General features: G+C 47.4%; 184 protein-coding genes, 6 tRNA genes, 5 pseudogenes and 1 other annotated feature (1 of these 196 cut by a window edge). Of the genes and pseudogenes, 55 read left to right on the forward strand and 140 right to left on the reverse strand.

Annotated elements, in window-relative coordinates; all coding sequences use genetic code 11:
• Positions 1–142 precede the first annotated feature (142 nt).
• The gene (locus tag ASG81_RS21095; protein WP_056638835.1) at positions 143–3,172 is read right to left on the reverse strand and encodes an efflux RND transporter permease subunit; all 3,030 of its coding nucleotides are present in this window, start codon (positions 3,170–3,172) and stop codon (positions 143–145) included.
• A gap of 249 nt (positions 3,173–3,421) precedes the next feature.
• On the opposite strand from ASG81_RS21095, the gene ASG81_RS21100 reads away from it, so the two are divergent.
• The 3 genes from ASG81_RS21100 to ASG81_RS21110 are packed head-to-tail and all read left to right on the forward strand — an operon-like array spanning position 3,422 to position 5,920.
• Positions 3,422–4,183, forward strand: coding sequence for an ABC transporter ATP-binding protein (locus ASG81_RS21100; protein ID WP_056638837.1), 762 nt, complete (start codon positions 3,422–3,424; stop codon positions 4,181–4,183).
• The gene (locus tag ASG81_RS21105; protein ID WP_056638840.1) at positions 4,180–5,199 is read left to right on the forward strand and encodes an ABC transporter permease; all 1,020 of its coding nucleotides are present in this window, start codon (positions 4,180–4,182) and stop codon (positions 5,197–5,199) included. Before ASG81_RS21100 ends, ASG81_RS21105 begins: the two co-directional genes overlap by 4 nt.
• A 58-nt stretch (positions 5,200–5,257) precedes the next feature.
• Entirely contained in the window at positions 5,258–5,920 is a 663-nt protein-coding gene (locus ASG81_RS21110; protein ID WP_056638843.1) for a TetR/AcrR family transcriptional regulator, read from the forward strand.
• A gap of 61 nt (positions 5,921–5,981) precedes the next feature.
• Here ASG81_RS21110 and ASG81_RS21115 read toward each other — a convergent pair whose 3' ends face one another.
• Positions 5,982–7,175: an MFS transporter gene (locus ASG81_RS21115; protein WP_056638846.1), complete on the reverse strand. Its 1,194-nt coding sequence runs from the start codon at positions 7,173–7,175 to the stop codon at positions 5,982–5,984.
• 176 nt (positions 7,176–7,351) lie between these two features.
• Here ASG81_RS21115 and ASG81_RS21120 point away from each other — a divergent pair, with 176 nt between their 5' ends.
• Together ASG81_RS21120 and ASG81_RS21125 are read left to right on the forward strand one after the other, a co-directional pair.
• A complete protein-coding gene (locus tag ASG81_RS21120; protein WP_056638849.1) occupies positions 7,352–8,821 on the forward strand; it encodes an aminotransferase class I/II-fold pyridoxal phosphate-dependent enzyme in 1,470 nt (489 codons plus the stop codon).
• 134 nt (positions 8,822–8,955) lie between these two features.
• Positions 8,956–9,372, forward strand: coding sequence for a DUF1885 family protein (locus ASG81_RS21125; protein WP_056638852.1), 417 nt, complete (start codon positions 8,956–8,958; stop codon positions 9,370–9,372).
• 110 nt (positions 9,373–9,482) lie between these two features.
• Here ASG81_RS21125 and ASG81_RS21130 read toward each other — a convergent pair whose 3' ends face one another.
• The 3 genes from ASG81_RS21130 to ASG81_RS21140 form a co-directional block, all read right to left on the reverse strand.
• Positions 9,483–9,791: a DUF1292 domain-containing protein gene (locus tag ASG81_RS21130; RefSeq protein WP_028611181.1), complete on the reverse strand. Its 309-nt coding sequence runs from the start codon at positions 9,789–9,791 to the stop codon at positions 9,483–9,485.
• 114 nt (positions 9,792–9,905) lie between these two features.
• On the reverse strand, positions 9,906–10,469 hold the full coding sequence (locus tag ASG81_RS21135) for a stalk domain-containing protein (protein WP_056638857.1): 564 nt from the start codon (positions 10,467–10,469) through the stop codon (positions 9,906–9,908).
• A 170-nt stretch (positions 10,470–10,639) separates the two neighbouring features.
• Entirely contained in the window at positions 10,640–10,843 is a 204-nt protein-coding gene (locus ASG81_RS21140; protein WP_056638860.1) for a hypothetical protein, read from the reverse strand.
• Between the two features lie 129 nt (positions 10,844–10,972).
• On the opposite strand from ASG81_RS21140, the gene ASG81_RS21145 reads away from it, so the two are divergent.
• Positions 10,973–11,701, forward strand: a complete 729-nt coding sequence (locus tag ASG81_RS21145; RefSeq protein ID WP_056638863.1) for an MBL fold metallo-hydrolase — start codon at positions 10,973–10,975, stop codon at positions 11,699–11,701.
• 151 nt (positions 11,702–11,852) lie between these two features.
• On the opposite strand, the gene ASG81_RS21150 is transcribed toward ASG81_RS21145, so the two are convergent.
• The gene (locus ASG81_RS21150) at positions 11,853–12,113 is read right to left on the reverse strand and encodes a DUF3892 domain-containing protein (RefSeq protein ID WP_056638866.1); all 261 of its coding nucleotides are present in this window, start codon (positions 12,111–12,113) and stop codon (positions 11,853–11,855) included.
• A gap of 143 nt (positions 12,114–12,256) precedes the next feature.
• Positions 12,257–12,424, reverse strand: coding sequence for a hypothetical protein (locus tag ASG81_RS32235; RefSeq protein WP_200961568.1), 168 nt, complete (start codon positions 12,422–12,424; stop codon positions 12,257–12,259).
• 159 nt (positions 12,425–12,583) lie between these two features.
• Between ASG81_RS32235 and ASG81_RS21155 the strand changes: the two genes are divergently transcribed.
• Together ASG81_RS21155 and ASG81_RS30135 are read left to right on the forward strand one after the other, a co-directional pair.
• Positions 12,584–12,778, forward strand: a complete 195-nt coding sequence (locus ASG81_RS21155) for a hypothetical protein (RefSeq protein WP_056638870.1) — start codon at positions 12,584–12,586, stop codon at positions 12,776–12,778.
• A 174-nt stretch (positions 12,779–12,952) separates the two neighbouring features.
• Positions 12,953–13,123: an aspartyl-phosphate phosphatase Spo0E family protein gene (locus ASG81_RS30135; protein ID WP_081417483.1), complete on the forward strand. Its 171-nt coding sequence runs from the start codon at positions 12,953–12,955 to the stop codon at positions 13,121–13,123.
• Between the two features lie 460 nt (positions 13,124–13,583).
• Here ASG81_RS30135 and ASG81_RS21160 read toward each other — a convergent pair whose 3' ends face one another.
• From ASG81_RS21160 to ASG81_RS21185, 6 genes are all read right to left on the reverse strand, one after another.
• The gene (locus tag ASG81_RS21160; protein WP_056638872.1) at positions 13,584–13,868 is read right to left on the reverse strand and encodes a hypothetical protein; all 285 of its coding nucleotides are present in this window, start codon (positions 13,866–13,868) and stop codon (positions 13,584–13,586) included.
• 260 nt (positions 13,869–14,128) lie between these two features.
• Positions 14,129–14,341 carry a WGxxGxxG family protein gene (locus tag ASG81_RS21165; RefSeq protein ID WP_056638875.1) on the reverse strand — a complete coding sequence of 71 codons (213 nt, stop codon included), beginning with the start codon at positions 14,339–14,341 and terminating at the stop codon, positions 14,129–14,131.
• Between the two features lie 155 nt (positions 14,342–14,496).
• A complete protein-coding gene (locus tag ASG81_RS21170; RefSeq protein WP_056638878.1) occupies positions 14,497–15,747 on the reverse strand; it encodes a glycosyl hydrolase family 18 protein in 1,251 nt (416 codons plus the stop codon).
• Positions 15,748–16,004: 257 nt separating this feature from the next.
• Positions 16,005–17,090 (reverse strand): S-layer homology domain-containing protein, encoded by a 1,086-nt coding sequence (locus ASG81_RS21175; RefSeq protein WP_056638880.1) that lies wholly within the window; start codon positions 17,088–17,090, stop codon positions 16,005–16,007.
• Positions 17,091–17,345: 255 nt separating this feature from the next.
• Positions 17,346–17,924, reverse strand: coding sequence for a VanZ family protein (locus ASG81_RS34105; RefSeq protein ID WP_056638883.1), 579 nt, complete (start codon positions 17,922–17,924; stop codon positions 17,346–17,348).
• Between the two features lie 883 nt (positions 17,925–18,807).
• A tRNA-Val gene (locus ASG81_RS21185) sits at positions 18,808–18,883 on the reverse strand.
• A 202-nt stretch (positions 18,884–19,085) separates the two neighbouring features.
• On the opposite strand from ASG81_RS21185, the gene ASG81_RS21190 reads away from it, so the two are divergent.
• Positions 19,086–20,039 carry an S-layer homology domain-containing protein gene (locus ASG81_RS21190; protein ID WP_056638886.1) on the forward strand — a complete coding sequence of 318 codons (954 nt, stop codon included), beginning with the start codon at positions 19,086–19,088 and terminating at the stop codon, positions 20,037–20,039.
• Between the two features lie 65 nt (positions 20,040–20,104).
• Here the strand turns inward: ASG81_RS21190 and ASG81_RS21195 are convergent, their stop codons facing one another.
• From ASG81_RS21195 to ASG81_RS21235, 9 genes are all read right to left on the reverse strand, one after another.
• On the reverse strand, positions 20,105–20,800 hold the full coding sequence (locus ASG81_RS21195) for a uracil-DNA glycosylase (protein ID WP_056638889.1): 696 nt from the start codon (positions 20,798–20,800) through the stop codon (positions 20,105–20,107).
• A 177-nt stretch (positions 20,801–20,977) separates the two neighbouring features.
• The gene (locus ASG81_RS21200; RefSeq protein WP_056638891.1) at positions 20,978–23,251 is read right to left on the reverse strand and encodes a glycoside hydrolase family 88/105 protein; all 2,274 of its coding nucleotides are present in this window, start codon (positions 23,249–23,251) and stop codon (positions 20,978–20,980) included.
• Positions 23,248–25,038, reverse strand: a complete 1,791-nt coding sequence (locus tag ASG81_RS21205) for a hypothetical protein (protein ID WP_056638894.1) — start codon at positions 25,036–25,038, stop codon at positions 23,248–23,250. The genes ASG81_RS21200 and ASG81_RS21205 overlap by 4 nt, the downstream gene beginning before the upstream one ends.
• 46 nt (positions 25,039–25,084) lie before the next feature.
• Entirely contained in the window at positions 25,085–25,957 is an 873-nt protein-coding gene (locus tag ASG81_RS21210) for a carbohydrate ABC transporter permease (RefSeq protein WP_056639380.1), read from the reverse strand.
• 54 nt (positions 25,958–26,011) lie between these two features.
• Complete coding sequence (locus ASG81_RS21215; RefSeq protein ID WP_056639382.1) at positions 26,012–26,908, reverse strand: ABC transporter permease; 897 nt, start codon at positions 26,906–26,908, stop codon at positions 26,012–26,014.
• 92 nt (positions 26,909–27,000) lie between these two features.
• Positions 27,001–28,626, reverse strand: a complete 1,626-nt coding sequence (locus ASG81_RS21220) for an extracellular solute-binding protein (protein ID WP_056638897.1) — start codon at positions 28,624–28,626, stop codon at positions 27,001–27,003.
• 219 nt (positions 28,627–28,845) lie between these two features.
• A complete protein-coding gene (locus ASG81_RS21225; RefSeq protein WP_056638900.1) occupies positions 28,846–31,113 on the reverse strand; it encodes a helix-turn-helix domain-containing protein in 2,268 nt (755 codons plus the stop codon).
• Positions 31,114–31,364: 251 nt separating this feature from the next.
• On the reverse strand, positions 31,365–31,853 hold the full coding sequence (locus ASG81_RS21230) for a hypothetical protein (protein ID WP_056638903.1): 489 nt from the start codon (positions 31,851–31,853) through the stop codon (positions 31,365–31,367).
• Positions 31,854–31,995: 142 nt separating this feature from the next.
• Positions 31,996–32,391, reverse strand: coding sequence for an RDD family protein (locus tag ASG81_RS21235; RefSeq protein WP_056638906.1), 396 nt, complete (start codon positions 32,389–32,391; stop codon positions 31,996–31,998).
• 187 nt (positions 32,392–32,578) lie between these two features.
• On the opposite strand from ASG81_RS21235, the gene ASG81_RS21240 reads away from it, so the two are divergent.
• Entirely contained in the window at positions 32,579–33,136 is a 558-nt protein-coding gene (locus tag ASG81_RS21240; protein ID WP_056638908.1) for a hypothetical protein, read from the forward strand.
• Between the two features lie 18 nt (positions 33,137–33,154).
• Here ASG81_RS21240 and ASG81_RS21245 read toward each other — a convergent pair whose 3' ends face one another.
• From ASG81_RS21245 to ASG81_RS21265, 5 genes are all read right to left on the reverse strand, one after another.
• Complete coding sequence (locus tag ASG81_RS21245; protein ID WP_056638911.1) at positions 33,155–33,598, reverse strand: hypothetical protein; 444 nt, start codon at positions 33,596–33,598, stop codon at positions 33,155–33,157.
• Positions 33,599–33,866: 268 nt separating this feature from the next.
• A tRNA-Leu gene (locus ASG81_RS21250) sits at positions 33,867–33,952 on the reverse strand.
• A 20-nt stretch (positions 33,953–33,972) separates the two neighbouring features.
• Positions 33,973–34,049 (reverse strand) — tRNA-Ile (locus ASG81_RS21255).
• A gap of 37 nt (positions 34,050–34,086) precedes the next feature.
• Positions 34,087–34,163 (reverse strand) — tRNA-Met (locus tag ASG81_RS21260).
• Positions 34,164–34,282: 119 nt separating this feature from the next.
• Positions 34,283–34,513, reverse strand: a complete 231-nt coding sequence (locus ASG81_RS21265) for a hypothetical protein (protein ID WP_056638914.1) — start codon at positions 34,511–34,513, stop codon at positions 34,283–34,285.
• 77 nt (positions 34,514–34,590) lie between these two features.
• Between ASG81_RS21265 and ASG81_RS21270 the strand changes: the two genes are divergently transcribed.
• Positions 34,591–35,103 carry a 2'-5' RNA ligase family protein gene (locus tag ASG81_RS21270; protein WP_056638917.1) on the forward strand — a complete coding sequence of 171 codons (513 nt, stop codon included), beginning with the start codon at positions 34,591–34,593 and terminating at the stop codon, positions 35,101–35,103.
• 77 nt (positions 35,104–35,180) lie between these two features.
• Here the strand turns inward: ASG81_RS21270 and ASG81_RS21275 are convergent, their stop codons facing one another.
• The 15 genes from ASG81_RS21275 to lspA all read right to left on the reverse strand — a co-directional run bounded on the left by ASG81_RS21275 (position 35,181) and on the right by lspA (position 54,393).
• The gene (locus tag ASG81_RS21275) at positions 35,181–36,698 is read right to left on the reverse strand and encodes an ABC transporter substrate-binding protein (protein ID WP_081417484.1); all 1,518 of its coding nucleotides are present in this window, start codon (positions 36,696–36,698) and stop codon (positions 35,181–35,183) included.
• 5 nt (positions 36,699–36,703) lie between these two features.
• The gene (locus ASG81_RS21280; protein ID WP_056639385.1) at positions 36,704–37,594 is read right to left on the reverse strand and encodes an ABC transporter ATP-binding protein; all 891 of its coding nucleotides are present in this window, start codon (positions 37,592–37,594) and stop codon (positions 36,704–36,706) included.
• An 8-nt stretch (positions 37,595–37,602) separates the two neighbouring features.
• The gene (locus tag ASG81_RS21285; RefSeq protein ID WP_056638918.1) at positions 37,603–40,536 is read right to left on the reverse strand and encodes an ABC transporter permease; all 2,934 of its coding nucleotides are present in this window, start codon (positions 40,534–40,536) and stop codon (positions 37,603–37,605) included.
• A gap of 3 nt (positions 40,537–40,539) precedes the next feature.
• Positions 40,540–41,613 (reverse strand): efflux RND transporter periplasmic adaptor subunit, encoded by a 1,074-nt coding sequence (locus ASG81_RS21290; protein WP_056638921.1) that lies wholly within the window; start codon positions 41,611–41,613, stop codon positions 40,540–40,542.
• Positions 41,579–42,316 (reverse strand): ABC transporter ATP-binding protein, encoded by a 738-nt coding sequence (locus ASG81_RS21295; RefSeq protein ID WP_081417485.1) that lies wholly within the window; start codon positions 42,314–42,316, stop codon positions 41,579–41,581. Before ASG81_RS21295 ends, ASG81_RS21290 begins: the two co-directional genes overlap by 35 nt.
• A gap of 200 nt (positions 42,317–42,516) precedes the next feature.
• On the reverse strand, positions 42,517–43,164 hold the full coding sequence (gene pyrE, locus ASG81_RS21300) for an orotate phosphoribosyltransferase (RefSeq protein WP_056638924.1): 648 nt from the start codon (positions 43,162–43,164) through the stop codon (positions 42,517–42,519).
• Positions 43,157–43,894, reverse strand: a complete 738-nt coding sequence (gene pyrF, locus ASG81_RS21305; protein ID WP_056638927.1) for an orotidine-5'-phosphate decarboxylase — start codon at positions 43,892–43,894, stop codon at positions 43,157–43,159. The genes pyrE and pyrF overlap by 8 nt, the downstream gene beginning before the upstream one ends.
• A gap of 139 nt (positions 43,895–44,033) precedes the next feature.
• Positions 44,034–47,258, reverse strand: coding sequence for a carbamoyl-phosphate synthase large subunit (carB, locus tag ASG81_RS21310; protein ID WP_056638931.1), 3,225 nt, complete (start codon positions 47,256–47,258; stop codon positions 44,034–44,036).
• A complete protein-coding gene (gene carA / locus ASG81_RS21315; protein WP_056638936.1) occupies positions 47,245–48,390 on the reverse strand; it encodes a glutamine-hydrolyzing carbamoyl-phosphate synthase small subunit in 1,146 nt (381 codons plus the stop codon). The genes carB and carA overlap by 14 nt, the downstream gene beginning before the upstream one ends.
• A 64-nt stretch (positions 48,391–48,454) precedes the next feature.
• The gene (locus ASG81_RS21320) at positions 48,455–49,741 is read right to left on the reverse strand and encodes a dihydroorotase (protein ID WP_056638939.1); all 1,287 of its coding nucleotides are present in this window, start codon (positions 49,739–49,741) and stop codon (positions 48,455–48,457) included.
• A gap of 43 nt (positions 49,742–49,784) precedes the next feature.
• Positions 49,785–50,684 carry an aspartate carbamoyltransferase catalytic subunit gene (locus tag ASG81_RS21325; RefSeq protein ID WP_056638942.1) on the reverse strand — a complete coding sequence of 300 codons (900 nt, stop codon included), beginning with the start codon at positions 50,682–50,684 and terminating at the stop codon, positions 49,785–49,787.
• Complete coding sequence (gene pyrR / locus ASG81_RS21330) at positions 50,681–51,256, reverse strand: bifunctional pyr operon transcriptional regulator/uracil phosphoribosyltransferase PyrR (protein WP_056638945.1); 576 nt, start codon at positions 51,254–51,256, stop codon at positions 50,681–50,683. The genes ASG81_RS21325 and pyrR overlap by 4 nt, the downstream gene beginning before the upstream one ends.
• Positions 51,257–51,595: 339 nt before the next feature.
• A complete protein-coding gene (locus ASG81_RS21335) occupies positions 51,596–52,831 on the reverse strand; it encodes an LL-diaminopimelate aminotransferase (RefSeq protein ID WP_056638947.1) in 1,236 nt (411 codons plus the stop codon).
• A gap of 121 nt (positions 52,832–52,952) precedes the next feature.
• Complete coding sequence (locus ASG81_RS21340; RefSeq protein WP_081417486.1) at positions 52,953–53,891, reverse strand: RluA family pseudouridine synthase; 939 nt, start codon at positions 53,889–53,891, stop codon at positions 52,953–52,955.
• A complete protein-coding gene (gene lspA / locus ASG81_RS21345) occupies positions 53,872–54,393 on the reverse strand; it encodes a signal peptidase II (RefSeq protein WP_056638954.1) in 522 nt (173 codons plus the stop codon). Before lspA ends, ASG81_RS21340 begins: the two co-directional genes overlap by 20 nt.
• Positions 54,394–54,627: 234 nt before the next feature.
• Here lspA and ASG81_RS21350 point away from each other — a divergent pair, with 234 nt between their 5' ends.
• The gene (locus tag ASG81_RS21350; protein WP_056638958.1) at positions 54,628–55,365 is read left to right on the forward strand and encodes a TraR/DksA C4-type zinc finger protein; all 738 of its coding nucleotides are present in this window, start codon (positions 54,628–54,630) and stop codon (positions 55,363–55,365) included.
• Here the strand turns inward: ASG81_RS21350 and ASG81_RS21355 are convergent, their stop codons facing one another.
• The 9 genes from ASG81_RS21355 to ASG81_RS21395 all read right to left on the reverse strand — a co-directional run bounded on the left by ASG81_RS21355 (position 55,366) and on the right by ASG81_RS21395 (position 63,431).
• Complete coding sequence (locus ASG81_RS21355; RefSeq protein WP_442952942.1) at positions 55,366–55,644, reverse strand: DUF5665 domain-containing protein; 279 nt, start codon at positions 55,642–55,644, stop codon at positions 55,366–55,368.
• 202 nt (positions 55,645–55,846) lie between these two features.
• Entirely contained in the window at positions 55,847–58,945 is a 3,099-nt protein-coding gene (gene ileS, locus ASG81_RS21360; protein WP_056638964.1) for an isoleucine--tRNA ligase, read from the reverse strand.
• A gap of 47 nt (positions 58,946–58,992) precedes the next feature.
• Positions 58,993–59,296 (reverse strand) — a binding site (T-box leader).
• Between the two features lie 79 nt (positions 59,297–59,375).
• On the reverse strand, positions 59,376–59,873 hold the full coding sequence (locus ASG81_RS21365) for a DivIVA domain-containing protein (RefSeq protein ID WP_056638967.1): 498 nt from the start codon (positions 59,871–59,873) through the stop codon (positions 59,376–59,378).
• 96 nt (positions 59,874–59,969) lie between these two features.
• Positions 59,970–60,752 carry a YlmH family RNA-binding protein gene (locus ASG81_RS21370; RefSeq protein ID WP_056638970.1) on the reverse strand — a complete coding sequence of 261 codons (783 nt, stop codon included), beginning with the start codon at positions 60,750–60,752 and terminating at the stop codon, positions 59,970–59,972.
• Positions 60,753–60,766: 14 nt separating this feature from the next.
• A complete protein-coding gene (locus ASG81_RS21375; protein WP_056638973.1) occupies positions 60,767–61,036 on the reverse strand; it encodes a YggT family protein in 270 nt (89 codons plus the stop codon).
• A gap of 10 nt (positions 61,037–61,046) precedes the next feature.
• On the reverse strand, positions 61,047–61,502 hold the full coding sequence (locus ASG81_RS21380) for a cell division protein SepF (RefSeq protein WP_056638976.1): 456 nt from the start codon (positions 61,500–61,502) through the stop codon (positions 61,047–61,049).
• Positions 61,503–61,505: 3 nt separating this feature from the next.
• Entirely contained in the window at positions 61,506–62,225 is a 720-nt protein-coding gene (locus ASG81_RS21385) for a YggS family pyridoxal phosphate-dependent enzyme (RefSeq protein WP_056638978.1), read from the reverse strand.
• 3 nt (positions 62,226–62,228) lie between these two features.
• Positions 62,229–63,080 carry a peptidoglycan editing factor PgeF gene (gene pgeF / locus ASG81_RS21390; RefSeq protein ID WP_081417487.1) on the reverse strand — a complete coding sequence of 284 codons (852 nt, stop codon included), beginning with the start codon at positions 63,078–63,080 and terminating at the stop codon, positions 62,229–62,231.
• 69 nt (positions 63,081–63,149) lie between these two features.
• Positions 63,150–63,431 (reverse strand): YlmC/YmxH family sporulation protein, encoded by a 282-nt coding sequence (locus ASG81_RS21395; RefSeq protein ID WP_056638982.1) that lies wholly within the window; start codon positions 63,429–63,431, stop codon positions 63,150–63,152.
• Between the two features lie 234 nt (positions 63,432–63,665).
• Between ASG81_RS21395 and ASG81_RS21400 the strand changes: the two genes are divergently transcribed.
• A complete protein-coding gene (locus ASG81_RS21400; RefSeq protein ID WP_056638985.1) occupies positions 63,666–64,235 on the forward strand; it encodes a TetR/AcrR family transcriptional regulator in 570 nt (189 codons plus the stop codon).
• 14 nt (positions 64,236–64,249) lie between these two features.
• Positions 64,250–64,678, forward strand: a complete 429-nt coding sequence (locus ASG81_RS21405) for a DUF3995 domain-containing protein (RefSeq protein WP_056638989.1) — start codon at positions 64,250–64,252, stop codon at positions 64,676–64,678.
• A gap of 40 nt (positions 64,679–64,718) precedes the next feature.
• On the opposite strand, the gene sigG is transcribed toward ASG81_RS21405, so the two are convergent.
• The 3 genes from sigG to spoIIGA all read right to left on the reverse strand — a co-directional run bounded on the left by sigG (position 64,719) and on the right by spoIIGA (position 67,283).
• The gene (gene sigG, locus ASG81_RS21410) at positions 64,719–65,501 is read right to left on the reverse strand and encodes an RNA polymerase sporulation sigma factor SigG (protein ID WP_056638991.1); all 783 of its coding nucleotides are present in this window, start codon (positions 65,499–65,501) and stop codon (positions 64,719–64,721) included.
• 103 nt (positions 65,502–65,604) lie between these two features.
• On the reverse strand, positions 65,605–66,327 hold the full coding sequence (gene sigE, locus ASG81_RS21415; protein WP_054027973.1) for an RNA polymerase sporulation sigma factor SigE: 723 nt from the start codon (positions 66,325–66,327) through the stop codon (positions 65,605–65,607).
• 38 nt (positions 66,328–66,365) lie between these two features.
• Complete coding sequence (gene spoIIGA, locus ASG81_RS21420; protein WP_056638994.1) at positions 66,366–67,283, reverse strand: sigma-E processing peptidase SpoIIGA; 918 nt, start codon at positions 67,281–67,283, stop codon at positions 66,366–66,368.
• 333 nt (positions 67,284–67,616) lie between these two features.
• On the opposite strand from spoIIGA, the gene ASG81_RS21425 reads away from it, so the two are divergent.
• The gene (locus tag ASG81_RS21425; protein WP_235548965.1) at positions 67,617–68,309 is read left to right on the forward strand and encodes an endonuclease domain-containing protein; all 693 of its coding nucleotides are present in this window, start codon (positions 67,617–67,619) and stop codon (positions 68,307–68,309) included.
• Between the two features lie 644 nt (positions 68,310–68,953).
• On the opposite strand, the gene ftsZ is transcribed toward ASG81_RS21425, so the two are convergent.
• The 22 genes from ftsZ to ASG81_RS21530 form a co-directional block, all read right to left on the reverse strand.
• Positions 68,954–70,069, reverse strand: coding sequence for a cell division protein FtsZ (gene ftsZ / locus ASG81_RS21430; protein ID WP_056638996.1), 1,116 nt, complete (start codon positions 70,067–70,069; stop codon positions 68,954–68,956).
• 118 nt (positions 70,070–70,187) lie between these two features.
• Entirely contained in the window at positions 70,188–71,429 is a 1,242-nt protein-coding gene (gene ftsA, locus ASG81_RS21435; RefSeq protein ID WP_056638999.1) for a cell division protein FtsA, read from the reverse strand.
• A 222-nt stretch (positions 71,430–71,651) separates the two neighbouring features.
• On the reverse strand, positions 71,652–72,422 hold the full coding sequence (locus ASG81_RS21440; RefSeq protein WP_056639002.1) for a cell division protein FtsQ/DivIB: 771 nt from the start codon (positions 72,420–72,422) through the stop codon (positions 71,652–71,654).
• Between the two features lie 110 nt (positions 72,423–72,532).
• The gene (gene murA, locus ASG81_RS21445) at positions 72,533–73,801 is read right to left on the reverse strand and encodes a UDP-N-acetylglucosamine 1-carboxyvinyltransferase (protein ID WP_056639004.1); all 1,269 of its coding nucleotides are present in this window, start codon (positions 73,799–73,801) and stop codon (positions 72,533–72,535) included.
• Between the two features lie 15 nt (positions 73,802–73,816).
• Complete coding sequence (murB, locus tag ASG81_RS21450; protein ID WP_056639007.1) at positions 73,817–74,722, reverse strand: UDP-N-acetylmuramate dehydrogenase; 906 nt, start codon at positions 74,720–74,722, stop codon at positions 73,817–73,819.
• A 212-nt stretch (positions 74,723–74,934) separates the two neighbouring features.
• Positions 74,935–75,072, reverse strand: coding sequence for a hypothetical protein (locus ASG81_RS31195; protein ID WP_155971756.1), 138 nt, complete (start codon positions 75,070–75,072; stop codon positions 74,935–74,937).
• 81 nt (positions 75,073–75,153) lie between these two features.
• Positions 75,154–76,251: a stage V sporulation protein E gene (gene spoVE / locus ASG81_RS21455; RefSeq protein WP_056639010.1), complete on the reverse strand. Its 1,098-nt coding sequence runs from the start codon at positions 76,249–76,251 to the stop codon at positions 75,154–75,156.
• A gap of 46 nt (positions 76,252–76,297) precedes the next feature.
• Complete coding sequence (murD, locus tag ASG81_RS21460) at positions 76,298–77,737, reverse strand: UDP-N-acetylmuramoyl-L-alanine--D-glutamate ligase (RefSeq protein WP_056639013.1); 1,440 nt, start codon at positions 77,735–77,737, stop codon at positions 76,298–76,300.
• Positions 77,738–77,819: 82 nt separating this feature from the next.
• Positions 77,820–78,776 carry a phospho-N-acetylmuramoyl-pentapeptide-transferase gene (mraY, locus tag ASG81_RS21465; RefSeq protein ID WP_056639016.1) on the reverse strand — a complete coding sequence of 319 codons (957 nt, stop codon included), beginning with the start codon at positions 78,774–78,776 and terminating at the stop codon, positions 77,820–77,822.
• A gap of 4 nt (positions 78,777–78,780) precedes the next feature.
• Positions 78,781–80,193 (reverse strand): UDP-N-acetylmuramoyl-tripeptide--D-alanyl-D-alanine ligase, encoded by a 1,413-nt coding sequence (locus ASG81_RS21470; RefSeq protein ID WP_200961581.1) that lies wholly within the window; start codon positions 80,191–80,193, stop codon positions 78,781–78,783.
• Positions 80,193–81,680: a UDP-N-acetylmuramoyl-L-alanyl-D-glutamate--2,6-diaminopimelate ligase gene (locus ASG81_RS21475; protein ID WP_056639028.1), complete on the reverse strand. Its 1,488-nt coding sequence runs from the start codon at positions 81,678–81,680 to the stop codon at positions 80,193–80,195. The genes ASG81_RS21470 and ASG81_RS21475 overlap by 1 nt, the downstream gene beginning before the upstream one ends.
• A gap of 76 nt (positions 81,681–81,756) precedes the next feature.
• The gene (locus ASG81_RS21480; protein ID WP_056639031.1) at positions 81,757–83,697 is read right to left on the reverse strand and encodes a stage V sporulation protein D; all 1,941 of its coding nucleotides are present in this window, start codon (positions 83,695–83,697) and stop codon (positions 81,757–81,759) included.
• 161 nt (positions 83,698–83,858) lie between these two features.
• Positions 83,859–86,051 (reverse strand): penicillin-binding transpeptidase domain-containing protein, encoded by a 2,193-nt coding sequence (locus ASG81_RS21485; RefSeq protein ID WP_235548966.1) that lies wholly within the window; start codon positions 86,049–86,051, stop codon positions 83,859–83,861.
• A gap of 98 nt (positions 86,052–86,149) precedes the next feature.
• Positions 86,150–86,542, reverse strand: a complete 393-nt coding sequence (gene ftsL, locus ASG81_RS21490; protein ID WP_235548979.1) for a cell division protein FtsL — start codon at positions 86,540–86,542, stop codon at positions 86,150–86,152.
• 23 nt (positions 86,543–86,565) lie between these two features.
• Positions 86,566–87,516 (reverse strand): 16S rRNA (cytosine(1402)-N(4))-methyltransferase RsmH, encoded by a 951-nt coding sequence (gene rsmH / locus ASG81_RS21495; RefSeq protein WP_056639041.1) that lies wholly within the window; start codon positions 87,514–87,516, stop codon positions 86,566–86,568.
• A gap of 30 nt (positions 87,517–87,546) precedes the next feature.
• Positions 87,547–87,984: a division/cell wall cluster transcriptional repressor MraZ gene (gene mraZ, locus ASG81_RS21500; protein WP_056639044.1), complete on the reverse strand. Its 438-nt coding sequence runs from the start codon at positions 87,982–87,984 to the stop codon at positions 87,547–87,549.
• Positions 87,985–88,120: 136 nt separating this feature from the next.
• Complete coding sequence (locus tag ASG81_RS21505; RefSeq protein WP_056639047.1) at positions 88,121–89,122, reverse strand: DUF4349 domain-containing protein; 1,002 nt, start codon at positions 89,120–89,122, stop codon at positions 88,121–88,123.
• 97 nt (positions 89,123–89,219) lie between these two features.
• Entirely contained in the window at positions 89,220–90,485 is a 1,266-nt protein-coding gene (locus ASG81_RS21510; protein ID WP_056639051.1) for an adenosylhomocysteinase, read from the reverse strand.
• Between the two features lie 20 nt (positions 90,486–90,505).
• Positions 90,506–92,146, reverse strand: a complete 1,641-nt coding sequence (gene bshC, locus ASG81_RS21515; protein WP_056639054.1) for a bacillithiol biosynthesis cysteine-adding enzyme BshC — start codon at positions 92,144–92,146, stop codon at positions 90,506–90,508.
• 149 nt (positions 92,147–92,295) lie between these two features.
• Positions 92,296–92,691 (reverse strand): DUF3397 domain-containing protein, encoded by a 396-nt coding sequence (locus tag ASG81_RS21520; RefSeq protein ID WP_056639057.1) that lies wholly within the window; start codon positions 92,689–92,691, stop codon positions 92,296–92,298.
• 6 nt (positions 92,692–92,697) lie between these two features.
• Positions 92,698–93,699 (reverse strand): ketopantoate reductase family protein, encoded by a 1,002-nt coding sequence (locus tag ASG81_RS21525; RefSeq protein WP_056639060.1) that lies wholly within the window; start codon positions 93,697–93,699, stop codon positions 92,698–92,700.
• Positions 93,700–93,838: 139 nt separating this feature from the next.
• Positions 93,839–94,489 (reverse strand): RsfA family transcriptional regulator, encoded by a 651-nt coding sequence (locus ASG81_RS21530; protein ID WP_056639063.1) that lies wholly within the window; start codon positions 94,487–94,489, stop codon positions 93,839–93,841.
• A gap of 276 nt (positions 94,490–94,765) precedes the next feature.
• Here ASG81_RS21530 and ASG81_RS21535 point away from each other — a divergent pair, with 276 nt between their 5' ends.
• Complete coding sequence (locus ASG81_RS21535; protein WP_056639067.1) at positions 94,766–95,002, forward strand: DUF2626 domain-containing protein; 237 nt, start codon at positions 94,766–94,768, stop codon at positions 95,000–95,002.
• 190 nt (positions 95,003–95,192) lie between these two features.
• Here ASG81_RS21535 and ASG81_RS21540 read toward each other — a convergent pair whose 3' ends face one another.
• On the reverse strand, positions 95,193–96,353 hold the full coding sequence (locus tag ASG81_RS21540; RefSeq protein ID WP_162255052.1) for a class I SAM-dependent methyltransferase: 1,161 nt from the start codon (positions 96,351–96,353) through the stop codon (positions 95,193–95,195).
• Between the two features lie 73 nt (positions 96,354–96,426).
• On the opposite strand from ASG81_RS21540, the gene ASG81_RS21545 reads away from it, so the two are divergent.
• A complete protein-coding gene (locus ASG81_RS21545) occupies positions 96,427–97,533 on the forward strand; it encodes a coiled-coil domain-containing protein (protein ID WP_155971758.1) in 1,107 nt (368 codons plus the stop codon).
• 69 nt (positions 97,534–97,602) lie between these two features.
• Here the strand turns inward: ASG81_RS21545 and ASG81_RS21550 are convergent, their stop codons facing one another.
• Both ASG81_RS21550 and ASG81_RS21555 read right to left on the reverse strand, forming a co-directional pair.
• Positions 97,603–98,886, reverse strand: a complete 1,284-nt coding sequence (locus tag ASG81_RS21550) for an extracellular solute-binding protein (protein WP_056639076.1) — start codon at positions 98,884–98,886, stop codon at positions 97,603–97,605.
• Positions 98,887–99,041: 155 nt separating this feature from the next.
• Positions 99,042–100,373 carry a PhoH family protein gene (locus tag ASG81_RS21555; protein WP_056639080.1) on the reverse strand — a complete coding sequence of 444 codons (1,332 nt, stop codon included), beginning with the start codon at positions 100,371–100,373 and terminating at the stop codon, positions 99,042–99,044.
• A gap of 123 nt (positions 100,374–100,496) precedes the next feature.
• Here ASG81_RS21555 and ASG81_RS21560 point away from each other — a divergent pair, with 123 nt between their 5' ends.
• On the forward strand, positions 100,497–101,036 hold the full coding sequence (locus ASG81_RS21560) for a YhcN/YlaJ family sporulation lipoprotein (RefSeq protein ID WP_056639083.1): 540 nt from the start codon (positions 100,497–100,499) through the stop codon (positions 101,034–101,036).
• Between the two features lie 39 nt (positions 101,037–101,075).
• Here the strand turns inward: ASG81_RS21560 and ASG81_RS21565 are convergent, their stop codons facing one another.
• The 7 genes from ASG81_RS21565 to ASG81_RS21595 all read right to left on the reverse strand — a co-directional run bounded on the left by ASG81_RS21565 (position 101,076) and on the right by ASG81_RS21595 (position 106,417).
• Entirely contained in the window at positions 101,076–101,315 is a 240-nt protein-coding gene (locus ASG81_RS21565; protein WP_056639086.1) for a hypothetical protein, read from the reverse strand.
• An 80-nt stretch (positions 101,316–101,395) separates the two neighbouring features.
• Positions 101,396–102,445 carry an LCP family protein gene (locus tag ASG81_RS21570; protein ID WP_056639090.1) on the reverse strand — a complete coding sequence of 350 codons (1,050 nt, stop codon included), beginning with the start codon at positions 102,443–102,445 and terminating at the stop codon, positions 101,396–101,398.
• Positions 102,446–102,462: 17 nt separating this feature from the next.
• Positions 102,463–102,735 (reverse strand): hypothetical protein, encoded by a 273-nt coding sequence (locus ASG81_RS21575; protein ID WP_056639092.1) that lies wholly within the window; start codon positions 102,733–102,735, stop codon positions 102,463–102,465.
• Entirely contained in the window at positions 102,732–103,043 is a 312-nt protein-coding gene (locus ASG81_RS21580) for a YlaH-like family protein (protein WP_056639096.1), read from the reverse strand. Before ASG81_RS21580 ends, ASG81_RS21575 begins: the two co-directional genes overlap by 4 nt.
• A gap of 179 nt (positions 103,044–103,222) precedes the next feature.
• Positions 103,223–105,064, reverse strand: a complete 1,842-nt coding sequence (typA, locus tag ASG81_RS21585) for a translational GTPase TypA (protein WP_056639098.1) — start codon at positions 105,062–105,064, stop codon at positions 103,223–103,225.
• A gap of 40 nt (positions 105,065–105,104) precedes the next feature.
• The gene (locus ASG81_RS21590; RefSeq protein WP_056639101.1) at positions 105,105–105,587 is read right to left on the reverse strand and encodes a hypothetical protein; all 483 of its coding nucleotides are present in this window, start codon (positions 105,585–105,587) and stop codon (positions 105,105–105,107) included.
• Positions 105,588–105,754: 167 nt separating this feature from the next.
• Positions 105,755–106,417 (reverse strand): TerC family protein, encoded by a 663-nt coding sequence (locus ASG81_RS21595; protein WP_056639104.1) that lies wholly within the window; start codon positions 106,415–106,417, stop codon positions 105,755–105,757.
• A 138-nt stretch (positions 106,418–106,555) separates the two neighbouring features.
• Here ASG81_RS21595 and ASG81_RS21600 point away from each other — a divergent pair, with 138 nt between their 5' ends.
• A complete protein-coding gene (locus tag ASG81_RS21600) occupies positions 106,556–107,248 on the forward strand; it encodes a TerC family protein (protein ID WP_056639107.1) in 693 nt (230 codons plus the stop codon).
• 51 nt (positions 107,249–107,299) lie between these two features.
• Here ASG81_RS21600 and thiI read toward each other — a convergent pair whose 3' ends face one another.
• The 9 genes from thiI to ASG81_RS21645 form a co-directional block, all read right to left on the reverse strand.
• Entirely contained in the window at positions 107,300–108,520 is a 1,221-nt protein-coding gene (gene thiI, locus ASG81_RS21605) for a tRNA uracil 4-sulfurtransferase ThiI (protein WP_056639110.1), read from the reverse strand.
• A 2-nt stretch (positions 108,521–108,522) separates the two neighbouring features.
• Positions 108,523–109,671, reverse strand: coding sequence for a cysteine desulfurase family protein (locus tag ASG81_RS21610; RefSeq protein ID WP_056639113.1), 1,149 nt, complete (start codon positions 109,669–109,671; stop codon positions 108,523–108,525).
• Between the two features lie 93 nt (positions 109,672–109,764).
• Positions 109,765–110,439, reverse strand: a complete 675-nt coding sequence (locus tag ASG81_RS21615) for a lytic transglycosylase domain-containing protein (protein ID WP_056639115.1) — start codon at positions 110,437–110,439, stop codon at positions 109,765–109,767.
• An 80-nt stretch (positions 110,440–110,519) separates the two neighbouring features.
• Positions 110,520–111,260, reverse strand: coding sequence for an HAD family hydrolase (locus tag ASG81_RS21620; RefSeq protein WP_056639118.1), 741 nt, complete (start codon positions 111,258–111,260; stop codon positions 110,520–110,522).
• A gap of 158 nt (positions 111,261–111,418) precedes the next feature.
• Positions 111,419–113,002 (reverse strand): DUF2339 domain-containing protein, encoded by a 1,584-nt coding sequence (locus ASG81_RS21625; protein WP_056639121.1) that lies wholly within the window; start codon positions 113,000–113,002, stop codon positions 111,419–111,421.
• Between the two features lie 54 nt (positions 113,003–113,056).
• Positions 113,057–113,755 carry a YwaF family protein gene (locus ASG81_RS21630; RefSeq protein ID WP_056639124.1) on the reverse strand — a complete coding sequence of 233 codons (699 nt, stop codon included), beginning with the start codon at positions 113,753–113,755 and terminating at the stop codon, positions 113,057–113,059.
• 85 nt (positions 113,756–113,840) lie between these two features.
• Entirely contained in the window at positions 113,841–114,539 is a 699-nt protein-coding gene (locus ASG81_RS21635) for a response regulator transcription factor (protein WP_056639127.1), read from the reverse strand.
• Entirely contained in the window at positions 114,511–115,932 is a 1,422-nt protein-coding gene (locus ASG81_RS21640; protein ID WP_056639129.1) for a sensor histidine kinase, read from the reverse strand. The genes ASG81_RS21635 and ASG81_RS21640 overlap by 29 nt, the downstream gene beginning before the upstream one ends.
• 177 nt (positions 115,933–116,109) lie before the next feature.
• Entirely contained in the window at positions 116,110–116,880 is a 771-nt protein-coding gene (locus ASG81_RS21645; RefSeq protein ID WP_056639132.1) for a DUF1836 domain-containing protein, read from the reverse strand.
• 254 nt (positions 116,881–117,134) lie between these two features.
• Between ASG81_RS21645 and ASG81_RS21650 the strand changes: the two genes are divergently transcribed.
• From ASG81_RS21650 to ASG81_RS21660, 3 genes are all read left to right on the forward strand, one after another.
• Positions 117,135–118,454 carry a hemolysin family protein gene (locus ASG81_RS21650; protein WP_056639135.1) on the forward strand — a complete coding sequence of 440 codons (1,320 nt, stop codon included), beginning with the start codon at positions 117,135–117,137 and terminating at the stop codon, positions 118,452–118,454.
• Positions 118,455–118,655: 201 nt separating this feature from the next.
• Positions 118,656–118,731, forward strand: a tRNA-Thr gene (locus ASG81_RS21655).
• Positions 118,732–118,740: 9 nt separating this feature from the next.
• Positions 118,741–118,817: transfer RNA gene (locus tag ASG81_RS21660), tRNA-Pro, on the forward strand.
• 66 nt (positions 118,818–118,883) lie between these two features.
• On the opposite strand, the gene ASG81_RS21665 is transcribed toward ASG81_RS21660, so the two are convergent.
• Complete coding sequence (locus ASG81_RS21665) at positions 118,884–120,263, reverse strand: M48 family metallopeptidase (protein WP_056639139.1); 1,380 nt, start codon at positions 120,261–120,263, stop codon at positions 118,884–118,886.
• A 614-nt stretch (positions 120,264–120,877) separates the two neighbouring features.
• On the opposite strand from ASG81_RS21665, the gene ASG81_RS21670 reads away from it, so the two are divergent.
• The 5 genes from ASG81_RS21670 to ASG81_RS21690 all read left to right on the forward strand — a co-directional run bounded on the left by ASG81_RS21670 (position 120,878) and on the right by ASG81_RS21690 (position 126,558).
• Positions 120,878–121,873: a substrate-binding domain-containing protein gene (locus ASG81_RS21670; RefSeq protein WP_056639142.1), complete on the forward strand. Its 996-nt coding sequence runs from the start codon at positions 120,878–120,880 to the stop codon at positions 121,871–121,873.
• Positions 121,870–123,333: a sensor histidine kinase gene (locus ASG81_RS21675; RefSeq protein ID WP_056639145.1), complete on the forward strand. Its 1,464-nt coding sequence runs from the start codon at positions 121,870–121,872 to the stop codon at positions 123,331–123,333. Before ASG81_RS21670 ends, ASG81_RS21675 begins: the two co-directional genes overlap by 4 nt.
• Positions 123,308–124,651 (forward strand): response regulator transcription factor, encoded by a 1,344-nt coding sequence (locus tag ASG81_RS21680; RefSeq protein ID WP_056639148.1) that lies wholly within the window; start codon positions 123,308–123,310, stop codon positions 124,649–124,651. The genes ASG81_RS21675 and ASG81_RS21680 overlap by 26 nt, the downstream gene beginning before the upstream one ends.
• Before the next feature lie 223 nt (positions 124,652–124,874).
• Positions 124,875–126,296, forward strand: coding sequence for a sugar porter family MFS transporter (locus tag ASG81_RS21685; protein WP_056639151.1), 1,422 nt, complete (start codon positions 124,875–124,877; stop codon positions 126,294–126,296).
• A gap of 52 nt (positions 126,297–126,348) precedes the next feature.
• The gene (locus ASG81_RS21690; protein ID WP_056639154.1) at positions 126,349–126,558 is read left to right on the forward strand and encodes a YrzA family protein; all 210 of its coding nucleotides are present in this window, start codon (positions 126,349–126,351) and stop codon (positions 126,556–126,558) included.
• 55 nt (positions 126,559–126,613) lie between these two features.
• On the opposite strand, the gene ASG81_RS21695 is transcribed toward ASG81_RS21690, so the two are convergent.
• Positions 126,614–128,071 (reverse strand): amidase family protein, encoded by a 1,458-nt coding sequence (locus ASG81_RS21695; protein ID WP_056639158.1) that lies wholly within the window; start codon positions 128,069–128,071, stop codon positions 126,614–126,616.
• 256 nt (positions 128,072–128,327) lie between these two features.
• On the opposite strand from ASG81_RS21695, the gene ASG81_RS21700 reads away from it, so the two are divergent.
• The 7 genes from ASG81_RS21700 (at position 128,328) to ASG81_RS21730 (ending at position 134,790) form a co-directional block, all read left to right on the forward strand.
• The gene (locus ASG81_RS21700) at positions 128,328–128,651 is read left to right on the forward strand and encodes an ArsR/SmtB family transcription factor (RefSeq protein WP_056639160.1); all 324 of its coding nucleotides are present in this window, start codon (positions 128,328–128,330) and stop codon (positions 128,649–128,651) included.
• 93 nt (positions 128,652–128,744) lie between these two features.
• On the forward strand, positions 128,745–130,037 hold the full coding sequence (locus ASG81_RS21705) for an arsenic transporter (protein WP_056639162.1): 1,293 nt from the start codon (positions 128,745–128,747) through the stop codon (positions 130,035–130,037).
• A 25-nt stretch (positions 130,038–130,062) separates the two neighbouring features.
• Positions 130,063–130,485 (forward strand): arsenate reductase (thioredoxin), encoded by a 423-nt coding sequence (gene arsC, locus ASG81_RS21710; protein ID WP_056639165.1) that lies wholly within the window; start codon positions 130,063–130,065, stop codon positions 130,483–130,485.
• A gap of 1 nt (position 130,486) precedes the next feature.
• Positions 130,487–130,963 (forward strand): ArsI/CadI family heavy metal resistance metalloenzyme, encoded by a 477-nt coding sequence (locus ASG81_RS21715; protein ID WP_056639168.1) that lies wholly within the window; start codon positions 130,487–130,489, stop codon positions 130,961–130,963.
• Between the two features lie 28 nt (positions 130,964–130,991).
• The gene (locus ASG81_RS21720; protein WP_056639169.1) at positions 130,992–131,435 is read left to right on the forward strand and encodes a protein-tyrosine phosphatase family protein; all 444 of its coding nucleotides are present in this window, start codon (positions 130,992–130,994) and stop codon (positions 131,433–131,435) included.
• Between the two features lie 118 nt (positions 131,436–131,553).
• Positions 131,554–132,504, forward strand: coding sequence for a magnesium/cobalt transporter CorA (corA, locus tag ASG81_RS21725; RefSeq protein ID WP_056639172.1), 951 nt, complete (start codon positions 131,554–131,556; stop codon positions 132,502–132,504).
• 30 nt (positions 132,505–132,534) lie between these two features.
• The gene (locus tag ASG81_RS21730) at positions 132,535–134,790 is read left to right on the forward strand and encodes a heavy metal translocating P-type ATPase (protein ID WP_268795809.1); all 2,256 of its coding nucleotides are present in this window, start codon (positions 132,535–132,537) and stop codon (positions 134,788–134,790) included.
• A 114-nt stretch (positions 134,791–134,904) separates the two neighbouring features.
• Here the strand turns inward: ASG81_RS21730 and tatC are convergent, their stop codons facing one another.
• The 31 genes and pseudogenes from tatC to ASG81_RS21895 all read right to left on the reverse strand — a co-directional run bounded on the left by tatC (position 134,905) and on the right by ASG81_RS21895 (position 178,335).
• Positions 134,905–135,642 carry a twin-arginine translocase subunit TatC gene (tatC, locus tag ASG81_RS21735; protein WP_056639178.1) on the reverse strand — a complete coding sequence of 246 codons (738 nt, stop codon included), beginning with the start codon at positions 135,640–135,642 and terminating at the stop codon, positions 134,905–134,907.
• A 1-nt stretch (position 135,643) separates the two neighbouring features.
• Positions 135,644–135,859, reverse strand: coding sequence for a twin-arginine translocase TatA/TatE family subunit (tatA, locus tag ASG81_RS21740; RefSeq protein ID WP_056639183.1), 216 nt, complete (start codon positions 135,857–135,859; stop codon positions 135,644–135,646).
• A gap of 74 nt (positions 135,860–135,933) precedes the next feature.
• Positions 135,934–137,595: a PhoX family protein gene (locus ASG81_RS21745; protein WP_056639395.1), complete on the reverse strand. Its 1,662-nt coding sequence runs from the start codon at positions 137,593–137,595 to the stop codon at positions 135,934–135,936.
• Between the two features lie 173 nt (positions 137,596–137,768).
• Positions 137,769–138,512 carry an anti-sigma factor gene (locus tag ASG81_RS21750; protein ID WP_056639186.1) on the reverse strand — a complete coding sequence of 248 codons (744 nt, stop codon included), beginning with the start codon at positions 138,510–138,512 and terminating at the stop codon, positions 137,769–137,771.
• Position 138,513: 1 nt separating this feature from the next.
• Positions 138,514–139,083 (reverse strand): RNA polymerase sigma factor, encoded by a 570-nt coding sequence (locus ASG81_RS21755; RefSeq protein ID WP_056639188.1) that lies wholly within the window; start codon positions 139,081–139,083, stop codon positions 138,514–138,516.
• Positions 139,084–139,175: 92 nt separating this feature from the next.
• A complete protein-coding gene (locus ASG81_RS21760) occupies positions 139,176–139,832 on the reverse strand; it encodes a cupredoxin domain-containing protein (RefSeq protein WP_056639190.1) in 657 nt (218 codons plus the stop codon).
• 10 nt (positions 139,833–139,842) lie between these two features.
• Positions 139,843–141,432, reverse strand: a complete 1,590-nt coding sequence (locus ASG81_RS21765; RefSeq protein WP_056639193.1) for a plastocyanin/azurin family copper-binding protein — start codon at positions 141,430–141,432, stop codon at positions 139,843–139,845.
• A gap of 198 nt (positions 141,433–141,630) precedes the next feature.
• On the reverse strand, positions 141,631–141,885 hold the full coding sequence (locus ASG81_RS21770; RefSeq protein ID WP_056639198.1) for a hypothetical protein: 255 nt from the start codon (positions 141,883–141,885) through the stop codon (positions 141,631–141,633).
• 515 nt (positions 141,886–142,400) lie between these two features.
• Complete coding sequence (locus ASG81_RS21780; protein ID WP_056639204.1) at positions 142,401–143,381, reverse strand: DUF3221 domain-containing protein; 981 nt, start codon at positions 143,379–143,381, stop codon at positions 142,401–142,403.
• Between the two features lie 73 nt (positions 143,382–143,454).
• On the reverse strand, positions 143,455–144,036 hold the full coding sequence (locus ASG81_RS21785; protein WP_235548967.1) for a hypothetical protein: 582 nt from the start codon (positions 144,034–144,036) through the stop codon (positions 143,455–143,457).
• An 89-nt stretch (positions 144,037–144,125) separates the two neighbouring features.
• Positions 144,126–144,530, reverse strand: coding sequence for a hypothetical protein (locus tag ASG81_RS33000; RefSeq protein WP_056639207.1), 405 nt, complete (start codon positions 144,528–144,530; stop codon positions 144,126–144,128).
• Between the two features lie 166 nt (positions 144,531–144,696).
• Positions 144,697–147,171, reverse strand: coding sequence for a carbohydrate-binding protein (locus ASG81_RS21795; protein ID WP_056639210.1), 2,475 nt, complete (start codon positions 147,169–147,171; stop codon positions 144,697–144,699).
• Positions 147,172–148,018: 847 nt separating this feature from the next.
• Complete coding sequence (locus ASG81_RS32240; protein ID WP_200961570.1) at positions 148,019–148,381, reverse strand: hypothetical protein; 363 nt, start codon at positions 148,379–148,381, stop codon at positions 148,019–148,021.
• A gap of 1,141 nt (positions 148,382–149,522) precedes the next feature.
• Positions 149,523–150,788: a discoidin domain-containing protein gene (locus ASG81_RS21810; RefSeq protein WP_200961572.1), complete on the reverse strand. Its 1,266-nt coding sequence runs from the start codon at positions 150,786–150,788 to the stop codon at positions 149,523–149,525.
• Positions 150,745–152,493 (reverse strand): discoidin domain-containing protein, encoded by a 1,749-nt coding sequence (locus ASG81_RS21815; RefSeq protein WP_056639220.1) that lies wholly within the window; start codon positions 152,491–152,493, stop codon positions 150,745–150,747. The genes ASG81_RS21810 and ASG81_RS21815 overlap by 44 nt, the downstream gene beginning before the upstream one ends.
• 787 nt (positions 152,494–153,280) lie before the next feature.
• Positions 153,281–157,783: a LamG-like jellyroll fold domain-containing protein gene (locus ASG81_RS21820; protein ID WP_056639222.1), complete on the reverse strand. Its 4,503-nt coding sequence runs from the start codon at positions 157,781–157,783 to the stop codon at positions 153,281–153,283.
• Between the two features lie 215 nt (positions 157,784–157,998).
• Positions 157,999–163,116: a LamG-like jellyroll fold domain-containing protein gene (locus tag ASG81_RS21825; protein WP_056639225.1), complete on the reverse strand. Its 5,118-nt coding sequence runs from the start codon at positions 163,114–163,116 to the stop codon at positions 157,999–158,001.
• A gap of 39 nt (positions 163,117–163,155) precedes the next feature.
• Entirely contained in the window at positions 163,156–164,580 is a 1,425-nt protein-coding gene (locus tag ASG81_RS21830) for a glycosyl hydrolase family 28 protein (protein WP_235548968.1), read from the reverse strand.
• 131 nt (positions 164,581–164,711) lie between these two features.
• Positions 164,712–165,092, reverse strand: coding sequence for a hypothetical protein (locus tag ASG81_RS33010; RefSeq protein WP_162255053.1), 381 nt, complete (start codon positions 165,090–165,092; stop codon positions 164,712–164,714).
• 186 nt (positions 165,093–165,278) lie between these two features.
• Positions 165,279–165,953, reverse strand: coding sequence for a rhamnogalacturonan acetylesterase (locus ASG81_RS21845; protein WP_235548969.1), 675 nt, complete (start codon positions 165,951–165,953; stop codon positions 165,279–165,281).
• Between the two features lie 201 nt (positions 165,954–166,154).
• Positions 166,155–166,379: a GH36 C-terminal domain-containing protein gene (locus ASG81_RS21850; protein ID WP_056639235.1), complete on the reverse strand. Its 225-nt coding sequence runs from the start codon at positions 166,377–166,379 to the stop codon at positions 166,155–166,157.
• 8 nt (positions 166,380–166,387) lie between these two features.
• Positions 166,388–166,618 (reverse strand): annotated as a pseudogene (locus ASG81_RS21855) (glycoside hydrolase family 36 N-terminal domain-containing protein); the annotation flags it as partial.
• Between the two features lie 140 nt (positions 166,619–166,758).
• The gene (locus tag ASG81_RS33555) at positions 166,759–166,893 is read right to left on the reverse strand and encodes a hypothetical protein (RefSeq protein WP_268795810.1); all 135 of its coding nucleotides are present in this window, start codon (positions 166,891–166,893) and stop codon (positions 166,759–166,761) included.
• 37 nt (positions 166,894–166,930) lie between these two features.
• Entirely contained in the window at positions 166,931–168,355 is a 1,425-nt protein-coding gene (locus ASG81_RS21860; protein ID WP_056639241.1) for a family 43 glycosylhydrolase, read from the reverse strand.
• Between the two features lie 90 nt (positions 168,356–168,445).
• A complete protein-coding gene (locus tag ASG81_RS21865) occupies positions 168,446–170,527 on the reverse strand; it encodes a glycosyl hydrolase 115 family protein (RefSeq protein WP_081417498.1) in 2,082 nt (693 codons plus the stop codon).
• 81 nt (positions 170,528–170,608) lie between these two features.
• The gene (locus ASG81_RS21870; protein ID WP_200961575.1) at positions 170,609–171,880 is read right to left on the reverse strand and encodes a family 43 glycosylhydrolase; all 1,272 of its coding nucleotides are present in this window, start codon (positions 171,878–171,880) and stop codon (positions 170,609–170,611) included.
• Between the two features lie 62 nt (positions 171,881–171,942).
• On the reverse strand, positions 171,943–172,809 hold the full coding sequence (locus tag ASG81_RS21875; protein ID WP_056639248.1) for a carbohydrate ABC transporter permease: 867 nt from the start codon (positions 172,807–172,809) through the stop codon (positions 171,943–171,945).
• A 2-nt stretch (positions 172,810–172,811) separates the two neighbouring features.
• Positions 172,812–173,771, reverse strand: coding sequence for an ABC transporter permease (locus ASG81_RS21880; RefSeq protein WP_056639251.1), 960 nt, complete (start codon positions 173,769–173,771; stop codon positions 172,812–172,814).
• Positions 173,772–173,872: 101 nt separating this feature from the next.
• Entirely contained in the window at positions 173,873–175,411 is a 1,539-nt protein-coding gene (locus ASG81_RS21885) for an extracellular solute-binding protein (RefSeq protein ID WP_056639254.1), read from the reverse strand.
• 78 nt (positions 175,412–175,489) lie between these two features.
• On the reverse strand, positions 175,490–177,319 hold the full coding sequence (locus ASG81_RS21890; RefSeq protein WP_056639256.1) for a cache domain-containing sensor histidine kinase: 1,830 nt from the start codon (positions 177,317–177,319) through the stop codon (positions 175,490–175,492).
• A 2-nt stretch (positions 177,320–177,321) separates the two neighbouring features.
• Positions 177,322–178,335, reverse strand: a complete 1,014-nt coding sequence (locus ASG81_RS21895; RefSeq protein WP_056639259.1) for a response regulator transcription factor — start codon at positions 178,333–178,335, stop codon at positions 177,322–177,324.
• Between the two features lie 297 nt (positions 178,336–178,632).
• Between ASG81_RS21895 and ASG81_RS21900 the strand changes: the two genes are divergently transcribed.
• Positions 178,633–178,944, forward strand: coding sequence for a hypothetical protein (locus tag ASG81_RS21900; RefSeq protein ID WP_056639261.1), 312 nt, complete (start codon positions 178,633–178,635; stop codon positions 178,942–178,944).
• Positions 178,945–179,110: 166 nt separating this feature from the next.
• Here the strand turns inward: ASG81_RS21900 and ASG81_RS21905 are convergent, their stop codons facing one another.
• The 3 genes from ASG81_RS21905 to ASG81_RS21915 form a co-directional block, all read right to left on the reverse strand.
• The gene (locus ASG81_RS21905) at positions 179,111–179,728 is read right to left on the reverse strand and encodes a DDE-type integrase/transposase/recombinase (RefSeq protein WP_056639263.1); all 618 of its coding nucleotides are present in this window, start codon (positions 179,726–179,728) and stop codon (positions 179,111–179,113) included.
• 1,284 nt (positions 179,729–181,012) lie between these two features.
• Positions 181,013–183,121, reverse strand: coding sequence for a GDSL-type esterase/lipase family protein (locus ASG81_RS21910; RefSeq protein ID WP_056639265.1), 2,109 nt, complete (start codon positions 183,119–183,121; stop codon positions 181,013–181,015).
• 51 nt (positions 183,122–183,172) lie between these two features.
• Positions 183,173–186,169, reverse strand: a complete 2,997-nt coding sequence (locus ASG81_RS21915; protein ID WP_235548971.1) for a pectinesterase family protein — start codon at positions 186,167–186,169, stop codon at positions 183,173–183,175.
• Between the two features lie 236 nt (positions 186,170–186,405).
• On the opposite strand from ASG81_RS21915, the gene ASG81_RS21920 reads away from it, so the two are divergent.
• Positions 186,406–187,335: a helix-turn-helix domain-containing protein gene (locus ASG81_RS21920; RefSeq protein ID WP_056639268.1), complete on the forward strand. Its 930-nt coding sequence runs from the start codon at positions 186,406–186,408 to the stop codon at positions 187,333–187,335.
• A gap of 172 nt (positions 187,336–187,507) precedes the next feature.
• A pseudogene (locus tag ASG81_RS30150) lies at positions 187,508–188,931 on the forward strand (IS1182 family transposase).
• A gap of 59 nt (positions 188,932–188,990) precedes the next feature.
• Here the strand turns inward: ASG81_RS30150 and ASG81_RS30155 are convergent.
• Positions 188,991–189,459: pseudogene (locus tag ASG81_RS30155) on the reverse strand (IS3 family transposase); the annotation flags it as partial.
• Between the two features lie 226 nt (positions 189,460–189,685).
• Between ASG81_RS30155 and ASG81_RS21935 the strand changes: the two are divergent.
• Together ASG81_RS21935 and ASG81_RS21940 are read left to right on the forward strand one after the other, a co-directional pair.
• A complete protein-coding gene (locus ASG81_RS21935; protein ID WP_056639270.1) occupies positions 189,686–190,534 on the forward strand; it encodes an AraC family transcriptional regulator in 849 nt (282 codons plus the stop codon).
• Between the two features lie 318 nt (positions 190,535–190,852).
• Positions 190,853–191,173 (forward strand): pectinesterase family protein, encoded by a 321-nt coding sequence (locus ASG81_RS21940; protein ID WP_056639272.1) that lies wholly within the window; start codon positions 190,853–190,855, stop codon positions 191,171–191,173.
• 379 nt (positions 191,174–191,552) lie between these two features.
• On the opposite strand, the gene ASG81_RS21945 is transcribed toward ASG81_RS21940, so the two are convergent.
• Together ASG81_RS21945 and ASG81_RS21950 are read right to left on the reverse strand one after the other, a co-directional pair.
• Positions 191,553–193,127, reverse strand: coding sequence for a glycoside hydrolase family 43 protein (locus tag ASG81_RS21945; RefSeq protein WP_056639274.1), 1,575 nt, complete (start codon positions 193,125–193,127; stop codon positions 191,553–191,555).
• Between the two features lie 11 nt (positions 193,128–193,138).
• Positions 193,139–194,251, reverse strand: a complete 1,113-nt coding sequence (locus ASG81_RS21950) for a glycoside hydrolase family 88/105 protein (protein WP_056639276.1) — start codon at positions 194,249–194,251, stop codon at positions 193,139–193,141.
• 287 nt (positions 194,252–194,538) lie between these two features.
• Here ASG81_RS21950 and ASG81_RS21955 point away from each other — a divergent pair.
• From ASG81_RS21955 to ASG81_RS34110, 3 genes and pseudogenes are all read left to right on the forward strand, one after another.
• A pseudogene (locus ASG81_RS21955) lies at positions 194,539–194,925 on the forward strand (pectinesterase family protein).
• A gap of 10 nt (positions 194,926–194,935) precedes the next feature.
• Positions 194,936–195,235 (forward strand): hypothetical protein, encoded by a 300-nt coding sequence (locus ASG81_RS21960; RefSeq protein WP_056639278.1) that lies wholly within the window; start codon positions 194,936–194,938, stop codon positions 195,233–195,235.
• A gap of 232 nt (positions 195,236–195,467) precedes the next feature.
• Positions 195,468–195,614 (forward strand): helix-turn-helix domain-containing protein, encoded by a 147-nt coding sequence (locus ASG81_RS34110; RefSeq protein WP_442952940.1) that lies wholly within the window; start codon positions 195,468–195,470, stop codon positions 195,612–195,614.
• 40 nt (positions 195,615–195,654) lie between these two features.
• On the opposite strand, the gene ASG81_RS21965 is transcribed toward ASG81_RS34110, so the two are convergent.
• The 6 genes from ASG81_RS21965 to ASG81_RS21985 all read right to left on the reverse strand — a co-directional run bounded on the left by ASG81_RS21965 (position 195,655) and on the right by ASG81_RS21985 (position 209,157).
• Positions 195,655–196,704 (reverse strand): SGNH/GDSL hydrolase family protein, encoded by a 1,050-nt coding sequence (locus tag ASG81_RS21965; RefSeq protein ID WP_056639280.1) that lies wholly within the window; start codon positions 196,702–196,704, stop codon positions 195,655–195,657.
• 136 nt (positions 196,705–196,840) lie between these two features.
• The gene (locus tag ASG81_RS30160) at positions 196,841–203,083 is read right to left on the reverse strand and encodes a pectinesterase family protein (protein WP_081417500.1); all 6,243 of its coding nucleotides are present in this window, start codon (positions 203,081–203,083) and stop codon (positions 196,841–196,843) included.
• Positions 203,084–203,350: 267 nt separating this feature from the next.
• Positions 203,351–204,283: a hypothetical protein gene (locus tag ASG81_RS21975; protein WP_442952944.1), complete on the reverse strand. Its 933-nt coding sequence runs from the start codon at positions 204,281–204,283 to the stop codon at positions 203,351–203,353.
• A gap of 6 nt (positions 204,284–204,289) precedes the next feature.
• Positions 204,290–206,440, reverse strand: a complete 2,151-nt coding sequence (locus tag ASG81_RS30165; protein ID WP_162255054.1) for a pectinesterase family protein — start codon at positions 206,438–206,440, stop codon at positions 204,290–204,292.
• Between the two features lie 231 nt (positions 206,441–206,671).
• Positions 206,672–206,875 carry a hypothetical protein gene (locus ASG81_RS31235; RefSeq protein ID WP_155971766.1) on the reverse strand — a complete coding sequence of 68 codons (204 nt, stop codon included), beginning with the start codon at positions 206,873–206,875 and terminating at the stop codon, positions 206,672–206,674.
• A gap of 170 nt (positions 206,876–207,045) precedes the next feature.
• A complete protein-coding gene (locus tag ASG81_RS21985; RefSeq protein ID WP_056639284.1) occupies positions 207,046–209,157 on the reverse strand; it encodes a GDSL-type esterase/lipase family protein in 2,112 nt (703 codons plus the stop codon).
• An 801-nt stretch (positions 209,158–209,958) separates the two neighbouring features.
• On the opposite strand from ASG81_RS21985, the pseudogene ASG81_RS21990 reads away from it, so the two are divergent.
• From ASG81_RS21990 to ASG81_RS22050, 13 genes and pseudogenes are all read left to right on the forward strand, one after another.
• Positions 209,959–211,417: pseudogene (locus ASG81_RS21990) on the forward strand (IS1182 family transposase); the annotation flags it as partial.
• A gap of 324 nt (positions 211,418–211,741) precedes the next feature.
• Positions 211,742–213,190, forward strand: a complete 1,449-nt coding sequence (locus tag ASG81_RS21995; RefSeq protein ID WP_056639286.1) for a glycoside hydrolase family 32 protein — start codon at positions 211,742–211,744, stop codon at positions 213,188–213,190.
• Positions 213,191–213,223: 33 nt separating this feature from the next.
• Positions 213,224–214,558 (forward strand): ABC transporter substrate-binding protein, encoded by a 1,335-nt coding sequence (locus ASG81_RS22000; RefSeq protein WP_056639288.1) that lies wholly within the window; start codon positions 213,224–213,226, stop codon positions 214,556–214,558.
• Positions 214,559–214,644: 86 nt separating this feature from the next.
• Complete coding sequence (locus ASG81_RS22005) at positions 214,645–215,520, forward strand: carbohydrate ABC transporter permease (protein WP_200961576.1); 876 nt, start codon at positions 214,645–214,647, stop codon at positions 215,518–215,520.
• 17 nt (positions 215,521–215,537) lie between these two features.
• Positions 215,538–216,371 carry a carbohydrate ABC transporter permease gene (locus ASG81_RS22010; protein WP_056639290.1) on the forward strand — a complete coding sequence of 278 codons (834 nt, stop codon included), beginning with the start codon at positions 215,538–215,540 and terminating at the stop codon, positions 216,369–216,371.
• A 96-nt stretch (positions 216,372–216,467) separates the two neighbouring features.
• Complete coding sequence (locus tag ASG81_RS22015; protein ID WP_056639292.1) at positions 216,468–218,210, forward strand: sensor histidine kinase; 1,743 nt, start codon at positions 216,468–216,470, stop codon at positions 218,208–218,210.
• Positions 218,211–218,234: 24 nt separating this feature from the next.
• The gene (locus tag ASG81_RS22020; RefSeq protein WP_056639294.1) at positions 218,235–219,734 is read left to right on the forward strand and encodes a response regulator transcription factor; all 1,500 of its coding nucleotides are present in this window, start codon (positions 218,235–218,237) and stop codon (positions 219,732–219,734) included.
• A 330-nt stretch (positions 219,735–220,064) separates the two neighbouring features.
• Positions 220,065–221,033: a LacI family DNA-binding transcriptional regulator gene (locus ASG81_RS22025; protein WP_056639296.1), complete on the forward strand. Its 969-nt coding sequence runs from the start codon at positions 220,065–220,067 to the stop codon at positions 221,031–221,033.
• Between the two features lie 289 nt (positions 221,034–221,322).
• Complete coding sequence (locus ASG81_RS31240; protein ID WP_155971768.1) at positions 221,323–227,763, forward strand: GH32 C-terminal domain-containing protein; 6,441 nt, start codon at positions 221,323–221,325, stop codon at positions 227,761–227,763.
• A gap of 232 nt (positions 227,764–227,995) precedes the next feature.
• A complete protein-coding gene (locus tag ASG81_RS22035) occupies positions 227,996–228,724 on the forward strand; it encodes an amino acid ABC transporter ATP-binding protein (protein ID WP_056639299.1) in 729 nt (242 codons plus the stop codon).
• 20 nt (positions 228,725–228,744) lie between these two features.
• Positions 228,745–229,596 carry a transporter substrate-binding domain-containing protein gene (locus ASG81_RS22040; RefSeq protein ID WP_056639300.1) on the forward strand — a complete coding sequence of 284 codons (852 nt, stop codon included), beginning with the start codon at positions 228,745–228,747 and terminating at the stop codon, positions 229,594–229,596.
• Positions 229,597–229,663: 67 nt separating this feature from the next.
• Positions 229,664–230,317 (forward strand): amino acid ABC transporter permease, encoded by a 654-nt coding sequence (locus ASG81_RS22045; protein ID WP_056639302.1) that lies wholly within the window; start codon positions 229,664–229,666, stop codon positions 230,315–230,317.
• 15 nt (positions 230,318–230,332) lie between these two features.
• Positions 230,333–230,686 carry the 5' portion of an amino acid ABC transporter permease gene (locus ASG81_RS22050; RefSeq protein ID WP_056639304.1) on the forward strand. Its footprint extends 297 nt past the window's final position, so the window shows 354 of its 651 coding nt (coding positions 1–354); its start codon is at positions 230,333–230,335; its stop codon lies off the right edge, out of view.

Here is a 230,686-nt window from a genome sequence, read left to right on the forward strand (position 1 = left end):
GATTACAGGCGAAATTAAACGGCCTCAGTCCGATGGAATTTAGGACTAAGGCCGCATAACTGGTTTTTATTATTTGTACTGTCTACTTGACGGGGCGCAGTTCATCAATCATAAAACCCTTGAGGTACAGCCTTTTACTTTTTTAATTTTGCAGCGATGGTGCGGCTTCCGTTATCACGGATGCAGCTTTAGCCCGCCGCTGCTTGCGTGAGGTGCGGAAGAAAAGCAATTCGTACACGCACGGAACGATGATCAGTGTAAGCAGCGTTGCCGCGGTCAAGCCCCCAATGACGACGATAGCCAGACTTTGCGAAACGATGCTTCCTGATTCATGCGAACCGAACACAAGCGGCAGCATCGCGGAAATCGTTGCTACCGCCGTCATCACGATCGGAAGCATCCGCGTCACAGCCGCTTCGATCAATGCTTCGCGAATCGGCATCGTCAGCTCATTTTGCTTCACGCGGTCTATCAATACGATCGCATTTGTAACAACAATTCCGATCAGCATCAGCGCTCCGAACATCGCCGTAAAATCAGGCGTCACTCCGGATATGAGCAAGCCCGTTACTGCTCCAATAGCGGCAAGCGGCAAGGAAATCATAATCACAAGCGGTGCCCGGAGCGTCTTGAACGTCAATACCATAATGAGATATACAATTCCGATGGAAATAAGCGCGGTTAAACCCAAATCCGCGAAATCACTCGATTGATCTGCTGATGCTCCGCCCACCGCAAGGGTTACGCCCTCCGGCAGCCTAAGCTCCTTCGTTGCTTTGGTTATTTTATCGCCAACGACTGACAGCTCTTTAGGCTCAGCGTTAGCTGTTACGCGGATATATGTTTTTCCTTCTTTATGATAGTAAAGGGAAGGCTCCTCGGAGCGGACCAACTCGGCTACCTTCGATATAGGAGCGGCGCCTGTATCCGTCATCACCGTTAACTGCTCCAGCTCCGCCTTCGAACCGGGGTTCACGACCGGCTGCAATATAACCGGCGTATCGCTTTCTTCTATTCGAATCGATCCGATCGGAACCGGATTCAGCATGCTTTGCAGCTGCATCGCTACCTCCTGTCCTTTCGCAAGTGCAGGATCGACTTTAAAGGAGTAAACCGATTTTTTCTCCTCCTGATTGCTTTCTACCTTTTGCACGCCGTCTATCGGCTTAATGGCTGCAATCAGCTGTTCTGCGGTTTGGGCAAGCTTCTCCTGATCGTCGCCGGTCACGTCGATATAAATTTGCGGCGATCCGCCGCCCATCATTAAGTTGGAGGCATTTACCGTCAAAGTTGCACCTTTATAGTTATCCTTCTGCGACCTTACATTGTCCATAAAGAGCTCTGCGTCGGCGCCATCCTTCATGTCGATCATATACGTAACCAGAGTAGGCGATGAAACGGATCCGTATTTGGCAGCATCGGCGCTATTGCCGAGCATCATCATGACCCACTCGATGTCTTTGTTAGCGGTCAAATAGGCTTCGAGCTTCTTCCCTGCTTCCAGTACCTGATCTGCCGGCGTATCGCTCGGATATTGCAGCGATACGTTCACGTTCTCGGCGCTGGAGGAGTCTAGCGCTCCCTTCGGCATGAACATATACGCGCTAATCGAGCCTGCGAACAGAAGTACCGCAATGATAATCGGCACGAGCTTATGCGCAAGGTTCCAGCGGATGAAAGCAGCGAATTTGGGCAATCCGGCATGCTCCTTCTCCTTCGTTCCGCGCAGCAGGACGGCGCTTAGAAGCGGCACGACAGTCAATGCAACGAGTAAGGAAGCAAGCAGCGAGTAAGCGACCGTTAGTGCAAATGGCAGCAGAAATGCTTGCAACGAGCCGCGCAGCAGACCCATCGGTAGAAATACCGCAACCGTTACGAGTGTTGACGAGGTAATCGCGGAAGCTACCTCCTTCGTCGCATCCGTTATAAGCTTGATGGAGAATGTCTCCTTTTGCAGCCTTCTATAGATGTTCTCAATGACGACGATACTATCGTCAACGAGACGGCCAACCGCTACCGCAACGCCTCCAAGCGTAATGATGTTAAGCGATACGCCGGAGAGCTGCAGCAAATAAAGCGTAATGCCAAGCGACAGTGGAATCGAGACGATCGTCACGATCGTTGCTTTAATATTGCGCATGAACAATAAAATAACGATCGTTGCGAACAAGGCGCCAAGCAATACTTCACGCATCATACTGTTAACGGAAGAGACGACTGAATCGGATGTGCTCAAAATAATGGATGCATCGATACCCTCTACGTCTTCGTTTAAACGTTCAACCGTTTTCTGGATACCCTTTCCGACTGAAACGGCATTCGCATCGGCAGATTTAGAGATCGTGAACATAATCGCATCTTTGCCGTTCATGCGGCTAATGCTCTCTTGATTCTTCGAGAGCTCAACGGTTGCCACATCTCCCAGCTTCACGCCCGCAGCGACTGGAAGCTTGCGCAGCGTTTCTAGATCCGTCACTTGATCATATACATTAATATTGCCGGCAGCCCCGTCTAAGGTTCGTTCCCCTAGCGAAACAGATGCCCCTCTGCCCTGCAGCACACCCATTAGCGCTTGCACCGGAATGCCTGCTTCAGCCAGCTTATCCTTAAGCGGAACGACGCTAACCGTTGGCGATGACTTGCCGCTAATGCTGACCTGGCCCGCACCCTCCGACTTCTGAAGCTCAGTCGTAAACGCCTTAAGCTTCGCTTCCTTTTCCTGCTCGCTCATGCGCTCATCAAATGTTAAAGTCACCCAAGCGATAGGAATCATCGATGTATTAAATTGTACGACGAACGGCTTCATCACATTTGCAGGCAGTTTCACCTGATCTACCGCCCGCTCAATTTCCGCCTTCGCTTCTTTCATATTGGTTTTCGAATCAAAATTCAAATTGACCTGTGCATAACCGTCGCCGGAAGTCGAGAACATATCCGTCTTCCCTTTCACGAACGTTACAGCCTCTTCCAAAGGGTTCGTGACCAGCTGCTCCATGGATTTCGCGTCATTACCCGGACCGATAGCGGTAATCATGACCTGTGGATTGTCGGCTGCCGGCAGAAACTCCATCGGCAGTCTAAAGTAGCTGATAACGCCCATCGCCAATGCCATAACGACGATCAGTATCATGGCCGCCTTATTTCGGAACGACCACTCTGTCAATTTACTCATTTGTTTCCGACTCCTTCTCCCTTTACGGATTTCTATTGTTTTGTCTTTTCTAATCATAATTGGATAGAAGCATTAGCAAAAACGTCCAGAGTAGGGAATTGATTCTCGCCCTTAGTCGGAAATCGTCTACATCTGCAGACCGAGGAACGAATCCGAAATAATGAGTAAGTACTCGCTTCACAAGCCGCTCAAATTCCCGTATTATATAGTGAGTACTTACTCATTATGAGATCGAGGAGTGTGATTAAGATGATTTCCAGCCCAAATGAGCCGTCAGGATCTGCCGCCGCGGTAGAGGTGAAAGGAATTGCCCGTACGTTTGGCGGTCGTGCCGTGCTTGAAGATATAACGCTTTCCATTCCGCGAGGTGAGCTTTTTGGATTGCTGGGACCCTCCGGTTCAGGCAAAACGACGCTGATCAAGCTGATGACCGGTATTGACCGTGCCGACGCAGGCACGGTCAGCATGCTTGGAGAACCGATACCGCAGCTGAAAATGCTGAAAGCCTTCGGTTACATGGCGCAATCGGATGCGCTCTATAATGAATTGACGGGCAAACAAAATTTAGCGTTTTTTGGCGCAATGTTCGGTCTAAAAGGTGCACTGCTCCAAGCTCGGATTCAGGCTGTTTCCAAGCTGGTCGCATTAACCGATCATTTGAATAAGCCGGCTGCTGCCTATTCGGGTGGCATGAAGCGCCGGCTCTCGCTTGCGATAGCCCTGCTGCATGAGCCGCAGCTGCTCGTGCTGGATGAACCGACTGTAGGCATAGACCCCGTCCTGCGTCAATCGATTTGGAATGAGCTATCCGCGCTGAGCAAGCAGGGCGTGACCATAATCGTAACGACGCATGTGATGGATGAGGCGGAAAAATGCGACCGGCTTGGCCTGATAAGAGGCGGGAAGCTCATTGCGCTCGATTCGCCTAAAGCCATTATCGAGCAGGCTGGCTGCAGTACCATCGAAGAAGCGTTCATTGCGCTTGGACGCGATGGAGGCGATGAATCATGAGAATACGCGCGCTTGCCATTCGGATTGTGAAACAATTTCTCCGGGATAAACGGACGCTGGCTTTATTATTTCTTGCTCCGCTCCTCGTCTTAAGCTTGATGAAGCTCGTATTTGACGGGCAAGCCGTCTCGCCCGCTATAGGCATGGTCGGTCTTCCTGCTGCCGTAACGGAGAAATTCGAGCAGTTAAATGCCGATATAACCATCTACAATTCAGCGGACGATGCTCAAGCAGCGATACAAGCGGGCGAGCTCGACGCCATCCTGCAATTAAAAGGCGGCACGCCTGAGCTTATGCTTGAGGGCAGTGACCCTTCCATTAACAGAGCCGTACTGCTGCTATTGCAAAATGCACTGCAAACAAGCGGAGGAAGCGCTGCTCCCGCCATTTCTTATTTGCATGGCGGGCCGGACATGGCTGCCTTCGATTCTTTTGGACCGGTGCTCATCGGATTCTTCTCGTTCTTCTTCGTCTTCCTGCTTGCAGGTGTGTCCTTCCTGCGGGAGAGAACAAGCGGAACCTTAGAGCGATTGCTTGCGACGCCGATTCGGCGCAGTGAAATCGTGGCCGGTTATTTAGCCGGATTCGGCATTTTCACCCTGCTGCAAGCCTCTTTGATCGCCTGGTATTCGGTAGACGTGCTCGGCTTGTACATGGCTGGAAACATCGGTTATATGCTGATCATTAATCTGCTGTTATCGTTAACGGCATTAACGCTCGGAACACTTCTGTCGTCCTTTGCAAGCAGCGAATTCCAAATCATTCAATTCATTCCGATCGTCATCGTGCCGCAAGCCTTTTTCTCGGGACTGTTTAATTTGGATGCCATGAATCCTTGGCTGCAAAAGCTAAGCCTCGTTATGCCTCTCTATTATGGCGCCGATGCTATGAAAGGCATTATGATCCGGGGCGAGAGCTGGGGAGATTTTCAAGTGGATGTTTACGTGTTAGCCGGCTTCTCCTTGTTATTCGCACTCTTGAATGTGCTGGCGCTGAAGAAGCACCGCCGCATGTAGAAGCGAAATGCTTCTGATATAATGGAAGGCATGGGTATGAGCGAAGGAGTGTCTTTAGATGCAAGAACCAGTAGAACAATGGCTGCAGGAGCTGTTGAAGCTAGATAATGAAGAAATAAAGATGACCGAGAAGCAATTAAAAATCGTGCAGGCTGCCTCTGAGGTTTTCGCCCAGAAAGGCTTTGCCGCATCTTCGACGAGTGAAATCGCCCAGCGGGCAGGCGTAGCCGAAGGCACCATTTTCCGCCACTACAAAACGAAAAAGGATTTGCTGCTCTCGATCGTTGCGCCCGTTATGGCAAAGCTTGTGGCTCCTTTCGTGCTCCGCGACTTCTACAAGGTGCTCGATAGCAGCTTTGACAGCTTCGATCAGATGCTGCGGGCCATTATTGAGAATCGGATCGCATTCCTGGAGCGGCATATGCAGGTATTCAAAATATTCATCCAGGAGATCCCTTTCCACCCCGACCTTCAGGAGCAATTCCAGAAGCTGATCCTGGCGAAGGTGCTCGAAAAATTCAGCATCAACATTCAAAAGTTTCAGCAGCAGGGCGCTATCGTCGATTGGTCGCCTCATACCGTCATACGATTGGCTGCATCTTCACTCATGGGCTATGTGCTTTTTCGTACCTTCTCGGCTAATCGTACAGATAGCACATGGAATGATGAGAAGGAACGGGAGGCGACCATCACCTTTATTTTGAAAGGTCTTGCTCCTTAAGCTCCCTAACAAAAACAAGCCGGTTGTCCATCTAACGATGAGCAGCCGGCTTGTTTTCTGTTTATTTGGCAGTATCCATTGCGGCCTCTTGGAAGCTCAACTTGTCCAATTGATGGAAGCGGAGCAGCAGGAGCAGCGCCGCTAAGCATAAAATACCGCCAAGCAAGTACGGAAGACCCATTTCAATGGTAAAGAAGAAAGAGCCAAGCAGCGGACCCGCTATGCGCCCTAAGCTGTCCATAGACGAGCTAAGACCTGATGCCACGCCTTGTCCGACCTTCGTCTTCTGCGATATGAGCGAAGTAACGCATGGCCTGATCAAGGAGTTGCCGATTCCGAACACGGCAAGCGACAAGGTTGCCCACCATAGGGAATGCGCGGCCAATAGGAGAAAAAAGCCAAGCGCTGAAATAACGAGCCCGATGCCAATATATTTCGGCTCCTCTCCTTTCTTGATCCGCCGGCGTACGACTCCGCCTTGTACAAGCGCCCCGACAAACCCGCATACAAAAAATAAAACGCCGACCTGCAGTGGAGTCACATCAAACCGCCGCATACCGAAAAATTGCAAGGTGGCTTCCATTCCCGCAAGCGTGAACGTTACGAAAAACGCCAGCACGTACAAATATTTAAGCGGACCTGTAAAAGCAGCCCACCGCGATACCCGCTTCTCCGCCCTGTTCTTCCGCTGCTCCGGCGCAAGCGATTCCTTCAGCTTCGCAGCAGCGAGTACGAACGTTATAAGCGCCAAGGCTGATGCCGCGAAAACAGGCGTTTCCAGCGAAATCACGCTCAGCAGTCCGCCGAAGCCAGGCCCGATCGTAAAACCAAGGCCGATTGACATTCCGATGAGCCCCATCCCTTTCGTTCTCTCCTCCGGAGGCGTTATGTCTGCTACATACGCCACGATAACGGAAGCGACCGCACCCGAGAACAAACCGCCTAGCACCCGTGACAGATACATGAGCGTCAAATTGCCTGAGGACAGGCCGAACAGCAAAAAACTCGCCGCAAATCCAAGAACGCCAACTAAAATAATCGGACGTCTGCCAATGCGATCGGATAAGCTTCCCCAGAACGGCGATAGGAAAAACGAAACGGCGGAATAAATAGCCAGCATCCGGCCTGTATGTAATTCCGCTTTATTCGGATCTGCGGCTTGAATAATTTCCGGCATAACCGGAATGATAATGCCGAACCCAATAAATGTTATCATTAAAATAGCCATAACGATAAGCATGCGTCTATCTTTCATTCTGCAACCCCTCCACCAACCTATGTTACCATATCCGTCAAACCAGCATATATGAACAATTGACGAACAAATTGACCATCCGTGATCCTATTCCAAAAATGGAGCTTGCATTCCCCCCTGTATTTGCTATACTCAACTTTGTTTGTAACCTCTAATGAAAGGCAGGGATGATAGCGATGGATCACAATAAAACCCCGCTCTTCACCGCTCTTCGCCGACATGCGGAGCAGGATCCCGTACAGTTTCATATTCCCGGACATAAAAAAGGATTGGGCAGCGACTCGGAATTTCGTGAATTTATCGGCGACAACGCGTTGTCGATCGATCTAATCAATATAGCACCGCTTGATGACCTGCATCAGCCGACAGGCGTTATTGAGGAAGCGCAAAAGCTAGCGGCTGACGCCTTCGGATCGGACTACACTTATTTCTCCGTGCAAGGAACAAGCGGCGCGATTATGACGATGATTTTAACGGTATGCGCGCCCGGGGACAAAATCATTGTGCCTCGTAACGTTCACAAATCCATTATGGCTGCTATTATTTTCGCAGGTGCCAGACCGGTGTTCATTTCGCCTGCAAGGGACAATAATCTCGGAATCGACCACGGCATCACGACACGCTCCGTCCGCAAGGCGCTTGAGCGGCATCCGGATGCTAAAGCAGTGCTTGTTATCAATCCGACTTACTTTGGCATTTGCGCCAACCTCAAAGAGATTGTCGATCTTGTACATAGCTTCGACATCCCTGTGCTCGTGGACGAAGCGCACGGCGTACTCATCCATTTCCATGAGAAGCTGCCTATGTCCGCTATGCAAGCTGGCGCAGATATGGCAGCTACGAGCGTGCATAAGCTTGGCGGCTCCATGACGCAAAGCTCGGTGCTTAATGTTCGCAAGGGCAGAGTTAATCCGTACCGCATCCAAACGGTTATTAGTATGCTGACCACAACGTCGACTTCTTACATTTTGCTGGGCTCGCTTGATACGTCGAGACGAAATCTCGCATTGAACGGACATGCTCTCGCTGAACACGCAATTGAGCTGGCCCAGTACGCCCGTCAGCAAATCAATGAAATACCGGGCCTGTACTGCTTCGGAGAAGAAATTCTCGGCGATGAGGCTACCTATGATTACGATCCGACCAAAATATCTATTCATGTAAGGCATCTTGGCATTACCGGCTATGAAACGGAAAATTGGCTGCGCGATAACTATAATGTGGAAATCGAAATGAGCGACATGTATAACATTCTTTGCTTAGTTACGCCTGGTGATACCTCTGATTCCGTGTCAAAATTGATAATTTCGCTACGGGGCTTGTCAGAGCGGTTTCATGAGGGTGCTGAAGCACGTGAATTAGTCGTCAAAATTCCGGACATTCCTCAGCTCTCCCTTTCGCCGCGCGATGCTTTCTACGGTCAGACGGAAGTCGTCCCGTTTAAGGAGTCTGCGGGACGAATCATTGCGGAATTCATTTATGTATATCCGCCGGGCATCCCGATACTGCTGCCTGGCGAAGTTATCACCCAAAAAAATATCGATTATATCGTCGATCATGTCCAAGTCGGATTGCCGGTTAAAGGACCTGAGGATCGCAGCATCGAATTTGTCAAAGTTATCGTTGAAGAAACGGCAATTTCATAATTTAAGCACAAAAACCGACCTAAAGGCATCCAAAAGTGCCGTAAGGGTTGGTTTTTTAATGCTTCTTTATCCGTAGTACCACTTATTGTCAACCCATTTCGTGCATGCTATGATGTTGGCAGAGGTGAGATGCGATGAGTCAAAGCGCTTACATAAAATTCGTGCAAGGATCATCCGTAGAGAAGCTTACATTAGAGGAAATACGGAGCCAGCTCTTGCATTATCGGGAGCAAACCGCTCTAACCGGCACTCAATTGGATTGGGATTACGCCGAAGCCGCTTTCCCTTACACGATCGAATCAAAGCAAGATGACCGCTGGTTTTATTTGAAGGGCATTAATCCGCACTATAAGCACATCATTTTCGGACCGGGCGAAACAACCAGTATGGCTGGTCAAGTAGTATCTTGCGTCCAGGTCGTTCTCCCGGATGAAGCGACTCATGGCGACAAGGCCAAAGCAAACGAGCTATGCAAATATATGGCCAAGCAGCTGCAAGCGGAGCTCACCATGTTTAATGGCAGAACGATTTACTATTATCCCCGGAAATAAACGTAAACGGTTCAATTTTAAGTTTTGTTATACGGTGACAACAAAAAGATCCAAGAGCGTTGCTCTTGGATCTTTTTGTTCCCTCTCGTTCGAACGAAGTCAGCCTGGAATTACTTCCCTTCGCTTTCCGTACGGGCAATTTCCTCGTAAATCGCAGTAACGCGATCCCACTCGGCATCGTCTTCAATGCCAACCAGGAAAGACTCATCGTTTTCTTCTTCAATTCGGAAAATGACGCCATCCGCTTCAGGATCGTTACGATCCAGCAATACGGCATACACATTGTTTTCGGATTCAAACGTATAAACCATGACCATTTCACGTTCCTGGCCCTCGTCGTCAGTCACGATAAAGACATGCTCTTCATGCTCGTGATCATGACCACAGCCGCAATCATCTCCATGCTGATGCTCGCTCATAATATTACCTCATTTCATTAATGTTTACAGACATTCGTATAGTAACATGACACTCTACCGGTGGTCAAACGAAGACGCCCCTTAATTAAAGGGGCGCCATCGCAAATGATTCGATCATAAAGAGGAAATTAGCTTTTCTGAAACAGCAGTCCAATCATCCGCGCCATTCAGCTTAAAAAAGAAGCGAATCGGATATTTTCCGCTATATTCGAATTTATATTCGATATCATCGGTTGCATACCAGAAATTATCCTTCGACGTATTCACATTTTCCGATTGAATCACTTTCTCATTACCATACGGGTCGAAGATCGAAACCTTTACAGCTACAATGTCCGTCTTTAAATTATCGATTTGAGCAAACACTTTAAATTTCGCTTGGTAGCCCTTTGCGACGTTTCCGAATACCGCGTTGTTTTGGAAAAGAAACATATGCACATTTGGCTTATACACGGACGCTCGTTTGTTCTGATTGTCCCATTCGATGATGGCTTGCATAGATGTGGCTAATTGACGAAGCGGTAAATAAGTTTTGCCGTCTTCAATTAAACCCCCGTCATCCTGCTCAAGACCGTTAATGAAGACGTGAACCCTCTGTGTTACAGAGTCTGCGAACAGCATCGTTCCACCCCAAAGAGACAGTAACAGCAGCAGAATAACAACTTTTCTGTATTTCATAGTTGTAAGCCCTCCATCCGATAGCCTGGATGAAAGGTTATACTCGTAAATTCATGCAAAGTTGCGCTATTTTCGAAACTTTTTTTTGTTATATACGCCATTCGACCAGAGCTGTCAAATGATGTTGAACCATGCGCTTGCCTGGGAAATACGGAAATGAAATCATATGATTACCCATAGGTTCTAGTTAATACGCAAGGGACACCCTTTCCTACCGCACCAGGCTGTTTCATCCTTGCTAAATACCGCAAGCCTCTTGCGCAAGGGGTCTTGCACACTGCACATGTATCCGAAAGCACAAGCTTGTAATAATACTGCTTTCGATCGCTTGCCGACTTCTTCTTCTTAACTACTTTACCTTTTCCTTTGCTCATCCCTCGTTCGCCTCCAGTAAACATACTGCTTTAGCATTGTATGTACGGAAGGGCGAATGTGCATCAGGAATTGTCAGGGATACGCAATATTTGGTACATTAAAGATGGAACGCTTAAGGAGGCAGTATCATGAACATACGAATGATTGGAACAGGCAGCGCTTTTGCGAAAAAATACGATAACAACAATGCATTAATTGATACAAACGGCTTTCGATTGCTTGTAGATTGCGGGATTACACTGCCTAAGGCGCTCCATCAGCAGGGTATTACGTTTCCTGAGCTTGATGCCGTGCTGATCAGTCACATTCACGGGGATCATGTTGGCGGTTTGGAAGAATACGCTTTTCAAATGATGTTCAAATATAATCGCAAGCCTGTCCTTTATATCGCGGAAATATTAATTGAACCATTATGGGAGCATACACTCCGCGGCGGATTAACACAGGAGCCTTTAGTCAAACTTGAGGACTTTTTCGAGGTCCGTCCTCTCAAGCCGAATGTACAATTCGAGCTGCATCCCGGCTTAACAGTTAAGCTGTTGCAAACAAAGCATATTGCGAATAAGCCAAGCTATTCCTTTTTATTTAATCAACGCTTCTTCTACTCTGCCGATATGCGATTCGATCCCGACCTGCTCCAGCAATTAGTAGACGAAGGCGTTACCACTATTTATCATGATTGCCAGCTTGAAGCGCCAGGCGTCGTTCACGCGAGTCTGGAAGAGCTTCTAAAGCTTCCTGAAGCGATTCAAAGGAAAATATGGCTTATGCACTATGGAGACGCTATAGAGCAGTATGAAGGCCAAACCGGCTATATGCGAATTGTTGAGCAGCATAAGCAGTATGAGATTATGTAAACATAACAAAGGCGCCTGCCATTTAGAAATGCGGCGCCTGTCTATAAACGAAAAGATTATCGTTTTAATCTAAATATACGGGTCTATCTTTTCCGCCAAAGGGCGGCATTAGCCGTTTACGCTGATTTGTCCGATTTTTTTAGCCCATTAACTATTTGTTTTCGAACGCAGGTAACTGATCCAAATTGTTAGACGGATCGCCGTCGGCGTCACCGCGGATATAAAATTCGCCATCCTTGCCCTTGAAAGTATTAACGCCTGCAATATGACCAGCCTGCACTTCTTGAAGCGCTGTCGCATAATCAAGCACGCGGCCGCTTGTCGTTTTGAATGCCGTAAGATCACCGTCTCCGTCCTTCTGCACGGCAACAATAGACTCTCTCGTATCTTGTCCGCCAATATTATCGCTCATTTTTCGTTAACTCCTCTCATAGCAGATCATGTACAGCCAACCATTATGATGCCCCTTAAGTAACTTAATTATTAATGAATCCCAATCCAAAAGAAAAATCCGACAAATTCGCATCGTCTGCGATTTCCGGATTCCCTTTTCATTCATTTTCTTTTGACCGCCTCTGGCGGAAGCCTTCTGCGCCATACAAATTGCTCATCATGCGATTGAGAATCCTGATTAACGAATCTTGTCACAGCATTAATGACAATACCAATAATCCCAAACAACCCCACTAGCCATAATGCCAAAAAGGCATATTGTGCTGCCAACAGAAACCGCCTCCTGAGCGCTTTCTATAAAGATATGCGGGAATGTTTACGTTTAGTATACGTTTTCAACATGCATATCCAGCGGTGAACGGCTCATACTAAATGCGGTCATGGGATAGCTATTCTATGGTCAAACCTTACATGATCGGAGGGACAGCAATGCTGGAAAATTTAGAGAGCGAATATAATTGTTCGAATGCGTCTAATGACTTACCGAACTTACTGCAGGAATTAAATCGGCTGGAACTAGGCGCACAGGGTGAGCAATCCGAGGAACAACAGCAGCACATTAACCGAGTTCGCAACCAAATCCACTTCATTCGTAACAAATGTGATATTCCGCATGAATCTTAAACAGATATGAAATAATACCTTCTACTTGCCGATAACTAAAAGTAGGAGGTGCATTATGGAAATTGCAGCGGCATCCATCTCGATGAGCCAAAACCTCGATATTCGCATTTAAACTGTACCCCCAAAGGCTTATAATCCTTAGGGGGTTATTCATCAACTTATTTTGGAGGGATTATGATGGACAGCTGTTTTTACCAGCAGAAAATTGAAGAAGTGAGAGCTGAAATGGTTCGTTTATTTGAAGCATGTAACAGCTTCACCGATCATGCTGTCATTAAAATCAGTCAAGAGCTTGATCATCTCCTCAACGAGTATTCAGGCTGCTTAGCAAACAATCAACGTTAATTCTCCGATTTAAAAACAACTCTTTCCTCCTAATGCGTTCCATACGAACATCTCTATTTAAAGAAAAGACACCCCTTCGGGTGTCAATTAAAACCAATTTAATTATTTCATCATATCGACTATTAAACATACCCATCCAATCAATGAGAACCATAATGGAATACTTAATGTGATACCCCAGAGAAACCCGATATTAAAACTTCCGTCCTTATTCATTGGCGTCTCAACTCCCGAATAAGATGTCGTCATTTTTTTCTGGGTGCTTAGTTATAGTATATGAAAGCGTTTTAAAAAACACAAGTTAATTGTGTACACAATTCTGATCAGTGAATTACGTTATGCTGCTGTAGCCCTGCAAATGCCTTAGTATGGCTTTAACCGCACGCGGAAAAGGCCACGGTATTGGACCGTTGCCATACCGTGGAATCTCTTTATCATTTTTATGCTAATGATCGGCCTTTTAATGAGGTTTGTTTTGAGGATTGTTTTGATAAGTCATTGCAGTGGCTTGTGCCTGTTGAAGTTTTTGTTGTGCCTGTTGAACGTCATAATGTTCCTTCTTAACTTGTTGTTGTGATTGTAGAACTTGTTGAATATTTGTTTGCAGCTGTTGTTCTGCTTGTAGTAATTCTTGATTTTCTACTTGTAACTGTTGATGTGCATTTAGAACATCTTGCTGTGCTTGTTGTAATTGTTGATTTTCCTGAAGATCAGCAGCTATCTGTTGTAGATTTCGATTTACCATAACGCAAGCCTCCAATAATTATTATTCTAGTCCTTAATTGAGCAATAATTATCGTGCTCTTAATAACATTTTTCTATGCTATAACTTAATTCGTGTTACCGCCTATATGTTCCCTACACGCTTGTACTCTCCTTTTATTCTCCCTGCCCGGCGACGCATCTCGGTTCTTTTGCAATTCTGCGAAGTATTGGCGTGTTTAAAGACTAAACACCCTGTTAATCATCAGGTATTTAGTCTTTATACTTTTTGACTACTTTCGCTTACGCACGGTCACGGTCACGTTCGCGGCCTCTCATTCCAACTAATCCAGCCAGACCAATAAGACCAAGCCATCCCCAGCCAAAATCATTATCGTCTACTGCTGCATTAGCTCTGTAGTTAGTCCTCGTGTTGTTATTATCTGCAGAAGCAGGAACAACGGAGAAGATCATCAAGCATGAAATAAGACTAAACAAAATCAATATTTTTTTCATTTCCTCACCTCTATTCAATTTGATTTACATGCTCGTTTATTTTCTGTATAAGGAATTTATTTATTCGCCCAGCAATAACCAAATATTATGATTCAAAAAAACCAGATCGCCGAAAGTCGGACAATCTGGTCTTGATTGTATAAGGAATTATATGATTACTTAAACACGCTCCAAATATCTGCCGACTCTTGCCCGATGGCCCATGTGGATATACCGGCGAGTGAATATTTTTTCACAAGGTTCCATCTTGCAGCCATTGATGTCCGATCCTCCACCCACAAACGATGATGTCCGGCCATATCGGTAAATTCGACGTAATTTTGGCGGGCGACTGAATCCCATTTTTTGGTTAGTCCTCTTTGAGAAATCCAAAGATCGGTGTCTTTCATAAATACGTCTTTAGACATTGCCTTGCCGCCGCCGGCGGGAACCGTCCACTCTCTTGTATAAAACGGTACGCCAAGGAGCACCTTATGAGCAGGCACATCCTTAAGCAATAAGCGCAATCCTTCTTCCACCCATGGCAAGGATGAGACAGAGCCGGCTTCGCCGCGCCCTTCATAATATTCGTCATAGCCCATCATGATCACATAGTCTGCAGCTTTACCTAAACCGGCGCGATCGTAGCTCCCGGACCAATTTGGATCCGGATTTTCCCGCGTCACATCGACTGAAACGAATTTGCCGCTAGGGGATAAGGATTTTTTTAAGTCGTGAATAAAGTTGACGAACATCTCACGATTTTCCATCTTCATATTCTCGAAATCAACATTAATCCCGTCAATCCCATTCGCAAGCACCGAATCCTTGATTTTGCTGATCACATCCGCTCGATTGGCAGAAGACGACAGAACACGATCCGTGAGTTCGATGTCGAACCCGTTGCCGACCATTGCCCAAACCTTCTTGCCTTTAGAGTGTGCCCAATCAACATAACGTTTGTCAGGTGAAGACGATACAAGCCCATTCTGACTCAGTTTATACCATCGAGGCATTACTATATCGAGAGCCGCATTATCGCTGACCTCAATAAATTTATCCGTTCCTCCAAGGTAGTTCCATCCGGTAACATATCGGTTAGCCTTGCGAACGGACACATTCGACTTGCGAATCCAACCCTTTTTTCCTCCAAGCAGTTGAACTTGGTAATGGTATTTTGCCACTGTAATAACCGGGTATTCCTCTCCACGTTTTAGTATAGCCACTTTCGCGGAACTGGAAAGTGCTTGTACATGCACCGGAGCGGTTAATAGCGTTACTTTCGCTACGGTTACATAATCAGCGGTTTGTAGCGGCTTCCCGTTAAGAATTATAGAACCGAATGCAGCTGCCGTTCCCGCAGTACCTTGCCACGTAAAAACACCAAACAACAAAACGACAAACATTCGCCAAAATGCTATTTTCAAGGACAGCTTCCTCTCGTAATTTCATAGTTTACGAGAGTAAATACTATAGAAAAACGTTCCTCCAAGATAGTGAATTTCAATGGGAAATGTACCATCTATATCCTAGCAAAAAAGAGCTGCGAGGAAACCGGCTGTTAATCTGCTTTAAATGTGGGCATTCATTGGTTTAGCAAGCTTATTGGTATTTGCAGCTGCTGATAAGGAGCAAGAAAAACGGCTGCCGAAGCAACCGTTTGAACATTCCTTCTATTAAAATTTTACAATGGCTTCGTTTGCTCCGGTAAATAATGGACCAGCCTTTCGCTGAATGGCCCCACATGTTTCGATTCATGGGCTATGAGCGACAGCTCTTCGATCCATCCGAACGACCAGGCTTCTTTCGGCACGTCCGGCCAATGCTGGATCACTTGGATGTCGCCATCCTTTAATTCGCCGCGGTACAGCATAATACACAAAAGCTTTGCTATTTCTTCTCGGGTCATGTATCCATTAGGAACGAACGTATCATTTTCATATCCATCAATATAGTTCAGTGCTTTGGATGTCTCGATAGCTTGCTTCGCCCACCCCTTCGATTCCGAGAAAGAGTTCAGCGGAATTGGTTCAATTCCTTTTACTCTAAGCATCAGGACAACAAACTCTGCAAGACTAATCGGCTGGTCCGGCCGGAATAACCCACCGTTGCCTTTCATGTACCCGGTTGCCGTTACCTTCTGGATATATCCATATGCCCAATGATCGGCAGGGACATCCTGATATGACCCCACCGAAGAAGGGGCTGGCAATTCTTTAACTCTCGCCACGATGGCGGCCGTTTGGGCACGCGTAAGCAGCCCTTCAGGGTGAAACTTACCGTCCGGAAAACCGTTAAAGACGGGCTGATCTATTTCCGTAGCGACCTTCACTCGGATCAGCATATCGGTTATAAACTGCTGCTCCCCCACCCCTCCACTACAGGAGACTTCCAATATGGATTTATTTTCCACATTATCCATCACTTTCAAGTTAAAATGTACAACATCAGCGCCATTCGAATCGATATCCATCAAATTCCACTTCAAAGTTCCCGAAGCAGAATCCCAATCTGCTCCCTCCGCTTCCTCGAATTCTAACCCTTTAGGCACTTTCACCTTCAGCCATGCCTTAGTGATGACTTTATTCTCCACATTGTGGTATAAAATATGAAACCCTACTTTTCCGCCCTGGACAGCCGTAAGTTGATCAGATATGCATTGAATCTCTAGACTTGATGTTCCATCCGCAGAACCGACCCCTGCAGGAATTCCCAACAACATGAGCATGCTTGCAACCAACGTGATTATGAACCATTTTTTCATCCTCATAACCGATCCTCTCCTTTTCTTGGGAAGAAGCAAAACCAATCCAATAAATACCAGGATTTATAAATATTATTCGCAGCTCTCATCAAGTTTACGAGGGTGAACACCGCCAAAATTGGGCGCTCATTTACTTTAACCGACACCGGCCTACGCCAGCTCTTTCCTCATTCCTCATCCGTAAGCACATCCAATTATTCACCCTTTTATGAAAAACAAAAAAGACACTCAACAATTGAGTGACTTCACATTTTTTATGATTTACTTTAAAGTACTAAAGTTACTGAGACCGTATTTTAAAAACCGAAAAATAAACATTCCGCAAATGATACCTGCAGTGTCTATAGCTATGTCGTACAACCTTGAGTGCCGTCCACAATATAATTGGAGAAATTCTGTTAATATCGCGTATAAAACTGCAAGAATGATACTTTTCCCCATTCTTTTATTTTTAGAAAATAATAGTACCGCAAATATAGCAAATCCTGAAAAATGGCCAATCTTTTGTGTTACGTAGGAGCTAGACGTCCTAAAATCCATTTTTAAAAAGTCATGATAATTAGGTTCCAACGACCATCGGAAATATGGTACTTCTCCTATATTCCAAAATCCCGAGTTAGATGCGCAAGTAAATACAAACAACGCTAATCCCCAAATTATAACAGCAGCAGTTCTCATAACTACCCTACTTTCAATAGAAGTAATACACCTTCGCGAAGGCCCATTTCGAGCATGTCCTTGAGATGGGCCATATTTTACTTTCGAACTTCGATAGTTTAACATGTAACCATTCTGTCCATAATCGATACTATCAAAGTATTGAAAAAGGAGTTCGATCATGGAGCAGAAAAACCCTTTAATGAAGGGCCTCTTTTGGGCATCTCTGATAAGTATCCCACTATGGGCATCAATAATCGGTTGGGTGCGGATTATTGGTGGAATTGTAAACTGAACATCGTTAATTAAATTACATGATGTCGCAGTATGATCCTATTCTGTGATCTGCGAATTTTTTGTTCAAAAAAAGTGTCCTGTTTTCTTTGGACACTTGTGGCAAAACGAAATCTATAAGGAATTAAGAACACAAATTTCTTTAAGTGTTGACCCACTCTTTTCCATCATTTCTTTAACGTCTTCCCTGTTAAGACAACGGCACAGGTTATAGGCAGTAGGTTTTGATCTTCTTTTCGTGATACTCTGCTTTTTTTCTAAGTTTATGTTTCATCCCATCATCTAAGCAATCTTCTAACCTTAACAAATGGTAATTACGCGACAACTTGTGCCAGTTGATCTTAATCACTGTTAGGATCGACATATCGCAACCTCCCAAGTTTTGTATAGGAATATCATACTATTCACAAGGCGCTTCAATGTAGTAACAAGGTGAGCCCCAATAAGAGAATGCTGGATGAAAATAAATGGCCGGTGTTTTTGCCCCCATGTACATCATTCCAAAATTTATTCGTTATTAAGAACAATATTAAACGATTTTATTCACCGATGCAATACGTGTAATGCTTTTAATATTCAGCAGTTCTCATAAACCTTTCTACCAATCCCCGTTAAATAAACGAAATTAAAAAGCCACTCAATTGAGGGGCCTACGAAGTTATTTATCGCACTATCGAACATCGTTTGTTGAAAAGAAAAAAGCACCTCGGAGGTGCTGTGATCAAAATAAAAAAAACCCTTGTCAACACAAGGGTTCTGAGCGTTTAAGTTATGGTGATCTGAACAGGGTTCGAACCTGTGACCCCTACCCTGTCAAGATAGTGCTCTCCCAGCTGAGCTACCAGATCATATTAGCGACAATTAATAATATATCAGGAGAATGACGCGAAGTCAACACTTTTTGGGATTTTTTTATTACTCTCCCGTCATCTCTTCTCGGCGTTTTCACCCTCGTTAAATCGGTCATAATGATTTTAAATGAAATTGCAACAATTTGTCTTAACGCTGCGTCAAATAAGTGCTGCAGCAAATTAAAAAAGAGGTGAACGTATGAGAAAACGATCGATATTGATAATGACGCTGGTTGCAATGATGCTCTTCACACTCGGACAAACCGTCTGGGCGTTCAAGGACGTAAAAAATGACGCAAACGAACAAAAAATTTCTGAGCTTAAGAAGCTGGGTATACTAAGCGGCGATAAAAATGATAAGTTTAATCCGAAAAGCAAGCTCACTTATGCAGAAGGCGTTACTTTGATCGTAAGAGGGTTAAATCTCAATATTGATCATATCCGCTTCATTAAAGAACCTAAGGCGAGCGATTATTTCACTAACCTAAAGGACAACGCATGGTATTCGCAATCATTTATTATCGCAAGTCTAAACGGGCTTGAAATTCCTAAGACGGTCAAAGCTAGTGATATCATGACCCGTGAGCAATTTGCTCATCATTTGTTTAAAGCGATGCTGACGAAAGGCGATTATGCTTTTATCGAAATGTTCATGCTGCTAGAGGATGAAGACGATGTTAACAAAGATTATATGGACAGCATTCAAAAGCTGCTCATCAGCAAAATCATCACGTTGGATAGCTCGAACAAGTTTTATCCAAAGAAAGCTATTACGCGCAGCGAGGCAGCAGGCTGGCTTTATAATGCCATTACATTCGTAAAGGAAACGACTCCTATTCCTAATTTGCCCGAGCAGCCGGCTCTTGACCTTAAGCTTTCCGTAAATGCTGTAAACTCCGACATCAATAAAGTAACCGTCAGCGCACAAGCACCTCATCCAGGATACGGCCTCCGGATCGCTTCCATTGGTTTCGAAGGAAATGAAGCTATTATTTACGTTGAGACGGTATTGCCTGATCCAGATAAAATGTATCCGCAAGTCATTACCGATGTACAGGTATCCACCTATGTAGACGCAAAGCTAAAGCCGGTGCTTCCTGTATCGGCCCAATCGAGCGAATCGTCGACAGGCAGCGCTGCCATCACCGAGTAATGCAAAAGAATAAGGCTTCTCAACTTGTCAGAGCAACTGTTCAGACAGTGGAGAAGCCTTTTTTTTCATTCGCTCCCCGGCAAAGACAGCATGGGGATTGTCCAGTCAATTGGCTCGCTTCCGATCGTCCGCAGAAAAGCATTAGCCCGCGAGAACGGCTTGCTTCCAAAAAAACCTTTACGTGCAGCAAACGGACTCGGATGCGGCGAGGATATGATATGATGTTTGTCCGCGTCAATCTGATCTGCTTTCGCCCCGGCGTACTTGCCCCAAAGCATAAATACAACGGGCTTATCTCTGTCGTTCATCGCGGCAATAATAGAATCGGTAAACCGCTCCCATCCGATTCCTTGATGCGAATTTGGATTGCCCTCCTCCACCGTAAGCACCGTATTAAGCAGAAGCACACCCTGCTGTGCCCATGAAATCAAGCTTCCATGATCTGGAACCTCTGCGCCTATATCAGCCTCTAGCTCTTTGTATATGTTTTTCAGAGAGGGCGGTATCTTCATGCCCGGCTGCACAGAGAAGCTAAGCCCATGCGCCTGCTGAGGACCGTGATAGGGATCCTGTCCCAAAATGACAACCTTCGTTTGTTCATATGATGTATAATTTAGCGCATTGAAAATATTTTGTATCTCAGGATAAACCGTCTTCGTCTTATATTTATCCTCAAGCAGAGCTAGCAGCTCTACCATATAAGTTGCTTTAAGCTCTCCTTCTAACCGTTCCGGCCAATCGTTGTGCAACGTTATCTTCACACTTAACGCCTCCTTTAAAACCGTATAAAGTAAAAACCTCCCCCGCCATTACCTGATCGCTCAGATCATTGCGAAGGAGAATCGAATAATTGATATGTTTTACATCCGTTTTCATTAATTCTAGCACAGGTAAAAGTAGTCTACAACGGATCGGCGGATCTCACTGCCGCTCTGGACTCATTTCTTCAACAGCCGCTCATGGATAGGGGTCTTTTCCGAAGCCTTAAGCCGGCTTATTTCTACACCGGCAAGCATCATGATGCCGATGCCATGATTGTCGTTAATGACCGTTCGCAAATCATACATATAATAATCCGGCGAGAACGAGTACCGTGAACCGCTGCATACACCATGCACATTTCCTTGACGATCAATCGCTTCGCTTGTCAGTCCCCTCCACGCTTTCAAGGCAACGCCGGTATACTCCTCCTGATTATCTAACCAGCCGAATCGCACGCCTCTGGCGACCGCATAAGCAAACATGGCCGTACAGGACGCTTCCTCATACGCGTCCGGGCGATTAAGCACCTGATGCCACATGCCTGACCTGCCTTGAAGAGCAGCGACCCCCGCGCACATTTCCCGAAAAAATGCATGCAGCTCCTCACGCGCCGTATGATCATCCGGCAGCTTCTCGAGCAGCTCCGATAAGGAGAACAGGCACCACCCGTTGCCGCGTCCCCATGGAACGAGCGTAGGCTTGCCATATTTAAAGTCGAACACATGCGATACTAAGCGTTCCGCATCCATAAATAAATAGTTTTTAAACATTAGAAATTGTCTGGCTGTTTCGTCCAGCGCTTTCCGTTCTCCCGTCGCCAATGCATAACGAATCAGAAACGGCCCGCTCATATACAAATCGTCCGCCCACATCGTGTCGGCCGAATACTCCCCCGCACATTGCCTGTAGAACGCACCGTCTTCTCTTCGCTCCAGCTGATGAAGCATAAAATCAGCAATCCTATCGGCAATCCGCCGAAAGCTTTCGTCATGGGTTTGCAAATAAGCTTCCAGCATAGCCGAGCCGAATGAGCCGCAATTATCGAGCATACGTATGAGCACAAGCTGATGGTTTACGGAAGGAAATCCATATTCATCCCTATCCCACAAGGAATAATCGTACATATCCGTACAGCTGCGAATATGGCTCAGCGCATAATCGGATAAATCTTGCCGATCAAGCTCGCGGGCCGTTCTTAGCAATCCATACATCGTGACGCCAAGCGGATAGTCCCAGCGCCCATAATTGGTGGCACTCCCGGTCGTCCATTTATTGCTCAGCATCGCGTTCTCGTAATAAGGACGGACGCGAGTATGCGGAGAATCCAGTGACCAATAGGTTTTTCCGCTATATTGTCCATTATGATGTCCGTCAAAATTCACGGTGGCAAAGAGTGCTGTTGTCGCGCATACTGCTGAAGGCTCAAATGCGGCACTCGGATCGAGCGGACCTGCATAAAGCCAATCCCCTGCATAGCCATGTATTTGTGCCGGCGGTTTAAACGAAAGACGCTGCCCTCCGGAAAATACGTTCAGCTCAAAGCCCCAGCCCGTCGAACCGCTCATACTGTGCACCAGCAGATCATAGCTTCCGCCTGCAACGGAAACCGATTGTTGAAATAATCCTGCCTCCTGCACTGTAGCAGCTAATTTCCCGTTTAACCAAATCGTCGTCGGACCTAAGACCCGCCCTTCCAGCAAGAGTTCTGCACCTATCCCTTGCACGGCCAGCTTCGTCCAGCCATAAGCGGCAGCTGAAGTTGATGGACGTCCAAATATACGCTCGCAATTCGGCCGATCAGCCTCTTCCGGAGTCCATCCTGTTCGCGGCAGCCAAGTCAAACCGCTGTCTTCCTCCGGCTGCTTATAATCGAATGGCCTTCCTCCAGCTTTGAGTATTGAACCGCTTACGGGTTCTGAATAAACCCAGCCCGAGCTGCCTGAACGTCCGGCAAACGGAGCAAGCACCTGCAAAATACGAACCTTTGCCTCCTCCGCTCCGAAGCGGCAGCCGAAGCCGGCTTCCGTTTTGCATGCTTCGATTAATATATGGTTCCAGCCTTTTCGAAACAGCAGTGGTATCACGGCCCGCGCTCCCGGCTTCAGCTCATCCACAACGGTCGATCTGTACGCCTGCTCCTCATTTAGATAGAGCTTTATCGGTCCAAGAGGCTCTATGATGCCATCGATCGAACGCTCGTCATCGCTCCATACAAGTCCACAAACATAGGCATATTCACCATTCCTCGCATGCGCAAGCTTCTCGAACAAGCTCATCTCATAAAGGCCCTCTTCATTTTGCAAAATGCCCGACTTAGCGAAGGCGCGAAGCGCGAAGGGCGTTGGCGGATTGACGCCGACGTACCTTCCTGCAAGCACCTCCAATATGCGCCGGTCATCCTCTCCATACCAATAGCGGCTGCTTTCGCGCGGCTCAATATACATGCTCATCGAATCAGCTCCTCATCGCCATTAGGAGCGCTTGTCACCGATTCCCCCGCATTCTCCCCGCATGGCGAAAGCCTAATGTCGAACGTTTTATCGTATGGAGTCATCAGATTAACGATAAGCGTTTGACAGCCTTCAGGTACGCTTGCGTTCCGGAGCATTTTGACCCAATGCTCATGAGCACCGCCATCCAGCTCCATCCAATCACTGCCGGAAGCATAACGAACCGTTCCTTCCTTCCAGAAATGAGCAGCCTCCGCCAGGGTCAGGCCTTCTCCCGCAAATGTCCCTTCATTTCCAAAAACGAACGCGACCTGCGCCATCATCCCTTCAGGCTCCGAACAGCTGATCCGCAGCTGCCAGCCATGCTCGGTATCCGTCAATTGCGCCTCGACACGGTGATATTGCATATGAGTGGTTTCCCTCAGCTGATGCGGCAGCAAATACCATGGGCTTATCGATGACTGTGCCGTTTCCGGTAGATCCGCGGATGCTACTGGCCCGAAATATCCTTTGGACTCGGTTCCCGTCAACCGGTACCCCCGCTCATGTACTTCCATCTGATTCATCTTCACGATGCCGGGCTCAAACGATGTTCCGATTTGTACGGCTAACAAGCGTGCCGCTCCATGCCGCAGCGCAAAGATCGAGTTCGCTTCGGTCATAACGGTCAAGCTTGTAGCCCCGTTTCTCTCGCGAGCAACGGGGGCGCCAAAATCAGGATGCAGCCTGCTATGATAGACCCTGCCGCCGTGTCCGGCCAAATCCATCATGTTTAAATAGCGTTCACGCGGAAAATCGCGATTGATAACAACCTTATATTTACTAGGCAATTCAGCCGGCCTTACCGTTTGCCATCGCAGCTCAGGCCGCAACAAATAACCTAATAATGCGTTATTTGGCAGCCAGCCGGGATGGTTAAGCGCTTGACCCGCGAGTTCTGCAATAGCCTCAAATAACGGATCCTGATCTTTATTCGCCATTAGCCTGCTAATGAGAAAATAACTCTCCAGCGTATAGCTGCTGCCATAATCCTGACGGCCTGAATAATCCGTAACGACTTCTCCGTTTGGATGAATCAGACATGACATCATCCTCAAATTGCGGCGGATTGGTTCGAGCAGCTCCGGCCGGTTCAAGAGCTCCGCTGTATGGAACAGCATCACATCGCTGACCGCATTGTAAATGCCGTTGCTCCGCTCCGTCCATTCGCCATCCCCGGTACAGTCCATACCCTCTGCCAGCCATGCATAAGCTCTCTCTCTCAGCTCTGTCTGTCCAGTCAGCTTATACATAGACCCGAGCGCCGCCGTAAGAACCCAGCGGTGATTCGGCGTATGGCAGCCTCCAGTCAACAGCGCGGGAATGGTCCGCTCCAGAAACTGCCTGATTTCGTCCAGCGAATGACGCAGCGGCTCCCATTGATGCGCGTGAAGCAGCTCATACACCTGCGCCAGCCCGACTACGACGAAGGCGGTATCCGGCGGCGAATGCATATTCGTCCATCCCGGCGAAATCGTTCCATCCTCATGCTGAAAGCGCAGCATAAACGCCGTTCCAAGCTCCAGCCGGGAGAGCAGCTCCTCATCATGATAATACTTCGAGTCCTTATTGATCAGAGCAGATGCCCAAAGTGCCATAACCATTGGAGAACCGCCATGGCTAGGCCATGCGATGCCGTTCTCCGCATCGGTCACTCCCCCGTAATACCGGCTGTTTTTATCCAACACCTGCCGGTCAGCGCCCTCTTTTACCCAATAATCGTTAATCGTTACGAGCTTTTCGTACATGCCCATCATCCTTTCCCTGACGTTTCAACGAACCGGTCACTTACCACTACCCCTTCACCGCACCAAGCATAACACCGCTTACAAAGTACTTTTGAAGCCACGGATAAACGATCAAAATCGGTACGGTTGCAAATATGACGCTCGCGGCCTTCAAGCTCTCCGGCACGACTGTAGCCATTTGCGCACCTTCCATCTGCATAAGCTCGCTGATCATATTGTTCTGAATAAGCTGATACAATTTAAGCTGCAGCGGGTAAAACTCGGGACTGGTAATGTACATAAGCGTGTCCGTAAAGCCGTTCCAGCGGCCCACCGCATAAAACAAGCTGAGCGTCGTAATGACGGGGAGCGACAACGGCAGCATAATGCTGATCAGCGTGCGGAAATGACTGCTTCCATCGATTTCGGCCGATTCCTCGAGACTCTCGGGAATGTTGTTGAAAAACGAAATTAATATAATGAGATAAAAAGGATTGATCAGGCCAGGAAGCACGAGCGCCCAAATCGAATCCAGCAAATTCAAATTTAGAATTAAAATATATTCAGGGATAATGCCGCCGCTGAAAAACATTGTAATGACGACGATAAACATGACGCCTTTGCGGCCCTTCAGCTTCTTTTTGGACAAGGGATAGCCCATCGCGACTGTCATAGCCATGCACATCACCGTAAACAAGCCGGTAAGCATAACGGTGAAGCCAAGCGAACGAATCATCGCAGGATCGGAAAATACTTTATAATAAGCTTCGAAATTCAGCTCTACCGGAAACAAGCTTACTTGCCCGGACAATATCGGCCTAACCGAGCTTAAAGAAATAGCCAATATATGAAGAAATGGAGCCAGACAAATCAGCGTGCAGATGAATAAAATGATAAAGTTAATCGTGTCAAAAACGCGGTTTGCGGTTTGTTCTCTCATAAAGTCCGCTCCTTTCAAATAGTCGCGATCCATAAAATCATCCTCTTGGAGCCTTTACAGGATGCTCTCATCCGTCAGCTTTTTGGAGGTGTAATTCGCTCCGAGCACAAATACGAGCCCAACGACTGCCTGGAACAAGCCGACCACTGTCGCCAGCGTATACTGACCGGATTGAATTCCGGTGCGGTAGACGAAGGTGCTGAGTACGTCTGCATATTCTCTAACCGCCAAATTGCCGATTATATACGGTCTCTCGAATCCGATCGAGATCATATGACCAAGATTGATGATCAACAGAACGATGATGGTAGGCTTAAGGCCCGGCAGCGTAATATGCCAAATTCGTTTCAGCCTTCCTGCGCCATCTATATCGGCAGCTTCGAACAGTTCCTTGTTAATGCCGGTAAGCGCAGCCAAATAAATGATCGTCCCCCAGCCCGCGCTTTGCCAAACGCCGACAAGCAGATAAGTGATGAGCCAGTCACTTTTATCCGTCAAGAAGGGAACCGCTTCAAAGCCGAAGGAAGTCAATACGTTATTGACCATACCGGACTGCGTGCCAAATACTTGATAAACGATACCGCCAATGATAACCCAAGAAATAAAGTGCGGAATATAAAGAATCGTTTGCGACAGCTTCTTAAACCAAAGCGTCTTCATCTCGAACAGCATAATGGCCAAAATAAGCGGCGCCGGAAAAGATACGAGCAAATCAAGAAAATTGAGCATCAGCGTATTTCTGAGCGTTACATAAAAATCACGCATTCCGAAAACTTCTTTAAAAGCCTCAAAGCCAATCCATTCGCTTCCGTTAATGCCCTGAAAAAAGTTGAAATCCTTGAAAGCGATCTGGATGCCGTACATGGGACCATATTTAAATATGATGAAATAAGTTAGCGGCAAAACAAGCAGCGCATACAGCTGCCAATACCGGCGGAAATAAGTGGTCATGCTCACAGCGGTCGCCTCCTTTTCGCGATCGGTCCATGCGCCGGGACGGGGCTGAGCCGCGTCCCCTGCGCACTCGCCGAGCTACATGCGCTTTATTTCGATTGCATCTCTTTATAAACGGCCGTGCGTTCATCCAAAATCGCTTGGCCGCCGCTTGCCATATAATCCTTCAGCATCGATTCATAGACGCTTTCGAACTGATCCGGCTTCGCCATCGTCGTCTTTACGATAATTTCATTAAACTTGTCGAGCAGTGTTGTTCCATATTTCGTTTGCGCTTCGATCGGTTTGTCCATAAGAACCAAAGGAATCGTATCCGCATTCGCAATTTCCTGTGCAACGGCGACTTGCTCTTGGAATTTCTTCGGCATTTGGAGCGCTCTAGCCTTCAGATTTTTTTCCATGCTTTCAAGCTGCTTGCCGTTAGAAATAATCGCCATGTCACCGACGTTATACATCCGGTTTAATGCTTCTTCGGATTGATTTTCAACGGTAACCGGAATTCCATCCACCAGTGTATAGTTTTCGTTCTCGATACCGTTTTGGATGCGGAACAGATTGTCACCCGACGTCATCCAATCCAGATATTTAACCGCTTCTACAGCCCGCTGGCTCGATTTAGGAATCATAATATACAGACCATTCGGGGCATATTTCGGCTTTGCATGCTTGCCCTCTTCGTTCGTGTATACATCAACCGCAGCAATTTCGGCCCCCTGTACATTCTTTTGCAGCAAATTATACGTACCGTTCTCATAGTAAATGTTGATATCATCTTCACTGAAAAATCCGACTTTACCTGTCGAAATATCTTCCCCAAATTTTTTCTTATCTTTATCAAGCCCAAAATCCTTATTGATCAAGCCTTCATTATAGAGTTTGTTCATGAATTGGAGCGCGTCCTTGAAGCCCGGCAGCAGTACAGGATAATCATTCGAGCCAAGCTGCTGCGTAAGTGTATATTGCTCTTCCTCCGACATCGGCTTAATAAACGACCAGAGTAACGGCTCGTATTGCGCCGAAGCGATTGTCATACCGAGCGGAATTACTTGGCCGCCCGTTGCGCCCGGATCCTTCTCTTTAAACGCCTTCAACGTTTCATATAGCTCAGATGTTGTTTGCGGCACCGGCATATTCAGCTTATTCAGCCAATCCTGACGAATAAAGGAAGCGTATTTACCAATATTCGAGCGTTTGGCCGGAATCGCGAACTGCGTGCCTTCGAACTTCCCGTAGCTCAGCACATCTTCTCCCAAAAATGCTTTCAAATTCGGTCCGTATTGATCAAGCAGCGGTCCAAGATCAGTTAGACCTCCCTGCTTCGCATACCGGTTAAACGTGTTTGGGTCGTACGTAAAGACGATATCCGGCACGCTGCTTCCGCTTGCCATCAGTACGTTAAGCTTCTCGACTTCCTCGGAACGGGGTACTGGAACATACTCGACATTTACGTTATTCGGTGCGCCGAAATTTTCCTGAATCCACTTTGACCAATAATTATCCGTAATCGTATAGCCTGCCGGGGAATTGCCCCGGTCGAATACTTCAACCTTAAGTGTAACCGGCTTCGCTGAAGCCCCGCCGCCATTCGTGCCTTCAGCAGCATTTGGCGCAGATTTCGATGAACATGCGGAGAATAGCAGCGAGCACACAGCCATAAGCACCAGCACAGATGTTTTTGAAGCAATGAACCGTTTTCTTTTCATGTTTCTAGTCATCGTTCCAACCCCTTTTTCGTATCGAGTGTTATTCCAGTCAGGTTGCACGACTCCTAATCAATAACGCTTACATTTCCGCCTGCTGCAACCCGAATCGGAATGACCAAAGTATGGCATACCGGCAGATTCAGCTGCAATAAACTAGTTTCCAATCGATAAACCCGAGGTTCAATGTCCATAATTTGGATATATCAACCGTTATCGCATACTAAACATTTTTCAAAAAGTAGCGGAATGACGGGCTTTTCCCGGCTTCAGCTTGAGCTTTCTGTAATCGCCTGGCGTTACTCCGATCACTCTCTTGAACACGCGGCCGAACGTAATCGAATTCGCATAGCCAACCTGAAGGGCAATGCTTTGTACGGAATCCTCGGACTCCGCGAGCAGCCCCTCAGCATGTTCCATTCGCAGCTGCACGATGAAATCAACGAATTTCATATGGAACTCTTCTTTGAACAGGTAGCTTGCATATTTGCCCGAGATTTGAAAGCGATCGCTCAAATGCTTAAGAGATAAGTCCGGATTCACAAAATTTTCTTCGATATATGATTTCATTTCGGTAATCATCGCCCGATGGTTTTTGGTTTCGCAATAGGCGACGTAATGACGATACATTTCGGTTAAATACTCGAAAAAAAGTACGCGAAGCTGATCCAGCGAGATCGTTTCCTCCACCGTTTGCTTCCAGAGCCCGGCCTTTTCCCCTTTAAAATGCTCTTGCAGGTCATCCGAGATGTTGCCAAGCTCGCTGCCCAGCATGTCCATCATCGTTTGCAGCAGCATCCGAATATCTTCGTCCTTTAGGCAATCCGATGCCAAAGATTCGAATATATTGTCCAAATATACGCGCCATTCGCCCGTCGACAGGCGGAACTCTCTGACCAGATCAGCAGCCATCTGCAAATACTTATACGATCTCCGCCTAGTATCTCCCGGCAAATCATCGCTCATAATGACGATTTCTATCCCGAGCGACAGTTTATGCTGCATCGCCTCGGCCGCCGCCTTAAAGGACATTGCTATCATCCCCCAGCCCTTGACTACCGGCCCTATTCCAAACGTTAATGACATGCGGAGATTTTCAGACACCCATGCGCCGCCTTTTTCTGCAAACTGGCGAATGTTATCCTTCGGAGCTTGCTCCTCCCCGCTTATCCCGATAATGATGCCCATTCTGCTCTCGCCGACCCATTCCGCCCAAGCATGCATCCCATCGTCCCGTGCCAGCTCCTGCAGTACGTTCGTTAAAGCAAATTTAAGCGTATTTTGATCGTGTACGGAGAAGCCGCTCCGGAAATGACCGTAATGACCAATCTCTACTATCATAAAAGCAAATAGATCAAACGTATTTACTTCCGGAAGCAGCTTCAATTTCAGCAGGCGTTCTTCCACATGCTGATGCCCTTCTCCTTGCATGATTTCAAAAAACAGCTGTTTCCTGCCCACCAGCAAATTTTCGCGCTGCTCCTTTTCGTAATCCTCCGTTTGTTGAATCAAATTTTCCAGCGTCCGGTCGATTAAAGACAGCTCATCCATCTTCATTCCGAAGCCGTCGCTCCGCAGTTGAATCGATTCTATGCGGTTCATCATGACCCGGATCGGCTTGTAATTTTTTCTCGTGATGTAGATGATGTAAAAAATGGCAAATATGACAGTTAATAGACCGATTCCAATCCAAACATACGATATAACCGAAACCCATAAAAACAGCTGCCCCGCAGCGATGCCGCTTTCAAAAGTCCATCCCAGCATATCTGAGTTCATCCTGTTGAGCACTTTTCCCGTTTCTTGATCTTCACCGCTCTGGATGGAGGGCAGCGTCGAGAAAACCAGTTGACCTGCCTCATCACGAATCGTAAGAAACGTCACCTTATCATTATTCATCGAACGAATCATCCGCTCGACGGCATACATATTTACATTAATAACGACAAACCCTTCCGTTCCAAATGGGAGCGGCTGTCTTTTGTACATCGAAATAACCTGTCTATCATCCTCCGTACTCATCTCATGAAAGGGACGAATCGACGACCAGCCTTGATATTCGGGACTAGCGAGCGCCTGTTCGATAAAGCCTTTATCCGCAAAATCATCCCATTTCACTAGTCCGCTGCGCGTAAGCACCTGCTTGTCCTCAAGGCGGTAAACGTATATGGAATCGATCAAGCTATCGTTCGCAATCAACTCCCGCATGCTGTCAACCACCCCGAAGATAGCCTCGCGATTTTCCTGCGTCCGCTCTACGTTAAGGAACTCACGGTACTGATCGTTTTTTTCCAGTTCCTCTAGAAGATTTGTCTCGATTCCCCTTAACGAACGCGACACAGTATCCATAATATAGCCGGTTGAAATCCGATCCGCCTTCACCGTTTCCTTATGAGAGATTTCATTAACCATAATAAAGGTCATGAATATTAGAATCGTTACCGTAAACAAAAAAATCGGAAAATAGGAAAGCAGCATCCGGCGGTACCAGTTCTTCTGCAAATGAACCACTCCTTTTTCTATATCAAACAAATGATTATTAAGTTATAAATGGATATAAATGAATAAAAAAGTTAATCGCTAACCACGGTAAGCGCTTTCGTTAATAATTCTAAAAGATAAACAGCAGCAATTCAATGCAAGAAAATGGCAGGGTAAAAAACAAAAAGATCCTCCCCCGCTCAATCTGCCGCATGCGTACAGATTATGGCAAAGTAAGGATCTCATTCAAGCTATTATGCCGCTAAAGTTGGTTAAACCTGCTTATTAAACCAGTTATAAAAGTATTGATTAATATATTGTCCGGCTAGCATATAAGGCACCGTTTCTTCCTCTACAAAATTTCCCCTGCCCCTAATGCTAAAATAAAGCCACAGCGCAATCCCTTCGGAAAATGACTCAGGATGATAAGCCTCTCCATTCAAGAGTCCCGAAATCGTACCCATACAATCCTCAATCGCGGCTTCGCCTTCAGGATGATACGCTTTTAGCTTTATTTTCAAATAGGAATAAATATAAGGAAACTCCTTGCTGCCGGCTAATTTGGAGCTATAGAGCGCAGTCGAAATGGATGCTGCCATAATACCCGTTTTCCACTGCTCTGCTTTATCCTTTAATGAAACATCGTCCTTAAACCTTTCCTGCAGGTCATTATGCAGCGTATCCTTCAACGAGAACACCTCTGCATATAACCGGCGTGAGCTTTGCTTGAGCGAAGACTCCTCATTCTTGTGCTGATTCATTCAACCGCCTACTTCCCCTATTTGCTGAGGTTCGCGTTACAGCTTATAGTTTACTGCATATAAATTGCAGAATGCAAAAAACTTTTCTTAAACGCACAAAAAAAGCCCGTTGCGATAAATCGCAGCAGGCTTCTTTCTCATCCTATTTGACATGCACAACTTCGGTTCCCGCGATAAAATCATGAATGGCCCGTTTATCCTCGCGTAATCCAACCATAAATGCGCTGACGATGGCCGCTATCCCCAAAGTTAATACATAGACAAGCCCGCCGACAACATTACGCAATAGCATGGTACCTATTCCAGGGGACGAACCGTCAAGCTTTCTAATCTGAATACTGCAAATCCGTTTGCCGATTGTGTAGCCGTTCCAAAATACCGGAAGCAATAACGAATAGAGGAATGAAATCACATCCGTAAAAAATTCTTTCCCCTCAAGCCCTCCTGAAATTAACCAAGAAATAAGAAATAACGGAATTCCAACAATTAAACCATCCAATAAAGAAGCTCCTAATCGAATCCAAAATCCTGCGTTCATATAAAATCCCTCCAAGATTGCTTTAATATTGTTGCTTAATGCGCGATGTTAACCAATAAAGCGGTTTTCGCTCATCGAATAAGATGTATGCGATACAGGGATAGATATATGACAGAATAAATTAACTTTCAAATTGAGATACTACTGACTGCCATAACTATTCTCATTAAAGGTGGTTTCTCAACACGTGGATTATACCAAGGATTTATTGATAAAAAAAGCCTATGCCAAGCCTAGCTTAAGACAAAATATTGTTAACAAGGGCATGATCTGCCTGTATTGCGATTACTCTGGTTTCGCTGTACAAAATAACTATGGGATAGCTTGCTGCTTTGTCTACAACCGAACGATAAATGTTACTTCCCAAAAATTGCAAATGGAACAAGATGAAGGTTCAAATTACGGCGAATTACAGGCGATTTTATACAGTCTTGAAATACTCGCAAAGGCATTAACCGAACATCAACCTAAAATCGCTATCATATATACAGATTGCAGCAGTATAGCAAAAATTTTATCAAGACCTTACATTTCACATCATTATTATGAACATGCAAGGTATGAAATATCAGCTTCTATAAATCATTTAAAAAATAGGTTCCCTGACGTTGAAGTAAGAGTGAAGTACATGAGCAATCACAAAAAAAATAATGCTCTTCACAGGTTGGCTCATAATGCAGCTAGAGAAGCTGCTCAGACCGTTGATTTCTCAAGGTTCGCAATAAGAAAAAGCGCCCAATTATGAGCGCATATTCCAAAAATCTTATAACATAATTGAAATGAAGTCGCGATCCAAAACGACATTTCCAACTTGCGGTACGTTTCCAGCGGTTCCGAAATGGTTGACGATGACATTTGAAGTTGTTGGGAGGATAACAACTACTTCGTAATGATCATCGACACCAGTGAGGTTTGTATTGAAGAATCTAAGGGTATTTGCTGGTATAGTAACGGTGTTGTTGCCAATCCTTACTGGTGAATTGGAATCCCAATTAAAAACCATAACTGTTACGGTTACCGGTGAAGATCCCCGATTCATGACTTCAGTATGGGCAACTGTTGTGCTCGGATTTTTTTTGAGAACACCTGTGCTTCTTACGTTACTAGTAGTGTTTTTCACTTGAACTTGTTTTTTCAACAGAGTGTTCACTTTACTCTTCATCGTTCTGCTTTTTAATACTCTCTTAGCTGATGTTTTAATTTTCACTATATCAACTCCTATAATGGGAATAATATAGTATATATAAAATTGATAGATTAAATTGTGTGATTTTATTAGTAGATAAGCACATTTGATAGAATTGAATAACACACTTCGATTTTTCGGACATAGAAAAAGGCACCCCTTCGCGTTTTATTCGTTTTTCAACGAAAAAAATGCGATTACGAGGTGCTGATTCTCCTGCTAATCGATTAGGATCGCGCAGGATTATGTACTTCGTGAAAACCGTTGATTTCTCAAGGTTTTCCAGGTATGCCGAGGACGGGAATCGAACCCGTACGGTGGTCACCCACCGCAGGATTTTAAGTCCTGTGCGTCTGCCAGTTCCGCCACCCCGGCATGTTGTGAAGGTTTTGCTATGGTGGGCCCTGAGGGACTCGAACCCCCGACCAATCGGTTATGAGCCGACCGCTCTAACCAACTGAGCTAAGGGCCCTCGAAAAACGTCTATTTCAACGTATTCATCGAAAGGTTGGTTGCGGGGGCAGGATTTGAACCTGCGGCCTTCGGGTTATGAGCCCGACGAGCTACCGGGCTGCTCCACCCCGCGACGTATTTCCATTTGAGCAAAGCTTCTTGAAATGGCGACATAAAATAATATACTATATGGAGGTAGTTTAAGTCAAGCAAAATATTCTAATTTAATTCTAATTTATTTTTTGATGTTTTTTAAGGAATAAATCTAACGCCAAACCGCCCTTTACGCGACTTGAAAACCTCAACCTCACGCGGGCATTCGTAGCCATATACCCACCAATCATTTTCCATTCTTCTAACCAGGCACCCAGCTTGAAACTTCGTTTCGTATAGGCGAACCCAGTACACCCATCTCATGCGAATCCCCCCACTGTCTGATATGATAAGCAGCTGTTCTGCCGCCTTAATAAAGATTATAACCATTAGAATGCCCCAAAACTGGGATAATAAATGCAAATCGGGTATACTCAAATTAGGTCATTTTGAAGGAGCTGAAGACAATGTTATATGGAATTGTCGTTTTTCCGGAAAAGCATGTGCAAGATCTCGCGAATAACTGGCGAAGACGCCATGATCCGCATTACTCAGCAATCCCTGCTCATTTGACAATAAGAGAAGAAGAGGAATGGAACGATGACGAGCTGCAGCTTGCTGTTGCTCATCTGGAGCGGGTAACGTCTACGATACAGGCTTTCTCTATTCATTTTAACCGAGTATCCACCTTTTATCCGGTCAATCATGTGCTCTATCTGGCACTTCAGGATACAGCCTTGATACAGAAGCTCCATGAGGAAGTAAGCAGTGGACCATTAACAATCGCAGCGCCTAAATACGTTTTCACGCCGCATCTTACTATCGGGCAGCAGCTATCGGCTGATGAGCTTCACGATCTATATGGCAATCTTCGCATGCAGTCCATTGACTTCTCTTCAAAAATTGATCGCGTTCATTTGCTTTATCAGACCGATAACGGCTCCTGGACCGCGTATCAATCGTTTCTGCTAAGAGGATAGACCTAAAAAATCTTAATACACGCAAAAGCCCGCAAACGACACTCAGGTCGATTGCGGGCTTTCTGCGATTTTGCTTATTAATCACCCATTGCCTTTATATCGATTGCGCCGCCTCCGCCTTCCATGCCCCCATTCGGATTCGTTTTCAAACGTTCCAGCACTGCGTTGCCGCGTGTCTCCCATTCGGCAAGCGCCTCGCGTGATGTCTTCGTTCCTTTAATTACTTCCTGGAACAGCTCGTATCCTGGATTTTGAGCTTCCCAAATACCTGGTTTTTCTCGATAAATTTTTTCCGCATCCGTGCTTGTTGGCGGCAGCGGCTTAAGCGTCGTAAATGCATCCATGTTGTACTGCAAGCCGCCGATTGGCTTCAAGAACTCTTTGCGCGCTACCATCTCGTAAAGGCTTCTCGACTTCAGCTTAGCCCATTCCTTGCTATTCGAAAATTTAATAAAATCCCAAGCGTCTTTATCATTTTGCGCTTTGCTGTTTATACCCATCAGCTGACTAAGATAAATACTGCCGCCGACATCCGGATCGTTCGGATGAACAGGCACCGTTACGACATCCCAGTCTACAGGTTCAAAATCTTTGATTTTTGAAGCATTGTCTGCCGCTCTCTTAAGCTCGTTAATATAGCCGTAATCGCCGATTGTCATCGCTACTTTTCCTTTGATGAACAAGTCGCCGTAGAAAGGATCATAGCCGCCTTCAGCGCTTTGCTTCTCATACATCTTGTTGTAGTATTCCTGATTCGGGATAATTTTTTCTTTGTGCAGCGTGGATACGGTATTCCATACCTGGTCCCATTGATCGCTGTTTACGAGCATTTTCTCGCCTTTGTCATCCCACATTTTTAATTGCAGCGCTTGGCTGTAGACCTGCGTATCGTTAAAACCGTCAGACTGCCCACGGCTGAATGAGAATCCGAATTTACGGTCCTCGCCTTCTCCTTTGGCAACTTGACGGGCAAGGTTAAGAACATCAGCCCACTGCATCTTGTCAGTTGGAGGCTGTATGCCCGCATCAGTGAACATTTTTTTATTATAAAAAAGGGCTGAAGAGCTGAACGTAGGCGTTAATGCATACAGATTACCGTCGCCTGCCGCCTTAATGCCATCAATAACAGTAGGAACATAATCACTTAAATCAAATTTATCCTGCGTCACAAGCGGATCAAGCGGCTGAAGCAGATTGTCTTGCGTCAGACGGCGAAGCATGTTGTAGTCCAGAACGACCACATCCACCGGATTTTGGCCGTTTAGCATCTCTTTCATTTTCTCGTAAGGATCCGGCTGCGTTACCGGCTTGGATGGATCTTGCTGCTCAAAACGTTGATCATCATAGTTGATTGCGCCTACGATTTCGAATTCGATGTTCGGATGGGACATTTCGTACATGTCTGTATATTGCTGACGGAAATAAGGCTCGTTATCCGATCCGCCGTAAAGCACGCCAACCCGAAGTACCCGTTTCTCTGTGGATTCGTTAGAGCCGCCGCTGCACGCAGCCAGCAGGCTAATAAGCAAAGCAAGGGTCAAGCTAACCAAAGCAAATTTACGAATCCGCATTCCTGACAACCGCTTGTTATCCATTCGATTCAACCCCCCAATGATTTAGGCGGAGTAATAATAATCCGCTCACCGTCAAACTCCATCGTTGCTTTGTCTTTAATGTTTAATGCAGATAAATATTCCTTGGGCACTTGCAACCTTCCGACCCGATCTACGACGACATAGGCTTCATGCACAGCTTGCAGTCCGCTGGCAACAGCCGGAAGCTCTGCCTCACCTCCATCAAGATTAATATTCGGATTTCGTTTAATAAACTCGGTGCTTGTCAAGCCATCACGAATCGCAACGACCCGATCGACCTTGCTCGCAAGCGTCAAGTCATGCGTAACGATCACGATCGTTATGCCAATCTCGCGATTCAGCCTGCGGAAAATACCCATAATCAAATCGGAGGTTGTCGTATCGACAGAGCCTGTCGGCTCATCGGCCAGCAGCAGCTTTGGACGGTTCGACAGTGAAATCGCAATCGCGACCCTTTGCTGCTCCCCTCCTGATAGTTGATGGAGCTTATTATGCATACGCTCTTTTAATCCGACCCATTCTAGCAGCTGTTTCGCGTATGCGCGATCAACTTTGCCCAAAAGCATCATCGGCATTTCCACATTTTCAAGCGCGGAGAGGTAAGGCAGCAGGTTGCGCGCATTGTTTTGCCAAATAAATCCTACCGTTTCCCGCTTGTACTGCACAAGATCCTCTTCGCTAATTTTGAGCAGATCCCATGGCCCTACACGCACCTGTCCGGCAGAGGGGCGGTCCAGGCCGCCCAGCGTATTCAGAAGCGTAGATTTCCCGCTGCCACTGTTGCCGATGATGGCCATAAGCTCGCCTTCGTTTACTTTTAAGTTCAAGCCTTGCAGGGCGACGACCTCCAGATCGTCTGTCTTATAAATTTTCACCAAGCCTTCACAATCGATCATCGCTGTTGTCATCGTTCCTCTCCCATCTTGACCGCTTGATGCACTCTCAGCCTGCGAATATGCAGGAATAGCAGCAATGCGCCGACCAGCATCATGAATCCGACTACAACGAACAATTGATTCGTATCACTCGATTCGAATACGACTCGGAACGGAGGTACCGTTTCTGCAACATTTTCTGTCGTCTGCAGGAATGGAAGGAAGAGCAAGCTGACCGCTTTTCCGATTAAAACTCCGAGTCCTATCGCTAGACCGGCTGTGAAAAGCTGCTCTAGCAGCAGCATGCCGGTGAGCTGTTTACGCGATAATCCCATTGCGCGCAAAACCCCGAATTGAACGACACGGCCTGATAAGTTAAAAAACCAAAAGAGCACGTAGCCTGCTAATGTTATGATAACGGAAACGAGAAAGCCTAAGCTCAATATTCCAAAGACGCCGCCTCTGGTCGGGAGCTTCGATTGCGAGATCAGCTCGCTCCTTACGTCTTTAACGGACGCAAGCTCTATACCCGCCTTCTGCAGCTCCTGAACGATAGGCGCGACCTTCGCGTCCGGCTTCATCTTCAGCCATATCTCATAAGGGATGATCGGAAGCTGATCGTAAATATAATCCAGATTCGTAATGATAAACGGCGATTTGTCCGGATATTGGCTAGGCCAGTATGGCAAAATCCCTACCACTACAAAATCGACCTTGCCTTCCGGGAAGCCGACCGATACCGGATCACCGGGCTTCAGCTGATATTTCTCGGCTACCTTTGAAGGAATAAGTGCAGCATGCTCATATTGACCTAAATTATTTAAATAATAATACGGGTGTATGGGATACAAATCGTTGCGGAACCAGCCCACTTTCGCGAAATCCACGTTATCGATCCCCATAATTGTACCTTGACCGATTGATTTCCCTGAAATGACGACGCTCCCCTTCGTCTGTAAAACACGGGCAGCCGCTTCTACCCCTTCCAGGGAACGGAATAGCTCGAAGGGAGGTTCGCTGTACAAAATTTTCGCAGGCACGCTTTGACCGCCGCCCCCGGAGCCTCCGCCATTCCCGCCTCCTGAGCCTCCACCGGAACCTCCACCGGAACCTCCACCGGTTCCACCTCCGCCAGACCCACCGCCAGCTCCACCACCGCCACTCCCTCCGCCGCTGCTTGGCGTCGTTACGATCTCGGCAGTACCTTCCCAAACCGTTTGAATGGTAACGTCAGTTCCGTACTTATACAAAGTCCGCTCCGTCGAGTTCAAATCGATCGTTCGGGCTGCCGATGCATTGTAAACGCCTAGTCCCAGCGTTAGCACTAATAAAATCATAAGCGGGTAATAACCCTTTGATGATCGTGAAAGCTGGGTAAGCGTCAAATAAAGCGGCACAGGCAGAAACTTACGTCCAAGCCATGTGAAGAAACTTAATAGCCATGGGAATAGCCGCAAGAAAAATAAACCAAGTGCAAAAATCGCGAGCGCCGGTACAAAAAACAGAAACGGTTGAACGTTTAATTGATCCGTTGTCATGCCTGTTTTGAAAGTCAGCATTTGACGTTCATTGAACATATACCAGCCATAGCCTGCAGCAGCCAGCAATAATACGTCAAGATACCAGCGCTGCCAGCCGGGCTTGCGGTCAGAACGCGCCAGTTCCTGCTTGTAGCTGACGATTGATGATCCGGCATAAATGACAGCTGGAATAATCGTTGCAAGAAGGGCAAGCAAAACCGCTGCGCCGCCAGCGATTATGGCCTCTGTAGAGAAGCCTACCGGTATCGACTTCCGGTTGACGAAAGAGAGGAAGCCGTTGGCCGACCCGATACTCTTCGCCATAAACCAGCCGATAAAGGGACCGCTCGCAAGCGCAATTCCGCCGAGCAGAAGACCTTCTAACAAATAGATCCATATAATTTGCCTTGTTCCTGCTCCCCGGCTGCGAAGCACGGCAATGTCGCTGCGCTGTTTATCAAGCGATTGGCGGGCGTTCATGGCAATGAAGAAAAACACCATTGCCAGCATTGGAGCAGCGAGCGTGAACAGCAGCGTTTGCAGCTGCAGGCTCTGCTTCTTAAATTCCGTAAGCGTGGACGCAAAGGATATTTCTACTCTCGTATCCTTAAGGCGCTGGTACAATTCAATGTTCAAGCGCTCAAGCGTCCTGCCCAGCGGTGATAATTGGCTCGTTTGAATTTCCGATAAATCGAAGGCGTAATACCAGCTGGCATTATGAAGCGGAATGCCTTTCTTAGCCAGCAGCACCTTGTCAAATGCAGCCTCGCTGATTTGCAGTGTGTTCAGCAGGCTTTCCATCCCTTGATACCAGTATGAACTCGTATCAGTAAGCGGCTTAACCGCCCCGACGATTTTGACCCGCAACGTAAGGTCAAGTCCGCCGTATACCGGATATTCAAAAACATCGCCGATATGTACATCATTGCGGTACATGGCTTCTTCGAACATAACTGCTTCGAGCAGCTCACTATCCCCTTCAGCATTCACAAACCATCTGCCTTGCGTCAGCTCGGTGTTGGCCTCAAGCTCCGACATCGCCATAATCGTCAGCTGGCGATTACGCCCGGCATCGACCTTCGAATAATCCTCAGGCACGACCTCCGTACTGCGAATGGAATAGCTGTTAACATACGTTTTAAAAGGATAACCGATCTCCTTCGGCACTCCTTCAGAAATGTAACGTTCAAGCTCCGATAATGAAGGTAAATCCGTTTTCCCGCCAGCGGGCGATTGATACCTCATGAGCAGCGAACCGGCTGGTAAGCCAGCACTCTTCTGCTGCAGCGATTCGGCTACGACTCTCTTGAGCGCGCCATCCGCGTACATGGGTATACTAGTGGCAAAAGCAACCGCTAAGGTCAGTCCCGCCAGCGTGCTTAACGTTAGCCAGCGTGTGTTCCACATTTTACGGAACAAAAAACGAAACAACGGAATTCCCATCAGCTATCGACCTACAACTTTCTGCCCCGGCTTAAGGCCCTGCAGGATCTCAACCTGCGTCGCGGTTTGTTGACCGACCTCTACATCCACCTCGCGCTTACCGTCTGCATCAATAACCTGCACATACGTACGGGAGCCGATCGAACGAAGCGTAGAAGGAGGAATAACGATGGCGTTTTCTGTTCGCTTCGTAATAATGTTAATGGATAACGGCGTACCGCGATTTAAGTTTTTCGGCAAATTATTGAGATCGACGATTAAGTAGTCCTCAGGCCGCTCCGGCTTCGTTTCTCCCGGCAAACCGCCCGTGCCGCCGCCGTTGTTCTGGTCATCCGTCTTGACCGGCAGGAGCTTTACTTTGCCTTTAAATGTGCCCACGCTGCTAATATTGGCTGCTACCTCCATGCCGACGGCCACTTTTTCAAGCTCCGTTTTGGTTAGCTTCGCAGCTGCCGTTATTTTGCTCGTGTCGGCTACAATCGCAATCGGTGCATAGGCTTTAATTAAATCGCCCTTCTGTACATTCAGCGTAACGATCGTCCCGCTGAATGGCGCCTTCAAGCTCGCCTTCGCGATCTCTTCTTCCATATCGACCAGCTTCTGCTTGCGTTCCTCGAATGCAATCGATTTCTCCTCGAATTCAATCGGGTCCATCTCATCGCGCTGACGCAGCGTTTCTTTCATGGCAATTTCCTCTTTCTTAAAAGAAAGCCTTTCCATACGCAGCGTCTTGACCAAATCGTCAACGTCAAGCTCACCGATAATTTGACCAGCCTTTACTGCCTCGCCCGCTTTCACATACAGCTCCTTCAAATGCTTGCCGTCTAATGTGAAAAATAAGGTCTCTTCCTCTAAAGAGATCAGCTTGCCAATGATTTGAACCTTCGTCTCAAGTGTCGCTGTCGTCACCTCATACTCCGGTTTTTTGGATATTTGCGGCGGAGCGATTTCAGGCAATACCTCCTCCTCTTCCTCCGCAGGAAGCAATGAGCATCCGCTTGCGAATACTAAGGATACACTCATAACAACAACCATTGAACGTTTAAATAAATTTCCCGTCCACCATTTCATAGACATGGTCGGCAACCTCCAAAATCGTAGGATCATGTGTAGTCATACAAATAGTAACTTGTTCAGTGCGAATGATATTTTGGAAAACTGCCATAATTTGAGCTGACATACCTGAATCAAGCTCTCCTGTGGGCTCATCCGCCAGCAGCAGCATCGGCTTGTGGGCGATCGCCTTAGCAATAGCTACGCGCTGCTGCTCGCCGCCCGAAAGCTCGAAAGGCCGATGATTCATGCGCCGCTCCAGTCCAACAAGTTCAAGGCACTGTGCGACCCTATCCTTCCACTGTGCACGCGGAACGCCAGCCATGCGAAGGGAAAGCTCCACATTCTCCCGCGCGGACAATAGCGGCATAAGAGCAAAGGCCTGAAAGATAAAGCCCATATGCTGACGCCTAATTATCGTTCGCTGATTGTCGCTCATACTGTTAAAAGGCAAACCATTAAACATAATCTCACCCTTGCTGGGAGTATCAAGCCCGCCCAAGCAATTCAGCAGTGTCGTCTTGCCTGACCCCGATCTGCCTTTAAGCATAACTAACTGGCGCTCCTTGAGCTCCATGTGAATGCCCTTTAATACGTGCAGCGGCGAACCTCCTGCTTGAAAAGTACGCTCTACATCCTTAACGGTAAGTAGAATACGCCTTTCTTCAGCGGGTTCGGGTTCGAGCCGCGCTTCTGTCGTCTCATCCTCTTCCAGTGGAATGGCCATTAGCGCTTCCGATCCCTCCTCAATCAGCTTTCATAATTCTCATCTTACATGATAGACGCAGGACATGCTCTAAAAGTTACGTCAAAATTAAACAACTTTTTAAAACATTTGGAAAAAAAAAAAGCTGCTATAAGCGCATGCTTTCGCATCACACTGACAGCAGCTTTTGGCTTCATTTACTTCACCTAGCTGTTTATTATTTATTTGCCAAAAGATTGCGGATCTTGTCTCCACGCCTGCAAAGCGGCTACATCTTCAGGAGCTACTTGGCCGAGCTCAACAGCAGTTTGAATCAACGCGCTGTAATTAGAGAGCGTTTCAAGCGGCATTTGCTCAGCTGCAAAGGCTTGAATAGCCGTATCGAATTCATATGTGAAAATAGCGAGCACAGCCGATACTTCCGCGCCGGCTTCGCGAACGGCAAGCGCCGCTTTCAGCGAGCTGCCGCCTGTTGAAATCAAATCCTCGATGACAACGACCTTTTGACCAGGAAGGACTCGTCCTTCTATCTGGTTTTGCTTGCCGTGGCCCTTCGCTTTATCACGAATATACGCCATCGGCAAATTAAGCTTCTGCGCAACCCATGCCGCATGAGGTATGCCCGCCGTTGAAGTTCCGGCAATGACCTCCGCATCGGGATAACGCTCGCGAATGATCGTGGCGAAACCTTCCGCAACAAGATCGCGAATAGCAGGGTATGTCATCGTAAGGCGGTTATCGCAATAAATCGGCGATTTAATACCGGACGTCCACGTGAATGGCTCACCCGGACGCAGGGCTACAGCTTCAATTTCAAGCAAGCTCTTGGCAATTTGGTTAGGCAATTCGGTTAATGTCAATTTACTCAAAGGATGTCAGCTCCTCAATAATAGATTCTAATGCTGCCCGCGGGCTCGGAGCCGCAGTAATGGGACGACCGATAACCATATAGTCGGTGCCTTGACGCAAAGCCTCGCTTGGCGTCATGATGCGCGATTGATCGTTAACATCCGCGCCTGCCGGACGGATGCCGGGCGTAACCGTTTTGAAAGAAGCGCCGCATGCCGCTTTGATCGATTCAACCTCGGAGGGCGATGCTACTACTCCGTCCAATCCAGCTTTTTTCGTAAGCTCCGCATAACGCAGCACTGCCGACTCAACTGTGCCGCTTATACCAATCTGCTCATTCAGCATCGATTGGCTTGTGCTTGTCAATTGCGTAACGGCGATAACAGTCGGTTTGCGAAGGCCGCTGCCCGTAAGAGCGATGTCCACGCCTTCAAGCGCTGCCTCAAGCATGGTGCTGCCGCCCGCAGCATGTACGTTGAACATATCCACGCCAAGCCTGGTTACGCTGCTTGCTCCGCCTTTGACCGTATTCGGAATATCATGCATTTTGACATCGAGAAAGACGTAGTAGCCGCGCTCTTTCAAGCTCTGCACAAATGAAGGACCTGCGGCGTAAAACAGCTGCATCCCAACTTTCATATAACAAGGAATGCCCTGAAGCTCGGCAATTAATCGTTCTGCCGCTGCTGCCTCCGGATAATCCAGCGCAACCATAATCCGTCCTGCGGCTTGCTCGTTCGTCAACTTCATCCGTAATCTCTCCATTTCTCTGTTCATTTGCATAATAAACGGCCATACGCCCTGCTCCATACTATCATTCGCAAAGCTGAAAGCCTTGTGAATGATAGCGAAGCCATGACGCTGGCCGTACTTTTAAGCTGCAACGAGCCTAATTCTTTTGAAGCAGTACTGGCATGGAGCGCGAGGAGAAGTTTAACGTTTCGAGCATGACGAGCAATGCACGAACAGTATCGAGCGATGTCATACAAACTACGCCATTCTCAACCGCTTCACGACGAATCCGGAAGCCGTCACGCTCTGGTGTTTTACCTTTGGTGAGCGTATTAACGACAAAGTGTGCTTGCCCTTCGCGTACAAGATCCAGAATGTTCGGCGAGCCTTCGCTTAGCTTATTGACCGTCGTAACAATCAAGCCGGCATCCTCAAGAACCTTCGCCGTTCCGCCTGTTGCGATAATTTTGTAGCCTAGATTGAAGAAGCCGCGAAGCAGCTCAGTTGCTTCTTCCTTATCTTTATCCGCTACCGTAGCAATAATGGCGCCTGTTGTCGGAATTTTCATTCCTGCACCGATGAGGCCTTTATACAATGCTTTCGCATACTGCACATCGCGGCCCATAACTTCACCCGTCGATTTCATCTCTGGTGTTAAAGTCGGGTCTACGCGGCGCAGCTTCGCGAAGGAGAACACGGGAACTTTAACCGATACATACTCATCCTCAGGCCACAAGCCTTCCACATAACCAAGCTCAGTAAGCTTCGTACCGAGAATCGCTTTCGTAGCTAAGTTAGCCATTGGAATATTCGTTACTTTACTTAGGAATGGAACTGTACGCGACGAACGCGGATTAACTTCGATTACGTACACTTTTTCTTGGTGAATAACGAACTGGATGTTGCAAAGTCCGATTACATTCAGAGCTTTAGTGATGCTGATCGTAATATCGATGATTTGTTTCTTAATATCATCCGAAAGTGATTGTGGAGGGTATACCGCGATCGAGTCGCCGGAGTGAACCCCTGCGCGTTCTACATGCTCCATAATCCCTGGAATAAGAACCGTTTCGCCATCGCAGATCGCGTCGACCTCTGCTTCTTTTCCAAGCATGTAACGGTCAATCAATACCGGATGTTCCGGGTTGATTTTTACGGCAACCTCCATGTAATTAAGGAGCTCTTCATCCGAATATACGATTTCCATTGCACGGCCGCCAAGTACGTATGATGGACGGACAAGTACGGGATAGCCAAGACCTTGCGCTGTAACAACCGCTTCATCTACAGATATAACGGTCTTACCATCAGGCTGTGCGATGTTCAAGCCGCGGAGCAAGGCTTCGAACTTCTTGCGGTCTTCCGCAGCGTCGATGCTTTCAAGGCTGGAGCCGAGAATGCGAATGCCTGCTTTGGAAAGCGGCGCTGCAAGGTTAATCGCTGTTTGACCGCCAAATTGAACAATGACGCCAATCGGGTTCTCTTGCTCAATAACGTTCATAACATCCTCGAAGAACAACGGTTCAAAGTACAGTCTGTCGGATGTGCTGAAGTCAGTAGATACCGTTTCCGGGTTATTGTTTATAATAACCGCTTCGTAGCCGGCGTTTTGGATCGCCCATACGGCATGAACCGTCGAGTAATCGAACTCGATGCCTTGGCCGATACGAATCGGACCGGAACCAAGTACGAGCACTTTTTGTTTGTCCGTTACTGTAACTTCATTTTCCACTTCATATGTTGAATAGTAATACGGCGTCGACGCTTCAAATTCAGCCGCGCAAGTATCAACCATTTTGTATACCGGTTTCAGGTTAAGCTGATAGCGCAGTGCGCGTACTTCTTCTTCTGTTGTATGACTGCCGTTCGGGAAGCCTTCGCGGCGGATTTCTGCGATCGAACGATCGGAGAAGCCTTTGCGTTTTGCTTCGTACAACGTTTGTTGATTAAGCGTTGACTCGCTGCGCATACGATCTTCGAACGCTACAATCGATTGAATTTTATCAAGGAACCACCAATCGATGTTTGTAATCGTCTGAATATCCTGAAGCTTGTAGCCGCGGCGGAACGCTTCCGCTACAAGGAACATGCGCTCATCATCCGGTTTCGCAAGGCGCGTCTGCAGCACAGCATCATCCAAGGAAGAAGCTTCTTTCAGGTGGATGCGGTGTGCGCCGATTTCGAGCGAGCGAACCGCTTTATGAATCGATTCCTCGAAGGTGCGGCCAATTGCCATAACTTCGCCGGTTGCTTTCATTTGCGTGCCCAGCTTGCGGTTCGCGTTAACGAATTTGTCAAATGGCCAGCGCGGAATTTTCGATACGATATAGTCGAGCGTTGGCTCAAAGCATGCGTATGTTTGTCCCGTAACCGGGTTTACAAGCTCATCCAGTGTATAGCCAATCGCGATTTTCGCAGCCATTTTCGCAATCGGGTAGCCCGTTGCTTTGGATGCAAGTGCCGACGAGCGGCTAACACGCGGATTTACTTCGATAACATAATACTGATAGCTTTGCGGATCAAGCGCGAACTGAACGTTACATCCGCCCTCAATGTTAAGCGCACGAATGATTTTTAAAGACGCCGAGCGCAGCATTTGATATTCACGATCTGACAAAGTTTGGCTAGGTGCAACGACGATGCTATCGCCGGTATGTACGCCAACCGGATCAAAATTTTCCATGTTACAAACGACGATACAGTTGTCGTTTGCATCACGCATAACTTCATATTCAACTTCCTTCATGCCGGCGATCGATTTCTCGATCAAGCACTGGCTGATCGGGCTGTAACGAATACCGGAAGCAACCGTCTCGCGCAGCTCCTCTTCGTTCGCGCAAATACCGCCGCCTGTTCCGCCGAGTGTATAAGCAGGACGAACGATGATTGGATAGCCGATCGTATTAGCAAAGCTGATGGCATCTTCGACAGTCGTTACGATATCGCTATCAGGTACCGGCTGCTCCAGCTCACGCATCAGATCACGGAACAAATCGCGATCCTCCGCTTTCTCAATGGCAGTCAACTGCGTTCCGAGCAGCTTGACGTTCTCGCGTTCAAGAACGCCGGCGCGCGCAAGCTCAACGGCCATATTAAGGCCGGTCTGACCGCCAAGCGTCGGCAGCAATCCGTCCGGACGCTCTTGGCGAATAATTTGGGAGACGAAATCAAGCGTAATAGGCTCGATGTATACTTTGTCGGCCATGTTCGTGTCTGTCATGATGGTAGCCGGGTTACTGTTTATAAGAACAACCTCGTAGCCCTCTTCCTTGAGCGCTTGGCAAGCTTGTGTGCCGGCATAGTCGAATTCGGCCGCTTGTCCGATAACGATCGGACCGGATCCGATCACGAGAATTTTTTTGAGTTCATTATTTTTGGGCATACTGAAGCTCTCCTTTCAACGTCTCCGATAACACAGCTTGACGAGGTTTTTGTGGGTTATTTTTCTTGTGCGTACGGATCATTTGCAGGAACTCATCAAACAAATAGCTGGAATCGTATGGACCAGGAGCCGCTTCCGGGTGATATTGAACCGAGAAAGCCGGGAATGTGTTGTGCTTCAGTCCTTCGATCGTGCGGTCATTGTTATTAATATGCGTAACGGTCAAAGGCGTATTGTTCACAGACTCTTCAAGCACGGTGTAACCATGGTTTTGAGAAGTAATGAAGCAGCGGTTAGTCGCCAATTCTTTAACCGGATGGTTTCCGCCGCGGTGTCCGAATTTCAGCTTTGTCGTTTCAGCTCCGCAAGCTAGCGCGAACAGCTGATGGCCTAGGCAAATGCCGAAGATCGGATAATCGCCGAGCAGCTCGGAAATCATTTTTACCGCGTATGGTACATCCTTCGGATCCCCAGGACCGTTGGACAATTGAATGCCGTCCGGAGCTAATCGACGAATTTCATCTGCAGTTGTATTATGAGGAACAACGACTACATCGCAGCCGCGTTTTGTAAGCTCGCGCAAAATACCGCTTTTTGCACCGAAGTCAACAAGTACGATACGCTCGCCTTCACCAGGGCTTGAAAATAGATTAGGTGTCGAAGTGCGTGCCACTTGATCCGTCATCAGATTCGAGATGTTAAGACGCTCAGCAAGTTCTTCCACGCGCTCGTTGCCTGTCGTGATCAAACCCTTCATCGTACCGTAATTACGCAGCTTGCGGGTAAGCATCCGTGTATCGATATCGCTAATGCCCGGAATGCCGTATTCTTTCAGAAGCTGGCCGAGCGAATACTGAGCGCGCCAGTTGCTTGGAACTTCTTCATGACGACGAACGACGAAGCCGTGAATGAAAGGGCGAACCGCTTCAAAATCATCGCGGTTAATGCCATAGTTACCAATTAACGGATATGTCATCGTAACGATTTGTCCGCAGTAGGACGGATCGGAGAGAACCTCTTGATAGCCTGTAATACCCGTATTAAATACAACCTCGCCCATCATTTGAGCTTCTGCACCGAACGAAAGGCCCGTAAATAACGTACCGTCTTCCAACAATAATCTTGCTTGCATCCGTATCACTCCTCAGGTGTTGATTATTCCCCATATATAGGCTTTATTAAGTAGTTAATCGTTATTATTCTGACCAAACGACAGCGCCGTCTACAATAGTTGCAACTGGCCAGCCGCTAAGCTTCCAGCCGCCGAAAGGCGTATTGCTGCTCTTTGAAGCGAATGCGCCCGGATCAACGGCACGCTCGCTGTTCAAATCCACGATCGTAATATCGGCAGGCGCTCCTTGCTCCAGACGTCCGGTCGGAAGACGGAAGACGCGAGCCGGATCAGCAGTCATGCGCTGCAACAGGAAGCCGAGTGTCCATTGACCGGTTTGAACGAACTTCGTATACAAGAGCGGGAAAGCCGTTTCGAACCCGACGATGCCGAAAGGTGCCAGCTGTACGCCGCGAGCCTTCTCTTCCGCACTGTGCGGTGCATGATCGGTTACGAGCATATCGATCGTTCCATCCTCAAGCGCTTCAATGACCGCTTGAACATCGCGCGGCGTGCGGAGCGGAGGATTCATTTTCCAATTTGCATCATCCAGACCCGGGATATCCTCATCGGACAAAATCAGATGATGCGGGCAAACCTCAGCGGTTACGCGAACACCTATTTGCTTTGCGAGACGAATCAGCCGTACCGATTGCTCTGTGCTCACATGGCATACGTGGTAGTGAACACCTGTCGCTTCCGCAAGCAGCACATCTCTGCCGACATGTATCGCTTCCGATTCATTCGGAATACCCTTTAAGCCATGCTTGCGGGAAAATTCGCCTTCCGATGCCCAAGCGCCTTCAACCAACGAGTCATCCTCGCAGTGTGCAATGATCGGCATATCCATCGATTTCGCAAGCGCCATTGCGTTTTTCATCATTTGGGCGTTTTGAACGCCTACACCGTCATCAGTGAAGCCGATCGCTCCCGCTTCCTTCAGAGAAGCGAAGTCGGTAAGCTCACGTCCGAGCTCATTTTTTGTAATGGACGCGTAAGGGAGTACCTTAACGATACCAACCTGCTCTGCTTTATTCGTAATGTAGCGAACCGTCTCGGCCGTATCTGTTACCGGGCGAGTGTTAGGCATGCAAGCGATCGTTGTGAAGCCGCCCTTTGCAGCCGAACGAGTGCCAGTTGCGATATCTTCTTTATATTCAAACCCCGGATCGCGTAAATGAACGTGCATATCGATAAAGCCTGACGATACTAGCATGCCCCGAGCATCAATAATTTCTGAGCTGCCCGTATCCGGTGTTTGTGCTCCGTCTACGATTGCTTCGATTTTACCGTTTTCGATTCGAATATGCTTGCTTTCTAAGCTGCCCGTAGTTTCGTTCCATACGTTGCCGTTTATAATCCACAATGACATTGTTATTTCAACCTCCGAATTTGTTCGGTCTATGTTACTGCTGTTAGCTAAGTGCCCGCTCAATGACGGCCATTCGAATCGGAACCCCGTTTTCCATTTGCGGAAAAATGCGTGATTGCGGATGCTCAACCAGCTCATCGTCAATTTCTACGTTACGGTTGATTGGTGCAGGGTGCATGATAATCGCATGATTTGCGAGCTTGCTTGCTCGTTCCACCGTTAATCCGTAGTGCTCGCGGTAGCTCTCAGCGGAGCTCAGCATGCCGCTCTCATGACGCTCGAGCTGTACGCGCAGCATCATAACAACATCTGACTTTAAAGCTTCATCTATAGTTACATAAGATACATCCAGCTCCGATGCCTGCATGTTCGGCGGCGAACAGAATTTCACGTTGACACCGAATTTTTGCAGCGCCCACAGGTTCGATCTCGCAACGCGGCTGTGCAGCACATCCCCGACAACCGAGACAGTCAAACCTTTGAGTTGTCCAAAATGCTTGCGCATCGTATACATATCGAGAAGCGCTTGAGTTGGGTGCTCATTGTTGCCGTCTCCGGCGTTAACTAGCGGCACCTTGATTTTCGTTGCCAGCTCGGCAAGAACGCCGATCGGCTTCAGACGAATGATCCCAACGTCGATTCCCATCGATTCGAGTGTACGAACCGTATCGTAAATCGATTCGCCCTTCTGTACGCTAGATACTGCGGCCGAGAAGTTTAACACCTCTGTTCCCAGCCGTTTCTCTGCCACCTCGAAGGAAAAGCGCGTTCTCGTGCTATTTTCGAAAAACATATTGGCTGCAAATTTGCCTTGCATCGCTGTATGAACCTTGGTTGAATGATTTTCCCAATAAGCAGCGCGGTCGAGAATCGATTCGATCTCTTCTTTGCTTAGTTCTTTTAATCCGAGCAAACTCCGTTGTTTCAGCTTTGTCATCGTCATCCAGCCTGCCCCCTCTGGTTAATAATTGTAACTTGATCGATTTGGTCGATTTCGGTAAGAGCCACTTCAATTTGCTCCTGCTTCGAGGTTGGCACATTCTTGCCGACAAAATCAGGTCGGATAGGCAGTTCACGATGTCCTCTGTCTACAAGCACCGCGAGCTGTATGCTTTGAGGCCGCCCGCAATCCATGAGCGCATCCATAGCCGCTCGAATAGTGCGTCCCGTATACAGCACATCATCGAACAAAATAACCCGTTTGTCCTCCACCGTGAAGGGTACGCCGTCCGTGTCGCCAATTGCGGCTGCTACCTCCATGTCCGATGAGATGCCGGCCTTGCGGTCATCGCGGTAGGGTGTGATGTCAAGCTCGCTTACGACTATTGGCTTGCCTTCAATTTCCCCGATGCGTTCCGCTATCCGGCGGGCTAAGTATATGCCCCGCGTCCGAATGCCGACGATCACGCAATTATCAATGCCCTTGTTCTTCTCCACGATTTCGTGAGCAATTCGCGTTAATGCCCGGCGAATCGCCGTTTCATCCATGATGACCAAATGCTCTTCTTCCGTCATTTCCGCTCACTCCTTCCATAATCGTCCAAATACCAAGTTGCGACAAAAAAAGCTCCTTGCATAAATCGCAAGGAGCTTGTGAAAAGTCATGAAGAGATAGGGTACATGCCATCGCGGCTTTCGTCACAGAAAGCCGCGCATTTGGATGTCCTATTCTTCTCTTCTATTGACCTGTATTTCACGCTACCTTGCCAGCCTCTCGGGACTGAGTTAAAGGTACTGCTGTATATCATAGGAATTATCCCACGTTCGACAAAAGATGTCAAGTAAAAACGAATTTTTCCGCTTGTACGTAGTGTGGGCCAATTCCGATTAGCTATACAAGGATAGCGATGGTTACTACAGGCTAAGCTTACGGATTCTTTCTACTGCTTTTTCTGTATTTTCGCGGCTGCCGAATGCTGTCAGGCGGAAATAGCCTTGACCGCTTTGACCGAAGCCAACGCCTGGTGTACCCACGATGTTCGCTTCCGTAAGAAGCTTATCAAAGAAGGACCAGGAATCCATGCCATTCGGTGTTTTCAGCCAAATATAAGGAGCGTTAACGCCGCCGAATACTTCTAGACCAATGGATGCAAGACCATCACGGATAATTGCAGCATTCGTCATATAATAATCAACCAAAGATTTGATTTGTTCTTTGCCTTCTGCCGAGTAAATAGCAGCTGCGCCGCGCTGTGTTACGTATGATACGCCATTAAATTTCGTCGTGTGGCGGCGATTCCACAAATCGTTGATCAACACTTCGTTACCGGAAGCATCCAAACCTTTCAGCTCGCGCGGTACGACCGTGTAAGCACAGCGCACGCCCGTGAAGCCAGCCGTTTTGGAAAAGCTGCGGAATTCGATCGCTACTTCGCGCGCGCCTTCGATTTCGTAAATGCTGTGCGGAACATCCTCTTCCTGAATGAAAGCTTCGTATGCTGAATCGTACAGGATGATGCAGTTATTTGCTTTCGCATAGTCAACCCATACTTTAAGCTCTTCCTTCGTCAGCGTCATGCCTGTCGGGTTGTTCGGGTAGCACAAGTAAATGATATCGACTTTGCGGTCCGGCAGGCTTGGCTTGAAGTTGTTTTCAGCTGTGCACTCCAAATAGGCAATACTTTCATAACGCTTCGTTTCTTGGTTGTATTTGCCTGAGCGTCCAGCCATGACGTTCGTGTCCACGTATACCGGATATACAGGATCCTGAACGGCAACAATGCTGTTCTCGCTGAAAATCTCTTGAATGTTGCCGACATCGCATTTCGAGCCATCGCTTACGAACACTTCGTTAGAAGCGATATCGATACCGCGGGCTTTATAGTCATTTTCAATAATCGCGTTAATAAGGAAATCGTATCCTTGCTCTGGACCGTAACCGCGGAATGAACCTGGAGCCGCAAGCTCGTCTACAGCGCTGTGCATAGCTTTTAGAACCGCATCAGGCAAGCCGCGAGTAACGTCGCCGATACCTAAGCTGATGATTTCGGCGTTAGGATTTTCTTGGATAAATTTCGTACGGCGTTTTGCAATTTCAGAAAACAAGTAGCTGCCTTGCAGCTCCAAATAATTTTGATTAATGGATGTCATTTAGTTTTCACCTATCCTTATTTTATCATTTGATTCCGTTGTTACTGTTTAGAATAACTCACTTCTCAGCTCGAAATAATGAATAATGTGGTCAAAAGTTTGCACTTTTGCACGTTACGCATTACCTTGACCGCAAGCTGCTCAATACATATTCAAAATCGGCCGGCAATGGCATTTCGAACTCAAGCCGCTCACCGCTGCGCGGATGCGTAAAGCCGAGCAGCGCCGCATGCAGGGCTTGTCCCTTTAATGCAACCGTCTTATTGCGGCCGTAGACCGGATCACCGGCAAGCGGATGTCCGATATATTTCATATGCACGCGGATTTGATGGGTTCGTCCTGTTTCGAGCTGAAGCTCGACGACGGTATAGTCCCCCAAACGCTCCAGCACATGAAAATGGGTTACCGCATGTCTGCTGTTGCGATCTGTCACTGCAAACAGCTTCCGATCGTTCAAATCACGACCGATCGGCGCATCAATAGTCCCTTGTTCATGCGGCAAATTGCCATGCACAAGCGCGATATATTTACGAGTTACCGTGTGCTCCTTCAGCTGCTCTGCAAGTGAAATGTGAGCAAGGTCATTTTTGGCCGCCATCAGCAGCCCTGTCGTATCTTTATCGATACGGTGGACAATGCCCGGACGAATCAAGCCGTTTATGCCGGACAAATCCTTACAGTGATACATAAGCGCATTAACAAGCGTGCCGGACGAATGTCCGGGTGCTGGATGAACGACCATGCCGCGCTTTTTGTTGATGACAATCAGATCCTTATCCTCATATATAACCTCTAGAGGGATATTCTCAGGTACGATTGCGGCTTCCTCCGGCTCAGGAATTTGAAGTACGACGCGGTTGCCCTCTAATACCTTCACGTTTGCTTTTGCAATCTTTCCATCTACCTGAACGGCACCGGCTTTAATCCATTCCTGTACTTGCGTTCTCGATACGGCCGGATCATCTAGGCTGTCTGTTACAAACTTATCTACCCGCTCACCGGATTGCTCCGCTTCAGCGATCCATTCCAACGGCTCTTCATTATATAGGCTGCTGCTCATGATTGTTATTATCCTTGTCCTCTCCATTTTGCAAATGTTTCTTGTCGTCCTTAGCAGACAACAGGGTGTCGATTAAAATTAATGCTACGCCGCAGACGATAGCCGAATCCGCCACGTTAAAAATCGGAAACTCATAGCTGCCGAAATTGAATTGCAGGAAGTCAACAACCTCGCCGTACCGTGCGCGGTCCAGAAAGTTCCCAATCGCTCCTCCAAGCACAAGTCCGAGCCCGATAAGCAGCCACGCCTTGGCAGATTTACGCACCGCCTGTATGTACCAAATAATGCCCGTTACAATGACGATCGTAATGATGATGAAAAACAGCCGTTGCTCCTGCAGGATGCCGAAAGCGGCACCACGATTCCGATGCGAGGTAATGAGAAAAAAATTACCGATTACGCTAATTTGATCCCCGATGTTTAATTTTGTTTCAATCATTTTCTTTGTTACAAAATCAAGGATAAACACGAATAGGGCTACCCAGTAATAATAAAAACGCATCTAAAATCACTCCTATTTTTTTGTGAAGCAATGTTTCCATTCAAAAACGCTCTAACGCCGGCAAAGGTACCCAACCGCTTAAGCCCTTTTTAAATTCCAATCAATTGTAGCATACCGAGCTAAACGAGAGCCAGTATCTGACACTTGTTCTTCCATTGAAGACCATACTTAAAATCCGTCTTTCGGCAAAAGCTAATACAGTAATTATGTTCCCTGCTAAGGAGGGTGCTCAAAATGACAAGCCCAACAAACGCTCAATTAAAGCTGCTGCAAGGCAGATTATTAGATGAGCAGCGCGAGATCGAACACCGGCTCGCAGAAAATGATCATTACGGCCTTTCACATTCCCTTCGCGATGATACCGGCGAGCTATCGACAATCGACAACCATCCGGGCGACACCGCAAGTGAGCTTTATGAACGTGAAAAGGATGTAGCCCTGCTTGAGCAGGAGGATCTGCATTTAAACCGCATCGATGCGGCGCTGGATGCGATGGCCAAAGGTACGTACGGCATATGTGTGATGTGCAACGAACCGATACCTTTTGAGCGGCTGGATGCCGTTCCGGATACGCTTCATTGCATCGAACATGCGCCAAGGAAGGAATTGTCACACCGCAGACCTGTTGAAGAATTAGTGCTCGCTCCTCCGTTTGGCCGTACAAGCATGGACGAACATGACTCCTCAAACGGCTTTGACGGCGAAGATGCATGGCAAATTGTCGAGTCATGGGGCAATGCGGATTCTCCTGCGTTTTCGGAAAACCGTGATGTCACCGATTATGAACAAGTCGGTATCGATGCTTATGAGAACGACGGCTTCGTGGAGCCACTTGAGAGCTTTCTTGCAACTGACATTACCGGCCGACATGTCTCCGTCGTCCGCAACCGTGAGTACAGGCATTACATGCAAACCGGTGAAGGAGATCATAGCCTTGAAAGCGATGAGCCGGATGAAAATGAATATGGATAATCAATACGTTTTTCCTTCGAGCTGTATTTGTACAATTCGAACGATGTCCGCGATATAGTCGCCGATAATCGGCAGGTTCAAGGCGCCTAATATTCGCAGCACATAAAGAATGGTGGCAGCAAAAAAAGTGAAGCCGATCGCGATTCCGACACCTCTCGCCGTACCGGCAAGCAGGTTTTTCCAAATCAGCGTTCTTGGTCGGTTCAGCAGATCCACATAGTCTGCCATCTGCGAGCGCTCCATATCGGCGGCAATCCCCTGAAGGCGCTTATCAAGCATGCTTAACGAAGTTTGTAGCTCGCTCAAATTTTTCGGCTGTTCCGGGTTATTTGTTTTCATACGAGTATCCCCTTTGTCAAACAATAAAACGAGGCCTTACCTCCCAGCTCATACAGGTATGCGACTATTTTCGTCGCTTACTGCAGCAGCCGGTAGGCGACGGCCTCGTTTTTCGCTTGTTATTTTCCTTTATACTATATCCTTATCCGCGGATGAAAATCCCTATTACCTTTTCACCGAGCGTAACTCTTTCCATCTCAGGTGTTTCATCATAGGAAACGGTCTGTACAAGCACATTTTCGTAAAGCACTTCTTCGAACGCTTCAAGCGCCGCTTTAAGCTCGCTGTCAACATCCAGCACGAGATCAATCCGTTTCTCGATCGGAAGATCCAGCTTTTTACGCGTATCCTGAACGGCACGAATAACTTCGCGCACCCAGCCCTCTTGCTCCAGCTCAGGCGTAATATCCGTATTTAGCGCAACGGTAACGCCATTACCTGATGCAGATGCGAAGCCTGACTTTGCCTGCTTCTCAACCAATAGCTCATCGATTGCGATCGTTAGCTGCTCGCCCTCAGCGCTTGTGAATCTGAAGCTTCCGCCGTTTACGACGCTGCGGGTTTGATCGGCATTCAAGCCTTTCAGCTGCGCTTGGATCGGTCCAACGTTTATACCATATTTTTTGCCGGCAACCTTAAGATTCAGCTTCAGTGTAAAATCAACAAAGCCGCTGTCGGAGTTTTGTACCGTGATCGCTTTAACGTTAATTTCATCCTTCACGATTTCCTCGTAGTCTGCAACGTTAAAATCACGGTCCAGCGATACGATCAGCTCCGATAAAGGCTGACGCGTCTTAATGCCCGTCTCGTTCCGAACGTTGCGCGCAAGCTCAACGATCTGCTTCGCGCTTTCCATATCGCGCTCAAGTGTTTCATCGATTGCTGCTTCGTCCGCTTTCGGATAGTCAGCCAAATGCACGCTGCCCGCTCCGCCCAGGTTTCCGTACACATCCTCAGCAAGCAACGGCGCATAAGGCGCAATCAAACGAGAGAGTGTCAGCAATACGCTGCGCAGCGTTTGGTATGCGGCTATTTTATCGTCCGTTAGCCCGCTTCCCCAGAAGCGGTCGCGTGAACGGCGGATATACCAGTTGCTTAGCTCGTCAACGAATGTCTCGATCGATTTGGCAGGATTAAGGAAGTCATTAACCTCAAGCCCTTTGTTCACCGCATTGATCAAGCTGTTCAAGCGGGAAATGATCCAGCGATCCAGCTTATTGTCCGACTTGATCTCCGCATGGGCAGAATAATCAAAGCCGTCAATCGAAGCATACAATGCGAAAAACGCGTGAGTATTTACAATCGTATCGATTACCTTCGATTTCGCCTCGCCTACGATGCCGCGCGAAAATCTCTTACTGTTCCACGGCGCGCTATCTGCCAGCAATGCCCAGCGGAACGCATCCGTTCCATATTCATTGATGATTTCCCAGGGATCAATAACATTCCCCTTCGACTTGGACATCTTCTGGCCGTTCTCATCCAAAATATGTCCGGTCGAGATAACCGCTTTGTAAGGTGCTTTACCGTTGTAAAGCGTTGATACCGCCAGCAAGCTGTAGAACCAGCCGCGGGTTTGGTCAATGCCCTCGCAGATGATGTCTGCAGGATATTGCTCAGCGAATTGCTGCTCATTCTCAAACGGGTGATGCTGCTGTGCGAACGGCATCGAGCCGCTGTCGAACCAGACATCGATAACCTCGGACGTACGCGTCATTTCGGCGCCTTCGGCAAATGGCGATTTAAGCTTGATTTCATCTACATACGGCTTGTGAAGCTCGATATCCTCCGGCACATCGCCGATTGCCATTGCTCGCAAGTCAGCAATGCTGCTTGGCGAATATTCCTTGCCCGTCACTTCGCAAACCCAGACGTTTAGCGGAGTACCCCAGTAGCGGTTACGGCTGATGTTCCAGTCCACCAAATCTTCCAAAAACTTGCCGAAGCGGCCTTCGCGGATATGACCAGGGTACCAGTCTACGCTGTTGTTATTTGCGATCAGCTGATCCTTCACTGCCGTTGTCTTGATAAACCAGCTTTCCATTGCATAATAGATCAAAGGCGTTTTGCAGCGCCAGCAGAATGGATAGCTATGCTCATAGCGTTCCTTCGTGTAAAGCAGGCCGCGTTCGCTTAAGTTTTTGACGATATCAATATCAAGCTCGCTGTCTTTCACGAACCGGCCCGCAAAGTCTGTCACCTCTGCAACGTAGCGACCCGCCAAATCAACGACGCTCAGCATGCTGATTCCATTCTCGCGCGATACTCTGTAGTCGTCCTCGCCATGTGCCGGCGCGATGTGTACGATACCTGTACCGCTTGTGTCGCTGACGAAATCGCCTGCTATGACGATATGACCTTTCTCAAGAGCAACGTATTTGAATGGCGGCTCATAGCTAAGACCAACCAGCTCGGCCCCCTTCAATACAGATAAAACCTCATATCCGTCCTTCAGGACACTCTCCGCCAAATTTTGGGCAACGATGTATACTTCGCCATTCTTAGAGGCGCGAATATAATCAAGCTCAGGGTTTACGGCTAGTGCCACGTTTGCTGGCAAGGTCCATGGCGTTGTCGTCCAAGCCAGAATGAATTCTCCTGTTTTTGCAAGCTTAAACTTCGCCGTCGCGCTAAGATCCTTCACATCCTCATAGCCCTGTGCGACTTCATGCGAGCTGAGCGTCGTTTGGCAATCCGGGCAATAAGGGCTTACACGATGTCCGCGGTACAGCAGACCTTTACCGTGAATCGTCGATAAAATATGCCATACGCTCTCAATGTATTCATTTTTCAGCGTGATGTACGGATTGTCTAGATCAGTCCAATAAGCGATCGCTTCTGTAAGCTCGCGCCATTGCTTCTCGTACTCAAATACGCTGTCCTTGCATTTTTTCACGAATTTCTCAACGCCGTAATCCTCGATCTCCTGCTTGCCGGAAATCCCAAGCTGCTTCTCCACCCCAAGCTCAACCGGAAGTCCGTGTGTATCCCAGCCCGCTTTTCGGATTACGCGGTAGCCCGCCATCGTTTTGTAACGGCAAATAAAGTCTTTGATTACACGGCCAAGAACATGGCCGATATGCGGCGCTCCATTAGCAGTCGGGGGCCCTTCATAAAATACAAAATTAGGCTTGCCTTCCCGGTTAGTAATCGATTTTTTAAAGGTCTCATCTGTCTTCCATTGCTCCAGCACACGCAGCTCGCGGCTGCGGGCACGTTCCTTAACATCTACGCGTTGCATCGTTCCTGCCTCCTATTATTGAACAAAAATAAAGCCTCATCCCTATGAGAAGGGACGAGGCTTAGTCGCGTTACCACCCTTGTTCCGCATATGCTTCTAAACCATCCAGAAACATGTGGATGAAAGCCATCAGCTCGATTGAACTGCGCTTCATGCGGCACCTTAGTCGCGAACGATCGTTCGCGTTCCCTGTAACGGGGGACAGCCGTCAGCACTTATTGCCGCTCTCGCAGGTTCGGCGCCGCTTCTCAGAGAGGATATTCCGCAATGGCTCACTCACCGGGCTTTCAGCTGCCGCCGGCTCTCTGAGGAATGAACCTAGAACGTACTCGTTCTCATCAACGAAGTTTAGATCATCAATTAATTACTATTAGTTATAGCGTAATAACAGGCTAAATGTCAAATGTCAATGCGCCTATTTATCAAAAGACTAGCCGCGCGTCAATTCATGCTCGGATTGTCTTACCTTCGGCTCCAGCGTATCCCAGCCATCGACGGTGAGCAGCTCAAGCTGAGCTTCTACAAGCGTACGGAAACGGGCACGGTAGACTGAAGCTTGCTTCTTAAGCTCTTCGACCTCAAGAGAAACCTTGCGAGATTTTGCGAGCGAATCATTAATGATGCGATCGGCGTTTTTCTCCGATTCCTTAATGATCAGCTGAGCTTCCTTCTTCGCATTGCTTCTTACCTCGTCCGCAGCTTCCTGCGCTACAATAATCGTTTTGCTAAGCGTTTCTTCGATATTAGTAAAATGATTCAATCTTTCCTGTAAGCCAAGAATCTGATTTTGCAGCTCTTTATTTTCACGAATGAGCGATTCATAGTCTTTGATGACCTGATCAAGAAATTCGTTGACTTCATCCTCATCATAGCCACGTAATCTCCGGCCAAACTCTTTGTTATGTATGTCCAATGGCGATAACGGCATTGGCGCACCTCCTCATCGTATTTGTGGCTCTGGCAACCGGATTACATTATTTGATGTGAACACTTTCGACAACCGCAGGTAAATTCCTGCAATCGTTTAAATAAATTTGCCAATCTTGACGCGGATTCTGCCTTTTTTTGTCATACCATCGACCTCTAGCACTTTAAAACGGCCAAGACCCTTGATGGAGACAACATCACCCTCCCGGAGCTGCTCGGAAGGATCCTCCTCCGATTTCCAGTTCACTCTGCACCTTCCAGCTCGAATCGGGTCAACGATTTTGGTTCTGCTAATCCGATAGGCATCGCTTGCAATCCCGTCGAGGCGCATGGAAGCGACCGACAAGTTCATTTCCTCAAGCTTCGGCACGACGGTCTGCAGTTCAGATAGAGGAATAACGTCCGTAAGAACATTAATTCGATGAACCTGTCTCAAATGTATATTTAAATAATCGGCAATTTCATCCATAACGATAATATGGCAAAAATGTTCATGTACATGTATGTCACCAATTCGGTCGCGCTTAATTCCTAGTCCGAGCAAAGCGCCCAAAAAATCACCATGATCAAGCTCGAGCTGAGCTTGTCCAGGTCCACTTACCGCAAGCACTGAAATACCAACCGGCTCGTCGTCCAAGCTGCGGTAATCCGGACCAATAATGGCCCGCTTCCGTTCAGCCTGTTCATATCCGCCTTCCAAGTGAACGTTAACGTCTGGATTCCGATTGGCTAAAATCGTCAAAATTTGTGCTTGTCTAGGGTCTAAAAAATCGGTCCGCTTCAGCTCATGCTGCTGTGCGGACCGCTCTATCCATTCCTCCGCCCGATCTACGAAAGCTTTCTCATCAGGGTGGAAATGATCATATATACCTTGTTTCATACGATCTCATTCCTTTAATTAATAAAAAATCCGATAACCGCAATCAAGCCGTATGCTACAAATTGCAGCGCGAATACAGCAAGTATCGGAGATAGGTCAAGCATGCCTCCGATTGGCGGAATAAATTTTCTGAAAATCCCTAAGTATGGCTCTACCAGCTTCCCAAGAAAGACGCCAATAAAGCTTTCACGAGCATTGGGCAGCCAAGATAGCAGTACATAACCAATAATCATGAATGTGTAAATCTTTTGGACCAGCATCACAATGCCATAAATTTCATCCATTAACCCAAGGTCACCTCATTTTGTTGTAGTCGTTCTCCTCCGCCAGCATTTCCGTTATAGCGCCTTGAATTTCAACTGAATCCGGCGTACAAAGAAAAATATTTGGACCAAGCTTAGAGATGCTCCCATTTAAAGCGTACACTGTACCGCTTAGGAAATCAACAATACGAACTGCAAGATCGTTGCGGACGCGTTGCAAATTAACGATGACGGCGCGGCGCGAACGCAAATGGTCGGCAATTTCTTGCGCTTCATCATAAGAACGTGGCTCACTAAGCACAACACGGACATTTTTCTGCGAGTGCGAGTGAATGCTGACGACATTATTGCTCTTTGTGTTTTTACGTGCCTCAAAGGGAGAGGTTTCAGCTTCTTGTTCTTCTTGATGTACTACACGTTCCTTCTCCACAACTTCTTCTTCATCCTGCAAGCCAAGAAAGCTCATAAAGCGGTTCATGACACTCATCCATTATTCCTCCTCTTTCCCTACTAATATCGTACCAAGGCGAATCCATGTCGCTCCTTCTTCGATCGCTACGTCAAAATCATTCGACATGCCCATAGATAAATGGGTGATGGTGTGTGGATGTGCAGGGCGCTGCTGCAATTCATCGCGCAGCTCGCGCAAAGCTCTAAAGACCGTTCTTGTTTGCTCCGGTTCCGCTTCATACGGAGCCATTGTCATTAAGCCGATTGGCTTTATCGACGTGAACCGCTTAAGCTGCTCCACAAATGGAAATAGCTGCTCCGGTTCAAGGCCTTGCTTGGAATCTTCTCCAGAGACGTTAACTTGAATGAAGCAAGGAACAACAATGCCAAGCTGAGAAGCCCGCTTATCAATTGCCTCGGCAAGCGACAGCCTGTCCAACGAATGCATGTATGTAAATTTCCCGATGACGTCCTTCACCTTATTCGTTTGCAACGAACCGATGAAATGCCAGATAGGCTGTTCGTCTGTTTCTTGAACAATGCTCCCGCTTATCGCTTCCCATTTCGCCTGCGCGACCTGCCAGCGGTTTTCACCAAGATGACGCAAGCCCTTCTCGAAGACAGCCTTGGTCGTGTCCAAAGATACATATTTAGTAACCGCGATGATTTGAATTTCATTCCTGCTGCGTCCTGAACGCTCGCAGGCGTTCTTAATTCTCTCTTCTACGAGCTGTATTCGCTCCTCTAATGTAGATGCCATGCTTCACCTCTCCCGAATCCCGATCCAACTGGCCATCCGGCCGGTTAAGCCACCTTCTTTGCGATGGGAAAAAAACAGATCCCGCCTGCATCCTGTGCAATACTCTGTTAATTCGATACGGATCGGCAAAATTCCTGCTTTTATCATAATCTGTCGGTTTATTTCTTTCAAGTCTAAGTTCGCTTTGCCGTTATCGGATAGCTTAAGCATCGGTTCAGCCGCTTCACCCTGTAAACCAAGCCCCGCCAAAAGCTGCTGTACTTGGTTTATTACCGGACCGTCAACCTCATAGCAGCAGCCGCCGATGGAGGGTCCTATCGCTGCGAGAAGCGCTTGAGGCTCCGATCCATAGGCGTTTATCATAGCCTGTATCGTTTCTGCGGCAATTTGCTGAACCGTTCCCTTCCAACCCGCATGCGCAAGCGCAATGGCGTCATGCTCAGGATCGTAGAAGTACAGCGGTACGCAATCGGCGTAAAAGGAAGCTAAAAGCACGCCAGGCACATCTGTCATAATCGCGTCACAGTCCTTCAATACATCTGTAAGTGAGGCTCTGCCCTTGCCTCTGTCAGTCTCCGTAACTTGATACACGCTGTTCCCGTGCACCTGCTCGGCGCAGGTCCATGCTTCAAAGGGCCAATCGACTGCATCTGCCAATAATCGCCGGTTCGCAATAACCGATTCATCAAGATCGCCGACATGCAGTCCCATATTTAATGATGCCCAAGGGGCAGCGCTGACGCCGCCGTCCCGTCCAGTAAACCCAGACGTCAACCGCTCATGCCGGGCATTCCATTCGGATAACAAAAAAAGCGAAGGTCCCTTCGCTGATTGTAAGTATTCAAAAGCTTCCATTTGCATTCACCTCTATTTAAAGGTTTGCGGAGCAAACCGGTCTCGCACGCATAGACACAGTTTACCGCGTTACGAGCGAGCGTGCAAATCATCTTCCTCTGGCCTCAGCTGCTTTGTATCATCCAATCTAACAAGCACAACGTCCGCTCCGATCTTCACGATATTCCGCCAAGGAATAACAACCTCCGTACCGCCACCACCGAACATCCCCAAAAATTTAGTGAATTGCGGCACCACGATCGAATCAATGCGCCCCTGCCGTAGATCAAGCTCTAGATCGGTAATTTGACCTAGCTTTTTGCCGTCCACGATGTTAATAACGTCCTTCGTCTGGAAATCAGATATTTTCATTTCCGTTCACCACTTTTCAAGTAGAGTGATCGTCCGTTTGTCTCTCCTATAACTATATGAGCGATTCGCCCAAAATGTCCTTCTTATCGAAAAAACGAACCGCACAAATCGGAATGTGAAATGTTTATGTACGCTTGCGTACAATACTTTCCAACTCCGTTCATCTATGCTATGATTTATGTACGGTAACGTACAATAAAATTCAAATTTCAAAAAGAGCTGCAAGGAGGTATCATGCCAAAAATCGTCGCAACGGAGCTCGATTGGGTCAAGCTCGGTCTACAAATATTTGCTGAAGGAGGAGTCGATGCTCTAGTCGTCGAGCAGCTTGCCAAACAGCTCGGAAGCAGTAAAACCAGCTTTTACTGGTATTTCAAAAACCGTTCCTTGTTTGTAAATCGCATCATTGACTATTGGCACGAACAGACAACCGTCTCGATCATCACTCACATTCAGCAGCATCAAGCTGCGGAGCCAAAACAGAAGGTAAGGCAATTGCTTTCCGTCATGTTCAGTTCGAATGAAGGTAAAGATTTTATTTATCACCTGCGTAAATTAGGGACAGCCGAGTCTACCTATGCGGAGCTCTTAATTCAAATCGAGCAGCAACGTTTAGACTATATGAGCGGCTTACTGATGCATTGCGGCTTAATAGCTGAAGACGCACGCAGCGCCTCAGGGCTAATTTATAATTATTATTTGGGATGGTATGAACGTAACAAGTATAGCGCGCTTTCGATCCAGGAGGCGGAGAAGCAGGCCGATCAGCTGATGTCATTTATTAGAATAAATCATGTACCGTAACGGAGGGGTTTAGGATGCAGGTGGTATTAGCAGCTATAGTTGGTTTGGTGCTGTTTCTCGTTGGCTGTATTCATGTTTATTGGCTGCTTGGCGGACGCGGCGGCCTCGCAATTGCTGTACCTACAAGAAGTAATACGAAGCAGCCTTTTTTCAAACCGCGGCGGCCTGAAATCGCTGCTGTCATTCTCATTTTTTGGGGTGTTGCGGCCCTTCTTCTCATGTTTGCCGACATTATTCCGACAATCGGGCCGTCATGGCTGCCTGCCTTCACAGGCTGGGCGCTTGCTGTTATATTTCTATTGCGAGCGGTCGGAGAATTTAGAGCGATCGGTCTTTTCAAGATCATTCGGAATACCCCTTTCGGACGTATGGATACGATTTTTTATTCTCCTCTCTGCCTCGTTCTCTGCGGCTTAACCACCTGGATGATGGTAATCGCATAAGTAATTGCATAATAAAAACGGTGCCTCGCGGCACCGTTTTTCATGTTTTAACATGCTTTTGCATTTGTTGTATGGCTGATTTTTCTAAACGCGACACCTGTGCCTGTGAGATGCCGATTTCATCGGCTACCTCCATTTGTGTTTTGCCTTCAAAGAAACGCATGGACAAAATCATTTTTTCCCGGTCATTCAGCTTGTGCATCGCTTCCCGAAGCGCTATTTCTTCGATCCACGATACGTCCTTGTTCCGCTCGTCGCTAATTTGATCCATGACATAGATCGGATCGCCGCCGTCATGGTAGATTGGTTCAAACAAAGAAACCGGGTCTTGAATCGCATCCAGTGCAAAAACAACATCTTCCTTTGGAACATTCAACGCTTCCGATATTTCGAAAATCGTCGGCTCCCGTGAATTTTTGTTCGTCAAGCTATCCCTTACTTGAAGCGCCTTATAGGCGATGTCCCTCAAGCTGCGCGATACGCGTATCGGGTTGTTGTCTCGTAAGTAACGGCGTATTTCTCCGATAATCATCGGTACGGCATAGGTGGAAAATTTGACATTTTGGCCAAGATCGAAATTATCTATCGCCTTCATAAGTCCGATGCAGCCGACCTGGAACAGGTCGTCCACAAACTCTCCCCTATTGTTAAACCGTTGTATAACGCTTAGCACAAGCCGTAAGTTGCCGTTTACTAATTTCTCTCTTGCTGCCCACTCGTTGCGGGTTTGCAATGCCGTAAACAATTCTCTCATTTCGACATTATTTAGGACAGGCAGTTTCGCGGTATCCACTCCACAGATCTCGACTTTATTTCGGGTCAACGTGATTACCTCCCAAGGAGAAACATTACTGTACATTATCTCCTTGAGAGGTCTTTTTATTCCTATTGCGACATCGTTCGACAACAGCAAGCAGGATAAGGCGTTACACCATTTTGTTAAATTCTTTGCGAAGCCTTTTTATAATCCGCTTCTCCAGCCGTGAAATATACGATTGCGAAATGCCGAGAAGGTCAGCGACATCCTTTTGCGTTTTCTCTTCGCCGTCCGCAAGCCCGAATCGAAGCTCCATAATTATACGCTCACGTTCGGACAGCTTATCAAGCGCTTTATGAAGCAGCTTTCGGTCAACCTGTTCTTCAATATTACGGTAAATCGTATCATTTTCGGTTCCGAGTACGTCAGATAAAAGAAGCTCATTTCCGTCCCAATCGATGTTTAGCGGTTCGTCGAACGATACTTCCGTTCGTGTCTTGCTGTTACGGCGCAAATACATCAATATTTCGTTTTCGATACAACGCGAGGCATAGGTCGCAAGCTTAATCTTCTTTTCAGGATCAAACGTGTTGACCGCCTTAATAAGTCCAATCGCGCCAATCGATACGAGATCTTCAATATGAATGCCGGTATTTTCAAACTTACGGGCAATGTAAACGACGAGCCTTAAATTGCGTTCGATAAGCATCGCGCGTATGGCTGTATCTCCGGTGGGAAGCTTTTCCAGCAAATATTCTTCCTCTTCGCGGGTTAAAGGAGGTGGAAGCGCTTCACTGCCACCGATATAATAAATCTCTTCGCTTTTTAATCCGAATAAAAACATTACACGATAATAATATAACTGAAGGATTAGTTTATACTTGACGAGCATGTGGCCCATCCCTCCTCGTTTGTATATGCATACGTTCTTTACTGTTGAACCATAGACGGATGGATAATAGCTCGATATGCCCCATCAGACGTAAGCTTTCCGCCGTCAAGCCCGATAAGCACCTTCCGCGTTTCAAAAACTTGTCCCTCCCTAGTTATCTCAACGGCATCCGGCTTTATCGCTAGCATGAACTGTGACCCTCGGTTGACACCTCTGAATGGAACAAGGCGGAGCCGGTCTTGCCATATAAAAGGCTCTTCATCCATTCCCGCCACAAGACGATCTACTTGTGCATCCCGTATGCTATTCAACCACGATTCGGGCAAATCATCTTTCCATAAAGCAGCTTCCATCACCATAACCGGCGTCCGTGTTAACGGATCATAAAGCTGGTTACCGGTATCGATCAGGCCAATACAGGTTTGAATACATTGTCCAATTGTAATTTTAACCTCAGCCAAATGAGTTTGCACCAGCTCCCGTTCTCGTTTTTGCGTCAATACGGTACGGTATATATACAGTCCGATACAGAACGCAGCAATTAAATAAAACAGTCCCATCTTTAGCTCCACGTGCATGCTGCCATTCACGAACGTAACCGTCCTCCAAACCTTTCCGGACCCTTGCATAAATAAATAATAAAGCCCAAGCACAGCACCGGCAGCAACAAAATTGACCGCATAGAACGCCGCGACATTCCTTATAAAATGTTGGATAGACGCGAAGCCAAAAGCAATCCACACCATCAAGAGCGACATTCCGATTTTTACCAGTAACGTGAATAAAAAAGATAATTGTGGAAAAAGCATCAAAACGACATAACATGCTCCGACAGCAGAAGCCGCTAACACCCGCCAAGGACGTGGTTTCAGATGACGGGCCCATGCGGAAGTTAATAGAATAGCACCGTCAACGAGCAGCTCTCGCAAAAACATAACATCCACATAAATAGCCACTTCGGTCACCTTCCTGCGACTGGCGGATAAACGGGCCTGCAGCCGGCACCCGGGGGGGAACGATTGAGACTAGTATATTAAAATCCTATTTCAAAGTCTGTCTATTCATGACGGCATGAGGTATCTTTTTTTGTCGAGTAGGAGTATAAAAACCGCCAAGCCTTTAACTGCTATTTAAGCTGTGAACTTCATGTCATGTCTGTACCGTTGTTTGCTCCTTGCCCATCATTTGGAAATAGAGTATGATACAAAATATATAAGTAAAGCTGTGAAGCACACCGCTTACTCGGGATCGTACCCGTAGTATGCGGTTTTTTTATTTTCTGGAGGAGGTTGATTCATCTGTCGTTTCAAGCGTCTTACGAAAGTTGGCTGGAGATGCATCTTAAGAAACGTAAGGGAGAGAGCAAACGAAGGCTGGAGCAAGGACACGCACATGCCGAAAAACTGTTTTTAGAGAAGGTTTGGTATCCGGCCTTTCATGAGCTGGACGGTTTGTATCCGGAATATGAGGTTGACGACTTCCGTGATGGCATTCGATTTTTGGATTTTGCCTATTTAAAAGCTGGCTTGCGGCTCGCAATCGAAATTGACGGCTTCCGTACTCATTCCTCCGAAGTAACTCGCTGGCAGTTTTCTGATTCCTTAATGCGCCAAAACCATCTCGTGCTCGATGGTTGGAAAATATTACGTTTTTCCTATGACGATTTAAAAGAGAAGCCGCGCATGTGCCAACAGCTTCTCCAGCAATTTATGGGCAGAAGCTTACATGGAAAAAAGAAGGAATCCAGTGCGGAGGAATTTCTGCAGCTGGAAATATTAAAGCATGCGTCTCTTCTAAAGCATCATATCCGTCCATCCGATGTTATCGGGCTTTTAAAAATTAAAAAACGAGAAGCCCAAAAGCTGCTGCACAGTATGGTTTCGAAACAAATGCTGCTCCCAGCGGGCAACGGTACGATAAGAATAAGATGCTACAAAATAAATCGTGAGAAGCTGCATGCTGCTTGGGATTCTTCACGTTAGCTAGCGCGTTAGTAAGCGGTTAGGTTTGCTGGCTGCTCGAACACGGTTATATGCTGCATCTAGCATGTAAGCACACCCTATTGCTTACACGCAGCTTTCTCAGGCTATTTTCTCGCTGTAAGCACCTATGCGTGTTTATAATGACATTTCTACCTTGCTCATACGATGATTCCTGCCTGTAAGCACATACTGGTGCTTACAAACAGCTTACTTAGACTATTTTCTCGCTATAAGCACCTATGCGTGCTTACAGCGACTCTTACGCCCTGCTCATACTCTGACCATACTCTATAGGCATACAGCGGTGCTTACAGGCAGCTTACTCAGGCTATTTTCTCGCTATAAGCACCTATGCGCGCTTACAGCGACTCTTTCGCCTTCTCATACTCTGACCCTATCTTTAAGCACCCAACGGTGCTTACAGGCAGCTTACTCAGGCTATTTACTCGCTGTAAGCACCTATGCGTATTTATAACGACATTTCTGCCTTGCTCATACGATGATTCCTGTCTTAAGCACACACTGATGCTTACAAGCAGCTTACTTAGACTATTTTCTCGCTGTAAGCACCTATATGTGCTTACGGCTCCTCAATCAGCAAAAAACCTCACCAATTAACTGGTGAGGCGGGATTAGTAAAAGATTTATCGGTCGCCGCGCGGACGATTACGAAGGAAAGCTGGAATTTCAAGCTGATCGCTTGATGTATTGTTAGAACCAAAAGGCTTAACCGCGCTTGTGCTACCCAATTGTCTCGTATCAGTCGATTCTGGCTGTTGTTGCGTAATACGGCGCGCTGCAGCTGATTTGTGCTCGAAGCCCGTCGCAATAACGGTTACTTTAATTTCGTCCTTCAGATCTTCATCGATGATAGCTCCAAAAATCATGTTTACATCCGGATCAGAAGCTGAAATGACGATTTCAGCCGCTTCATTCACTTCATAAAGCGATAGGTTGCTTCCGCCTGTAATGTTCATGATAACGCCTCTAGCACCGTCAATTGACGTTTCAAGCAGCGGGCTCATAATCGCTTTCCGCGCTGCTTCTGCGGCACGGTTCTCTCCTGTAGCGATACCGATACCCATTAGTGCGGATCCGCGTTCGGTCATAATCGTCTTCACGTCCGCAAAGTCAAGGTTAATCAGACCCGGTACCGCGATTAGATCAGAAATACCTTGAACCGCTTGGCGAAGTACATTATCCGCCTCGCGGAATGCTTCCAGCATCGGGGTCTTCTTATCAACAATCTCAAGCAAACGGTCATTTGGAATGACGATTAGCGTATCTACCTTTTCTTTGAGCGCTTCGATGCCAAGCTCAGCTTGTCCGGAACGCTTACGGCCTTCAAAGGTAAACGGGCGCGTTACAACACCAACTGTCAAGGCACCGCATTCCCTTGCAATTTCAGCGATAACTGGCGCTGCTCCTGTTCCCGTTCCGCCGCCCATACCTGCCGTAACGAAAACCATATCCGAGCCTTTAAGCTGGTTCATAATAATTTCGCGAGACTCCTCGGCCGCTTTGCTGCCGACATCTGGATTTGCTCCCGCACCAAGACCGCGAGTCAGCTTATCGCCGATTTGCAGTTTATGCTCCGATTTGGCCAAATGAAGCGCTTGAGCATCGGTGTTCACCGTAATAAACTCTACGCCTTTGACTCCGTTCTCTATCATACGGTTAACAGCATTACTGCCGCCGCCGCCTACACCTATTACTTTTATTTGAGCAAGCTGTTCAAGCTCAAAGTCGAATTCCAACATCTTTCATTTTCCCCCAGTCAAGCGTAAACTGCTGATTGCATCCATGAGACGTAACAGCAACGTTTCGCGGTAAAATATAAGCATCGCGTTGAGGTGAGACTTATATTATCTTATATTTTCAAATAAATTCGTTAAACATACTTTTGATCCGCTCGAACATACCGGGTTTCGTTGAAGCTGCTGGACTTGCTTTGCGGCTTGCCGTTTTCTTCACTGCTCCAGATCCACGAGCTCCCATATATTTCGACACATATTGGATCATACCAACACCGCTGCTGTAAGCCGGATCTCTTACACCAATAAAATCGGGCAGCGCAATTCTGACGGAAGCTTCCAGCTCTGTTTGGGCCAAAGCGAGTGTTCCTGGCATCGATACGGAGCCGCCGGTCAAAACATAGCCGTTAACCTTCTCGCCATAACCGAGTCGACGTACTTCTTGGCGTACCAGATGGAAAATTTCTTGCATACGCGGCTCAATAATGCTTGCAAGATCAACCTGTGAAAATTCCTTCTCAACATTGCTGCCCATTCGCGTAACTTTAAATTTCACATCTTCCGCTGCGTCCAATACGTTCGCGCATCCGTATTTCAGTTTAATTTTCTCCGCTTGATCACTCTGGGTACGCAAACCATATGCAATGTCATTCGTTACATATTCGCCGCCGATTGGAATCGTTGATATAGCCTCTATTCCGCCTTGATCATAAATCGCAATCGTGCAGGAGCCTGCTCCAATGTCCGTTAGAACAGTACCCATCGATTTCTCATCCTTAGTCAAAGACACAACGCCAGACGCTAACGATAACAAAATGACGCCGGAAATACGAAGACCTGCTTTCTCTACACAACGCATAAGATTATGTATAGCCGTTTTTGTCCCCGTAACGATTGTCGCCTCAACCTCAAGACGCACACCAATCATACCGCGCGGATCGGATATACCTTCCAACCCATCAACTAAATACTGCTTTGGCACCAAATTAATAATTTCACGCTCTGGTGGAAGAGCGACTACTTTAGCTGCTTGCAACACCCGTTCAATATCTTCTTCACCGATTTCACGGTCCTCGTTGGATACTGCAACGACGCCACGATTGGTTTGCAACGCAATATGATTGCCCTGAATGCCTACGTAAACGTCGGATATTTGAATGCCTACCATGCGCTCCGCATGCTCTACTGCGTTACGGATCGATTGCACGGTTTGGTCAATATCTACAATTGCACCTTTGCGAATACCCTCTGAGTCGGCAGATCCAACTCCAATAATATTAATGGCTCCATTATTCACTTCACCAATAATAGCACGAACTTTGGATGTACCGATGTCCAAACTCACGATGATGTCGTTGCTGCTCATCTTGCGGCACCTCCGTTTCAAATAAAAAAATTAATAAACCGGTTGCTTAAGGTCTTTCTACATATTCAACGCCTTTAATATTTTCCCTCTTTTTTCAACAGACTTTTCATTGTTTTTTCGCTTTTTGTCGAGTCCCGCCCCTTGCGGCATCCTATATTTCCTAATGTTATCCAGCTTCATTGAGTATAAATGCGATAAATAAAATTCTACCATTCTTTCAAGCTATTGAGTAGTCTCTTTTTGCTCGGAGTCCATATTTTCTAGGTTTTCACTCTGAAATGGAACATATGTATCCGCGAGCAGCATCGTAATTTTGCCTGGCTCTTGCGTCTCAATTACTGCATTCAGCGCTTCGATTTTTTCTGGAAGAACCGAGACGGCCGTTACGACTTCAAACTTCGTACGTGTATACATAATGATTCTGTCAGGATAAGCGGATGAAGGAAAAGGTATAATCTCCGAAAGGTCGGAAAGCTGCTGCGTGGAAATTTCGCCCAGCTTCTTTGTGAGCTGTGCCTTTACCGGGTCATCATCAGTCCAGCCGGACAAGACCGGCTTGTCCACAAGCTGCAATTCGTCGCTATCGGCTTCCACCGTGGTGCCATTTGACAAGAGCGCTGTCATTTCTCCTTGTTTAGAAAGCTCGAATGCAACAACCGGAAACTCCTCCACTGAAATTTTCAACAGGCCCGGAAAAACCTTTGTAACCTTTACTTCATTAATTTGCGGCAGTGTAAGAATTCTATCTTCTATAGTAGAGGATGAAGTACGGAAGAATGCATCTCCAACCAAGATCGCAGCTGTCTTGCTAATTTCCTCCTGCGAAACGAATCGCATACCTTCAATTTGTATTTCTGATACCTTGCTTATTGAGGAATTAAAAAATAATACCGCCAAAAGAGCAACAAACAATAGAATGAGAATGGTCAGCAGCTTTCGACTGCCCATCCGCTTTCGGCTTGGCTCCTTCAGTACAGGCATCTGCGCGCTCATAACTTGTCCCTTCTTTCCCCAAAAAACATCCGGCTAGCCTCTCTGCATCAGCTTACGCTTAGCATCGAAAGGTACCGGCTGTTTCTATCTTGCAGCACGTGCGCATAGTATTAGTTATTAGGCACCGGGGAATATCGCGAAATCCGAGCACCGAGCCTCGTCAACATCGTTTCGATTTTCTCATAGCCTCGATCGATGTGATGAATTTGCTCAACGACCGTCTTTCCTTGCGCTGCTAAACCTGCAATGACAAGGGCAGCACCCGCTCGCAGGTCTGTCGCTTCCACCGTTGCGCCATAAAGCCTTGGCACGCCGCGAATGAACGCAGCATTCATATCCACGCGAATGTCGGCACCCATACGGGACAACTCATCCACGTGCTTCAATCTGCCTTCAAAAATCGTTTCTTTCAATACGCTTACACCATCTGCTAGCGTAAGCAGAACCATAACCTGAGACTGCAAATCGGTCGGAAACGCCGGGTACGGAGAGGTTACGATTCTTTCAACCGCTTTCGGTCTGGCAGCATTGCCAACTTTAATTATATCACCGTCGACAACAATTTGAACACCTGCGCGACGCAGAACATGAATCAAGGAGGATAAGTGCGCGGGCTGTGTATTTTGGAGCGTCACCTGACCGCGCGTCGCGGCTGCCGCTACCATAATAGTCCCTGCTACTATGCGATCCGGAATAACTTTGTAACGACAAGGCGTTAGCGACTGTACCCCATCTATCGTTATCGTGTCGGTTCCAGCGCCCATAATTTTCGCGCCCATCGCATTTAGAAAACGTTGCAAATCTTGAATTTCCGGCTCACGTGCGGCATTGCTGATCGTTGACCGGCCTTCCGCCAAAGCAGCGGCCATCATAATGTTTTCTGTTGCTCCAACGCTTGGGAAGCTTAAATGAATATCGGCGCCCCGCAATTTTTCTGCACGGCAAATAATTCGGTTACCCAGTTCTTCTATTTCTGCACCAAGAGCCTGCAAGCCTTCTAGATGAAGATCAATCTTCCGTTCCCCGATTGCACAACCTCCCGGCTGGTAAACCTGCGTTTCACCAAACCTAGCGAGCAAAGGTCCCATTAGAAAAATAGAAGAGCGCATCTGTCTCATTAACAATTCCGGCACGTGGGATGTATGTGCGGTTTCAGTGTCCAGCACGACTGTTCCTCCCGCATGCTCGGCGCGGCATCCTAGTTCGCGCAAAATGTTCAGCATGACGTCGATATCCAGCAAATCAGGCACATGGTCTATCGTTGTAGTGCCTTCGGCCAGCAGGCTGGCAGCCAGTATCGGTAAAGCAGCATTTTTCGCTCCTTGGATAACTATGGTTCCTGAGAGAGGTTTCCCACCTTCAATCACCAATTTGTCCAATGTATCACCTCCGAATTACCGCTCACCCACCACCAATACTTCCGGCACCAACAGGATGCCAAATCGGTCCTGTACCGTGCTTTGTATATGAGTCATGAGGGCGAGAACGTCTTCAGCTGTTGCTTGCCCGGTATTTACGATAAAATTGGCGTGCTGCTCGGATACTTGCGCTCCTCCGAGGAGTTCACCCTTCATTCCTGCCTCTTGAATGAGTCTAGCAGCGAAATCATTGGGCGGATTGCGGAATACGCTGCCAGCGCAAGCAAGCTGCAACGGCTGCGTTCTCAATCTCCTCTCTTTATAAGAGGCCATCGTGGTGAGGATTTCCTTCTTATCCCCTTCTGCCAGCTCGAACGTTGCCTCAACGACTACGCCCATTTGCTCATGCAGAATGGAATGACGGTAAGAAAAATGCATGTCTTCTCGATCGTAGCGAACCAATTCCCCCGTCTCCAGTACAATATCAGCTGACTTAAAGATACGTGACACATCCGATCCATGCGCGCCAGCATTCATATAGACGGCTCCGCCAACCGTGCCTGGGATTCCCCCCGCAAACTCAAGCCCGGTCAGTCCTTCCTTGCCCGCCATGACTGATAGCTTTATTAATGAATATGAAGCACCTGCTATCACTAGCGATCCTTCAAAACGCACGTAATCTAACCCTCTGTGCGGTTTAATCACAACGCCGCGAATCCCCTTATCGCTCACCAGCATGTTCGAGCCTCTGCCCAAATTAGTCCAGGGCATTTGATGCTTTTGCACCAAACGAACCGCTGATACTAATTCTTCTTTGCTTCGAGGGAGGATTAATATATCAGCGGGACCGCCGATTTTCCACGTCGTATAGTTTGAGAGCGGTTCGTTATACAAAACCTCACCAAGATTGGCTTGTTCCAATTCCGCTTTAAATGCTTCCATTAGTTGAACCTCCTAGCTGATTAAATGAGAATAAAAAACGATTCGCCGCTCCAAGGCTTCAACCCTGATGCATTGCCGCCGGGATCTTCTGCTGCAATAACCGCTCCTTTCAGGTGACTGTCACGAATTTAGTGTATCTTATGCCTCTATAGGCTCTTGTGTGACAGCGGCCCATAGCGAGCTGCCCGCTCAATGACCGTTTTGCGTTATGTTTAGGCGAAGAATAAGAATAGACGGCAAGCGAGGCGCCGTCGTTTCGCAAAGGAAGGCGCTTTGCCGCTTACAACGATCGTTGCAGCCTCCAGCACCTCAGCCATTTTATTCAGATAAAGCATTAGCCTCAGCTTCATCCAGCCGTGACTGCTTGTTCTATTGGATGTAAAGCAGACTCGTCCCCGCTGTCGCCTGTAATTTTTGTCAGGCATGATACCTTACCTCGAATAACGGGAAATGTTCAATAAAATCCCCAGAGCAGTTAGTAGAAGCGTAAGGGATGAACCTCCGTAGCTGACGAGCGGCAAAGTAATACCCGTTACCGGCATCATCCCGATGACGACGCCGATATTGATAAGTACCTGTACGCCGACAATACCTGTGATGCCCACTGCAAGCAAGCTTCCGAATGTATCAGGAGCGGCAATGGCCGCACGTACGCCACGCCAGACGACGACCAGAAATAATAAAATGAGAGTGACTCCGCCAATGAAGCCGAGCTCTTCCGATAATATCGAGAATATAAAATCAGTCTGCGGTTCAGGCAAATAGCTGAACTTCTGACGGCTCATGCCAAGACCAAGCCCTACTAGACCACCGGGCCCGATCGCATACAAGGATTGAATAATTTGATAGCCTCCGCCAAGCGGATCCGCCCACGGATCAAGGAAATTCGTAATCCGCTTCAAACGGTATGGAGCCGCTATAATCAATCCGACGAAGCCTGCAACACCGATAAGCGCCAATCCGCCCAAATGAGCCATTCTGGCGCCTGCCGTGAAAATAAGTATTAAGGAAGCTCCAACCATAACCGCTCCAGTTCCAAGATCAGGCTGGAGCATAATAAGACCAAAGGCTAGTCCAACCAGTCCAAGCGGCGGCATAAGCCCCTTTGTGAACTGCGTAATCATTTGCTGCTTCTCCGAAAGCCATTTCGCTAAAAATAATATCATCGCCAGCTTCATAAATTCCGATGGCTGAATACCGAAAGAACTAATGCCCAGCCAGCTGCGCGCGCCTCCGCGAACGACGCCGATACCGGGAATCAAAACGAGCAAAAGCAGCCCAAAGCAAACCATCAAAGCCATCGGCGCCCACTTTTTCCATACGGTATAGTGCGTGTTCATTGTAAATAGTAACGCACCTACACCTAATCCGGCAAATAAAACCTGACGCTTCACAAAATAAAAACGATCGCCGAATTCATGAAAAGCAAGCACTGCGCTGGCGCTGTAAACCATAATTAATCCGATAGAGAGAATGAGCCCAATTGCAGTCAGCATCCAAATATCCGGGGCAGAACGCGCTTTGGCCATATCTAACACACCTCTTAGCATGGGAAAGTAGGGACATGCCCCCTACTTACAAGGTATGCGCCGAATCTTTAAAAATGCGCCCTCTTTGCTCATATGAGGCAAACATATCCCAGCTGGCACATGCCGGCGACAACAGTACAATATCACCTGGCTCTGCGATAGCTGCGGCTTGCTTAACCGCTTGCTGCAGGACGGACTCGGCGTCCTCATTAGGTTCGACGATTTCCACCTTAGCTAAACCTGCAAGCTCCGCAATTCGGGACAGCTTCTCCCTCGTTTCACCCAAAGCGACCAGTCCCTTCAATCGCTCGCGGAATAATGGAACCAGCTCCATATAATCGGATCCACGGTCGAGTCCTCCCGCTACGAGTACGATCGGCGCTGTTAACGAGCGTACAGACATCGTTGTCGCAACCGGGTTAGTCGCTTTGGAATCATTGTAATATTTAACTCCGTTCACCTCACGAACGAACTCCAGCCGATGTTCTACCCCTCTAAACTGCTGCAAAGGCTCTATGAGCTGCTCCAGTGATGCTCCAGCAGTTATACACGCCGCAATGGCAGCAAGCGCGTTAGCAGCGTTGTGGCGGCCTGGAATACCAAGTTCATTGACAGGTAAAATCACGAATTCCGTGCCGTCTGTCTGGCGGAATACAATTTGTCTATTCAGCGCCGCTTCATGCTCCTGAGAATCAACGGTATCGCGCACGTACGGCGGTTCGATGTAAATACCTGCTTCCAATCGCTCATAAAGAGAAAATGGCAGCAGCTGTGCGATCAAAAACTCCGATAACGCTCTGCACTCCGGGTCATCCCAATTGATGACAGCAACATCTTCCTCCGTCTGGTTGTCAAACAGCTTTGCTTTGGAATTGACATAGTCATCCATATCGCCATGATAATCCAGATGCGTCTCCGCGATGTTAAGAAGCAGGGCGATATGAGGCCGGAAAGCGTTCGTACCTTTCAGCTGGAAGCTGCTGAGCTCGGCAACGATCCATTGGTCAGGCGCTGCCTCCAAGGCTGCTTCACAGAGAGGACGGCCGATATTTCCCGCAACGATCGGCTTTAAGCCGGCTGAGCTTAAGATCTCGCCGATCCAGGTCGTCGTCGTCGTCTTGCCGTTTGAGCCTGTTATGCCGATGATAGGGGCAGGAGAAAGCCAATAGGCTGCTTCTACCTCTGTAATGATTTCAACGCCTAGTTCCTCCGCCCGCTGAATGGGTGGAGCTGTGTAAGGTATGCCGGGATTTTTTACAAGCAGCGCGGTGTCCTCTGTTAAGAGATCGTCTGGATGATAACCGCATAGCACAGAAATGCCCAAAGCAGTCAGTTCGTCCGCTTCGGGGCATAATTCGCGATCCTTCTTATCGTTTACAACGACTTCCGCGCCTAATTGATGAAACACCTTCGCTACGCTAACCCCACTTCTAGCCAAGCCCAAAACGACAACTCGGCGGCCTTGATAAGATGCCGGATGATTCATTACTGACAGTCCCTTCTATGGATACATAAAGCGGCTCCAAATCAATCTGCAGCCGCTTTCCGTTATTTTTCTATCAATTTAATTATATTACAAAGAGCAGACCAATTGCTGCAAACACTAATCCAACAAGCCAAAACACGGTAACGACCTTCCATTCGGACCAGCCGACCAGCTCGAAATGATGATGGATCGGACTCATCTTGAAAATTCGTTTGCCTCTAAGCTTAAAGGAGCCCACCTGTAAAATAACCGACAGCATTTCGAGTACAAAAACACCGCCAATGATAATAAGCAGCAGCTCCGTCTTCGTTAAAATGGCCACTGCTGCAATCCCGCCTCCAATGCCGAGCGAGCCCATATCTCCCATGAACACCTTGGCAGGATGCGCGTTAAATACGAGAAAGCCCAGCACAGCGCCGACCATCGCAGCGGAGAAAACGGCCGACTCATGAGCCGACGTTTGCAGAGCAACTACGGTGAAAGCGCCAAACGCAATCGCGCTCGTGCCTGCCAACAGGCCGTCCAGCCCATCGGTAAAATTAACCGAATTGCTCGCTGCGAACATAATAATAACGACAAGAGGGTAATAAAACCAGCCTAGATCAAATCCCCAACCTGTACCCGGCACTGTAAGTTCAGTACTATGTTGCATGTTGTAGAGCATCGCGCACACGACTATGGAAAACAGCAGCTGACCGAACAGCTTTTGTCTGGCAGTCAGGCCAAGCGACCTTTTGAAAACAATTTTAATGTAATCATCCAAAAAACCGACTAGTCCGAAACCAAGCGATGCCGTTAGCAGCACCCAAAATTCCGCTGTTTTATCCGAAAACTTCAGGAAAGCGATCATAAGCGAGAACATAATAATGATGCCGCCCATGGTTGGGGTACCGCTTTTTTTCAGGTGGCTTTGCGGACCCTCTGTGCGGATTTGCTGACCGAACTTCAAACGGCGAAGCAGAGGAATGAACAATGGTCCGAGCAAAACAGCTAGCAAGAAGGAAGCGCCTATCGAAAATAAGATGACCATCATGTCCATATCCTCACCCCACTTCCAAAGCTTGGACAATCTGTTCCATCCGCATGCCGCGAGAACCTTTTATAAGCACGATATCCGTAGGCTGCAGTTGACTACGCAGCCACTGTGCAAGCTTTTCTTTCTCTTCAAAATGGTGAACAACCTCATTCGCGGCAGCACTAGGGAAGCGCGACCTCACTCCCTGTGCGATATGCTGCGCTAATGATCCGAACGTAAGGACGGCATCCGCCTTGCTTGGCGTAATATAAGCCCCGACCTCGAAATGCAGCGTCTCCTCCTCCGGGCCGAGCTCGAGCATATCGCCAAGCACGATCCATTTGCGGGTATAGCCATCCAGTTGCTCTACCAGATCAATTGCCGCGCGTACGGCTGTAGGATTCGCGTTATAAGCGTCATTCAACAGCATCGCGCCATTAAAAGCGCGTACCGGCTGAATACGCATACCTGTAAGCTTCAGATTGCTTAAGCCTTCTATCATTTTTGCAGCCGGAACGCCGAAGAAACGGCCGATCGCAATGGCTGCAAGCGCATTGCTAACATTATGCTGTCCGGGAACTGGAATGCGTACGGCCCCCAGTCCGCTTGGTGTTCCGTTAAAGATGGCTGTAAACGTCGCGGCTTCCGATTCAATGACAATATCGGCCGCGGACCATTCGTTATGCCCGGCTAATCCAAAGGTTCGGCGCACAATGCCCGCCGGGAGCACGGAACGCTTAAGCTCGGCATCGAGAAGCGGCTCGTCGCCATTATAAAGAAGCAATCCATCCTCGCTTAAGCCGAGTGCGATTTCCAGCTTCGCCTTTGCTATCCCTGACCTGGAGCCGAGCTGCAGCAGATGCGCGTCGCCGACATTCGTAATAATCGCAGCGTCCGGCTGGGCTATCTTCGTGAGCAGCTCGATTTCGCCGAAGCCGCTCATTCCCATCTCCAGTACGGCTACCTCGGTGTCCTCCTCAAGCTGAAGCACGGTAAGCGGCAAGCCGATATGATTGTTCAGGTTGCCTTCTGTTTTGTGAACCTTATACGAGGTTCCGAGAATAGCTGCAGTCATGTCCTTAGTCGTTGTTTTGCCGTTGCTGCCTGTTATTCCGACTACGCGGACGACAAGCTCGCTGCGATAGGCGGCAGCAAGCCGCTGCAATGCTGCGAGAGTATCGCCTACGATAAGCAGCGGCACATGGTCAAGCGATTCCGGAACCTCGCGCCCTTTCTGCCAAAGCGCGGCAACCGCTCCATTCTGTACAGCCTGCTCCAAATACGCATGCCCATCGAACTGCTCGCCGACGAGCGGAACGAACAACTGGCCCGCTGCAGCTTGCCGCGAGTCAGTCGTTACGCCCGTAATAATAAGCTCAGTATTGCTTCCATTCCATTTTGCGCCGCTCATTTCGGCTATTTGCTTGATCGTACGTCTAATCAATGTATGATTCCCCTTATCGCTTCTTTCGCTACTTTTCGATCGTCAAATGGATACTTGACTCCGTTAATATCCTGGTAGGTTTCATGACCTTTCCCCGCAATCAATACTACATCGCCTGGGCTTGCCATTTCAACCGCTTTTTGAATGGCCGACTTTCGGTCAGCAAGTAATTCGTATGATGAAGGATCGATATTACTCTTTATTAGTCCATCCTCGATATCCTTTAAAATGAACTCCGGCGGCTCTGTACGAGGATTATCCGAAGTAATGATCGCGTAATCAGCGTACTTTACAGCGATGTTTCCCATAAGCGGCCGCTTCGACCGGTCGCGATCGCCACCGCAGCCAAATACGCACAGAATCCGTTTCCCGGCGAACTGCCGGACGGCCCGCAGCACATTTTCCAAGCCATCGGGCGTATGCGCATAGTCGACGATAACAGCGAATGCTTGCCCGGCATGAACGGCCTCGACCCGCCCCGGGACTCCAGGAATGGCCCTTAAACTCGCAGCAATTGCCGCCAGCTCTACTCCCTCGATTAACACAGCGCTAATAGCGGCAAGCGCGTTATAAACATTGAACTTACCTGCCATTTGCAGCGTTACGTCCGCCTCTCCCCGGAAGGTATTCACATGAAAGGTTGTTCCCTGTGCCGTTATTCGTATATTCGAGGCGCGGACATCCGCCTCCTTATCGATGCCGTAGGTCACGACCTCCGCCGCCGTCAGCTCGGCGTACTCAGCCGATATGGCGTCATCCGCATTTAGAACGGCATAGGAGCGCTCGCTCTCCTCGGCGGAATAAACATTGCCGAGCCTTGAGAATAACAATCCCTTTGCCGCAGCATAACGGCCCATCGTTTCATGGTAATCCAAATGATCCTGCGTTAAATTCGTAAACACAGCCGTCCGGAAGCGGCAGCCCATCACCCGTCCTTGCTCCAGCGCGTGGGAGGATACCTCGATCGTACAATACTGCGAGCCTGCATCGCGCATCTCGCTGAGATAACGCTGCAGCTGAAGCGATTGCGGGGTTGTGCTCGTCATCGGGAATGACTGTCCGTTAAAACGCCGCTCAATTGTGCCGATAACACCCGTAGACATACGTTGGTCATTCAAAATATGCTCAATCAAATAAGTCGTTGTTGTTTTGCCATTCGTCCCCGTAACTCCAATAAGTTTTAACGAATGGCTGGGGTAGCCATAAAAAAGGTTAGCAAAAACAGCCAAAGCAAGACGGCAATCCCTAACAATAATTTGCGGTAGCGGCAAATCAAGCTCTCGTTCCACAATAAGTGCTGAAGCGCCGGCTGCGGCCGCTTGAGGCGCAAACAAATGGCCATCTACGGTATGTCCTCGCAAGCAGATAAACAATTGACCCTCGCTAATACTTCGCGAATCGGTTTCGATTCCGGTCAATTCCGTTTCCCCATCGCCTATGAGCCGCCCGGTTATAAGCAGCTCCGCAACATCTTTTAAACGCATCTGCCCCACTCCTCCCTTAAGCGCCGGCGGAGGTTCGATATGCCGACCGCAGCACCCTCGTTAACTACCATTATAGTCAATGTGAGTGGGATATATTATCTTCTTCGCCTAAATAGATCCGAATCGTCGAACCTCGGTCGACACGGGTCCCGGCAGCCGGAGCTTGACGTATGACCGTTTTTCCCGAACCGGCAGTAGTGAGGTTGAAATTCATATTCAAATCCTCGTACAAATCCGAAACCGTTTTGCCTACCAAATTCGGTACGGTTACGATTGGCGTTTCTCCGTACTTATAAATCCGGTCGATCTGTTTCTCGCGAGCTGGAATTTCCAAAATCGAGAGGGCGTCCTCCATCATATTACGGACGATAGGCGCCGCTACGACACCTCCGAACTGAATCCCCTGCGGATTGTCCACGGCTACGTAAATGACGATTTGCGGATCATCCGCCGGAGCAAAGCCGACAAACGAAACAATATGCTCATTAGGTGAATACCTTCCGTTAATAACCTTTTGCGCAGTCCCCGTCTTGCCGCCTACGCGATAGCCGTCAATGAAAGCATTACGTCCTGTTCCTTTCGCAACAACGCTCTCGAGCGCTTCGCGTACCTGCTTCGACGTTTCCTCAGAAATGACCTTCCGCACGGCAACCGATTCCACTGTTTCTACCGTCGCTCCGGATTCCGGATTAATCCATGCTTTCGCTACATGGGGCTTGTAAAGCGTGCCGCCGTTAATTGCGGCTGACACCGCCGTAATTTGCTGAATAGGCGTAACCGACACCCCTTGACCGAAGGCTGTCGTAGCAAGCTCAACGGGACCGACCTGATTCAGCTTGAACAGGATTCCGTTCTCCTCGCCGCCAATATCGATGCCGGTCTTCGTCCCAAAACCAAAGTTTTTAATGTAATCGAACAGCTTTTCCTTGCCAAGCCGCTGACCAAGCGTGACAAAGCCGGGGTTGCAGGAATTTTCAACAACCTCCAAAAATGTCTGGCTGCCGTGTCCGCCCTTCTTCCAGCAGCGAAGCCTAGCTCCTCCAACCTCAATCGCGCCAGGATCAAAGAAACGCTCGTTTTTTAAATCAACCTTCTTTTCCTCCAATGCGGCAGCAAGCGTAATGATCTTAAAGGTGGAACCCGGCTCGTACGTCATCCATATCGGAAGATTACGGTTATAAACCTCTGTGGGCACCTCGCGATACTTGTCGGGCTCATAGGTAGGACGGCTCGCCATACCAAGAATTTCTCCGTTATTCGGATCCATCGCAATCGCGATTATACCATCCGGCTGCAGCTTCGTCATCGCTTGGTCAAGCTCCCGCTCCATAACCGTCTGTATTTGCTTATCGATTGTGAGCTGCATCGTAAGCCCGTCCTTCGGTTTAACATAGGTGTCCGAGGAATTAGGCATTTGCCTTCCCGCTGCATCAGAAAGAAAGGACACGCTGCCTCCTATTCCGCTAAGCTCCGTATTATATTTAGCTTCAATGCCTGTTAGGCCCTGATTATCAATTCCGGTAAAGCCAAGCACATGCGCCGCAAGACTGCCGTAAGGATAAAAGCGTTTATTATCTTCGGCTACTACGATCCCTTGAAGACCGAGCGCACGAATTTGTTCGGCTTTATCGATCGTAATTTTGCGGCCGCCGGGTCCAAGCTTAACGATCATTTTTTTTGTTTTAATTTTGTTGTACAGCGTTTCCTGCGACATGTCGAGCAGCGGAGCAAGAGCAGCTGCTGCAGCCTGCTTATCTTGAATTTGCACGGGAATCGCGTAGACAGTAGGAGAACTGACGTTGTAAGCCAGCTGAATGCCGTTACGATCCACAATCTCGCCTCGCTTTGCCACATACGGGATGTCGCGCCGCCAAGAATTTTCCGCTTTTTCCGCCAGCTCCTCACCCTGCCAAAGCTGCACATAACTAAGCCTGATACATAAGGCGAGGAATGAAACCCCAGCCAATATAAGTACGATAAATAAGCGTCGCCTAACCGTTACATTGGATACCTTCATAACTTGTTCCCCCTTCGCTTGACTGTTTCGAAGGAGCGTTCGATGACGCTCATTCCCAGATTATTCGGGACAAGCGGACGATAGAACAAGCTTTAAACAAAGGCAGCTGCCTGTAGGATCAGAACCATTTTCTTGTCTTACTCAGCCGAGGCATTACCGCCTTAACCAGCACCGGTATTGGCCGCTTCATTACCTGTGGCCGCCTGCTCCCCGCTCTTGGCTGAATCTCCCGGAGCGGCGGCATCTTCCTCTTTGACCGCCTCTTCTGAATCTGAGCCAGCAGCCGCCGATTCTGTCTGAGCTGCTGCGCCATGCGGAGGTGCAAGCACGACTTTTAACACCCTTACGTTATTTAGCGTCTCTTCCTTCTGGGATACGACAAAGCCTTGTCCCTCGGGAATGATACGAATGCCGATTAGCGAAGTTATTTCGAGCGCATCCCGGAGCGATACGCCTTTCAAATCGGGTATGGTCAGCTTCTCCCGCTGCTCTGTAATCAAATAAATCTTCTGCGTAGGATGTACGGATGCGCCTGCAGCAGGAATTTGCTGCAATACCGTTTTGCCGTTCCCGACTAATTCGAAAGTCATCGCCTTTGCTTTTAATTCCGCTTTGGCCTGCGCAACCTGAAGTTCCGTTATTTCGGGAACCGTCATCGTTACTTCCTTCTTCACGTTTTTCGAATCTGTTGCAAAGTTAGGCGCTACTCCCATTTTTCGCAAGCTCTTCAGCACGATTTGCTTGAACGCCGGGGCGGCTACCTTTCCTCCCCCGACTAAGGGGTCATTCGGTTCATCCACAACGATATACACGACGATTTTCGGATTATCAACCGGCGCGTAACCGATGAAGGAAACGACGAACTTTGAATCAGAGTAAGAATTCCCAATAACCTTTTGTGCTGTCCCTGTTTTCCCCGCTACGCGGTAGCCTTCGATATAGGCGTTTTTACCGGTACCCTTTTCCTGATCGGATACAACCTGCTCCAAATATTCGCCCACTTGACGGGACGTTTCCTCAGAGATGACCTGACGGATCACCTTCGGCTCGAATGTCTTTGTCGTTTTGGTTGTCGGATCCGTCATACTCTTCACGATTTGCGGCTGCAGCAGCTTCCCGCCGTTCGCAACAGCTGCGACAGCCGCAACCTGTTGAATAGGCGTTACCGAAACCCCTTGTCCGAAGGTGGCATTAGCGATCTCGCTCGGATATTGAAAGCGAATCGAACCCGTCAGCTCATTGCCAAGCTGAATGCCTGTCTTTTGTCCGAAGCCAAAATTCGTATAATAATCTCTTAGCTTTTGTTCGCCTAATCTCTCGTAACCCAGTTTAACGAACGCAACATTACTCGAGTACTTCAGCCCTTCCAAAAAGGAGATCGTTCCCCAACCCTCGCGCTTAATATCTCGAATCGGATTCGGTATACCTTTAATTTTAATTTTTCCTGATTTATACATTTCATCCGGATTAAAGACCCCTTCTTCAACTGCCGCTGCCAGCGTTACGATTTTGAAGGTTGAGCCTGGCTCATACAACGATTTAATGGCATGATTATAAGAGCTCGAATTATTTATCCAAAATTCGTTGGGATTGTATTGCGGTGTGTTGGCCATCGCCAAAATTTCCATCGTATTGGGGTCGGCGGCAATTGCCGTCGCGCTCTTCGGCGCATACTCTCTCACGATCTCTTGCAGTGCTTCCTCTACGTAACGCTGAATATCGCTATCGATGGTCAATTTGATGTCTTGGCCATTCTTGGCGGGCTTAAATTCCACTTCACCCTCCGCAAGCTGAACCCGCTTTCCGTCCTTCTCATACTTAATAAAGCCGTTTTCACCGCTTAGCTGCTCGTTAAAAAAAGCTTCAACGCCTGTCATTGCTGCGCCTTCTTTATCCAAATAACCGATCAGCTGCGAAGCTAAGGATTTTCTAGGATAATAACGCTTCAAATTTTCAGCCAAATCGATACCGACATCAGTCACCTTCTTATCTTTCGATAACTCTTCACGGAACTTTCTAATTTTATCGGCCAGCGTTTTATCAATTTGCCAGCCTCCGTTACGCACCTCCCGATGAACGACATAATTTCCGTCTTCCTTTTTGGCCGTTACATTTTTACGAAGTTCCTCTTTTGAAATGCCTAGTATATCATGCAAGCCATTGATAATATCTTCTGTAAGATCCTCATCATGAATCAATCGCGGATTAACGGAAACATTATATGCGATCGTATCCATCGCCAGCATATTCCCGTCGCGATCGGCAATTGCCCCGCGCTTCGCTACAAGCTCCTCTGCAGCGGACCATCTCGTCTTCGCAAGATCATACCATTTGGCACCTTCAACCACCTGCACAATATAGATTCTGCTTATTAAAATGAGAAAAAGGAGGGTCATTACCCCTCCAAACAACAGTGTACGCAATCTAATTCTTTTTTTCATCATCGCTCACCCTATTCACGCATTGCCGATTTTATCTCGTCATCACCGGTATTCACCGTTATACCGTCCTCCAGGGAGCTAACCATCCCTTGGGTCTCGGCAAGCTTGCGGATGCGTTCAGGATCGCTGAGCATCTCGACCTGTTTCTTTAAGTCTTCCATTTCGATATTCATCGTTTGGTAGTCGCTGTTTAGCTTCTTTATTTGGAGATTCATATCATAGATTTGCGCGTAGCGGAAAATAATGACACCAGCAACTACAACGCACATTAATACTGTGAACATATACAACAGCTTTTCTTGAACCGGTAAGGATTTGCGAGTCTTTACAAGTCGCTTCGTTTCTTTAATAACCGTTTGCTGATCCTGCTTCCGCTTCGGTTGCAGCGCTAAATTGCCATTCACATACGCCAATTCAAATCCCCCTCTTACAATTTTTCTGCTACTCTAAGCTTTGCCGACCTTGCGCGCGGATTGAGCTCCAGCTCTCTCTCGGAAGGTACGATTGGCTTGCGGTTAACTAATTTCACCGACCCTTTATTTCCGCATACGCATAACGGAAAATCAGTCGGACAAGTGCATTTCTCCACAAACTTCGCAAATATTTGCTTACAAATGCGATCCTCAAGCGAATGAAACGTAATGACGGATGCGCGCCCTCCAGACTTCAAACAACGAATCGTCTGCTCCAACGCCTCTTCCTCTGCTCCAAGCTCATCGTTTACCGCAATACGAAGCGCTTGAAAGGAGCGCTTGGCGGGATGTCCTCCGGTACGTCTTGTAGCGGCTGGAATCGATAGCTTGATCAGCTCGGCTAGCTCGCCGGTTTTCTCAATCGGCGCCTTTTCTCGTGTCTTCACAATGTTCCTTGCGATAGAACGGGCAAATTTTTCTTCCCCATAACGGTCCAATATCCGGGAAATATCACGCTCATCCCACGTATTGACGATTTCATGAGCAGTTAAATCACCTTCTCGATCCATGCGCATATCAAGCGGCGCATCATGATTGTAGCTGAAGCCGCGCTCCGCTTCGTCTAATTGCGGGCTCGACACCCCAAGATCAAACAATATGCCGTCTACCTGAGGAACGCCTTCCAGCATTGGGACGCCGCAGCCTCTAAGCTCCTGCTCCAAATCACGGAAATTGCTTCTTACCAGCGTTACTTTATCCAAATAAGGAGCAAGCCTAACACGAGCGTTATCCAGCGCCCAGTCATCCTGATCGAATGCGATTAACCGCCCTCCTTCGCCTAGTCGGGATGCAATAAGCTCGCTATGGCCCGCTCCCCCAAGCGTACAATCGACGTAGATGCCGTCTGGCTTTATAGCCAAACCGTCAACCGCTTCTTCCAAAAGCACTGTAATATGCTGAAACACGCCGCAGCCCTCCCATTCTTGTTGTCCATTCTAGAAGTTGAAATCGAAATCGACGAGCTTCTCTGCGATCTCGTTAAAAGTTTGCTCCGATTGCTCGTAGTAGCCATCCCATGTCTGCTTGCTCCAGATCTCAACCCGGCTGGAGACGCCAAGCACCATGCAATCTTTGTCCAGCTTCGCATAATCGCGAAGATGGCCGGGTATGTTTACCCTTCCCTGTTTATCAAGCTCACATTCGGTAGCACCGGAAAAGAAAAACCGGGTAAATGCGCGTGCGTCTGATTTCATAAGCGGCAGTGATTTAAGCTTTTGCTCCAAGATACTCCATTCAGTCATGGGATATACGAATAAGCAATTATCTAAACCGCGGGTAGCAATAAACGAGGCTCCGAGTGAATCTCGGAATTTCGCAGGAATGATGATGCGGCCTTTCTCATCAATGCTATGTTGAAATTCACCCATAAACATGATTTCGCCCCACCCTCTCTCCCATATCCTCCACTTCGCCCCACTTTTCCCCACTAAGATACAGTAGTTCGCCACCTAAAATAAAAATCCTGCTCCATGAGCAGGATTTTTCAAAAATATTTTATAGTATTAAAGATTATAGGATTGGCGGCTGCTCTTCATCATCAGACTCCACTCTCTTCAGAGCCTTCCCTTTGTTCTTCCGCCGGGATAACCAGATAACAGGAATTACAATTACGGCAAGCACAGCTGCAACGGGCACTGCGCCCGCCAAAACAACAAGCACGAGGTTGAAAGCTTCCCACACGACCTTCGAGCTGGCTGTTAAAGCATCTGACATCCTGCCGCCCAAATGCGGATTTTTCAAGCTTGTATTTTTTAATGCTTGATCCGTTTGATATAAGCGCAGCTCTACTGTAGAGAAGGATACGTTGTTATCCAAATATCGAATTCTTCCTTTGATTCGCTCGATTTCCTCCTGCACCTCCGAGAGCTGCTGTGAAAACTTCAGTAAATCATCAGCCCGAACAGCTCTTTCCATCATCGCCAGCAGCCTTGTCTCCACGAGCTGTTTCGCTTTCAGCCGCGATTCGAGATCAACGTATTCCTCGGATACGTCCTTGCCTCCGATATTCCGTTCAAAATCGCGATGTTTAATTTGCTCGATACGATCAATGAATGACATAAACCCAGCAGCCGGAACTTTGATCGTATAACTTGCGCCGACTTCCCCTTCATGCCTCGTATCTTGAAATTGTAAAATATAGCCGCCGCTTTGATGAATCGCATTTCGAAGCGAAGTCGCAGCGGATGCCAGTTCATCCACCTGCATGCTTAATGTAGCCGTATAAATAATTTTTTGGTTGAATCCTTCTGCTCCTGCAGCTGTCCCGGAAGCAAAGCCTCCGCCGCTTGTCGGTTCCGTACTATTCCCATCAGCTGCAGGCTCCTCCGCAGCTTCGCTATCGCTGGAGATCATGTCGCCTGCAGCGCTGCCTGCTGCAGGCGAGCCCGTCTGTGCAGACATGTTCCCTTTGGAATTCGCTGCATCCCCGTTTGCCGAAGAGCAGCCCGCCATTAGCAAGGTTAAAACAACAATAACAACCCACATGCAAAATCCTTTTTTATGGTTAAACAAGTTAATTCCCCCTTACTATTTTTACCTTTAGACGCAGGCTTTGTATCAAAGGTTACAAATAAAAAAAGCCGCGATAGCTCGCGGCTTTTCAAATGAATTATTCAGCTTCCTTCCAGCTGTCCAGGTAAACAATTTGCTCCTCCGTAAGCTTGTCGATACCGAAGCCAAGCGATTGCAGCTTAAGCCGCGCTACCTGCTCATCAAGCTCATAAGGCACATTAACGACTTTAGCGCCAATCGCTTTGTATTGCTCGTTAACGTATTTTAAGGCTACCGCTTGGAGTGCGAACGTCATATCCATAATTTCCGCCGGATGTCCGTCTCCGGCTGCCAAATTGACCAGACGTCCTTCTGCAAGCAAGTAAATGCTGCGTCCGTCCTGCAGCTTATACTCCTCGATGTTGCGCCTTACCGTCCGTACGCTTGACGACAATGCAGTCAGCTCCGGTTTGTTCGCTTCAACGTCAAAATGCCCCGCGTTGGAAATAACCGCTCCATCTTTCATAACCTCGTAGTGCTCTCCGCGGATAACATCACGGTTGCCCGTAACGGTCACGAAAAACTCTCCAATCTTAGCCGCCTCGATCATCGGCATAACTGCAAAACCATCCATATAGGCTTCAACCGCTTTGATCGCATCGATTTCGGTTACTACGACATTGGCACCGAGACCCTTCGCGCGCATCGCAACGCCTTTGCCGCACCAGCCGTAGCCGACAACGACAACCGTTTTACCAGCTACCATCAGGTTTGTGGTCCGGTTAATACCGTCCCATACGGATTGCCCCGTACCGTAGCGGTTATCGAACAGATGCTTACAATAAGCATCATTCACGGCTACCATCGGGAATTTCAAGGAGCCGTCTTTCTCCATCGCTTTCAGCCTGATGATTCCAGTTGTCGTTTCTTCCGCTCCGCCCCGCAGATTTTCGCCGAGCTCAGGATGTTCTGAATTTAGAATCGTCGCAAGATCTCCGCCATCATCTATTATAAGATCAGGCTTCCACTCAAGCGCTCTAACGTTAAGCGCCTTAAATTCTTCCGGACTTGGATTGTATTTGGCAAATACGGTAATGCCATCCTCAACAAGCGCGGCACATACATCGTCCTGCGTAGACAACGGGTTACTGCCCGTAATCGTAACTTCTGCGCCACCCGCTTTGACCACTTTCGCCAAGTAGGCTGTTTTCGCCTCCAAATGCAGAGCGATCGTCACCTTTAGCCCCTTAAAAGGCTGCTCCTTCTCGAATTGCTCGCGAATCGTATTCAAAACCGGCATATGCGCGGCTACCCAATCAATCTTTAAATGTCCTTCGGGTGCAAGCGACATATCCGCAACGATGCTTTTTTCTGCTGTACTCATCCTACATTCCTCCTATTATTTTATAAATACACGATCTCGTGTCCGCCCTTGCGGCTGTAAGGCGCTTCAAGCAGCTTTTCCAGCCAATTTAAGCTGTAGCGGTTCCAATATGCCGTCATGTTAAGCACGCGTTCTTGCGGCTTTCCGAGTGGCTTAATCGAAAGATGGATACGATCAAGCTGGCGTGTAGACGCTTCGAATTGCTTATTGAAGGCATCTACAGTCTTCGAGCCCATGTAATTGATTTGCTCTACAATTTTTTGCAGATTCGTCTCGCCCAGCTTAGAGAGCGAGGGCTGAACGGACGCTGCCAGCCCAAGCAGCGGTTTATACAGCTGTTCGAACGTCTGCCTCGCATCCGCAAATTGCTGTTCGATGGACAGCCCGTCTTGCTCCTTCAGCCATTGTCCTTTGCGCTCCTCGAAGCGCTCCATGACGTCCGCGAAGGAAAGCTCGTACTTGCCCATATGCTTGGCTACTGTTCCTTCGATCAACGTATAAGACATACGTGGCACTATTATCGGCATTTCCATGTCAAGCGCGCGGAAAGCATCTCCGGTCAACGCCCAATAAGCGATTTCACCCGGACCAAGCACGGTAGCAAGGACAGGGAACAAATAATCCTGCATGAGCGGCCTTGTCAGGACATTATTGCTGAGCTGCTGTGGCTGTACATCCGCGATCTGCAGCAGTTGCTCCTTCGTCAGCGACACCTGACCCTTGCGATCTTGGAACAATCCGTCCTTCTTGTGCAGAAGCGTTCTTTCATCGCCATTTAAAGGTTGAAAGAGAAAGAGGTTTGCGCTGTCTGGCGTCACATCCGCTTGAAGGATGTAACCTAACTCCTTCACCTTCGCAGCTGAGGCTGTATACGCCTTTTCCAGGTCATCGTTCCTCTCAATCATCTTCCTGAACATTGGAGACTCTAGACGGCGAATGTCTTCATGATCGGCGTCGAGCAGCACCAATCCATGTTTGCCAAATAAATGACTTAAAATCATTGCGAAAAAATCAGATAAGGAATGCGCCTTCTCCGACATTAGACGTAATTCCTCGATTAGTGCAGGCTTAAACTCGGAATGCGGGAGCGCTTGCTCCAGCTCAGCCAGAAGCTCTGACCACCTTTCAGCCGTAATAGCCGTGCGGCTTACCGATGTGCGCGCCCCTTCAGGCCGTACAGCCGATAGCTTGCGCAGCTCCTGTTCCGCAGTAAGCACGTAAGCATGGTTCGCTTCATCCCAATCATGATCCTCGCCGGCAACCCAAAAAACCGGCACAACCGTTTGCCCAAGCTGCTCGCCCGCCGACTTTGCAGCTCCGATGATCGATACCGCTTTATGTATGACGAGCAACGGCCCGGTCCATAAGCCGGCCTGCTGACCTCCGACGACGACAGGAGCGCCTTCCGCTATCGCTGAAATGGATGCAAATACTTCGGGAGACGCGCCAGCTCTTTCATTGTAGGCACGGAGCGCACACGCAACCTCGGCAGACTCTGCTCTCTTATTGCCGTTAAGCGCCAAACGCTTGAACCGTCTATCCCAATCCTGTTCCGCTCCCGCATGATAGCCGTACAAAGCATCAATGCGGTCATCTGACCGATGTATATAAGCCTCTGTCAAAGGTTGAGCGCTTGCCAATGAATATGTTTCTGTTCTCATAGCGCAGCCATTAACCTCCTGCTTTATAGCCGTAAAAGCGGCTAATCATTTATAAAAACCAGCTACATAATTGTACACAAAGGTGAAGCCGTCCGTCAAAATAAAAACGCCTCTCAAAGATGGAGGCGTTTCATGATTTGTATTTTAAGTTATGTGGTCAGCACCATCTTGCCGATGCCGATGCACATGAAGACGATATACAGCACGCTCATCGTAAAAAAGCTAAGCCGCCAAACCGTTCGAAAAATCTTTTTGGCATCAATGGCGCCACGCTTGCGGAATTGAGCATTTCCCAGCAGTCCGCCGCCAAGCAGCATAAATAATAAAATACCATATATTCCGAATTTGCTGCTGAACAGATAATCGAACAATACCGCTACGCATCCAATTAATAAAGCTGTCGTAATATCCATGGCCAATCGGAACGCTTTCTTCCGGTCCTGTATGAACGCCCCATATCCGAATAATATGATTGCGAATGGTATGATTGGAATAACCGCCAAAAAAGCGTACGCATGTTTGATGCTTTCCCAAATCATCTCCATCGTCCTTCACTCCCTCATACTCGGCTTCGGATGCAGCGCTTTTACTAGTTCCGTTATTGCTTGGTTTAGCGGCGCTTGCAGCCCATGCTTCTCGGCAAGCTTTGCAACACCGCCATTAATCGCATCAATTTCAGTAGCCCTGCCTGCTCGAATATCGCTTAGCATGGACGATATATTACGGCTGGTTTGCTTGCAGACATCGACAATGAGCTGCCAACCATCCTCCGGCATACGCATTCCCGCCTTTACGAGGACCATCTCGGTTTCCGCATATAAATCTCGCATCAGCTTCTCGCGGGTAGGATGAGAAGGCAGCTCACCGTTCTCCACATCAAAGATCGCCGTTAACGGGTTAATAACCGCGTTAATAAGTAATTTATTAAAAATTCGATTATCCAAGTCATTCGACAGATAAGAGGTAAATCCTGCCGATTGCAGCATGGAAACCAACATTTTTTGCGGGATATCAAGAGCTTGGTCTTGTTTACGCCCATTTCCTGTCCATTCACCCAGCCACAGCTGTCCCTTGCCTGTATGTTCAACCGAACGCGAATCGAGCCGCTTAGCTCCTTCGGTCGTTACAGCGGCAAACAGCGGCATATTCGGAAGCCTGCTTTGAATGCGTTCCAAGTGACCGGTACCATTTTGCAAGCAGACGACCGCTGCGTTCCCTTCCTCTGAGCCTGACGTAATAGCAACGAGTCTCGCTAACAGCCCTTCATTCAAATCGGTCTGCTTAACTGTCAGCAAAACCCACCGATAACCCGCTTCCTGCCGATTTTTGTTACTTAGCCTCTTTTGATCCGATGAATGTTCGCTCCAAATGCTTCTCACACGGATCAACCGCTCGCTAGTCTCTCCAAGCTCTATCAGCCTAATTCCCTTAGCTTCAAGCAATGCCGCCTGTTCCTCGCTGCGCGTCCATATTGTCACATCTGCGCCCGCTTCTGCCAGCTTCGCCCCATAGAGCAGACCAAGCGAGCCTCCGCCTACTACATAGATTTGCACGCCATTGACTCCTTTCAAACAACCGCTGCTCATCGTTATTTAGCCATTATCGTATCAAATCTGCCGAAAAAATTGCAACTGATGCAAAAAAAGAGAGGCCAGCCATAGATGGCCAGCCTCTCCTTGTTCGGTTTATAACTTAATCAATACGTTCCAAATTACCGTTTGCATCCATCTTAAATCTCGGCTTTGCTTCGTCTTCGTTCGTTAATACGGTTAATCTTCTGGCGCGGTCCATAATTTGAATCAACGTCTTGTAATCATCGTTCACAGCACGGTAATCCGTTTGAACATTGTTTACTTCCTTGGACAATCTCTCATTCTGATCGCGGAGCCGATACAGCTCTTCCTCTTTGTCTTTCAGTTCCTTCTCAAACCACTTGATTTGACGGGTTAAATCTTGATAGGTCGTCTTCCAGCCGCGAAGAAAACGAATAACAGCATCGACAGACAGACCTTCTTCAATCGAACTGCTCTCTTGCTTAAATGCGCGTTCATCCGTTTCAAAAACGGAAATCGATGAAACATGAGGTGTTGCAACAATCGTTTGTTTTTTCAAATAATTCCGCTTCTGGCGCTGCTGCTTGGCGATTTGAATAGCATCCTCATACCTTTTTCGAACGCAGCTATTCCAACGGAATCCGCATGCTGCTGACGTACGTCCAATACGTTCGCCTACTTCTTCAAAAGCTGCAAGCTGAGTACTTCCTTCGCGAATATGGCGTAGTGTAACCTCGGCGAGTATAAGATCATCGTCTGGACTCCACGCATCTTGTCTAACTGCTGTCATGCAACGAAAACCTCCTAACGTAAAGGCGCTTACTTTATCTCTATGCCCTTGGTAGAGTTCATAGAATCTATTGGATACTAATTTGTATAACCAAATTTTCATTTACTCATACATGTTTGTTCTTTTATTTGAGCAAACTATATCCAGATTCCATGTACGTTAACGTTAGAAAACAAAAAGTTTGCGATTTCGTCACGGTTTTTAGTTTACACTTATTTCGTCAAACGTTATAATGATCATTAGAAAATCGGGTCGCAGCGAAAGGGGGATGCTATCATGGCACGCATGTATCGGGTACTTGGCTTTTGGACCCTGGTAATCGGACTAATGGCTTTCGCAGGTCATATGACGGAATTTGCGCTATTATTTTTCGCACAAGCCGTTGCTTTTGTATTTCTAGGCTACTTGAATTTCTCCGAGAGAACTTACATCATTATGTTCTGGGGATATATGATCATTTCATTCGTGGGTTTCACGTATTGGTCGGTCTTCAAGATGGACTTGCCTTTCTAACAAAGGCGTCAGCGAAATACGCCAAGGCAAGTTACATAGGTAAGCCAAGCGGAAACGAGCCTTTGCCTTCTTTGATGACAAAGGCTCGTTTCGCCGTAAGCACAGTAAAGGTCAAACCTATACTTTCTTATATTTGAACAAAAAAAACGGTGTCAGCTCCTCTTGGGCTGGCACCGTTTTTGAATCCAGGCTATCTTTTTTCCAAAACCATCACTTTAAACGTCTCACTCATCTGATCGCTGAGCAGCAGCTGCCTAATCGCCCTATTCCTCCGTGACACTGTACTGAAAGGATCAGTGCTGTGATGATTTTGGAGCAAATCCAAAACGCCATGCTCGATCAAAAATTGCTTTTGAGTCATAAAACTCGTAGCCTGCCAGCCGCTTTCCTCCGCCTCATGTCGAATAAACGTGAACGGCACATGCGATGTCATATCTTGCTCGCCAATTCGAATATACGGACTATCGCTTGCCTGATGGCGCCAATAGCACATCAGGGTACCGTACATACGATGCTCCGCCGCATATTCGCCAGACTCATGTCCATAATCAATGAGAATGAGGCGTCCTTTCGTCATCACGGCTCCAAGCCGCTCCTGAAACGCAGCTGCTCCCGCATGAATCTCCGTTTGCTGTCCCTCCTTCAGCTGGATGCCGTCCCGGGCGAGCCAGCCGCTAATCCGCATATCCGTGAGCGGCATATGCACCTCATAGAAGCCCTGCACCTCATCGCCTGCAACGCCAAGCTCAAGCAGCTGTCCATTCACACGCTGAATCCGGTGTACGGAAAAAGCGTCAAGCAGCTCGTTTGCGAGCACAAGCGCAGGTTCTCTCAGCCAGCTCGCCTCCCAAGCCTCTTCTGACGTCACAAGTATCGGCTCGGCATTCAATTGGCCGCTGCTGCTATTAGCAAAAGCTACACGTGCCGCTTGTCCATGAGCGGGATGATCCTCGATCAAGATAGACTGAAATTGCTCATTCCATTCGCTGCTGCGATTACGGCCAGCTTCAGCGATTTGGGCAGAAAGTCTGCCTGTTCCCGCCCCCCACTCGATAAGCTTTAGCGGTTTACCCAGCGCTTTACCATAATCCAGTGCGTAACCGGCCAGAATCTCCGCCAGCACGCCGCCAATTCCCGAGCTCGTATAAAAGTCGCCAGCCTTGCCTACTCGGACCGGTCCCGAGCGGTAATAGCCGTACTTATCATCGTATAAGCAAGCATTCATATATTGAAGAAATGAGATGCATGGAACCGAATGCCTATTTCCTTTCGCATCGATACGCCAGCCCGATAAGACCGATTCGGCAATGGCTGCTGCAATCGATGCCGCGAGCCTGCTTTCCTTCACCATAAGGTTCATCCTTTTCCAAATGTAAGATATAATAAAATGAATTGCCGCATAAAATGAATGCTGAGGAGGGACGATGCCGTTGACATTGCCAGCCAAGCTTAATCGAATTTCCATAGCAGCAACGGTGATGCTCCTTTTCGCATTCCTCTTGATCCGTCTTCCTGTGCAAGCTGAACCCCAGACGACCGACGAGGAGGATATGCATTCGCTGCTTGAAAAGAGCTTATCCGTCGTAGAAATTGATAAAGAAATTATTCGAATTCAAGAGCAAAAGCAGAAGCTTAGGCTTACGATGACGGATACGGAGAAGCAGCTTTTGCAGCAGGAGCAGCAAATATCGGACAAGCAGGATGAAGCAGGTAGCGTCCTGCGCGCTTACTATATGGGAGAGAGGGATTATTTGTTTAGCGCGCTTCTATCGTTCGATTCGTTATCGGAGCTGCTTCAAATGATGGATTACGCCGAAATTATTCTTACCCACGACAAGCATACCTTGAATACATATGTGGAGCAATACAGAATGGTGAAGGAAGGCTATCAGCAGCTCGAGACGAGACGAAGCGAGCTTACCGTTATTGAGGATCAGCTGCAAGCACAGAGAGATCGGGTACTGGCGCTCGAAAAGCAGGTCGAAGAGCAGCTTGCCGGACGATCGGATGCCGATCGCATTCGTATTTTAATGATGGAGCTTACCTCATACTGGGAGACGGCCGGTTTAGACGAGGTTAAACAATATTTCCGCGCCCTTTCGAAGGCTATGAAGAAGCTGCCGGACTTTGTGCAGAATAACAAGCAGCTGCTGGAGATCAAAGGATTTCAGTATACGATCCGAGTACCTGAGGATGATTTGAATTCCTTTTTGCGCGAGCAAAACGATATTTTCAACAATTTCTCGTTTGATTTCATTGACGGCAAAGTAATCGCTCAAGGTAAACGCGAAAATATGGAAATCAAAATAACCGGCCATTATACGATTGAAAATGATCCAAAAAACGCTATCCTATTCCATGTAGATGAGCTCTTGTTTAACGGCTTTTCCTTACCGGACACAACCCGCCGAGCATTAGAGGAGGAATTTGACCTTGGCTTTTATCCGGATTTAATCGTATCCTTCCTCAAAGCGAATTCCGTAGAAATGAAAGACGGAGAACTAACCATTAAGCTAAACCTCAAGCTGTAGCCTAAGCCTCCGATCAAATAAGAGCCTGTCCCTATTTTATTGCGGGGCAGGCTCTTGCCGGTTTATTCCTTACTCTGCGAGAGAATTGATATACGCATCAATTTGAAATGTTTTTTCGGAAAACCGCTTCCACATTTGCTCCCGATACTGCCATTTTTCCGGCCAAAGAGGATCCGGATGCGGCAATTCGGCATCCGTTCGTTTTACATTCAGCACCTTCATCCACCAGGCAGGCGGTGCAGCGGTTGGATCGGTTTGAAGCGAGCCGTTAAACAAATACAAGGATGCTCTTGCTGGCAGCTGTCCCGAGCGGTCGTAGATCATTTGCTGATTGTTTACATTGGTCATTTCCCGGATCCACAACATGGCTTCCTCTTCCGCATTGCTGTTTGAGGAGATGACGTAGCTGTGTCCATTTAACCAAGGATAATCGATACGGTCTTGATCGACGAGCAGCTTCTTTCGCAGTGCATCATTCAAATTCTCGTATTCGCTCCAAGGGATTATAGCGGATAGCAGGCTGTTGCTTTGAAACGCCTCGTTTAATTGGCCAATCGCGTTAACCGCGATCCGGCTCATATGCTGTTCCATTTTTTGCAGCCAGGCAAGCTGTGAAGTCTGGATCTCGCTAAAGGGCAGCAATTTCAACAAATTCGATCGATCCGTCTGGTAAGCAGCCAACCATATAAGCTGCTGCTGCAAATCGCCTTCGCTCCAATTCACAATGCTTACCTTAGAATTTAGCTCGATTACTTTTGATGCGGCAGCCTGAAAAGAAGCCCAATCGGAGGGAGGTTCCTTTAAACCAGCCGCCGCAAGCAAGGCTTCGCTCCATACGACTATATAGGGATTCACTTCCCGTGGGACACCCCATAAATAACCGTTCCATGTGAGCGGATCCAACAGACCCGTCAGCTGATCCGTGAGAGCATCCCCTGTCATGATGCTGTCTGCAGGCTTTAGAAACCCCTGTATGGCGAATGGCCTAACCCATCCATTATCAAGCAGCATAATATCTGAAGCTTCCCCCTGCCGGCTCTGAAGCGCCCAAAGGTCATAAGCTCTATCTTTAAATGGCTCATTCGTAAGCTTTACTTGAATATGGGGATGTTCGATCATGAAATTCCGGTTTAGCTCCTGCAGCTGCTGGAACTGTGAGTCCGGCAAGGAAACGTTTACATAAATGTTGGAGATCTGCTCGACGATAAGCTCTCCCTGCTCAGGCTGATCATTTGATTTCCCGTCCGGCTTACCAATACTTGCTGGATTCGTATTTCGCGAGAATGGGGTAAGCAACAATGCTGCTATCAGTAACGTGCCGATCATAAACAGCACATGTTTTCTGGATATCACAGCCTTCTTCCTTTCAACCTTGAATCTGCTAAAAATAGGATAACAATAAATTCATGATTTGTCCAAATGAACCTGCTTAAGTTATAGCTGTTTGTCTTTAACTTATTTCCGCACAAAATAAAATGACCCCCTCTTTGATGAGGGGGCCATCATGCTTACAGTAAATCAGCCGCGAGTTGAGCCAGCTTCGAGCGCTCGCCCTTCTCCAGCGTCATATGCCCGCTGATTCCTTCGGATTTGAAGCGTTCCACAATATGCGTCAATCCGTTGCTGATGGAATCAAGGTACGGATGGTCAATTTGCTCCGGGTCGCCCATAAGTACAATTTTGCTGCCTTCGCCGACCCGCGATACGATCGTTTTCACTTCATGCTTCGTTAGGTTTTGCGCCTCATCAATAATAATGAATTGGCCAGGAATAGACCTTCCGCGAATATAGGTTAACGCCTCAACCTGAATGCTGCCCATCCCCATCAATATTTTATCGATGTCGCCTGCCTTTTTTGTATCGAACAAATATTCTAAATTATCATAAATCGGCTGCATCCATGGGCGCAGCTTCTCTTCCTTCTCACCTGGCAAATACCCGATATCCTTGCCCATCGGAACGACCGGCCTTGCGATTAGCAGCTTCTTATACTTATGCTCATCCTCTGTTTTCAGAAGACCTGCAGCCAGTGCGATAAGCGTCTTCCCGGTACCAGCCTTGCCTGTAAGAGTCACGAGCGGGATATCGTCATTTAGGAGCAGCTCAAGCGCCATACGCTGCTGTGCATTGCGGGCCGTTATGCCCCATATCGGATCATTGCTTAAATATAGCGGCTCAAGCCTCGCTCCGTCTTGGCTCACTTTGAGCAGCGCAGACTTTGAAGTACCCATTTCGTCCCTCAAAATAACAAACTCATTCGGATTTAACCTGATGTTCAGATGCATGTTGTTTACGGTTAAAAAGCGGTAGGTGTAAAATTCATCAATGACAGCAGGATGAACATAAAGCGTCATATAGCCTGCGTAAAAGTCCGACGATACGACCACATTATCCGATAAATAATCTTGCGCTTGCAAGCCAAGCACATCAGCCTTGATACGAACAAGCACATCTTTGCTTACCAGGACGATGCTTTGCTTCTCAGGTTCATTCTCCTGCTCTATGTGGTAATTCAGCGCAACCGCTAAAATCCGATTATCATTTGACATTTCCCCAAACATTTCTTGCACGCGCATAAAGCTGCGGTGATTTAATTCCACCTTGAGCAGGCCGCCGCTTGGCAGCTCTATACCTTCGTGCAAATGTCCTTTTTCTCTCATCTTGTCGAGCAGACGCGAGATCGAGCGGGCATTACGCCCTAATTCATCAGCTAACCTTTTCTTTGAATCGATTTCCTCCAACACGACCGCGGGAATTATGACCTCATTATCGTTGAAAGCAAAAATCGCTTGCGGATCATGAAGCAGCACATTTGTATCGAGCACGAATATTTTTTTCATGAGAACCCTCCCGGCGTTGGATATTCATTAGAGGCCATACATAGCATAGCGCAGCTGCGGGTATGCTATGGCGGACAGGTAAAACTTTAAATTTTTCACGAGTAAAAAAAAGAGGTGGCAAACATGTTAAAATGGCTTACTTCAGCGATCATTGTTGCGATTGTAGCGACAGGCTGCAGCACCGTCGCACGTAATGAGACATCACCCTCTCCACGAAATAATGGCCGTGTCCAGGCTCAGCAAACCGAACCAAGAAAAAAGGAGATTAAAGACTCAGCCCAGGTTGCAGCACATCTGGAACAGCTGGCCAAAGGAATTGATGGTGTAACGAACGCGCACTGTGTCGTGTTCGGAAATACTGCAATTGTCGGCATCGATGTAGATGCCAAGATGGAGCGGTCAAGAGTCGGCACGATCAAATACTCCGTTGCCGAAGCGTTTCGTAAAGATCCTTACGGCGTAGACGCTCTTGTAACCGCAGATATTGATCTCTCCCAGAGAATTAATGAAATTGGCGCCGATATCAATCGCGGAAGACCAATAGCCGGCTTCGCAGAAGAAATGGCTGATATTATGGGAAGATTAATACCGCAGTTGCCTCGCGATATCATGCCGCAGGAGCCGGAAAAACAAGAAGCTCCAAAAATGAATAAGAAATTGTAAAGGTCCCCTGAAGACACAAAAAGCCTAGTGAGCTAATCACTAGGCTTTCTTCATGGCAGCGAAAACTTGTACATCCAAGTAGTCCGCAGCAATCATCTTATTCGGTTTGTTGTACGCAAGGGTAGTGGACAAGCACGCAGCATTGTTCACCACGTCCCCGATACCCGTAATGCTCGAGGTCATACTGTCAGATACCGCATTAAGTCTGTGCAGTAGAACGATTGGATCATGCAATTCTTCGATCGGTCGCTTGGATCTTGCGGCTTCGGCGTTGGTCATGGGCATGACCTCCTTCTGAACAGATTCAATAATGGCCTCTGTAGCATTATTATATCCATATTATTAGCGACAGTCTATGGTTATTCAGCCATTTTTGCCTTTAGCGCTGCCCGAGCCTCTTCGAGCTTCGTTTCATCCAAATAAACATACGGACTTCTCCATGTTCCTTCAAGCGGAATGAACGTAATATCATTGCGGCTTATGCCCAAATAAGTAGTCATCATATTTTTAATTTCTTTGGATGGCATATCCATGGTTAAGTTTTCTCCGACAGCCTCGATAACGGAACCTATTTTCGTAACACCGTCAAAGGTCTTCATCTTATCTGTTAGAGCGCCAATGACTTGGCTTTGCCGCTTGTTGCGGTCAAAATCGCTTGACATGTTTTTTCCATCGTTGGATTTACGGTAACGGACGAAATCCAGCGCCTTTTCACCGCTCAGCACCTGAACCCCTTTTTGGAGATCAATGTTCGTGCCATCCGCTGTATCTGTATATTTCATGCGCATGTCGACATCCACTTCTACGCCGCCTAGCGCATCAACCACATCTGCAAAGCCTTGGAAATTGATTACGGCCGAATATTTAATGTCAATATCGAATAGCTTGCTCATTACGTTACGAACCTCTTGTTTGGCATCCGCGTATGCTGCTTCTTTTTCCAAATTTTTATTATTAAGTGCATTCATATAAAAATCAGCATAGAAGCTATTTGCTTTGCGCGTTCTGTAGCCATCCACATCGATGTTTGAATCCCGCGGAATCGTAACGATCGTAGCCGATTTAGAATTTGGATTAAATACCGCTACCATCAGTACATCCGTATTCAAACCGCCTCCATGAGAACGCGAGTCAATGCCCATCAGCAGCATGGCAACCGCCTTATCCTTAACAGACTCTCCGGCTGGTATGACGACTTCGTTATCACTTGGCGCAGAGATTTGATCAACTGCTTCATCCGCTTTGAACACCAAATAGGCCAGAGCCGCAGCTGCGATGAGCAGTACCGCGAATAGCAATACAAAAATCGTTTTAAGTACCGAACGCTTTTTGCGCGGTTTTTGTTTTTTTGATTTTGCTGATTGACGCGAATCCGTTCTTGGAGGTAATTCTGTTGAACCTTTACTCATATGTTCCACCTTCAAGTTCAGTTGTATTTTGGATTAGATTCGATGTCCGCTAAGAGCTGTTCGCCCCTATCCCGGGGAAAAAGCTGCAGCTTGGAACGGCCATCCTTTTCATATTTCACGTGAATCATCGTTGCGTCGGTCTTGATGATGACAAAGCTCGATAAGCCGTGATCTTCAGTCAAAATTTGCGCAAAAAACGCAAGTGTATCGATAGCCGCTTGGTCATCTTGACGAGCATCCGCTACCAGCTTAATTTGCAGCCAGTTGAATAGGGCATCCTCGAGCTTCATTTGCCTGATTCCGCATTTTGCGGCGGATTACCGCCCGTCTTGCTGCCCTTCCATTTGTCGTACAGCTGACGGCCGCGGAGCATAAGCATCATAAGAACTGCCACCCCCATACATTGAATGATCGGCAGCTTATCTACTTGTAATATCATCAAAACGAATGAACCAAACGCAATCAAGGCATACACAAGTATTTCTTTCAACAACGGCAGCTTCTGCTGAGCTCGAAACACTTTATTGAATATGTATATCGTAAAGCCCAGTATAATCAAATAAGAAATGAGCTTATGATCGCTAAGCCATGCCTGCATGCAGCATACCCCCTTCTTCAATTGTAAACGGCTTTCGCCGCACTTTAGTTGCAAAACAACGGTATCAGTGTGAAATATAAGTGGGATTATAAGTTAAAAACTTATAATCCCACTTATATTTTAAAGAAAACGTAAGGCTTTGCATAAGCAAAACCTTACGTTTGTTTAATGATTGGCTCTTAAACGCTTGCTTGAGCGTTTTTACGGTTTTTATCCGCACGTTCGCGCTCGCTCTTGTTCAAAATTTTCTTGCGCAGACGAATCGACTTAGGTGTAATTTCACAGAACTCGTCATCATTCAAGTACTCAAGCGCTTGTTCAAGCGAGAATAGACGCGGGCTTTTCAGCGTAACGGTATCGTCTTTACCTGCTGAACGAATGTTGTTCAGCTGTTTAACTTTACAGATGTTGACGATGATATCGTTCTCGCGAGTATGTTCGCCCACGATCATGCCTTCATAGATCTCAGTACCTGGCTCCAAGAACTGAATTCCACGGTCTTCAACGCCCATCATGCCGTAGAAAGTCGATGTTCCGTTTTCACTTGCTACGAGAACGCCTTGATGACGGCCGCCAACGCCTGAACCCGCAAGCGGACCATAGCTGTCAAATGCGTTGTTCATAATGCCGTAACCGCGTGTCAACGTCAAAAATTGTGTACGGTAACCAATCAAACCACGCGCAGGAATTCTGAATTCCAAACGAACTTGACCGTTTCCGTGATTAATCATGTTAAGCATTTCGGCTTTGCGAGTTCCCAGACTTTCCATAACAGCGCCCATGCTTTCCTCAGGCGTGTCAATCAGTAAACGCTCGTAAGGCTCTTGCTTCTTACCATCAATTTCCTTGATGATAACTTCAGGCTTAGACACTTGAAGCTCAAAGCCTTCGCGACGCATGTTCTCGATTAGAATACCCAGGTGAAGCTCTCCGCGGCCAGATACGACAAATGCATCCGGGCTATCTGTTTCGTCAACGCGAAGCGCTACATCCGTCTCAAGCTCTTTGTAGAGACGCTCACGCAGCTTGCGGGATGTAACCCATTTGCCCTCACGGCCTGCAAAAGGGCTGTTGTTAACAAGGAATGTCATTTGAAGAGTAGGCTCGTCGATTTTTAGAACCGGCAAAGCTTCTGGCTTCTGCGGATCAGCGATTGTCTCCCCAATGTTGATTTCACGAATACCCGCAATCGCGATGATATCGCCCGCGCCTGCTTCCTCGATCTCAACGCGCTTCAATCCTACGAAACCGAACAGTTTCTCAATTCTTGCTTGCTTAGTGCCGCCTTCACGGGTCATTACCGCAACGGATTGGCCTTGCTTGATGATACCACGGTTAACGCGGCCGACCGCAATACGGCCAAGATACTCATTGTAATCAAGCAAAGTAACCAGGAATTGCAATGGTTGTTCTACATCCTCAGTCGGTGATGGAATGTTGCTAACGATGGTTTCATATAAAGCTTCCATGTTCTCGTCTTGTTTCTCAGGATCAAGACTGGAAGTACCCATTAACGCAGATGCATAAACAACTGGGAACTCAAGCTGCTCATCATTAGCGCCCAGCTCGATAAATAGATCAAGAACCTCATCTACAACCTCTTGAGGCCGAGCGTTCGGACGGTCAATCTTGTTCACGACAACGATAGGCGTCTGGTTTGATTCAAGAGCCTTACGCAAAACGAACTTCGTTTGCGGCATGCAGCCCTCGAATGCGTCAACGACCAGCAGAACGCCGTCTACCATCTTCATAATACGCTCAACTTCTCCTCCGAAGTCAGCATGTCCAGGTGTATCCACAATGTTAATCAAATAGTCTTTGTAGTTAATTGCTGTGTTCTTAGCCAAAATCGTAATACCGCGTTCACGCTCTAGGTCGTTAGAGTCCATCGCGCGTTCCTGTACTGCTTCATGATCACGAAACGTACCTGATTGTTGAAGCAGCTTGTCAACCAATGTTGTTTTACCATGGTCAACGTGGGCAATAATGGCGATATTCCGTAAATTCTCTCTTGCTTGCATAACTAGTAATCCACTCCAATTTTTTTTTATTTAAAACTTTTTACCAACGTCTGCGTTTGCCCAGCATCATCCAACCGCCTGCTGCAATAAATGCAACGGCAATCGCATAAATCCCCCAGCTCCACAACAGCACTAAAATGACGAACACGGCCGATGCGGCGGCAAGCGCAATCGATGCCGTTAGTACAACACGCGTTCTGGATGAACCGAACAAATAATATTCGTAAAGGCCGGCTGCTATGCCAAAAATAAACAACGGCCACAAATATTTCAAGCTATCCCATCCAAATAGATTGCAAACCACAAACAGCAGGGCATATACCACGAGCATTCCGCCTGGGACAAGCACGACTGCCGGTACTAATCTGCCGAAGTAAAGAACATGCAGAAGTACTCCGGGAATTAAGACGAGCAGCGGCCAGAAGATTGCGCCCAAAAAGCTGAAAACACCTAACTTGCCCAACAAGATAACGACCCCGGCTAACAGCAAAATAATTCCAGCGGAATATTTGTTATTAGGCATTCGCGTTCCGCTCCTTACAACGCCAATCGCATATGTTGACGAAAAGCGTCAGTTTTTATCTATATTAGTTTAAAGGAACTGAGGCAAAAATACCAGTACGTAGCGGGGGTCTGAACAAAAAAAAACCGTTCCGCCATATTTTGCGTGAACGGGGCATGTAATAAACCTCATAAGACAGGCTTCTTTTTGACAACTGCAAGTGCAATAACGAGCGGTACGCAAAGCAGTGGAATCGCTTCGCCAAGCGTCTTGGAGCCGTGAAATAACAGCTTATCGAGGCCGGGATCATGCATGAGCATTTCCCCTGCCGCATACGCAAGCAAAGCGGCGCCTATATAAGAAAGAGCAGGAAATTTTTGCAGCAGGGAGCCCAGCATCTGGCTTCCCCAGATAATCATAGGTATGCTTAGTGCAATTCCGAGCAAAATAAGGACAGGATCGCCGTCTGCGACGGCGGCTATAGCCAGTACATTGTCCAGACTCATAATAAAATCGGCAACCACGATCGTCCAGATCGCTTGACCGATCGTTCCCGCTTTTTTTACTTTATGCGCTTCCTGCTGCCCGCCCGCATCAGCTAACAGCTTCACCGCGATATAGAACAATAGTAGAGCTCCGATCGCTTGCAAATAAGGCACCTGCAGCAGCTTTATAGCAACTAGTGTTAAAATGCACCTAAGCCCTACAGCAGCCAGCGCGCCCCACCATACTGCGCGTTTGCGCTGCTCCGGCGGAAGCTGCCCGCTAGCCATGGCAATCACAATGGCATTGTCTCCGCTAAGCAATACATTAATTAGAATGATTTCGATAAATATAATAACGCTGTCCAAGACACATACCCCCTCTACTCAGCTGTATGAACAAGCTGTAGGGAATATGTCCAAAAAAAAATGAATCCTTCTTCACTCTCGTTCGTATTTATTGTAGACTTCAAGAAGTGCTTATCTAGGAAAGGAGGGAAATTACTTATGGATCTATTCTCAGTCGAGTTTTTCTCCGCTTTGCTGACCATTGTTTTCATCGACCTTATACTGGCCGGGGACAATGCCATTGTTATAGCGTTAGCATCTCGAAATTTGCCAAAGGACCAGCAACAGAAAGCGGTCATTTGGGGAACAGCCGGAGCAGTCGGCATTAGGATTATCGCCACCCTGCTCGTCGTTCAGCTGCTGAATGTGCCTTGGCTTAATCTTGTCGGAGGCCTGCTCTTAGTATGGATCGCTTACAAGCTGCTCGTACAGGAAGAAGCGCATGACAACATTAAATCGGGCAATACGCTATGGCAATCGATTCGTACGATTATCATTGCCGATGCAGCGATGGGACTCGATAACGTCATCGCGGTTGCGGGTGCGGCACATAATAATAAGCTGCTCGTCATTCTCGGACTTCTGATCAGCGTACCTATTGTTGTATGGGGCAGCACCCTATTCATCAAGCTTATTAATCGCTATGGATGGATCATTTATGTCGGTTCAGCGGTTCTCGCATACACCGCCGCCAAGATGATTACGCACGAAAAATCTTTCCACGAATTTTTCGACAATCAGGTAATCTACTGGTCGTTCGTGCTACTGGCGGTTGTCATTACGATCGCAGCCGGATTGGTTACCAATATGCGCAAAAATGCTACACAACAAAAAAGCAGTGAATCCCACTAAAGGGATTCCTGCTTTTTTTGTTGGTTTTTCAGCTCTTCAACAACATTTAAATCAGAACCAGCTATCCTCGCCTGCCGTTTGCATGGCCGTTTCAGCCTCTGGCGTAATCAAAAGCTGCTCGGTCCCTTCGACTGCTGCTGTAAGCAGCTGTTTATAATTCGGGATGAGCGACTCGATCTTCTCGGCGATTCTGAGATTGGGATTCGTGCTTGGCGATTTTGGCAAAAATAACGTACAGCAATCCTCGTATGGCAAAATCGACGTTTCATACGTTCCGATTCTTTCGGCCATACGAATGATTTCATGCTTGTCCATCATAATTAACGGCTTAAGCTGCGGAAGCACCGTCGCGCGTCCGATCACATTCATGCTGGGCAGCGTCTGGCTCGCTACCTGACCCAAACTTTCCCCCGTGACGATTCCAAATGCCCCGTTTCGCTCCGCGAGCTGCTCTGTTATTCGCAGCATGGCCCTTCTCATTAACGTAATTATCAGATTATCGCTCTTTGCTTGAACCAGGGTCGTCTGAATTTCAGTGAAAGGCACAAGATGCAGCTTGATCGGCTCTCCGCTGAAATAAGACAACCGTTTAGCAAGCTCGATTACTTTATCCTTCGCCTGCTCGCTTGTGAAAGGATAGCTGTGAAAATGCACCGCCTCTATCTCAAGCCCTTTTCGTAAAGCCAGCCAGCCTGCTACGGGGCTGTCTATACCGCCAGAGAGCAGCAGCATGGCTTTGCCGTTTGACGCGAAAGGAAAGCCGCCAGCGCCGGGTATAACGTCATAGTATACGTAAGCCGCTTCTTCTTGGATATCCACGCGCAATTCAATATCGGGCTTGCCCACATTTACTTTGAGCTCCGGCATTGCGCGCAGCACATGCCCGCCCACCAAATGATTCATTTCCTGCGAATTGTGAGGAAATTTCTTCCAAGCGCGCTTGGCGCTTACTTTAAACGTCGCCGGCTGCTTAGGCAATGCTTGCATAATAGCTAACGCCGCTGCTCTTATTTTCTCAAGCTCATGCTCCGTGCTCATAACGGGACTTAAAGAGACGATGCCGAACAAATCCTTCAATCGGTCCGCAACCGGCTCATAGGGATGACCGTTCAGCTTTACATATAAACGTCCAAAGGATTTGAAATAAGCAATATTCTCATATGAGATCAAAGCTTGCTTCACTTGCTCGAGCATTCGCTTCTCGAATTTATTCCGGTTTCTTCCCTTAACCATTAAATCTCCGTACCTCAGTATAATTTGATCATAAAGCAAGTTTAAGTCAATCTCCTCTCAAGCGGCTTCAATTGCTCAACAACATGACTCAGAGCAGCGCCTAAAGCGACAATATCCCGTTCCTCGTGTTCATCGCCGAAGCTGATTCGAACCCCGCCGGCTGCCTGTTCATGGCTAACGCCAATCGCAAGCAGCACGCGGCTTGGCTTGTCTTCCTTCGAGGAACAGGCGGATTTGGTTGAAGCCATTATACCACGCTGCTCCAGCATATGAATGATAACCTCCGGCTTCATGCCCGGGTAAGAGAAATGAATGATATGAGCGGCAGACGGATCCGCTCCGTTTAGCCTAAGCTCCGGTATGCCGCTAATGAGCTGAATAAGCTTCTGCTTAAGCGGCCTCATTCGCCGCTCGCGCTGCTCCAATGACTCAAGCGACATGCGTAGCGCCTTCACGGAGGCGACGATGCCCGGCACATTTTGCGTGCCAGCGCGATTTCCGTACTCCTGTGAGCCGCCTGTAAACAACGGGTAAAGCGTAACACCTTCGCGGACGTACAAGAAGCCTACGCCTTTGGGACCCCGAAGTTTATGTGCAGACCCGCTTAGCAAATCGATGCCCCATTCCTCTATGCAAACCGGCAGCTTTCCGATGCTTTGGACGGCATCGACATGGAACATCGCCTTCGGATACCGCTTGAGCAATCTTCCGATCTGCTCGATTGGCTGTATCGACCCTATTTCATTGTTGATATGCATGACGCTGACAAGAATAGTCTGGTCGGTCAGAGCCTCTTCCAATTGCTCAATGCGTACATGTCCAGACTCGCTGACCGGTAAATAAGTTACTCGAAAACCTTCTTGCTCCAGCTGAGCGAACGTTTCATACACCGAAGCATGCTCGATCTGCGTCGTAATCAGATGCTTGCCCCGTCCCGCATATTGGCGTGCAACACCCTTTATCGCTAAATTGTTGGATTCCGTTCCGCCGGATGTAAATACCCATTTGCCGTTCGTCGTTTGCAGCTGATCAGCCAGAAGGGCGCGCGAGCGTTCAATTAATTTATCCGCATCGGTACCGGCGCGGTGCAGGGACGAAGGATTCGCGTATTGCGATTTCATTACCTCCATCATCGTTTTTACGACTTCTTCATAAGGCGGCGTTGAGGCACAGTGGTCAAAATATAACATCGAGGTTCTGTCTCCTTTCCAAAAAAGAAAAAGATCAGCGATTGCTCCTGCTTAAGAGGCAGAAAGCCGAATCGTGATCTTATTACTGCCGTTCTACTTAGCTTGAAGCACCTTTGCGACATATCGCTGCGTCTCTTCCGGCAGCGCTTCAAGATTTTCTATCAGCTGTTCGTTCGTTCTTATGCCAGTCCGGTCGACACGTCCTGGGCCGGCATTGTAAGCTGCTAAGGCAACCTGCTCATTCCCGTTATATTTCTTCAGCAAAAGCGATAAATATTTGGTTCCGCCTTCAATATTTTGCGCAGGATCAAATGAATTCGTGACGCCTAGCCCTCTTGCCGTACCATCCATTAGCTGCATTAACCCCTTTGCGCCTGCGCCGGATTGCGCATCCGCGCGGAAGCCGGATTCGGTTTTGATAACCGCTTGAATTAAGGCTGGGTCTACGCCATATTTGGCGGCAGCTTGCTGAATAAGCTCGTCATATTCGCTTGGTGAGCTGTTTGCCTCAGCTTGGCTGCTGTAGGAAATATTATTCAAACTGCTCAGCGAGGATAGCTGAGCAAGCGCATCTGCCGCCAGAATTGGAGCGGCGGAGCCATTCTCCGAAGAGCTGTCAGACATATATTGTGATAAAAGAGTATCAAATAAGGAAGCAGAGCCATCGCCGGCGGTTGCAAGCAATGGGTTTGATGCGGCTTGCATATCCAAACTTGGAGCGAGCTGCAGCTGCAGCAATGTCTTAATAATCCGAGGGTCAATACTCATGATTTCCTCCCAGCTTTGCGGTTATAAGCACATAGGTATCATTTCTACTTTAATTATATCGGTTATTATTGTACATGTTTTTAGAGCAAACAGCCAGTTTCCCTTTCATTGAGCTTTCGAAGCAGCGGCATAACCTCTTCGATTGACCCGCATTCCAAGTATTTCACAAACCCGTCCTTCTTATTAGGCTGCTGCTGTCTTGTATTTAGCCAAATAGGCGTCCAGCCTGCTTGAAAGGAAGGCGCGATATCGTTATGCCATGCGTCACCCACATAAACCAGCTGTTCTGGCCGTAAAGCTACATTTTTTCGGACAAAATGGAACACATCTGGATCGGGCTTCGCAATGCCGATACCGTCGGAAATGTATGCGTTTGGCTCGGCTACCCATTTTAACAGCTCCAAAGCGATAATTTTTTTCATTTGATGCTCAACCGGACCATTCGTAATTAAGCCAATGCCGATTCCGCTTGCCTGCAGCTGCTCGAACAGCTCCTGAACGCCTTCCCTGAGCGTAAGACGTGATTGCTCCAGCTCGTAATTCCACTGCAGCAGCGCCGCCGCCTCAGCCGATACCTCTATGCCGATATCGGAGAAAGCCGACGTAGTCCGCTTGATGCGAAGCTCCTCCAGCGTCATTTCCCCATTCACATGCTTCACCCACAAAAGATCACTATGCCGTCTAATGCTTTTGTACAAATCTTCTATATGTAAGCTCCCGATTGCATGTCCAATCAGGCCGGTGTTCTCCACCGCCAACCGGAACGGCTGAAGCTGGTCGTATAACGTATCGTCCAAATCGAAATATACTGCTTTTATCATATGCCCTCCCCTATCTCCGCTCATTGCAGCCTGTCTATAAAACCACCTCTATTATAGGGGCTGAAGCATGAGTATACCAGCGGATAACAAAAAAAGACCGCACCCTTCTTGGCACGGTCGGTCATCGTTTCATTCCGCATGCATTTCATACTGCCCGCTCAAATACTTTCGCGCGCCCCTTCATCATTAACACGCCATTTGCCGTTAATCCATGTAATAAAAAATGAGATCGCTCCGAGCGTCAGCAGAACTCCCACTTTGTAAAGCGCCTCTTGTCCGCTCAAATCCATAAAGATCGCTTTAAACGCGACGAGTACCAGAACGACGGAGCCAAACCAGCGGAATAAAAGCTCTCGGTAATAAGCTCCCCACAAAATAAGCAGCAGCGCATAGCAGCCCCATGAGACCGATAGGGCAAGCTGCATGTAGACGGACGACGATTCAGTAAAATACTCGGTAAATATATTTTCAATTTGCCTTGTAAGCAACCCCCCGACGATGAGGTGAGCTAACAGCGCGTATACCCTTGCAAGAATCCGGTTTGCTTTCTCTGTTATTTGAGGAAAGACCAGCTGTCTTGAAAAATAGAAGCCAAGTGCGGCAAGCAGCACCCAAGCAATTGATCCCCAGTTTAAGAATGGGATATACATCCCGAACCATTCGCCCCGCGGCGTATCCCAAGTGACCGCATACCAATAGGAGCCGACCGCAAACCAAATGACAAGGGAGCACAGGTTAAGCAGAGGCAAACGTTTCATTCGGCCAACAGCAGCTGCAGCAGCAGCAATGCAGCCCCATAGCAGCACGCTAATCAGAGGCTTTGACTCATACCCGCCGCCAATACTGCTGACGGCCACGAGAATCAGCAGCAAGCCTCCAAGAAAAAAGCTTGCGGAGGAAGCCGTTATTTTGACCGTCAACTGATAGATGACATAGCTGGCTAACAGGTAGACGATGCCGATAAAAGCAAGAATGTACCCGTAATCCAACTCCCCGTTCAAAATAAGGAGCGCCCAAAATCCGAACAGGATGCCGTTCGTCGCATTTAAATACAAATCGATGCCGTCGAAACAAAGCTTATTGCGCCAGGAGGAAGCCAGCAAGCCGATCGTATAAAAGAGGAATGCGGAGAGCGCGTACCGGAACGGCATGCTCCAAAAGCCCTCAGTCGATGGATTGTAGTGTATAAAGTATACGATGTAAAGCAGCCACGAGCCTAGAAAGCTTACGATCCGCAGCTCATGCCAGCCGCGGGCAATGCTCAGAAACAAAAAGGCGACATTTATTACGAGCAAATAAAGAAACAAAGCGAATACTTGATCCGTTTCCGGACGCATCAGCAGCGGAGACAACAGCCCTCCCGCCATGGCTATATTCATAAGCAGCCTGGACTGGAACTTGTAAGCATATGCCGATATGCCAATCGTAATCGCGCTCATTCCGAGCAGAATCGTCATCGGCTCCCACAGCCGGTAATAAATGCCGGCAAAAGAAAAGGTCGCATATAAAATGCAAGCACCCATACCGATCATGATCTCGCCAATCGGATTACGCGGAATACGTCTTGCGAGCTTTAAGCCCGCAATGCTTATGCCTGCTCCGCTCAAAAGTCCAAACCCGATCTTCATCGGCTCCGTAATCCAGCCCAGATCCAACGAATATTTGAACAAAGTGATAAATGCAGCAAGGACGAACAGGACTCCGAGCATTGAAGTCCAATGCCTGTTAATTAGTTCTTTCATCTGTATAACCCCCAATTGTATAGTCAGAACCCGCCGTCTTTAAGGCTGGCTCCATTACTTGCTTTCGCCTTGAAACCAATAATCGAGCAGCCGTAAGGATGCATATAGCAGCATGAATATGGCAAAAGCAATGACTTCAAGCTGCAGCAAATACCACGGCCATGGAGCCAGCAAATCGAGCAGGGATGCCGTTCCGGGCTTTCTCGCCAAAAACATAAAATTGGTCGTTCCCGAGACGATGTTGACAACCGCAGCAGGAATGGCGAGCGCATGCAGCCAAACGACAGCCAGCAGCACCGACCTAAAGGAAGGACGGTATCGCTCTACCGCCGTAATAAACAAAGCGGCACTGATGATTCCGATATGCGCGATAAAAAAATGGAAAAAGCGGAAATGCGGGAACGTTTCGTCTAAATTGGGTGTCAAGATCGCTTGAAGCGCTCCCATACTCCCGAGAAAGAATACGGCATCGTAAAGTTTTTTTCTATCCGTAACTAGCAGCAGCGCACTAACTAAGAGCATCAGGCTGCACAGTTGAAACGGCATTGAGCCGATCCCCCAGTTATGCTCAAGGATGTAGGATAACTGAAGGGAGATTTCGCAGGTTATCAACAGGAGCGCAAGCCCGTATCGCACTATCCAGTTCAGCTTTGGCTGCCTCATTTGCTTCCGGAAGACGATAATAACGACAACGGCGATGACGGAAGCGGCCAATCCCGCTGCATGTGCGGCCGAGAACATCTCAAATGACATGTTGAAAGCCTCTCCTTTCCCTGTTTGCAGGCGCACTTCTTATTTCTATTCTGTAAAAAATGGCATAAAAAAAATAGTACCAACTTTATGTGGTACTATCCTCGTCATTTTTTTTTTGAAATAATCCCATTTCTTTGGCTTTATTAGCCGCCTCGCGTGAACCGGTCAGATTCAGCTTCTTTAATATATGATTGACATGGTTTTTAACCGTCCGGATCGATACGACCAGCTTGTCGGCAATTTGCGGCTGCGTATAGCCCTGATCTATCAAATCCAGCAGCTGCAGCTCCGATGGCGTAATAAGATCGTTCAGCTTCTTCGCTTCAAACTCACGCTCAAGCTGCTTCAGCCTGCGGAATTCCTCGCGCATCCGCTCCGCCACAACCGCGTTTATCGGTGATTGACTCCTCGAGGCTGATCTGACCGCATCCGGCAAGCTTTCAAAATCCGATTTAATTTGATAATCGATGGCTCCTGCCTGAAAGGAGCGGAAAATAAGCTCCTTCTCCTCCATCGAGGTCAGCATGATCACTCGCGCTCCTGTAGATACGGCGGTTTCCTCCGCGAGCAAAACGCCTTCCGGCCTGCCTTCGAGCATAATGTCCATCAGCACGACATCGGCAGGCATAGTTTGCTGCTTGCCTTCCAGCAACGCTTGCCTCACATCTTCGGCTCTGCTTGCTGTCCATACAACATTAATATCCGGCTCCTTATTTAAATACGCCACAAGACCGCGAAGCCAATCAGGATCATCCTCAATGATCCATACCCGAATGCTGTCCATGCACTTCTCTCCTCTGCGTATGATCTTCTGTTTTCTTTGCTTGAACACTGCGCTTCGGAAACGACATAAAGATAGACGTTCCTACACCCGGCTTGCTGCGCAGATCCAACATCCCTTTATGCTTACGCATCACATGATACGCGTATGGCAAGCCAAGGCCAAAATTCGTGTCGCTGCCGTTTTTCGTCGTATAGAAGGGCTCAAGCACCCTCGTCATCTCGCTTTTATTCATTCCGGGACCTGTATCCCGCACCTCAATAACAAGCTCGCGCTTCGTCTCGCTTAATTGGATATACAATTCGCCATAGCCAATCATCGCCTCCAAAGCATTGGCAACAATATTGCCCAAGGCTTCGCCCACTTGAGCCGGATCGATACGACAGCTCCAGCCCCCGCTAAGCGTGGTATGAAGCTTAATATTATCAAGGGAAGGCTCATACCCCTTCACCGTCTGCTCGATTAGCGCTGCCAAATCGGTCACTTCAACACGCAGCACCAAATCCTCCGTTCGCCGATGAACCCGTTGAAGCATCTCTTGCATATGGCGAGAAGCGCCCAGTACCGTCTCAACATCTGCCAGCAGCTCTTGCTGACCGGTTGCGATCGCGTACGCTTTCATCTTTTCCGAGAACAGCCGCATTTTTCCGGCATCGTTCTTGATCGCATGATTGAGAATGGCAGTGCCTGAGGTGACTGCTCTAAGCGTGGAATCATACCTCCGCCGATCAATGTTGACGCGTACGCCCATGAAGCCGTAAGTAAACAGAGCGACGACAAATACGGTTACACCTAATCCGACGATCCACGTATTATAGACCCACATGCGCAGCATGCCGAAGCTGGGCAGCACGTAATTCATAACCATGCTGAACATGACCGGCGGCAGCACCGCCGAGCAAACGATCCAATGCGTGCGCGAAAAAGACGCATGCAGCTGGCGCTTGAGCAGAACCTGCACTGCGCCGTATAAAATATAAGGCACCGCCCACCATACCACGATTTTGAAGGAGATCGGATATTCTTCCGTGTAGAAAGGCGTAAATACGATGCACAAAATAATCGGGATAAGCAGCAGAAACGGCAAAAGCTGCTGCAATCTCACAGGCAGTCGCACGGGCCGGTAAGCGATAGCAAACAGCGTGAAGGAAAATGGTAAACCATAATAAGAAACGAGCGAGGAGACCGCTTGCAAGCGGTAAAGCAGCTGCTGCGCCACTTCATTCATTCCCGCTTCCGCTGCCGCAGGAAGCCATTGCAGGTCAAGCACGGCAGCAAGCGCGCCCGCTCCACCGCTGAACGCCACGGCGCCTAACCAATGATTAGCGGATGACCGCCGATCGGAGAGCCATATAATAGCCGCAACAGCCCATAACGCAATAAGAACGAATAACATAGCGCAGCTCCTTCACAACAACGTCGATAGATTCATTGAACCACTTCCATTTGCATCACGTCAACAGATGGATGGGCGACCGGTAAGCGGCAATAAAAAACCGTTCAGCGATGGGCCGAACGGTCTTACACAGTCTATATAGCTCTATATTTTTCCGGCGGTCTGGCAGCCATGCCATTATTCCGGGATAAGAAACAAAGTCGCATTACAATAACGTCGCGATAACGAATGAAAATAGGACGTTTGTATCGAAATGACCGCAACGAGCAAAATATTTCGAACCGCTTCCCATTGCTTCTCCGTTAAATTCGGCAATCTGCTTGCAAATTGATTCGCTGATGTACGAATAACATGCTCAGTCAACAAATCCTGATGCGGATACTCCTTCAAATGTCCGGAAATATCGAGCAGCTGATCGTTATTTGCGTCCAGCTCCTCAAACATACTGGTGTAGGATGCATATAATTCTATAGGTCCGACTAAATCATCCGTTTCATCCTCCGGCTTCTTAAATACAATTTCGAAAAGCTTCCGTATCGATTCAAAATCAAGATTTGACTTTAAATCATCAATGATGAACAATAACGCAGCTTGGTTCAGAGAATATTTTTTTCCGGCTTTCGGACAGTCGAAATAAGGTTTAAAATCTCGCTTTACCCAATTTTGCATGGAGGTAATCGACAGATTCGAATATTCGATCAGCTGGCCGAGCGCAGCGACTTCATGAAGCGAGAAGCCTTTAAGCTCATTGCCTTTTATCAGCTTCTCAATGATTGGAGGCAGCAGAGTAGATAGAAATGCGGGCAGCCCCTTTCCCTTCTCCAATTCGTATTGATGCGTCTTTGTCCATGCGGCTTGCAGCACCTGAAGAGGCTTCAGATTATGCTGTCCGTCTAAGGCGAGCAGCAAGCAAGCCATCTCTTTTCGAGTAAGCGTAAAGGATTCCATATCGCTTCCTCCTCCGCTTTCGTCTAACTTTTTTTATTTCAAGTTCATATGAACTCATCATATGCCGGAGAATGACGCTTGTAAAGGCTCGAAAATCAATGAGAATAAGCTTTTCCATCTCATTAAATCGCTCTAAAAGGGCGTAAAAGGCTGTTACCGTTACATATGGCGTTTGTCATAACCTGTAATCATTCGTTATAGTAGATCATAAGAATACAAAAAATATAAATATAAAAGGGTAGTGAGAAACGAAAATGGGTATAGGATTCAATTTATTCATGATTGCTCTTCTTATTTTATTAACTGCTTTTTTCGTCGCAACGGAGTTCGCCATTATCAGACTTCGCTCCAGTCGGATCGATCAGTTAGTGCTTGAGGGCCGGAAGAACGCGCTTGCCGTTCAACGGGTTACGAGTAATCTGGATGCCTACTTGTCAGCATGCCAATTAGGTATTACCATCACAGCGCTCGGGCTGGGCTGGCTAGGGGAACCAACGGTTGAAAAAATGCTTTTACCCTTATTTGAACATTTTGCGTTAAACGATGACATTAGTCATATTCTATCCTTCTTGATTGCATTTCTTTCAATAACCTTTCTTCATGTCGTCGTCGGCGAGCTTGCGCCAAAAACATGGGCCATTCAAAAAGCTGAATTTATTAGCTTTCTTGCAGCAAGACCGATTATGTTATTCCACAAGTTTTTATATCCTTTCATTTGGTTACTTAACGGCTCGGCTAACGCATTAGTCCGCTTGTTCGGCCTAAAGCCTGCGACTGAGCATGAGGAAGCGCATTCGGAAGAAGAAATCCAAATTATTCTTAACGAAAGCTACCAAAGCGGAAAGATTAACAATACAGAGTATGGATACGTAAGCCGCATTTTCGCCTTTGACGAATTGTTGGCCAAAGAAATTATGGTGCCCCGCACCGATATGATTTGCTTGTACACAAACAAATCGTTGGCAGAGAACATGGAAATTATTCGCAAGGAACAATATACGCGTTTCCCTGTCGCTCTTGAAAGCAAGGACAACATCGTCGGTATGATCAATACGAAGCAGCTTTTCCTTGAATATGAAACAGACCGCGAATTAGACTTCAAAAAGCTCGTACATCCGGTATTGAGCGTGTCTGAGGTTACTCCCGTAAAAATGCTGCTGAAACGGATGCAATTGGAACGCGTACACATCGCCATTCTTGTTGATGAATACGGCGGCACCTCCGGCCTTATTACGATCGAAGATATATTGGAAGAGATCGTCGGTGAAATTCGCGATGAATTCGATGCTGATGAACGCAAGGAAATCGAACAGCTTGCAGATAATTGCTACCTGCTGGACGGTAAAGTTTCGCTTAGCGAGCTTAGCGACCTGACCGGCATGAATTTCGAGGAAGAGGATGTCGATACAGTCGGCGGCTGGTTGTACAGCCAAGTGACTGATCCGAAGCCTGGTAAAGAGCATTTCTTCGAGAAATATAAGTTTATTATCCGCGAAACAAGCAAAAACCGGATTCGCAAGGTCGAAATGCTCATTCAGCAAACGGAAGCGGCAGTCGAGGGCGAAACAGCTTAAATTTAATATCATATGATGAAGAAGCCCTTGCATATCGTAAGGGCTTCTCATTTTGCAGGGCGCTTCCGGAGCCTTTAAAGGAATCGGGTGCAAGCACGATTTTTATTTCAATCATTCTTTTTTAAAAAAAATTTAAAAAAACACTTGCAATAGATTAGAATTCTGTGCAATAATACATCTTGTGTTTAACGAAAACCACGTGCCGTTGTAGCTCAATTGGTAGAGCAACTGACTTGTAATCAGTAGGTTGGGGGTTCAAGTCCTCTCGACGGCACCACTTTTTTAACGGGACGTAGCTCAGCTTGGTAGAGCACCTGGTTTGGGACCAGGGGGTCGCATGTTCAAATCGTGTCGTCCCGACCATTAAACACACCATTAATGATTGAATATACATAGAAGAAAGAAGCTTGATCGCTCAAGCTTCTTTTTTTATATTTGATCTCCTTTTTCTCGCAGCAGCTCAGCTATTTCCTCATATCCGTACTCTAACGCATATTCCCCTGCCGTATAGCCCGCATCATCGTATTTCAAAGGATTAGCCCCTGCTTCCAGCAATAGCTTCGTCGACTCCATGTCACCGCCCGATGCCGCTGTCATTAATGGTGTCCATCCGGAACTATCCTGCAAATCGGGATTGGCCCCTTCCTCAAGCAGCAGCGCGACTATATCAAGGCTGCCATTATATAATGCGACCGTCAGTGCCGTCTCTTCATTGCTCTGCTCAACCGAATTCAGGTCAGCTCCCGCTTCTACCAAAGCTCTGCCAATCTCCGTTTCATTATATTGAGCAGCCCACATGAGCGCCGTCCACCCTTCCTCGTCCGTTACATTAGGATCGATGCCGGCTGCCAGTATCGATCGCACTCGCTCCAAATCTGCATCCGAGGCTGCTCCGAGCAGATCATTATCCGTTTGCGTTTCCGAGAGGTAATTCATAATGGTATCGATCGATTTAGAGAAGATGATGCCGGCAGAAACCGATCCGACGATAACCAGCACTGCGACTAGAGCAATTACCAGTCCTATCCGGGATGACTTAAAGACGATACTTGATGAGATGCCGGCAAACTGCTGAATCGCATGTATACGCTTCGGCAAGGGCGGATGCGTTGAAAGCTTCTCTGCCAGCCAGACAAAAAATCCTTTTTCATAGCTGCTCTGCAATAAATATTGTTCACGGTCAACATGTTTATACAGCGTTTTCCCAATCGCCAACACCGTTAGACCATTCATCGCGGCTTCAGCATCATCGATAAAATAGGCTGCCATGCGATCGCATGTATATTCGCAAGCGCGTGAATACGCCTCTCCAATAAACGGAAACCATAAAGCCGGAATGATCAGCAGCCGTTTCGTCAAATGATTGCGTTTGATGTGGGCGAGCTCATGCGCAATAACAAAGGACAACTCCTTCTCGCCGCCCGTTTGAATCATTTCGAACAAGTCAGAATAAAGGACAACCATATTCCGGCCAAAGAAACGCGAGGCGAATGCATTCAGTATGCCGCTTGATTCCATGACATATATGTCCGGCACGACTGCAAAGCCCATTCTGGCGCACTGCTCCTGCGCGATGGCGAACACCTCAGGGAACTGCTGAGGCGTAATACGCACGCCGTTTGTGCGAATGCTTGCCAGTATGATCGCCTGAGCGAATAAAGGCAGAAGAAACAGCACAGGAATGATGAAAATAAAAATAATTGAAAGAAACAGTCCAATATAAACGAAAATGCTAAAAATAAGCGCAAGCGCAAAATAACGATCCTCTTTCTTATGTATCAGCGACGGATCTAAATAGCTATAACTCAATGAACAGCATCCCCTTCAGAAAACAATACCTACATTATACACGATTATCCAAGCTTATTGTATCGCTTATCCCCTAAGAGATAAGTTGTATTTTTTCTTAACGATGCGGGAAATTAAAAACAAAAAGGCTCCTCGGCTTACTGGCCAAGGAGCATGATTTGATAATATTTCAAACGATTGTCAGCCCGTCCGAAGATCTACTGATCTGCTTCATCCCACTTTTTGGAATAAGCCTTCTTTGTAATCCATAACGTCATCCAAGTGAGCAGCACGACGAGAATGCCCGCAAAAATCCACACCCCTACAGGAACGTTCATCTATATGTCCCCCCCTTCTTCTTCTTCTTCTTCTTCTATTTTATAAGATCGTATGGGCTTATTTTCACATAAACCGTTAACAAATTCGTAACTTTTCTATTATAGTAAATCAACTTGGACTAGGTAAACCATTATTCGAACAAAAGCTGGTCCATACTGGACAAGCAGTGAATACGAAGCCAGCAAGAAATAGAGGCCGTAAAGCTTAAATCCCGCTAATTCGAGCCATAACTTTTGATTATAAGAGGGTTCTTGTATAATCATTCATATAAATGGATGCTTAGAGGGAGCTGCAGCATGTCCAATCGGAAATGGAATATCGGAATCGCGATCCTATTTATTATATTTGCCAGCTTGCTGCTGAGCTTTTTACTGTCTACGATCCGTATTCGTGAGCTTCTCCAGCCCATCCTGTCCGATGAAACCAGCCAGGAAGCGGCCCGTCATGTCATACTGATCGCCCAGGAGCTGGAAAATCCTTATTGGCGCTCGATAGAGCAAGGAGCTCGGGAGGCATCGGCCAAATACGGGATGCAGCTTGAGTATGCCGGACCGCTGCGCATAAATCCGGATGAGCAAATCAAGCTGCTTGAGAAAGCTATCGCAGCCAAAGCGGATGCGGTGCTGGTGCAAGGAATCAACGACCCGCAGTACGTGGACTTAATTGATCAAGCGGTTAGCCAAGGCATTGCAATCATTACCGTTGATACAGATGAACCAGACAGCCGGCGACTGTCTTATGTAGGTACAGATAACCTGGATGCCGGGAAAGTAATGGGTGGGCTAGTTGCCAAAGCAGCGGGAAAACGGGGCAGCGTCGCCGTTTTGATCGGGAACGAGCAGGCGCCTAATCAACAGCTTAGACTAAAGGGCTTACGCACGGTGATCGGGCAGTATCCCGAGCTGTCTCTCGTTGATGTCCGTTCATCGAATATTTCCCGTCTTCAGGCTGCGGGAGCAGCGGAGGAGCTGCTGATCCAATATCCGCATATTGATTTCATGGTCGGGTTAAGCGCCTTGGACGGTATTGGCATAGCCGAGGCCGCCGAGCGAATTCAGCGGAGCGGCATAAAAATCTTTGCATTTGACGCGTTGGAAGAAACGCTTACGCATATCCGCAGCGGTAAAATCAACTCGACAATCGTCCAGCAGCCCTATGATATGGGTTATGAAGCGGTATCCCAGCTGAATAATCACTTCCGCGGCGAGACGCTTCCCGGGCGGCATTTTACGAAGATCAATATCCTTGACCAGCATACATTAATAAACGAGACTGGAGAAACGAGCCCATGACAATTCGTACGAAGCTGCTCATTTTTATCCCGCTGCTCGTTCTTTTAGTTAATTTCGTCACCTTCTTTTTATTTCAAAGCGGAAAACTGGTGCAGCAAAGCTATAATCAAATGATGGACCGTCTATTGTTATACAAGCAGTCCTCGCAAACCGTTGAAGGCAACTTAGGGGCGCTTCATAACTATTTGCTTAATCCGGACGACAGCAACAACGAGCTGTTCAAGCAAAGCCGCAATAAGTTAATGGAGCTGCGTGCTCTGCTTGATGATCATTCGAACGCCTCCCTCCGCTCATCAGCGGTCACGAGCTACAATCATATGCTGGATTCGTTCCTCGAGCAGGAGCAAGCCGCCTTCGCGGCCGTAACGGAAGAAACCTCGAGAGCTTCGCTGGCGCATTACGAGAAAGCAGAGAAAATCGCCAGCTTCATTCGGGAGAACGGGCAGCAGCTCGTCGATATGGAACTTGGCATCTATCAACCGATCTATAAACAAATTCAAGCTGAAAATGAGCGTATGTACCTTCTTGGAGCCGCCGTTTTCATCACGAACACGCTGATGAGCATTTTGCTTGCCATATGGATTTCACGCAGCATTACCGGTCCCGTTAGCAGGCTTGTCTCGCGTGCCAGACAAATATCCAAAGGCCAATTACATCAAAGTGACCGTCAGAACAGATCCAGTGACAGATCAAGTGATGAACTGGGTCTATTGTCCGGCGCATTCGAGCAAATGTCGAGCGACCTGCTCGTATTGATCGAGAAGGATAAAGAAAGCTTAAAGAAGGACAAGCTCGTCAAGGAATTGGAGCTTCAAGCGCTGCAAAGCCAGATTAATCCTCATTTTCTGTTCAATACGCTCAATGTCTTGTCCAAGCTGGCTCTCCTTGAAGGAGCCGAGAAGACAAGCGATCTGATCGTATCGATGTCCAATCTGCTTAGATACAATTTACGCAATCTGGAGCAGCCGGTAACGCTGAAGGACGAGGTTGAACATGTGAAGGAATACTTCATCATTCAGCAGGCCCGCTTTCGCGACCGTATTCGGCTCGAGATGGAGATTGACCAGTCGGCTCTGCAGCAGCCCATACCTGCGCTTACGCTTCAGCCCATCATCGAAAATGCTTTTTTGCATGGCATTGAAAGCATGGAGCAAGGCGCTGTCATACGTCTGGAAATATCGCAAAGCACGACTGGCGTTCGTATCTCCCTATCAGATAACGGAAGCGGGATGACTGACGAGGTCCGTAAGTCGCTGTTGCGGCTAGAGTCCGGATCTGACAAAAAGAAGTCTACGGGACTTGGCACAAAAAACGTGTTTAAGCGTCTTCAATTGTTTTATGGCGTTAATGAGCTGGTCGATATCGAAAGCGAGCTGGGCAAAGGAACGAAGGTCACGATTCGGATTCCCCCAAGAAAGGAAGGTGAGCGCATCCATGTACCGACTGTTGATCGCGGATGACGAGGCGCTTGAGCGCGAAGGACTGGAATGGATCATTCAGCGGATGCTGCCAAATACATTCCAGATTATTCATGCCGAAAACGGACGTGTCGCTATAGAACGGGCAGAAGAGCATCGTCCGCATATCGTGCTGATGGATGTCAATATGCCGGGCATTCAAGGCTTAGAGGCCATACGGGAAATTAAACATAAATTGCCGGATACGAAATTCGTCATGGTGACAGCTTATGATTATTTTGCTTACGCCAAGGAAGCGCTCTCGCTTGGCGTGAAGGAGTATCTCGTCAAGCCTGCCAAGCGCGAGCAGGTCATACATACGCTCGAGCAGCTCATACAGGAGCTTGAACTGGAAAAAAAGAAGCGTTCGGATGAACTGGAGCTCAGGCATAAGCTATCCCAGCTGCTGCCGTTAGCGGAAAACGAGCTGGCGATGATGTTTATGGTCGATAATATTACCTATACCGATATCGAGCAATTATCGGAATGGCTTAACTTTCCACTCGAGCATGGGTGTGCAATCGTAATCGCTTTCCCCGATCGCGTAAAAACGGATAACAAGCAAAAAATTTACGATACGATAAGAGGCTTTGCCAAAACTTATGTTTCGACCAGCATTGTCAGCTCTCTAATCGACCGCCATATGGCGATCTTCATCAACAAAGCGCCTTCGCTATCCGCCGCGGATTGGAAAGAAGCTGCTACCATATTCGGAGAAGAACTATGCGCGACAGCAGCAAGGCAGCTGGAGGTCGAAATCTTAATCGGTATCGGCCAGACTCGCACAGGCGTTGAAGGATTGCGAAAATCTTATTTTGAAGCGGTATTCGCTTCCAACTACTTCGAGCAATACGGGAAGGTGTGCCATTTCGACGAACTAAAGCAAGGGACCGGCCATTCCGTGTACAATCAGGAGAAGCAGCCTGCGATTACGGAAGCCATTCCCGAAGCTTACGTCCTCTCAGCCATGCAGCGTATCCGTGAACAGCGCGAGCAGCAAACCCAAACGGTTCTGGACCGCGCGAAAAATTACATTCAGGGGCGATATACGGAGGACCTCTCACTCGAAGAAGTTGCGGACTCAGTACACCTTAATCCCCACTATTTCAGCAAAATATTTAAGCAGCAGGTTGGTACGACATTTATTGATTATGTTACATCCCTCCGGATCGATAAGGCGAAAGCTTTGATGGCGACGGGACAGCTAAGCTTGAAGGAAGTTTGCTTCGAGGTCGGTTATAATGATCCGAACTACTTTAGCCGCGTCTTCAAGAAAGTGACCGGGGTTACTCCCTCCGATTACCGGGGTCAAACGAAATAAGCAATAATTGTAAGGTCCATGTCGCTTTGACATGGACTTTTTTGTGATCAAATGGACAACATAATGCTAATCTCCCCTAATTGTAACACTCTGCGCCAATAGTCCGAAATTAATGCGGGAACAACTCTGATTAATGAAGGTGTTTGCGCGCGAACCCGCTCGTTTTGCGTGATATAATGAAAATCACTTTAATACAGGATGGGATTAGAGAGGAGAAGCGCAAATGGGAATACCCTACAAAAATGAACAAGTAAGCATGAAATTTGTGACGCTTGTTTCCATCGTATCCGCTCTTGGCGGATTATTATTCGGCTTCGATACAGCGGTTGTATCGGGTGCTGTCGGCTTTATGGAGGATCGGTTCGACTTATCTAAGCTGCAGGTAGGATGGGCCGTTTCAAGCTTAATCATCGGCTGTATTGTTGGAGCTGCCATGTCAGGTATTTTGGGAGATCGCTTCGGACGCAAAAAAGTATTAATTACGGCAGCCATTTTGTTTATTATTAGCTCGATTGGCACTGCCATACCTGAAAGCTTTTCCGGATTTATTATTGCCCGTATTATTGGAGGAATCGGAATCGGCATAACATCCACGCTATGTCCGCTCTACAATGCCGAGATTGCTCCCGCGAAATACCGCGGCAGGCTTGTTGCACTCAACCAGCTCGCAATCGTTAGCGGAATCTTTCTTACGTACTTCGTTAATTTGTGGATTTCCGGCTCGGGCGATGAAGCTTGGGGCGTAGCCTCCGCTTGGCGCTGGATGTTTGGCGTTGGCGCTGTTCCCGGCTTGCTGTTCTTAATCCTTCTCTTCTTCGTTCCTGAGAGCCCTAGATGGCTAATCAAGCAAGGAAGAGCAGCGGAATCTCTGCCCATTTTATTGAAAATTCATGGCGAGGAGCTTGCCAAAAAAGAAGTCGTCGACATTAAGCAATCCTTCGAGGAAGAAAGCGGTTCTATCCGTCAGCTTTTCAATCCCGGTCTTCGAATAGCTTTGCTCGTTGGTGTCGGATTGGCTGTTCTTCAGCAGGTTACTGGCATTAATGCTGTCATGTATTATGCCCCTGAAATATTCAAAGCAACGGGTTCCGGCACGAATTCTTCACTTATTCAGACCATATTGGTTGGCTTCATCAACTTCGTGTTCACTATTGTGGCCTTGTGGCTCATTGATAAAGTAGGACGTAAAGTGCTGCTCCTCGTTGGTTCGGCTTCGATGGCCATATGCCTGCTGGTCATCGGCTTCGCTTTCCATACCGGACATGCCGCCGGTCCGCTTGTGCTTGTCTTTATTTTACTCTATGTCGCTTCTTTTGCGATATCGCTTGGTCCGGTCGTATGGGTCATCATATCTGAAATATTCCCGAACCGTATCCGCGGAAAAGCGACGGCGATTGCCGCTATGATGCTTTGGGCAGCGGATTATCTGGTTTCGCAAACATTTCCGCCATTGCTTAGCTCCGCAGGTCCTGCATCTACGTTTTGGATTTATGGCAGCATGGCCTTGATCGCCCTTGTGTTCACCTGGCGCGTTGTTCCGGAAACAAAGGGTAAATCGCTAGAAGAAATTGAATCTTTATGGTCTTCTAAAAATGAGGATTCAGCTTCCGTTGTCCCCAAACTTGACGCTATGAAACAGCACTAGCTCCAAGGTATAATAGGTTTATACAAATAACCTATGCCTAGGAGATAATCAAATGGAATTCCGGTTAGATTTAATTGAAAACAAGATCGAATTTTTTGAAGCTTACGATTTGAAAACGCTGGAGCAAAAGATCAACCAGCAAATCGAAAATAATAAAGGTTTGCTGCTAGAGGTGTTCCACGTCAGTCATCATGCCGTATTTAATCCCAAAATTGAAAAAATGCTTTATAGCGCGGTTGTTCACTTTAAAGCAAAGAGATAGCCTGCTCCGCAATAAAAACCTCCTGACATAAGTCGGGAGGTTTTTTACTAGGCTCCTAAATGAAACTTTTTAATGAAGGCGGCCGCCGGACCCTGCTGTGCTGCTCATAGGAATAAGCCAGCTTAATGAGCATTGGCTCTTCATACGCTCTCGCGGCGAATGTGACGCCAAACGGCACACCTTTAGCGGTATAGCCTGCTGGAACGACAATGGATGGATAACCTGCACGGGAAGTAATTCTTGCTCCAAAATCAGCTGGAAATAGCAGCGCATCCAGCTGATGCTCTTCCATGGTGGCATCGATTCCTTCGTCCTTGCACAATTTGAGATCGGCGGCGCGATTGCGAAGGTACGGGATCTCGGTATGCGTGCCCGAAGTCGTTGTTTCGGCAAGCAGCAGCGTTGATTGTCCGTACTTTAGCGTTTCGATCGGATGCTCGTTATTAAAGGCGATGATATCCGTAAGCGTACGAATTTTGGCGCCGGAAGGCAGCTTGGCTAAGTAAGCGTTCAGCGAGGATTTAAACTCATTGAGCACAACCGAAGAATATACGATTTGCCGTGCGGTCCGAACATCTGCCGGGTCTACGATAACCGCGCCATGCTTTCTCATCAGTTCCACTGCCCCGTTAAATATCGCGAGCTGTTCATCCGTCAATTCCTCAAAGAAATAGTCTCTCGGAATGCCGATCCGCGCTCCCTCCAGTCCCTTCGGATCGAGAAATACGCTGTAATCCTTTTGCTTTCGCCAATACCCCGCACCCATAGCCGCATCACTAGAATCATGAGCCGCAATAGCGTTCAATACGAGAGTCGCATCCGTTACCGTTCTTGCCATCGGGCCTGCCGTGTCCTGGCTGTTCGAGAGCGGCAAAATGCCCGATCGGCTCACAAGCCCGACAGTCGGCTTAATTCCAACGGTCGAGCTCAGGTTGCCCGGGTTCAATATCGAGCCCGATGTTTCTGTACCGATTGAAACCATGCAAAAATTACACGCCACAGCCACTCCCGAGCCTGCACTCGACCCGCCTGTCGGCGTTGAAATGTTGTAAGGATTGAGAACTTGTCCGCCGCGGGAACTATATCCGGACGGCATGCCTTCTGTCATGAAGTTGGCAAACTCCGTCATATTCGCTTTTCCTAAAATAACGGCTCCCGCTTCCCGGAGCTTCTTCACGATAAAAGCATCTTCTCCCGCGTAGGAGTTAGCAAGCGCTAGCGAACCAGCGCTGGTAGGCATATGATCGCCCGTATTAATATTATCCTTGAGCAGGATCGGAATGCCATGCAGCGGACCTCTTGGACCTTGAACAGCTCGCTCGCTGTCTAAAGCAGCGGCCATAAATAATGCATCGGGATTAAGCGCAAGCACCGAATTGATCGTCAGGCCGTCCTTGTCATGATTTGCGATTCGGTCAAAATAGAACAGCACAAGCTCATGAGACGTGAGCCCGCCTGATTCCAATGCTGCTTGAATGGACGAGATTGTTGCTTCTACGATTTCCATGCCCATATAACCCCTCATATGACCCGAATGTATGCTATAGCTGTATGAGCCTAGTATATACTATTTAATGGTAAAGGGCATCAACACCCTCCGTATCGTTCCTATTAATGTTACTTGCATGCTGCAGTACAATATTTTCAATTTTTATATATAAGTTTATACGCATATAACACTTTACTTATATAATCAGTTATGTATAATTGTTAACGGAAGGTGTGATCCTAGTTGCATCCAAATGAACAATTTATGAAAGGGCGATTGCATGAGTCAACCGATACCGATAGAAGATCTGGCCGAGACAATAAAGCTGTTGTCTGACAAAACTCGCTTAACCATTCTTGCTCTCCTTAAGGAGAAAGAAATGTGCGTATGCGATATTGTAGCCATTCTTGAAACGACACAGCCCAATGTAAGCCAGCATTTGAGAAAATTAAAAGTCGGCGGTCTCGTAAATGAGACTAGACGCGCACAATGGATTTATTATTCACTAAATGTTGATGATAAACCGTATCTTCATGGCATCGTGGAAGTACTCCCTTCTATGAAAGAACAGTTAAACAAATGGAGTCCTGGATGCTGCAATTAATATTTTCGATTACGAAGTTAGTTTTGCTACCACAAAACTTAAGCTCATGCTTACGAAGTTAGTTTTGCTACCACAAAACTTTAAGGAGGAATTATGTTAGTCGTCGCATCCCTTATTTTTATTATCACATTGATATTTGTCATCTGGCAGCCTAAAGGCTTGAACATCGGCTACTCGGCTGCCGGCGGCGCGATACTGGCTCTTCTGTTTGGCGTTGTTGATTTCAATGACGTGTGGGACGTAACCGGAATCGTCTGGAACGCAACATTAGCTTTTGTCGCTGTCATTCTTATCTCTCTTATTCTGGATGAGATCGGATTCTTCGAATGGTCTGCTCTCCATATGGCACGCTTTGCCAAAGGAAACGGATACCTGATGTTTTCCTATGTTGTACTACTTGGAGCAGCGGTAGCCGCTTTTTTTGCCAATGATGGCGCTGCACTCATTCTCACTCCCATTGTTCTTGCGATGGTCAGAGCCTTAAAATTCGATGACCGTATGATCCTTCCATTTATTATGGCAAGCGGGTTCATCTCGGATACGGCTTCCTTACCGCTCGTTGTAAGCAATTTGGTCAATATTGTTTCATCCGATTTCTTTGGTATTGGATTCGCCGAGTATGCGAGCCGGATGATTATGCCAAACTTCTTTGCGGTTGGTGCGAGCCTCCTTGTTTTGTTCCTGTTTTTCAGAAGGAGTATTCCGCAGCAGTATGACCTCAATCAACTGAAGCAGCCTCGAGAAGCGATAAAAGATATGCGTTTGTTTAAGTTATCTTGGGTTGTTTTAGCGGTACTATTGGCAGCTTATCTGTTTAGTGAATTCGCGAATATACCAGTCTCCATTATCGCAGGCATAGCTGCTATCGTCTTCATTATCGCAGCACGCAGAAGCGCGGCCATCCATACAGGCGCTGTCATTAAAGGAGCACCGTGGTCCGTTGTGGTGTTTTCCATCGGGATGTATGTCGTCGTATACGGTCTTCGGAACGTTGGCCTTACCGATCAGCTAGGCACCGTGTTCCAATGGACAGCGGATCAAGGATTATTTATAGCAACGGTCGGAGCAGGTTTCATTGCCGCCATCCTCTCTTCGCTTATGAATAACATGCCTACCGTTATGATTGACGCCTTGGCCATTCAAGGCACAAGTACAGAAGGTGTACTTCGAGAGGCGCTTATTTACGCAAATGTCATCGGTTCCGATTTAGGCCCTAAAATTACGCCGATCGGATCTCTGGCGACTTTACTTTGGCTGCATGTGCTGTCCAAAAAAGGCGTGAAAATTACGTGGGGCTATTATTTTAAAATCGGAATTGTGCTGACGCTGCCTGTTCTGTTTATTACGCTTGTTGGACTTTACCTGTGGTTAAGCATAATACATTAAACGAATTTCAAAGGAGACAAACAAAATGGAAAAGAAACTGGTTTACTTCTTATGTACGGGTAACTCTTGCCGGAGTCAAATGGCGGATGGCTTTCTGAATGCTCTCGGCAGTGAACAGTATGAAGTAAAAAGCGCCGGGCTGGAAGCCCATGGCTTGAATCCGAGAGCGGTTCAAGTGATGAAAGAAGCAGGCGTCGATATTAGCCAAAACTCTTCGAATGTCATTGATCCTGAAATTTTAAATCGTGCTCATTTTGTCATAACCCTTTGCGGCCATGCCGACGAGCACTGCCCTGTCATCTCCAATCCGAATGTTGTGAAATGGCATTGGGGCTTCGAAGATCCGGCAAAAGCGACAGGCAACGAGGACGAAATTATGGTTCAGTTCCGCAACGTTCGCGATTCTATTAAGGCGCGTATCGAGAAGTTTGTGAAAGAAGGACAATAATATGGCGGGCATCAAAAGAATGCATGTTGCAGTCAACTGCTCTGATTTGGAAAAGTCACTGGCCTTCTATCGCCAATTTTTCGGAATAGAACCTACGAAAGTAAAGGAAAATTACGCTAAGTTCGAATTAGATAATCCGGCACTTCACTTTTCATTAAACGTACGCCCCTTTGATAAAAACGGTGTACTTAATCATCTCGGATTCCAAGTGGATAATACGGAAGATGTTCTGGCTATGGGGGAACGTTTAAGACAGGCAGATCTTCTGCTGATCGATGAAATGAATACAACTTGCTGCTATGCTGTCCAAGATAAAGTATGGGTTTATGATCCGGACGGTAACGCATGGGAGATTTTCTGCACCAAAGAAGATTCGGAGTTTGAATCGGCTGGCGACCAGCGTGATCTTTCGTTATGCTGTGCTCCTCCTTCCGCACCTGTGCAAGTGGAGTTTACATCGTTCAGAAAATCAAAGTAAGCTTATGATACAAAAGGAGAATGATCTAATGAGCAAAAATTATCATGCCCTAATACCAGGTTATGTGTTTATGGGCGGGGCCAATGACGTACAGTCCATAGTCGATAACGAAGGCGTTAAAGTTGTTGTCGATCTGCGTGAAGAGGCAGAGCAATGCGCTGCAGTTGGCGAAGGGTTGAAATGGATCAAAGTGCCCTTGGGAGACGAAGCGAGCGAACCACAAGAACAGCTGCTGCAAACGGCAATTGAAGCCGTAACAGCTGCCTATAAAAATGGTGAAAAGGTAGCTTTTCACTGCGGTGGCGGTAAAGGCCGTACAGGAACAGTCGCTTACGGAACACTCCTCGAGCTGGGCCTAGCCGGGACCATTGAAGATGCTGAGCAGCAAGCCCAAAGGATTCGTTCCATCTTGAACATTAAGCCCGCGCAGCGAAAATCATTGGAAGACTTATATAATAGTAACAACTCATAACGAATCAACCCCATTTGCTTTCGAGTAAATGGGGTTTTTTAGATTGCTATACATTTGGATGAATAATCATAAATGCTATAATAACCTTAATCAGGATTTCAAATGAGGATGGTGTACTGTGCTTCGAACAATTGCTGTAACCAATGACTTGAAAGTGATCACTGATATTTCCATACCCGAACATACTGATTCAAACATAAAATGGTTTTGGGTTGATTTCACTACTCCAACAGATGAAGAAATAAAATTATTGGAAACCCATTTCCGCTTTCACCCCTTAGCTATTGAAGATTGTCTCCACTTGTTACAGCGCCCAAAATTAGACCATTATGAAGATAATAACTTTTTTGTCCTGCACGCCATTAATCAAAAAACGTTGCAAGCTGAAGAAATTGATTTATTTATAGGCAGAAACTTCGTGGTTTCATTCCATTTGCTCAAAAGCAGAGAAGTCGATGACGCCTGGAGCCGCTTAATTGAACAAAAAAATTTATCGGAAAAAGGTCATATTTATGCTGCTTACACCATCATGGACAAATTGGTTGACAACTATTTTCCGTCTTTGTATCAAATAGAAGATCAATTAAATGAAATAGAAAGCAATGTTAATAACGAAAGCATTGAAAAATTAATGGAGGCCGTTTTCGATATCCGCTCTAATTTGATCAAACTCCGAAAAACCGTTTTACCTATGAGGGACCTTCTTTACCGAGTACTTAATTCAGAAAAAATTGATGGAGTTAAAGAGCAATTGGTTTACTTTACCGATATTTACGACCATTTGCTTAAGCTTTCCGAAATGATTGAATCTAATCGAGAAATGACGGCAGATATGAGGGACAGCTACATTTCAATAAATTCAAACCGAATGAATACTATTATGAAGACACTAACCGTTATGACATCCATTTTTATTCCCTTAACCTTTATTGCGAGCATTTATGGAATGAATTTCGAGTACATGCCGGAACTTACTTGGCGTTGGGGTTATTTTGGGGTATTAGGGGTTTTGTTAGTAGTCGGGTCTATCATGTTATTTGGGTTATGGTGTAAGGGTTGGTTTAGATAAATAAGAATGCAAAGTCGAGGTGCAGAATACATGAGCGATGAGGTCGATAAACCAAAATTTAAAAAAACGCTAACCTTAGTTAAAGCTGCTTCAGACAAGGCTTGTCAAGATGGCTGCTGCGAGACACCAAACACTAGGCTTCCTGGAGACGTTGAACAATCGGGTCATTCGCTGGAACCCCTTGAGAAGAAAGCGAATTTTCTTACCTACCACATTGAGGGTATGGATTGCAGTTCTTGTGCCAAGACCATTGAAAACCATTTAAATACGGTTCCCTCTGTCAAAAGTGTAACTGTCAATTTTTCTACGGGAAAGGCAAAAATTGAACATGGAAACAGCGCGGAAGAAATAATAAAAGAAGTTCAAAATGCAGGTTATAAAGCGAGGTTGGTCTCAAATAAAACAGCAAACATCGTTCAAAGGCCATCTAAATCAGGAGCCAATCTTCTTGTGCTATCAGGAGCGTTATTATTGCTTGGTTTTCTCGGTTCCTTCAGCGATGTATCCTCGTTCATGATAAACATGCTTTATTTAGCATCGATTGTTATCGGCGGTTATAAACCAGCCAAAAGCACATTTTATGCGATCAAAAGCCGTTCATTGGATATGAATGTGCTAATGACAGCTGCTGTCATCGGAGCAGCTGCTATTGGTCAATGGCTGGAGGGCGCTACGGTCGTTTGGTTATTTGCGCTAGGCAACGTTCTGCAAACCAGATCCATCGAGAAAACACGGAATTCAATACGAAACTTAATCGATCTTGCTCCGCCAGATGCTTGGGTCAAAATCGGAGACGATATAATCAGAAAATCCGTAGAAGAGATCTCTGTCGGACAAATCATGATTGTAAAACCTGGAGACAAAATCCCGCTTGACGGAGAAGTGATCAATGGCGAATCAACTGTCAACCAGGCTCCCATCACTGGGGAGTCAATTCCTGTTGATAAGATCGTTGGTGATCAAGTATTCGCAGGAACGATCAACGAACACGGGTTGCTTGACATAAAGGTTACCAAGCTAGTCGAAGATACCACCATTGCAAAAATCATTCACTTGGTTGAAGAAGCCCAAGAGCAAAAAGCACCCACGCAGGCATTTGTCGATAAATTCGCCCGCTTGTATACACCTATTGTGTTTGTGCTCGCTCTTGTGGTTATGATCCTCCCTCCTCTTATTCATTTCGGGGATTGGGGAGAATGGTTTTACAAAGGCTTGGAACTCCTTGTAGTGGCATGTCCCTGCGCGCTCGTCATCTCCACGCCCGTTGCTATTGTTTCTGCTATCGGAAACGCGGCCAAAAATGGTGTTCTAATTAAAGGCGGTGCTTTTTTAGAGGTCGCAGGCAAGATTTCTGCCGTAGCGTTTGATAAAACCGGCACCCTTACCGAAGGGAAACCTAAGGTAACGGGGGTCATATCTCTTGGAAATTTGGAGCATGACGTTTTATCAATCGCGCGAACATTGGAAGAGTATTCTACTCATCCCATCGCGAAAGCCATAGTCGACCACGCATGTGACAAAGCGGTCCCCCTTTTAAAGGGCGAACAATTTCGGAACATTGTCGGTAAAGGTATCCATGCAGTGATCGGCGTAACCGAATATTTTGCTGGAAACCTGAGATTGTTTCAAGATCTAAAAACACCTCTTGATCAGGCAGAATCGCTTATAACCTCTTTGCAGCAAGAAGGAAATACGCTTGTCCTAGTTGGAACTAAAGAGAAGCTGATCGGAATAATCACGGTTGCAGACACGGTTCGTGAGAGCGCAGTAAATGCCCTCAAGCATTTAAAACAAGCAGGAATCAACGATATTGTCATGCTCACAGGCGATAATGAAGGAACAGCCAAAAAAGTAGCCGCCCAAACGGGGATCACCCGATATTTCGCAGAGCTGCTGCCCGAAGATAAGGTCAAAGCCATTCGAAAGCTTCAAAATGAAGGTAACATCGTTGCGATGGTTGGCGATGGCATTAATGACGCCCCCGCTCTAGCAACGGCTGATCTTGGCATTGCTATGGGCGGAGCAGGAACAGACACTGCAATGGAAACAGCCGATGTTGTTTTGATGGCCGACAGCTTGGAGAAGCTGCCGCATACCGTAAAGTTAAGCCGTAAAGCTCTGAGGATCATCAAACAGAACATTTGGTTTTCAATTGTTGTGAAACTTGCTGCTCTGATTCTTATCTTTCCCGACATTCTTACCTTATGGATCGCAGTTCTGAGTGATACGGGCGCCGCTTTACTTGTTATTCTGAACAGTATGAGATTATTAAAAATCAAAAGGTAAGCGGAATGCTAAGCGACAGCGATATATTTATTCATTTCGATCAGCCCTTTTCATCTATGCTTAGGAAGTAGCAAAGGGGGTCACTATAGTGACCCCCTTTCATGCTGATTAAACTTAAGCATTCGCATTAAGCTCATTTTGCATTTTAAGTTGATTGCGGTATACGAATTTCGAAATCGTAATGCTAATTTCATATAGCAAGAAAAGCGGAACGATTACAATTACATCTGACAGTATATCCGGGGGGGTGATTGTGACCGCAACAATAACAAGAATAAAGTAAGCCAGTTTGCGTGCCTTTGCTAGTCGGTGCGGGTTCAAAATCCCGAGTTTCGTAAGGAACATAACAACCGCCGGCATTTCAAACAATAGGCCAAACGGGACTGTCATATGGATCATGAATGTAAAATATTTTTCGGCTGTATACATAGCGGCAAAATCATTAGCTGCCATTTCATTCATAAAATGAAGAACCATTGGGAACAAAATGAAATAACCAAAAAATATTCCAAGTAAAAACAAAAAAGTGATGCTTGGTATAAAAAGCAAAGTAGCTCGTTGAGCTTGCTCCGGCACTGCGGGTTGAACAAACTTCCATGTTTGATAAGCAGCCACAGGAAGTGTTACCGCAATGGCAACCACACCTGCAATCATGAAATATACCCACATGACATCAGATGGACCAAGTATGACCAGCTTTTGGTCCATATCTCTTACAAGCCACTGGTAAATATCACGTACGTAGATGAATGCCGCTACCATGGATACCAAAAAAGCGATGAGGGTACGTATGATACGGGCTCTCATTTCTTCCAAATGTCCAAGTAAATTCTGTTCGTTTTGATTTTTCATATTACTTATTTAGAAGGACGCTTTCCTGTCCCGTCTCAGGTTCTTTCTTCTTCTCCTCGTCCTCGCCATTTACAAGACCGCGTGTAGCGCCTTTAAATTCACTTAAAGTACGTCCAAAAGCTCTACCGAGTTCCGGCAGCTTAGACGGTCCGAAAATAATCAGGGCAATGATAAGAATCAAAACTAAACCGCCAATTCCAATGTTATTAAAAGGCATAATCAGTCATCTCCTAGAGGATAGTATTCAGCCACGGAGATAATTCGTGGCTGATCATAAAGAATAAGTTCTAATTAGCCCAGTTTAAATCCACTGATCGCAACTACGCCGCAGCGTGCTATCTTATCGCCAAAACGATGTGGCCAAGTGCTTGTCGGGTTGTTCAGATCTGTTGTCATTTCGCCAGGATGCTGTACGGAAAGGAAAAGCGTCTGTTCATCCGGCGTGAAAAATGGGCCTGTCAGCTCGGCATCAACCGGTCCGGACGCGAATTGCAGCGCAGTACCTTTACCGGCACCGCTAGTCGGGATTACAAACAGGCCGTTATTCATGAAGGACTTGTAAACGCCTTTATTATGGCTGCTTGTCGAAATATCTGTAACTACCCAGAGATTACCATTTGAATCAAATGCCAAGTTATCAGGGGAACTGAATCCGGATTGTCTGCCGCCGGCAGCAAAAATCTCAAAATCGAATTCGACCGATCCTAAATCATTGCCGGCTTCGAAGATGCGGGTGATATGACCATGGATATTGCCATGTATATCGTTGTTCGTATGACAGATGAAGACCGTGTTATCAAACGGAGAAATTTCAATATCCTCCGGACGGTCAGTCGGTGTGCCTCCTACGAGCAGGGCTGCTTCATGGCAGAAAGTTACGACATCGGCTTGTGATTGGAACTTTTTAAGAAGATCTTCTTTTGTTCCGGAAATTCCATAAGGGTTTTTGTACTTTTCATTGGATAGTACCTTTTTTACTCCTTCGATCGTAACAGGAAGCCATTTACCCGATTTCAGGTTTGCAACATACAGCGTTCCTTCTTCAAGCAACGCAGAGTTGGAACGGCCTTTTAATTTATCGTATCTGCCTTTACTTACGAATTTATATACGCAAGCGTCTTTCTTGTCATCGCCCATATATACGACAACGCGGCCGTCTGCAGCTATACCCATAGCGGTATTCTCATGATTAAATCGACCAAGAGCAGTATGCTTTTTAAGGTAAGACTGATCAAAAGGATCAACTTCAACTACCCAGCCGTAATGCGTATCAGGCAATTTGGCGGTAGCTGCAGTATCAGCGTAGTTCTCTTCGCATGAGAGAACCGTGTTCCACAACGTTACGCCCCCGGAACAATTCGCAAACGTTCCAATTGCAGTCGTTGCGTTGCCAAGTGCAGTGGACCCTTTTGCCGGACCTGTAAAATCAAATTTTGTCATTCCATTAATCCGGCGCGCATATTTAGAAGATGTATCCATTTTCCAAGCCCCGTCCTCGTCACGGTATACCTCAATGACGGACATTCCCTGATAGTAGAGATCTTTTTGAATCTGGTCAGCTGTCATTTTACCGTCAACAACTGTGCCCAGAGAGAAGATGTTTGTATATTCGTGATTGGTTACAAGCAGTCCGTGCGTATTTGAACCTTTGATCGGAAAGTAAGCGTTATAGTCGGCCCCTTGACCGAACTTTTCACCCGCTTTGTTAATAACGTCGTCAAAAGCCGCGACTACATCATATTTGAAGTTTTTCGGAAGAACCAGCTTATCTTCTTTAGAAGGTTGAATCGGATCGAAGTACCCGCTAACTTTGTTTGTTTTGAAACCAAACAGGTGGTCAGCTGTTGATGACATTGCGGAAGCTTTTCCATCCAAAGCGCCTAATCCTGCGGATGCTGCTGCTAAAGCTGCTGCCCCGGTTCCAAGAAAAGACAGAAACGTTTTACGATCCATGTTCTTATTCAAAGTGTCCACTCCCCGATATGAAATTGCCTTCGAGGACAAGCATAATCGAAGAGTGTAAACACCATGTCAGCCCGATATTTAGTTACTGTAAATCCATTAAATTACAATATAATAGTCATACCTATACACATCCAGCCATTAGGCAAGACCTAACCGGGCGGTCAGGTAACGGCTTCCGTTCCAAAAGCTTTAGGGCCGCGCGGCTGATCGCCCTTGTCGTCCGGCTCCAGCGTAATGCCGATACGGTCGTAGTTTAGTTCGCCAGATTCGATCGCCATTGTGAGCAGACCAATTCCTTTCTCGTCAACGCGGAACGTGCCGGCGCTAGTTCGGTTGCCATCGCGGAGAAGCCAGACCTGATAGGCTTGCTCATCCTTGGTTGGCTTCGCTCCGAACACATAGACTACGAATTGATTGCCTTGTCCGGTGTCAACAATACATGCGACACCATACGCACGCTCCTTCTCACTCGATTCCGCCTTTAGCATGTTAATTTGAACAATCCGGGAAGCCGGCGCGAATAAGGCATTTTCGATGGATGGTGGACTCGTTTCACGGTTGTCGATCAAGGGGTTATGCCAGAGCGAACCGCTGAAAAAAATGAGCGCTGCCGCTGCCACAGCTATAATAGGCTTCCTCCAGTTGGTTTTAGGGGAGGTTGAGGGACGTCTTGGCGCCGCTTTGGCAGCGGACATAATCTGCTCTTTCAAATCCTGCGGAGGTTCAATTCTTTCTATATCCAAGGGAAGCGCCTCCCATACGGTTTGCAATGCGGCTAGCTCCTCTCTGCAGGATTTACAATGAGTCAAATGACGCTCGAATGCCTCTCTTTCCTCCTCGGTACAAGCACCGGAAAGATAGTCAAGCACGATTCCGCATTCACTGCCGAATGTATCGTCACTCATTTTATAGATCCCCCTTTGCCGCAAGATGCCTTCGTAATATTTTCAAAGTTTGATGGAGCCTGTTCTTGACCGTTCCGAGTGGCTGATCATATAGCTGTGCCAGCTCGCTGAGGCTATAGCCCTGCCAATAAAAATGCTCTAGCAGCGTTTTCTGCGGATGAGATAAATGCATGCACGCCTGCTGAATTTCTTCTCTTAGAGAATAACGAACGGCATGTTCCTCGGGTGAGAGTGCGGTTTGATCAGGCAATTCATTAAATCGTTCCTCCGTTATTTGTATAAGGCCGGAAGCATTTCTTCTTTGTTTTCGAATATGGTCCGTCGTAATATTGCGAGTTAAGGTAAGCAGCCAGCTTGTAAAACGCCCCTTCTCCGGGTTATACTCCGCTTCCGTTGTCCACAGACGCATGAAGACAGCCTGCGCAATATCTCTCGCGGCAGCCTCATCCCGGACGGCCTTCATGGCAAAAGAATAAATCAAAGCGCCATACCGGTCATAAAGAACGGATAGCGCTTGATGTTTGCCGCTTCTAATGAGCTGCATGAGTTCATAATCGGTTAGATTAAGCATTGAATAGCGCCTCCACGACAGGCTTTTTATCTATCTTATCAGAAGAAGGAGCAGCCGTGAACAGCTGCTCCTTCGCTCATAAATACGATGACTTATTTCTCCTTCACGACGATTGTCCCTTTCATGCCGGGATGAGGAGCGCAATAGTAGCTGAACTCTCCCGCCTTAGAGAAGGTAATCTTATTGCTGTCATTTTGAGCCAGAATGCCGGTGTCAAAGTCTTCATTATCTGCAGTTGCTGTATGCCCTACCTCATCCTTATTGATAAAGGTAACGGTATCGCCTTCATTTATTTCGAGCTTGTCCGGTGAGAACGCGAAATTCGAGATCTCAACCGTGTGAACGGTCACCGCTTCAGTCGGCTGATCCTTGTCTTTACCTCCGCCCTGCTCCTCCGTCTTTGCCGGCGCTTTGGAAGGCTTGGGAGTTGGGATAGATTTAGGCAGCGGCGAATTAGTCGGTGACTTGGTTTCTACCGTTTTCTCCGTCGCAGCAGGCTTCTGCGTTATTTTCGGCTTATCTGTCTCCCGGGACTTCTCAGTCTCAACCGGCTCGTCCGAAGGGGCGACAACGGACGCGGGACTAGCAGAGGGAGAGCTGGAAGGATTGACAGCCTCAGAGCTAGCGGGTGAAGCGGCCATATCCATTGTGTTCGCAGGCGGCTCGTTTGCTGAAGCACCGCAGGCCGATAACAATAAGAGAAGCAGGGCAAGAAACGGCCATCCATAAATGCGGGATATTTTTCTCATGTCAGCACGCTCACTTTACGATGATTTGCCCGGTCATAAACGACATATGGGGCTCGCAGTAAAAATTAACAGTACCTGGTTTGTCCAAGGTTATCGTGTACGATTCGCCTTTGGCCAGCAACGGCGTCGAGAATGAACCGTCCACGGCTACCGCATTATGCTTCATATCGTCGTAGTTTGTGAAAGTGATTTTGGAGCCTGCTTCCACAGTGAGCGGTTCCTTGCCGAATGAAAATTGTTTGATATCAATGCTATACGTCTTAACGGTGACAGTTGAAGCTGTCGTTCCATTGAATTTCACCGGATCAACGGTAAACCAGACATCGTTGACGCCCTGTCCTTTCAAATCTCCATGCTCCTTGTCCTGGATAAAATAATAGAGCGGAAACCCTTTAAAAGCAGCTTGCTTACTTCCATCCGAGCGAGTTATCGTTCCTATATCACTTCCTTTTAACGTAGACGGGACGCTGGTGCCCGATAAGGAATAGGCTGGCCAATTAACTAAACAATTGCCTTCGCAAACGCTCGATTGGGACGGGTCCTTGTCAAAATAATAAAGCGCACGGCCGTAGTCATCGGTCAAGTAGCTGCCTGCTGACTTCGAGGTACCGAGCATGACCGCATAATCCGACTTCGCGGCAAACCATACGCCTCCCACTCCTTCTCCGGCAATATCCCCGGACGCGGTATCCTTTACAAAATAATAGAGAGGCCAATTTTTGTAGGTTAGCTGCTTCGTACCGTCGGTGCGGGTAATAACAGCGAAGTCATCCTTACTAAGTGATGCAGGTATTTGTAGATGCTCATCATAATAGACCGGCCAGTTCTTCAAGCAATCCGCCTGGCAGGCGTTCACATTTTCCGCATCTTTCGTGAAGAAATAGAGTGTACGGCCGTTTTTATCAGTGAAATATGTCCCCAGCTTGTCGTTTTTGCCAAGCTCGATTCGCTCGCCCTGCGGCAGCGAAGACCCGGCAGCGATTACGCCGCTGGCTTGCAGGGAATCGAAGAACACCTTGCCGCCTTTCATCTCGGCCGATAATGCTTCGATGAGCGCCGTTGCCAAGCTGGCATTAAGTAAAGCTCCGGTGCCGGCAATCCGGTTCAAGCCATGGGAGGCAGCGAATGCTTCTGTTCCTTGGTATGTAAAGTCTGATCCGGATTGATAGCCAAGGTTCTCCAAGATTACCTTGTAAAACTGCTTGGAGCTGATTGCCGCGCTTGGTTCAAAAAGATTATTGCCCGAGCCCTGCCAGCCTAATTCCGGTTTATTCTTCAAATAGGCAAGAATGGACTGGTTCGGTTTACTAACCTTTGCAGCATCTGAGAAATTGGATTTGCCGGTGTAAGACTGTGCTTCCTTTAGTTTTCCGTTAAGACGGAGCGAGATGATTGCAGCTTGCATTCGAGTCGATGCTTTGTTCAAATAGGCAGCATTCATGCCATTGCCGTCACCAATAAGCAGGCCAAGCTCAAACGCCGTATCGGCATCGGAATTGATGGCGGCTGTGGCGGCTGCCGACGCAGTGCCGAGCGGAGCAGCCACGAGTGTCGTGCACATCGCAGTAATCAACAACATTTTCTTCAAACTTGTTAGCATCAATTAACCCTCCTTAAGTTCTGTTCACTAGAGATAACGCTCCGGAGGACAAAATGGTTTGATCTGTAAAGCAAAAAGCAGCCCATTACCTTGAAGAGAAATAGACTGCTATCTTAAACAACATATGAAACTATTCGATATCGTCGTCCGAATTTGAATCAAATTGATCCGCTTGATTATGCTTGCGGCCGAGTAGACCTAATTGCCTCCGCTTTTGCCTCCGCTGCGATTGCCGCCTGTACGGCTGCCTCCGCTTTTACCTCCGCTGCGATTGCCGCCTGTACGGCTGCCTCCGCTTTTGCCTCCGCTGCGATTGCCGCCTGTACGGCTGCCTCCGCTTTTACCTCCGCTGCGATTGCCGCCTGAGCGTTTGCCTCCGCTTTTACCTCCGCTGCGATTGCCGCCTGAGCGTTTGCCTGAAGATTTTTTTTCCTTATCTTTTTCCTTAGACATTGCTTTACCTCCTTTTAGAAGCTACTTACAACATATGAATGAACGCTATGATTCGCAACTAGACATCCGATGATTTTATAGAATATTAGATTCATGCGTTGTTTTCAGAAAAAAACGACAAACCCGAACGTTCCAGGCTGTCGTTTTTGGATTTCAGAAGTTTGTCGATTCCAACCAAACTAGGCGAATGTTACCCTATTGAATTAAGAATGACCGCATAACAGTCGAAAGAAAATTGTGGCAGTTGACTTGGCTTTCATATTAAGATATTGCTTCCGACATGTTAACAAGATCATAGATCATTGATCCGTACCAGCAGACTATGACCAAGCATATAGTAAGTACGGATAACGTAAGTATCCCTTTTAACATCTCAGCAGATTGCTTAAATTTTATCCCCTCGTGGAGCCAAATTACACTTATCCAAATTGTATAGACGAATAAGATAAATATTAAAATCATTCCTAGTACCAACTGCGCTTCATCCTCTCATGTACCTCTATTGTGAATTTTCCTTATGTTGGGCTACCCGAAACGATTGAATGCTTTTTGCAGTTTTTCTCCATACTTGGTTTCTGTGAGCTTAGGGGTTTGCATTTTCGAATCGACATCGCTGTAGTGATTTTTTGATGTTCAGTAATGCTGATTCCTTCCGAAGCAAGAACCTCATCTAGTGTGACTCTAATAATTTCATTCGCGCTGCTGGTTTGCGCAGGGTATGACTGTTCAATGATGGACATATCTTCATATTTCACGCTGACCTTATCGCCAAGCACAATTGAATCATACTGTAATTTGTCCTTCACCGCGATCCAAATGGCGTTAGGCTGAGATTCCTTCAAGATTTGTCCTATTGTCTTTTCACCGAGATCTTGCGCTTTTAAGTAACGAACCATCAAAATCTTTTGGCCTTCTTTCGCTATCACAAAACCTTCTTTATAGTTCCAACCATTATTCGAACCGCCGTTTTTCAGCCATTCAAACAACTCGGAAGATGCGAGTCGTGTCTTAATACTGTCTTTTGTTAAAACAACCTCGCCATCCACTGGACTGCACGATTTCGTAGTATTCCCGTTTTCCTGGTTTGATACAACGCAGTTGACCGCAGGTTCTATAATCACCTTAGATTCACCGAGACGCTCGATTTGAATTACATCAGGATATCCATGTTTACCAAACTCAGTCGGACCTTCCGCGAGGGTTGCCGCGTTGACCCACGATACAATATTAGTAATGATCTCTTTTCCTGAACTGCTCTCGTTTGTATATAGCGGTGTTTTCGGCTTGCGGTCAACCAAGGTTCCTACAATTTGGACAGATTCAACTTCTCCTAGTTTTAATATTGCCGCAGTTCCAGGTTTTGATATGACTATTGGTTTGGCCAATGGCTCTTCAGTGGATTTCGGCATCGTTAAAGCACACCCGCCAAGAAGCAATAGCGCAACCATACCTAAAAGCGACAATTTGTAAGAGTTCTTTTTATGTGTCGTGATCATGATAAGTCTCCTCTTTAGCTGGTTCTTGTTGTTCAATAAGTCTTCATCCGTACAACTCTCAATAAATAGGACCCTACTCATTTACTTTGAAATCAATTTGAGTCTTTATATTAAAATCTTCTTTATCATTACTGTCTTCATTGGATTGAACATAAAAATCAACATAACCATCAACAACATAATAACCAGCAGGAAACCCATTCTCCCAAAAACTTTTTATAAAATCGACATATTCTTTTTTATCTTGTTCGCCGTATCCACCGCTTTTCTCATATTCTTCCCGAAGAGGTTGCCCTCTTTTGAGAGTTGTGCTTAATAACGGTTCGTTCATGCCATAATTAATTTCATAATCCCGTGTTTTCTCCACTATCGGAAAATAGAAGGGCGATGCAGCATGATAAATAATGACAGTTTCCTTGTCGCCTATATATTCTAATTCAGCATAAATCTTTACTGAATAACCCTTTTGATACTCCTCCTTCTCGGTAACAAGACGGTATACAAAATCGTCTTCAGTTATCTCCGCTCGCGGTATGTTTAACACATCATAATCGTCCGAGTTAGAACTAATATTGTCAACATTACCTTGTGATCCACAACCTCCCAATAAAAATGTTATCATTATAAGACTTAGTAATAATTTGGATACCCTCATAAAAATCACCTCTCACAATATGACGTATCAAACCATTAGAATCATCGGCGGCGCCTTCTAATGGATATAACCAGCATACTTCTTTAATATTATTTCGTGAGAGACAGCAGCTCCGCGACAGCCAAGTCAACTCTCTCATCTTTAAAGGATTCATCTAGATAAAAAATTAACACATTCGCTATTTGATATATGGTGTGCGGTATCACATCCGCTGCTGCCGTCTTATTCTCGAAGTCCTTTATACCCTTTCTAACCTCTTTGCTGGAGGTGTAGACATAAATGCTGATTATCTGATTTTCATCAATTACAAAGCGTCTAGGTGTGACATCATTATAAGCTCTTGAAAATACGCTATCTGGATGCAAGCCTGGTTCTTCTGACATTGAAACCCCATGATTTTCAAATGAATCTTTAATTTGAGCTAACGTAATTGTTTTCTCTTTGTTCATACACCCTGCAATAATGAAACAGATAGCTAAAATGATAATCATCATTCTTCTGATTACAATCCCCCCCCCGTCCATACAGTTATGACGTTTGGAGTTGGAATTAAGTTGCCCGTTCTACCGATCGCGGGTATGTCAGGAATGCTGCCCGTTGCGCAAAAAAAAAGCCCCGGCATAGCGGCCGGGACAGTCGTTTGTTTCGCATTTCGTTTGATTACGGTTTGATTTCAAAATAATCGATGGTGCCGATCTCCTGACCCTCATCACCTTCATATGTAAAGTATAGGTTTTGCATACCGACGGTTGGCGCGATCGGAACTTTGGAAGTGATCCAGTTCTGCCATCCGCCGGTAGAAGTGATGTTAAACGTGCCTATAATGGTACCCGCGGGACTTCCCAACCGTATCCTCATCGTGCCTGAATCGTCGGAGGCGACCCTGAAAGCGATGCTTTTCATCCCCGTCAGATTGATGCCGCTGTAAGCGGCCCAGTCGCCGGACTGCAACGAACCGATTTTCTGCCTTGCCCCGGTACCCGGTAAAATCTCGGTCGCAATCCCCATTTGCGAACTGTATTTCTCCGCTTCTTTCCTGACCGGACTCGGAACTTTCGAGGAAGCCCCTCCGTTAAGGTGGTTATTTTCCAAACCGGCGTGTACCGTCTTCATGATGTTGACCATATCCGCATACGGCTGATCCTGCTGATTGACCAGGCCGATGTTATAGCTCTCGCCATCCGGACGCCCGGTAACGGGCTGATCGTAATACGAAAACCAGCCTGAGCCGACAAATAACGGATGCGCGGCCTGGCTTTCCACAAAATCTCGGTAAGCCATTCCTCTTTCCGCTATGCTTGTTGTCATCGTAGCCGCATTGACATAGGAAAGCCCACGTTCGGATGAACCGAATGAATGTTCCAGATTCAACAAGGGCTTTCCGTATGCTTCGTATCTGGAAATCCAACTCGCATCCCTTGTATAACTATCCACGGAAAAGGCATCTACAAACTCCATAGCCGCCTGATCCCAATCCAAGCTGGTTCGCCAAGTAGGAACGATAGACGTGCCCAGGAACAGATGGTTCGGATCGTATTTTTTGATAATGTCCCTGATCATGGAATAATAAGTTCTGGACGCCAGCCTGATATACTCCGATACATCGACCGTAGGAACTTTGGTGATATCGATCGGGGTATCTTTCAAAGCGTCAAACGATGCAGCATTCGTTCCCAGAAACCGATTGACCGCGGCGAGGTTGCCATTATATCTTGGCGCAAGAAAATCCACGAATGCGCTTTTTGCCGGAGAGGCCGAAGAATACGTCAGCACCTTTGTTACGATATCGGCATTCCAACCCGCTTCATTATCGTAGGTATAGCCGATCAACCACTTGCTGTATCTCGCATTTTGAAGCTGTTTCTTCAGCGCTTTCTCGATGGTGGGCGCGCTCTGCGGGTCATAAACGTCGTACGTCCATTGTATCCTCCTCAAATTCCAAGGGTCTTGCAGGACTTGAATGTACGGAAACGCTATGTTTCTCGGTTTTGTCCACTTGCTGAAGGTATTAAAGCCCCAATCGATCAAACGATTCTTGGTGATATCCTCCCATTTCGACTCATAGCCGGTTCCATATTTTTTCATGACATTAGCGATGACGAAGTTGACATATTCACCGTTCGCATCTTTGGTGTAAGCGGGAGCGTAAGCAGTCCGATCGGGCAATTCCTCAAAAATCTGCTTCGGGGTGCCGTCCGCTTTCAGGATCGGCGTCTTATATCCGTACTCCCACAAACTTGCGGCATCGATCCCTTTCATAATAAAGGGATATCCAGCTGGCGTTATAAACCACCATTTGCCGTTAATGTTTTGAAGCCTGAAGTACCCGGTACTTGTTTGCTTTCCTCCGCTTTTAATGCCTCCATATTGATCATATTTTGTTGAATCCAGCGAAACATTCACCAATGCTTTGGCCTCATCCGCATATTCCTGCTGCAACTGCCAGTCAGATGTAACTTTTCCCGGCCAGGTTTCACTCATCCATTGACCGAATTTGTCCGCCAGCAGGGCTTCCTTCTTCAGTTCGGCTTTCAATTCAGCGGTAAGAGCGGGTCCTGGATTCTGCCCTTCCACGCCCGTACCTCTATAAATTTCAACTTCCGTCAGGGGAATATGTTGATAAGGCTGAGTACGTCTTATGTTTAGTATAATTATCCTGGCCGACTTGTTTGACATCGGGACGGTTACCGAGTAGTTCAAATCGGCTCCCGTTCTTACGTGTCTGTCGGTAATGTAATAACCCTTTGCCGACTCGGGACGATACATTATGGTAATGTCTTTAAATCCCCAATATTTGTTGGGTGAATTCAGCACCACGCGGATCTGGTCCAATGGGTAGTCCTTCAACAGATCAATAACCACATTAACAGTCGCGGGAGATGTCGCGCTCCCCTTCCAGCCAGCGTAAGCCGGGGCTCCGTCGAACAACACGCCATTTGTCACGGATACAACCCCGGTCGCCTTCCAGTCGGGGGAGTTCCCACCGTTAGGAGCAGGACTATAGATATAATTCCCTTTTTTTAGCAGAGTGCCTTCCCCTTCAACATTACCGATCGGGACAAAAACCGATGTAACGACAAATATCAACAAGAAAGTCAAAACACCGTTTCGATTAAACCTAAAGCTTTTCTTCATACCATCTATCCTCCTCTTAGTCATCTATCGTCATCTCGAACGGTTATTATTAGTGTTATTTTTATATTTTTTAACGTGTAATACCGGAAGAATTACGAATGAGAAATCTGCACCACGCACTCTCCGTACCGGTCTTGAGATACAGGAAAAAAGACCCAATGGAACAGGATCGTTTTTTTCTGGTCGCTTGGGGCTTGACGCGGAACATACACTTTAATGTCAGGACACAAACAAAGTAGCCCGACAACTGACAGAAATTCGAAATAAATTTCCCATGGACAAATCGAAACCATTGATAAGTTACATAATATACATGATTTTACATATTTTAGATAAAGCATTCGTGAGGGTAGCTTATGTTTCTTCCAAATAAGAAAAACGCCTGACGGCGTCCTTTGAGTTCGAGTATAGAGTTCATGCGAGTGTGTGGTGTCATAGTCATTGCGTATTAATTTGCCCACGTACATAGAAAAATGCTTACCATTCCCAATGGTAAGCATTTTTATAGGCATAGACATATTAGAGATTGCAAACATAAGAATAGCGGTTAATAAAATGACTTTACGATTAATGCCGGAAGCGAGAAAAGTCAGAAATGGGCCTAAAAGGGCAACGATGAACGCAGGTCTCAGTCTCCATTTTGATTAAAGAGTATTAAAGATTGGGAGCTCTTTATTATTTATATCACCAAGCAGCGGTAAACGAGATAGCATGTAAAATAGGAGTCCCAAGGAAAATGCTCAGTGATGCCCAGCCCGACTATATCATATGATTTGGCTACATCTTGTAAAACACGAATAATAGTTTCCATGCTTAATCCTTGAGGAGTGATTTTGGTATACTCCCCTTATGTTCCAGGATAAGCAACCAGGAGGGAACGGAATTCCTTCATATCCAGTACATCCAGATCAAAATGAATAATAATTTTGGATGGTTTTCTCGCCGCTAACCATTGGAGCACCTTAGAACTGTCTTGTTTTATTTCATCCGGGCCTACAATATCCAGCTTCATATTTTTCATCGGATTTGAGTTAAGGGGCTCCATCATATCATTCAATCCTACATAGAGTACTTGTTCAGGCTTAAAAAGGCATGGAACCTCTGCAACATCACTGATTTTTTGGATTGGGTAGGGGCCTTTATTAAAAAGAAGTTCGAGAATCATAAAATTTTCAGTACTTATCCCGTGTCTCTCTATATCTTTTGACACTTGATCAATAATCGTTTTACTGGCCTTTTACCAGACACGAAAAAGCCGTAAATCAATCTGGTTTTGTTTTCGAACCAGATTTGAAAAACTTCCGTCGGTTCTTTTATTGCTTCTGCATGGAATACACCGGAGCCCGTTTGCATGAGTTGGGCCCCTCCTTCACCAACAACACTTTCAGTATTACTGTGTGGTGTCAGAATTACTGAGAAAACGGCGGCGAAAAACATTGATTTATCAAGTGTATAGTTTTCATAATTAGTGTGAAAGACTTCTGCTAAATTAACTCGAGAAAGGACTGATTTTCATAATTGATGAGAATATCCGCAAAGTGCAGAATGTATATTTATGCATGAATTGTCAAAATAGCTGCATCGGGGCGGGAAACATCAAAAAAAGTGCTTACCTTTGACTTATCAGAAAGCCAATGGCAAGCACCATTATTATCAGATATGGATTTCATGGCTCAGATCAATTGTATTAATCAAACTAGCTTCAGCGACTCTGTTTAAATTGTCTATACGACGAGCATGGATTAATAGAAAGACAATCTACAATTCCTTAATACCACGAATCACTTTCATAACTATCTCCTGGCTTAAATCCATCGACATATATGAGACGTTTGTTCGAAGCGATGGAGAAATTGACGGAACTCGAGAAAAATAAGGCCAATAAATTCGCCAAGTTGACTCCTCAACCAAGATTCAGGTTCAGCTTGATGATGGCATCGGCCACCATTCGTGCGACAGCCTCCGCACCTTGCTCATTCAAATGCGTATTGTCTTCTATCCTTCCGGGTAATTCGGATGCTCGCCCGGGCGCAGCCAGGTCAGCCACTCTCTCGATTTGGCGTCTCCCATTTCCTTGAATACTACGGCGCTACGGCGCTGCTCCTACTGGAGACCATCTGCCAGCCCATGACTATTTTCTTCTTCCTGGTGAACAATCTGTCGCCGGTATCGTAAACCTGACCTTACGTATGCCCGCCCCAACAGCTGTAATACTCTATATTTGGGCCATCGGGTTGTATTAAAGAGTTCATACTCGTCTCTATCACCTTTCACCATTTCGGGATATTCGCCAACAAGGACCGGAATGCCCCTCTGGAGATTCCGGTCCTTGCTGGTTTCATTCCGCATACTTATTGTTTCTCAAATACCCAGACCGTGCTAGAATCCGTAGATCCTGTGTTCCATTTTGCTTCATTCACCGTAGTTGCGTACAAATATTCTCTGTCGGTCACTTTATTATTTACACGGAAACTATAAAATTCGCCTGAGATCGGTTCAATGCTCCATAACGCATCGTCATATATGCCACCACCCGTGCTCCAGATCACGATGTTGTCGGGTTCGGTATTCAGATAATCGCGTCCTGTTACTACATTCTTGATGGTCCAATAGCCGGATGAATGTTTGGTAACGATCCACTTCTGATCGTCATAATTCGTACCTGCAGCAAGGATGACCCCGCCATTCGCATCGCTATCGAGGTACTTCCCGGAATCCTTATTTTTGATTTTGTAAGTTGCTCCGCTTACAATGCCGACGGGCATCACCTGGATAGACGAAATCGTATTGTCGTTGCCACTCATACTTGGAGTGTCCGATGTATACGTCCAGGATGTGCCGCTGAATCCGTCATCACTGTATGCGACGACCTTATAATCAGCAGGAACGTGGATTGATGAGATGCTGTTATCGGCGATTCCTGCCGCCTGCATTTGAGAAAGCGTGTAGTTACCCACGTCCAGCGTTACGGCATTCCCGCCGTAGTTAGCGTCCGAATGGAACGTTGGTCCATCAGCCGTACCGAAAACCTTGAATTCGTAGAAACTGGCCGTCGCATCGCTTGGCAAGCCGAATTCACTTCCGGCACTATATGTGCCGAGGACGGTAATCTTGACATAACGGGCGGTACTTTTAAAGTAATCAGCCTGAACCTGGCTCGTGTTCGAATTATTATGTTTGGATATTTTTTGGCTCCAGTTCGTATTATCTTGTGAGGTTTCAATCCTATAATTATAAGCTGTTCCACTCTTCTCCCACATCACCTGGGTATCGGTGATGTTCATGACTCTGCCAAGATCCACTACCCACCAATGACCGGGCTCTCCGTCAGCCGCATCCCAACGGGTCGTTGTGAGACCATCGTTCCCATAGGAAGCCGGATTGCTCGGCAACGCACTGTCCGAACTCACCGTCTTACCTAACGCCAAATTGTCCGGGTCTCCAAAGACTTTGAGATCGTAGAAACTGGCCTTGTCTCCACTTGGCAACCCGGTGACGGTTATCCTGACATAGCGGGCATTATCCGTAATGTAATCGGTTTGAACCTGTTCCGTACTTGTATTATTGGTCTTGTCAACTTTTAAGGTCCAATTGGTATTGTCCTTTGATGTTTTCAATCTTATACTGGTAAGCGACACCGCTCTTATCAAAGCTCACCTGGGTTCCATAATTAATATTCTTGATTTTGCCAAGGTCCACTTTCACCCAATGACCAGCAGCTTCATCAGCAGCAATCCAACGGGTTATAGAGTTACCGTCGACTGCTCTAGAAACTGGAATTCCTGTAAGTGTACTATCCGAACTAACGGCCTTGTTCTCAGCCAGATTCGCTGTTTCTCCAAGCACCTTAAAATCGTAGAAGCTGGCCCAAGCGCCGCTTGGCAGTCCGGTCACGGTAATTCTGACATACCGGGCAGTATCATAAAAGACATCGTTCTGGATTTGGTTCGTGCTGGTGTTATTGGTCTTGTCAACCTTTAAGGTCCAATTCACGTTGTCATTTGATGTTTCAATCTTGTATTTATAGGCTTTGCCGCTCTGTTCCCACATCACCTGGTTTCCACCGGTTATGTTCTTGCTTGAGCCCAGGTCCACCGTCCACCAATGACCGGCATTTCTATCAACTGCACACCAACGGGTCGATATGCTACCGTCGTTACCGCTCGAAACCGGATTATTTGATTGCGAGCTAGACGCACTGGCGGTCCTGTTCAACGCCAGATTGACTGGAGCAGGTGAAGGAAATTGCGGCACCACTTCGGGTACAGGATCTCCGGAAGCAATGAAGTTAAGGTTATTGACATAACTGTTAGTAGTAACATCTGCATTCGTAATGGCAGACCCGTTAAGTGTTACATTTTCAAATGTTATATTTTGAATTCTGCGGTTGGAATCATAGCCTTCCAACAAAGCATTACCACTCCCAGTATAGGAGAAATTCTTGAAATGAACATTGTTAATTCCACGCCCTAAGCCATAATCCCAACTCTTAACGTACATAAATAACATGCTGTTTCCTACGTGATCATCGACCCGAATGTCTTCGAATTTAACATTCTGGACCAGATTGCCATCAGCGGAAATGAATTGGATCCGGTGTGCATCATTGTGTAACCAGATGTCCAGATTAGAGAAATTAAGATTTTCTATGGTATGACCGCCGCCGGGCGCCCATGGAAAACCATGCGTACCAATATTGATTGGACGAGCAAGATCGGGCTGAAGAATAGAGTTCGTTACCGTGACATTCTGGGTATCTCCATACCAGACTTTGCCGGCATTTGCGCGCGCACCGTATATCGCGATCGAATCATCATGAGTACGGAAATACACGTCATTGATGGTAATATTTTTACCGCCAAATACATCTATCCCATCCCCATACTTATTATTGCTAAAGGCTTTAAAGTTATTGATTACAACATTGGTGGCATTTCCGAGATTAATACCGTAACCGCCATTATCCAGATTACCGTAATTATTAACGATGATCCCATCAATCGTGATTTGGTTCGTATAGTGAGCGGATATTCCTATTTTATCAGGACGATCAAGTACACCACGGCCTATAACTTTGGCATCGGTGGCAGTATCCATAACAATCCCGCCCTGGACGACCGCTCCACCAGCGATGTAAAGCGTCTTGCCGCTTGGCACGGTATAGTCCTGTTGGTAAAGTCCCGGTCCAAGATAGATGACATCAGGGTCGGTAGGACTCGGAGGATTGACTTCCAATGGATTGGCAAAGATCATTAAATTGCGATTTACATTTCCGTTTACCTCGACGGAAAGCTTCATGGGGCCAGATATAGAAAACGTCATCGTATTACCGCTGATTCGCAGGGGTAATAATAGTGTTTAATCCCCGGATTTTAGCCGATGTTATAGAACCGGGGTTATAGGTCACCGACAAAGCTGTGCCATTGGACGACATACAATGCTGTCCCTTTTGCCATTCTCACCATAACGTAATCAAAGGCATACGAACTTCTTGCGCATGTTGTCCAAATCCGTCTGACTCATTGCAGTGCCAGGGTGGTGAATAGCTCCCGTTACCGTGCAGGCTACCAGTTTAACCTCATCACATGAAGCAATTGACTACAAGTTCCTCCCTTCAATTAAATACGATGTTTACCTTCTCACGCACTCTCAAATCTTGGTAACTCTTTAACTTTTCTCACGATTATACTTTTACATGGGAATTACCTCCTCAAAAACCCAAGCCGGCACTGACGTCTTGCTGCCTGTGCCGGCTTGGAATGAATACCTTTTTACTAATTAGTTTTGATTGTTTCTTTGCGATACCCATGTTATCGATCCAGATATAATTCCCATTGATCCATTCATCCGTGAAGCGTTTGACCAGGGCCTACATGGACGCTATGCCGCTTTAGCTTGCCACATCCCTCTACTCTCAAACGGTAAACTAATTCATCCAATCTGATTGTGAAATAACCTTGTGCTGTGGGAGCTGAATAATATAAAGTCACCTTCCCTTCGGCGGCATCCTCATAGGTAACAAGTTACTCATTTTGAATAACCCGTTCAAAAATAATTTCATAGTAGACCAACCGTTTTTTTCAATGACAAGATTTTTGCAAGGATCAAGTTAATTTACCTTAACATCATCGACGTAGATACTGCCGGTATTGGAGTCTGCTGCATAGAATTCTACTTTGGCAATATTCATTACCGGGTTGCGAAGCTGAGCATTGGACAATTTGAGTGTACCGTTTACGTACATATCGTACGTATCCGTGTTCGTATCGATGACAAGCTTGAGATTGTACCAAGTCCCGGAAGTAAAGCTTTGAACAGTAGCCCAGGTCCCTCCAACGTTGCTCTTGATAGAACCTTTTTCGAAGGCGACGGTTGCTGCCATAGTACCGGCATTATCATAGATATAAGGCAAGCAGAACCAAGGGGTCGAGGCATCGCTTCTTACTTTGGCCTCGACAGTAACTGCTCCGCTCAACTGGGAAAAGCTTCTTGCCATTGAAGTGCGAGTTGCAGCCTGACTCGTACGATTAATATGGGCGCTTTTATCCGATGCCGATGGGACTTCCTTTACGGTAACCGTTCCGTTATCATTCAATAAAGTCCATCCGGACGGAGCACTGCCTGTAGACTGTACGTTAAATGATTCGGTAAAACTGCTCGCAAGTTTATACTCCAAATAATCGATTCTCGCAGCTTCCCAATTCTGAAACGATCCGGTTAATGTAATGATATCTCCAGAATTGAGCACAACCTGCTCCGTGGTTCGCAGGGCGAGGTTAGAGCTTTCGAACCCTGCACTTCCTAAATCCTGATTTGCAATCCAACTGTCCTTCACCACTCCGTTCACGGATAGACTATAGCTCGAAGCTCCGTCATTCTCATCGTAATAAGCTGTACTTAGATCATAGACACCTGAAGGTTCAGTAAACGTAAATTGGGCAGTTCCAGTTGTGTTCGTGTTCACTTTGACATGCTTGCCGCCCGATGCAATAGAATTGGTTTCCACCGTGTAATTAGTGAGACTCATATTTTCCGCTTCTATTCTTTCCGTTATCCAATTGTTCATGGCCGCCTGAATTTCTTCCGCGTTCAATACGTTATTATAAATGCGGAAATCGTCAATCTTGCCGCTAAACAACGGATCTGCTGCATTGTTGCTCTTGCCGATATAGTTGTTTTTCGGCTTAAAGTCGTTCGGTTTGATCGTCATGCTGTTATTCTCAGCCTTTAGTTCGCCGTTCACGTACAGCTTCGCCATGCCGCTTCCCAGCGTTACCGCCACATGCGCCCATTGACCTGCGGGAAGCTGCGACGTTTCCACAACTTGCTCGCTGCTGCCGTTTTTGATCTTGAAACGCAGCATATTATCACTCGATCTCGGCGTCAAGAGCAAGTATTGGCTCGTACTATTCCCGAAGTCGAAAATGCGCTGCCATGCATTCCCCCCGTTCCAGTTCACCCAAGTTGCCACTGTTATGGAATCGAGAGTGGACAAAGCAGCCGAGGAAGACACGTAATCGGCAGGAAGGGTAATATAGTCGTTCGTCCCGTCAAGCTCCACCGCGCCGCCGTATATACCTGCTGTCCCGGCTGCTCCGCCATTAATAGTCCCGTTATTCCCATATCCTGATGCGTCTGCGGCTGTAGTCCCGCTTGTTTGGTCGAATTTAAACCAGGATATTAGGTTAGCGTTAAGCATACTGTCGGTTGTTGCCGAAGCAATTGCCGACATACTCGATTCTCCTCTCGCATTTACTGCCGTTACTTTGTAATAGTAGGTTGTATTCGCCTTTAATCCCAGGCTGGCAAATGTCGTTCCTGTGATAAGTTCACTATTTGCCTTTGTATAAATGGCGTTGGCTGCCAAAGAATCAGCGATGTATACATGATAGCCCGCAGTTCCCGTTACAGCCGACCAGCTTAAGTTAATAGAACTATGGTCCGCTGTTGCTGCCGTTACTCCAGATGGCGCTGTCGTCACGGTTACCAATGATTCTCCGTTCATCACACTAGCAACTTCGGATGAACTTATCGCGCGGTTGTAGATTCTGAAATCATCCACTCGTCCATCGAGATACGGTTCGGAGTGTTGGGACCGGCCGATCCAATTCTGAGTAGTGGCGCCCATATCGGACGGTTTAATGGTCATCGAGGTATTGCTTCCCACTGCACCGCCGTCAACGTAGAGAGTGCCGGTTGAACCATTTAACGTGACAGCCACATGATGCCAGCCTCCGGTTGTCAGTGCCGACGTCCCATCAATGTTTTGTGTAGTCGAACCATTGTTCCTGATCCCAAAGCGGATTTTACCAGTTGATCCATTTTGTGGTGTGAGGAACATATAGGTAGAAGTTCCGGAACCGAAATCAAAAATCCGCATCCAGTTACTCACGGTATCCAGATTAACCCAAGCCGCGACCGTAACCGTGTCAGCGCCGGAGACAACACCGGCAGGCAGAGCCATATAGTCGTCTGTTCCGTCAAGATCCACTGCGTTGCCGCTTTGACCTGCCGTCCAGGCTGCACCGCCATTTATCGTCCCATTATTGCCATTTCCCGATGAGTCTGCGGCTGTAGCTCCGCTTGTTTCGTCCATTTTATACCTGGCAATTAATTGGGTATCGATGATTACTTTTACTGTTGCATTGTAAGTTTGTCCGTTATATGTGGCGGTAATCGTAGCTGTACCTACACCTGCCCCGGTCACCAAACCTGCCGAATCGACTGTAGCCACGGCCGGGTCGGATGAAGTAAAGCTCGCTTGGCTTGTAAAATCTTGGCTGCTTCGATCTGCTTTAATGACCCTTAGTACAGATTGATGCGTATGATTGACATAAAGCTCATAATGGTTTACATCGAAAGCCGGAACGCCGGTTCCTCCGGTTGTTGCCGATACAATGCCCGACGTCGATCCTCCCGATACGCCGACCTTATAATAGTAGATCGTATTTGGCGTTAACCCCGTGCCGCTGTAAGAGGTGCCTGTAATTGGCGCACTGTTCAGCTTGGTGTACGTTCCGTTTTCTTCTGTGGATCGGTAGATATTATAGCCAAGCGCTCCCGATACAGCCGTCCAGCTTAAGTTGATCGTATCCGAACCGGCCATTGTCGCGGACAAGCCCGTTATGTCGCCCAAGATAATCCGGTTGCTCAAGCCGACTGTCTTGGCCGCATCGGGCGTGTACAGCAACATGAAAAGCGGATAATCCTTCAACGCAACCTCAGGCATTCTCGTTTCGTAGGCATAGGCCAGGTATTTGTACTTTTCCTGGGTCATATCCCGCCCTTCGATATATTTATAATAGTTGTACAACACACTTAAGTAAGGATCGATTCTGCCCCTGCCCGGCCATGGGTTGATCTTATCAAAATATTGAATACTACTGTTTTCGTTTGCCCATGCAGGCGTCCATAACACATCGTAACCCAGATGATACTTGAGCAGATAAGTGGTTCCTTCCAGCAGCCGGTCTTCCAGGAAGTTGAACACATTCTTCGCATTGAGAGCCGTAGACCTCGCTCCGGTGTCCGGGTCAACCGTCGTGCTTTGGGCATAGATGGTCTGCGCCAATGTAGACAGTCCGGCAACATCGGCGTAGGAATGCCCCACATCGCGCCCCATTTCGATGGCCTGCACATGGTGGTCCGCCGGATCCAATTCTTCTCCCGTTCGCTCATTTTTCGTCATCAACCGCATCTGATGCATAATGGAACCGTTTCTTCCCCCTTGATCGCCTGCAGCATTTACAGTCGTGGCTTCTACAGCCTCATCGTAAAGCTGCAGATTATTGGTGAAGATAGCTCTTCCCATCGTTCCCATAACCCCGAACTGATGCTGATTCATAAACATTCCATGAGTGTCATAAGTAACGGTAACGATGTCCATGAGATGGGTAAGATTCGCTGTATCTGCATCCGTCCATTTCTCACTCGCCGTAGGCGTATCGGAATAGCGCAGGATTTCCGCCGCTGCCGAGAGAGAATAACTCATTATAGCAAGACGGAAGTTCGTATGGGTAACGACATCCTCTGCGGCAGAATAACTCCTGATGATTTTCATGGCATTTTTGCGATACGTTTCATCGCCGGTAATATACCACATAACTGCCTGCATGAAAGCGGTTTCAGAATCGGTATTGGCACGCGTTCCTACATATTCGCTGGGATTATCGTAATATTTAGGATTTTCTGGGTCGGTATAAATATCGTTAAACCCCCAAGGCCCTTGTATGTGCTTGAAGATATAAGTATTTTCATATAAGACTCTTGGCGTTTTACTGGATTGGGAGTCGGCGGCAAAGCCATTAAACGCCGTATTCCAAGGCTCATCCCCCGCTCTTACGTGATCGCGCATGTTGTCCAAATCCGTCTGACTCATTGCAATGCCGGGATGGTTAATGGTTCCCGTTACCGTGTTCCCGGAGGAATCGGTATAGGACAAATTTGCAGACGTACTGACTACCTGCGGCTTATAAGAAGTAATCAGCGGCGAGATCGCCGCATTCGCTGTTTCCATGCTTCCTAAACCGTAAAAGGTTGTGATTGCCAACATAATACTTAGAATACTGAAAAGAATTCTTTGACCGCGTTCTATTTTCTTAAAGAGTTCCAATTCGGCTTCCTCCTTATTATTGAACATTCATTGCTTTTTACGCTGCAGCTATAACGGCGTTTACCTTAGCTGCCAAAACGTCTGATTATTTTCGCTTGCATCACCTCCTTTGGTGTCCGCAAATGCCGGTAATTTTGTAAACGCTTCCAACGTTTAGTTGAATGAAAGCCGACAAGATCTTCGCCGGCTTTCATTCAAGTTGTTATATTTTTTGGTTATATTACGATTTGAGCCCAGCGGATCAGGATATCCGCTTGTTCCTGCGTGAAGTATTTCCCTGTTTGATCTGTGACCTGCGCGATATAGTCGGCTATCATACTCTTAGCTGCATCTATTTTTCCATTGCCGGCCGCAGCTTTCGCCTGATCCAGTTTTTGATTATACGAAATCGCAACTGTTTCCCACGCTTTGTAGCCCGTCTCCTGCAGGAAAGAATTTGTCACGGTTTTCAAGCTGTCGAACGTTACCGTCACCCTAAACGTATGGGTGGCCGTCGTTTGATGACCCGCCATGTCCTCTGCAGTGACCTCTGCCGTATTCTCTCCGGATTCCAGCATATACGCCTTCACCTGAAGCAGAGGCTGATCGCACGGCTTACCATATACGCTTGAAGTCACATCCGACGCGCTGCACGTAATCATCACCGTCTGATCGACTGTGTACGATGTCTCGCCCGTTATTTGCACCACAGGTGCTGTAAGGTCGATGTGGAGCTCTAGTGACTCCGTCTCTCCAGTGTCGACGGAACGGCGGTACAGCAGCTGATGTGTTCCCTCTTCGCTCAAGACTACAGGCGCACTGTAGGCCGTCCACGTAATTCCGCCGTCCTGACTGTATTCCGCGATTGGCTCAGGTGACAGTGTTACTGTGACCGGGGAAGTATACCAGCCGTTCTTACCGCTTGGTTCCACAGGATCCAGGGATGCGGTTATGTCCTTCCACTGCAGCCCTTCAAGTGCCGCAATCAGCCCTTCGGATGCCGCATCGATCTCTTCCTGCGTTGTGTCTGCAAGGGCATAAACCGATTCTGCATGGGATACGTCCGCCTGAAGCACTTGTACGCTTTCCTCTTGGTACAGCTCGGTGTCGATTGCCGCGGCTTCTTCCAGAAGCAGCGTGAGCAAGCTATTATCAAACCATGTTGATGTTTTATTATAGATCACTTTGATCTCGTCAGCGCTCAAGACAGAGTTCTCAATGCGGAACTCGTCAATTTTGCCGTTAAACAACGGATCTGCTGAATTGTTGCTCTTGCCGATATAGTTGTTTCTTGGCTTGAAGTCGCTTGGTTTGATCGTCAGGTTATTACTTTCAGCCTTTAGTTCGCCGTTCACGTACAGCTTCGCCGTACCGCTTCCCAGCGTTACCGCCACATGCGCCCAGTCGCCTACCGGAAGCTGCTGCGTCTCCAATTCCAACTCACTGCTTCCGTTTTTGATCTTGAAACGCAACTTCTTATCATCCCTCGAGCTTGGTGTCAGTAACAAGTATTGACTCGTGCTGTTTCCAAAGTCGAAGATTCTCTGCCACATATTTCCACCACCCCAGTTCACCCAGGCAGTAATCGTGATGGCTTCCGCAGCGGACAAAGGATGAGCCTGAGGAAGCGTGACATAGCTGTTCGTGCCGTTCAGTTCGATGGCTTGCCCGATCTTTCCGGCCGAATAGGCAGGCGATCCGATGACGGTGCCGCCGTTTGACCCGAACGTATTGTTCGCATCCCCTTCAAACGAATAAAGCGATATTGTATAAGGAACAAGCAAATTCTTGGCCTGATCGAACTCGGCCGCAAGCCCGCTCGTATCTGCACCCGGTTCGCTCATGGCCGCTTTGATCCGCGCCACTTCCTTCATATACAGGTAGTAGCTGCCTTTGGTATAGCCGTCCGGCGCCAGCACGTTGGAATCAAAGTACTCTGCATTATAAACCAGATCGCCATGGAATCTCACTTCGGACATATTTCCGAACCAGTTATTCCCATTGGTAATGCGGATATACCGGTAAGGGGTATTGTCGCTAATCGACAAGAACTGCCAATCCCGCGTGGAGACCGCTCCTGTGGAGAGGGTCTTCCATGTCGCATTGTCGTTGGAGCCCTGAATGACCGTTCCGCCAATTCTGGTGTAGTACCCGTCTTGCCTTGCCAGCAGCTCCACATAAGACAATTGAGCATAACCGCCTTGACCGAAGTCAAATTGAACCCATGCTCCGGCGCCGCTTCCGTTCAAGCGGTAATCGGTCACCGTACCCGGATTGTTATCGAACAATCTGTTCGCCACTGCGATCGCGTCTGCCGGCGATCTGCCGTAGGAATCGGTCACTTCAGTAATTGACGTCACATCGCTGATCACGTCCGATTCATCCACCAGTATCAAGCGAGACCCGTCGGTTACGAACAACGTTTCCGGGGCATCAATACCTTCCATCGTCTGATAATTGAGTTTAAATAACACCGTGCCGGGCGCCGTACCCGGTACCATGACCGCTTCGGCCGTCCAATTCAGGCCATCCTCCGAATGAACGGTCGCGGGTACACCCTGAAGCGTAACCTTCACATTCTGAATGGCTTCCGTCGATTGGAAGGATAATTTCGCTGTGTCTCCCAGGACAATCCGCCCTCCGAAGGCCTGATCCGAACCGATGGAGACCGATGAGATCTTGTTGATGACCTCGTGACGCTTCCCGAAGATCCGGAACTCGGACAATTCAGGCCAAGGAGCGTCGTACGGCTTATTAATCATTTGGATTTTCAGAAAACGGAATTGCTCATTCTGGAGTTCCGGCGACACCGTCAACGTGTGCAGGTCTGCTGACACGGGGGTCACCTCCGGCGTCAACCGGGTCCAGATTTCTTTGTCATTGGACCCGTACATGGCTATACCGCCGCCGCGTTCAGGAAAACCGGCCCGTGCCTGAATCTGGAACTTGCTGGCCGAAACCCGGAAATTGGGTCCCATGTCCATATGAACGCCCAGATTAATCGCTGTATTACCGGACGTACTCGTTTCACTGTCCAGAAATCTCTTCGGGTTAAAGCCGGAAGATAAGAACATATTCAAATAATTAATGCTGCCGTCGGTGTGCAACGGCGTGGTTAACTGAAGTCCTTGCACGGCGTCATACAGAGCCGCCAGCTTCTGATAGAACTCGGCATCCGTTGCGGTGTCAATGACGCTCATGGTGTCGTCGTTTGTTAGTTTATACGTATCGTGCGTTGCCCAGATATAATCCGTATTGGTGTCATAGGGCGCATTGACGGCATCCACCGCCGACTGCCGATCATTGGCGACGGTCACCGTGACATCTCTCGTGGATACCGTCGTGCCGTCGGAAGCTTCCACGCCGAAGGCATACGTTCCGGCTTGCGTCGGTTTCCAGGCAAATGCGCCGGTGCTTGTATCGAACACAGCGCCTTCGGGCGCACCCGCAATCCGATAGGTCACAACATCGGACAGGCCTGCGTCCGTTGCCGAGAAATCATAATGGAGTGTCGCCTCGGACCCAACATAGGCAAACAGGTTCAAAGCGGTATTTCCTTCATTAAACACCGGTGGCGTCAGTTCATTGGCCGCGTTGACATTGATATGGTCGATATCGACCGTCGTTCCGTTGCCTATAATCGTGAAATAATTCATGGTCCGGAGCTCACTGTCTTTCGGGAGATTATAATATACATATCTCCATTGCCCCTGGGTATCCGGCAACGTGATCGTTTCGCCGAAGGCTTCAAGCTTCGCCGCACCGTTCGTCCGAATCTTGTATCCGAGCACTCTCGTACCGCTGTTGGATTGAACCAAAGCGATTTTGCTGCCGGATTCCGCGGCCTTGATGCGGACGAAGGAAACATCGCCCTCTTGCATGGCGGTCGAGTTGCCGTCCAAGTTGGTGAACCGAACCTCGATCTCCTTCCAATTCGGGTTCGGGTCAACCTTCGGGAGATTTGTCGCTCCCTCGGCCTCGGCTTCCTTGGGGATGTACAACCAATATTCCCCTCCGGAATCCCGTGATGCCCAATGGTAATCCGTCCTCTTTTTGAACATCTCGGCGAAGTACGGAGCAACCTGCTCTATATCCAAGCCTTGCTCATATTTATAGTAATAGTACAGATCATAGGCATTACCGCCGATTCTTCCCTGATATGCGGTATTCAATACCTGGTAAATGACCGGACTGCCATCCTCACGCATACGCGCCTCTGTCGGGATCCAAGGCGTATCATAGCCGTTCATATACCGGGCAAAATGATCGGTACCCGCCAGAATGCGCTTGTCGAGAAAATCGTATGTGGTAACTGCGTTCTCCGCAGTGGAAACCGTGCCGTCTACCGGATCCACCTTGGTTCCCTGGGCCTGCAACAGACGCGACACAATGGCGACATTGATGACGTCGCCGGTGCTGTGAGCCTGATCCCTGCCCATCTCCGTAATCTGTACCTGCGGGTTATCCACCTTCTCGCCTGTCGCCGCATTCGTATCGACCAACCGGAACAGTCTCTTGATGGAACCGTTCACGTGCTGATCCACAGCCGTCTTGTTCACCGTGAACCACTCGACTGCCTCGTGATACCGCTCGACATTGCCGGTGAAGATATATCCGGAAATGGCTCCGATCAGCGGATAAAGATGCTGGTTCATGAAGCGGTGATTCGTATGATTGAAGGTATCGGTGACCGGAACGATCACATTATTCGTGAGATTGGCCGTATCCTGATCTGTCCATTCCAGTTCCGGCGTCTGAGTACTGGTATACCTCATGATCTCCGCGGCGGTAACCATACGGTAGAGAGGAACTCCCGTGTGAATGTGCGAATCGACAAAATACGCGTAATCCACAGGGTTCTTCTGCTCCCATTTCCGGATAATATACATCGTATTGGCCCGATAAACCTCATCGCCCGTTATCACATACATAAGAGCCTGCGTATACGCTGTTAAGCCATCCCATATGAATCTTTCGTTATAGTTCTGGCTGCAAAAACAGCCTTCGGAAAATCTGGACGAGACCGTTCGGGTCGCAAGCGGTTTTCCCCATGGGTCAACCGACGCGACCAACTGGTCGAAATAGGTTTTCCAAGGCTCCTTCTGTGCCCGTACCTGCGTTTGCAAATTCTCGAGTAATTCCTTGGTTAGTCCGACACCCGGATGCTTGAAACCGTTTGCATCAATGGTCTCGTAAATCGTCGGCAAATAATCCGTTATAACCGATTCCGAGCCTGTTTCGGCTGATACAGTTCCCGCCGATCCGGGCAACAATGCGACGATCATGCTGACGATAACGAGTAGCGGCAGAAACTTTTGCAATACTTTACTAGATCTTTTGTTACGAACCTTCATGTTGCACTCCCCCATTCCAATGATTTCATCCGACTTGCATTAGGTGAACTTGACATCATACGCATAATCTTCAATCCGAATATTTCCGGACTCCGGACTGAGAATGTGCTTATCATTGATTCGCAAATTTCGGAACATCACCCCCTTAACGATTCTGGATTCATCGAAACCCGCGATACGCGACGGATTATCGCAAGTTCCGTTGAACGCGATATTGTCGAAATGAATATTTTCCACCCGGAAACCGGGGCTTGGATTATATTTGGGATTAAATAGTACGCGGATGTCGATCAGCTGTCCGAGCTCGAATTGTTCTACCCGGATATTCCGGTAAGTCACATTCCTGACCGTATTGTTGTCCCCGCAGTTAATCGAAAAACAACCCCAATAGTAAGGCTGCGGCTCATGGTGCTCGAGCACATCGATATTTTCAAAAAGAATGTTTTCGACAACGTCCCCTTTATCGTGATTGCCGTGCCCGCCGACATTCATCGGATGAGCCACGTCCGCCCATAAGACAGAATTGCGGACAGCGATATGCCGGGTGTCACCCTGATAATTCCAGCGGCTGCCGTAAACCGCGATGCAATCGTCGGACGTTCGCATGAAAACATCGTCAACGTCCACATGGCTGCTTGCCATCATATCGATGCCGTCCGACCATCCTCGGGTGCTGAAGGATTTGATGTTGCGGATCGTGATATGCTCGGATTTCCCGATCATAACGGTATAATGGGGCGGATCAATGACAATGATTCCTTCGACGGCAATATGCTCGGAGAACAGGATCTCAACGGCGCGATAATACGTTGTCTTCTCAAAGTCGGACATATAGACGATCCCGCGGCCCCGGATCGTCACATCCCGTACATGATCGCAGATGAATGCCCCATAGACGACCGATCCTCCGGCGACATAGACCGTTACACCGGAAGGCAAGCGAAATTGTGGCTTTTCCAGAACATGTATGCCAGCATCGAAATAAATGACCGATACTTCCGGCGTGATCAAACGCTGAAGATCTTCCGTCTGATGTTTGCCCGGCGCAACGACGATTATGCCCGGATCTCCAGGTTTCGGTGCGTCTTCCTCCACTGGATTGCCAAAAATATGCAAATTTTGGAATCGGTCTCCGTTCACTTCGAACGACAATTTACGGGGCCCGTCCATTGTGAACGTCACGCGGTTTCCGCCCACGACGCCGTCCATCCCCGCAGATGCGGGGCGGATCGCTACGTCATGAATCTCTCCTTCATTCTTGATCACTTCAACTTCAACCGCGCCGGCGCAATCGAAATAGACCATGGAGGCGTTCCGCACATCATGCATATCCACCTTCACGTTATAGCTGAACAGCTGCCGCCATTCGCCTTGTCCCTGCCGGACGCGCACCGTATAATCGGAATTTCCAATCGCTCCCTCGGGCTCTGGATATGTGATTAATCGATTTGATACGTATGTCAAGATCGTCTCGTCCTTTCCTCAAAATCTAATTTTGGCTGATGTGCTCTGCGTACACCTAATTGACTTCGTCTGTCAAGGCTTGACCGCCTGATTTCAGCCATTGCGCCTTGAATATGTCAAAATCGGAATCCTTATTCTCTTCGCCGATGACCGCTTTGATCAGATAAGTGTCCTGCATCGTCTGAAGATTCGGCCAATATTGCGTTTTGGCTTTCAGAACGGCCGTTTGCAGAACGTCTCTCAGCGGGATGTAACCTCGGTTGATTTTCTCCTCTAATTCCAACGCGTCTTGCTTGGTGCTGTATTTGGCGGTAAGATCCTTGTTTATCCAGGCGAGCGCCCGTTTTCTTCGTGTGAGCTTCCGTACCGGTCCGCGCGACGGCCTTGCCGTCTACCATATCGTAGTTAACGCCCTCTACACCCTGGGTGGTCAACAGCCAGCCTTCTGGATCGGTAGACACCCACTCGAGAATTTGCTCGATCTTCTGCCGCTTCTTGTCGTCCTCCTCCATTTGAACACCCAACATGAGGGGGGCTTGGCGAGAACCGGAAGAGAAAGCGTACGGTTTGCCGCGAAATCGCTTTCATTTACGCATATAAACTAGTAGACTGTTCCATAAATATCGATATAATCGACCTGCTAGACACGGCCTCTTCGCGTGAAAAGGAATTCTTTCAGTTCTAATAAGCCAAAGGAATCAACCGATTTTCAAGTTCAGCTTGCCGATGGCATCGGCCGCCATTTGCGCGATAGCCTCCGCACCTTGTTCATTAAAATGTGTATTGTCTTCGATCCCCTCCGGGTATTTCGGATATTCGCCCGGGCGCAACCACGTCAGCCACTCTCTCGATTTGGCGTCTCCCATTTCCTTGAATGCGACGGCACTTCGGCCGCATAAATCGATGAAAGGCACATTTTCCTGAAGGGCCAATGCTTCCATCGACCGAGGATAATCGCCGTGCGTGTTGATCAATAATCCGTCAATGTCAAAATGTCTGCGGCAGAGAGGCGAAATGAGTACGGGATGAGCCCCCTTCGCTCTCGCTCCGTCTATATATTGCCGCAAATATTGATGGTATGTGCTCCACGGACTTGTATGTCTTTCGGCATCTTCCTTGCTGTCATTGTGACCGAATTGAACGAACAAGTAATCGCCCGGCTTGATCATTTGTAAAATTTCGTCGAGCCTTCCTTCCTCAATGAAGCTCTTGGAGCTTCTCCCGCACACCGCCTTATTCACCACGCGAACGGAATCCGGGATAAATAAATGGATCTTGTTCCCCCAACCTTGCATGGGGTACGATTCAGGCGGATAGTCCGCCATTGTCGAATCGCCAGCCAAGTAAATCGTTTGTGTTCCCAAAACAACCACTATCTTTTCATTCCTTTCTCTCTTTGATGCATGAAAGAGGCTGCGTCTTTAACTCCAAACCCAAGCTTCCAAAAAAAGCGCCGGGCTGGACCTGATTGGATTAGCAATTTCCGATATAACTATGTGTTGCTAGACACTTCACTTTGTTAGAGGTAATTTCCGCAGGCGCCATACTTTGCTCTTGAAATCCCTGCGGATTAATTAGACCGGTACACGTAATCCGACTGACATTAACTCGTCTCCGCCAAATACTTGGCCGCTTTCGAGCAGTTCATAGTCCGCATTCGCTTCCAATCCCAGCAATCGGACCGAACGGAAGCCGCAGTTAGGCTGAGCCAGCACGTGGAAATAAGATACAATCGCTTCCGAACGGTCTTCCGATACGATCATCCATGCAGCATCGTTGCCCTCGAATGGACTCAGCATGCGATCTCCCCTCTGCACAAGCGGGTACGATAAAGTTTGTGATAGATTCTGGACATGCCGCCCAATCCCTCACCGGAGTAGACCATTACCGCTTCCGGCGTTTGAAAAGCTTCGCCCGGCTCCAGCTGCCAGGAAAAGTAAAACGGATTAATCCCCATCGTGACGCGAGCCGTATCATATTGATCGACTTCCACGTCTGCCAAGAAGTTTCCGCTGTATACGAGATTGAATCCGTATATGAAATACTTCAAAACGATCCGGGGCCATCTCTATTGATTTCGTTATATCTGTCATGATAGGGGATCATCCTTTACTGTATATGGTTTGATCGCAGCATAAATTGACGGAAATAATTTATCCAGAGATAACCTCGAATCACCTATTTTTTGGGCATTTTTTTCAACTGCAGGCGGATTTCTACTTTGGGATGCGGCGCTGAGGCAAAACCCGTGCCAATCATCATCACCACATTATCCTCAGCGCCGCCAGAAAGATCATACATAAATTCCGTCACTAGGGCATCATACTCAGCTTTGCGACTAGCCTACTAATCACTCTTCAATCCTGCGGTATCGAAATCTCGAAAATTCAGCCGCCCCGTTACCTGCCGCATAAATGCCTAGACGAAGGCCAATAAACTCGCCAAACGTATTATGGTGATAACCCGAGACTTCCAATGATGAAGGATGCCGATTCCATTCTATGCCATCGGTACTGTAAAATATCGATACTGTATGATGGTCGTTCCTAAGCTTCAAATAAAGCCTGCAGCCCAGGCCTCGTACAGAATAGCCTTTGATACCTCGCCGCAGTCGATAAATCTCATGCTCCGTAAAGCTGATCCCCGCATAACAGCGGTCGTTATAAAAGAGCACAAGTCCAGCTTCAGCTTCAGGCCCGACCTTAATCTCAACTTCAGCTTCATAGGCCCGATCGGGTGGAATGACGACGAGCGGTCCTGAATCCGCTGGTGAATCCCCTTTGGCCTTCAGCTTCAAGACGCCCCCGCCTGCTTCATAACGTTCAGGATCCAGTTCCTTGTAAAATCGCCACTGCCAACCGAGTGCATCACCTTGGAAATCGTCAGATAGCTCCGGAGAATTCCCTTGCACCGGCTTCATCTCTCTGTCCGGAACCTGCGATACGATCGGCCAGCCGTCTTCTGTCCACTCGATAGGGTCCAGCAAGGTTTGTCTTCCAAGCGTGTAATAATCCTTTTCATAGGCATGATAGACGAAATACCATTTTCCATCAGGTGTATCGATGAGCGTACCGTGCCCCTTGGACCACCAGCGTTCTTCCTTCGACCAAGTATGCACAAGAGGATTATAGGGAGAGTTCTCCCAAGGCCCTAAAGGATTTTTGCTCCTGGCTGAAACCGCCATATGGGTCGTCGCAGGACCAGCCGTTCCGCCTTGTGCGCAAATCAAATAATAATACTCGCCTAGAACAAGCAGTTTTGGGGATTCGAGAGCCATCCCCTCCACAACCCAATCCTCAGGGATTGGCCACCCTTCATAAACCGTTTGTAATTCGCCGGTAGCGGAAAGGCCGTTCGGGGCTAAGGAAACAGCCCTTCCGTAGTTTACGTACAGGTACCGTTGCCCATCCGGCGCTAGCAGGTGCCCCGGGTCTATCCCATCTACTTTCAGATCAATTGGATCAGACCAGGGACCTTCCGCTTTCTCTGCATAGATTACATAATTCGTTCCGTTAGCCGGAAAATAAATATAAAAGAGTCCGTTCACATAGACCATATCCGGTGCCCAAACGTCTCCGACATAAGTCCGGAGAGCGTGGCAAAGGGGGACCCAGTCTGTCAGATTGCGGGAATACCATAAGAGAAGCCCTGGAGCATACATGAAAGACGAGTGTGTCATATAATAATCTTGACCTACCCGGACTATGGAAGGATCGGGATAATCGCCCCTTAGAATATCGATCGGATAGGTTGCGTTTAATATCGAATTTGACATGGTCCCTTCTTACACTCCTCAAAGAGGGAATTTTCCTTATTTCCAAGCCTATCGCGGAAATCCTCTCGACGTTATATTTTGCAATGACGCTCAGACGCCGAACTTGTCCGCCAGCATATAGGCCAGTTCATCGTCCGAAAGAGGATTGCGGTGCGTGTTCTCCAAATAAATATGTTTCTCCGTTTCCGGCATCAGAAACTGCTTGTACCACGCGAAGAAATCGGGGCTGTCGCCGTGCATTCGCAGCCAGCGGCGAAGCGTGTCCATATTTTTAACCGTGCTATCGATATTCGTCAGCCAGTCCGCACGGAAGAAATGAGCCCACTTCCCATGCTCGGCTTCTTGCAGCGCGATCCGGCCCTTCTCATAGCTCCACATCGCCTGCGAAGCATAAACAAACGCCAGCGGATAGTTGTCTTCCCGGTAAGCGGAGTATGATTTGCCCAATGCCTCAAACCCCTCGCAGCCGGACAAATGCAGCTCTACGTGCATCAGCAAATGATCCTTCAGCCGAAGCCGATCCGCTTCCGCCAGGTCCGGAAGCAGCCGTTCGATCCGCTCCTTCAGCTCGCGCCACCCCTGGACGGCATCAGCGCACATCCGGCGTAAGCACTCGACTTGCTCCGGAAAATCGACGCCTCCCGTCACCCAAAACAAGCGGCGATCCGGATGTTCCGATCTTCCCTGCAGCCAGTGTCCGACGATTTGACGGGCCGGATGGTGATAGAACTCGTCCCCCGCCCGGTCGTCTTCGTTCGGGCCATACGGAATCGTCCGACGTGCATAGTCGCGAAACATCTCGGCGATTTCCGGAGAACCTGAAGGGAACATCCGGCGGACGAACGACCCAAGATGCTCTTCCGTATCCGCCTCCCCCCGCGTCCACAGCTCCCGTATCAAGTCCAGCGTATAGACGTGCGGCCGGATGTTGCCGCTATTCACGAGCACGTAATCCTTCGCGCGAGCCCGAAATGATTTCATTACCTCATCTCTGATCAACTCCGCTGAAGCCGGAAATAACGACAAATGATTGGAGGCCTGAAGATCGTGAAACGTCACGTGATAATAGATTCCGTGCCTGCCTTCGTCTTGCGGTTCGGGCAAAGCCGGCACCCGCAGGTTTTGGTTGCCATGGCGGCGGGACACCATCTTGCCGTATCCGTTGTCCGCCCAAACCTTGATAATATCTTCCGGAAGAGAAATATGGCCAGCTTTGTACAATTCGGAGATCTCCCCGTACAACGCGACGCAGCAGTTCGGATCAGCCACCTTGCTGCGAACCATATCGTATTGTTTGCGCACGACGCGGCTGATCATCTCGCCGCGCTTCTCCGGCGTATCGAACGAAGGATCGTTCACCCAGAACGGGCTATCGCCCTGGCCGCGGAACGACAGCACCCAAACGATGCTGCGGTCCTTCTGCTTCTCGATCGCTTCTTCCCACAATGTCTCGAACAGCTCCGGGTTCTCTTGATAGCTCGCTTTCCTTCCTTCATAGGCTCTCAGAAACATCTCGGCGCCCAGCGGCTCTGCATGGTGGTGAGTAATCCATAATCCCATCTCTGCGGCCACATCGGCATGCACGCCGTGCCTCGGCAGGTCGGTGCCTGGAATGACCATATTCCCTCCGCAGCGCAGAAGCGCTTCAAAGACCGGCTGCCATACCTCGCGGGTCGGCGGGTACTCTTCCTTCCAGCCGATCAGGCACACCTCGTCGTTGACGAACCAGCCGCGGAACCGGACGAACGGTTCCGGCGAATCGTAATCGCCCTCCGGAAGCTCGACGCGGCTTCGCCGCTCGGGAGGAAGGTCCGCCCAGAACCAGAACGGATCGACGCCGAGGTGCTTTCCGCTGTATTCGAGCATGCCGTAGACCAGACCAAGATCGTCGCCCGCAGCAATATGAAGCTCCGTTTTGCCGCCGTACTTGACGAAGCGGAAGCAAAACGCCTCCGGCCTGTCCGGGCACCGGTCTTCGGGCTTCGCATATCGGATGACCACGTCGGCCGGCTCATCCTCCGCTGAGATGAGCCTTGGAACAGCACCAAGAACCTGTTCATGGTCCCGCTGCACCATTTCCCAAGCATGGCGGACAGGTGAAGCTGGATTCTTCGGAATGCGGTAAGTCGTATTGCGGTCAATGATAAGCGCCAACTTAAATTTCCTCCCCATACATGAAGCCGTCAGCCCTTCAACGAACCGAGCAGCATACCGTTATTGAAAAGCTTCTGAAAACCGTACTGACACAACCATTCAAGTGCAGACTTTAACACTTTCAAGTGTTACGAAGTAATCATTACTGCCGAATTGCGTGCCGTCTTTTTTATACCAGACCCCATTTTCGCCCATTACTCCGACTTTCAGCGTATAACTTCCATGTGAAAGTTTCGGTGAAACGTATTTCATATTGGAATCCGGTACCAAACTGTAAAAATCAATAATTGCGCGATGAATAAATTCGCCTGTGTCATCATAGATGGAAAACTCCGCATAGCCGCCATGACAATCACTTAGACCGTAAACAATAATTTGTGATCCTTCAAAGGCATAACATACTGAATCTCCTCGTTGATTTGAACGAAATGGCAAAGGTTTATCCTTTCCTTCAAGAAAAACCTGGGAAATCGAATCACTCGCCCATACCGGCCAATACTCAGGAATGGAACATGTATCTTCTTTAACTACTGTGATGGGCAACCAAACCTGTGTGGCACTTGAAGCTTGACGAGGAAATGACCAACGATCCCCCATATAGATCGGTATTGTTTTCCCATCTGCTTCTAATGAAAAGACAAAGGAACACTGAGAGTTATAGGTTAAACTGCCTTTCGGACAAAATAACCCTTGTTCTTTCCAAGGTCCATGTAAGTTGTTCGAAACGAAATAATAGTTGTCATTTCTTTCCCAACTCGTTTTATTGGAGAACATCATAAAATAGTTGTCCCCGCGGCGGAACATTGCCGGTGATTCACCGCCAGGCGCAATATTTTCCGCAACCTTTTCCACTGCGGTCAGATAGTCATCGCTTAACCGATAAATGTCGCCCTCGTGAAGCAATAAATAAGCTGTTCCATTCTCGTCAACGAAGGTACCCATATCCCACATTCTAATGGGCTTCCCTTCGAACAGCAGCGGTCCTTGAAATGTGAATGTACCATCTATCGAATCGCATGTTGCAAGACCTATGCACGGATCCGTGTATTTCAAATTATCCGTGTGCATCAACATGACAAAGGTGCCGGTTTTATGATTCTTTAATACCTTTACCCGTTCTCCAATTCGATCAGGTCCAAGAAGCCCTTGTTCCTGCGGCGGCAATGCCAAGCCTTCAAAATGCCAATCCGACAGGTTATAAGAGGAATAACACGAAAAACCCACAAACTTATTAACATTGTTCGTTTTGTATTCTCCAAAAAGATAGTATTTATCTCCTTCCTTTAACACACAAGCACCGTGTGCATTGACCGTCTCCCCATTTTGATCAAACCACGGTACCCCGTTGAAAATATAAGCTTTATTCATCATGATTTTATCCTCATCCCTGCTCAATTCTCGTATAGACATTACGAGTAAATCCGAATGACGGTTTATCCCTTAAGCGATCCGATGAACATGCCTTTATTGAAATACTTCTGCAGGAACGGATAAATGACCAGCAATGGCAATGCCGTAATCAGGATCGCCGCCATACGTGCCGCCGGGGTGTACGTAAATAGCATATCGGCGAGTTGACCGATTTTTTCATCCTCAAGGATTAACATCTGTCTTAAAAATACTTGCAGCGGCCACTTCGAACTGTCGTTCAAATAGATCACAGCCGAAAAATAGGTATTCCAGTTTCCCACAATACCAAACAAGGTAAACGTGGCAATCACAGGCTTAGACAAAGGGAGGATGAGGGTTGCAAACAATCTCCACTCCCCGCATCCGTCGATCCTTGCAGATTCCTTAAGTTCATAAGGAAGCGATATGAAGAAGCCGCGTATGACGATTACGCTAAACGCACTTACGGCTCCCGGCAACCAAAGCGCCCAATAAGTATCGACAAGTTTAAGCTCGGATACGACCAGGTAAGTTGGGATGAGACCGCCGGAGAATAGCATCGTAAACAGAATCAAAAAATTAATCACCGATCGACCTTTGAGCCAGCGTTCCGACAATCCATATGCCAGCAAAGAAGTCAACGTCATACTGATGATGGTTCCGAAGAAGGTAATGATGACTGAGCTCTTGAACGCGCTGACGAAACTGGGGTTGTACAGCAAATATTGATAGGCTTCGAGCGTCCAGGAGCTTGGGAGGAGGAAGAAGCCTCGCGTGTAATAGTCCCCCTCCGGCGCAAACGAAGTTGACACGACATAGAACAATGGAAACAGGATCAACAGCGTGAAGACGATCAAGAAGGCGTATACTAAGACCGTATAAACCTGGTCGCCCTTCGACATTAGTTTCATTATTAGTAGACTCCCTCCTCTCCGAACCGCTTGGCGATCTTATTGGCTGCGACAATCATCACGAGTCCAACGACGGATTTAAATAATCCGACCGCGGTCGAGTAGCTAAAGTCACCCTGCACGAGACCTATGCGGTACACAAACGTTTCGAATACGTCCGACACTTGGAGGTTCAACGGATTTTGCAGTAAGAATATATGCTCGAAGCCAACATCGATAAAATTACCGAGCCGCAAAATAAACATAATCACAATGACTGTTTTGAGCGACGGCAAAGTAATATGCCACATCTGACGCAGCCTGCTGGCGCCGTCCACCTTCGCGGCCTCATACAATGCCGGATCGATCGAGGCAATCGCCGCCAAATAGATAATCGCGCCCCAACCGGCCCCTTGCCAAATATTATGGAATAACCAAATGGAGCGGAAACTCCCCGCATTTGAGAAAAAATTAATACTTTCAAACCCTAAAGCATTGAGGATCTCGTTCACTCCGCCATCCTGTGTACGGAGAAACAACATCGTGATCCCGACGATAACGACCCAGGATAAAAAATGCGGCGCATATAATATCGTTTGAATCGAGTTCTTAAAATGTTTGCTGCTCACTTCATTGAGAAAAAGCGCAACCATGATTGTAAACGGGAATGCGATGAACGTATCCAGCATATTCAGGAACAATGTGTTTTTTAACAAAAGCAAGAAGTCGTGTTCCGAAAAGAGGCGGACGAAATTTTCGAGCCCGATCCACTCGCTCTTCCAGACGCCTCGGAACGGCGAATAGTTCTTAAATGCGATGAACACACCGAACATCGGCACGTATTTAAAAACGAGGAAAACCAACAACCCCGGGAAGATCATCAAATAAAACGGGAAAGCGCGCTTCAGATAATCCTTTCTTTTATTCGCTAAAGGTATCCTTTCGGATCCAACAGACTCCGCAAGTCTAGCGGATTGATTCATGATCTCCAAGCTCCCTTCTACTGTGTCGCAACACAAGCGCCAAGATTAGAACAGGCCGCAAGTAAGGATGCGGCCTGTTAAAACCAACCTCGTGAGAGACGTTATTTCTTGGCTGCTTCGTTGATTTCTTTTATAATTTGCTCACCGCCGCCTGCAAGCCAGTCCTTGGAAGCCTGTTCGATATATTCGACTGGCTTGTCGCCAACAATAATCTGTGTAACCGCTTGTTCGAACTTGGTGTCCAAAGCAGCCCATTTATCCTTATACGCTTCCGAGTAGAATGTGAATCCAAACGCTGGATCCTCCCAGATATATTTCTTTGCGATTTCCTCATAGGCATTATGACGGTCGATATCTTCCTGTTCCGACCAGAGGTAGACAATGAAATCAGTGCCAGGGCGTTTAAACAGGTTGCTGTTCAAATAGCGCGGATGGTTGTTTTCCCACTGCTCAGTAACTTGATAGGTGCCGTCGGCATTCTTCGTGTAGTCGATGCCTTCAATGCCATTCTTCATGATCGAACTGCCTTCATCGGTGACCCACCAATCGAAAATTTGCAAAATCCGATCGATCTTCTCATCATCCGCCTTCGCGTTAATGACCACCTTTAGCGTGCCCGTCTTTTCGGCAGTGTTTCCTCGGACACCCGTCGGTCCGACAGGCGGAGCCATTGGCACGAGCTCCGGATTCAGGCCCGGGTTGGCCTTCTTTATATCCTCTTGGAGGATATGGTAGGCGTTATGATAGTGGAACAGCCCTAACTTGTTGCCTTTCTTCATTTCATCAACTTCATTCCCTTTGCGAATCACAAAGTCTTGGTCCAGTACTTTTTCGTCGTAAGCCTTCTTCATGAAGGCAAGAAAAGCCTTATACTCTTCTACTTGCGTATGACGCGGGATCAGCTTTCCGTCTTTCTCCATCCAATCACTTGCAATGCCGAACGCATTCCGGACCTGCGGGGTCGGAACCATGCCGATCGTGTCACCGTTAACGCCGTTTTGGTCGGGGTCCTGCGTCGCAAACGCCTTAGCGATTTCATAGAAATTGTCGACCGTAAACTCATCTTCAGTGGGAAGCGGTATGCCAAGGTTATCCAACCAATCCTTGCGAATTTGTACCGTGTCCCGCGCTATCCAGGAGATACTCGGTATCCCGTATAGCTTCCCTTCCGGATTCAGCAGCTTCATCGCTTCGCTATCGAGCGGGAATACCTTATTCAGATTCGGGTATTTCGCCCATACTCCGCTCAAATCTGCGAATGCGCCTTCGGATGACCAATTCAGAAATTCGGCTTCGGAGGATCTGTAAATGTCCGGAAGATCGCCGGAGGCTGCCATAACCTTAAACTTTTCATTATATTCTGGTCCGTTAATGAGCTGCAGCTTGATGTCGACATTGAATTTCTCGTTCAAATACTTGATGGTCGCATGATCATCCGTCCATTTCCCGCCGCTCCAATACTGTGTAGCGATCGTAATCGGAATCTTCTTTTCATTTTTTACCGGTTCCGACGCTGGGGCTTCCCCCGTGTTTGTCGACGTGTTTTCCTTCGCTGCATTTCCGCCGCTGTTGCCGGCCGAACAACCGACAACCAGGCTGAGAGACAGTAACAACAATGTAACCACTTTCAAAAACTTCATTGTAACACTCCCCTTATGGTTTGTTTTGTTTACATTGTTAATTATAGATCCTTCTCATACCTCTAAAATTGTACAATCTCACGAAATGTTATCCTTTCTTACGAACGGAATCCTTACCGAAATGACGGTCCCCTGATTCGGGAAGGAATGGATATTGACTCCGTAGTCTTTGCCGTAATAAAGCACCAACCGATTGTGCACGTTCGTAAGCCCGAGTGAGTCATACGCTTTCACTCCATGATTAGGCTGTTCGGTGATCATCATCAGCCGTTCTTTCAAGTTTTGCAGAATCATGGCATCGATTCCGGATCCATTGTCAGCAATCTCAATAATCAAGTCATTTCCTTCCGGATACGCGCTGACCATCACAGCGGCCTTCCCATTACGGGGCTCAACCGCATATTTCACGGCATTCTCGACGATCGGCTGTATAGAAAGCTTGATGATGCGCGCGTGCAAATATTTATCGTCCACATAAACCTTGCTTTGGAAATGCCGGGTAAAACGAATGTGGATAATCTCGAGGTATCGCTTCAGCTGATCCAATTCCTCTGCAAGACTAATCTCCGACTGCTCCAGCTTTGCCGTAAACCTGTAAAACGAAGCCAAGTTTTCCGCCATCTTTTCAATCTTGGGGACCCCCTCCAGATAGGCGATACTTTTGATGATATCGAGTGTGTTGTACAAGAGGTGCGGGTTGATTTGATTTTGCAGCGCGTGAATCGTCGCTTCTTTCTGAAGCAGCTGCGTCTGGACTTCTTTAAGCTCCATTTTGTATACCGTATTTACCAGCTCACTCAGCCGTCCGGCCATACGATTGAAGCTTAAACTAAGCAACTGGATCTCGTCGCTCCCCTGAGTGACGGGCGCTCGTACAGTTAAATCGCCGGTCTGCAGCTTTTCCATCGCTCTTTTCAGCTCAATCATCGGCCTTGTAATACGATTTGCAGCGAACGGTACCGAAATCATAATGAGCAGAATGAGCAAACCCATCACGACGACAGCGGATATCTGCGCGATTTGCAGACCAGTGGCCATCTCCCCCAGAGGCACCAACGCAATCGTCTTCCAACCGGTCAGTTCGGAAATGCTGTAGGAAACAAGATACTGATTGCCCTGCCATGTCTGAAGAGAGTTTGGCTTGTCCAACGCAAGCCATGAAAGCTCGGTTTCCTTGATTGGGGAAGCAAGCTTGTCCTCGCCGGGGTGGTATACGATTCTTCCGTCCGGGGATACCATAAGGATGTATCCGGTATCGCCTATCCGCATATTTCCAATTATGTTCTTGATTTCGGTCAATCTCATATGCAATACAAGCCGACCCGATAGGGTTGTGTCCTTCACGTCAAAGATTGGAATGGCAACAGCAACGAGCGGAATGGTTCGTCGGTCCTCGTAGAACGTCGGGAATATTTCCAGTTTTGTATTCAGTGGCCGCCCGTACCACGGAAGTCTTGCCAGCCCGGTATCCGTAGAAGAACCCGATGCCTGCAAAACTCTCCGATCCTGCGACATGAGATAGATGTTCTCGATCTCGGGATAATTAAACGCAATGTACTTGTTGAGAATTTCTCTAATCATGTAACGATTCTCCAGACTCATCGTCGAATCGCCCCTGAGCCAATCCTGAATCAAGCTCGAATTCTCCTGCCGCAGTATGCTTGAATATTGCAGTACTCCAGCGTTCATGGCGTATGTGGATCTTGCAATCTGTTGAATATATATTTCCAACTGATGATTCAGACTTACCGTCGTGGTATCGGCGATATTGTAAAAATCCTGCTGCGTCGCCCGGCTGTAGTAGAAGTTAGAGATGTAGTTCATGGACAATACAGCGATCAATGCGATACTGATAAAGCTGGCGACAATTTTCTGCTTTAAGGACAAACGTTGGAACAGCTGCTTCATATTCATCCCCCCATACTCTTTCGATATTCATTCGGGGACATCCCCGTCACATTTTTAAACACCCGTATAAAATATTGCTGGGTTGAAAAGCCGACCTTCTCGGCAATCAAGTAAATTTTATCGTCAGAGCTCCGAAGCAATTCCTTCGCCTTCTCAACCCGTACCTGGTTAATATAAGCAATGAGTGACTCTCCGGTATACCTCTTAAACAGCGAACCGAAATGGGAGATGCTTACATTCGTATACTCCGCCATTTGTGTCAGTGTAAGATCGTCCTGGTAATGGGCATGAATGAAATCGCATGCCGATTTAATGATGTGTTTGAATTCCTTTTTATTGCGTTCCGGGTGAAGAAACCAGGATTCCGCCAATTTGCCCAGATGCTGTCGAATTTCCGGATCTGGAACCCCGCTAAAGTGGGACATCAAGGAATGCTCCGCTTCGATGCTGGTCAACAAGGAGCTGATCTTTGACTCCACAATCCGAAGCAAGCTCAAGTAAGCGCCGTAGTTCACATGTTTGATCGTTCGGATATTGTCAACAAGCTGATACAGGCATTTCATGCCCCCTGCCGGGTCAATATCGTTGATCGTATCGAAAAACGTTTGGATTTTAATCAAGTAATGGTTCATTTTCTCGATTTCCGTCAATTTCCCCATCACTTCGAACAGAGCGTCCTGAAGTTCTTCCCGTTTTACAGGCTTAAGCAGATATTTATTGACGCCGTAACTGATTGCTTTTTGCGCATATTGAAAATTTTCATATCCGCTGATGATAATGACCGCCATTGGAATCTTATTCTCCGAAATGTTCCGAACCAGTTCCAATCCGTCCATCTCCGGCATCATAATATCCGTGATCAATACAGTCGGCCACAATTGCTGAATCATGTGCCAAGCTTCCATGCCGTTCGTAGCGTCGCCCACGACTTTAATATCATGGCCGAAATCCACTACCATCTCTACAATGGCCGCTCTGATCCAAGGCTCGTCTTCTGCTACCAATACCTTAAGCATTTTGAACCTCCCGCATCATTCGGCATAATTTCTAAAAAGTATAGCCAAACATCTGTCACAGTATTTATTTTCGTTTTGTGGTAGGTTTTACAAAAAAAGACCCTTGCGACAGGAATCTACAAGAAAATGGGCAATAAACACCTATTCTCTCATAAATTCCGTCACTAGGGCATCATACTCCAGAGTTGACTCCTCAACCCAACAATAGCGCATCCGATCAATATTTCAGACTCAAACCATTATTCAATTATATTGAACAAAACTTTGACAAGCCGCTCACTCTGGAGGCTATGACTGATGTTAGGACCGCCAAATAGATACTTGCGGCCATACCCTAAAGCATTGAGAAGCTCGTTCACACCGCCATCCTGCGCACGCAACAACACCGTGATCCCTGCGATAGCGACCCAGGATAAAAAATATGGTGTTTTTAAAATATTTGATTCTCACTTCATTGAGAAAAAGCGCAAGCAGGATTGGAAAATGGAAACCGATGAACGTATCCAGCAGGTTCAGGTACAATGTGTTTTTCCAAATAATATAAAGAAGTCGTTTTTCGAAATTTTTTTCAACTACGAGCTTATTTTACATCCTTTTCAAGCCTCATAAATTGTACTATCTCACGAAATGTTATCCATTCTTATGAACGGGATCCTCACCGATACGACCGTCCCCTGATTAGGGAAGGAATGGATATCGATTCCGTAGTCTTTGCCGGGTTTTGGTGCAACTATTGAAACTAAAAAAAGATAGCTGTCTTATAACAATTTTTTGATTAATTCAACTGCAGAGAGGACAGACGAATGATTACATTCGACCTGTCCTTTCTTATCATGTGCATAACTTCGATTCCCGCGATAGTTTTTTCGGCAGTTTTGAAAGACTTGAATCCCAACATTGGTTTTATGATTTTCTTTATGAATCGATGATCTTGTTCAATAATATTGTTGAGATATTTCTGTTGTCGAAGTAACGTTTCTTGATTCATAACTTTCTCATCCTTCAATTGCTGGACTGCGGCATGGTACGCTGGGTTTTTATCGACAGTGATCACGCGTGGCGATTGATTGTGTGGTGAAGTCAACATCTTCTTGAAAAATCGTTTGGCCGCAGGTGCATCTTGATTTTCAGACAACATGAAATCGTAGGTCTCATCCGTCCGAAATGAATCATTAGTCGGCTTTAAATAGGGACGAATTCGCTTATCTAGTTCCGGCCCAAACTGATGAACCCATCGCATGATCGTTGTATGAGCGATATGTAAGCCCCGTTCTTCCATCATTTCTACTAAATCACGATAACTTAGACTATACTTCAAATACCATCTTCCCGTTAGCAAGATAACTTCCGATTCATACTGCTTCCACTTAAATAAATCTAATCCCGTTTCCAAAGTAAATGTCCCACTCTCATGGCTTAATTTCAATGATATTATTATGAATTAGAGCATTGCACCACAACCAAGCAAGTTACTAGTTCTCTATTTATGTACAGTATCATCTAAATAAATAACAAAAGAAGCCCTGAGGTGCATTTTATGCATTGATCAGGCTTCTTTTGTTATTTTTTATTATTCAACTTTCAGGAATGCATGCTAATGCATAATTATTCATTTCTCAGAAATTCCGAAAATCCAGTCTCAACAACTTTGGAAATATTCTCAATAATTATGACGCCACACAGTGTATGTGTGGTGTCATATTTTCTGAGAAAACAGCAGTGAAAAAGATTGATTTATCAAGGGTGGTTTTCATAATTAGTGAGAAACGCACATCTCCAGATAGCTCAGGTTAGCACTGATTTTCATAATTGATGAGAATATCCGCAATGTACATAATGCATATTTATACATGAAATGTATATTGACTAATCGGAGGCCACAAACATAAGCCCTTGGAGGTATTCATCCGGTCATCGTGTCCACCTGGTTGATTGGCTCATTCATCAGCCTATTGCGTGGGCAGTTATCTCCTGTATGTATTTTTGAGCATCATCAAAAATAATTATTTTCATTTGATTTTCCATGACTGATATATTGCACCATTTCCTTGAGTTTGGATTCGGAGAGATTCTTAAGAAATGGAACATCTGCAGCATCTAAGTTTGCTTGAAAAATGTTTTTAATAATGCCTGTAGGTGGTGTATTTAAATAGATTGTTGAAACTTACGAACTAATCGTGTTTTTCCAGACATAGATTATCCATTTATAAACATAAATGACAAGGTTTCTTGAAGTGAAAATTCCTTGATTATCACTTTATTTCCTCCTAACCTCATATTAATTCAAGTCTTACCTATTATTTAATTGTTTATACCTAGAGGTAGATTCACTTTTGAATTTTCCAATAAGAAAGGTTCCATTTTCAGTCGCTCTACACACCATAATTAGAATATGTTACTTGGTTATGTCACTTAATCCAGCCGCTTCGGTAAGCTTATGCTTCTAATTTATCGCGGCAAACCTATGCTTCCAAAACAAAAAAAATCCATAAACATCAAGGAATGCGCCAAAAGACGGACGGACGCTTCGCCTCATGGCCTCGACCAGCAGAAAGCAAGCATCGAAGACACTGTGTGCACGGATGCTTATTCTGTTCGCACCGCCCTTGCGATGCTTTGCATGCAAAAAAAAGTGTGGTCAGGATCCGAAGATCCCAACCACGCTTTGAAAGTAGACCTATTTCAGAGAAGACACATCATTTTCTAAATTGACCTGATGATCGAGCACCCACATAAAATATAATGCTTTGGCTGCTTTCTCTCGGGTGACTAACACTTTCGGTTCCAACTCTGTTCCGTTAACCATTTTGCCTCTTGCAATGCCTTTCTCGGATCGGATGAGCCCCAGTTCATAGGCATCCTTTATTTTAGAAACCAAATGGGTTGCGATATCCGCCGTATCCGTCAGCTGCTGCCAGGAAACGAGAGGATAGTACATCGCCCCTCTGGCTCCCGAATCCAGATTCGGATCATACCCCGGATCACCAGGTACCACCGATGTGCCGTTATAATCCGTCATGTATTTCGGCTTGCTGATGAACTTCGCATGATACGCATCAACCAGAATGGCGCCCATCATTTCTCGGGAGAGCTCCCCATCCGGGTATCCATCGAAAATGGTTTTCTTCAAATCCATGAGCTCAGAAAGGCTTCGAATAAATTCATCAACGGTCATCGCCGCAACGGGATGAAAGTTTCCATGATGGTCCTTGTTCATCACACCCAGCTGAAGCAATTTCTCAATCTGATTGCGGTAATAAGCCCCATCAGCGGTTATGATGTCATTAGCCATTTCAGGGAAAATCTTCGACCAATCCCCTGTTAAGGCTGCCTGCTTCACATTCCCTTTCAGGTACGACACGATCGACGCGGCAGTAGGATCGCCGGCAAGTTCCTTCTTCATGAGCTCGGTAACAATGATTCGTGTGAATTGTTTGGCCAGCGCTTCTTTATAGTGAGTCCCGTCAATCTTCTTCGATGGGTGTCCGTTGGCGTAGCTTCCGTCGTTCGTCTTACCAGGGGTTTCCCCCGCTTCAATGGACATGAAGACGGCTGTCGTCGCTTCCACACCGATTTCGTTATAATATTTCAAACTCTCGGAGTTAAGATCGATAAGCGTAATTCCTTTTTCCTCAGCAATCCGTTTCAGAATATCAGGGAACTTTCGGGTTTTAAAAGAGTTGATGTAGACATAACCCGGACTTGCATCCCCTTTCACTCTAGACATCGGCGTTACTAGTACCGGTATCATGCCCCTAGCCTGGATGGCCGGCAGATAGACCTCTTTTATTAAGGTTTCATACATGGCTTCCGTCGACCCTCTGCCATAACGCCTGTATTCATCGGTACTTTCGTCATTATGTCCGAACTGAATAAACACATAATCACCGATGCTTCCGGTCATTAAAATATCGTTTAGCCGGCCCTCCGTATACGCATTTTTAAACGAGCGTCCACCCATGGAGTAGTTAATCACATTCACCTTGTTCAGATGAAACATAGAGTCAATGATCTGGCCCCAGCCGCTCATTGGCGCTTCGTCGAAGGTGTAGGATTTAACGGTTGAATCTCCGAGTATATACATAGTCGGCAGCGTTTCATCTGCTCGCATCCCCGGGGCAATAGGCTGCAAAACAATTTCCTCAATACCGACCGGGGTATTGATTTTATTCGGCTCAATTTCAATGTCCAGATAGTTGCGGCCGTTCGCATACGTATAGGTCCACTCTTTGCCTTTTGCCGATATAGTATATTTCATAGGTACCAGCTTAGCCGCATCCCAATACCCGGCTTTCAACAAGCGGCTGGTCTGCATTCCCGAGACAGATACGGTTGTGTCCGCAGCATCGGATGTGGTTTTCACATAAATACTATAGGCACCGGGAGGAGCTTGAATGCGGAAAGCCATACCGTAGTTATTATAGTTATCTTTCTCGTATTTCGGTTCGGCATAGAAGTCAGGCTCTTTGATGTAAAAGCCTGTGCCATCGGAAGTAATGAAAGCCGGATGCACTTCCCGTGGCGGTAAAGCACTGGTTTGATTCACAAAACCATAGCCCACCGAGGAGTCATACAAGGGCGCACCGTTATACACATCATACACGACAGTCCGGTATCCGGTTTTTGCCTGATTAGTAAAGTTAAACTTATAAGGGCTTTCCACTTGAACGGGGGTCCCCTCCTCTGCCAATCCGTTAATAGAGGTTTCTGCAGCAATGCTCTGAGCAGGTGTCAGAATAGCTGTAAGAAGAAGAGACGAAAGTGCCGCATTCATGAATCTTCTCACTGATTACACTTCCTTCCTGTTTGATCGGTACAAATGATCCGTGCACTCTAGTTAGAAGTCATTATGTTCACCCGGTACAGAAATTGGTTTTGCGAAGACTCCAGTCAACGTAGGGTCCCAGCCGTCCGTGCCGCCCAATACTCGCTGCACCGTTAAGGCGTTTGCTTCCTCTACGGTCATCTGCTTGCTCCAAGGCACACGGGCTTTGGCATTGGCCCCAGGCCCTGTGCTTCCGAATTCTCCGTAAACCGCCGTGGATTCATTCTCCACCTTGCCCCAGTTATGCCAGCCAACAGAGTAGAAATGCGCATCCATCCACGTGTCTACGAATTTCACATTCCCGTACGGCCGCCAAGGTCTTCCCAGGTATACCGTACTGTTCGTCTTGGAGACCCCCTGCAGCTCTAGATCCCATACGTCATCCCAAACACCGGTATACGTTCCGGCCTGCCCGTATTTCTGGATGTACGGCTTGAGCGAGGTGGTTCCTCTTGTTTTCTTCGCTTGATAAAAAACATATCCGTTTTCCGCCGTCTGATCGTGTGAAGCTGCCGTCGTATAGCCGCCGAACGTGCCGACATGCTTCATCTCGGATCGGTCGAAATAGGCGATTCCGTTACCATAGATATAATCCACGGTCCCTTCAATATACAGGTTATGGAAGTATTGCCGCCCTCTTTCTACGTATAGCGTATCTTGAAAACCATACAGATTTATGTCACGGAACACCATCTTATCCCCTGATACAAACAAGGCTAGGGCTTGCCCTACTCCCTTCACTCCGTTGGTATCTTTGTTCGGAAAAGCGGAATTCTGCACCGTGAAGTTTTCCATCGTACTGCCGGCTCCCCTTAGCTCGAAGGTGGCTGTCTGTAGGCCCGGGTGGTACGTCACATTCATGTCATACGTAATTACGACACCTTTGCGGCTTTCCCCGATAAAGCTAAGGTTGGGCTTGTTGGCCGGGGCAATGACCTTCTCCCGGTAAATCCCGTTGCGAATATAAATGACGGTTCGTTCCGTTTGATTCGCAGGAACTGCGTTGATCGCCTCTTGAACGGTACGATAATCCCCGCTTCCGTCCTGAGCCACAATGATTACCCGAGAGGGTGTAGCGATCAACGGCTCGGAACCGGGTCCTTCTCCAAACGGGTTGTTCGCTTTAATCACATAATAGTAGGCTGTACCGTTGCGAACATCGCTGTCGGTGAAAGCTGCCCGTTTCGTTTCTACAACCAGCGTATATGGTCCGTTGTAAGCCGTTGCCCTTTTCACGGTATAGCCAGTAGCTTCCGAAACGAGATCCCAGCGCAACATAACCTGACCATAGGCGGCTTCAAATACACCGCCGGTTGGAGCGGATGGGGAGCCATCGGGGGCTGTATACGGAACTGCCCTTGCTTGGGAAGAGTTCATGCTTCGAGCGGAAGCGCTTTCCGCACTGACTACATAATAATAGGTCGTTCCGTCCGCAACGGTGGAATCCGAGTAGCGGGTGAGTGCCGTGGTTCCAATCGTTGTATAAGGACCTCCGGAAACGGTGCTGCGCTCAATCTTATAGACAGCTGCTCCTTCCGAGCCCGTCCATTTGATATCTACCTGGTTGCTCTTGGCAGTGGCTTTAAGCGATTCAGGCTCGTCAAGCGGTGCACTCGGATGAACCTCTAGCGGCGTGCTCTCCTCTCCCGTACCCGCTATATTTGTGCTGGACAGCGTATAATAGTATGTCTGATCTGCATTCAGGCCCGTATCGTAGTAGCTCGTTATCGTGTTCGGAATGACCGCCAATACTACCGTGTAAGGCCCTTCCTTCGCTGTACTCCGTTTTAAAGTATAGGTGGCCGCATCCGGTACGGCATTCCAAGTGATCATGACGGCCGATTCACGAGCGGTCATAGAAATCCCCTGAGGCGGTACCGGTGCCGGCCTCTCGCCGCTTGGCGTTACGGCATATGGAGCCGAATCGGTTGTCCCGTAAGGATTCACCGCCCGAACGACATAATAATAAGTTACTCCGTTCGTCAAGCCTGCATCCCGGAACGGCTCCGAGCTGGAAGCAGCTTTTGTAAAGCCCTGCCCAACCATAATAAAGGGGCCTTCTTGGGAATCACCCCTTAGCACATCGTAGGTGACTGCATTAGGCGCGGCTGACCAAGACAGTGCAGCCTGACGGTCCCCGCCAATGCCGTACAAGCCAACGGGTGCATCCGGAGGCGCATTCAGCTTGTAAATCTGGACATTGTCAAGCACAATGTTCTCAGCGGTAGTACCTCCGGTGGAGGCGCTGAAAGACTGGATCGCAGCAAAGTCTCCGGCTCGACTGCCGAGCGTCCGGTTGTAGAAGGGTTGCTCCCTCAGTTCACCGACAAGCGTACCGTCACTCCCATTCGTCACGTAGTAATCCACACGCAGTGTGTTCAAATTGACCACCGCTTTGAGGTGGTACCATACGGCATTGGTTAGATTGGCCGGTGTTATGTTCGTATAGATGCCGCCCGTATCCACCCATGCAATCTTGCCGCCTTTCAGGTCCACTTGGATTACCGTATCGGACGTATTCATTTGGCTGTTCACGCCACCGGTCAGCTTTATTACATTGCGGCCTCGACTGATGTCATTGTTCGGTCCGTAGAAGTACATATCCTGCTCGACAGTCAGAATGCCATCCGATACACGGGTTTCGAGCCCTTTCGTAATGGATGTGGAACCAGAGCCGGAGCCGACGGTGCCCGAACCATTCGCTCCGTCCTCGTCCCGAATAAGCAATGCGTCGGAAGGAAATGGAATTCCGTCCTTACCTGACGAAGTAATGCTTACCGAACCGTTTGGACCGGTTACGTTAGCGGTGTAGCCTGCTATCGACTTCACCGTGGAAGTGCTGGTAACGGCCGCATCCGAAATTCCATTAAAATCATCATTAATGAAAGCCGTGTTACCTGGCGGGACTGGTAGAGCCGCTGCTGAAACCGTGGAAGGAAGGCCCATACCCGATAAAGAGGCCGCGGCCACAAGAGATGACAGTACGATCAATCCAACCTTGTTCATCATGATCTTGCCCTCCCGATCGAATACATACATCTTTGTTTTCTCATGTTACAATCCCTTCTTTTATGAAATTTTGTAAACCCTTACACAACCACTTTCATTATGCCGTTTCTTTCCACCGATGCAAATGATGGTTTTATTCTATTTTTTGACCTTTTGTAATGCTTTTTTTTATATTCGGAGCTTTCTTGATATAATAGAGTCAACCCAATATTCCACTTTTGAGGGAGGAAACACCTTTGGCTTACAAAGTCAGCTTCCCGGATATTATGAGTACGCTGCAGCTCATCGGCTTTCATTTTCGCGTAGCGGAGCCTGGATGGGCCTATCCCGACCATCATCATAAAATCTTTGAGCTGCTGTATTGCTACGACGGCACTGCGGTTCAATATGTCGATGGGTACTCCGTCACTTTCGGTAAGGGGGATTGGTTCATCATTCCTCCCGGCCTGCGCCATCATGTGATGAATTCCGGTCCCGACAACTATATTTACCTTTCCATTCATTTTGACATTGATGATTTGGATTTTCGCCAATTGTTTCAAACCCAGCCAATCCAAAATTGGAACATCAGCCAATTTCCGCGTTCGGGATTACCACTCGAAAATTTGGACGAGTTTATCAAGAACAACATCCTGGCCACGACGGCGTCAACCGGTTTTCCCCCGGATATCGAAAATATTATTCTCATTAAAGAAAGACTTCGCTTGCAGTCGGTCATTCTCATGATACTGAGTGAAATCATTGATATACAGTTTCTGAATTCGGATCCACCGCGGATACCTCGACAAGAAAACTCGTTATATGAGGTGGAAACCGCCCACCGAATCGAGCAATACATCTCGGACAACCTCTACTCACCTACTCTTTCTATTAACTTGATCGCAAAGCAGTTTTGTTTAAGTCGGATACAATGCCATAAGCTTTTTACAAAGGTATACAAGGTGTCCCCACGGCAATATATGACGAACAAAAAACTGCAGCAAGCCAAACATTTATTACTGAGTACCGATTTAAAAATCCAGATGATTTCAGAGCAGCTCGGTTTTGCATCACAGAGCCATTTCAGTCGGCAGTTCAAACGATGGACCGGCATGTCTCCGTTACAATACCGGCCCAAATCCTATACGAATGCTCTTAGTCCTGACTCAAGCACAAGTGATACATAAAAAATAAGAGGGGGCTAGCCCTTTATGCCGCACTTAAGAGATGATTCCTGTACTGAACGAGGGCACTGAAAAAGTTCCTAGTTCAATTAAGCGAGCCCTACCTCGATTTCTCGAGGTAGGGCTCGCTGTTTTTATTGTATAATAATTGTACTAATTTCAGGTGGTGTTCCCGATAATTTCAAACCAACAATCGCTAAGCCTCAGCCCATTTATGGCTATCTACGATATCGTTGTGCCTAAAGATAATATGCTTCGCCAAATTATTGAACTTGTAGACTTCTCTTTCGTGCTCGAAGAATTGCAGAATAAATATTGTCTCGATAACGGTCGCAATGCAGTGCCACCTATTCGTATGTTCAAATATTTATTGCTCAAATCGATTTTTGATTTATCCGATGTTGATGTCGTAGAACGCTCAAAATACGATATGTCTTTTAAATATTTTTTGGACATGGCGCCAGAAGATCCGGTCATCAATTCAAGTTCACTAACGAAATTCCGCAAGCTCCGTCTTCAAGATATAAGTTTATTAGACATGCTCATTCAAAAGACCGTTGAGATTGCACTGGAGAAAGAGTTAATTAAAAGTAAATCGATTATCGTAGACGCAACGCATACAAAAGCACGCTATAACCAAAAGTCATCGAAAGAAATTTTAATGGAGAAGTCTAAGCTAGTACGAAAAGCCGTTTATCAAATTGATGAAAAAATGAAAGGAAAATTCCCACCGAAAACGACGACGAATGAATTAGAAGACGAAATAGATTACTGTCGTAAAGTCATTGAAACGGTCGATGCAGAAGAAACTATTCGCGAATACCCGAATGTAAAAGCGAAACTGAACGTCTTAAAGGAAATCGTCGAAGACCATCACGAACAACTTCGATACTCGAATGATCCAGACGCTTGAGTGGGCCATAAAACAGCCGATTCCTCTTTCTTTGGATATAAAACACATATCGCAATGAATGAAGAACGTATTATTACAGCTGCCGTAATTACAACAGGAGAAAAAAGTGACGGGAAACAACTTCAAACCTTATTGAAAAAAGTCGTGAAACAGGGATGGAAATCGATACCGTGATTGGTGATATGGCTTATTCTGAAAAGGATAATATTCAGTATGCGAACCAAAACGAATTACAACTAATGGCTAAATTAAATCCTAATATTACACAAGGAACTAGAAAAAAAGAGGATGAATTTGAATTTAATAAAGATGCTGGAATGTATGTGTGTAAAGCAGGTCATCTGGCAATTCGTAAGGCACGTACAGGTAAAAAAGGCATTAATAACAATCAAAAAGATACATATATGTTTGATATTGAAAAATGTAAAGTATGTCCTATGAGAGAGGGTTGTTATAAAGAAGGAGCGAAAAGTAAAACCTATTCGGTCACGATTAAATCAAATGAACATATAGAACAAGAAGCATTTCAAAATAGTGAGGAATTCAAGGCGAAAAATAGTGAACTCAAACATAGACACGGGTATGATATAGCTTCAGCCGCGGGTCTAATTGGCATGCAAATGCAGGGTGCCATGGCAATATTCGCAGTCAATCTCAAACGAATTATGACTCTCTTAAAGGAATAAAAGTAAATAGAATGAAGAGAAAGGCGCCATTTCGTTCGAAAATCGGACGGAATGGCGCCTTAATTTAAGATGTACATACAAATTTTAAAAACAGCAAGTTTTTCAGTGCCCTCGTACTGAACAGGAGTCATCTTTTTAGCCCCACTGATATCTGTAATGGTTGTAATAACAAATGTAGCGGTTAACTTCTCGTTGCACTTCGGTAAAAGTTGTACAGTTCTGGCTCTTAACATGATATTTCATATGACCAAAGAAGGACTCCTGAGGGGCATTGTCCCAGCAGTTCCCACGTCGTGACATTGACTGTCCAAGACCTTTCTTCTTCAATAGTTTCTAATAGATGGGGCTCGTGTAATGGCTGCCTTGATCGGAATGGATGAAGGCATCCTTATGGAGTTTCAAGCGCCTCTGTTTCGTTAACAATTCAATGATTTCTGTAGCTAGAGGCAAATGGAGAGAAACGGATAGGTTGTTGGCAAGAAGCTCCCCTGTGAAGGCGTCCAGAATGGTTGTACAGCTTGTCTTCCTTCTCTACCAATTTACCGTCGATGAAATTCATCCCTGCGTCTAAAGCCGCTTCCTGTTATTTCCCGATTATATAGACTCCGATGTAAACACGGTGTAAAGATTCGGCAATGTAAACGCTTGTAAAGAAGATGTAAAGAGTGGTCGCAACCTCTTGATAAACTCCCGTACGCGTGGTATAAAAATTCATACGGAATGCATTCGGACTTCCTGAAAGGAGAAATCGTTCATGAATGATCAATTCAGGCAGAAATACGTTATCGAGGACAGCAATATGTTTTCAATCCAATACATATCCCGCACAGGATTTTGCAGCATGAAACGTCCCCATGAGCATCCGTTCTTCGAACTATATTATTTGCTGAACGGGGAAAGGGTATATTTCTTGAACGGCAAAGTATTTACGGTCAAGAAGGGCGACTTGATGATTATCAAGCCTCATGATCTCCACTCCACCGCAAGCTCGGACAAATTGCGGTTTGAGAGAATATTGCTCAGCTTCTCTCCGGCTTTCGTCGAGCGGGGAAATCCGCACATCGGCGAATTGCTGAAGGGCGGGTGTTCCCGATTGATCAAAATCCCGTTGAAGGATCAGACGGAAATCGAGCGGTTGCTGCACCAGATGCTTGAGGAATGCGAGACTCAGGCGGACTACTATACTTCATTGGTCCGGTCGTTGATGAACGAGCTGTTGATCCGGATGTACCGCATCGAGCAATCGTTGCAAGGGCAAGAATCTCATGAGTACGAGCACCCGATGCACCAGAAGGTAACCGATATCGCGCAATATATCAACTCCAACTACGACCAGAAAATTACGCTGGAGCAGGTTGCCAAGCAATTTTATATCAGTCCCTCCTACCTTAGCCGTATTTTTACGAGACTGACGGGCTTTCACTTTCGGGAGTATTTGCAGGTAGTGAGAATAAAAGAAGCGCAGAAATTGCTTGTAAACAGTCGGAATTCCGTGCAGCTGATTTCCGAGCAAGCCGGTTTCGAGCATATCGCCCATTTTAATAAGACTTTCAAGAAGATCGTCGGCACGACGCCACTTCACTACCGTAAACGTCACGCGTAAATCCGTTAATGATTTTCTCTCCCTCGATATTGCAGATCTAGAATAAAGGGCTGAATATGATTTCAGCCCCTCCTCATCAAACATTCAAAAAATTATTGTTCCTAGTGCGCCTCTTCTCCATAATGCGACAGCCTTTTATTCGAAACGGGATTTAAAAGGAGAAAGTCGTGTCTCCGGCAAGCAAGCCGTATATCAGCTTCATTGGGGAAAGCCGCAAAAGAACTGTCATCACCTACGACGACAACGTCACCTATACGCAGAATGCGCCGACCCAAAGCTTTGAGATCCGGGGAGCAAATGTTACGCTGGAGAACATAAATGCAAAAGTCGGCGTTCCCGAACAAGGACACGAACGGTGTCAAAGGCGTTGCGCAGGCTCTTGCATTGTTTGTTGCAGCAGTCAAGTTCGTTTCAAAAAAAACGGACCTTTACGGATTCCAGGACACATTATTTGTAGCTTCCGTCCGGCAATACTTGGACGATTTGTATATTGAAGGAAAGATCGACTACAATTACGGCAACGGCAACACTTATATCGAAAATTCCGAATTGAAACATGTCGGAATGGCCGGAGGCTACACTACCACCGCATCTACCGATCAAAACACAAAACACGGATATGAAACCACAAGCTTGTAACGGTCACTGCTTCCGTTTTTGCCGACGACGGCATTTCGCAAGTGGACTCCGTCGTTCTGGCCGCGATTAAGAGCAACGAACCGGACAACGGCTTGGGAGACGGTGATCAACCGGATGATATTCAGGGAGCTGATTACGATACTTTCGACACTTTGTTCCAGCTTCGCGCTGAACGATCGGGCAGCTTCGAACGGATCTATACAATAACGTATACGCAGATCAAGCGGGCAACAAAGCTTCAGCTTCGGCAACCGTCTCGGTTCTGCATGATCAAGAAAAATAGAGTTCGGCCGGCCTCGGGTATGATGCCCGAGACCGGCCGATTTTTCTTCATCTGGGAGAATGTTCGACGATTCAGTTCGTTTGTTTCCGCAATAATTCACACTATCTGCGTAACGCGAAACCAGTCGCTATCCACATATCCGCAGGCAAGAGCGTCTTGAGGCCGCAAGGCAAACAAACCCACCTTCGCGCCGACCCAATGGCCCTTGGAAGCTTCAAACACCGTCTCACCGCACGGGGCAAACCCGCTGCCGTCCCCGATGCTATACTCAAAACGGCAGGAAGCTCCGCCGGTTACCGTTACGCGGAGCACGACTGTCCCTGCCGTCAAGCCAGTTGTCCAGACGACGGTTTCATCCGTCCCGTTGCCTTCCGCCCACAACAGTTCGAACCCGGAACCGTCTTCCTTCTTCTGGAGCGCGACATAAGCATAGTTGTATCCAAAAACGATCAAACCCGCCCGCTCCCCTGCCTGCAACGAAGTGCAGTCAAGAAGAGCTTCCGCCTGGAACGATTCCGCGGGAAACTTCTGCATCAGCAGATGCGGTGCGTGATATAAGTTTAGTGCATCGGCAGGAAGAGGTTGAGCGTACAATCGGAGATGGCTTTCCCCGTCTAATGAATACCAAGCAGGACTCGGGTTTGCCTGCCATTGCCATTGAAGTCCCAAGCTCGAGCCCCCGTCGAACTCGTCGGAGTCGGCCGGAGCTGCCACAGGATAATCTTTTCCGACGTTCGGCTTCGGATGACAAACAATCGGTTCCCCGATGCCGTCGCCATTGCGGTCAATGCCCATCAACGGCCAATCGTCCACCCAGCGGACAGGCTGCAAATGCAAGATTCGGCCGTATGCCCCTTTGTCTTGAAAGTGCAGAAACCAGGACTCTCCGGACTCCAATTCGACCCATCCGCCTTGGTGAGGTCCGTTGATCGCCGTATCGCCTTGATGCAACACGATTTTATCTTCATACGGTCCATAGATGGAGGAAGCGCGTAAAATCGTCTGCCAGCCCGTAGCGACCCCGCCGGCTGGCGCAAAAATATAGTAATACCCGTTTCGTTTGTACATCTTCGGACCTTCCAAGGTCGGATGATGTTCCGTTCCGTCGAAAATAATTTGTCCCTCGTCAAGAAGCTGCTTGCCGTCTGACGACATTTTGCAAAGTCTAAACTTGTGTTTAATGCCGGCCCGGCTGTTTGCGAAGGCGTGCACCAAATACGCTTGTCCGTCGTCGTCCCAGAAGGGGCAAGTGTCGATCAAGCCTTTGCCTTCTTTGACAAGGTGCAGCGGCTCCCATTCTCCGGCGGGATCGTCCGCCGTGCTCATAAAGATCCCGACGTCCGGATCCCCGTAATACATCCAAAACTTACCCGCGTGATAACGAAGAGCCGGCGCCCACACCCCGTTGCCGTGCTGCGGCTTGTCGTATCCGGGCATATCCATCCGCTGAATGACGTGGTTAATCAACGTCCAGTTAATCAAGTCCTTCGAATGAAGGATCGGCAAACCGGGTATGTGACTGAAGCTTGAGGCGGTCATATAGAAATCCTCTCCGACCCTGATCACATCCGGATCCGAGTAATCCGCATGAAGCACGGGATTGACGAAAGTGCCGTCCCCCTGATCGGAAATCCACGGCTTACACTTCAACGTTTCTGTTGTATTATGCATGCACAATTCACCTACTCTTCCTGTAATTTCTCCATCTCCAGGCAAGCCAGAAGGAACGGAGCTACGCCGATGTGGGAATCCGACACGATTTTCTCTCTGATATAATAGCCGTAAGTGCCGTCCCTGTCGGTACTTAATCCAGCCCCGTGGCATATCGAGTGGAGATGGACGCCGGAATTGTTCGCCTCGACAAACCGGTCGAGCAATCCTGCGAACGCCTTCTCTGCCACTTTCCTTGCAGGCTTTTCAAGATATTGCAGTCTCGCCCCCTTGGCAAGAGCGTATATGAACATGCTGGATCCGGAAGTCTCTAGATAATTTCCTTCCCGGAAGCCTTGATCCAAAACTTGAAACCACAAGCCGCTCACCTGCTCTTGAACTCGGGCCAGCGCGCCGCACATCCGTTCAAAAATTCCGATGATCGTGCCGCGCTTCGGATGATCTGCCGGTAAATGCTCAAGGCTGTCCACCAAAGCCATCGCATACCATCCCATTGCCCGGCTCCAGAAATTTTGGGAGCAACCCGTTTTCGGATTGGCCCAGTTTTGCTCGACCGCTTCATCCCAGCCGTGATAGAGCAGGCCTGTCCTCGAGTCGCGAGTTTTCCGTTCCACCAACAACAGTTGAAGGGCAACCTCGTCGAACAAATCCGGCCGATTAAATGTTTTCGCATATTGGGCCAGGAAAGGAGAAGACATGTACAGTCCGTCCAACCACATCTGGAAAGGGTAAATCTTCTTATGCCAAAAACCGCCCTCCGTGGTTCTGGGCTGTCCGATCAGCTGCACGGCAAGCGTGTGCGCGGCTTGCTCGTAACGGGAATCTCCCGTTCGCTCGATGAGCTTGAACAAGTTTTTTCCCTGGTTGATCTGATCGAGATTGTACTCTTCCACTCTGTATCCCCGAATGGAGCCATCCTCTTTCACAAACAAATCCATATGCCGCTTCATGAACTCATAATAGGAATCCAATTCGTAATATTCGCCCGTACGGGCGATCGCCATCAGCATCATTCCCGGCACATATGCCCACCGCTTCTCGATTTCCGGATGCAAGCTGTCGCTTCCGGCCTGAGAGACTATTGTATCCGCCGTTCGGATCGACCATCGCGTTTCATGCTTCATTCTTTATCACCTCTAATTGACATTATAAAAAAATGGCTGAACTTATTTTTCAGGTTTTATGCTCATTTCCCTTCATTTTTTGCTTTTAATGCTCTTTTCCCGGTACAGCCATGTTCATCCCTGTTCACTCCGGCTGAAAATTACTTATTTGTTCTGCTTGGCAAAACAAATGGGCAAGAAAAGCAAAGAATTGACTGTTTTCGACAGTTGAGTCGGTAGTTTTTGCCCTTCGAAATTATTAATATATAGATTGAAGCAGTTAAAAAGGAAAAGGAGAGTGTGAACAGTTGATAATTACAGTTGATCAGAGCGGACGAGGGGATTACAGTACTGTGCAAGCGGCCGTCGATGCGGTACCTGAGTTTCACGACACGCCTGTTATCATTGAGATTGGAAAAGGCGTATATCGCGAAAAAATATACGGTCCGTAAAATAAGGCGTCCATTCAAATGATCGGAGAAGGCGCAGACGCGACGGTGCTCGTCTACTCCGACAACGCCCATACACTCGGGCCGGACGGGCAGCCGCTCGGCACGTTTCGCAGTGGAAGCTTTTATGTATACGCAGACGATTTCAGCGCGGAGCGGCTTACCATCCGGAACGACTCAGGACCGCGAACCGGTCAAGCGGTAGCCGCGTTCATCGATCGGACCGGATTGCTTGAAAGGCAATGAAACGTAATACGTGCTGCGCGAAATATTCAGTGGGACGGTACTTGCTGCAAAAAACATGAAAAGTGGAGCGGCTACAGAATCACAAACATTAATAAAACCGATTATTGAACTCGGGTTTCCCATTGTCGGCATCGTGAGCGATGGTCAGCATTTGATCCTCTTGGCATTCGAAGAGCTGTTACCGAACGTTCCATATCAGTACTGCCAGTATCACTACTTGAAGGATATTGCGAAGCCGATTGTGGATGCGGACCGCAAACTCAAGACAGAACTAAAGAAGAGTATGCAAGCGTGGAATTCGAGACATTGAGCGAAATTAGAGCAAGCGGAAAGCCGTACTTGGGCTACCGGGAACGAATCCGAACCTGAGCAAGTCACTGCGGAAATGAACGAAGGCCGCAAAGCCAAGAAATATATCGCGGAGCCCCCGAATAACCGGCTCCACGAATTTCTTAAAACTAACTATACTCCCGCTCCGCGTCCAAGCATATGTAGACATTCCATTTTCACATGGAGAATGTAGTTTGTTCTCTGGTATGTAAATGTCCGTCAGCCCGCCACAGACCAAAAACGTCGGATTCGAAAATATCGCCCACTTCACTAAAACATTTAAGAAAATTACCGGTGTTACACCTAGCCCCGCTATCGGAAGCAGCAAAACGCTCACGACTAGAATAAAAATGTGGTGAAAGTCGTTAACAATACTATTAATAGGATCGGAGTGCCATTCTAGTCATTTCTGTAACCCTGTATTCGGCGAGCCAATCGTAGAGAAATATCAAACATACCTTCCGTGGAAGGATGGAGCAGATCCACACTTAACCCTCTCCAATCCGAAAGCAGCTCTCGACCGGAAAGATACACCAGTCGAGGCCGATTCAGCTCTCTCACCTTCTGTTGCAAAACTTCGCGGTATTGCCGAACGATCGCCTCTTCAAACAAGTCACGGTGGCAGGTGAAAATATCGATACAGAACACCCATTTGTCTGGATGGCTGTCGGACACGCGTCGAAGGAAATATTCCGCCTTTTGTCCGAATTGATCAACCGGCATGAAACCGATGACATTGATCCCGAGTTCCACGGATGCAAACGCCCAATCATTCCTTTCTGCGATATAATCAGCCATTGCCTCTTCGAGATAACAACTACCGGAAAAGCCCAGGTTGATTAAGTCAACGCCCAGCCTGTCAGCGGTTCTTGACGCGTACCCTCCGGAGGGTACCGCGGCGTCCCCTCCGGAGGGTACCGCGGCGTCCCCTCCGAACGTAATCGAAGATCCGTAAGCTAAATAACGTTCCTTCGGGGCCTGATCCGGACGGGGAGGACTGATCTCCCCCTCGGTACGCAATAGGCGAATCGTGCTGTCTTGGGGCAGCAAGACTCTAACTACGGAAGGGTCAAATGGGAACTGCCCCGCTTGGTACTGCTCCTGGAGAAACTTATGGTGCTTCTGGTTTCGCTTCACTTTAAGACATGTAACTCCAGGACGAACGATCTGCGGCGTGGTTTCATAATCACTTTGGAAGGAACCTTGAAACACCTCGACAATCCCCTTGGGGGGTATACCATCCCCTGGTTCCAACATCCATTCAATTACCGCCTCTTCTCCATGCAGAAGAAAACGAAGCTCAACGCCAGCCCCGTTTAATGCCCGCTTCTGCGCCTTTTCATTTAGCAAGAGACGAAGCGCATTAGGCACTCGCGAGAGCAGAACACCGTTTCCGTCATCCGTTAGAAGCTCCGCCACATTGTGGAGACTAACATTTCCATAAATCATTCGTGCTTCCCTCCTGTAACAGTGCAAAACCGTATCATTTCTTGCGTTCTGCCGTGCCCTCAAAATCAAAGCCCGGCGTACAGCCGGGCTTTATACAATTCTTCCATATTGGAATCCTCGATCGCTCTACGTTCTCTTATTGTTTGGATAATAAATACTGGGCATCCCGAACCAAGTAGCCTGCGGCCTGACTTGAAATCTGTTTGCCGCTTTCCGCCTTCACAAAGTTTACAAAAGCTTCTAACTCATTCGCTTTCAACATGCTTTGCAAGCTAGCGGCTATACCTGCATTATCGATCCATCTGACATTCGTAAAGTGGGTGACCAAGGCCTGCATGGATTGGATACTTGTTGTAGTGTGGAACAAGACGGATCGGCTGCTCGTATTCCCTGCCAGGTCGCTCGACGTTACCATAAACGTGTGCGTGCCAAGCGGCAGCGTAAACAGCTGAATTGTCTCTCCCTGTTGTATGCCATACGTATCCAACGTGAACGTCTTCTTGCTGCCATCAACTCCGGACCAGTTATCGCTGAGCGTAATAATCGGCGTAATATCCATGGAATCGCTGTACGTGCCGTACACCACTCCTGATACCGTAATGGTCGGTGCGGTCTTATCGAGATTGAAGCCAATCGTTTTCGTCGTTTCCACATTGCCCGCATTGTCCGTCGAGCGGTAGCTGACGGTATATTTGCCGTCTTTATCGATCGTTAACGCTGACAGATATGGCTGCCAGGTCGCTCCGTCATCCAAACTGTACTCCGATTTCGCCGCGCCCGACAAATTGTCAGATACAGACAAGCTTACCGTTACATCTGACGTATACCAGCCGCTGCTGCCGTTAGGCGCCGCCGGACTTACAGTTGCGGTTGTAACGGGAGCCGTCCTGTCGATATTTGCTGTCGCAGTATGAACGGATCCGGCAGTCCCTGCGCTGTTCTTGGAACGGTAGCTGACCGTAAAAGCGCCTTCCTGATCCAAAGCGATCGGCTTTGTATAAGAATGCCAGGAAACCTCATCGTTCAGTTTGTATTCCGCACTGCCGTAAGTCGATAACGTGACGGTAACCGGCACCGTATACCAGCCGTTCCCATTCGGCACGGCGGAATCCACGGATGCCGCAATCTTATAGATCAAACCGTTCAGTGCCGACTTCAGGCTGTCGGCAGCCGCATCAACTTCACTTTGGGTTGCTTTGGCGTTCGCGGCAACCGATTTCGCACTCGTTAACGCCGTTTGGAACGCTGCATAGCTGTCGTCGGTGAAATAATCGGCAACAACTGCGTCCGCTTGATCCAGCAATTCCGTAAGCAGCGTGCGGTCGGCCGTCGGCGCGCCCGGAATGACAGCGTCTTCGGACGGATCCCACCCGTCGCTGCCTTTCAGTACTTGCTGCAGCGTATAAGCGTTCGCTTCCTCCGGCGTCAGCTGCTTCTGCCAATTGACGCGGTGTGCAGGATCGTTGCCGGGGCCGCTCGTATTGTATTCCGCATACCGCGCGGTAAGCTCGTTGTCCGGGTTGCCCCAGTTGTGCCAGCCTGGCCCGGCCAGGAAAGCATCCATCCAGCTGTCCAGGAACACAACGTTCGCATATGCCCGCCACGGACGGCCCAAGTAGCCGGATGTTATGCCCTCATCGGCCGTTATTTTCGCGCCCACGAATACGTAACCGTAAGGATTGTTCTGATCTGTGTTGGCCGCGGTTATATAACCGCCTCTCCGCTTGCTGTGCAGATGGTTGTTTTCGAAAAACGCGGTCGCCGGTCCGTAAATGAAGTCGACGTCGCCTTCGATATAGCATTCTTTGAAATACATCCTGCCCGCAATGAAGATCGTATCCTGGAAGCCGAGGAAACGGACATTTTTGAATACACTGCGGTCCCCGGTCAGATAACCGGCGAGCGCCTGACCGGTGCCTTGACCGGAGTCGTTCTGGAAGGTCATATTTTCGGCCGAAAAATCGTTGCCTTGCACGACAGCCGTGACCGTTTCGAGCGTACTCATCGGCGTACCGTCAGGATGCTTGGAACCTACGTTAAGATGGTAGACGAGAATCGTGCCGGTTGCGCTTTCGCCGATAAAGCTTACATACGGCTTGTTTGCCGGTACGACGATTTGCTCCCGATAGACGCCGTTGCGAATGTAGATAACGGTCCTTTTGGTGTTATTGGCCGGAATCGCATTAATCGCAGCCTGAATCGTCGTGAAGTCTCCGGTCCCGTCCTTGGCTACGACGATGGTATGCGCCGGTACGGCTGCCGCCGGATACGAGCCGATGCTTTCCCCTTTCGCATTTAAGGAGGTAACCGAATAGTAATACTTCGTCCCGTTGGTCACCCCGTTGTCGGTATAAGCCGTTCCGGCGACGTTCGCCGCGATCGTTTCGAATGACCCGTTCAACGCCGCGCTTCTTTTCACGTTGTACGAAAGCGCTCCGTCGGAAGCCGTCCAGCTGATGCGCACTTGCGAATTCCCTGCTTCGAGGTTAACCGCCGGAGCGGCCGGTGTACCGTTCGCAGGAGCCGGAATGACCCGAACCTGCGGCGAGTTGCTGCTGATCGTGCCGCCCCCATTGGCCGACACGACATAATAGTAAGCGGTCCCGTTCGTCAAGCTGGTATCGGTGTATGCCGTTCCGCTCAGCCCGGTCGCGACAGGCGTATAAGGACCGCCGCTGACCGTGCTGCGCTTGACGGTATACGATTCGGCCGAGGCAACCGGCTGCCATGTGATGGTTGCTTGCCCGTCACCGGCTGCCGCTTGCAGACCGGATGGGGACTGGAGCGGTGCGACCGGCGTTGCGGCCATTTCCTGCGAAGGCACGCTTTCCCCGGCAATGTTCACGGCGGTTACGACATAGTAGTACGTTTGTCCGTTTGCCAGACCGTTGTCGGTGTACGCATTGCCGGTCATATTCGTTTTCACGTTCGTATATGGTCCTCCGGAAACGGTGGAGCGCTTCAGCGTGTATGAGGTCGCTCCTTCTACCGCTGCCCATTCCAGCGATACTTGAGCATTTCGCGGAACCGAGCTCAAGGAGGCAGGCGCCGCCGGTTTATCCGGCAGCAAGATCGGCGTCGCAGCGATTTGGTTTGAGTTTCCGCTTTCGCCGACTGGATTGTTGGCCGTCACGACATAGTAGTAGGTCGTATCGTTCGTCAAGCCGCTGTCGATGTAGGTCGTTTCGGCGATATCTCGCGCGATTGGCGTGTAAGGGCCTCCGTCGGTCAAGCTCCTTTTTACGTTATAGGAAGTCGCTCCACTCGCGGCATTCCATCTCAACTGGACCTGTTCGTTGCCGATCGTTGCGGCGAGTCCGCGAGGAGCGGGCGCAGGCTGGAGGTAAACTTTCACATTATCCCAAAAGTGATTCCCCCTCCCAGTTCCCGGTGTAAAGGAATGAATCGCTGCGATTGAAGCAACCCTTGTGCTGTAAAATGGAATTTTAGCCATAAACTCATTGTTGATATATACGTCGGCTGTCTTGCCCGACACATCGAGATCGATTTGGAACCGGTACCACTTCTTTGCCGTTAATGGCGTTGAGTTTGGGAGCGTCAGATTTCCGCTGGCCGAGCGGTACTGTATCCCGGTTGAGGCGACCAGAAGCTCAACCGCCACATTTCCTGCCGGTTTGTCAAGAATGACGATAGGCCTGGCGGTACCGGCGATTAGCGGCTGCATAAAGTCCACTTCCACCGTAACCAGTCCCGTTTGCGGTTCGAACGATCTTGTCAGTTTGGTGTTGATATTCCCTTGATCGTAAAGCTGTATAACCTTCTGGGACGTGTTGCCCGTTGTGCCTTCCGGAATGGCATCAATCTTGACCCAGTTCGTGCTTGTAGGGGGATCCGGCACAACTTGGTAACCGGCAGGCTGGTCACCAATGTTCTGATCCTCAAGGCTTTCATCTAAAATGGAAATGATGGCAGTTCCGGTCGCCGTTGCGCTAACTTCGCCCGAATTGGGTCCTTCGCCGGTGCCGTTCATTGCACTGACCACGTAATAATAAGTTGTTCCGACAGTAACCGTGCTGTCTGTGAAGGACGTGTTCTGATTAGTCTCTGCAATAACGCTATAAGGTCCCCCCTGTATCGAGGAACGCTTGACCAGATAACCCGTCGCGCCGCTGACCGGGCTCCAGGTTAACCCTACCGAGGCGCCTCCTGTCGCCTTCAATCCCGTAGGAGCCGCCGGAAAGGGCGTTAGCTGCTGCAGACGGACATTGGAAAAATGGCTGGCATTATAGTTATTGATGTCATTGTTTGTTTTTGCCGCGTCGAGCGCCAGTCCGTAATAAACCGTTTCCGGCAGCTGTTCGAACGTTTGCGAACCGACAGGTGTCCACAACTGGCCGTCCTGCGAAAGAAGCGCATCAATTCGGTTATCGATACGTACCAGCTTTACCCATCCCGGCGCCGCAAAGCCGTCAACCTGCTGTTCTGTCATAACGGCCCCTTGCGCCGTTCGCGCAAGAAACCTTCCAGCCGTACCCAATTTGACGAAAGAAGCTGTCATAGCTGCCGCCGGCGAATCCGGAGACAACGACGCACGAATCATAACCCCGGCCTGCGTACCGTCCGTAATCGGGCTGACATCATCCACGCGCGCTATGATTTCTCCGTTACCTTGGAGCGGCTGGTACAAATAAGAGAAACTGTCTGCCGAACCACCAATGAGACCCGCGCTTTTGACAGTGAAAACGCCGTCTTTCAGCGAAGCTGTCCCCGGAATGCCCACTGTACCGATATCATTCAGAACCCAAGGGGAGACACTGCCCTGATCGTTCACATGAACAGGTACGGCCGTTGAGCTCGTTGCGGTCCCCGTATTGTCAATGGTCCGGGCAGTTAAATAATAGGTTCCCTCGGGTGCATTGTTCCAAACGAAGGAATGGGGCGCCGCACTCGTTTCCCCGATTTTTACATCATTAGCGTAATACTCTACCTTGGCTACACTGCCGTCCGGATCGGATGCTGCAGCCTGAATTGCGATTTGGCTTCCGGTTTCGATCAGCGCGTGAGGTGCGGGACCTGTAACGCTGACCAGCGGATTTTTCGAGCCGCTTCCCGATATGGAGTTCAAATAATGCTCCAGGTTGGTGTAACCGTCGGCACCAACGATTTTTCCATCCCCCGCATCGATAGGGTTAAGGCCTCTCGCCAGCTCCCAGCTGTCCGGCATTCCGTCATGATCCGTATCGTCCGGGGCAGCAGCAGAAGCATAATCAAGGATTCCCCCGACCTCCTTTGGCGAATTGAGAATACGGCCTGTCCGGTTGACGACGTCGTTCACTACGCGGGCGTCAAAAGAATCCCGTATTGGAAGTGACGCTCCCGCAACGGCAAGAACAGCCTGATAAGCATCTTCTGCGGATTGCATCGTCACCTGCTCGGCAAACGGAACCGGACTGCTCAGCTTCACCCCATCGGGAACGTTGCTAACCCCGCTCCAGTTATCTGCTGTGACTTCCGGAGAACCGTCCATGTAGTTGCCGTCCAGATAGAACTTGCTAGTGGCGGGAGGCGGGTCCATGATCAGATTGCGGGTAAATCCGTATCTCGTATCCGGACCGAATTTATAGTAGTTGTTTACCATATTGACCGAAGCGTTCTCCCCGCCATAAACGGATTTGAAGCCCCAGTTGTAAATCACGTTGTTGCGAAAATCCACTGTCTGGCCTACATCCGCGGCAAAACGCGGGTTACGGCTGGAGTGATGGGCGATCAGATTATGATGGAACGTGGCGTTTTCCCCGCCGAAGATCCCGCCGTATCCGTGATTTCCTTTCGCGTGGGTTGAGTGCAGCATGCTCTCGGAGATGATGGACCATTGAACGGTGGTGTTTTTATTTTGGTATGGCGATAACGTTTCATCGACGGAATAGCTGAATGAACAGTGATCGATGATGAAATTTTGGTGTCCGCGCACTCCGAAAGCATCAGCCTCGCTGGGGTGCTTGTCGCCGACGCGGAACCGCATATAGCGGATGATTACATTATCCGCGCTAAGGGTCGTTTGGTAATCGGCGACCGTAATGCCGTCTCCCGGGGCGGTTTGACCGGCGATCGTCAAGTTCGAGCCGGCGATTCTGAGCGACGATAGTAGATGAATCGTTCCGGACACCTGGAAAACGACGGTCCGATTCCCGGCGCTGACCGCATCACGCAGCGAACCGGGGCCCGAATCATTCAGATTGGTCACCTCATAGACATCTCCACCACGACCTCCCGTCGTGTAAATCCCACCGCCTTCGGCACCCGGAAAAGCGGGAATCCGTTCGGCGGTTACGGTTTCAGCCGAAGCGGCCGCAGGGCCGAACGGCAGCATCGCGCAGCATAACAAAGCGCATAGCATTTTAGATAATTTTCCTCGCATTAAAATGCCTCCACTTATAAGATCGATTTGTGTTACGATTGCATTTCCTCACTACTGATGAGTTCTAATTTGATAGCGCATCACATAATTCCTCATCACCCTCCTTGCCGACTGCAAACAAGATCGATCACTTGCCTAATGAAATTGTAAGCGATATCAAATAGCATTCCTATTAGCGTACTTGTCTTTTCTTCTCCATAACTATTCTTTTCTTGCTTTTTGGAAGGTTGTTTATAAACCGCCTGTTCGCCGAACAAAAGTAAATAACTAGCGTTTTACTTGTTTGTTTGATCGCGGGGGGACGGTTACAGTTACCGAGACCGTCGTCTTATTCCCCACTTTATCGGTTGCGTTGTATGTGATCGTGTAAACGCGTCCGGAACCAGTACCCGCTCGTTCTGCGCGCAGCATAAATGAAGTATCCGGACTACCGTACTGCGCTCCTTGTATATCATTCGGCTGATCTCCGTAGCCCAAGCCGTCGTCCGGTTCGTTGCTCGTTATGGAGGCCAGCACGACCGAATCGATCCCCGACATGCCATCGTCCGCATAGATGCTGGCATTTACGGTTTCCAACTGATGGTTCACCGGCAAGAGCGTTGTCTTGTCAAGAACGATACGAAGGGTCGGCGCCGTCTTGTCAATGTTGTTTACTGGTGCTGAAACCGTTCCTGTATTTCCCGCCCTATCCATGAATTCAAACGTAAAGCTGCCATTCTGACTGAACGTATAGCTGGAAGTCCCATTGTTATTGATTATCGTCACTTGCTCATTCGGCTCGATCGTGGCTATAACATCCTGATTAGTCATCGCCGTGGTGCTGTATACCACCTTGGCTGTCGGAGCTGCGGTATCTATGGCTAATGTTCGATAAGCCCATTCCGACCAAGCCCCCCGGGTATCCATCGTCCGAACTCGGATGCTCCAGAGCTCGTTATCCTGCATGGCGGGAGCTTTATAGGACGTCTCGGTACCGGCCACCTCCCCGGTATCAGAAGCGGTCGTCTGCCAATTGTCCGTCGATCCTTGCACCTGATAAGCATGCTGTGCGTCGCCGGCATCCGCATCACTGAAGCTCCACGTGAACGTGAATGTCGGAGTGTTTACATTTAAATATTGCCCGTCCGTATAGGATGTCAGGGTTGTAACCGGAGGCGTATTCGGAATTGCGTCTGTTAACGGAATGATGCCTGTGCGCAGCGGGTTTCAGTTGTCAGTCCCTTTCATTACGTTTTGTACCGTGTACTGACTTGCTTCCTCCGGTGTTAGCTGTTTCGACCAGCCTGCACGCGCTTTCGGATTCGCACCCGGTCCCCGGCTGTTATACTCAAAGTATCTGGCCGTTTTCTCCTTGGTCGAATCACCCCAGTTATTCCAGCCGTAAGGGGCGATCGACGAGTCGATCATCGTGTCGATGAAGGTTACTGCAGCGTACGGACGCCACGGTCTTCCGAAGTAGACGTTCTTGACCCCCGGATTGGAGGTGATCTTCGAATTTACAAAGACATACCCGTAGGTTGTAGTCTCCGGCGTACTTGCCGCGGTTATATAACCGCCGTTCAGGCGATTGTTGTGCAGCTCATTGTTTTCGAAGAACGCGGTCGCCGGACCATAAATATAATCGACGTCGCCTTCGATATAGCAGTCTTTGAAATACTGCCGTCTCTCAATGTAGATCGTATCCTGGAAGCCGAGGAAACGGACATTTTTGTATACACCGCGGTCCCCGCTTAGAAAACCGGCGAGCGCCTGACCGGTGCCTTGACCGGAGTCGTTCTGGATGGTCATGTTTTCGGCCGAAAAATCTTTGCCTTGCACGACGGCCGTGACCGTTTCGAGGGTACTATACGGCGTACCGTCAGGTTTCTTCGAATTCACGTTTAGATTGTAGACGAGAATCGTGCCGGTTGCGCTTTCGCCGACAAGGCTAACATACGGCTTGTTTGCCGGTACGACAATTTGCTCTCGATAGACGCCGTTGCGAATATAGATAACGGTCCTTTTGGTGTTATTGGCCGGAATCGCATTAATCGCAGCCTGAATCGTTGTAAAATCACCCGTTCCATCATTCGCGACGACCAAAACATCCGCCGGGGTGACAGCGATCGGTTCAGAATGATAGCTTTCTCCAAGGGCGTTTACCGCTGATATTACATAATCGTAGGTTACGCCATTTACAATTCCTGTCGAGCCGCCGGCTGAAATCTTGTCGAAATCCGGAGCCCATACGCCGGCAGCGTTGGTATAAAACTTGATGGTATTGCTCCCCGCATTCAAGGATACATTCACCGTAATCGTGTCGACCGTGTTTCCCGTAGATGGAAAACTTACACTCGTGGCAGCGCCTCCGTTAACGCTCAATAATGCGGTCCTGGCGGTCGAATCCCCGTTCAAATAATAGATGGTCATCGATTGTGTTCCGGTAGTGCCTGTATTGACGCCGTTAAATTGCAGCGTTCCGGAATTGTTGCCTACATTAACTACTTTATTGCCGCCTGAACAAGCTGAGCAAGCGACTATGGACGCGCCGCCCGCAAGCGTGTTGCCCGCAGCTTCGGCTTCTGCCTCCCACGCCGGCGGTCCAGCCGGTACCTCCGCGTCCTGATAGCTTGTACCGGGAATACCAGTCGCAATCGTCTCGTATTGACCACTGCCGAATGCACCACGTTTGACGGTATACGATACCGCCCCGCTAACCTCTCGCCAGGTCAATATGACCTGGGCATCGCCGGCCACAGCTTGAACGCCCTCCGGAATCCCAGGTGCTCCGCTCGGCGCAGGGACTACCTGAACGGATGCGGAATTGGCGCTTGCAGTCGTCGGGCTTGCGGCCGATACGACATAGTAATACCTGGTGCCGTTGCTTACCGTTGAATCTGTATATTGGAGATCTGTTACACCCGAAACAACCGTCTCATAGTTTTGGCCATTATCCGTACTGCGTTTTACATTATATGATTCTGCTCCGGCGACCGGGTTCCAACGGATCGTCGCCCGACCGTCGCCGCTTATGGCCGTCAAACCGGTTGGTGCGTCGAGCGGCGCCATCGGTACAACGGCGGCATCGGCAGAAGGCGCGCTTTCCCCTCCAACACTGACGGATGTGACCTTATAATAGTATCTAGTACCGTTGTCCAGTCCGAAATCACGATACTTGGTGTCCATTACGTCGGCAATTTTGGAGTAGGCTCCTGCAGGATCGGTGCTCCGGTAAAGCCCATATGCGATGACCGGATACCCTTCAACCGGCGGATTCCAGGTCAGATCTGCTTGGCTGTTTCTGGGCTTTGCCATCAGATTGGTCGGTACGCCGGACAGACTCGGAATATCTTCGGCAAACGCTACACTTGAAGCCATGGGGCTTCCGATCTGAATCCATGAAAGCAATAACAGCAAACATACAATAGCCGAAATACTTTTTCTTATAAACTCCTCCAAATTCTTCGTCATGATTGAATACAAAAAATAGTTGTGCTCTACAAAATTTCAACCATTTTTCGCCGCATGCACCTCCTTTGTAATCGCTTTTATTTATAATGAGACTTTTGACGGGGCAACCCGAATTTAACGTTGCGTAACCGGGATTGATTACAAATCAGCGGACGAGAGGCTTCCTTTATTCTCGAAACCAGGCGAGGTGCGATTTGCGCGGTATCCACCAACTGCTGCCAGGACACCAAACAAATTAACTGCCTGACTCTCATTGCCTGCAGCAGTCGCAATAATAACCGCCAACCACCGCCTCGCCCGGCGTTCCGTAATTGATTTTTCCCGCTTGCGTATTGACGTCAACTATACCGTTTAATCCTGCAGCAAGCGGAAAAGCGCTGTCCTGAATGACAACCGAGGTTTGGCCGCGATATTACCAAAGTCTCCTTCATTCGCCTTACTGAGGCGCTTTTAATTTTTCGCCTTTGGTCTGCAATTCAAGATCCTAAGATCTCAATCATGTTTAAACATACCTATTTTAGAAAAGAGACATCGTTTTCAACATTTACAGCCTGTTGGAGAACCCACATGAAGTACAGGGCTTTAGCAGCTTTTTCTCGGGTTACTGTCACTTTCGGTTCAAACTCTGTACCGTTAACCACTTGTCCCCTGCCAATTCCTTTTTCGGATCGGATAAGGCCCAGTTCATAGGCTTCCTTTACCTTAGAAACTAAGTGAGGTGCGATTTGCGCGGTATCCACCATCTGCTGCCAGGAAACCAGAGGATAATACATCACGCCTCTGGCACCGGGATCCAGATACGGATCATAATCCGGGTCACCGGGTACCACAGCTGTTCCGTTATAATCGGTCATGTACTTGGGCTTACTGGTGAACTTCGCATGATACGCGTCAACCAGAATAGCGCCCATTATTTCCCTGGAAAGCTCCCCATTCGGGTAGCCGGCGAATGTCGATTTTTCCAAATTCATCAGCTTGGAAATACATCGAATGAAATCGCCAACGGTCATCTCCTCATCCGGATTAAAGTTGCCGTTAGGATCCTTGCTCATTACTCCCAGCTGAATCAACTTCTCAATCTGATTGCGGTAATAAGCGCCTTCACCGATCGTTGTATCGTCAGCCATTTCGGGGAAAATGCTCGACCAGACTCCTGTTAAGGCTGCAAGTTTTACCTCATCTTTCATATAAGAGACAATCGCAGCAGCTGTGGAGTCGCCGGCTTTTCCCTTTTTCACGAGTTCGGTCACAATGATCCGCGCGAATTGTTTGGCCAAAGCTTCTTTATAATGAGTCCCGTCAACCTTATTCGCCGGATGACCATTGGCGTAACTTCCGTTGCTCGTCTTTCCAGGCGTTTCTCCCGCTTCAATAGACATGTAGACGGCTGTCGTCGCTTCCACGCCGATCTCGTTATAATACTTTATACTCTCCGCATTAAGATCGATAAGCGTAACTCCTACTTCTTCCGCCGACCTTTTCATAATATCGGGGAACATTCGGTTTTTAAAAGAGTTGGTATAAATATATCCGGGAGCTGCATCCCCTTTAACCCTGGACATCGGTGTTACAAAGACAGGGATCATGCCCTGGGCCCGGATTGCAGGCAGGTATACTTCTTTTATATAGGTTTCATACATCGCTTCTGTCGACCCTCTGCCATAACGCCTGAACTCATCAGTGCTCTCATCATTGTGTCCGAACTGAATGAACACATAGTCCCCGATTCTGCCGCTCATTAGAATATCATTCAGCCGTCCCTCCGTGTAAGCACTCTTGAACGAACGTCCACCCATAGAATAGTTAATCACATTCACTTTGCGCAGATTAAACATGGAGTCGATGATTTGGCCCCAGCCGCTCATCGGCGTTTCATCGAAGGTGTAGGATTTGACCGTTGAATCCCCGAGTAGAAATATGGTCGGAAGACTTCCGTCCTCTCGCTGCTGCGGCGGGATAGGCTGCAGGATAATTTCTTCAATACCGACGGGAGTATTGATTTTGTTCGGTTCAATTTCAATATCGAGATAGTCCCGTCCGTTTACATACTTATAGGTCCACTCCTTGCCGCGCGCTGCTGCGGTATACTTTATGGGCACCAACTTAGCTGCATCCCAGAACCCGCCTTTCAGCAGACGGCTGGTCTGCATGCCCGACACCGATACCGTTGTGTCCGCAGCGTCGGACGTGGTTTTCACATATACGCTATAAGCACCGGGAGGGACCGCAATACGGAATGCCATGCCATAATTATTATAGTTATCTTTCTCATATTTCGGTTCTGCATAGAAACTAGGCTCCGTTATGAAAAATCCTGTACCATCCGAAGTAATGGAAGCCGTATGAACTTCCCTGGGCGGCATAGCGCTCGTCTCATAAACAAAACCGTATCCTACAGTGGAGTTATACAGCGGTGCACCGTTATTCACATCATAGGTGACAGATTGATACCCGGGTTTTTCTTGGTTAGTAAAGTTGAATTTGTAGGGACTTTCCATCGAAGTAAGAGTACTTCCCTCTGCATTACCAGTCATGGCTGCTGCCGCTTCTGTTCTGCTTAAGCATGGAGTCAGGACCGCCACTAGAAGAAGAGACGACAGAGCCACATTCCAGAACTTTCTCACCGACTACACTCCCTTTCACGGATCGAATCGAAGTTTATATAACATATAAAACAAAGTACAAAAGTCGATTCCACTCCTTCCCATTCCGTAACTTCTTATTTTGAAAGCGTATACAGACGAGCTGCTTTTTTATTTTACTTTCTCTTTTATCCAATTCAAATGCTCATTTCATTCTTTTTTTTAACCATTTGTAATAATCGTGTTATTAAAGGAAGCTTTTTTGATAGAATAACGGCAAACCATTATAGGGGGCATGCTTCTTTGGCATACAAAGTCGGTTTCCCGGATTTTATAAGCACATTGCAAGTAATTAGCTTTCATTTTCGAGTAGCGGAACCCGGATGGAAATATCCCGACCATGAATAGGTTTAAACTATATGGATAAGATTGATTAAAAGCAAAAAAACCTGAACCTTTACGGGTTCAGGCAATTCCAGACACGACAAATTATGTTAAAATCATACGACATTTTATCTTCTAACTACCGACATAATTAAACACAGCTTGCACCACACAGCGGCCTCCTTTGTCCACTGTAACATCTTTTGTCACTAAATGAAGCCCTAAAAGAGAGCCCTGCAAAACGAATACAGTTTCTGTAAAATACAGCCCAATGCCGCGTAGGCATTGGGTTTGTTGTATAATGGGAAAAAAGGAAAAGCGAGTTGAACGGCTTTGTTGCATGTAGGTAGACAATTAAYCGCATCATTTCATGCGGAGTTATATACACTTGTTCCGGAAAATCACCTCTTACGCAAGATTCATAGCATTGTGGACTTTGGTTTCATACATGAGCTGGTNCGCATCATTTCATGCGGAGTTATATACACTTGTTCCGGAAAATCACCTCTTACGCAAGATTCATAGCATTGTGGACTTTGGTTTCATACATGAGCTGGTGGAAAACTCGTATTGTAAATACTACGGCAGACCAGCTAATGAACCGGAACTGCTTTTTCGTCTGCTCTTTTTGCAAATCCTCTACAATCTTTCGGACGAGCGTGTTATAGAGGAAACGCAAGTAAATCTGGCGTACAAGTGGTTTATCGGGATTAACCCGGAAGATCCACTGCCGGATCCTTCGCAACTCTCACGTTTCCGTAACCACCGTCTTGGCGTAAGTCAGGTGGAGGATGTTCTAAAACAAGTAGTAGGCCAGTGCATCGACAAAGGGCTCATCAAGTCGAAAACCATCATTATGGATGCTACGCATACGCATGCAGCAACCCAGCGCCAACAGCCGCTGAACGTGCTTCGGGAAGCAGCCAAACGACTGTTTCGTGTTGTAGTGAAACGGCATCCGAAGCTAGAAAAGAAGCTTCCTCCATTGCTGAATGTCAAAAGTGAGCAAGAAGATGCAGAGAAGGTCATGTTGCGCTATCTCGCCGAGCTTGGCCAAACGGTAGAAGAGTTATTGCCGGACCATGAGGGGGCAATAAGTGACAAATTGCATATCGCGAAGGAAATCGTAGAAGATGAGCGCCTGCTAGCATACAAAGGCATCCGGTCAGCGGTCGACCCTGACGCAAGGTTCGGTTGGAAAAGCAGTACCAAGTCGTTTTTTGGCTATAAAGAGCACCTGGCTATGACAGAAGAAGAATTTATTACGGCTGTTGAAGTGACACCGGGAACCAGCGATGACGGAAAGCAGTTACCTGTTCTATTGGCGCAAACGAAAGCAAATGGGATTGTAGTCGAAGAAATCATTGCAGACACGGCATACTCAGGAAAAGACAATCTGGCAGAAATGAAAAAAGAATCCATTCAGCCTGTCGTTCCACTGAATCCCGTTGTTCACTCGGGTGGCGAGCGCCAAGATGGATTCGACTACAACAAGGACGCTAATTTCGTGGTCTGCCCTGCAGGCGAACACAGCATTCGCAAAGCGATTCAAGGCAGTAAAAAAAGCGGAGACAGCCGCTCGCTCGTATTCTACTTTGACGTAGAGAAGTGCAAAGTATGCCCGCTGCGCGATGGCTGCTACAAACCAGAGTCCAAAAGCAAGACGTACTCCATCCGGATCATCGCCGAGCACTTCAAAGAGCAAATCGAGTTCGAACTAAGCGATACGTTCAAAGAGCGAATTAAGYGCAGRCCGATCATTGAACACAAGARCGCGGAGATGAAGAGATTCCACGGTATGGCTACAGCCAAATACCGAGGTCTCTTTCGTATGCGAATACAGGCCCATCTCACTGCGTTTGTTGTAAATGTGAAACGAATGGTTAGGCTAATAGAGCAAAAGCAGCCCATCCTCTGACGAGGAACGAGCTGCTTTTTTAGTTTTTCAATCACTTTTACCATCTCGGAATACCCATTTCCTCAAAATTAAGGCTTTTGCAGGGCTCTCNTCCTCTGACGAGGAACGAGCTGCTTTTTTAGTTTTTCAATCACTTTTACCATCTCGGAATACCCATTTCCTCAAAATTAAGGCTTTTGCAGGGCTCTCGTCTTACGGGTCTTTTTACGATAACTTTCAGTCATGACAATAAGATAATGAACATACAGGGAAGATCTTAGAATTATGTATGCGATTACAATCTCTTATAATTAGGCTATATTCACAACATAGGAGGGGAAGCTCTTGGGTAGGATTTTTTACAGACCGGAAGGCGCTTGGGTAGGGGATGTAATTCCATTCTTCGCAGAAGGAAAATATCAGTTATTCTATTTGCATGACGAAAGAAGAAACGGTATCGCTGGAGAAACCCCTTGGCATTTAATCAGCACTACGGATATGGTACATTTTTGCGAAGAAGGGGAAGCGGTTTCAAGAGGAACCCGAACAAATCAAGATTATTACGCGTATACCGGGGATGTTATTGAAAAGGACGGCGTTTACCATTTGTTCTACACCGGAATGAATCCATTTCCGGCATTTATAGAGGAAGGTAAGCCCCTTCAGTCCGTGATGCACGCGACCAGCAAGGACCTTAAGCATTGGACCAAACATCCAGAACATACGTTTTATGCATCGGGAGGAATGTACGAAAGACACGACTGGCGAGATCCTTATGTTTTCTGGAATGAGGAAGCCGGGGAGTATTGGATGTTGCTCGCCGCAAGGACCAAAACGGGACCCGATCGAAGAAGAGGATGCATTGCGCTCTGTGCCAGCACCGATTTAATAGAATGGGAAGTGCGCGAACCATTCTGGGCGCCTGGTTTGTATATCACGCATGAATGCCCGGAAGTATTCCGAATGGGCAGCTGGTGGTATCTAGTTTACTCCACTTTCTCGGAGAAATTCGTTACGCATTATCGTATGAGCCAGTCGCCTAATGGCCCATGGATCGCGCCGAACAACGATACGTTTGACGGCAGAGGTTTCTACGCCGCCAAGACGGCCTCAGATGGTACGAACCGTTATGCGTTCGGATGGATACCTTCTAAAACGAATTCAAATGATAATGGCGATTGGCAATGGGCAGGCGATCTGGCCGTCCATGAAATTGTTCAACAGGAAGACGGTACATTGAAGGTGAAGCTGCCAAATGGAATCGATAAGCTGTTGAACCAAATCCAGCCATCACATTTGTATCCTGTAGCGGGTGATTGGACTCAAGCAGGAGGGGAATTGGCTTGCAAGTCGTTCGAAAGCCATAGTTTTGCATTGTCTGAATCTCCGATGCCTGACGCCTGCAAAGTTACCTTTAAAGTTTCGTTCGATGCGGCGACAAGAGGTTGCGGATTGATGATTCGAGCCGATGAAGAGGATAATGGATATTATATCCGATTTGAACCGCAAAACAATCGACTGGTATTCGATCGCTGGCCTCGTCAGCCTCAAGGGGAATTTCAATGGCAGGTAGCAGGGGACAAGCCTTATGAGGTAGAACTGGAAAGGCCGCTTAGCCTTGAGCCGGGTAGAGACTATGAAGTGAAAGCGGTTATTGAAGATTCGATTTGTGTGGTCTACATTGACAGTCTATTGGCAATGAGCGCAAGGATTTATAACCGCAAGCATGGCAAGTGGGGATTTTTTGTAACAGAAGGATCTGCATCCTTTAAGGAAGGTAGACTATTCATTTAAAGAGATTACCAATTATAGGAGGAATGATATCCAATGAAGAAGTGGTTAACCAGCGTTGTTTCATTCATATTGATCACTGCCTTACTCGCTGGATGCGGAAACGCGGGAGGCAGCAATGAAACCAAGGAAGGAACATCCGCGAATACCAAGACAAAAACAGTAAAATGGTTTGTCGCCAGGGGGGTCAATAATCCTGCCGTCGAAACGGTCAAAGAATTGGCGGAGGAATTCAAGAAAACGAACCCAGGATTTCAATTAGTGGTTGAAGGTACTGGAGACAGGCCCTCTTATTTGCAAAAGCTTAGAACTTTGATTGCCAGTAACGAAATGCCGGACATGTTCGACACCGATCCAGATGCTTTCGCTAAAAAACTGGTCGATGAAGATATGCTGGTTGATGTAAAAGGACTTCTTGACGATTTGGGCAAAACAGACGATTTCCGGCCGATCGCGTTGAGCTACCAACAGTTCAGTGATGGTTCGATGTACACGTTACCGCTTGAGTATGGCATCGAGGTGTTCTGGTACAACAAACGTATCTTCCAAGAAGCCGGTGTGAATCCGCCAACGACGTTCGATGAGTTTCTCGACGCAGCTAAAAAGCTTAAGAGTAAAGGAATCACGCCGATCGCGATAGATGGCAAAGATAAATGGCCGATGCTTCGTTATCTCGGATTCCTCCCGTTCCGCCAAACGGGCAATGATTATTTGGAAAAGCTCAAGAAAGGCGAGGAGTCGCTCACGGATCCGGTGGGCATGCAAGCGATCGAATTCATACAAGAGCTAGGCACCAAGAAGTATCTGCAAGAAGGATTCACTGCGACCGATTATACCGCTGCAAGAGATTTATTCTTAAGCGGCAAAGCTGCGATTTATTATATGGGTTCTTGGGAAACGTTAAGCTTCTCGGATGAGAATCTGACGGATGAAATGAAAGGAAATGTCAGCTACTTCAAAATGCCGATGACCGCTAACGCCACAACTCAACCAAACGATTACTTCATGAATTCAGGTATCGGCGTGGCCTTCAATAAACAGACGTTCGATGAAACGACGGAAAATTTCATTGCGTTCGTGTTGGATCATTATGCGGAAGCTTATGCGAAGAAAGGACAGTTCACGCCGCAAAAATATGAGCTTGACGAAAGTGTGAAAATGCCTCCTCTCTACCTTGAAATACTGAAGGACATCAACAGCAGCGGAACCGTATTCGGCATTCCTTGGGACGCCCGGCTGGATCCGGCTACGAATGAACTAATCGGCAATCAAATAAACGCACTCGGGGTCGGCGGTCTCACACCCGTTGAGTTTGCCCGTCAAATTGATGCGGCGATCAAAGAAAATGCAAAGAAGTACTTTACTGAATAAGCAAATGTAGATAATAGCCGAAAGAAACCAACCCGCTAGCAAAAGGTTGGTTTCTTTCAAAAAAATAAAGATAATCAGGTGTCCAAATGGAAAAAATATTACGCAACAAGTTCACTATCGCGTTGTTTGTACTCCCTGCACTTTTCGTCTATGGATTTACCGTTTTTGTACCCGTCGTATGGTCCCTGTATTACAGCCTATTTTCTTGGGACGGCATCACGAGTATGGAATTCATAGGCATGCAAAATTATGTTCGAATGTTCACTGATGATCGTGTTTTCTGGGATGCGTTCGTTAACAATCTCGTTTATCTTGCGGTTATCGTTAGCATTCAAGTTGGAGTAGGCATGCTGGTTGCTGTGCTCCTGACCAAAATCGGGTTCGGCAGGGAATTTTTTAAAACACTCTACTTTACTCCTGCCGTCATTACATCGGTAGCGATTGCTCAGCTATTTTCAAAAATCTATTCCTTCGAGCCGGTCGGGATGATCAATTACGTTCTTCATTTTTTAGGTCTCGGTCATCTTCAAACGGCATGGCTGTCAAGTATGGATTTGGCGCTGGCAGCCGTTTCGATTCCCGAGGGATGGAGATTTATTGGATTATACATGATTATCCTGTATGCCGCATTCATTTCAATTCCAAAGGACATGGAAGAGGCTGGAACCATAGACGGAGCCAGCGGATGGAAGTTGTTTCGATATATTAAATTTCCGCTGATCAAGCCTATTTTTATAATCACCATCGTTATGGCTACAACAGGAGCATTGAAAGGATTCGATATTCCATTCATCCTTACCAACGGTAGTCCCGGCCATGCAACGGAAATATTGACAACGTATATGTATAAGACGGCTTTCAGCAGTCTTCAATACGGTTACGGCAGTGCGATCACCGTGTTTATCGTACTAGAGAGCCTTATCGCCGTACTGTTGATTCGCAAATTGACCGATGACAAATGATTAAAGGACGATATAGCATGCAGAAACTTTTATTGAAGCAGGTTTTGTTCTACGGGGCAATTTTGCTTATTCTCATGATTCAGGTTTATCCAATTGTTTGGATTTTCTTATCGAGTTTGAAGAGCAAGGAACAGTTTCTTGGCGCCAATCCATTCAGTTTGCCTGACTCCTTCTCACTTGACAGTTTCGTTTATGTTTTTGAACAGACGCAGTTCATGACTTATTTTAAAAACAGTTTGATTGTGACTGTCATTTCGATATTTTTCATCATCATTCTGAGTGCAACAGCCGCTTTTGCCTTAGAGAAAATGCGCTTTAAATTCAGCAATGTTCTGCTCATTTTTTTCTTGTGCGGGATCATGATCCCCATACAGGTGACATTAATTCCGTTGTTTATTATTTACAAATCTTTTGATTTGTTGAACAGCTACACCTCCTTGGTGCTGCCGCAGGTTGGCTTCGCCCTTCCGATATCCATCTACTTATTTGTAGGCTTCTACAAATATATACCGAACGATTTGATGGAAGCTGCCGTCATGGATGGCTGCGGAATCTTCAAAGTGTTCCGTCATGTTATCCTTCCATTATCCAAAAACACGGTGATTACGGTCACTGCCATGAACAGTATCTTTATCTGGAATGAATTCATATTTGCCAACACGTTTATCAGCGAGAATGCTCTGAAGACTCTTACGGTTGGACTGCAAGATTTTGTGGGACAGTACGGATTAACCGATTGGTCATCCACTTTCGCTGCGATCAGCATTACCACGATTCCAACGTTGATTGTCTACTTCGCTTTAAATAAGAGTATTATTTCTGGCATGACGGCAGGCGCCACTAAAGGATAACGAAGGAGAGTGCAAGAAGATTTTACAGCACTTTCTAAGACGGGTTGTACGGTATAATAGGATTATTAGCCAATCAACATCAATCGAGGGATTTCTATGCCGTTATTCAAAATACCAAAGGAAAAGCTGACAATCAACCGGAAAATCATTCTGTTGGGGATTATCACGACATTAATCCCCTGTCTGATTATCGGCGCTTTTATTTTCCAATATGTAAGCAATGATATCGAGTCCAAGGTATCGACAACGACTTCCAATATGCTTAGCGTCATTAATTGGAACATCGATATGGTTTTCGTCGATGTCGAAAGCAGCGCTAACATGATTCTGGCTACAAAAGATATACAAAGATTTTTGACAGTAATCCATCCGAATGCACAAACAGATATTCAACTGCAGACAGCGACAAGGGATGTGCTGATCAATATCTCTAACAACAAGCCATATATCAGCGCGATTTACGTCGGCAGCCCTGAGCGGGAATACCTGCACGTCAATCAAGGGGAATCGCGTATACGGGGAACGATTTACGATAGGCTTGTTACGACCAAATGGTATGATACTGTGAAAACGATGAATGGAAAGGGAATTTGGATTAATAGCGATGAGGTGCAGTTTATTAATTCCGATAATCTCCTGTTGTTCGGCAAGAAGTTGAGGCATCTGGAATCGCTGCAAGACATTGGTTTACTTAGTATTAGCGTCGACAAGGGTGTTTTTGATCATATGTTCAAAAGCCTGGAGGGTATTGGGTCGGCCAATATTTTTATTCTCGAACAAGGGAAGCTTGTGTATGCGAATGGCAATCAGGAAAAATTGGGGCCGATATTGGCAGATGATTATTGGCGTGATATTGCCAGAGACTTCTCCAAGAATGAGACAGTCGCATTTAATGGCGAGAAATACATTATCAATGCGACAACCAATCAGAACACCGGCTGGAAAGTCGTCAGCTTGATCCCTTTTGAACAAGTGAATAATGAGATTACGAAAAGTCGGATTGTTGCGGTTGTCTTGCTGCTCGGGTCTTTTGTGATGGCCATGATAGGAGCCTATTTAATCTCGAATCGACTTATTAAACAATTCATGCTTCTCAATCGGGTAGTGCTCAAAACCGGCGAGATTCCCGATGTGTTTTTTGATGAAAGAGATGAAATCGGAAAAATCGGCAACTCTTTCATCCGGATCGTAAAATCAAACCATGAATTAAACGCCAAACTATTGGAGTCCAAAATCAAGGAAAAAGAAGCGGAGCTCATTGCCTTGCAAAGTCACATCAATCCCCATTTTCTCTACAACACGTTGAATTCCATTTATTTAATGGCGGAACAGATAAAAGCGAAAAATATTGCTAAAGTTGCGATAAACCTTTCGAAAATATTCAAATTGACCTTAAACCACGGCGAATATGTAACCACGGTTCAAAATGAAATGGATCAAATCAAGAGTTATCTTGAAATACAAAACATCCGTTTTGATCAAAAAATCGAATATGACATCGAGGTTGAGCCTGGTATACGTTCTCTTCCAATGTTGAAGCTGTTGCTTCAGCCGCTGGTTGAAAATGCCGTCCACCATGGTCTTGAACTTTTAATGAATAAAGGGAAAATTCATATTACTGGAAGAGCAGAGGAAGAAAGTAAGGCGCTTGTTTTTGAAGTCATCGATAACGGAGTTGGTTTCGACACGCTAGATCCCTCTGCCAATAAGGAAGGTTATGCACTTAAAAATATTCAAGAACGGATTAAGCTGCATTATGGCGATGATTTTGGATTAATGATTGAAAGCAGTAAAGGACACGGCACACGGGTAGTGCTCCGGATCGGCTTTCATTCTTAGGAAACAAGCAAGGGAGGTGATGGCATGTATACGTTATTCGTAGCAGATGACGAGTCCCTGGTATTGAACAGTATAACGCAGCTCATTGATTGGAAGGAATGCGGAATCGAAGTTGCAGGATCAGCCCGTGACGGTGAAACTGCATTGGCGGAAATACTCCGTCTGAAGCCGAACATTATACTGACGGATATCCGGATGCCGGGTATTGGGGGATTAGAGCTTATTCAAGCTGTACGAAAAGCGGGGTTAACTGCGGTTTGTATTATTATGAGCGGCTATACCGAGTTTGAATATGCAAAAAAAGCAATTGAATTGCAGGCAAACGATTATTTGATCAAGCCTGTTGAGCTTGATGAAATCAAGGATACGGTGCTGAAAGCATCGGTTAAATATATGGAATACGAAATGCAAAAAAAAAAGGAAGTTCAATTCCTCCAATATGAAAATGCTGTACGGGAGAAGTTGATTTATCAGCATATACTTGGTATGCATACGGGGTCTAATGAAAACGGGGATGTCAATCTTTCCGGTGAATATTTGGTAGTGGTTGGTAAAATGGATAATAAACTTCCGGGGGATGAGTCGGATGTTTTGCAATTAATGGATAATATGCGAAAGTTTACAGCTGAATATGATGATGGCACTTTTTTATTTATACGAGAAGGAGAGATTATTCTCTGCCAATTATGCACGCAGATAAGTCAAGCAGATCATTTTGTGCAGCTGGTAAGCCATCTTGCCATAGAGCATGGAAAAATAAGGTTCGGAATTGCACCGGGACTAAGCACAGTGCAAACCTTGCATGGTTATTATATTAAGGCTGAACAAGCATGCGAACAGGCAATATTTCTAAACCTTCCCGTATGCATGTATGAGAGACGTATCGAAGTGTCTGACTATCCTTTGGCAGAAAAACCCTGGATAGGGCAGACCGGTCCCATGATTTCATATTTTCATGACAATAAATGCGACAAGCCGTTTGTTCTTCGTCAAGTTTATAGATGGATTCAACTCATGGTCCAGAATATGGATCAGGAGTATCATATCGGGTTGAGCGGTTTTTTCGGGACTGTAAATGACATGCAAGAGATCATCCGTTCTTTATCGACCTTAGAGAGCATCACAAGTCAATTACAGGTATGGACGGAGCTATGCTCTCAATTGATTAGAACGAGAGAAGCGAGTTATAAAGAAAAGCTTATCGCTGATGTGAAGCACTATATTCATGAGCAGTATCATGATCCCAAATTAACGCTCGATGTCTTGGCTGAACATTTCAAGATAAGCGTTTCCCATCTGAGTCAGCTATTTTCGAAAAAAGAAAATGTCTCTGTGTATGAATATATGATAAAAAAAAGAATCGAGAAATCAAAAGAACTTCTTACATTCAGTCATATTAAAATTTCTGATATAGCGACTATGATGGGGTACGATAATCCGCGGTATTTCTCCCAAGTGTTTAGAAAAAGAACCGGTTTGACACCCGGGCAGTATAGATCAAAGCATTTTATCCGTTCGTACTGAAAATCCCCGGTGGTGTAATGGAGGGCAATGAAGAACTTGTAGTTTTTCGAAGTAACTTTAACAGCGCTCAAAAAAAGACGACGCTCATCCTGTTTATTGGGATGAGAAGTCGTCTTTTATGCATATAGGGGGTCTGGATTCATCATGAAACTAATCCGTGAATTTCAATATTCGTTTTAAGTTTACGAAGCTGCACACACAAATGTTTACAACTCTTTATTAATAAGGTATTCTGCAGAAGAGTATCGACGGTAAGCCTAGTTGATCAAGGAAGGAAATAGTTGCATCATATTGACACACTATGAATGAATAAAGTGAGGTTTATGATCGATGTCTAGCATAAAAGAAGTCGCGAAAATGGCGAATGTATCGATTGCCACTGTATCGCATGTTATAAATGGAACACGGTTTGTCGCGGATGATACGAAGGCTAGGGTAAAGCAAGCGATGACAGCGTTAAAATATTATCCGAACTCCGTCGCACAAAGTCTCCGCAGCAAAAAATCAAAATTGGTAGCGCTTATCGTTCCCAATATTTGGAATCCTTTTTTCTCGGAATTAACCTACTATATTGAAGATGAGCTTAACAGCGAGCAATATAAACTGTTGCTTTGCAACAGTGAAAGAAAGCCTGAAAAAGAAATCTATTACCTGGATATGCTGCGGCAAGATAAGGTGGCGGGCATCTTAGGGATTACCTACAACGAAATAGACAACAGCGTCAGCGATGAGATCCCAATGATCAGCATTGACCGTCATTTCAGCAAAAAGATCACATGCGTAACCTCGGACAATTTTGAAGGCGGCCGTATGGCTCTGAGGGAACTGGTGAAAGCTGGCGTGAAGAAACCTGCTTTTATTGGAAATGTCACTGCTGTTTTCAGTGAAACGATGAAGCGGAGAGCGGGTTTTGTTCACGAAGCCGAGTTGATGGGAATCGATTATGTCGTATATGAGCGGCCGGATCCGATCCGCGATTACGAGACCTATTACAAGGATTTCTTTGAGCTTCATAGCAATGTGGATGGTGTTTTTGCCATCACGGATATGTTGGCAGCCCAATATATCGAGAGAGCCAGCAAACTCGGCATTCACGTTCCTAAGGATGTAAAGGTAATCGGATATGATGGCATCCAGGACCATCATTACTTTCATCCTGTGTTATCAACAATCAGGCAGCCTGTAGAGGAAATGGCCCGAACGGCCGTACGTCTTCTGTTTAGAAAAATCGAAGGTCATACATTGGAGCAGGAAACTTACCAGCTGCCGGTCATTTTTAGACAAGGAGAAACGACTTGAATTTTATGTAGTTAAATATTTTGTTTAAGCTGCCTGCTTATAGTAGGCAGCTTTTTTTTTATTGACAAAATCAAACGATTCAAATAATCTTAATATTGTCAGCAAATATAAACGTTTACGGTAAACGTTTATACGGCAGCAGCCTAGATAAAACTTAGAATATAAGAGATTTTATTTTTCTTTATGACAACGCTTACATATGGCATATTGGCAACTCTTGAAAGGAGTGATAGGGGCGGCGGCATTAGGATTGGAATGAATGATATTGACTAGAGGAGAAGTGTAAGCAATGACACGAACAAGTTGGCTCAAAAAGTTAACGGCAAGAATGGTCATTCTTTCTATGTTATCGAGCTTTTTTGTTATAAACAATCCTACGATAGTAAAAGCGTCGACCACTATTACGAATCCCAGCTTCGAATCCGGCAATCTGACCGGATGGACGACGGTTAGCGGAATGGCATTTAGCGCGGCGGATGTTACAACGGACACCGATTATTGGAATTTGCAAAAGTTTAATCAGCATAATTTTTGGCATATTTGGGGCGGGAAAGGCGACAACTCCAAGGTTGGCGTCATGAAATCGGAGACGTTTACCGTGGGCGGAAACGGGTTAATGGATTTCCTCATCGGAGGAAACAATGACATCAACAACTTATACGTCGCATTGGTCAGAAACTCCGACGGCGTGGAGCTGCTGAAAGCGACAGGAAGCAATACGGACGCCTATTCGACTGTGAACTGGGATGCTTCGGCGTATATCGGAACAGTATGCTACATCAAGATTGTGGACAGCTCGACGAGCGGTCATATTAACATAGACGATGTGAATGTGCCGCCTACCGCTACGCTAAATAATCATGTGGAGCCGGCCATCTACAATCATGATTTTGAATATACGGATCTTGTCCCATGGGAGATCAAGGGTTGGATAAATGTCAGCGGAGACGCATTTGCTCCGAGCAGCCTGACGCACGAAACGAATTACAGCCCAGGAGGCAAGTTCCTCAAAAACGGCAGCTACCATCTTTGGGGCGCTAAAGCCGGCGGGGATGGAGACGTAGGCGTTCTCAAGTCCGAAACCTTTACGCTAAGCGGCAATGGGGGCGTGGACTTCTTAATCGGCGGAGGGAAAGACAGCAGCAACCTGTATGTTGCGCTCGTTAAAGCTTCGGATGGAACGGAATTGTTCAAGGAAACCGGACGCAATTCAGAAATGTATCAGAGGGTATTTTGGGATGCTTCAGCCTATATCGGGCAGGATCTTTACATTAAAATTGTCGATAATGCTACCGGCGGATGGGGCCATATCAATGCGGATGATTTTCATGTATTGAATTCCCAGTATGCAGGCGGGCTTCTGGGGCATTGGAAGCTGGATGAAAATACGGGGAAGGCCGCTGCTGAAAACGTAACGGGAACGACGGATCCGATTGAGTATCACTTGAATACCGGTGTCTATCAGTCGTCCCAGGATCCGTTATGGAAGAGCGACGGCATCAGCAACAGCGCACTGCTGTTTGACGGCTATTCTACATGGATTACACGTACACCTGATAAAATTCCGGTTCCGCAAAAAGCGGTTACTGTTGAAGCATGGGTTGCGCCAAGAAATTTTGAGCATGGAGATGAAGGCCGTCTTTCTGCGATTGTCAGCCAAGGCAATCGTGAAGCAAAAGAAGGCTACATACTGGGTAACTTCCGGCACGGCACATGGGGCTTCCAATTCGGTACAGGCAGCAACTGGCGTGAAGTCATGTCGGATACGCTGCTGCCTCTCAATGAATGGTCTTATATTGTTGCTACTTATGAAAGCGCTACCGGAATGGCGGCGTTATACCAGAACGGGAAACAAGTGGCGACTGCGAACTTCCCTCCAGGCGAACAAATAGTACCTAGTGCCAACGATTTATTAATCGGAAAAAACAGCCAGAGCATGTGGCTCTATGGCTACTCGTTAAACATGTTCAGCGGTTTGATGGACGAAGTGAAAATTCGCAATTTGGCTATGGGGTCTGTAGAAGTAACGAATGCATATAACAGCTATGTGACAGCTCTGGGCGGAAACTTGCCTACAGCAAATGAAAGAATCGATCGCAGCGTAATGGCTAATGACACGCAGCGTCCTCAATTCCATGCGGAGCCTTCCGCACACTGGCAGAATGAACCGGGCGGAGCTATATTTTTTAACGGACTTTATCATATCTTCTATCAAAGCGCTCCGAGAGGGCCTTATTGGAATCATATCCGTTGGGGGCATATGGTCAGCAGCGACATGGTGAAATGGAGAGATGCGGAGGATTCCGTTATTCCAGGCAAATATGACGTCGATCCTGAAGGCGCATGGGCTGGCGGAGCGGTCGTGGACGATAACGGCGTACCGACTATCTTCTATACAGCTGGCGATGACAGAAAATCGCCGAATCAGCGCGTAAATATTGCCAGAAGCAATTATCCGGTTGATTTAGACAATGATTTGAACGGGTGGAATAAAAACATGAATGTTGTTGTGGATCAGCAGGCAGGACAAGGCATGACGGGAGAGTTCCGCGATCCGTTCGTGTTCAAAGACGGCAACGAATGGTTCATGCTCGTTACTTCCGGCATCTCCGGACAAGGCGGTACGGCACTTGTTTATTCGACGACAGATTCGAGCTTCCAATCGTGGACTTACCGCGGACCGTTATATACCGGTAATGCAATGACTTATCCGTTAACCGGACAAGTATGGGAGCTGCCGCAGCTGCTTCCGCTCGGAACAAGCGGCAAACATATCTTTATGATCAACCCGGCCAAAATGGCGCAAACCGAACGTCAATCCCGCTATACATGGTATTGGATTGGCACATGGAATAAAACGACAGCTACTTTCACGCCGGACAATGCAGAGCCGCAGATGTTTGACGTCGGGGATCATTTTACCGGACCGGCTGCATTCAATACGCCTGACGGCAGAACGGTCATTTATACGATCGCGCAGGGCAGAAGAACGGCAACGATGGACTACAACGCCGGCTATGCCCATAACTTCGGACTGCCGTTAAGCGTATATCTGCGTCAGGACGGCAAGCTGGGGATGGAGCCGATTTCCGAATTAAATACGCTGAGAGGGACGCAGCTGGTCAATATTACGACCGATACGACTTATGCAGCAGCGAATACAGTCCTTTCGTCGATATCCTCGGACATGCTTGAAATTGAAGTGGAAATTGATCCCGGTTCGGCAAACGAAGTCGGCTTAAGCGTGCGCCGTTCCCCTAATGCGGAAGAAGAAACGATTGTATACTACAAGAAGAGCTCGACTGAATTTTGGGTGAACCGGACCAAATCGAGTCTGAATCCGGACGTAGAGAAGTGGTATCAAGGCGGAGTCGCCGACATAGGTTCGGAAAATATTAAATTGCGTACATTTGTAGACCGTTCCATGGTTGAATCCTATTTGAATGGTATCAAAGCATTAACAACAAGAGCTTACCCAACCCGAAGCGATGCGAAAGGCATAAGAATATGGGCCGACAGCAATACGGGTACGGTTGTGATTAAGTCGTTGAAAGTATGGGCAATGAATTCGGCTTATCCGACTGTCAATCCGGCAAGCGTTTCCTTGCCGGCATCCAAGTCGATCATTAATGGAGACAGCCAGCTATTACGGGCGACGGTTTCACCTGCAAATGCATCGAATAAAGATGTCATTTGGACTTCCAGCAACAATGCGGTAGCATCTGTAGTTAACGGAAAGGTTACCGCTAAGTCCGTAGGAACGGCGACCATTACGGCAAAAACCCGTATCGGGAACTTTACCGCAAACAGCACGATTACCGTTACAGCAGAACCGGCCCATGACGGATTAATCAATGGCGACTTCGATGACAATCTGTCCGGTTGGACGATCTTAAGCGGCAATGCGTTCAGCAGCCAGGATGTTACCGATGCGAATGATTGGGGCTGGGGAGGACCATTTAATCAACACGGGAACTACCATTTATGGGGAGGGAAAGACGGCGGGGACAGCCAAACCGGATCGATCCGCTCGCAGAAATTTATTCTCGGTGGTAATGGACAGATTAACTTCCTGGTAGGCGGCGGCAACAATATTTATGATGAATATGTTGCGCTCGTCCGAAGCTCGGACGGGAAAGAACTGTTTAAAGTAAGCGGTGGAGACAAAGAATCGTATACACGGGTTCATTGGGATGCTGCCGATTACATCGGAGTCGAGTGTTACATTAAAGTTGTGGATAATGCAACGGGAGGCTGGGGTCACATAAATGTGGACGACTTCCAAGTACCCGTACAACCTCCAACAACGACGAACATCACCAACCCTGACTTTGAAACAGGCAGCTTATCAGGTTGGACAATTGTAAGCGGTACCGCGTTCAATAATCTTGACGTATGCACGGATACAACTTACTGGACTCCGGCACGTCCATTCAACCATAATGGCACATACCATATGTGGGGCTTTAAAGACGGCGGAGACAGCCAAGTCGGCGTCATGAAATCGAGCACATTTACGCTGTATGGAACGGGCTGGATCGATTTCCTGATCGGGGGCGGTCAAGATCCTAATAAAGATGTGCCGGGTCAAGATCTTACTACTCTGTACGTTGCTTTGGTCAGGGCATCCGACGGCGCGGAGTTGATCAAAGAGACGGCTTATAATGACGAAGCGTATACCCGGATATTTTGGGATGCATCCGCTCATATCGGAGAGCAAGTATATATCAAAGTTGTCGATAATTTGACCGGCGACTGGGGTCATATCAACGTTGACGACTTCCATGTTTACAATACGGCCAGCGATATTACGACAGCGGACCGGTATGAGCAGTACCGCCCGCAGCTCCATTTCTCGCCGGATCGGAAATGGATGAATGATCCGAACGGCCTTGTTTATTACGATGGGGAATATCATTTGTTCTACCAGCATAACCCTACGGGCACCACATGGGGACCAATGAGCTGGGGACATGCTGTCAGTACGGATATGGTAAACTGGAAGGATCTTCCGATTGCGCTTGAACCCGATTCGATCGGTTTTATCTGGTCCGGCTCTGTCGTAGTTGATACGAACAATACAAGCGGCTTTCAAATGGGTATGGAAAAACCGATGGTCGCCATGTTTACTCACGAAAAAGGCAGCGTTCAAGTACAAAGCATCGCATACAGCAACGACAGAGGAAGGACATGGGCCAAGTATGCCGGAAACCCTGTCATTACACAGCCCCAGGGAGTGGAAGTTTTCCGTGATCCGAAAGTCATCTGGCATGCGCCGACCAATAAATGGGTTATGGTCATTTCTGCAGGCGATCGGGTGCAGTTCTATACTTCAACCGATTTGAAAGTATGGAACTATGCCGATGAGTTCGGCAGCACACACGGATCTCATGGAGGTACTTGGGAAGTTCCCGATTTATTCTCGTTAGCGGTTGACGGCGACGGAGCCAATACCAAATGGGTATTGACAGCCAGTATAAGCAATGGCGCTCCTGCGGGCGGATCGGGCACCCAATATTTTATTGGAACCTTTAACGGAACTACATTCACGAACAGCAATTCACCCGGCACTGTGCTTTGGGCCGACTACGGTTCGGACTTCTATGCCGGAATCACGTTCAGCGATATTCCAACAGCAGATAACCGCCGGATTATGATTTCATGGATGAATAACTGGAATTACAGCCAACGAATCCCGACGTCGATCTGGAGAAGCTCGATGACCGTTCCGCGTGAGCTTAAACTGACGGATACGGGCGGGGGCGCTGTAAGAATGACGCAAACACCGGTTGCAGAGCTGTCCGGCATACGCGGAACAAGCAACAGCTGGACGAACCAAACAATAACGCCGGGCAGCAATCTCCTATCCAGCGTGACGGGAAATACGGTAGAAATTGTTGCGGAATTCCAGAACAATACGGCCACTGCAACCGAGTATGGATTTAAAGTGCGGAAAGGCGGCGACAACTTCACAACGATTGCTTACAATAAGACGAATTCCAAGTTTTTCGTTGACCGTACCGCTTCCGGCGAATCACACTTCAACGGCACTTTTGCAGCAAAACATGAAGTAACCTTGTCAGCGGACAATAATAAGATCAAAATGCGAATATTTGTAGATCGTTCTTCCATCGAGGCATTCGGCAATGACGGTAAGGTGTCCATCACGGATCAAATCTTCCCGGATCTAGCCAAAAACGGGCTTGAGCTTTATTCGACGGGCGGAAATGTAACATTGAACAGTCTTACCATTTACCAACTGGGAGCGACGGCTGAATTGTCGAACCATGATTTTGAATCCGGAGATTTAACCGGTTGGACGGTAGTCAGCGGTACAGCCTTTAGCAATGCGGTTGTCTCGGATGACAGAAACTGGGGCTGGGGCGGATTATTTAATAAGAGCAATGTGTACCACTTATGGGGATATAAAGCGGGAGATGCTCCAGTAGGGGTATTGAAGTCGGCAAACTTCATTGTCGGCGGCAGCGGAAAGATCGATTTCTTAATCGGCGGCGGCAACAACCTATCGAATCTTTATGTAGCTCTCGTAAGAGTTTCTGACGGTGCCGAGTTGTTAAAAGCGACGGGGGCGGGCAGCGAGGCGCTCTCTCGCGTCATTTGGGATGCTGCAGCCTATAAAGGCGTCAATTGCTATATCAAGATCGTAGATAACAACACCGGCGGCTGGGGCCACCTTAATGTAGACGATATTAACGTACCCGTAAAGTAGCGGTTGATCAAGAAGTATTAAACATGGTTAACAAACCCAGTGCCCACCGCACTGGGTTTGTTGTGTTTTATGAGTTGAAATAACGCTTCAAACCGCTCATACAGAAAAAATATTTAAATAACATGTAGGATCTTATAAGTTTACGTAGTTTATCTATAGTATTTATGTTAGGTTTTCTGACTTATATCTAACAAGCGGGTAAAAGGATGAGAATGGGGAAGGAGGGTGTCCAATGATCTTATTTCGGCAGGTCGAGAAGCATTACGGTGATTTCCATGTGCTTAAGGATATTAATCTTCAGATTGAGCAAGGGGAAGTGGTTGTCGTAGTGGGGCCGTCGGGTTCCGGTAAAAGTACGATGCTGAGGTGCATTAACCGTTTGGAAACTATTACAAGCGGTGATTTGAAAGTAAACAATCATACGGTCAACGATAAGAAGACAAATATTAACAAGCTAAGACGGGATATTGGAATGGTGTTTCAGCATTTTAATTTGTATCCCCATAAGAAAGTGATCGACAACATTACATTAGCTCCTATGAAAGTGCTTGGCCTGACGAAGCAGGAAGCCGAAAAAACCGCGATGTATTATTTGGAGAAGGTCGGGATTGAGGACAAGGCTAACCAATATCCGTCTCAGCTATCGGGAGGACAGCAGCAGCGCGTGGCCATTGCCAGGGGACTGGCGATGAAGCCGCAGGTGATGCTCTTCGATGAACCGACATCCGCCCTCGATCCGGAAATGGTTGGCGAGGTTTTGGATGTGATGAAGACGCTCGCGAATGAGGGAATGACGATGGTTGTTGTCACGCATGAGATGGGCTTTGCGCGGGAAGTAGCCGACCGGGTCGTGTTTATGGACAAGGGGCATATCGTTGAGGAAGCAACGCCTGATGAATTCTTTTCCAATCCGCGCGAAGAGCGCGCACGCTTGTTTCTAAATCGTGTATTAAATCATTAACATAAAAGGGGAGATTCGGAATGATGGCAAAAAAATGGTTGGCAGGCAGCTTGATGCTGATTGTAATGTCGGTATTTGTACTCGCAGGGTGCGGAGGCGAAAAAGAGAATAGTGCTAACACCAGCTCAGGCGCAAGCGATAAGCCGGTAGCTTCTGCCTCGGTGCTGGATGAGATCAAAAGCAGAGGCAAGCTGATCGTCGGTGTGAAATACGATACGAAGCTGTTCGGCTTGAAAAATCCTGCGAACAATGAAGTTGAAGGCTTCGATGTGGACATAGCGAAGGCGCTGGCTAAATCCATCCTAGGCGATGAGACGAAGCTTGAGCTGAAGGAAGTGACCTCGAAAACCCGGATCCCGATGCTGGATAACAATGAAATTGATTTAATCGTTGCGACAATGACCATTACAGAGGAGCGGAAAGAGCAGGTCGATTTCTCCGATGTGTATTTTAAAGCGGGACAGTCTTTACTTGTGAAAAAGGGAAGCGCGATTAAAAGCATCGACGACGTAACAAAAGGAACGAAGGTACTGGCCGTTAAAGGCTCCACTTCCGTAGACAACATTATCGAGAAAGCGCCGGATGCAACGGTGCTGGAGTTCGATAACTATCAGGATGCTTTTGCCGCGCTAAAAGCGGGCCAAGGGGATGTGTTAACGACGGACAACGCGATTCTGTACGGTATGATGGCGCAGGATGCCGGCTATGAAGTGGTCGGTGAGCCGTTCACGGATGAGCCGTACGGCATTGCGATCAAGAAAGGCAAGACAGCGCTGGTGGAGGCCGTCAATAAAGAGCTGGCGGCGCTGAAGGCAAGCGGCGACTACAATAAGATCTACGAGAAATGGATCGGGACAGCGCCGACCGAGTAATGCAAACACAACACCAGACGGGTGGCTGCGGCCACCCTTCTTTTATAGGTCAGAAGGGGGATAAATCATGCCGGATTTCTCGATCTTAACCAAATACTTTGACTTCTATATGGAAGGCTTCGTGAACACGATCTATTCCAGCATCATTGCTCTAATCGGCAGCTTTGTACTGGGAACGGTCATTGCCGTGTTCCGGATATCGTCCATCCGGCCGCTGCGGTGGGCGGGAACGGCCTATGTGGAATTCATCCGCAACATACCGCTTTTGCTCGTCGTTTATATTTTTTTCTTAGGACTGCCCTCGATCGGCATTACATTAAGCGGATTTGTGTGCGGCACAATCGGGCTTGCGGTATACACCGCATCCTTTATAGCGGAAGCGATCCGGGCCGGCATCATGTCCGTACCGAAGGGACAGACGGAAGCGGCACAGTCCTCCGGCTTAACGTACGTGCAAACGATGAGATATGTTGTTCTGCCGCAGGCGATCAAAATCGTTATTCCGCCGCTTAGCAATCAGTTTATTAACCTGGTTAAGAATACGTCGGTGCTCAGCGTTATTGCCGGTTTGGACCTCATGTATTTCGGGGATAAAATCGCCAGCAGAACGTATGCCACCTTCGATACTTATGTTTTTGTTGCCTTATTCTACTTAGTGCTTACTCTTCCTTTAAGCTATATCGCGCTTCAATTGGAACGAAGACTGGCTAAACACGGTTAGAAAGGAGGAGGACAGATGGATTTTGCCAATGCTTTTTCAATTGAAAATGTAAGGTTTATTCTTGATGGCTTTTACATGACGCTTAAAGTGGCGTTCCTCTCTATTGTTTATAGCTTTGTGCTGGGCTCTATTGTCGGAACGATCCGTTATATGAAAGTGCCGGTTCTATCGCCGGTACTTGGCCTGTTCGTCGAAATATTACGCAATTTGCCGCTGCTTCTCATTATTTTCTTCGCAAGATTCGCTTTGCCGGATATCGGGATTCAACTGGGCCCGGTGTATGCCACGATTGTTGCTTTGACCTTGTTTGAAGGGGCTATGATTTCCGAAATCGTCCGCAGCGGCTTGACTTCCGTTCATAAGGGTCAA

Source organism: Paenibacillus sp. Soil522 (assembly GCF_001428245.1).
Classification (GTDB): Bacteria; Bacillota; Bacilli; order Paenibacillales; family Paenibacillaceae; genus Pristimantibacillus.

Coding starts and splice junctions, on each gene's coding strand:
- lspA (WP_056638954.1), bottom strand. CDS start 54,393: ATGCGTTTTTATTATTACTGGGTAGCCCTATTCGTGTTTATCCTTGAT.
- ASG81_RS22025 (WP_056639296.1), top strand. CDS start 220,065: ATGTCTAGCATAAAAGAAGTCGCGAAAATGGCGAATGTATCGATTGCC.
- ASG81_RS21850 (WP_056639235.1), bottom strand. CDS start 166,379: ATGCTGAGTCCATTCGAGGGCAACGATGCTGCATGGATGATCGTATCG.
- ASG81_RS21945 (WP_056639274.1), bottom strand. CDS start 193,127: ATGCATAATACAACAGAAACGTTGAAGTGTAAGCCGTGGATTTCCGAT.
- mraY (WP_056639016.1), bottom strand. CDS start 78,776: ATGGACATGATGGTCATCTTATTTTCGATAGGCGCTTCCTTCTTGCTA.
- pyrF (WP_056638927.1), bottom strand. CDS start 43,894: ATGAAGTTGACGAACGAGCAAGCCGCAGGACGGATTATGGTTGCGCTG.
- ASG81_RS21285 (WP_056638918.1), bottom strand. CDS start 40,536: ATGGGAATTCCGTTGTTTCGTTTTTTGTTCCGTAAAATGTGGAACACA.
- ASG81_RS21440 (WP_056639002.1), bottom strand. CDS start 72,422: ATGAGCGCGCAGATGCCTGTACTGAAGGAGCCAAGCCGAAAGCGGATG.
- ASG81_RS34110 (WP_442952940.1), top strand. CDS start 195,468: ATGTCCGTCAGCCCGCCACAGACCAAAAACGTCGGATTCGAAAATATC.
- ASG81_RS21370 (WP_056638970.1), bottom strand. CDS start 60,752: ATGAAACAAGGTATATATGATCATTTCCACCCTGATGAGAAAGCTTTC.
- ASG81_RS21535 (WP_056639067.1), top strand. CDS start 94,766: ATGGCACGCATGTATCGGGTACTTGGCTTTTGGACCCTGGTAATCGGA.
- ASG81_RS21795 (WP_056639210.1), bottom strand. CDS start 147,171: ATGAAGAAAAGCTTTAGGTTTAATCGAAACGGTGTTTTGACTTTCTTG.
- ASG81_RS21580 (WP_056639096.1), bottom strand. CDS start 103,043: ATGCAGGCATGGCTTAGCGATCATAAGCTCATTTCTTATTTGATTATA.
- ASG81_RS21935 (WP_056639270.1), top strand. CDS start 189,686: ATGAATGATCAATTCAGGCAGAAATACGTTATCGAGGACAGCAATATG.
- ASG81_RS21510 (WP_056639051.1), bottom strand. CDS start 90,485: ATGAGTACAGCAGAAAAAAGCATCGTTGCGGATATGTCGCTTGCACCC.
- ASG81_RS21755 (WP_056639188.1), bottom strand. CDS start 139,083: ATGCTTAATCTAACCGATTATGAACTCATGCAGCTCATTAGAAGCGGC.
- ASG81_RS21715 (WP_056639168.1), top strand. CDS start 130,487: ATGGCGGGCATCAAAAGAATGCATGTTGCAGTCAACTGCTCTGATTTG.
- ASG81_RS30135 (WP_081417483.1), top strand. CDS start 12,953: ATGATGGACAGCTGTTTTTACCAGCAGAAAATTGAAGAAGTGAGAGCT.
- ASG81_RS21400 (WP_056638985.1), top strand. CDS start 63,666: ATGCCAAAAATCGTCGCAACGGAGCTCGATTGGGTCAAGCTCGGTCTA.
- sigE (WP_054027973.1), bottom strand. CDS start 66,327: ATGCTCGTCAAGTATAAACTAATCCTTCAGTTATATTATTATCGTGTA.
- ASG81_RS21365 (WP_056638967.1), bottom strand. CDS start 59,873: ATGCCGTTATCGCCATTGGACATACATAACAAAGAGTTTGGCCGGAGA.
- ASG81_RS21670 (WP_056639142.1), top strand. CDS start 120,878: ATGTCCAATCGGAAATGGAATATCGGAATCGCGATCCTATTTATTATA.
- typA (WP_056639098.1), bottom strand. CDS start 105,064: ATGCAAGCAAGAGAGAATTTACGGAATATCGCCATTATTGCCCACGTT.
- ASG81_RS22040 (WP_056639300.1), top strand. CDS start 228,745: ATGATGGCAAAAAAATGGTTGGCAGGCAGCTTGATGCTGATTGTAATG.
- ASG81_RS21130 (WP_028611181.1), bottom strand. CDS start 9,791: ATGAGCGAGCATCAGCATGGAGATGATTGCGGCTGTGGTCATGATCAC.
- carB (WP_056638931.1), bottom strand. CDS start 47,258: ATGCCCAAAAATAATGAACTCAAAAAAATTCTCGTGATCGGATCCGGT.
- ASG81_RS21895 (WP_056639259.1), bottom strand. CDS start 178,335: ATGCTTAAGGTATTGGTAGCAGAAGACGAGCCTTGGATCAGAGCGGCC.
- ASG81_RS21635 (WP_056639127.1), bottom strand. CDS start 114,539: ATGGACAGCATTCGGGTATGGATCATTGAGGATGATCCTGATTGGCTT.
- ASG81_RS21695 (WP_056639158.1), bottom strand. CDS start 128,071: ATGGGCATGGAAATCGTAGAAGCAACAATCTCGTCCATTCAAGCAGCA.
- ASG81_RS21265 (WP_056638914.1), bottom strand. CDS start 34,513: ATGGTTATAATCTTTATTAAGGCGGCAGAACAGCTGCTTATCATATCA.
- tatA (WP_056639183.1), bottom strand. CDS start 135,859: ATGCCTTTTAATAACATTGGAATTGGCGGTTTAGTTTTGATTCTTATC.
- ASG81_RS21860 (WP_056639241.1), bottom strand. CDS start 168,355: ATGTCAAATTCGATATTAAACGCAACCTATCCGATCGATATTCTAAGG.
- ASG81_RS21105 (WP_056638840.1), top strand. CDS start 4,180: ATGAGAATACGCGCGCTTGCCATTCGGATTGTGAAACAATTTCTCCGG.
- arsC (WP_056639165.1), top strand. CDS start 130,063: ATGGAAAAGAAACTGGTTTACTTCTTATGTACGGGTAACTCTTGCCGG.
- pyrR (WP_056638945.1), bottom strand. CDS start 51,256: ATGACGGAAGAAGAGCATTTGGTCATCATGGATGAAACGGCGATTCGC.
- ASG81_RS21290 (WP_056638921.1), bottom strand. CDS start 41,613: ATGTCTATGAAATGGTGGACGGGAAATTTATTTAAACGTTCAATGGTT.
- ASG81_RS21610 (WP_056639113.1), bottom strand. CDS start 109,671: ATGTTATATTTTGACCACTGTGCCTCAACGCCGCCTTATGAAGAAGTC.
- ASG81_RS21205 (WP_056638894.1), bottom strand. CDS start 25,038: ATGTACGAAAAGCTCGTAACGATTAACGATTATTGGGTAAAAGAGGGC.
- ASG81_RS21615 (WP_056639115.1), bottom strand. CDS start 110,439: ATGAGTATTGACCCTCGGATTATTAAGACATTGCTGCAGCTGCAGCTC.
- ASG81_RS21160 (WP_056638872.1), bottom strand. CDS start 13,868: ATGGTAAATCGAAATCTACAACAGATAGCTGCTGATCTTCAGGAAAAT.
- ASG81_RS21110 (WP_056638843.1), top strand. CDS start 5,258: ATGCAAGAACCAGTAGAACAATGGCTGCAGGAGCTGTTGAAGCTAGAT.
- ASG81_RS21870 (WP_200961575.1), bottom strand. CDS start 171,880: ATGATGAATAAAGCTTATATTTTCAACGGGGTACCGTGGTTTGATCAA.
- ASG81_RS21555 (WP_056639080.1), bottom strand. CDS start 100,373: ATGAAAAAAATATTCGTGCTCGATACAAATGTGCTGCTTCATGATCCG.
- ASG81_RS21880 (WP_056639251.1), bottom strand. CDS start 173,771: ATGAATCAATCCGCTAGACTTGCGGAGTCTGTTGGATCCGAAAGGATA.
- ASG81_RS21560 (WP_056639083.1), top strand. CDS start 100,497: ATGTTAAAATGGCTTACTTCAGCGATCATTGTTGCGATTGTAGCGACA.
- pgeF (WP_081417487.1), bottom strand. CDS start 63,080: ATGGAAGCTTTTGAATACTTACAATCAGCGAAGGGACCTTCGCTTTTT.
- ASG81_RS22000 (WP_056639288.1), top strand. CDS start 213,224: ATGAAGAAGTGGTTAACCAGCGTTGTTTCATTCATATTGATCACTGCC.
- spoVE (WP_056639010.1), bottom strand. CDS start 76,251: ATGGCCAAAGCGCGTTCTGCCCCGGATATTTGGATGCTGACTGCAATT.
- ASG81_RS21295 (WP_081417485.1), bottom strand. CDS start 42,316: ATGGCCATTCCACTGGAAGAGGATGAGACGACAGAAGCGCGGCTCGAA.
- tatC (WP_056639178.1), bottom strand. CDS start 135,642: ATGAAAAATCAAAACGAACAGAATTTACTTGGACATTTGGAAGAAATG.
- ASG81_RS22035 (WP_056639299.1), top strand. CDS start 227,996: ATGATCTTATTTCGGCAGGTCGAGAAGCATTACGGTGATTTCCATGTG.
- ASG81_RS21765 (WP_056639193.1), bottom strand. CDS start 141,432: ATGCTAACAAGTTTGAAGAAAATGTTGTTGATTACTGCGATGTGCACG.
- ASG81_RS21815 (WP_056639220.1), bottom strand. CDS start 152,493: ATGACGTTTTCTATATCTGGCCCCATGAAGCTTTCCGTCGAGGTAAAC.
- ASG81_RS21750 (WP_056639186.1), bottom strand. CDS start 138,512: ATGAGTGACGATACATTCGGCAGTGAATGCGGAATCGTGCTTGACTAT.
- ASG81_RS21530 (WP_056639063.1), bottom strand. CDS start 94,489: ATGACAGCAGTTAGACAAGATGCGTGGAGTCCAGACGATGATCTTATA.
- ASG81_RS21675 (WP_056639145.1), top strand. CDS start 121,870: ATGACAATTCGTACGAAGCTGCTCATTTTTATCCCGCTGCTCGTTCTT.
- ASG81_RS21335 (WP_056638947.1), bottom strand. CDS start 52,831: ATGACATCCATTAATCAAAATTATTTGGAGCTGCAAGGCAGCTACTTG.
- carA (WP_056638936.1), bottom strand. CDS start 48,390: ATGCAAGCAAGATTATTGTTGGAAGACGGTACGTTATTTACGGGCCTT.
- ASG81_RS21890 (WP_056639256.1), bottom strand. CDS start 177,319: ATGAAGCAGCTGTTCCAACGTTTGTCCTTAAAGCAGAAAATTGTCGCC.
- ileS (WP_056638964.1), bottom strand. CDS start 58,945: ATGCAACGCGTAGATGTTAAGGAACGTGCCCGCAGCCGCGAGCTGCGT.
- ASG81_RS21200 (WP_056638891.1), bottom strand. CDS start 23,251: ATGAGCATGTATATTGAGCCGCGCGAAAGCAGCCGCTATTGGTATGGA.
- ASG81_RS21570 (WP_056639090.1), bottom strand. CDS start 102,445: ATGAGTAAAGGTTCAACAGAATTACCTCCAAGAACGGATTCGCGTCAA.
- ASG81_RS21730 (WP_268795809.1), top strand. CDS start 132,535: ATGAGCGATGAGGTCGATAAACCAAAATTTAAAAAAACGCTAACCTTA.
- ASG81_RS21230 (WP_056638903.1), bottom strand. CDS start 31,853: ATGAATCAGCACAAGAATGAGGAGTCTTCGCTCAAGCAAAGCTCACGC.
- ASG81_RS21650 (WP_056639135.1), top strand. CDS start 117,135: ATGGGTATAGGATTCAATTTATTCATGATTGCTCTTCTTATTTTATTA.
- ASG81_RS22015 (WP_056639292.1), top strand. CDS start 216,468: ATGCCGTTATTCAAAATACCAAAGGAAAAGCTGACAATCAACCGGAAA.
- ASG81_RS30160 (WP_081417500.1), bottom strand. CDS start 203,083: ATGCGAGGAAAATTATCTAAAATGCTATGCGCTTTGTTATGCTGCGCG.
- ASG81_RS21100 (WP_056638837.1), top strand. CDS start 3,422: ATGATTTCCAGCCCAAATGAGCCGTCAGGATCTGCCGCCGCGGTAGAG.
- ASG81_RS22020 (WP_056639294.1), top strand. CDS start 218,235: ATGTATACGTTATTCGTAGCAGATGACGAGTCCCTGGTATTGAACAGT.
- ASG81_RS21620 (WP_056639118.1), bottom strand. CDS start 111,260: ATGATAAAAGCAGTATATTTCGATTTGGACGATACGTTATACGACCAG.
- ASG81_RS21340 (WP_081417486.1), bottom strand. CDS start 53,891: ATGAGCAGCAGCCTATATAATGAAGAGCCGTTGGAATGGATCGCTGAA.
- ASG81_RS21150 (WP_056638866.1), bottom strand. CDS start 12,113: ATGAGCGATAATATTGGCGGACAAGATACGAGAGAGTCTATTGTTGCC.
- ASG81_RS21145 (WP_056638863.1), top strand. CDS start 10,973: ATGAACATACGAATGATTGGAACAGGCAGCGCTTTTGCGAAAAAATAC.
- ASG81_RS21175 (WP_056638880.1), bottom strand. CDS start 17,090: ATGAGGATGAAAAAATGGTTCATAATCACGTTGGTTGCAAGCATGCTC.
- ASG81_RS21785 (WP_235548967.1), bottom strand. CDS start 144,036: ATGAGGGTATCCAAATTATTACTAAGTCTTATAATGATAACATTTTTA.
- ASG81_RS21480 (WP_056639031.1), bottom strand. CDS start 83,697: ATGAAGGTATCCAATGTAACGGTTAGGCGACGCTTATTTATCGTACTT.
- ASG81_RS21965 (WP_056639280.1), bottom strand. CDS start 196,704: ATGATTTATGGAAATGTTAGTCTCCACAATGTGGCGGAGCTTCTAACG.
- ASG81_RS31240 (WP_155971768.1), top strand. CDS start 221,323: ATGACACGAACAAGTTGGCTCAAAAAGTTAACGGCAAGAATGGTCATT.
- ASG81_RS21220 (WP_056638897.1), bottom strand. CDS start 28,626: ATGACTAGAAACATGAAAAGAAAACGGTTCATTGCTTCAAAAACATCT.
- ASG81_RS21705 (WP_056639162.1), top strand. CDS start 128,745: ATGTTAGTCGTCGCATCCCTTATTTTTATTATCACATTGATATTTGTC.
- ASG81_RS21885 (WP_056639254.1), bottom strand. CDS start 175,411: ATGAAGTTTTTGAAAGTGGTTACATTGTTGTTACTGTCTCTCAGCCTG.
- ASG81_RS21590 (WP_056639101.1), bottom strand. CDS start 105,587: ATGCCTAATAACAAATATTCCGCTGGAATTATTTTGCTGTTAGCCGGG.
- ASG81_RS21355 (WP_442952942.1), bottom strand. CDS start 55,644: ATGCTTGATAAGCGCCTTCAGGGGATTGCCGCCGATATGGAGCGCTCG.
- bshC (WP_056639054.1), bottom strand. CDS start 92,146: ATGAGAACAGAAACATATTCATTGGCAAGCGCTCAACCTTTGACAGAG.
- ftsA (WP_056638999.1), bottom strand. CDS start 71,429: ATGAGCAGCAACGACATCATCGTGAGTTTGGACATCGGTACATCCAAA.
- ASG81_RS21745 (WP_056639395.1), bottom strand. CDS start 137,595: ATGGATCGTAAAACGTTTCTGTCTTTTCTTGGAACCGGGGCAGCAGCT.
- ASG81_RS21190 (WP_056638886.1), top strand. CDS start 19,086: ATGAGAAAACGATCGATATTGATAATGACGCTGGTTGCAATGATGCTC.
- ASG81_RS22005 (WP_200961576.1), top strand. CDS start 214,645: ATGGAAAAAATATTACGCAACAAGTTCACTATCGCGTTGTTTGTACTC.
- ASG81_RS21645 (WP_056639132.1), bottom strand. CDS start 116,880: ATGGAATCCTTTACGCTTACTCGAAAAGAGATGGCTTGCTTGCTGCTC.
- ASG81_RS31195 (WP_155971756.1), bottom strand. CDS start 75,072: ATGAAGCTGAGGCTAATGCTTTATCTGAATAAAATGGCTGAGGTGCTG.
- ASG81_RS21155 (WP_056638870.1), top strand. CDS start 12,584: ATGCTGGAAAATTTAGAGAGCGAATATAATTGTTCGAATGCGTCTAAT.
- ASG81_RS21235 (WP_056638906.1), bottom strand. CDS start 32,391: ATGAACGCAGGATTTTGGATTCGATTAGGAGCTTCTTTATTGGATGGT.
- murD (WP_056639013.1), bottom strand. CDS start 77,737: ATGAATCATCCGGCATCTTATCAAGGCCGCCGAGTTGTCGTTTTGGGC.
- ASG81_RS33000 (WP_056639207.1), bottom strand. CDS start 144,530: ATGATGATTATCATTTTAGCTATCTGTTTCATTATTGCAGGGTGTATG.
- ASG81_RS21275 (WP_081417484.1), bottom strand. CDS start 36,698: ATGGATAACAAGCGGTTGTCAGGAATGCGGATTCGTAAATTTGCTTTG.
- ASG81_RS21210 (WP_056639380.1), bottom strand. CDS start 25,957: ATGAGAGAACAAACCGCAAACCGCGTTTTTGACACGATTAACTTTATC.
- ASG81_RS21825 (WP_056639225.1), bottom strand. CDS start 163,116: ATGAAGGTTCGTAACAAAAGATCTAGTAAAGTATTGCAAAAGTTTCTG.
- ASG81_RS33010 (WP_162255053.1), bottom strand. CDS start 165,092: ATGGAGGAGGACGACAAGAAGCGGCAGAAGATCGAGCAAATTCTCGAG.
- mraZ (WP_056639044.1), bottom strand. CDS start 87,984: ATGTTTATGGGTGAATTTCAACATAGCATTGATGAGAAAGGCCGCATC.
- ASG81_RS21270 (WP_056638917.1), top strand. CDS start 34,591: ATGTTATATGGAATTGTCGTTTTTCCGGAAAAGCATGTGCAAGATCTC.
- ASG81_RS21565 (WP_056639086.1), bottom strand. CDS start 101,315: ATGACCAACGCCGAAGCCGCAAGATCCAAGCGACCGATCGAAGAATTG.
- ASG81_RS21915 (WP_235548971.1), bottom strand. CDS start 186,169: ATGATGAACAAGGTTGGATTGATCGTACTGTCATCTCTTGTGGCCGCG.
- ASG81_RS21545 (WP_155971758.1), top strand. CDS start 96,427: ATGCCGTTGACATTGCCAGCCAAGCTTAATCGAATTTCCATAGCAGCA.
- ASG81_RS21940 (WP_056639272.1), top strand. CDS start 190,853: ATGCAAAAGTCGGCGTTCCCGAACAAGGACACGAACGGTGTCAAAGGC.
- ASG81_RS21165 (WP_056638875.1), bottom strand. CDS start 14,341: ATGAAAAAAATATTGATTTTGTTTAGTCTTATTTCATGCTTGATGATC.
- ASG81_RS21950 (WP_056639276.1), bottom strand. CDS start 194,251: ATGAAGCATGAAACGCGATGGTCGATCCGAACGGCGGATACAATAGTC.
- ASG81_RS21680 (WP_056639148.1), top strand. CDS start 123,308: ATGTACCGACTGTTGATCGCGGATGACGAGGCGCTTGAGCGCGAAGGA.
- ASG81_RS21135 (WP_056638857.1), bottom strand. CDS start 10,469: ATGAAATACAGAAAAGTTGTTATTCTGCTGCTGTTACTGTCTCTTTGG.
- ASG81_RS21720 (WP_056639169.1), top strand. CDS start 130,992: ATGAGCAAAAATTATCATGCCCTAATACCAGGTTATGTGTTTATGGGC.
- ftsZ (WP_056638996.1), bottom strand. CDS start 70,069: ATGTTGGAATTCGACTTTGAGCTTGAACAGCTTGCTCAAATAAAAGTA.
- ASG81_RS21115 (WP_056638846.1), bottom strand. CDS start 7,175: ATGAAAGATAGACGCATGCTTATCGTTATGGCTATTTTAATGATAACA.
- ASG81_RS21685 (WP_056639151.1), top strand. CDS start 124,875: ATGGGAATACCCTACAAAAATGAACAAGTAAGCATGAAATTTGTGACG.
- ASG81_RS21125 (WP_056638852.1), top strand. CDS start 8,956: ATGAGTCAAAGCGCTTACATAAAATTCGTGCAAGGATCATCCGTAGAG.
- ASG81_RS21120 (WP_056638849.1), top strand. CDS start 7,352: ATGGATCACAATAAAACCCCGCTCTTCACCGCTCTTCGCCGACATGCG.
- murB (WP_056639007.1), bottom strand. CDS start 74,722: ATGGAAGCATTTAAAGCGGAATTGGAACAAGCCAATCTTGGTGAGGTT.
- ASG81_RS21600 (WP_056639107.1), top strand. CDS start 106,556: ATGGATCTATTCTCAGTCGAGTTTTTCTCCGCTTTGCTGACCATTGTT.
- ASG81_RS21625 (WP_056639121.1), bottom strand. CDS start 113,002: ATGAAAGAACTAATTAACAGGCATTGGACTTCAATGCTCGGAGTCCTG.
- ASG81_RS21405 (WP_056638989.1), top strand. CDS start 64,250: ATGCAGGTGGTATTAGCAGCTATAGTTGGTTTGGTGCTGTTTCTCGTT.
- ASG81_RS21475 (WP_056639028.1), bottom strand. CDS start 81,680: ATGCGTTTAAAAGATGTTGCGGAGCTGCTTATAACCGGGCGGCTCATA.
- ASG81_RS21865 (WP_081417498.1), bottom strand. CDS start 170,527: ATGGGGAGGAAATTTAAGTTGGCGCTTATCATTGACCGCAATACGACT.
- ASG81_RS21700 (WP_056639160.1), top strand. CDS start 128,328: ATGAGTCAACCGATACCGATAGAAGATCTGGCCGAGACAATAAAGCTG.
- ASG81_RS34105 (WP_056638883.1), bottom strand. CDS start 17,924: ATGATCGAACTCCTTTTTCAATACTTTGATAGTATCGATTATGGACAG.
- ASG81_RS21640 (WP_056639129.1), bottom strand. CDS start 115,932: ATGTTATTCGTTCTTATTGCGTTATGGGCTGTTGCGGCTATTATATGG.
- ASG81_RS21325 (WP_056638942.1), bottom strand. CDS start 50,684: ATGACGATGACAAAGCTGAAACAACGGAGTTTGCTCGGATTAAAAGAA.
- ASG81_RS21900 (WP_056639261.1), top strand. CDS start 178,633: ATGTTAGGACCGCCAAATAGATACTTGCGGCCATACCCTAAAGCATTG.
- ASG81_RS21780 (WP_056639204.1), bottom strand. CDS start 143,381: ATGATCACGACACATAAAAAGAACTCTTACAAATTGTCGCTTTTAGGT.
- ASG81_RS21280 (WP_056639385.1), bottom strand. CDS start 37,594: ATGATCGATTGTGAAGGCTTGGTGAAAATTTATAAGACAGACGATCTG.
- ASG81_RS21375 (WP_056638973.1), bottom strand. CDS start 61,036: ATGGATGAAATTTATGGCATTGTGATGCTGGTCCAAAAGATTTACACA.
- ASG81_RS21095 (WP_056638835.1), bottom strand. CDS start 3,172: ATGAGTAAATTGACAGAGTGGTCGTTCCGAAATAAGGCGGCCATGATA.
- ASG81_RS21395 (WP_056638982.1), bottom strand. CDS start 63,431: ATGAAAATATCTGATTTCCAGACGAAGGACGTTATTAACATCGTGGAC.
- ASG81_RS21875 (WP_056639248.1), bottom strand. CDS start 172,809: ATGAAACTAATGTCGAAGGGCGACCAGGTTTATACGGTCTTAGTATAC.
- ASG81_RS21630 (WP_056639124.1), bottom strand. CDS start 113,755: ATGTCATTTGAGATGTTCTCGGCCGCACATGCAGCGGGATTGGCCGCT.
- ASG81_RS21520 (WP_056639057.1), bottom strand. CDS start 92,691: ATGGAGATGATTTGGGAAAGCATCAAACATGCGTACGCTTTTTTGGCG.
- ASG81_RS21140 (WP_056638860.1), bottom strand. CDS start 10,843: ATGAGCAAAGGAAAAGGTAAAGTAGTTAAGAAGAAGAAGTCGGCAAGC.
- ASG81_RS21690 (WP_056639154.1), top strand. CDS start 126,349: ATGGAATTCCGGTTAGATTTAATTGAAAACAAGATCGAATTTTTTGAA.
- ASG81_RS22010 (WP_056639290.1), top strand. CDS start 215,538: ATGCAGAAACTTTTATTGAAGCAGGTTTTGTTCTACGGGGCAATTTTG.
- ASG81_RS21320 (WP_056638939.1), bottom strand. CDS start 49,741: ATGTCATTGTGGATTATAAACGGCAACGTATGGAACGAAACTACGGGC.
- ASG81_RS21575 (WP_056639092.1), bottom strand. CDS start 102,735: ATGAAGCTCGAGGATGCCCTATTCAACTGGCTGCAAATTAAGCTGGTA.
- ASG81_RS21540 (WP_162255052.1), bottom strand. CDS start 96,353: ATGGTGAAGGAAAGCAGGCTCGCGGCATCGATTGCAGCAGCCATTGCC.
- ASG81_RS21760 (WP_056639190.1), bottom strand. CDS start 139,832: ATGAGAAAAATATCCCGCATTTATGGATGGCCGTTTCTTGCCCTGCTT.
- ASG81_RS21380 (WP_056638976.1), bottom strand. CDS start 61,502: ATGAGTGTCATGAACCGCTTTATGAGCTTTCTTGGCTTGCAGGATGAA.
- ASG81_RS21350 (WP_056638958.1), top strand. CDS start 54,628: ATGACAAGCCCAACAAACGCTCAATTAAAGCTGCTGCAAGGCAGATTA.
- ASG81_RS22045 (WP_056639302.1), top strand. CDS start 229,664: ATGCCGGATTTCTCGATCTTAACCAAATACTTTGACTTCTATATGGAA.
- ASG81_RS21385 (WP_056638978.1), bottom strand. CDS start 62,225: ATGGCATCTACATTAGAGGAGCGAATACAGCTCGTAGAAGAGAGAATT.
- ASG81_RS21770 (WP_056639198.1), bottom strand. CDS start 141,885: ATGTCTAAGGAAAAAGATAAGGAAAAAAAATCTTCAGGCAAACGCTCA.
- ASG81_RS21215 (WP_056639382.1), bottom strand. CDS start 26,908: ATGACCACTTATTTCCGCCGGTATTGGCAGCTGTATGCGCTGCTTGTT.
- ASG81_RS30165 (WP_162255054.1), bottom strand. CDS start 206,440: ATGGCTTCAAGTGTAGCGTTTGCCGAAGATATTCCGAGTCTGTCCGGC.